Source organism: Rhizobium sp. 007, assembly GCF_015353075.1.
GTDB lineage: Bacteria > Pseudomonadota > Alphaproteobacteria > Rhizobiales > Rhizobiaceae > Rhizobium.
On record NZ_CP064187.1, the window covers coordinates 282,292 to 509,394 of the forward strand.

General features: G+C 59.9%; 207 protein-coding genes, 2 tRNA genes and 7 pseudogenes (2 of these 216 cut by a window edge). 128 read left to right on the forward strand and 88 right to left on the reverse strand.

The window, feature by feature from the left end:
• On the forward strand, nucleotides 1-510 hold the 3' end of the coding sequence (locus ISN39_RS01355; RefSeq protein WP_281438318.1) for an adenylate/guanylate cyclase domain-containing protein. Its footprint begins 873 nt before the window's first position; only the last 510 of its 1,383 coding nucleotides appear in the window; its start codon lies off the left edge, out of view; the stop codon is at nucleotides 508-510.
• Nucleotides 511-1,221: 711 nt separating this feature from the next.
• Here the strand turns inward: ISN39_RS01355 and ISN39_RS01360 are convergent.
• From ISN39_RS01360 to ISN39_RS01385, 6 genes are all read right to left on the reverse strand, one after another.
• A protein-coding gene (locus tag ISN39_RS01360; RefSeq protein ID WP_194728919.1) for an IS3 family transposase occupies nucleotides 1,222-2,411 on the reverse strand; the annotation gives its coding sequence in 2 pieces (ribosomal slippage) (nucleotides 1,222-2,159 and nucleotides 2,159-2,411; 1,191 coding nt in all).
• Nucleotides 2,412-2,551: 140 nt separating this feature from the next.
• The gene (locus ISN39_RS01365; RefSeq protein WP_194728920.1) at nucleotides 2,552-3,334 is read right to left on the reverse strand and encodes an HNH endonuclease; all 783 of its coding nucleotides are present in this window, start codon (nucleotides 3,332-3,334) and stop codon (nucleotides 2,552-2,554) included.
• Complete coding sequence (locus ISN39_RS01370; RefSeq protein ID WP_194728921.1) at nucleotides 3,309-3,782, reverse strand: ASCH domain-containing protein; 474 nt, start codon at nucleotides 3,780-3,782, stop codon at nucleotides 3,309-3,311. The genes ISN39_RS01365 and ISN39_RS01370 overlap by 26 nt, the downstream gene beginning before the upstream one ends.
• A complete protein-coding gene (locus ISN39_RS01375) occupies nucleotides 3,766-5,931 on the reverse strand; it encodes a GNAT family N-acetyltransferase (RefSeq protein WP_194728922.1) in 2,166 nt (721 codons plus the stop codon). Before ISN39_RS01375 ends, ISN39_RS01370 begins: the two co-directional genes overlap by 17 nt.
• A 193-nt stretch (nucleotides 5,932-6,124) precedes the next feature.
• Nucleotides 6,125-6,679 carry a hypothetical protein gene (locus ISN39_RS01380; RefSeq protein WP_194728923.1) on the reverse strand — a complete coding sequence of 185 codons (555 nt, stop codon included), beginning with the start codon at nucleotides 6,677-6,679 and terminating at the stop codon, nucleotides 6,125-6,127.
• Between the two features lie 82 nt (nucleotides 6,680-6,761).
• Nucleotides 6,762-9,611, reverse strand: a complete 2,850-nt coding sequence (locus ISN39_RS01385) for a DNA methyltransferase (protein WP_194728924.1) — start codon at nucleotides 9,609-9,611, stop codon at nucleotides 6,762-6,764.
• Between the two features lie 419 nt (nucleotides 9,612-10,030).
• On the opposite strand from ISN39_RS01385, the gene ISN39_RS01390 reads away from it, so the two are divergent.
• Complete coding sequence (locus tag ISN39_RS01390; RefSeq protein WP_194728925.1) at nucleotides 10,031-10,321, forward strand: ABC transporter permease subunit; 291 nt, start codon at nucleotides 10,031-10,033, stop codon at nucleotides 10,319-10,321.
• A 1,230-nt stretch (nucleotides 10,322-11,551) separates the two neighbouring features.
• Here the strand turns inward: ISN39_RS01390 and ISN39_RS01395 are convergent.
• The 4 genes and pseudogenes from ISN39_RS01395 to ISN39_RS01405 form a co-directional block, all read right to left on the reverse strand.
• Nucleotides 11,552-11,737: a hypothetical protein gene (locus ISN39_RS01395; RefSeq protein WP_194728926.1), complete on the reverse strand. Its 186-nt coding sequence runs from the start codon at nucleotides 11,735-11,737 to the stop codon at nucleotides 11,552-11,554.
• Nucleotides 11,738-11,827: 90 nt separating this feature from the next.
• Nucleotides 11,828-12,325 (reverse strand): nuclear transport factor 2 family protein, encoded by a 498-nt coding sequence (locus ISN39_RS01400; protein WP_338112269.1) that lies wholly within the window; start codon nucleotides 12,323-12,325, stop codon nucleotides 11,828-11,830.
• 403 nt (nucleotides 12,326-12,728) lie between these two features.
• Nucleotides 12,729-12,881: pseudogene (locus tag ISN39_RS36035) on the reverse strand (aldehyde dehydrogenase family protein); the annotation flags it as partial.
• Nucleotides 12,882-13,037: 156 nt separating this feature from the next.
• Nucleotides 13,038-14,363 (reverse strand): FAD-binding oxidoreductase, encoded by a 1,326-nt coding sequence (locus ISN39_RS01405; protein WP_194728927.1) that lies wholly within the window; start codon nucleotides 14,361-14,363, stop codon nucleotides 13,038-13,040.
• 234 nt (nucleotides 14,364-14,597) lie between these two features.
• On the opposite strand from ISN39_RS01405, the gene ISN39_RS01410 reads away from it, so the two are divergent.
• The gene (locus ISN39_RS01410; protein WP_194728928.1) at nucleotides 14,598-15,074 is read left to right on the forward strand and encodes an Lrp/AsnC family transcriptional regulator; all 477 of its coding nucleotides are present in this window, start codon (nucleotides 14,598-14,600) and stop codon (nucleotides 15,072-15,074) included.
• Between the two features lie 62 nt (nucleotides 15,075-15,136).
• On the opposite strand, the gene ISN39_RS01415 is transcribed toward ISN39_RS01410, so the two are convergent.
• From ISN39_RS01415 to ISN39_RS01445, 7 genes are all read right to left on the reverse strand, one after another.
• On the reverse strand, nucleotides 15,137-16,792 hold the full coding sequence (locus tag ISN39_RS01415) for an ABC transporter ATP-binding protein (protein WP_194730074.1): 1,656 nt from the start codon (nucleotides 16,790-16,792) through the stop codon (nucleotides 15,137-15,139).
• Nucleotides 16,792-17,658 carry an ABC transporter permease gene (locus ISN39_RS01420; RefSeq protein WP_194728929.1) on the reverse strand — a complete coding sequence of 289 codons (867 nt, stop codon included), beginning with the start codon at nucleotides 17,656-17,658 and terminating at the stop codon, nucleotides 16,792-16,794. The genes ISN39_RS01415 and ISN39_RS01420 overlap by 1 nt, the downstream gene beginning before the upstream one ends.
• On the reverse strand, nucleotides 17,655-18,605 hold the full coding sequence (locus ISN39_RS01425; RefSeq protein ID WP_183927597.1) for an ABC transporter permease: 951 nt from the start codon (nucleotides 18,603-18,605) through the stop codon (nucleotides 17,655-17,657). The genes ISN39_RS01420 and ISN39_RS01425 overlap by 4 nt, the downstream gene beginning before the upstream one ends.
• Before the next feature lie 92 nt (nucleotides 18,606-18,697).
• Nucleotides 18,698-20,308 (reverse strand): ABC transporter substrate-binding protein, encoded by a 1,611-nt coding sequence (locus tag ISN39_RS01430; protein ID WP_194728930.1) that lies wholly within the window; start codon nucleotides 20,306-20,308, stop codon nucleotides 18,698-18,700.
• A 73-nt stretch (nucleotides 20,309-20,381) separates the two neighbouring features.
• Nucleotides 20,382-21,098, reverse strand: coding sequence for an HAD-IA family hydrolase (locus ISN39_RS01435; protein ID WP_194730075.1), 717 nt, complete (start codon nucleotides 21,096-21,098; stop codon nucleotides 20,382-20,384).
• Between the two features lie 238 nt (nucleotides 21,099-21,336).
• A complete protein-coding gene (locus tag ISN39_RS01440; RefSeq protein WP_194728931.1) occupies nucleotides 21,337-22,716 on the reverse strand; it encodes an aspartate aminotransferase family protein in 1,380 nt (459 codons plus the stop codon).
• Between the two features lie 13 nt (nucleotides 22,717-22,729).
• A complete protein-coding gene (locus tag ISN39_RS01445) occupies nucleotides 22,730-23,566 on the reverse strand; it encodes a GNAT family N-acetyltransferase (RefSeq protein ID WP_194728932.1) in 837 nt (278 codons plus the stop codon).
• 313 nt (nucleotides 23,567-23,879) lie between these two features.
• Here ISN39_RS01445 and ISN39_RS01450 point away from each other — a divergent pair, with 313 nt between their 5' ends.
• Nucleotides 23,880-24,548, forward strand: coding sequence for a haloacid dehalogenase type II (locus ISN39_RS01450; protein WP_194728933.1), 669 nt, complete (start codon nucleotides 23,880-23,882; stop codon nucleotides 24,546-24,548).
• A gap of 13 nt (nucleotides 24,549-24,561) precedes the next feature.
• Complete coding sequence (locus ISN39_RS01455; RefSeq protein WP_194728934.1) at nucleotides 24,562-25,836, forward strand: FAD-binding oxidoreductase; 1,275 nt, start codon at nucleotides 24,562-24,564, stop codon at nucleotides 25,834-25,836.
• A gap of 102 nt (nucleotides 25,837-25,938) precedes the next feature.
• On the opposite strand, the gene ISN39_RS01460 is transcribed toward ISN39_RS01455, so the two are convergent.
• The 13 genes from ISN39_RS01460 to ISN39_RS01520 form a co-directional block, all read right to left on the reverse strand.
• Nucleotides 25,939-26,328, reverse strand: coding sequence for a VOC family protein (locus ISN39_RS01460; RefSeq protein WP_194728935.1), 390 nt, complete (start codon nucleotides 26,326-26,328; stop codon nucleotides 25,939-25,941).
• The gene (locus tag ISN39_RS01465; RefSeq protein WP_194728936.1) at nucleotides 26,325-26,663 is read right to left on the reverse strand and encodes a hypothetical protein; all 339 of its coding nucleotides are present in this window, start codon (nucleotides 26,661-26,663) and stop codon (nucleotides 26,325-26,327) included. The genes ISN39_RS01460 and ISN39_RS01465 overlap by 4 nt, the downstream gene beginning before the upstream one ends.
• A 152-nt stretch (nucleotides 26,664-26,815) precedes the next feature.
• The gene (locus ISN39_RS01470; protein ID WP_194728937.1) at nucleotides 26,816-28,273 is read right to left on the reverse strand and encodes an NAD-dependent succinate-semialdehyde dehydrogenase; all 1,458 of its coding nucleotides are present in this window, start codon (nucleotides 28,271-28,273) and stop codon (nucleotides 26,816-26,818) included.
• A 77-nt stretch (nucleotides 28,274-28,350) separates the two neighbouring features.
• Nucleotides 28,351-29,394, reverse strand: coding sequence for a tartrate dehydrogenase (locus ISN39_RS01475; protein ID WP_194728938.1), 1,044 nt, complete (start codon nucleotides 29,392-29,394; stop codon nucleotides 28,351-28,353).
• A gap of 9 nt (nucleotides 29,395-29,403) precedes the next feature.
• Entirely contained in the window at nucleotides 29,404-30,867 is a 1,464-nt protein-coding gene (locus ISN39_RS01480; RefSeq protein WP_194728939.1) for an aldehyde dehydrogenase family protein, read from the reverse strand.
• Between the two features lie 87 nt (nucleotides 30,868-30,954).
• A complete protein-coding gene (locus tag ISN39_RS01485) occupies nucleotides 30,955-31,893 on the reverse strand; it encodes a LysR family transcriptional regulator (protein WP_194728940.1) in 939 nt (312 codons plus the stop codon).
• Between the two features lie 27 nt (nucleotides 31,894-31,920).
• Nucleotides 31,921-33,891: a hydantoinase B/oxoprolinase family protein gene (locus ISN39_RS01490; RefSeq protein WP_194728941.1), complete on the reverse strand. Its 1,971-nt coding sequence runs from the start codon at nucleotides 33,889-33,891 to the stop codon at nucleotides 31,921-31,923.
• 2 nt (nucleotides 33,892-33,893) lie between these two features.
• Nucleotides 33,894-35,936, reverse strand: coding sequence for a hydantoinase/oxoprolinase family protein (locus ISN39_RS01495; RefSeq protein ID WP_194728942.1), 2,043 nt, complete (start codon nucleotides 35,934-35,936; stop codon nucleotides 33,894-33,896).
• 88 nt (nucleotides 35,937-36,024) lie between these two features.
• The gene (locus ISN39_RS01500) at nucleotides 36,025-36,495 is read right to left on the reverse strand and encodes a GNAT family N-acetyltransferase (RefSeq protein ID WP_194728943.1); all 471 of its coding nucleotides are present in this window, start codon (nucleotides 36,493-36,495) and stop codon (nucleotides 36,025-36,027) included.
• Between the two features lie 4 nt (nucleotides 36,496-36,499).
• Complete coding sequence (locus ISN39_RS01505; protein WP_194728944.1) at nucleotides 36,500-36,853, reverse strand: cupin domain-containing protein; 354 nt, start codon at nucleotides 36,851-36,853, stop codon at nucleotides 36,500-36,502.
• Nucleotides 36,854-36,880: 27 nt separating this feature from the next.
• The gene (locus ISN39_RS01510) at nucleotides 36,881-37,804 is read right to left on the reverse strand and encodes a glyoxylate/hydroxypyruvate reductase A (protein WP_194728945.1); all 924 of its coding nucleotides are present in this window, start codon (nucleotides 37,802-37,804) and stop codon (nucleotides 36,881-36,883) included.
• Nucleotides 37,805-37,823: 19 nt separating this feature from the next.
• Nucleotides 37,824-38,948: an acetylornithine deacetylase gene (gene argE / locus ISN39_RS01515; protein WP_194728946.1), complete on the reverse strand. Its 1,125-nt coding sequence runs from the start codon at nucleotides 38,946-38,948 to the stop codon at nucleotides 37,824-37,826.
• Between the two features lie 11 nt (nucleotides 38,949-38,959).
• On the reverse strand, nucleotides 38,960-40,288 hold the full coding sequence (locus ISN39_RS01520) for an FAD-binding oxidoreductase (RefSeq protein ID WP_194728947.1): 1,329 nt from the start codon (nucleotides 40,286-40,288) through the stop codon (nucleotides 38,960-38,962).
• Nucleotides 40,289-40,467: 179 nt separating this feature from the next.
• On the opposite strand from ISN39_RS01520, the gene ISN39_RS01525 reads away from it, so the two are divergent.
• Both ISN39_RS01525 and ISN39_RS01530 read left to right on the forward strand, forming a co-directional pair.
• Entirely contained in the window at nucleotides 40,468-41,412 is a 945-nt protein-coding gene (locus ISN39_RS01525) for a GNAT family N-acetyltransferase (RefSeq protein WP_194728948.1), read from the forward strand.
• A 225-nt stretch (nucleotides 41,413-41,637) separates the two neighbouring features.
• Nucleotides 41,638-41,920 (forward strand): annotated as a pseudogene (locus tag ISN39_RS01530) (acetyl-coenzyme A synthetase); the annotation flags it as partial.
• Nucleotides 41,921-41,962: 42 nt separating this feature from the next.
• On the opposite strand, the gene ISN39_RS01535 reads toward ISN39_RS01530, so the two are convergent.
• Nucleotides 41,963-43,210, reverse strand: a complete 1,248-nt coding sequence (locus ISN39_RS01535; RefSeq protein WP_194728949.1) for a TIGR03862 family flavoprotein — start codon at nucleotides 43,208-43,210, stop codon at nucleotides 41,963-41,965.
• Nucleotides 43,211-43,325: 115 nt separating this feature from the next.
• Between ISN39_RS01535 and ISN39_RS01540 the strand changes: the two genes are divergently transcribed.
• Nucleotides 43,326-43,751: an OsmC family protein gene (locus ISN39_RS01540; protein ID WP_074066649.1), complete on the forward strand. Its 426-nt coding sequence runs from the start codon at nucleotides 43,326-43,328 to the stop codon at nucleotides 43,749-43,751.
• 125 nt (nucleotides 43,752-43,876) lie between these two features.
• The gene (locus tag ISN39_RS01545) at nucleotides 43,877-44,773 is read left to right on the forward strand and encodes a DMT family transporter (protein ID WP_194728950.1); all 897 of its coding nucleotides are present in this window, start codon (nucleotides 43,877-43,879) and stop codon (nucleotides 44,771-44,773) included.
• Nucleotides 44,774-44,778: 5 nt separating this feature from the next.
• On the opposite strand, the gene ISN39_RS01550 is transcribed toward ISN39_RS01545, so the two are convergent.
• The 7 genes from ISN39_RS01550 to ISN39_RS01580 all read right to left on the reverse strand — a co-directional run bounded on the left by ISN39_RS01550 (nucleotide 44,779) and on the right by ISN39_RS01580 (nucleotide 54,618).
• Nucleotides 44,779-45,801, reverse strand: a complete 1,023-nt coding sequence (locus tag ISN39_RS01550) for a polysaccharide pyruvyl transferase family protein (RefSeq protein WP_194728951.1) — start codon at nucleotides 45,799-45,801, stop codon at nucleotides 44,779-44,781.
• A gap of 32 nt (nucleotides 45,802-45,833) precedes the next feature.
• Entirely contained in the window at nucleotides 45,834-47,324 is a 1,491-nt protein-coding gene (locus ISN39_RS01555; protein WP_039843933.1) for a lipopolysaccharide biosynthesis protein, read from the reverse strand.
• A gap of 39 nt (nucleotides 47,325-47,363) precedes the next feature.
• A complete protein-coding gene (locus ISN39_RS01560; RefSeq protein ID WP_194728952.1) occupies nucleotides 47,364-48,296 on the reverse strand; it encodes a glycosyltransferase in 933 nt (310 codons plus the stop codon).
• A gap of 499 nt (nucleotides 48,297-48,795) precedes the next feature.
• Nucleotides 48,796-50,373 (reverse strand): VOC family protein, encoded by a 1,578-nt coding sequence (locus tag ISN39_RS01565; protein ID WP_074070165.1) that lies wholly within the window; start codon nucleotides 50,371-50,373, stop codon nucleotides 48,796-48,798.
• A 62-nt stretch (nucleotides 50,374-50,435) separates the two neighbouring features.
• Entirely contained in the window at nucleotides 50,436-52,052 is a 1,617-nt protein-coding gene (locus tag ISN39_RS01570) for a response regulator (protein WP_194728954.1), read from the reverse strand.
• 3 nt (nucleotides 52,053-52,055) lie between these two features.
• Nucleotides 52,056-52,481 carry a response regulator gene (locus ISN39_RS01575; RefSeq protein ID WP_194728955.1) on the reverse strand — a complete coding sequence of 142 codons (426 nt, stop codon included), beginning with the start codon at nucleotides 52,479-52,481 and terminating at the stop codon, nucleotides 52,056-52,058.
• Nucleotides 52,468-54,618: a PAS domain-containing sensor histidine kinase gene (locus ISN39_RS01580; protein WP_246763262.1), complete on the reverse strand. Its 2,151-nt coding sequence runs from the start codon at nucleotides 54,616-54,618 to the stop codon at nucleotides 52,468-52,470. The genes ISN39_RS01575 and ISN39_RS01580 overlap by 14 nt, the downstream gene beginning before the upstream one ends.
• A 190-nt stretch (nucleotides 54,619-54,808) precedes the next feature.
• On the opposite strand from ISN39_RS01580, the gene ISN39_RS01585 reads away from it, so the two are divergent.
• The 3 genes from ISN39_RS01585 (at nucleotide 54,809) to ISN39_RS01595 (ending at nucleotide 56,799) form a co-directional block, all read left to right on the forward strand.
• Nucleotides 54,809-55,189 (forward strand): response regulator, encoded by a 381-nt coding sequence (locus ISN39_RS01585; RefSeq protein ID WP_194728957.1) that lies wholly within the window; start codon nucleotides 54,809-54,811, stop codon nucleotides 55,187-55,189.
• A 462-nt stretch (nucleotides 55,190-55,651) separates the two neighbouring features.
• Nucleotides 55,652-56,347: a helix-turn-helix transcriptional regulator gene (locus ISN39_RS01590; protein ID WP_194728958.1), complete on the forward strand. Its 696-nt coding sequence runs from the start codon at nucleotides 55,652-55,654 to the stop codon at nucleotides 56,345-56,347.
• 14 nt (nucleotides 56,348-56,361) lie between these two features.
• Nucleotides 56,362-56,799 (forward strand): response regulator, encoded by a 438-nt coding sequence (locus tag ISN39_RS01595; RefSeq protein WP_022718658.1) that lies wholly within the window; start codon nucleotides 56,362-56,364, stop codon nucleotides 56,797-56,799.
• Between the two features lie 6 nt (nucleotides 56,800-56,805).
• Here the strand turns inward: ISN39_RS01595 and ISN39_RS01600 are convergent, their stop codons facing one another.
• From ISN39_RS01600 to ybaL, 4 genes are all read right to left on the reverse strand, one after another.
• Nucleotides 56,806-57,510 (reverse strand): ATP-binding protein, encoded by a 705-nt coding sequence (locus tag ISN39_RS01600; RefSeq protein ID WP_194728959.1) that lies wholly within the window; start codon nucleotides 57,508-57,510, stop codon nucleotides 56,806-56,808.
• A gap of 95 nt (nucleotides 57,511-57,605) precedes the next feature.
• Nucleotides 57,606-60,167, reverse strand: coding sequence for a protein translocase subunit SecD (gene secD / locus ISN39_RS01605; protein WP_194728960.1), 2,562 nt, complete (start codon nucleotides 60,165-60,167; stop codon nucleotides 57,606-57,608).
• A gap of 87 nt (nucleotides 60,168-60,254) precedes the next feature.
• Complete coding sequence (locus ISN39_RS01610; protein WP_074066657.1) at nucleotides 60,255-60,674, reverse strand: hypothetical protein; 420 nt, start codon at nucleotides 60,672-60,674, stop codon at nucleotides 60,255-60,257.
• Nucleotides 60,675-60,689: 15 nt separating this feature from the next.
• A complete protein-coding gene (gene ybaL / locus ISN39_RS01615) occupies nucleotides 60,690-62,501 on the reverse strand; it encodes a YbaL family putative K(+) efflux transporter (protein WP_194728961.1) in 1,812 nt (603 codons plus the stop codon).
• 34 nt (nucleotides 62,502-62,535) lie between these two features.
• Between ybaL and ISN39_RS01620 the strand changes: the two genes are divergently transcribed.
• Nucleotides 62,536-62,844: a helix-turn-helix transcriptional regulator gene (locus ISN39_RS01620; RefSeq protein WP_194730076.1), complete on the forward strand. Its 309-nt coding sequence runs from the start codon at nucleotides 62,536-62,538 to the stop codon at nucleotides 62,842-62,844.
• Here the strand turns inward: ISN39_RS01620 and ISN39_RS01625 are convergent.
• On the reverse strand, nucleotides 62,841-64,268 hold the full coding sequence (locus ISN39_RS01625; protein WP_194728962.1) for a glycosyltransferase family 39 protein: 1,428 nt from the start codon (nucleotides 64,266-64,268) through the stop codon (nucleotides 62,841-62,843). The genes ISN39_RS01620 and ISN39_RS01625 overlap by 4 nt on opposite strands.
• Nucleotides 64,269-64,920: 652 nt before the next feature.
• On the opposite strand from ISN39_RS01625, the gene ISN39_RS01630 reads away from it, so the two are divergent.
• The 13 genes from ISN39_RS01630 to ISN39_RS01690 all read left to right on the forward strand — a co-directional run bounded on the left by ISN39_RS01630 (nucleotide 64,921) and on the right by ISN39_RS01690 (nucleotide 77,226).
• A complete protein-coding gene (locus ISN39_RS01630; protein WP_194728963.1) occupies nucleotides 64,921-66,549 on the forward strand; it encodes a globin-coupled sensor protein in 1,629 nt (542 codons plus the stop codon).
• Between the two features lie 63 nt (nucleotides 66,550-66,612).
• Complete coding sequence (locus tag ISN39_RS01635) at nucleotides 66,613-66,909, forward strand: STAS domain-containing protein (RefSeq protein ID WP_022718667.1); 297 nt, start codon at nucleotides 66,613-66,615, stop codon at nucleotides 66,907-66,909.
• Nucleotides 66,906-67,271 (forward strand): chemotaxis response regulator CheY1, encoded by a 366-nt coding sequence (gene cheY1 / locus ISN39_RS01640; protein WP_003570362.1) that lies wholly within the window; start codon nucleotides 66,906-66,908, stop codon nucleotides 67,269-67,271. Before ISN39_RS01635 ends, cheY1 begins: the two co-directional genes overlap by 4 nt.
• Before the next feature lie 17 nt (nucleotides 67,272-67,288).
• A complete protein-coding gene (locus ISN39_RS01645) occupies nucleotides 67,289-69,574 on the forward strand; it encodes a chemotaxis protein CheA (RefSeq protein ID WP_194728964.1) in 2,286 nt (761 codons plus the stop codon).
• Nucleotides 69,575-69,578: 4 nt separating this feature from the next.
• Entirely contained in the window at nucleotides 69,579-70,046 is a 468-nt protein-coding gene (locus ISN39_RS01650) for a chemotaxis protein CheW (RefSeq protein ID WP_074066663.1), read from the forward strand.
• Nucleotides 70,043-70,954: a protein-glutamate O-methyltransferase CheR gene (cheR, locus tag ISN39_RS01655; RefSeq protein WP_194728965.1), complete on the forward strand. Its 912-nt coding sequence runs from the start codon at nucleotides 70,043-70,045 to the stop codon at nucleotides 70,952-70,954. Before ISN39_RS01650 ends, cheR begins: the two co-directional genes overlap by 4 nt.
• Entirely contained in the window at nucleotides 70,951-71,994 is a 1,044-nt protein-coding gene (gene cheB / locus ISN39_RS01660; protein ID WP_194728966.1) for a protein-glutamate O-methylesterase CheB, read from the forward strand. Before cheR ends, cheB begins: the two co-directional genes overlap by 4 nt.
• Complete coding sequence (locus tag ISN39_RS01665) at nucleotides 71,994-72,383, forward strand: response regulator (RefSeq protein WP_022718672.1); 390 nt, start codon at nucleotides 71,994-71,996, stop codon at nucleotides 72,381-72,383. The genes cheB and ISN39_RS01665 overlap by 1 nt, the downstream gene beginning before the upstream one ends.
• On the forward strand, nucleotides 72,380-72,934 hold the full coding sequence (gene cheD, locus ISN39_RS01670) for a chemoreceptor glutamine deamidase CheD (RefSeq protein ID WP_194728967.1): 555 nt from the start codon (nucleotides 72,380-72,382) through the stop codon (nucleotides 72,932-72,934). Before ISN39_RS01665 ends, cheD begins: the two co-directional genes overlap by 4 nt.
• Before the next feature lie 16 nt (nucleotides 72,935-72,950).
• On the forward strand, nucleotides 72,951-73,340 hold the full coding sequence (locus tag ISN39_RS01675) for a hypothetical protein (RefSeq protein WP_039843953.1): 390 nt from the start codon (nucleotides 72,951-72,953) through the stop codon (nucleotides 73,338-73,340).
• A 109-nt stretch (nucleotides 73,341-73,449) separates the two neighbouring features.
• Nucleotides 73,450-75,141 carry a flagellar basal-body MS-ring/collar protein FliF gene (fliF, locus tag ISN39_RS01680; RefSeq protein ID WP_194728968.1) on the forward strand — a complete coding sequence of 564 codons (1,692 nt, stop codon included), beginning with the start codon at nucleotides 73,450-73,452 and terminating at the stop codon, nucleotides 75,139-75,141.
• Nucleotides 75,142-75,726: 585 nt separating this feature from the next.
• Nucleotides 75,727-76,467, forward strand: a complete 741-nt coding sequence (locus ISN39_RS01685; RefSeq protein ID WP_074066668.1) for a helix-turn-helix transcriptional regulator — start codon at nucleotides 75,727-75,729, stop codon at nucleotides 76,465-76,467.
• Nucleotides 76,468-76,476: 9 nt separating this feature from the next.
• Nucleotides 76,477-77,226, forward strand: a complete 750-nt coding sequence (locus ISN39_RS01690) for a helix-turn-helix transcriptional regulator (protein ID WP_194728969.1) — start codon at nucleotides 76,477-76,479, stop codon at nucleotides 77,224-77,226.
• A gap of 56 nt (nucleotides 77,227-77,282) precedes the next feature.
• Here ISN39_RS01690 and ISN39_RS01695 read toward each other — a convergent pair whose 3' ends face one another.
• From ISN39_RS01695 to motA, 6 genes are all read right to left on the reverse strand, one after another.
• Entirely contained in the window at nucleotides 77,283-77,723 is a 441-nt protein-coding gene (locus tag ISN39_RS01695; RefSeq protein WP_194728970.1) for a hypothetical protein, read from the reverse strand.
• A 5-nt stretch (nucleotides 77,724-77,728) separates the two neighbouring features.
• Complete coding sequence (gene flhB, locus ISN39_RS01700; protein WP_194728971.1) at nucleotides 77,729-78,808, reverse strand: flagellar biosynthesis protein FlhB; 1,080 nt, start codon at nucleotides 78,806-78,808, stop codon at nucleotides 77,729-77,731.
• Nucleotides 78,809-78,937: 129 nt separating this feature from the next.
• The gene (gene fliG, locus ISN39_RS01705) at nucleotides 78,938-79,978 is read right to left on the reverse strand and encodes a flagellar motor switch protein FliG (protein ID WP_074066672.1); all 1,041 of its coding nucleotides are present in this window, start codon (nucleotides 79,976-79,978) and stop codon (nucleotides 78,938-78,940) included.
• 28 nt (nucleotides 79,979-80,006) lie between these two features.
• On the reverse strand, nucleotides 80,007-80,594 hold the full coding sequence (gene fliN, locus ISN39_RS01710) for a flagellar motor switch protein FliN (RefSeq protein ID WP_194728972.1): 588 nt from the start codon (nucleotides 80,592-80,594) through the stop codon (nucleotides 80,007-80,009).
• Between the two features lie 64 nt (nucleotides 80,595-80,658).
• Nucleotides 80,659-81,600 carry a FliM/FliN family flagellar motor switch protein gene (locus ISN39_RS01715; RefSeq protein ID WP_246763263.1) on the reverse strand — a complete coding sequence of 314 codons (942 nt, stop codon included), beginning with the start codon at nucleotides 81,598-81,600 and terminating at the stop codon, nucleotides 80,659-80,661.
• A 6-nt stretch (nucleotides 81,601-81,606) separates the two neighbouring features.
• Nucleotides 81,607-82,479 (reverse strand): flagellar motor stator protein MotA, encoded by an 873-nt coding sequence (gene motA, locus ISN39_RS01720; RefSeq protein WP_022718683.1) that lies wholly within the window; start codon nucleotides 82,477-82,479, stop codon nucleotides 81,607-81,609.
• A 247-nt stretch (nucleotides 82,480-82,726) separates the two neighbouring features.
• Here motA and flgF point away from each other — a divergent pair, with 247 nt between their 5' ends.
• From flgF to fliP, 13 genes are all read left to right on the forward strand, one after another.
• Nucleotides 82,727-83,461 carry a flagellar basal-body rod protein FlgF gene (gene flgF / locus ISN39_RS01725; RefSeq protein WP_194728973.1) on the forward strand — a complete coding sequence of 245 codons (735 nt, stop codon included), beginning with the start codon at nucleotides 82,727-82,729 and terminating at the stop codon, nucleotides 83,459-83,461.
• 16 nt (nucleotides 83,462-83,477) lie between these two features.
• Entirely contained in the window at nucleotides 83,478-84,884 is a 1,407-nt protein-coding gene (fliI, locus tag ISN39_RS01730; RefSeq protein WP_194728974.1) for a flagellar protein export ATPase FliI, read from the forward strand.
• A gap of 2 nt (nucleotides 84,885-84,886) precedes the next feature.
• Nucleotides 84,887-85,444, forward strand: a complete 558-nt coding sequence (locus tag ISN39_RS01735; protein ID WP_074066677.1) for a flagellar protein — start codon at nucleotides 84,887-84,889, stop codon at nucleotides 85,442-85,444.
• 159 nt (nucleotides 85,445-85,603) lie between these two features.
• The gene (gene flgB, locus ISN39_RS01740) at nucleotides 85,604-85,996 is read left to right on the forward strand and encodes a flagellar basal body rod protein FlgB (protein ID WP_074066678.1); all 393 of its coding nucleotides are present in this window, start codon (nucleotides 85,604-85,606) and stop codon (nucleotides 85,994-85,996) included.
• Between the two features lie 4 nt (nucleotides 85,997-86,000).
• Nucleotides 86,001-86,417, forward strand: coding sequence for a flagellar basal body rod protein FlgC (gene flgC / locus ISN39_RS01745; RefSeq protein ID WP_022718688.1), 417 nt, complete (start codon nucleotides 86,001-86,003; stop codon nucleotides 86,415-86,417).
• Nucleotides 86,417-86,746, forward strand: a complete 330-nt coding sequence (locus ISN39_RS01750) for a flagellar hook-basal body complex protein FliE (RefSeq protein ID WP_074066679.1) — start codon at nucleotides 86,417-86,419, stop codon at nucleotides 86,744-86,746. Before flgC ends, ISN39_RS01750 begins: the two co-directional genes overlap by 1 nt.
• 20 nt (nucleotides 86,747-86,766) lie before the next feature.
• On the forward strand, nucleotides 86,767-87,555 hold the full coding sequence (flgG, locus tag ISN39_RS01755) for a flagellar basal-body rod protein FlgG (protein WP_022718690.1): 789 nt from the start codon (nucleotides 86,767-86,769) through the stop codon (nucleotides 87,553-87,555).
• 17 nt (nucleotides 87,556-87,572) lie between these two features.
• Complete coding sequence (gene flgA, locus ISN39_RS01760) at nucleotides 87,573-88,055, forward strand: flagellar basal body P-ring formation chaperone FlgA (RefSeq protein ID WP_074066680.1); 483 nt, start codon at nucleotides 87,573-87,575, stop codon at nucleotides 88,053-88,055.
• Entirely contained in the window at nucleotides 88,052-89,173 is a 1,122-nt protein-coding gene (locus ISN39_RS01765; RefSeq protein WP_194728975.1) for a flagellar basal body P-ring protein FlgI, read from the forward strand. Before flgA ends, ISN39_RS01765 begins: the two co-directional genes overlap by 4 nt.
• Nucleotides 89,170-89,712 carry a MotE family protein gene (locus ISN39_RS01770; RefSeq protein WP_194728976.1) on the forward strand — a complete coding sequence of 181 codons (543 nt, stop codon included), beginning with the start codon at nucleotides 89,170-89,172 and terminating at the stop codon, nucleotides 89,710-89,712. Before ISN39_RS01765 ends, ISN39_RS01770 begins: the two co-directional genes overlap by 4 nt.
• On the forward strand, nucleotides 89,709-90,425 hold the full coding sequence (gene flgH, locus ISN39_RS01775; protein WP_022718694.1) for a flagellar basal body L-ring protein FlgH: 717 nt from the start codon (nucleotides 89,709-89,711) through the stop codon (nucleotides 90,423-90,425). Before ISN39_RS01770 ends, flgH begins: the two co-directional genes overlap by 4 nt.
• Nucleotides 90,426-90,437: 12 nt before the next feature.
• Nucleotides 90,438-90,959, forward strand: coding sequence for a flagellar basal body-associated FliL family protein (locus ISN39_RS01780; protein WP_194728977.1), 522 nt, complete (start codon nucleotides 90,438-90,440; stop codon nucleotides 90,957-90,959).
• Nucleotides 90,956-91,693, forward strand: coding sequence for a flagellar type III secretion system pore protein FliP (gene fliP, locus ISN39_RS01785; RefSeq protein WP_022718696.1), 738 nt, complete (start codon nucleotides 90,956-90,958; stop codon nucleotides 91,691-91,693). The genes ISN39_RS01780 and fliP overlap by 4 nt, the downstream gene beginning before the upstream one ends.
• 89 nt (nucleotides 91,694-91,782) lie before the next feature.
• On the opposite strand, the gene ISN39_RS01790 is transcribed toward fliP, so the two are convergent.
• Nucleotides 91,783-93,657, reverse strand: coding sequence for a glycosyl transferase (locus ISN39_RS01790; protein WP_194730078.1), 1,875 nt, complete (start codon nucleotides 93,655-93,657; stop codon nucleotides 91,783-91,785).
• A gap of 434 nt (nucleotides 93,658-94,091) precedes the next feature.
• Between ISN39_RS01790 and ISN39_RS01795 the strand changes: the two genes are divergently transcribed.
• From ISN39_RS01795 to ISN39_RS01905, 23 genes are all read left to right on the forward strand, one after another.
• Nucleotides 94,092-95,000, forward strand: coding sequence for a flagellin (locus ISN39_RS01795; protein ID WP_022718698.1), 909 nt, complete (start codon nucleotides 94,092-94,094; stop codon nucleotides 94,998-95,000).
• A gap of 285 nt (nucleotides 95,001-95,285) precedes the next feature.
• Nucleotides 95,286-96,197, forward strand: coding sequence for a flagellin (locus tag ISN39_RS01800; protein WP_074066685.1), 912 nt, complete (start codon nucleotides 95,286-95,288; stop codon nucleotides 96,195-96,197).
• Between the two features lie 245 nt (nucleotides 96,198-96,442).
• Nucleotides 96,443-97,348: a flagellin gene (locus tag ISN39_RS01805; RefSeq protein ID WP_022717169.1), complete on the forward strand. Its 906-nt coding sequence runs from the start codon at nucleotides 96,443-96,445 to the stop codon at nucleotides 97,346-97,348.
• A 311-nt stretch (nucleotides 97,349-97,659) separates the two neighbouring features.
• On the forward strand, nucleotides 97,660-98,613 hold the full coding sequence (locus ISN39_RS01810) for a flagellin (protein WP_074066686.1): 954 nt from the start codon (nucleotides 97,660-97,662) through the stop codon (nucleotides 98,611-98,613).
• 195 nt (nucleotides 98,614-98,808) lie between these two features.
• Nucleotides 98,809-99,447: a hypothetical protein gene (locus ISN39_RS01815; RefSeq protein ID WP_194728978.1), complete on the forward strand. Its 639-nt coding sequence runs from the start codon at nucleotides 98,809-98,811 to the stop codon at nucleotides 99,445-99,447.
• The gene (locus ISN39_RS01820) at nucleotides 99,444-100,730 is read left to right on the forward strand and encodes a MotB family protein (protein WP_194728979.1); all 1,287 of its coding nucleotides are present in this window, start codon (nucleotides 99,444-99,446) and stop codon (nucleotides 100,728-100,730) included. Before ISN39_RS01815 ends, ISN39_RS01820 begins: the two co-directional genes overlap by 4 nt.
• A 4-nt stretch (nucleotides 100,731-100,734) precedes the next feature.
• Complete coding sequence (gene motC, locus ISN39_RS01825; protein WP_194728980.1) at nucleotides 100,735-102,039, forward strand: chemotaxis protein MotC; 1,305 nt, start codon at nucleotides 100,735-100,737, stop codon at nucleotides 102,037-102,039.
• Nucleotide 102,040: 1 nt separating this feature from the next.
• Entirely contained in the window at nucleotides 102,041-103,462 is a 1,422-nt protein-coding gene (locus ISN39_RS01830) for a flagellar hook-length control protein FliK (RefSeq protein WP_194728981.1), read from the forward strand.
• Complete coding sequence (locus tag ISN39_RS01835) at nucleotides 103,404-103,967, forward strand: lytic transglycosylase domain-containing protein (RefSeq protein ID WP_194730079.1); 564 nt, start codon at nucleotides 103,404-103,406, stop codon at nucleotides 103,965-103,967. Before ISN39_RS01830 ends, ISN39_RS01835 begins: the two co-directional genes overlap by 59 nt.
• Before the next feature lie 281 nt (nucleotides 103,968-104,248).
• Entirely contained in the window at nucleotides 104,249-104,920 is a 672-nt protein-coding gene (locus ISN39_RS01840) for a winged helix-turn-helix domain-containing protein (RefSeq protein ID WP_194728982.1), read from the forward strand.
• Between the two features lie 129 nt (nucleotides 104,921-105,049).
• Entirely contained in the window at nucleotides 105,050-106,360 is a 1,311-nt protein-coding gene (locus ISN39_RS01845; protein WP_074066692.1) for a flagellar hook protein FlgE, read from the forward strand.
• Nucleotides 106,361-106,379: 19 nt separating this feature from the next.
• Entirely contained in the window at nucleotides 106,380-107,876 is a 1,497-nt protein-coding gene (gene flgK / locus ISN39_RS01850) for a flagellar hook-associated protein FlgK (RefSeq protein WP_194728983.1), read from the forward strand.
• Nucleotides 107,877-107,879: 3 nt separating this feature from the next.
• Entirely contained in the window at nucleotides 107,880-108,926 is a 1,047-nt protein-coding gene (locus tag ISN39_RS01855) for a flagellar hook-associated family protein (RefSeq protein ID WP_194728984.1), read from the forward strand.
• Nucleotides 108,927-108,962: 36 nt separating this feature from the next.
• Nucleotides 108,963-109,310 carry a flagellar biosynthesis regulator FlaF gene (gene flaF / locus ISN39_RS01860; protein WP_022717180.1) on the forward strand — a complete coding sequence of 116 codons (348 nt, stop codon included), beginning with the start codon at nucleotides 108,963-108,965 and terminating at the stop codon, nucleotides 109,308-109,310.
• Entirely contained in the window at nucleotides 109,307-109,756 is a 450-nt protein-coding gene (gene flbT / locus ISN39_RS01865; protein WP_022717181.1) for a flagellar biosynthesis repressor FlbT, read from the forward strand. The genes flaF and flbT overlap by 4 nt, the downstream gene beginning before the upstream one ends.
• Nucleotides 109,747-110,172, forward strand: coding sequence for a flagellar hook assembly protein FlgD (flgD, locus tag ISN39_RS01870; RefSeq protein WP_074066695.1), 426 nt, complete (start codon nucleotides 109,747-109,749; stop codon nucleotides 110,170-110,172). The genes flbT and flgD overlap by 10 nt, the downstream gene beginning before the upstream one ends.
• 75 nt (nucleotides 110,173-110,247) lie before the next feature.
• Nucleotides 110,248-110,514, forward strand: coding sequence for a flagellar biosynthesis protein FliQ (gene fliQ / locus ISN39_RS01875; protein ID WP_022717183.1), 267 nt, complete (start codon nucleotides 110,248-110,250; stop codon nucleotides 110,512-110,514).
• Between the two features lie 88 nt (nucleotides 110,515-110,602).
• Nucleotides 110,603-112,690 carry a flagellar biosynthesis protein FlhA gene (gene flhA / locus ISN39_RS01880; RefSeq protein ID WP_022717184.1) on the forward strand — a complete coding sequence of 696 codons (2,088 nt, stop codon included), beginning with the start codon at nucleotides 110,603-110,605 and terminating at the stop codon, nucleotides 112,688-112,690.
• Entirely contained in the window at nucleotides 112,687-113,439 is a 753-nt protein-coding gene (locus ISN39_RS01885) for a flagellar biosynthetic protein FliR (RefSeq protein ID WP_074066697.1), read from the forward strand. Before flhA ends, ISN39_RS01885 begins: the two co-directional genes overlap by 4 nt.
• 3 nt (nucleotides 113,440-113,442) lie before the next feature.
• A complete protein-coding gene (locus tag ISN39_RS01890) occupies nucleotides 113,443-113,856 on the forward strand; it encodes a hypothetical protein (protein WP_039843986.1) in 414 nt (137 codons plus the stop codon).
• Nucleotides 113,857-113,887: 31 nt separating this feature from the next.
• Complete coding sequence (locus ISN39_RS01895) at nucleotides 113,888-114,442, forward strand: rod-binding protein (protein WP_022717187.1); 555 nt, start codon at nucleotides 113,888-113,890, stop codon at nucleotides 114,440-114,442.
• 11 nt (nucleotides 114,443-114,453) lie between these two features.
• Complete coding sequence (locus ISN39_RS01900; RefSeq protein ID WP_039843988.1) at nucleotides 114,454-114,825, forward strand: hypothetical protein; 372 nt, start codon at nucleotides 114,454-114,456, stop codon at nucleotides 114,823-114,825.
• Entirely contained in the window at nucleotides 114,819-115,352 is a 534-nt protein-coding gene (locus ISN39_RS01905; RefSeq protein ID WP_194728985.1) for a hypothetical protein, read from the forward strand. The genes ISN39_RS01900 and ISN39_RS01905 overlap by 7 nt, the downstream gene beginning before the upstream one ends.
• Here the strand turns inward: ISN39_RS01905 and ISN39_RS01910 are convergent.
• Complete coding sequence (locus ISN39_RS01910) at nucleotides 115,309-116,151, reverse strand: NAD(P)H-dependent oxidoreductase (RefSeq protein WP_194728986.1); 843 nt, start codon at nucleotides 116,149-116,151, stop codon at nucleotides 115,309-115,311. The genes ISN39_RS01905 and ISN39_RS01910 overlap by 44 nt on opposite strands.
• Nucleotides 116,152-116,246: 95 nt before the next feature.
• On the opposite strand from ISN39_RS01910, the gene ISN39_RS01915 reads away from it, so the two are divergent.
• The 3 genes from ISN39_RS01915 to ISN39_RS01925 all read left to right on the forward strand — a co-directional run bounded on the left by ISN39_RS01915 (nucleotide 116,247) and on the right by ISN39_RS01925 (nucleotide 120,033).
• A complete protein-coding gene (locus ISN39_RS01915) occupies nucleotides 116,247-117,188 on the forward strand; it encodes a LysR family transcriptional regulator (protein ID WP_194728987.1) in 942 nt (313 codons plus the stop codon).
• Nucleotides 117,189-117,400: 212 nt separating this feature from the next.
• Complete coding sequence (locus tag ISN39_RS01920; RefSeq protein WP_194728988.1) at nucleotides 117,401-118,243, forward strand: WecB/TagA/CpsF family glycosyltransferase; 843 nt, start codon at nucleotides 117,401-117,403, stop codon at nucleotides 118,241-118,243.
• A 113-nt stretch (nucleotides 118,244-118,356) separates the two neighbouring features.
• Nucleotides 118,357-120,033 (forward strand): succinoglycan biosynthesis protein exop, encoded by a 1,677-nt coding sequence (locus ISN39_RS01925; RefSeq protein WP_194728989.1) that lies wholly within the window; start codon nucleotides 118,357-118,359, stop codon nucleotides 120,031-120,033.
• 63 nt (nucleotides 120,034-120,096) lie between these two features.
• Here ISN39_RS01925 and ISN39_RS36040 read toward each other — a convergent pair.
• A pseudogene (locus ISN39_RS36040) lies at nucleotides 120,097-120,261 on the reverse strand (transposase); the annotation flags it as partial.
• Nucleotides 120,262-120,359: 98 nt separating this feature from the next.
• A complete protein-coding gene (locus ISN39_RS37565; protein WP_281438301.1) occupies nucleotides 120,360-120,482 on the reverse strand; it encodes a hypothetical protein in 123 nt (40 codons plus the stop codon).
• Nucleotides 120,483-120,987: 505 nt separating this feature from the next.
• Between ISN39_RS37565 and folD the strand changes: the two genes are divergently transcribed.
• Nucleotides 120,988-121,887, forward strand: coding sequence for a bifunctional methylenetetrahydrofolate dehydrogenase/methenyltetrahydrofolate cyclohydrolase FolD (folD, locus tag ISN39_RS01935; protein WP_194728991.1), 900 nt, complete (start codon nucleotides 120,988-120,990; stop codon nucleotides 121,885-121,887).
• Between the two features lie 3 nt (nucleotides 121,888-121,890).
• Here the strand turns inward: folD and ISN39_RS01940 are convergent, their stop codons facing one another.
• Nucleotides 121,891-122,913 carry a substrate-binding domain-containing protein gene (locus ISN39_RS01940; RefSeq protein ID WP_194728992.1) on the reverse strand — a complete coding sequence of 341 codons (1,023 nt, stop codon included), beginning with the start codon at nucleotides 122,911-122,913 and terminating at the stop codon, nucleotides 121,891-121,893.
• 275 nt (nucleotides 122,914-123,188) lie between these two features.
• Here ISN39_RS01940 and ISN39_RS01945 point away from each other — a divergent pair, with 275 nt between their 5' ends.
• From ISN39_RS01945 to ISN39_RS01970, 6 genes are all read left to right on the forward strand, one after another.
• A complete protein-coding gene (locus ISN39_RS01945) occupies nucleotides 123,189-124,550 on the forward strand; it encodes an ABC transporter substrate-binding protein (RefSeq protein ID WP_194728993.1) in 1,362 nt (453 codons plus the stop codon).
• Between the two features lie 164 nt (nucleotides 124,551-124,714).
• The gene (locus ISN39_RS01950) at nucleotides 124,715-125,728 is read left to right on the forward strand and encodes a sugar ABC transporter permease (protein WP_022717197.1); all 1,014 of its coding nucleotides are present in this window, start codon (nucleotides 124,715-124,717) and stop codon (nucleotides 125,726-125,728) included.
• Nucleotide 125,729: 1 nt separating this feature from the next.
• Nucleotides 125,730-126,893 carry a carbohydrate ABC transporter permease gene (locus ISN39_RS01955; RefSeq protein ID WP_194728994.1) on the forward strand — a complete coding sequence of 388 codons (1,164 nt, stop codon included), beginning with the start codon at nucleotides 125,730-125,732 and terminating at the stop codon, nucleotides 126,891-126,893.
• Between the two features lie 34 nt (nucleotides 126,894-126,927).
• The gene (locus ISN39_RS01960) at nucleotides 126,928-128,580 is read left to right on the forward strand and encodes an alpha-glucosidase (RefSeq protein WP_194728995.1); all 1,653 of its coding nucleotides are present in this window, start codon (nucleotides 126,928-126,930) and stop codon (nucleotides 128,578-128,580) included.
• An 18-nt stretch (nucleotides 128,581-128,598) separates the two neighbouring features.
• Nucleotides 128,599-129,687, forward strand: a complete 1,089-nt coding sequence (gene ugpC, locus ISN39_RS01965) for a sn-glycerol-3-phosphate ABC transporter ATP-binding protein UgpC (RefSeq protein WP_194728996.1) — start codon at nucleotides 128,599-128,601, stop codon at nucleotides 129,685-129,687.
• A 167-nt stretch (nucleotides 129,688-129,854) separates the two neighbouring features.
• Complete coding sequence (locus tag ISN39_RS01970) at nucleotides 129,855-130,208, forward strand: hypothetical protein (RefSeq protein WP_074066708.1); 354 nt, start codon at nucleotides 129,855-129,857, stop codon at nucleotides 130,206-130,208.
• Between the two features lie 53 nt (nucleotides 130,209-130,261).
• Here the strand turns inward: ISN39_RS01970 and edd are convergent, their stop codons facing one another.
• The 5 genes from edd to ISN39_RS01995 form a co-directional block, all read right to left on the reverse strand.
• A complete protein-coding gene (edd, locus tag ISN39_RS01975) occupies nucleotides 130,262-132,082 on the reverse strand; it encodes a phosphogluconate dehydratase (RefSeq protein WP_194728997.1) in 1,821 nt (606 codons plus the stop codon).
• A gap of 65 nt (nucleotides 132,083-132,147) precedes the next feature.
• Nucleotides 132,148-132,846 (reverse strand): 6-phosphogluconolactonase, encoded by a 699-nt coding sequence (pgl, locus tag ISN39_RS01980; RefSeq protein WP_074066710.1) that lies wholly within the window; start codon nucleotides 132,844-132,846, stop codon nucleotides 132,148-132,150.
• Nucleotides 132,847-132,857: 11 nt separating this feature from the next.
• Complete coding sequence (gene zwf / locus ISN39_RS01985; protein ID WP_022717204.1) at nucleotides 132,858-134,333, reverse strand: glucose-6-phosphate dehydrogenase; 1,476 nt, start codon at nucleotides 134,331-134,333, stop codon at nucleotides 132,858-132,860.
• A 135-nt stretch (nucleotides 134,334-134,468) separates the two neighbouring features.
• Nucleotides 134,469-135,767: an FAD-binding oxidoreductase gene (locus ISN39_RS01990; protein ID WP_194728998.1), complete on the reverse strand. Its 1,299-nt coding sequence runs from the start codon at nucleotides 135,765-135,767 to the stop codon at nucleotides 134,469-134,471.
• 12 nt (nucleotides 135,768-135,779) lie between these two features.
• Complete coding sequence (locus tag ISN39_RS01995; RefSeq protein WP_074066713.1) at nucleotides 135,780-137,216, reverse strand: glutamine synthetase family protein; 1,437 nt, start codon at nucleotides 137,214-137,216, stop codon at nucleotides 135,780-135,782.
• A 121-nt stretch (nucleotides 137,217-137,337) separates the two neighbouring features.
• Here ISN39_RS01995 and ISN39_RS02000 point away from each other — a divergent pair, with 121 nt between their 5' ends.
• From ISN39_RS02000 to ISN39_RS02020, 5 genes are all read left to right on the forward strand, one after another.
• On the forward strand, nucleotides 137,338-138,525 hold the full coding sequence (locus tag ISN39_RS02000; protein WP_194728999.1) for an NAD(P)/FAD-dependent oxidoreductase: 1,188 nt from the start codon (nucleotides 137,338-137,340) through the stop codon (nucleotides 138,523-138,525).
• 150 nt (nucleotides 138,526-138,675) lie between these two features.
• Entirely contained in the window at nucleotides 138,676-138,819 is a 144-nt protein-coding gene (locus ISN39_RS02005; RefSeq protein WP_194729000.1) for a hypothetical protein, read from the forward strand.
• A 296-nt stretch (nucleotides 138,820-139,115) separates the two neighbouring features.
• Nucleotides 139,116-141,647: a HAMP domain-containing methyl-accepting chemotaxis protein gene (locus ISN39_RS02010; protein WP_194729001.1), complete on the forward strand. Its 2,532-nt coding sequence runs from the start codon at nucleotides 139,116-139,118 to the stop codon at nucleotides 141,645-141,647.
• A 216-nt stretch (nucleotides 141,648-141,863) separates the two neighbouring features.
• Nucleotides 141,864-143,708, forward strand: coding sequence for a methyl-accepting chemotaxis protein (locus ISN39_RS02015; protein WP_194729002.1), 1,845 nt, complete (start codon nucleotides 141,864-141,866; stop codon nucleotides 143,706-143,708).
• A 306-nt stretch (nucleotides 143,709-144,014) separates the two neighbouring features.
• Entirely contained in the window at nucleotides 144,015-144,884 is an 870-nt protein-coding gene (locus ISN39_RS02020) for a LysR family transcriptional regulator (RefSeq protein WP_194729003.1), read from the forward strand.
• Nucleotides 144,885-144,887: 3 nt separating this feature from the next.
• On the opposite strand, the gene ISN39_RS02025 is transcribed toward ISN39_RS02020, so the two are convergent.
• The 3 genes from ISN39_RS02025 to aceA all read right to left on the reverse strand — a co-directional run bounded on the left by ISN39_RS02025 (nucleotide 144,888) and on the right by aceA (nucleotide 147,636).
• Nucleotides 144,888-145,979: a helix-turn-helix transcriptional regulator gene (locus ISN39_RS02025; RefSeq protein ID WP_194729004.1), complete on the reverse strand. Its 1,092-nt coding sequence runs from the start codon at nucleotides 145,977-145,979 to the stop codon at nucleotides 144,888-144,890.
• A 108-nt stretch (nucleotides 145,980-146,087) separates the two neighbouring features.
• Nucleotides 146,088-146,324 carry a hypothetical protein gene (locus ISN39_RS02030; protein WP_022717214.1) on the reverse strand — a complete coding sequence of 79 codons (237 nt, stop codon included), beginning with the start codon at nucleotides 146,322-146,324 and terminating at the stop codon, nucleotides 146,088-146,090.
• A gap of 22 nt (nucleotides 146,325-146,346) precedes the next feature.
• On the reverse strand, nucleotides 146,347-147,636 hold the full coding sequence (gene aceA / locus ISN39_RS02035) for an isocitrate lyase (protein WP_194729005.1): 1,290 nt from the start codon (nucleotides 147,634-147,636) through the stop codon (nucleotides 146,347-146,349).
• Between the two features lie 184 nt (nucleotides 147,637-147,820).
• Between aceA and ISN39_RS02040 the strand changes: the two genes are divergently transcribed.
• From ISN39_RS02040 to ISN39_RS02060, 5 genes are all read left to right on the forward strand, one after another.
• Nucleotides 147,821-149,233 (forward strand): short-chain fatty acyl-CoA regulator family protein, encoded by a 1,413-nt coding sequence (locus ISN39_RS02040; RefSeq protein ID WP_194729006.1) that lies wholly within the window; start codon nucleotides 147,821-147,823, stop codon nucleotides 149,231-149,233.
• 139 nt (nucleotides 149,234-149,372) lie between these two features.
• Entirely contained in the window at nucleotides 149,373-150,470 is a 1,098-nt protein-coding gene (locus tag ISN39_RS02045; protein ID WP_194729007.1) for a polyamine ABC transporter substrate-binding protein, read from the forward strand.
• A gap of 96 nt (nucleotides 150,471-150,566) precedes the next feature.
• The gene (locus ISN39_RS02050; RefSeq protein WP_194729008.1) at nucleotides 150,567-151,709 is read left to right on the forward strand and encodes an ABC transporter ATP-binding protein; all 1,143 of its coding nucleotides are present in this window, start codon (nucleotides 150,567-150,569) and stop codon (nucleotides 151,707-151,709) included.
• Between the two features lie 2 nt (nucleotides 151,710-151,711).
• On the forward strand, nucleotides 151,712-152,623 hold the full coding sequence (locus ISN39_RS02055; RefSeq protein WP_194729009.1) for an ABC transporter permease subunit: 912 nt from the start codon (nucleotides 151,712-151,714) through the stop codon (nucleotides 152,621-152,623).
• A 3-nt stretch (nucleotides 152,624-152,626) separates the two neighbouring features.
• Nucleotides 152,627-153,445: an ABC transporter permease subunit gene (locus ISN39_RS02060; protein ID WP_074066724.1), complete on the forward strand. Its 819-nt coding sequence runs from the start codon at nucleotides 152,627-152,629 to the stop codon at nucleotides 153,443-153,445.
• Between the two features lie 3 nt (nucleotides 153,446-153,448).
• On the opposite strand, the gene ISN39_RS02065 is transcribed toward ISN39_RS02060, so the two are convergent.
• Nucleotides 153,449-155,338 carry an AsmA family protein gene (locus ISN39_RS02065; protein WP_194729010.1) on the reverse strand — a complete coding sequence of 630 codons (1,890 nt, stop codon included), beginning with the start codon at nucleotides 155,336-155,338 and terminating at the stop codon, nucleotides 153,449-153,451.
• Nucleotides 155,339-155,503: 165 nt separating this feature from the next.
• Here ISN39_RS02065 and ISN39_RS02070 point away from each other — a divergent pair, with 165 nt between their 5' ends.
• A complete protein-coding gene (locus ISN39_RS02070; protein WP_194729011.1) occupies nucleotides 155,504-157,456 on the forward strand; it encodes an acetoacetate--CoA ligase in 1,953 nt (650 codons plus the stop codon).
• Nucleotides 157,457-157,675: 219 nt separating this feature from the next.
• Here the strand turns inward: ISN39_RS02070 and ISN39_RS02075 are convergent, their stop codons facing one another.
• Nucleotides 157,676-161,218, reverse strand: a complete 3,543-nt coding sequence (locus ISN39_RS02075; protein WP_194729012.1) for an ATP-binding protein — start codon at nucleotides 161,216-161,218, stop codon at nucleotides 157,676-157,678.
• 215 nt (nucleotides 161,219-161,433) lie between these two features.
• On the opposite strand from ISN39_RS02075, the gene ISN39_RS02080 reads away from it, so the two are divergent.
• The 5 genes from ISN39_RS02080 to ISN39_RS02100 all read left to right on the forward strand — a co-directional run bounded on the left by ISN39_RS02080 (nucleotide 161,434) and on the right by ISN39_RS02100 (nucleotide 163,298).
• Nucleotides 161,434-161,883 (forward strand): phasin, encoded by a 450-nt coding sequence (locus tag ISN39_RS02080; protein WP_039844018.1) that lies wholly within the window; start codon nucleotides 161,434-161,436, stop codon nucleotides 161,881-161,883.
• A 130-nt stretch (nucleotides 161,884-162,013) separates the two neighbouring features.
• Nucleotides 162,014-162,090 (forward strand) — tRNA-His (locus ISN39_RS02085).
• Between the two features lie 202 nt (nucleotides 162,091-162,292).
• Nucleotides 162,293-162,538, forward strand: coding sequence for a helix-turn-helix transcriptional regulator (locus ISN39_RS02090; protein WP_194729013.1), 246 nt, complete (start codon nucleotides 162,293-162,295; stop codon nucleotides 162,536-162,538).
• Between the two features lie 132 nt (nucleotides 162,539-162,670).
• Nucleotides 162,671-163,108 carry a DUF4174 domain-containing protein gene (locus ISN39_RS02095; RefSeq protein WP_194729014.1) on the forward strand — a complete coding sequence of 146 codons (438 nt, stop codon included), beginning with the start codon at nucleotides 162,671-162,673 and terminating at the stop codon, nucleotides 163,106-163,108.
• A gap of 25 nt (nucleotides 163,109-163,133) precedes the next feature.
• Nucleotides 163,134-163,298, forward strand: coding sequence for a hypothetical protein (locus tag ISN39_RS02100; RefSeq protein ID WP_194729015.1), 165 nt, complete (start codon nucleotides 163,134-163,136; stop codon nucleotides 163,296-163,298).
• On the opposite strand, the gene ISN39_RS02105 is transcribed toward ISN39_RS02100, so the two are convergent.
• Both ISN39_RS02105 and ISN39_RS02110 read right to left on the reverse strand, forming a co-directional pair.
• Entirely contained in the window at nucleotides 163,295-164,176 is an 882-nt protein-coding gene (locus ISN39_RS02105) for a LysR family transcriptional regulator (protein WP_092583573.1), read from the reverse strand. The two genes, ISN39_RS02100 and ISN39_RS02105, sit on opposite strands and share 4 nt — an antisense overlap.
• The gene (locus ISN39_RS02110; protein WP_194729016.1) at nucleotides 164,173-164,538 is read right to left on the reverse strand and encodes an antibiotic biosynthesis monooxygenase family protein; all 366 of its coding nucleotides are present in this window, start codon (nucleotides 164,536-164,538) and stop codon (nucleotides 164,173-164,175) included. The genes ISN39_RS02105 and ISN39_RS02110 overlap by 4 nt, the downstream gene beginning before the upstream one ends.
• 199 nt (nucleotides 164,539-164,737) lie before the next feature.
• Here ISN39_RS02110 and ISN39_RS02115 point away from each other — a divergent pair, with 199 nt between their 5' ends.
• From ISN39_RS02115 to ISN39_RS02160, 10 genes and pseudogenes are all read left to right on the forward strand, one after another.
• Complete coding sequence (locus tag ISN39_RS02115; protein WP_074066731.1) at nucleotides 164,738-166,234, forward strand: CoA-acylating methylmalonate-semialdehyde dehydrogenase; 1,497 nt, start codon at nucleotides 164,738-164,740, stop codon at nucleotides 166,232-166,234.
• Between the two features lie 116 nt (nucleotides 166,235-166,350).
• A pseudogene (locus ISN39_RS02120) lies at nucleotides 166,351-166,533 on the forward strand (M48 family metalloprotease); the annotation flags it as partial.
• A 128-nt stretch (nucleotides 166,534-166,661) separates the two neighbouring features.
• Nucleotides 166,662-167,138 carry an iron-responsive transcriptional regulator RirA gene (gene rirA / locus ISN39_RS02125; RefSeq protein WP_074066732.1) on the forward strand — a complete coding sequence of 159 codons (477 nt, stop codon included), beginning with the start codon at nucleotides 166,662-166,664 and terminating at the stop codon, nucleotides 167,136-167,138.
• Nucleotides 167,139-167,480: 342 nt separating this feature from the next.
• Nucleotides 167,481-169,076 carry an ABC transporter substrate-binding protein gene (locus tag ISN39_RS02130; RefSeq protein ID WP_194729017.1) on the forward strand — a complete coding sequence of 532 codons (1,596 nt, stop codon included), beginning with the start codon at nucleotides 167,481-167,483 and terminating at the stop codon, nucleotides 169,074-169,076.
• Between the two features lie 86 nt (nucleotides 169,077-169,162).
• Nucleotides 169,163-170,167 carry an ABC transporter permease subunit gene (locus ISN39_RS02135; RefSeq protein ID WP_039844025.1) on the forward strand — a complete coding sequence of 335 codons (1,005 nt, stop codon included), beginning with the start codon at nucleotides 169,163-169,165 and terminating at the stop codon, nucleotides 170,165-170,167.
• Between the two features lie 25 nt (nucleotides 170,168-170,192).
• Nucleotides 170,193-171,089 (forward strand): ABC transporter permease subunit, encoded by an 897-nt coding sequence (locus ISN39_RS02140; protein WP_074066734.1) that lies wholly within the window; start codon nucleotides 170,193-170,195, stop codon nucleotides 171,087-171,089.
• A complete protein-coding gene (locus ISN39_RS02145) occupies nucleotides 171,089-172,105 on the forward strand; it encodes an ABC transporter ATP-binding protein (protein ID WP_194730080.1) in 1,017 nt (338 codons plus the stop codon). The genes ISN39_RS02140 and ISN39_RS02145 overlap by 1 nt, the downstream gene beginning before the upstream one ends.
• Nucleotides 172,102-173,055: a peptide ABC transporter ATP-binding protein gene (locus tag ISN39_RS02150; protein ID WP_194729018.1), complete on the forward strand. Its 954-nt coding sequence runs from the start codon at nucleotides 172,102-172,104 to the stop codon at nucleotides 173,053-173,055. Before ISN39_RS02145 ends, ISN39_RS02150 begins: the two co-directional genes overlap by 4 nt.
• Nucleotides 173,056-173,083: 28 nt before the next feature.
• Nucleotides 173,084-173,617, forward strand: coding sequence for a gluconokinase (locus ISN39_RS02155; protein ID WP_194729019.1), 534 nt, complete (start codon nucleotides 173,084-173,086; stop codon nucleotides 173,615-173,617).
• Nucleotides 173,618-173,693: 76 nt separating this feature from the next.
• Nucleotides 173,694-174,080, forward strand: coding sequence for an ester cyclase (locus tag ISN39_RS02160; protein ID WP_194729020.1), 387 nt, complete (start codon nucleotides 173,694-173,696; stop codon nucleotides 174,078-174,080).
• A gap of 27 nt (nucleotides 174,081-174,107) precedes the next feature.
• Here ISN39_RS02160 and ISN39_RS02165 read toward each other — a convergent pair whose 3' ends face one another.
• The 3 genes from ISN39_RS02165 to ISN39_RS02175 all read right to left on the reverse strand — a co-directional run bounded on the left by ISN39_RS02165 (nucleotide 174,108) and on the right by ISN39_RS02175 (nucleotide 176,985).
• Nucleotides 174,108-175,355 carry an FAD-binding oxidoreductase gene (locus ISN39_RS02165; RefSeq protein ID WP_194729021.1) on the reverse strand — a complete coding sequence of 416 codons (1,248 nt, stop codon included), beginning with the start codon at nucleotides 175,353-175,355 and terminating at the stop codon, nucleotides 174,108-174,110.
• 77 nt (nucleotides 175,356-175,432) lie between these two features.
• Nucleotides 175,433-175,936, reverse strand: coding sequence for an isoprenylcysteine carboxylmethyltransferase family protein (locus ISN39_RS02170; RefSeq protein WP_194729022.1), 504 nt, complete (start codon nucleotides 175,934-175,936; stop codon nucleotides 175,433-175,435).
• Nucleotides 175,933-176,985 carry a type III polyketide synthase gene (locus ISN39_RS02175; RefSeq protein ID WP_194729023.1) on the reverse strand — a complete coding sequence of 351 codons (1,053 nt, stop codon included), beginning with the start codon at nucleotides 176,983-176,985 and terminating at the stop codon, nucleotides 175,933-175,935. The genes ISN39_RS02170 and ISN39_RS02175 overlap by 4 nt, the downstream gene beginning before the upstream one ends.
• Before the next feature lie 169 nt (nucleotides 176,986-177,154).
• Between ISN39_RS02175 and ISN39_RS02180 the strand changes: the two genes are divergently transcribed.
• The 6 genes from ISN39_RS02180 (at nucleotide 177,155) to ISN39_RS02205 (ending at nucleotide 181,783) form a co-directional block, all read left to right on the forward strand.
• Complete coding sequence (locus ISN39_RS02180) at nucleotides 177,155-177,700, forward strand: tetratricopeptide repeat protein (protein WP_194729024.1); 546 nt, start codon at nucleotides 177,155-177,157, stop codon at nucleotides 177,698-177,700.
• A gap of 37 nt (nucleotides 177,701-177,737) precedes the next feature.
• The gene (locus tag ISN39_RS02185; protein WP_194729025.1) at nucleotides 177,738-178,343 is read left to right on the forward strand and encodes a sigma-70 family RNA polymerase sigma factor; all 606 of its coding nucleotides are present in this window, start codon (nucleotides 177,738-177,740) and stop codon (nucleotides 178,341-178,343) included.
• On the forward strand, nucleotides 178,340-179,131 hold the full coding sequence (locus ISN39_RS02190) for an anti-sigma factor (RefSeq protein WP_194729026.1): 792 nt from the start codon (nucleotides 178,340-178,342) through the stop codon (nucleotides 179,129-179,131). Before ISN39_RS02185 ends, ISN39_RS02190 begins: the two co-directional genes overlap by 4 nt.
• Before the next feature lie 78 nt (nucleotides 179,132-179,209).
• The gene (locus ISN39_RS02195; protein WP_194729027.1) at nucleotides 179,210-179,737 is read left to right on the forward strand and encodes a hypothetical protein; all 528 of its coding nucleotides are present in this window, start codon (nucleotides 179,210-179,212) and stop codon (nucleotides 179,735-179,737) included.
• A 77-nt stretch (nucleotides 179,738-179,814) separates the two neighbouring features.
• Nucleotides 179,815-179,979 carry a DUF1328 domain-containing protein gene (locus ISN39_RS02200; RefSeq protein WP_022717247.1) on the forward strand — a complete coding sequence of 55 codons (165 nt, stop codon included), beginning with the start codon at nucleotides 179,815-179,817 and terminating at the stop codon, nucleotides 179,977-179,979.
• Between the two features lie 181 nt (nucleotides 179,980-180,160).
• Nucleotides 180,161-181,783 (forward strand): ABC-F family ATP-binding cassette domain-containing protein, encoded by a 1,623-nt coding sequence (locus tag ISN39_RS02205; protein ID WP_194729028.1) that lies wholly within the window; start codon nucleotides 180,161-180,163, stop codon nucleotides 181,781-181,783.
• Nucleotides 181,784-181,807: 24 nt separating this feature from the next.
• On the opposite strand, the gene pepT is transcribed toward ISN39_RS02205, so the two are convergent.
• Nucleotides 181,808-183,040, reverse strand: a complete 1,233-nt coding sequence (gene pepT, locus ISN39_RS02210; RefSeq protein WP_194729029.1) for a peptidase T — start codon at nucleotides 183,038-183,040, stop codon at nucleotides 181,808-181,810.
• Nucleotides 183,041-183,153: 113 nt separating this feature from the next.
• Here pepT and ISN39_RS02215 point away from each other — a divergent pair, with 113 nt between their 5' ends.
• Complete coding sequence (locus ISN39_RS02215; protein WP_246763264.1) at nucleotides 183,154-183,543, forward strand: DUF2950 family protein; 390 nt, start codon at nucleotides 183,154-183,156, stop codon at nucleotides 183,541-183,543.
• Nucleotides 183,544-183,749: 206 nt separating this feature from the next.
• On the opposite strand, the gene ISN39_RS02220 is transcribed toward ISN39_RS02215, so the two are convergent.
• From ISN39_RS02220 to ISN39_RS02240, 5 genes and pseudogenes are all read right to left on the reverse strand, one after another.
• Nucleotides 183,750-184,808, reverse strand: a complete 1,059-nt coding sequence (locus ISN39_RS02220) for an adenylate/guanylate cyclase domain-containing protein (RefSeq protein WP_194729030.1) — start codon at nucleotides 184,806-184,808, stop codon at nucleotides 183,750-183,752.
• Between the two features lie 137 nt (nucleotides 184,809-184,945).
• Nucleotides 184,946-185,395, reverse strand: coding sequence for an SRPBCC family protein (locus ISN39_RS02225; RefSeq protein WP_022717253.1), 450 nt, complete (start codon nucleotides 185,393-185,395; stop codon nucleotides 184,946-184,948).
• A 186-nt stretch (nucleotides 185,396-185,581) separates the two neighbouring features.
• Complete coding sequence (locus ISN39_RS02230) at nucleotides 185,582-185,968, reverse strand: DUF899 family protein (protein ID WP_246763265.1); 387 nt, start codon at nucleotides 185,966-185,968, stop codon at nucleotides 185,582-185,584.
• Nucleotides 185,969-186,032: 64 nt separating this feature from the next.
• Nucleotides 186,033-186,296, reverse strand: a pseudogene (locus ISN39_RS02235) (hypothetical protein); the annotation flags it as partial.
• Nucleotides 186,277-187,113 (reverse strand): thioredoxin family protein, encoded by an 837-nt coding sequence (locus tag ISN39_RS02240; RefSeq protein WP_194729031.1) that lies wholly within the window; start codon nucleotides 187,111-187,113, stop codon nucleotides 186,277-186,279. The pseudogene ISN39_RS02235 and the gene ISN39_RS02240, both read right to left, overlap by 20 nt.
• A gap of 119 nt (nucleotides 187,114-187,232) precedes the next feature.
• On the opposite strand from ISN39_RS02240, the gene ISN39_RS02245 reads away from it, so the two are divergent.
• Together ISN39_RS02245 and ISN39_RS02250 are read left to right on the forward strand one after the other, a co-directional pair.
• Nucleotides 187,233-188,453 carry a helix-turn-helix domain-containing protein gene (locus tag ISN39_RS02245; RefSeq protein WP_194729032.1) on the forward strand — a complete coding sequence of 407 codons (1,221 nt, stop codon included), beginning with the start codon at nucleotides 187,233-187,235 and terminating at the stop codon, nucleotides 188,451-188,453.
• A 48-nt stretch (nucleotides 188,454-188,501) separates the two neighbouring features.
• On the forward strand, nucleotides 188,502-189,131 hold the full coding sequence (locus ISN39_RS02250) for a PQQ-binding-like beta-propeller repeat protein (RefSeq protein ID WP_194729033.1): 630 nt from the start codon (nucleotides 188,502-188,504) through the stop codon (nucleotides 189,129-189,131).
• A gap of 419 nt (nucleotides 189,132-189,550) precedes the next feature.
• Here the strand turns inward: ISN39_RS02250 and ISN39_RS02255 are convergent, their stop codons facing one another.
• The 5 genes and pseudogenes from ISN39_RS02255 to ISN39_RS02270 all read right to left on the reverse strand — a co-directional run bounded on the left by ISN39_RS02255 (nucleotide 189,551) and on the right by ISN39_RS02270 (nucleotide 195,363).
• Nucleotides 189,551-190,597: an adenylate/guanylate cyclase domain-containing protein gene (locus tag ISN39_RS02255; RefSeq protein WP_074066753.1), complete on the reverse strand. Its 1,047-nt coding sequence runs from the start codon at nucleotides 190,595-190,597 to the stop codon at nucleotides 189,551-189,553.
• Nucleotides 190,594-190,971: a response regulator gene (locus tag ISN39_RS02260; protein WP_074066754.1), complete on the reverse strand. Its 378-nt coding sequence runs from the start codon at nucleotides 190,969-190,971 to the stop codon at nucleotides 190,594-190,596. The genes ISN39_RS02255 and ISN39_RS02260 overlap by 4 nt, the downstream gene beginning before the upstream one ends.
• Nucleotides 190,964-192,262 carry a response regulator gene (locus ISN39_RS36045; RefSeq protein WP_348651974.1) on the reverse strand — a complete coding sequence of 433 codons (1,299 nt, stop codon included), beginning with the start codon at nucleotides 192,260-192,262 and terminating at the stop codon, nucleotides 190,964-190,966. Before ISN39_RS36045 ends, ISN39_RS02260 begins: the two co-directional genes overlap by 8 nt.
• 51 nt (nucleotides 192,263-192,313) lie before the next feature.
• Nucleotides 192,314-194,182 (reverse strand): annotated as a pseudogene (locus ISN39_RS36050) (PAS-domain containing protein); the annotation flags it as partial.
• Nucleotides 194,183-194,268: 86 nt separating this feature from the next.
• Nucleotides 194,269-195,363 (reverse strand): branched-chain amino acid ABC transporter substrate-binding protein, encoded by a 1,095-nt coding sequence (locus ISN39_RS02270; protein WP_194730082.1) that lies wholly within the window; start codon nucleotides 195,361-195,363, stop codon nucleotides 194,269-194,271.
• Nucleotides 195,364-195,928: 565 nt separating this feature from the next.
• Between ISN39_RS02270 and ISN39_RS02275 the strand changes: the two genes are divergently transcribed.
• Together ISN39_RS02275 and ISN39_RS02280 are read left to right on the forward strand one after the other, a co-directional pair.
• Nucleotides 195,929-197,323, forward strand: coding sequence for a selenium-binding family protein (locus ISN39_RS02275; protein ID WP_194729035.1), 1,395 nt, complete (start codon nucleotides 195,929-195,931; stop codon nucleotides 197,321-197,323).
• 29 nt (nucleotides 197,324-197,352) lie between these two features.
• Nucleotides 197,353-197,982, forward strand: a complete 630-nt coding sequence (locus ISN39_RS02280; protein WP_194729036.1) for a hypothetical protein — start codon at nucleotides 197,353-197,355, stop codon at nucleotides 197,980-197,982.
• 685 nt (nucleotides 197,983-198,667) lie between these two features.
• Here ISN39_RS02280 and ISN39_RS02285 read toward each other — a convergent pair.
• Both ISN39_RS02285 and ISN39_RS02290 read right to left on the reverse strand, forming a co-directional pair.
• Complete coding sequence (locus tag ISN39_RS02285) at nucleotides 198,668-199,330, reverse strand: TetR/AcrR family transcriptional regulator (RefSeq protein WP_194729037.1); 663 nt, start codon at nucleotides 199,328-199,330, stop codon at nucleotides 198,668-198,670.
• Nucleotides 199,331-199,336: 6 nt separating this feature from the next.
• Nucleotides 199,337-199,537, reverse strand: a complete 201-nt coding sequence (locus ISN39_RS02290) for a hypothetical protein (RefSeq protein ID WP_194729038.1) — start codon at nucleotides 199,535-199,537, stop codon at nucleotides 199,337-199,339.
• On the opposite strand from ISN39_RS02290, the gene ISN39_RS02295 reads away from it, so the two are divergent.
• Both ISN39_RS02295 and ISN39_RS02300 read left to right on the forward strand, forming a co-directional pair.
• Complete coding sequence (locus ISN39_RS02295; protein WP_194729039.1) at nucleotides 199,536-200,750, forward strand: acyl-CoA dehydrogenase family protein; 1,215 nt, start codon at nucleotides 199,536-199,538, stop codon at nucleotides 200,748-200,750. The two genes, ISN39_RS02290 and ISN39_RS02295, sit on opposite strands and share 2 nt — an antisense overlap.
• 19 nt (nucleotides 200,751-200,769) lie before the next feature.
• Nucleotides 200,770-201,288 carry a flavin reductase family protein gene (locus tag ISN39_RS02300; RefSeq protein WP_194729040.1) on the forward strand — a complete coding sequence of 173 codons (519 nt, stop codon included), beginning with the start codon at nucleotides 200,770-200,772 and terminating at the stop codon, nucleotides 201,286-201,288.
• 475 nt (nucleotides 201,289-201,763) lie between these two features.
• Here ISN39_RS02300 and ISN39_RS02305 read toward each other — a convergent pair whose 3' ends face one another.
• Together ISN39_RS02305 and ISN39_RS02310 are read right to left on the reverse strand one after the other, a co-directional pair.
• A complete protein-coding gene (locus tag ISN39_RS02305; RefSeq protein WP_194729041.1) occupies nucleotides 201,764-202,222 on the reverse strand; it encodes a hypothetical protein in 459 nt (152 codons plus the stop codon).
• A gap of 873 nt (nucleotides 202,223-203,095) precedes the next feature.
• Nucleotides 203,096-204,407 (reverse strand): annotated as a pseudogene (locus tag ISN39_RS02310) (mechanosensitive ion channel family protein); the annotation flags it as partial.
• A 178-nt stretch (nucleotides 204,408-204,585) separates the two neighbouring features.
• Here ISN39_RS02310 and ISN39_RS02315 point away from each other — a divergent pair.
• Both ISN39_RS02315 and ISN39_RS02320 read left to right on the forward strand, forming a co-directional pair.
• Nucleotides 204,586-205,341 (forward strand): ankyrin repeat domain-containing protein, encoded by a 756-nt coding sequence (locus ISN39_RS02315; protein WP_246763266.1) that lies wholly within the window; start codon nucleotides 204,586-204,588, stop codon nucleotides 205,339-205,341.
• Between the two features lie 62 nt (nucleotides 205,342-205,403).
• Nucleotides 205,404-205,880, forward strand: a complete 477-nt coding sequence (locus tag ISN39_RS02320; RefSeq protein WP_348651965.1) for a YHS domain-containing (seleno)protein — start codon at nucleotides 205,404-205,406, stop codon at nucleotides 205,878-205,880.
• 39 nt (nucleotides 205,881-205,919) lie between these two features.
• Here the strand turns inward: ISN39_RS02320 and ISN39_RS02325 are convergent, their stop codons facing one another.
• Nucleotides 205,920-208,109 (reverse strand): adenylate/guanylate cyclase domain-containing protein, encoded by a 2,190-nt coding sequence (locus ISN39_RS02325; protein WP_246763267.1) that lies wholly within the window; start codon nucleotides 208,107-208,109, stop codon nucleotides 205,920-205,922.
• A 561-nt stretch (nucleotides 208,110-208,670) separates the two neighbouring features.
• Between ISN39_RS02325 and ISN39_RS02330 the strand changes: the two genes are divergently transcribed.
• The 6 genes from ISN39_RS02330 to ISN39_RS02355 all read left to right on the forward strand — a co-directional run bounded on the left by ISN39_RS02330 (nucleotide 208,671) and on the right by ISN39_RS02355 (nucleotide 216,766).
• Nucleotides 208,671-209,861, forward strand: coding sequence for an aminotransferase class I/II-fold pyridoxal phosphate-dependent enzyme (locus ISN39_RS02330; RefSeq protein WP_194729044.1), 1,191 nt, complete (start codon nucleotides 208,671-208,673; stop codon nucleotides 209,859-209,861).
• A gap of 724 nt (nucleotides 209,862-210,585) precedes the next feature.
• Nucleotides 210,586-214,104, forward strand: coding sequence for a DUF3427 domain-containing protein (locus ISN39_RS02335; RefSeq protein ID WP_281438302.1), 3,519 nt, complete (start codon nucleotides 210,586-210,588; stop codon nucleotides 214,102-214,104).
• A gap of 232 nt (nucleotides 214,105-214,336) precedes the next feature.
• Nucleotides 214,337-214,822: a hypothetical protein gene (locus ISN39_RS02340; protein ID WP_194729046.1), complete on the forward strand. Its 486-nt coding sequence runs from the start codon at nucleotides 214,337-214,339 to the stop codon at nucleotides 214,820-214,822.
• On the forward strand, nucleotides 214,812-215,297 hold the full coding sequence (locus ISN39_RS02345) for a GNAT family N-acetyltransferase (RefSeq protein WP_194729047.1): 486 nt from the start codon (nucleotides 214,812-214,814) through the stop codon (nucleotides 215,295-215,297). The genes ISN39_RS02340 and ISN39_RS02345 overlap by 11 nt, the downstream gene beginning before the upstream one ends.
• A gap of 15 nt (nucleotides 215,298-215,312) precedes the next feature.
• Nucleotides 215,313-215,786, forward strand: coding sequence for a hypothetical protein (locus tag ISN39_RS02350; RefSeq protein ID WP_194729048.1), 474 nt, complete (start codon nucleotides 215,313-215,315; stop codon nucleotides 215,784-215,786).
• A gap of 50 nt (nucleotides 215,787-215,836) precedes the next feature.
• Nucleotides 215,837-216,766 (forward strand): toll/interleukin-1 receptor domain-containing protein, encoded by a 930-nt coding sequence (locus tag ISN39_RS02355; RefSeq protein ID WP_194729049.1) that lies wholly within the window; start codon nucleotides 215,837-215,839, stop codon nucleotides 216,764-216,766.
• 199 nt (nucleotides 216,767-216,965) lie between these two features.
• Here ISN39_RS02355 and ISN39_RS02360 read toward each other — a convergent pair whose 3' ends face one another.
• Both ISN39_RS02360 and ISN39_RS02365 read right to left on the reverse strand, forming a co-directional pair.
• Complete coding sequence (locus ISN39_RS02360) at nucleotides 216,966-217,934, reverse strand: DUF6538 domain-containing protein (RefSeq protein WP_348651975.1); 969 nt, start codon at nucleotides 217,932-217,934, stop codon at nucleotides 216,966-216,968.
• A 158-nt stretch (nucleotides 217,935-218,092) separates the two neighbouring features.
• A tRNA-Gln gene (locus ISN39_RS02365) sits at nucleotides 218,093-218,166 on the reverse strand.
• Nucleotides 218,167-218,412: 246 nt separating this feature from the next.
• Between ISN39_RS02365 and ISN39_RS02370 the strand changes: the two genes are divergently transcribed.
• Genes ISN39_RS02370 through ISN39_RS02380 form a run of 3 tightly spaced genes read left to right on the forward strand, consistent with a single transcriptional unit; the run spans nucleotide 218,413 to nucleotide 221,159 of the window.
• Entirely contained in the window at nucleotides 218,413-219,990 is a 1,578-nt protein-coding gene (locus tag ISN39_RS02370) for a Ppx/GppA phosphatase family protein (protein ID WP_194729050.1), read from the forward strand.
• Nucleotides 219,991-219,997: 7 nt separating this feature from the next.
• On the forward strand, nucleotides 219,998-220,717 hold the full coding sequence (locus ISN39_RS02375; protein ID WP_194729051.1) for an RlmE family RNA methyltransferase: 720 nt from the start codon (nucleotides 219,998-220,000) through the stop codon (nucleotides 220,715-220,717).
• A 58-nt stretch (nucleotides 220,718-220,775) separates the two neighbouring features.
• Nucleotides 220,776-221,159, forward strand: coding sequence for a VOC family protein (locus ISN39_RS02380; protein ID WP_194729052.1), 384 nt, complete (start codon nucleotides 220,776-220,778; stop codon nucleotides 221,157-221,159).
• 6 nt (nucleotides 221,160-221,165) lie between these two features.
• Here the strand turns inward: ISN39_RS02380 and ISN39_RS02385 are convergent, their stop codons facing one another.
• A complete protein-coding gene (locus ISN39_RS02385; RefSeq protein WP_194729053.1) occupies nucleotides 221,166-222,587 on the reverse strand; it encodes a DHA2 family efflux MFS transporter permease subunit in 1,422 nt (473 codons plus the stop codon).
• A 251-nt stretch (nucleotides 222,588-222,838) separates the two neighbouring features.
• On the opposite strand from ISN39_RS02385, the gene ISN39_RS02390 reads away from it, so the two are divergent.
• The 6 genes from ISN39_RS02390 to ISN39_RS02415 all read left to right on the forward strand — a co-directional run.
• Nucleotides 222,839-223,147, forward strand: coding sequence for a hypothetical protein (locus ISN39_RS02390; RefSeq protein ID WP_194729054.1), 309 nt, complete (start codon nucleotides 222,839-222,841; stop codon nucleotides 223,145-223,147).
• Entirely contained in the window at nucleotides 223,132-224,616 is a 1,485-nt protein-coding gene (gene guaB, locus ISN39_RS02395) for an IMP dehydrogenase (RefSeq protein WP_074066783.1), read from the forward strand. The genes ISN39_RS02390 and guaB overlap by 16 nt, the downstream gene beginning before the upstream one ends.
• 2 nt (nucleotides 224,617-224,618) lie before the next feature.
• Complete coding sequence (locus ISN39_RS02400) at nucleotides 224,619-225,179, forward strand: hypothetical protein (RefSeq protein WP_194729055.1); 561 nt, start codon at nucleotides 224,619-224,621, stop codon at nucleotides 225,177-225,179.
• 67 nt (nucleotides 225,180-225,246) lie between these two features.
• A complete protein-coding gene (locus tag ISN39_RS02405; protein ID WP_194729056.1) occupies nucleotides 225,247-225,666 on the forward strand; it encodes an MAPEG family protein in 420 nt (139 codons plus the stop codon).
• An 83-nt stretch (nucleotides 225,667-225,749) separates the two neighbouring features.
• A complete protein-coding gene (locus tag ISN39_RS02410) occupies nucleotides 225,750-226,622 on the forward strand; it encodes a dienelactone hydrolase family protein (protein WP_194729057.1) in 873 nt (290 codons plus the stop codon).
• Nucleotides 226,623-226,889: 267 nt separating this feature from the next.
• Nucleotides 226,890-227,103 carry the start of a TetR family transcriptional regulator gene (locus ISN39_RS02415; protein WP_194729058.1) on the forward strand. It continues 416 nt past the right edge of the window, so the window shows 214 of its 630 coding nt (coding positions 1-214); its start codon is at nucleotides 226,890-226,892; the stop codon falls past the right edge of the window.

Here is a 227,103-nt window from a genome sequence, read left to right on the forward strand (position 1 = left end):
CGCACAAGCCTGTTCGAAATCATCAGGCTGAAGCCCGAAATCGACGCCAAGCTGAATGCCAAAGGGCCTCGCGAAACCATCCGTCACGGCGGCAGGAACTGGGTTCGCGCTTTTGCCGAAGACGAGCTGCAGCCCCACGAACGCCGGATTCTCGATTTTGAAGATTACGATATCGTCGTCGTTCGCGGATCCGACAGCTATTGCGCCTTCAACAATGCCTGCCCGCATCTTCATCTGCCGCTCTTCGAACGCCGAAGTTCCGCTCAGGTCGAAAAGCTGAAGCTCCCACACATGGAGAGCACGATCACCGGAGATCTTGGCTTGGTCTGCCGCTGGCATCAGAGTTGTTTCGACCTGTTTACTGGCGAAATCAGGCAGTGGGCGCAGTTGCAGCAGGATGGTACTGCGCCGGGCTATGAACAGTCGGGTGACATTTCGAAAAACCGCGAAAAGCTGATCGTATACCCCTGCCGAACGCAGGACGGCTTTGTGTGGATCGGGCTCGAGTGAAGACGACGGTCCGATATTCCAGTTTTTTCCGTCGCGATCCGGTTCAAAGAGCCTTCAACAGAATTTTTGGGGAGGACCTGCGTTGATGGGCATGTGTCAGGCACGGTTCCCGCGCGGGCTACGGCCTAGACAAGCGGATTACCTATCTGCGAGTCACGACTTAAGTGGTTGTTTCAGAAAAGACATTTCTGGCATGTGACACTCATGTGGCAATTTTCAACCCTTATTTCGCCGGTCTCCAACCCACATGGTGCAGTCCAGTCGCTAACACGATAAATCTTGATACTCAGGTCCACGGTTCCGGCTTGCAGTTCTGCTCGTGCCAGATTTATTCGGGAGCGATAGGCTTCGGCTTCATCTTGCTGACTTCCGAGCTAAAATATTTCCAGCGCGCAGGAGCCTAACCGGTTTCTCAAAACGCTTGAAATCAGGCAGTCCAATGACGTACCCGACCTGTGACATTTGGAATCGGAATTGGAAGATAAGGGTTGTAACGCCTTGTTTTCAATATAGCGGGTGAGGCGATGCGCTATAACTGTGCTACCATTGCGCACTCTCCGACACGCCAAATTAGCTCAGCACCCACGAGCAAAAATGACCTGAAAAATGGCCGCAAAGTTATCTGTCATCGGAATTGGAAGCCTAGGATTGTAAGCACTTGATTTCAAAGCGCCGAAAACCGCGTTGTGCTGGTGACCTGCCACTGAAGTTTCATCCAGCGGCGATTAGAGCCCCGGCGGTTTTGAATACGCCAAGTGGCGCGGTGGTAGCAACCGGCGGAAACGCGAAGCTTTCATCTTGCGCAGCGTTTCCGCCGGTTGCGGCGATGGTCCCGGCATAGCTTGCCGGGGTCTGGTATCCGAGCGATGAATGGGGCCGGAAATGGTTATAATCTTCGGCCCATTCGGCGATGGCGCTGCGAGCATGGTCGAGGCCGAAGAACAGGCTCTCGTCGAGCAGCTCGTCGCGCATCCGGCCGTTGAAGCTCTCGACATATCCGTTCTGCATCGGTTTACCCGGCGCGATGTAGTGCCACTCCACCTTGTGATCCTTCGACCAGGCAAGGATGGCATTCGAGGTGAGTTCGGTGCCATTGTCGGAGACAATCATGTCAGGCTTGCCACGCCGCTCGATCAGCGTTGTCAGTTCGCGGGCAACACGACGGCCGGAGATCGAGGTGTCCGGGATCGCTGCCAGGCATTCGCGCGTCACGTCATCGACGACATTGAGAACGCGAAAGCGTCTGCCGCAGGCAAACTGGTCATGCACGAAGTCCAGTGACCAGCGGGCATTGGCCCTCGCTTCGACCAGGATCGGTGCACGCGTGCCGACAGCACGGCGTCTGGCTTTCCGCTTGCGAACGGATAGCCCTTCCTCGCGATACAGCCGATAGATGCGGTTGACCCCGGACGGCTCTCCGTCCCGCCGAAGCAGGATGAACAACCGTTTATAACCGAAGCGTCGCCGCTCATTGGCCAACTCGCGTAGCTTTGCTCGCAATTCGATCTCCGGCGGTCGGCAGGACCGATAGCGGATCGTCTTGCGGTCGGCGGAGATGATCTGGCAGGCCCGCCGTTCCGAAAGACCCATGACGGCCTTCAGATGCGTGACGGCTTCACGCTTGGCGGCGGGCCCTACCATTTTTTTGATAGAAGCTCGCGGAGTGCGGCTGCATCCAGCATCTGCTCCGCCAGCAGCTTCTTCAGCCTGCCGTTCTTGTCCTCAAGCGCCTTCAGCCGCTTCGCCTCGGAGACCTCCATGCCGCCGTATTTGGCTTTCCAGTTATAAAGCGTCGCTTCTGAAATTCCGTGCTTCCGGCAAAGGTCGGCCGCCTTCGCGCCAGCTTCCTGCTCCTTCAGCACCGCAATAATCTGCTCTTCCGTAAATCTCTGCTTCTTCATTCGTCCGTCCTTTAATAGGCCGGAACTCTAATCCATTCTGGAGGAAATTACCCGTGGCAGGTCACTGGATCTGCGCTACTTTTGTGCCTTTCAGAGATGCCGGATTGTCTCTATGCGCTTCGGCAGAAATGCGTTTTTGTTTACGACATATAGAGCGGGGAGCGATCCCCATTAGCAGATAGCCACCGCCGGTAGCCGTCGATGGACGGACCGCCGAGGTTAATCGTATACTCCTCCCCGAATATGCAGATGATTGCATAAATCTCGTTCTCATCTGTTACCAGAAGCGAATATTCGTGCAGGACTTGGTAGACCGATTGATCCTCTGAAAAAATCGCCTCTTCGTCATATATACGTCGGCGACTCATCGGCCAGTTTTCCGGCGAATCTCCACGTCTAACAAACCGTCGAATGAGTTTCAGCTCTTCGGAAGCTATAATCTGACCTACGGTGATATCCCCTTCCATGGCCTTTTCGATGTAAACTTCCACGCCTATTTTCGCGATGAAGCGAGCAAGCAAACGGTCGTCGATAGGCATTGACAGTGGAACAAGAAACGTGCCTCGGTTTAAGCCCATCAAAGCTCTTACGAACCGGGCATCATCCTTTTCATGCCAAGCCCCAACGGATGTTCCTTCATCAGGCGAGGTGCGTAGGGCAATGGGTGCGCCCGCTTGCGCGAAGATTCCGTACTGAAATGGGATAATGCCTCGTTTGTTCGCAATGCCTTGACGACTTCGAAGATTTTGGAAATTTATCGAGGACAGAACGGGCTCTTCGATTTTTGATGCGAAATAGTTATTGCATTTGTCGCAAACTATTCCCCGTTTGAGGATGTGTTCTTTGTTCCCAAGGGATTCGGGAATAATGTGTTCGACACTACGAGATTTGCTCGCATCATGCTCGCAAAAGACGCACCACATTGTTCACTTGTTCCTCTTCAAAATTACTTATCTGAAGGAGGCGTTGGGCCTCCAACGCTGTAATACGGCAAAGCACCTGTGGTGGGTGGAAGCCCTTCCTCCAAACTCGCAATTGTTCGATGTCGATCGGTTGGATACGTTGCACCTTTGAGAGCCGGATTCCGATGGCTTCTCGCGCTCCATCAAAGTAGCGATCAAACTCGTTGCGGCTAATTGCCGTGCGATCGGAATAGGTTTCCCACATGGCGTGGGGAGTACCCCGAAAAATGGTATCGATGACCGCGATTCCGACGATCGACGCGACGGGGCGCGTCGCATAAATCCAGAGACGTGCGCCTACCTCTATCGGGGGAATGCGGCGGCGAAGTTCGACTGTTTTTTTGCCAGCTAAGATGGCCTCTGCAAAAGGCGGCCGGATCGATATGATTGCTTCATTGAATTTTGCCATTAGACCACCCGTAAGTGAGAATGGAGTCGATCTTCTCACTTGAAAGCGAGACAGCGGATACAAGGTTCGTGGGGCCGACCGCATCGAAGCGTTTCAGTGTATCGAACGGCACGGGCGCAGGAAACACCATCAGGTTATCGAAAGTCGTCAGCAAAACATTGCCACTTACAGAGAATCCATCGGCATTATCAATGACCAATCGTTTGTCCGATTTGCGATTCAGCTGTGATTTTGGAACCACAATCGAGTTGACGATTCGAGCAACGGCCACAGCGGCCCCTCTTCCGTTCTTCTTGCCCTTTGACTCATAAAAGATGATCGGAGCGCCAACGCGCATTTTTTTGGAGGCTTGGGGCGAATTGACATAGCCGCGCAGGGAGAGGAATGCCGCATCGCGGTTGGCGATGAAAGCTAAACTTGGCTGGACCGCCGTTCCTAACAACTCGTCGGCGTATGCTCGCGTAATGGGAACGATCACACCCTCTCGACCTGGCCAGACCAATAGCGTCGGGCCAAGGAGGTCTTCCAAAACAGTCGAACCGATCCGCACCTTTGTCCCCGCGGGGGTCTGGATTTCGATATCGTTGCCGGTTGACGTGATCGGCAAAGTATCCGGCAAAATAAGTCCCGTTCGCCGGCGCACTTGTTGAACTACGGCAAACCATGTGCTTGCAGAACAGGGCCTGCCAATCGCAATTTTCGAAAAGTTGGGCGAATTTCCATGCCGCTGAAATCCGCGTGCCATGGCCAGTTTGTTAACAATCGACTGCCCGCCGAGATGAATCAATTCGATTGGGATCGGCGCTTTTCGGCTTGAAGTGCGTATTAATGTGTTCAGCAGGTGATCCGTGAAGAGCTCGGCGTCATGGTGTTCGTGCCGGACATGCACGATCATGCGTGCGACAGGATCTACCCCTTTGGGGACTTGAACAACCCCGGCCGCCATGACACGTCCATCACATCGGATTGCTTCGCGTTGGATGAACTCCACTGGCGTATCCGGTTTGGCAAATTCCGAAATGACCGAAGTAGGTACACCCATTTCAGTGAGGTAGGCTGACAACTCCGCATTATCTATTGGGCCCAGTTCAAACCCATCGCCATGCAAAGCGACCAAGGGCGAGCTAAGGGGCTCTGGCAAAAGATCTAAAACTTCTTCAACCGTCGCTATATCGATACCAAACGTCGATAGAAGTTCATTACGCGCATTCAGGATGGGACCATCTCGGGTGATAAATGCCGCAGCGCGCGAAATGGCGGCATGAGCAAGATGCTTTGCGTCGCTCTTGGCCTGCTGTGTGCCGACCCCTTTTGCGTTCCGCTGTACGAATACGATGTCGTAGATCTGATCTGCCACTTTGCCCAACGTAGAGGTATCGGGTGTAGGTAGCCTTGGAAGCTGTAGTGCCATCTGAAGAATAGGATCCGCAGAAGGGGTATTGGAAGTCCTCCGAAGCTCCGAGACAAACTCATCCGCTATTGCAAGACGAATTGTATGACCGAGAGCTTCACCGAACAGGCGGCGCGCGAACTCTGACTGATCCCGTTGCCTTACGAGATCGAAATACACATTCAAGTCGAACGCGAAAACCGGAACTTCTCCGGGATTGCGATGGCGAATTCCTAGGTAGGTTTGTGAGCTTGCCTGAGCCGCAGCGAAAGAAAAGAGATTATCTGTATCGAGTTGACGTGAATGCACGATGATCTTGCGTCCACGGGCTTTTCCTCCGGCTCGTTGAAGCACGGGTTGAAAGCCATTCTTCGTGTAGAAGGCGAGCGCATGCGAAAGATCGGACGCGATGTCCGCTCGGATAGACAGGAAGCCGACGCGCTCAAGTTCCGACACCAGGGCTTTAAGGAGAGATGACGCCACTCCCACTTTTCGAAACGCACTGACTACCGCGACCTGCTGTACTTTTGCGTTAGGGAACACTCCACTGTGAAGAAGATACCCTGCGAAGCTGCGAGATCCACAATCATTTACGACAGCGGCAATCAAGCGGCCACGCCCGATCGCATCCTCAAAAGCCTTGGCAGGAAGAAATCCAAGGGCATTGTCTTTTTCAGAATCAGCGAGCGTGCGAATTTCTGGCAAAAGCGACGTCAGCGCCGCAGTCTCGCGCTCTATGACGACAACGGGTTGTTTCACCCCCAATCCCCAACTCAGCCGCTGTGAATGCATCCGAAGCAGCCAGCTGGTAAAGTCCGTTCTAAGAATGCTGCGGCAATATTCTGCATATTCTAAATACCCACGAATCAGATCCGCGCGTCGTCCGCGCCCCTATTCAGTTTCACCATAATGGTGCCGAATGGGAAAGGCGCGATTGGTCGATTGCCGGGCATTATAGTGGCTGTAGATCGAGGATCGACGTCCATCCCCGTACAACATTCTCGATGATGCTTCTCAAAGAGCGTGCTACCCCTTGTGTTGGAACAATTACTTTCACGCCGAAATCAATGTTGAGCTCCGTATTCTCGATTTCGACGCACTCCGAGATCGCCAATACACGGCCACGTTTTTCGACGTGAACGATGTGTTTGGCAGTGAGCTCGGCGTGCTTCACCGCATCTGCTACCTCTCCAAGAATTTTAGAATCGTTGGGGCGAGCGGACCCGTCGGCTGTCTTGGTGCTGTCGGCCAAAAGTTTTCTAGCTTGACCTAGGTTGGCTATTCCCATCGAGGTCATTGCGCCACGCTCGACCGCAACGTCTGTGAAGTGATGAAGGAGGATTGAAGCGCACATCGCCGTCCGAAGTGTCTCATAGCCCGTTTCGTAGACATGTTGAGCGTCCGCGTCTTTTGCTGATGCGGCCAATTGCTCTTCAAATCTGAAGTATTCCCTGACGGTTGATAAAACCACTCGTTCCCAGTGTGTCTTCAGGACAATACTACCCAATGGTCGCCCCCTGAGTGAACAGCTTGGTGATATTCGGCAATTTCCCTCGCCACCGGGTGAGACGCATTTAGGAATGGACGCACTAGGCGGCCGACTTTAGGCGCCGCCGGACTTTGGAGACGTCAACCGTTGTCAGCATCGGCAAGACCATTTTTTCGTAAAGTTCAAACAGGTGCTCTGCCCGTTCACGCTCCGAATTGAAAGGTTCACTGCGATACAATCGATCAACAGCTATATCCAGTTTTTTGTGGGCTTGGCGAAGGCTCTTGGGCATCGCATCGGGATCGTAAAGTTGAGCTAACGAGCTGTTTGGATATTTAGATCTTGCATTAATAACTTCATTTGCAAGTTTTTCGACATTTTCCTTCGCTTTCGGGGCAGCGTGAGGCCAAGGGAAAGTATTGTAAACAATACCGCTTGAGTATTGGAAACGACTTTCAAGCCGCCCTCCGATATTCGCGAGCCACGACTTGTGCATCTGTGATGATAGCACTCCGAACATAAACAGCGAAGGCTGCTGAACAATCTTAAGCTTATTACTAGGTACACTCGGGGGAGTAATCCACCCCAGCGGTACATACTCGCGCTTTTCGGAGCTTACCTCTGGAAAAGCTAAGAAGGGTTCGGTTGGTATTACGGTTACGTGGAAAGCCGATGGACTATCTGCAAGCATCGTTGCCGATTGCCCCGGCGGCTTAAGCTCACCGTTTTGCCTTCTTTTATGCCTGATCTCGCCCTTCCGGTAGCTTCTGACAAGGTCGAGCCGCTTCTTTATCGTCTTTGCTTTTTTTATTGGCATCGCTTTCTCATCATCTGATGGCGCCGATTGATCAAGTGTTAACAGCCATCGATGATTGCCATACAAGAATTCTTCTCCTCCAATGTACGGGTGGAGATAATGCGCGGCCTCGGGGCACGCCGCTAGTAATTCCTGACGCTCCTCTTCGGTGTCACATATCAGGTAACCGCCATCGATTGGCTTGGTACCAATGATTTGCTTTGGCAAACCGTTCAGCGGACGCGACGTTTCCGAAACGACCCGATGCCGATCATTAAGATCGGACGCGTCGAAAAGATAGGCAGTGAGGGCTTTGTGGTTACTTTCCGTGGGGTCGCCCATAACCGACGGGTAACTAAACAGCCTTTTTACAGGCGGCTCGTTCGTTGACTTAGCCAGGCCAATGATAACGACGTGTACTCGCGCTGCGCCGCTTGCCTCTGATGTCCAGGCGAATGTTCTGTGAGCAAAAGAGATTTCAAGCTTAAAACGTTTGAATAGTATGGGCCATAGCTGCGCTACCTGCTCGCCCTGCGTGATCGAATTGGTGGAAACGAACGCAATGTCGGCACTGCCATTCTGAACGTACTCGCCAGCCTTAATGAACCAAGCGCTTACATAATCCAGCGTCCCACCGCTTCCTCCAAGCTTGGCTAGGTCGCGTACCTGCTTGCGTTGATGTGAACTCTGGTTTTTGGATCCGATAAAAGGTGGGTTCCCAAGAACGTAGCTGCATTCCAGGGGCGAGATTAGATTATGCCAATCGGTTTCAAGGGCATCAGCATTCAAAATGCGTGGTGATTTATTCAGCGGTATTCTCGTGAAGGTCTTACCGAACTCGTAGCTAAGCTGGTTGTTCATAATGTGGTCCATCATCCACATCGCAACCGCTGCAATTCGCGCAGGGAATTCCTCCAACTCGATGCCGTAAAACTGATCTACATCGATCTTCGAAAGCACAGTGACGTCGAGCTCTAGCTGTCCCTCTGGATAAAGCGCCTGCAAGACTTCGATTTCGATCAATCTAAGCTCACGGTACGCAATAATAAGGAAGTTGCCGCAGCCGCATGCAGGGTCGAAGAATTTTAGTTTTCCGAGCCTCGACCAGAACTTTTGAAGTTCAGCTGCTCGATTTCGCTTGAGCTCCTTTATGCGCTTCAGATCCCTTCTTAGGTCGTCAAGAAATAGAGGCCCGATAAGCTTTAGGATGTTCTTTTCTGATGTATAATGCGCACCAAGCCTTCGACGTTCACCGCTAAGCATGACTGATTGGAAAAGAGAACCAAAAATTGCCGGCGATACCTTTTCCCATTTGAACGCGCTCGCGTCCAGCAGCGTCTGACGGATTTTACTGTCGAAAGACGGTATCTTGAGTGTTTCCTTGAAAAGCTCACCGTTAATGTAGGGAAACTGCGCAAGTTGCTCATCCAGATTAGAATGACGTTCTTCTTCCTTGGTGTTTAAGACCTGAAACAGTTCATTAATCTGCCCGCCGAGACCGGTACCGTCTTCATTGGTATTTTCATGAAGCCATGCACGAAATATACCGGTTTCGAAGATACCTGTCGCGTCGGCAAATAAGCAAAATAACAATCGGACCAGAAATTTCTCAAGATCGTGGCCGCGATATCCCGTTGCTTCGAGTGCATCATGAACCGCACCCATAAGGCGCGATGCGGCTATGTTTGCTTCAGGTTGATCCTGATAGCTTTTTTTCTTACCGCCAGCGATGAAGTCGAAAAGCTCAACCTTTTTTGGGAACTCTTCGAGCTTGAATTTCCATTCGCCCCCTTCGTCAAGGTCATACAATTCGAAACTTTGGAAATCGCTCAAAAGAATGTATCTAGGATATTCACTTTCTTTTAGACCAGAAAAATATTCATGGGCTTGCGATTTAGCTTTGGTTAGATTTTTCCCGGCACTTTTTTGTTCTATAAGAAGTACTCCCGGCCAGAGAAGGTCAATGTAGCCTGACTTCTTATCAAGCTTTTGCACGTGTTGTTCGAAGTTTGCTACTCTTCGACGCTTAATGCCAAAAACTTTGAAAAAATCATTGTAAAAGCTGTGGGTTTCGCCTTTTTCGTAGTTAGCGTCTTTCCAGTCTCTTGCAAAGCCTGATGCTCTAACCCGTATCTCATTCCAAGAAAGTCTCATGATATAGCCCTGATGCCCTGAAAGTGACGCTAACCTAGGTCGGAAAAGGTGAATTTTTTGGAACTTCAACCAACGATATTTAGCCTTTGATCGAGCGCTATAGCACGCTTTCGGGGCGCGTAGTTTTGTGATGGTTGAAATATCACAAAATTTGCAATTTGTGACATCCGGGCTCTTCGCTCATTTCGCAAGGTCCGCAACATCTCGCCTCGATATGCGTGCGGCTGATTGCTGCATTCGAGGAACAACGTCACCGCCAGATATGCAAGTTAAGCCCGTCGAGAATATCAGCGAGGGAATGGATACTCCGCGTCACCGCTCCGATTGTCGGTGCCTGCGTAGTGATTGCGTGTTGGGCGGGGTACGTGGAGTTGTCGGAAGTCCCACCTTATATTGTGCCGGGGCCGGAGACCGTCGCTATGGCACTTGTAAACGATTGGTCCATACTGGGACCGGCGCTTTGGGTAACTGCCCAAAACTACATCTGTGGCGCTGCTCCTCGCTGTGGTGGGAGGGGATGCGCGGCGGTGGTATTGGCACAATCTCGATGGATTGAGACGTTGTTGTCGCCGGTCATGGTAACATTGCAGGTAACGCCGATCGTCGCGATTGCGCCGCTGATCCTGAGCTACGCGCAGACACCGTGGATTGCGCAGTTGATATGTGCGTTTCTTGTGACGTTCTTCCCAATCATTCTGAATACGCTGTAAGGCTTGAAAAGCACTGAACGCCCATCAAGGTGGAAGCGTACCCACCTCTGGGGCTTTGGCTAAGTTCGCCTCCGACCGCTAAAGCCCTTGGCCCCCAAAAGATGCCCGCTTAACTGGCCCTCTTCTTCCTCCCTGTCCCCCTCCTCTTCCCAGTCCGTATCACCGACCGAGTAATTGGCACACCTCCAAACCCCGTCAGCATTCCCACAACTGGCAACATCGCCACCCACTGTTCTGGCCTAAGTGCCGACGCCAATATATCCCCCTCCAAAGCCTTCGATATGGCTGCATTCTCGTCCCTCTGACGCGACATCCTATAGTCATGAACATAACCATTCGGAGGGCGTGTCGGCCTAATCCTTGGCATCGAACTCCTCCAAAATCTTCACGACGTCCTCACGATCAATCTGGTCCGCCAACTGCCTAGCCCTCGCCAAGTGGTCGGGCGTGGGTGGCACCTGCATCCGTGCGGCTCCGCAATACGGGTCTAATGCATTGCGAGACATGATCCAGTCTTCAATCAGCCCAACAGTTGTAAACCACACCCCGGCTCGGTTCCGAGCGACAGGGAAGCCCTCTTCCAGCCTCCATCTGGCGAGGGTCTGGCGAGTGACGCCAAAAAACGCAGCGATGCGATCCAGCCCCATCACTATCGGGCTTCCGACCTCCTGCATGCGAGCGTGGTTTATTCTGCGTGTCATAGCTTTGTTAACCACTTACCAAGGGCGTCCGGCACCTTGGACCGGCGGCTTCGACCGGCATAGTGTATTATATTAGATGCTGCGTAACTATCCACCAGCAACACAGCCCAGCTGCGAAAAGCCCCTCTTTCGCAGGCACAAGAAGCCCCTCGCTAGTTCCAACCTAGTGGGGCTTTTTTCTATGTGGGATATAAGGGTTTCATTAGTGACAGCATGCGGCACTCATGTGGCATGGAGCCAACCGGACTGGTTGGGACACCATTGTAATTGTTGGGATAATTTGCGACTGATTGTCAGTCATTCCCACATGCGAAATTAGCGATCAAGTGGATAAAAAGTGTTATGTATCAAATACTTATAGGAAATATGGCCGTGCCATCAAAGGCGGATTGAAAATCCGCGTGTCGCTGGTTCGATTCCGGCTCTGGGCACCATAAAAATCCAACGAATTCAATTGGAGGGGTGATCGTGCAGTTGTTCTGCGGCCGGGGGCACGATGACGTGAGCCCGTGCGGCAGAGCCTCCCTGCTTAGAGCCTGATTGAAGGTGCCTTAGGGTTCAGCGAATTGGCCAGATCAACGGCCATCCCATGGTCCAGCTTACCGAGGACAATGCCGTTCACGTTGGCTGTCCTGCCGGTGTGCATGTCGAAGACGGACCACTGGTCGCCCTGAACCTTCTTCGCGGTGAAGCGTGGGTTGATTTGAAATCTCATTGTTCCTCACCTTATTTGTTTCGTTCGAGGGGAACATAAGAGCTCTCATCGACCTGTTACCCCGGTGAATGCATAGCTGCCATTCAGGGGTCAGATCGAGGGTGGCTGAAGACGGATGTCGAAGCGTCTGATCAGGCCGTTCTCTATCCGAAAAATATGGCCGCCCATCTCGTCGAACAGCAAGTTGCCCTTGAGGTCGCGCGCGGTCAGGTGGACCTCGACATCGGTCGTTCCATCCGCACCGATCGAGAAGCCGACCGGCTCCGCGTGGGAGTCGATCGTCGCCCATTGTCGCGTCCAATAGTCGCGAACGCCATCGTGTCCGTAGACATGCCCGCCCTCCAAGCCGTTGGCCCACACGACATCTCGGTGCAAGAACGCCAGCACCGCTTCCATGTCGCGGGCGTTGAAACGGTCGTAAAGGTGCTCAAGAAGTTCTGTGTCGCTGGTCATCGCGCGCTCCTGAACTGCCCCGAAGGGCAAGGGTAAGCTCGTCGAGCGGCTCGGGCAAGTCTGGGCCGGGACCGGAATTTCAAACTGAAACACCACAGAATCCCCATCCACCGCAGCGGCCAGTCCGGTGAACACCTCGTACACCCTCCAGCAACCGTCAGGGTTCTTAACGCGACCCCGGAATGTTTGATAAAGCCTCAATGTCAGCAGGAACCGAATGATCCATTGTCACGGCATCCACAATGTCCATGGCGGTGGCCTCATCAAGGCGCTTCAGGTCACCGTATGATCGACGACAGCGACTTCGCCGGTCTCCGTATCGAGGATCGACCAGGTGCCTTCCTCCTCGTGTCTGGCGGTATACTGAGGGCAAATCGGAAATATCATTCTGCGATCCCTACAGTTAGCGTTGAGGACGCCCGCCTCCCTCCTTACAGATCCGCCTTCGGTGCTGGTCTTCCGCTTTTCCTCGACGTTGAGGATAATCACAAGATCATTGGCAACATCGTGGGGTAACCGATTGAGATCCACCCCGTGCAGCGGCGTTGATCGCTCTTGCTGCGTCTGCAGCACTGCCGATTGCGACCGTTCCTATCGCCTGCTCGGTCGATGGATCAATGACTTCGAGCCTCCTTAGAATCTCGGGTTCGATCCAGTCACCGTCGATATAGAACCTGTGAGCGTTCTTCATGGGATCCCTGAATGTTTGGCAGTTGACTGTACTGGCGGATAATCGAACGTTTCCGGGCCATTCATGATCGTGGAGAAGAGGCTGGTTTGACCATTGACGCGTCACACGAGACGCTTTTTCGCTGCGGCCCAGTCTAAAATGTGAAGGCGTCACCGCTCAGAAATCAGCCACTTTCCCCCAGGCAGATTTTAAGAAGCGGTCTGGATGGTAGGGCCGAGGATCGACGATCGGCTCACCGCCTGTGACGATATCGGCAATCAGGTGACCCGCGCCCGGCCCGATGCCGAAACCGTGACCGCTGAAGCCGGCGGCCAAGATGAAGCCGGGAACGCTCGCTATTTCGCCGATCCCCGGCACCCCATCGGGGGTGCTGTCGACATAGCCTGCCCAGGCGGCAGCAATCTTGGTGTTCTTCAAAGCAGGCAACAATCCGAGGGCGCGCGAATGGGTAATGCGAATGGTCCGTTTATCGATGGCCGGATCGAGGATGCGCATGCGCTCCATCGGCGTGGGCGCGTCCAGCCGCCAGCGTGCCAGTGTCTCATGTCCAGAGCGAATTCCCTGCAATCCACCCGGCGCTAGGCTGCGCCAGCGCCGGACGAACATTGGCAGGAACTGCGGCGCGAAGCGGAATTGTTGCGGCGTCAGATCGACGCGGCCGCCGCCGCTGATTGCCAGGGTATAGCCGCCGTCGCGGCGACGGGTGGCAGAAACGGCCGTCGTATGTAGCGCGTCTGGCAGGCCAGTGGCGCCAGGTGAGACGGAAAGGATCGAAGAGCGGACAGAGGCTTGGGGAAAGCGGACGCCAAGTTGATGGCAGAACGAGGAGGCCCAGGCACCGCCGGCAAGGACCGCGATTTTAGTGCGAATTGTGCCATGTTCGGTGACAACGCCGCAGACTCGACCACCTTCGGTCTCGAGACCGCGGGCGGCACAGGATTGGTGGACCGTTCCTCCGAGCTTCAAGAGCGCGGCCGCGACGGCCGGTGCTGCGGACGCCGGATCGGCGGTGCCGTCGGTCGGCGAAAAGACACCACCCTTCCAAGTCCTGCCGGTCGCGCGGCCGCGCTCCGTCGCCGCGGCACTGTCGAGCATATGTGTTGTGACCCCGGTGGTGCAGGCGAAGTCGCGCCAGCGCGCCCAGCCGGCCAGTTCCTCGTCATTGTTGCTCAAATAGAAGAGCCCGCAGCGGCGAAAGCCCGTGTCCTCTCCCGTTTCGGCGGCAAAGCTCTCCCAGAGGTCGAGGCTCTTTGTTGCCATGGGCAGTTCGCGAGCGTCGCGGTTTTGCTGGCGGCACCAGCCCCAGTTGCGGCTCGATTGTTCCGCCCCGATCCGACCTTTTTCGACGAGCGCTACCTTCAACCCGCGCTGGGCCAGATAATAGGCCGCAAAGACACCGACGATGCCGCCGCCGATGATCACCGCGTCGGCAGCAGCGGGCAGCTCCGTAGATGTAGCGACAAATTTCAGCGGTGCAGGCATGGCATGGTCTCCGTTTCGAATCCAGTCTAGCGGTTTCTTTGCCCCAGCGTTGCCGGACTTCGGGCGATGGCAGCAGAAAATTCTGTCTTGTCAAATGTGCTCAGACCTTTGTGCTTGAACACCTGAGGCAGAATGAATCGACAGACACGTTCTATGTGTTAGGTTCAGCGAAAGGTGTCCGCAGCAGAATCTACTGCGCCATTGGCTGAGGTAGAGGATCCGAAAAGGTGGCCCATGAAGCTAGACAGGATTGACATCAAGATTCTCTACGAACTGCAGAAGAACGGACGCATCACCAATGTGGAGCTTGCCGAGCTTGTTGCTCTCTCGCCGAGCCCCTGCCTGATGCGGGTGAAGAAGCTCCAGTCGGAGGGTTACATCGGAGGCTACGCTGCGCAGATCAATGTCGGCAAGCTGGGTCAGACGCTTACCGTATTCACTGAGATCACGCTGAAGAACCACCGGCAGGTAGATTTTGCCCGGTTTCTCGCCGCGATCGAGAAAATTGATAATGTGATCGAGTGCCACCTGGTATCTGGCGGGTACGATTATCTGCTGAAATTCGTGACTGCCGGAATCGGCGAGTATCAAACTATCATGGAACGCCTCACCGACATGGACGTCGGCATCGACAAATATTTCAGCTTCGTCGTTTTGAAGTCGCCGATCGTAAAGGCGCACATGCCACTGACCAGCCTGTTTCCGACGTAAGGCTGTATCTTGCTTTCCGTATGCTCTCCATATCACCCTGATTGAACACGAACGCCGTCGCCTCAGCGCCGGCAATAGGCCCGAACCAACTCCGCGTCCTGCTCGAGTCCGTCGAGCCAGGCGGGGTCGAGCTTCGGCACCGAGGAAAAGAGCAATTGCGAATAGGGGTGGTGCGGAGTCTTGACCTCGGCCGGAGTGATTTCCTCGACCTTTCTGCCGCCATACATCACAACGATCTCGTCGCAGATCGCCTCGACAACGGACAGGTCGTGGCTGATGAAAATGTAGGAGAGTCCGAGCTCGCGTTGCAATTCCTTGAGGAGGTCGATGACCGCGGCGGCGACAACAGTATCGAGTGCCGAGGTAATCTCGTCGCAAAGGATCAACTTCGGATCAGCGGCCAATGCGCGGGCAAAGTTCACGCGCTGCTTTTGACCGCCGGAAAGCTCTCCCGGGCGCCGGTGGCGCAGATTGCGCGGCAGGCGCACCATATCGAGCAATTGGTCGATGCGGGTGCTCCGCGCCTTTCTGTCCATGCCATGGTAAAAGACGAGAGGTCGGTCAAGGATGTCCTCGACGGACTTTGTGGGATTGAGCGCGGTGTCAGCATATTGGAAGACGATTTGCATCTGGCGCAGTTGGTCGCGCGAGCGCTCGCGTGCGTTGCGATCAAGTTCCTTGCCATCGAAGACGATCTTGCCGACGGCGGCCGGCAAGATGCCGGCTATGGCGCGGGCGAGCGTCGACTTCCCGCAACCGGATTCGCCGATGATGCCGAGGTTACGACCCTTCTCCACCTTGAGGCTCACATGCTCCACGGCGCGCACGAGCGGCAGCCCGTCGCTCTGACGCTGGCCGTAACCGGCAACAAGGTCATCGATCCTTAGAAGCGGAACGGGCAGAGCCTCCGAAGGATTGACAGGCCCGCGCGCCTTCGGCTCGAACGCGGCGAGCAACTCCTGCGTATAGGGATGTTTCGCAGCGCTGAGGATTTCCTCGGTCGTTCCGGTCTCCTGCGTCTCGCCGCCTTTCAGAACGACGATGCGGTCGGCAATCTGGGCGACGACAGCAAGGTCGTGCGAGACATAGACCCCAGCGATCCCGCCCTTCTTCATGACGGCCTTGAAGGCGCGCAGCACCTCGATCTGCGTGGTAACGTCGAGTGCCGTCGTCGGCTCGTCGAAGATGACGAGCTTGGGGTCGCCGATCAGGGCCATGGCGGCTGCTAGGCGCTGCAACTGCCCGCCGGAAACCTGATGCGGATAGCGGCTGCCGATCGTCTCCGGCTCGGGCAACGACAGTGCGCGGAAGAGCTCGACGGCATGGATGCGAGCGTCGTCCGGAGACATGAGGCCATGGATGCGAGTGACCTCTATGACCTGGTCCATGATGGTGGCGGCAGGGTTAAAGGCGGCGGCAGCCGATTGCGGTACGTAAGCGACCTCGGTGCCGCGTATCCTGGCGCGCTGCTTTTCCGTGAGCGCGACCAAGTTCTTGCCGGCGACTGAAACAGTGCCACCCGAAATGCGACAGCCTGGGCGCGCGTGACCCATCAACGTCAATGCAATCGTGGTCTTTCCCGAACCGCTTTCCCCGATCAGGGCGACTATTTCGCCTTCAGCGATTGTCAGGCTGACGCCCTTGATGATTTCGACGCGGCGTCCGGAATCGGTGGTTGCTTCGACCTTCAGGTCACAGATTTCGACGAGATTGGTCATCATTCGCTCCGATCTCGGATCTTCTGCGGGAGGTTGTCTATCAGCAGATTGACGCTGATCGTGAGGCTGGCGATCGCAAGCGACGGGAACATGACGGCCGGTGCGCCGAAAGGCAGGCCGCCGATATTCTCGCGGACAAGTGCGCCCCAGTCGGCATAGGGCGGCTGAACACCGAGGCCGAGGAATGACAGGCCGGATAAAAGCAACACGATGAATACGAAACGAAGGCCCAGATCAGCGAGCACGGGCCCGACGATGTTGGGTAGAATTTCGGATCGAATGAGATAGAGGGTGCTCTCCCCACGGATACGCGCGACGGTGATGAAGTCCATCGCGTTAATATTGACGGCAAGTGCGCGAGCGAAGCGGTAGGATCCAGGAATGTAGATGACCGACAGCGTCAAAATCAGCACCGGGATCGAGGAGCCGACGGCAGCAACGACCACAAGCCCGAAGAGCTTGCTTGGTATGGAGTTCAGCGCGTCGAGGAAGCGGCTTAAGATCGTATCAATCCAGCCTCCAGTGACGGCGGCGATCATGCCAAGAACCACGCCGCTGAAACAGGCAATCGTCACGGCTGCAAGCGAGATGCCGACGGTATAGCGCGCGCCCATCAGGATTCGCGAGAGCATATCGCGGCCGAGATAGTCGGAGCCGAACCAAAGATCCCGGCTCATCGGGCCGAAATAGTCGATATCAATGATTTCACCGACCGGGTAGGGGATCACGAGCGGCGCGAAGATGGCAACGAGCGCCCAGGACAGGATGATCGCAAGGCCAATCATGCCCACGACGTTGAAGCGATAGCCAAACCGGATTCCAAATTTCCGGGTGGGTGTCGACGTGCTTGAAGTCGTCATTGTCATCGGAGCCTCGGATTGGAAAGAATGGCGATGATGTCGGCAGCCGTGATCAGGATTAGGTAGCCGAGACAGAAGATCATCGCGCAGCTTTGGATCAGCGGTAGGTCGCGGGTGGCGACGGCGTCGACCATGAGCTTGGCAATCCCGGGATAGTTGAAAATCGTCTCGACGATGATCACGCCACCCAGCAGATATGAAAGCGAGAGCGCAACGGCATTAACGATCGGCCCCAGCGCATTGGGCAGCGCGTGACGAAAGACAATGCGCGGTCGGGAGGCCCCCTTGAGTAGCGCCATCTCAACATAAGGCGTGTTGAGCGTTTCGATGACTGCAGCGCGCGTCATCCTTATCATCTGCGCCGAGACGACGAAGGTCAGCGTGATCACCGGCATGGCATAGACTCTCAGCATATCGCTCAAGCTGTGGACCTCGTTGGCGAAAGAGAGCGCCGGCAGCCACTTCAGGTAGACGGCGAAGATCAGCACGGCGGAGGTCGCGACCATGAATTCTGGGACGGAGATTACGCCTATCGTCAAAATGGTGACAATCCGGTCATAGAGCGAGCCGCGCAGCATGGCAGCGGTGATTCCGAGCGTCAGCGCGATCGGGACCGAGAACAGGGCGGTCACGCCGGCAAGCTTCATGGTGTTGATGAAACGCCCGGCAATAAGATCGGCAATGGGCATGTCGTTGGCATAGGAGGTGCCGAGATCGCCATGCAGGAGGCCGACAATCCAGCGCAGGAAACGGAAGAGCGCCGGTTCGTCGAGGTGCATCGCGGTGCGCAGACCGGCGACGGCCTCGGGTGTGGCAGCCTGGCCGAGAAGGATGGTTGCCGTGTCGCCCGGCAGCAGTGTCGTCGCGAAGAACACTGCGAAGGAAACGATCAGCAATGTGACCACGGCAATGAGCAATCTGCCAAGGACAAGCGATAGGACCGGGTTTTTCACACGCGTTCCCTTTCAGCGTTCGAGATGGTGTTCCGCATCCAAAGATGCCCGGGGCTGCGCCAGTGCGGAGAGCCCCGTGGCCAGTTGCTTCGTCAGGCTTCAAGCCAGACGTATTCGGCAAAGGCATAGCCCATCTGGCCGCCCAGCGGGTTCGCTTCCAGGCCTTTGAGTTTGGCCGTGGTGGCATCGACGTTCGAAATATAAGCCGGAATGATCGTGCCAGCTTCTTGGGCGACCATAACCTGCATGTCGTTGTAGATGGCCTTTCTCCTGTCCTGGTCGAGCGAACCGCGCGCCTCGATCAGCATCTTGTCGAACTTCTCGGACTTGTACTGGCTCTCGTTCCACGGCGCTTCGGAAGCGTAGAGCAGCGAGAACAGGATGTCCGGTGTCGGGCGCGGATTAATGTTGCCGAAATGGACGGGGGCCTTCAGCCAATAATTGTCCCAATAACCGTCGGACGGAACGCGCTGGACGTCAAGCTTCATGCCGATTTCGGCACCGGCCGCCTGGATGATCATCGCCATGTCGATTGAGGAGGTCGCTGCGTCGGAGGCGATCACCGGGATGGACTGACCCAGAACGCCGGCCTTTTCGAAATGGAACTTGGCCTTTTCGGGATCGAATGCGCGCGCCTTTAGGTCTGCATTATGATAAAAGTTCGCGGGCGACACCGGCTGGTCGTTGCCGACCTCAGCCAACCCCCGGAGCGCCGACTTGACGATCTGCTCGCGGTTGACGAGAGACTTCATGCCTTCGATGAAGTCCCGCTTGCTGCCAGGCTCCATGTCGAGCCGTATGTTGAGATCGGTGTAGTTGCCGGAAGTCGTCTTCGACAGCACGAAAGCGTCCCCCTGCGTCTCGACCAAGCGCATCGAGCGTGGATTGATCGAGGCGGCAAGATGAATGTCACCCGAAAGCAGTGCGTTGACGCGTGCATTGTCGTCGCTGATGGCAAAATACTCGAAGGAGTCGACGTTCGGCCCCGACTTCCAGTAGTTCTTGTTCTTGACCCCGATCGACCGCACGCCGGGCTCGAAGGCTTCCTTGACGAAGGCGCCGGTGCCGTTTGCCTTCGAGAAATCGGTGGTGCCGTCGGCGACGATCATGAAGTGGTGCATCGATAGGATGGTCGGCAGGTCCGCGTTCGCATCGGCGAGGGTGATCTCGACGGTCTGTTTGTCGACTGCCTTGAAGCCCGTCATTTGGGCGGCGATTTTCGCGACCTTCGAACCGACCGCCGGGTCGAGATGGCGCTTCAGCGAAAAGATGACGTCCTCTGCCGTCAGCGGCTTGCCGTCGTGGAAAGTAACGCCGCTCTTGAGCTTGACGGTCCAGGTTTTTGCATCCTTGGATTCGATTGCTTCCGCAAGCTCCATTTGTGGGACGCCTGCCTGGTTGAGGAAGGTGAGGCGATTGTAAAAGGAGCAGCAACGGACATAGTCCGTCGAAAGCGATGCCTTGGCCGGGTCGAGCGTATCGGCGGTCGACGACGACCATCCCGCCGCCTTCAGCGCGCCGCCGGAAACCGGCGTGGCGGCGACCGCCCGCGAGGCGCGACCGAGGATGAGGCCGCCCGCCGACATCGCCACACCGCCGGCCAGCATCATGTGAAGCAATTCTCGACGCGTCGCGCCACGGCGGATGGCATTTTCGACCATCGTGTCGTCGGATGTGGTCCAGTTTGTGATCTTGTCGTTCATGGCATTCCCCTTTTCGTGGTTTGATTGGCAGGTCTTTTTCTTGGTGCGGAGTTCAGTCTCGCGTTCAAGATCCTCATTCACCCCGCGCAGCGGCCACTGCGTTGGCGAGGCCGGCCATGGAGGTGAAGTGGTAGTCGGGCTCGGTGAATTTGGCCGGCTCAATGGTGCCGCCATATCCTTTCTGTCCGTGGCGTCGCTCGATCCAACAATTACTGATCCCTAGCTCCCGCGAAATCCCGATATCGTGGTACTGGCTTTGGGCAACATGCAGGATTTCGTGCTTTGAACTTCCTTCAGAGGCTACGAAGTCGAAAACATTCTCGAAGAAGGCGGGGTCGGGCTTTTCAGTGCCAGTGTCATCGGCGGTAAAGGCGGCGTAAAACGGGCTTCCCAGTTCCTTGGCGAAGAAATCGAAGGCCCAACGACGTGCATTGGTCATGGCCACCAGGCGGTAGTCCTTGCCGAGCTGTGCCAGTGCTTCGGCGCTGTCGCTAAAGGCTTTCCAGCGTTTTGCGGAATCGCGCAGCCGCTCGCCGTATTTCCGCTCGACCGGCAGGCCGAGCTTTGGCGCGATCGCCAGATAGACGCGAACGAGATCATCCGGGAAGAGGTCGGCATCCCTGGAGTAGCGCGCTGCTCGGTAAAGGCTCAGCGCCTCTTCACCGTCGATGGCGACGCCCCCGTCAGCGGCGATGCCGGCGAGACACTCCGTAAGACCGCCCTCGAAATCAATCAGCGTGCCGACGACATCGAAGGTCAGATACTTGAAGTCTGGAAGGCTCTTGCGCATTTGCAAATCCCCAGTTCTCGGCCTTCCAAGGGAGGGCCGGCTACGTGAAGAAGGATATTCTGTTCCCTGGCGGGATGATGTTCCCGCTCTTGGTGAAAAAGGCACATGCTCCTGGGATCCGGCCTTTTTCTGGAATTGAGTTTGGCAGCTGTCCCAAACCAGAGTCTCCGAAATTACGCCGCTGCGCGGCACAAAATACCGAAGATGACGGTTCCGCGACATTTTACGATCGGCATTCTCAGCCCATAAGGGCGCGCCGGACATCGGTGTCCGCGAGCGTCTCGTCGAGCGTCTGCCGCGTGCGTTCGACGATTGCGTCGATTTCCGCTTCCGTGCAGCAGAGCGGGGGGGCGTAGCCGAGCACGCCATGGGTGAAGGCGCGGATGACGAGACCGTTGTTCCAGGCACGGTCAAAGATGCGGCGTGCCGGCTCGGCGTCAGCCGGCAAGGGTGTCTTGCGCTCTTTGTCGACGACGAGCTCGACGGCAGCCAGCATCCCGCGGCCGCGGACATCGCCGACGAGGGGATGATCCTTCAGGCTCTCAAGCCCGGCCATCAGGCGCGCTCCTGCCTTCCGGCCGTTTTCGAGCAGGCCGCCCTCGTAGAGCCGCAGAACCTCAAGGCCGACGGCGGCGCTGACGGGATGGGCCGAATAGGTATAGCCATGCCCGACAGCAGACGTGCCGGCGCCGTCGGCGATCGTCTGGTAGACATGTTCGGACATGAAGAGGGCACCCATCGGCACGTAGCCGGAGGTGAGGCCTTTGGCGACCGTCAGGAAGTCCGGCACGATTTCGTCCTCTGAGCAGGCAAACAGCGGGCCGGTGCGGCCGAAGGCGGTGATGACTTCATCGGCGACAAAGAGGATATCGAGATCGCGGCAGAGGTCGCGCATCGCCTTCATCCAGCCTCTGGGTGGCACGAGCACGCCGCCCGAGCCCTGGATCGGTTCGGCATAGAATGCCGCAACGCGATCGGCGCCGCCCAACTCTTCGATCTTCTGTTTCAATGCGGCAACAGAGGCAGCGATGATGGCCTCAGGGTTAGGGCCGGCGGGGTTTCGATAAGCATAGTGGGAGGGAATCTTGTGCTGCCAGTCGAAGGGCAGGCCGAAACCGGCATGAAAGGCTGGCAGGGCCGTCAGGCCGGCTCCAACTGTCGAGGAGCCGTGATAGCCCTGTTCGACTGAGATGAACTGGTCTTTCCCGGGCCGTCCGCGCGCATTCCAATAGTAGCGGATGAAACGGATCGTGCTGTCGACGGCATCCGAACCGCCGAGCGTGAAATAGACATGGTTGAGGTCGCCTGGCGCGCGCTCGGCGAGTTCGGCAGCGAGCCGGATTGCCGGCTCGGAGCCGAGGCCGAAATAGGCGGTCGCGTAAGGAAGCTCCCGCATCTGCCTTGCCGCGGCCTCGACGATGCTGTCATGGCCATAGCCCGCATTGACGCACCACAGGCCGGCAAAGCCGTCGATCAATTGCTTGCCGCTCGCATCGGTGACGGTTGCGCCGGAGGCGGATGCGAGAACCCGCACGCCCAGATTTTCGTGGCTGCGATAGGAGGCGACCGGATGAACGAGGTGCGCGCGGTCGAGTTCGATCAGGGAATTGCTAAACATGACGGTCTCCAGGTCAGCCTAGGGCTTGGTTGGCGAGGGCAAAAGTGGCGGCAGCACGATCTGCGAGGTGGTGGATCTGCGGCTTGGCCATGGCGATGCCGCCGCCGACGTGGGCGAGGCCTAGTTCCACGAGCCAGGGCGAAAGGTTGCTGTCATCGGTAGTGTCGACCCTGAGGAAGCGTCCCGGTCGCTTCGCAATGAAATGTCTGACGAGTGCTTTGGCATCGGTGAGACTGGCGGCGACGACGGGGCCAATCACTTCTCCGCGGCCGAAGGTGCGAAGTGCTGCGTAACCGGAAACGCGGCCGTCTCGACGGATGACGGCGAACTCGCCAACCCCGGCGACATAGCTGATGAGCCGCTCACGATCGGCGCCGAAAGCGACACGGTCCAGTTCGGCGATCGCAGGAAGGTCGGTGGCGGCCGCGTCCTGGGTTTCCGTTGGCACGGCGATCTCTCCGACAATGCCTTGGTGCTGCATGACGATGCCGATCTCACAAAAGCCAAGCTTTTTGTAGAGAGGCAGGCCTTCGGCCGTCGCCACGAGCCTCAGCGGCCTGTCTGCCGCGATCTGGAATGCAGCGTCCATGAGCCTGCGGCCAAGACCGCGGCCGCGCATCGCCTCGTTGACGATAACCATGTTGATTGTCGCACACTCCGCCCGATATGGCGTCATGAGCACGGTGCCGACGACCTGTCCGTTCTCGACCGCTACGAGCCCTTCGCTGAGCGCCAGTGCCATCTGCCAGTCTTCCGGCCGGTGCGGCCAGCCTGCCTGCCGAGAGAGGTTGACGGCAGCCCCAAGGTGTTCGGGGCCGAACGTCACAAGGTCGATCTGACTTGCTTGCATTGGAATGTCCTTCGTTTCTGCTCGCAAGTGTGAGGCAGTGTCGGCCGGAAGATCGTCTGAAGGACACGGCCCGGACGGTATCTTATGGCTTTGCAGCCGCATGCCGCCGCATCTTATGCTGGCTGGGACACGCGCGAGAGATGCGTTGTCCCAGAAGAGAGCGCAAACCGCACCCAAGGCGCACAACCTTCTGCCAAAGCCGGCTTTGGATACGAAAGAATCTGCTTTGATCGTTCGGATTTCAGTCGAGCTGCAGGATCAAGCTGGGCCTATGATGGCTGCAGATGAAACCGCCACAGTTTAGGATCAGGTCATGACTCACTTCCGCCCGAAATACATCACCTTCGACTGCTACGGCACGCTGACCAACTTCCAGATGGCGGAAGCGGCGCGCGATCTTTACGGCGAAGAGCTCGACGAGCCGCACATGGCTGAGTTCATCAAGAACTTTGCCGCCTACCGTCTCGACGAGATCCTCGGCGATTGGAAACCGTACAACGAGGTGGTTCACAATTCGCTTGAGCGGACCTGCAAGCGCAACGGCATAAAATTCCACGAGGCAGCCGCGCAGATGGTCTACGAGCGCGTGCCGACCTGGGGGCCGCATCCGGATGTACCGGAAGGTCTTGCCAGGGTTGCCAAGGAAATTCCGCTGGTCATCCTTTCCAACGCGATGAATTCACAGATCATGTCGAATGTCGAAAAGCTCGGCGCACCATTTCATGCCGTCTATACCGCCGAGCAGGCGCAATCCTACAAGCCACGCTTCAAGGGCTTCGAATACATGCTTGATATGCTGGGCTGCGGGCCTGAGGACATTCTTCACTGCTCGTCCTCATTCCGCTACGACCTGATGTCGGCGCACGATCTCGGTATCAGGAACAAGGTTTGGGTCAATCGCGGCCACGAGCCAGCCAACCCCTATTACGGCTATGTCGAAATCCCGGATATCTCGGGCCTGCCTGGCGTCGTCGGGCTCTGACGGGGACATGGCGATGAAGTTCAAATCCTACTGGCACGACACGGCGCCCACCTTTCAAGGCGCCGTGCAAGGCCCTGTCGAGGGACATTATGACGTCGCCGTCATCGGCGCCGGCTTCACCGGGCTTGCCGCGGCGCGCCACCTTGCGAAAGCGGGCGCCAAGGTCGTGGTGCTGGAGGCGGAACGGATTGGCTGGGGGGCATCAGGACGCAATGGCGGACACCTCAATAACGGCCTTGCTCACAGTTTCCTGTCCGCCAAGGCTGCACTCGGCGTGGAGCGGGCCGTCGCACTCTATAAGGCGTTCGACGATTCCATCGACACGATCGAGGCGATTGTCGCCGAGGAGGGGATCCACTGCGACTTCCGTCGCGCGGGAAAACTGAAGCTCGCGTCCAAGCCGCAGCATTTCGATGCCATTGCCCGCAATTTCGAGGCTGTCCACGCCGAGGTTGATCCGGACACGGCACTTCTGACTGCGGCTGATCTCAAGGGTGAAATCGGCTCGCCTTTTCATGGCGCCATGCTGTCGAAAAAGAGCGCGATGATGCATATGGGACGCTATGTCGTGGGGCTTGCCGATGCCGCCGCTCGCCATGGCGCGATCACCTTCGAAAAGGCAGCGGTGACCGATCATCGGCAGGGTAACGGACGGCACAGCCTGACGACGGCTCGGGGGACAGTGACGGCCGATCACGTTCTCGTGGCGACAGGTGCTTACTCGCCTCCGATCTTCGGCTACTTCCGCCGCAGGATCGTTTCGGTCGGCAGCTTCATTATCGCCACGCGCCCGCTGACCGATGCCGAAATTGCAGCGACGATGCCTGGAAACCGGACCTGCGTGACGTCGATGAATATCGGCAACTATTTCCGGCTGGCGCCCGATAAACGGCTGATCTTCGGCGGCCGCGCGCGGTTTTCGGCGACATCCGACCAGAGTTCGGATGCAAAGAGCGGAGAAATCCTCCAGGCGAACCTGCTTCAGATTTTTCCACAACTTTCGGGCGTTGAGATCGACTATTGCTGGGGCGGGCTCGTCGATATGACCAAGGACCGTTATCCGCGTGCCGGTTACGTCGATGGTGTCTGGTTCGCCATGGGCTATTCCGGCCACGGGGCACAGCTGTCCACGCATCTCGGCATGATCATGGCCGACGCCATCCTCGGCAAGGCTGATCGCAACCCGATCAAGGGCCTCGACTGGCCAGCCGTTCCTGGCCACTTCGGCAAACCCTGGTTCCTGCCGTTGGTCGGCCTGTACTACAAGACGCTGGACCGGTTTCAATAGCAAAGATCAGCGAGAAACGAGAAGGTGCATTCTAAGTTAGCTGCGGATTCATAGGAATCCACGCAGTTTTCGTAGCATCCGCCGACCTTCTGTCGCTAGGACTTACTCGACGCGCAGCACCAGGCCGGTCGCATCGGTGACGAAGGTGCCTTTGGTTTGGTCAAGCATCACCAGGGCATTGCCAAACGGATCACGAACGACGGCGCAACGGCCGATCGGGATGTCGAACGGCTTCTTGATGATCGTGCCGCCCGCTTCGACGAAGCGCTCCAGCGCGGCGTCGACACTGTCCACAAGTAGGTCCACCTCGGGACCCAGATCGGTATGCAGGACAAGCTCCGTGTCCGTTCCTGGCATTCCCAACCCAGCTGCCTCTGGCGATCTCCAGAGAAGCGGATGCCCAAGGGCTTCGGAGTAGAACCCCAGAGCGGCGTCCAGGTCCGCCACCTTGAGCATCACGCAATCGATCTTGTGGAACAGTGGTCCGCTCATAGCACTTCCGGCGTATGTGGTGGGTTCGGCAGATAGGTATGGATGAGCGTGTCGAACAGCTCGCAGCCGAGGACTTCACCATCCTCGGTGAATCTGCTGCGGCATCGACAGCGCTGGCGGCCGTTCCCGTCGCGGCCGTGCTTCACGACATCGGTATGGCCGCAAAAGGAACACCTGCGGTTCTCGAGCACCATCTGGGTCCGGCGTTCGATGGAAATGTCACCGAGTCGAGCACGAGCCAAGCGCCGCAGCAGTTCGGAAAGGTCGAGGCTTTGCGCCGGATCAAGTTGCTCCGCCACGCTCGCCTTCAGCCTCTCGACCTCCAGATCGTCCATTTTGCCGCTCCAAAAGCGGCCGCAACACTACGCTCCAGCCCGTTCCGGAGCAACCGAATCGGCTGAATCCACAGCTACGCAAATTGCGTCAATGAGACAGGGCGCCAGGCTGAGTTCACCGGCGCCCGTCTCCATTCGCTCTCACCGGTTGGTCAGGCGAGCCCGCCGATGTGAAAGCTTTTCATTTCGAGATATTCCTCGATGCCGCATTGCGCGCCCTCCCGGCCAAGGCCGGACTGTTTGACGCCGCCGAAGGGAGCGACCTCGGTCGAAATGGCCCCTGTATTCAGGCCGATCATGCCGAATTCGAGTGCTTCGCCGACACGCCAGGAGCGTTTCAGGCTCTCTGTGTAGAAATAGGCCGCAAGGCCGAAAGGCGTGGCGTTGGCAATGACGATTGCCTCTTCCTCGCTGTCGAAACGGAAAAGCGGGGCAACAGGTCCGAAGGTCTCTTCGCTGGCAAGCTGCATGTCTGTCGTCGCACCGCCAAGCACCATAGGTGCGGCATATTGATCGCCTGCCGGCATGGAGCCCGCGGTGGTGAGGATCTTTGCTCCCTTTTTTACCGCATCGTCCACGTGACGATTGATCTTCTCGATCGCCGCCTTGTTGATCATCGGCCCGATATCCGTGCCGGCATCCGTGCCGGCCCCAACCTTCATGGCCGATACGCGCGCGCAAAGTTTGGCGGCAAAGGCCTCGTAGACACCCGACTGGACGAGAAGGCGGTTGGCGCAGACGCAGGTCTGCCCGCCATTGCGGAATTTCGATGCGATTGCGCCTTCCACGGCAAGATCGAGATCGGCATCGTCAAAGATGATGAAGGGCGCATTGCCGCCGAGTTCGAGGCTGAGCCGCTTGACGCTGTCGGCTGCGCCGCGCATCAGCAGCGAGCCGACGCGGGTCGAGCCGGTGAAAGAGATCTTGCGGACGGTCTGGTTCGCCATCAGTTCGTCGCCGATGGCGGCCGGCATGCCTGTGACGATATTGATCACGCCCTTGGGGATGCCGGCGCGCTCAGCCAGGACCCCAAGGGCTAGTGCCGAATAGGGGGTCAGGTCCGATGGCTTGACGACGACCGTGCAGCCTGCGGCGAGCGCCGGCCCCACCTTGCGGGTGATCATCGCATTGGGAAAATTCCACGGCGTGATGATCGCCGACACGCCGACAGGCTCCTTCAGAACGACGATCCGTCGGTCGGCCGTCGGGGAGGGAATGGTCGTTCCGCCGATGCGGCGCGCCTCCTCGGAGAACCATTTGATGAACGAGGCGCCGTAGCGGATTTCGCCGCGCGCCTCCGTGAGCGGCTTGCCCTGCTCCCGGGTGAGGATCAGCGCCAGATCCTCGATATTTTCGAGCATCAGATCGTGCCAGGCCTCCAGCAACGCGGCACGCTCGGCATTGGTCTTTGCGCGCCACGGACCAAAGGCCTTTTCCGCCGCGGTGATTGCCGCCCTCGTATCGGCTCCGTCCATGTCGGGCACCGTGCCCAGCACATGCTGCGTCGCCGGGTCGATCACCTCGATCGTGCACCCGGCTGCCGCCCCGCGCCATTCACCGTCGATCAGCCCTTTTTGGCGAAGCAGGCTGCTATCTTTCAATCCGTTCATTCCATCCTCTTTCATCAGAGCATTCCGTTTCTACAATTCCGATCGCAAAGCCGCTGCGTACTTTTGCTGGAATTGCTCTAGTCGAGTGCCGAAAGCACCGATGCCGTGATCGCGTCCGTCTTGTCCTTGCCAGGAACTGCGCCGATGCCGCGTGCCGTCGTCGTCCCGATTGCGGCCATCACCTTTCCGGCGGCAGCCGTTTCTCCGAGATGGTCCAGCATCATCGCGCCTGACCAGATGGCGGCGATCGGATTGGCGATGCCGAGATCAGCGATATCGGGCGCGGAGCCGTGGACGGGTTCGAACATGGATGGCGCTGAGCGATCGGGATTGATATTGGCGGAGGCTGCGAAACCGAGTCCGCCCTGGATGGCGGCGCCAAGGTCGGTCAGGATATCTCCGAACAGGTTGGAGGCGACCACGACGTCGAGGCTTTCCGGCGCCATGACCATGCGGGCGGCCATGGCGTCGATATGGTAGCTGGTCACCTCGACATCGGGATATTCGGCGGAAAGCCTCTGGGTGATCTCGTCCCAGAAGACCATCGAATACTTCTGCGCGTTGGACTTCGTCACCGAGGCGAGCTTGCCGCGTCGCGCACGCGCTTGCTCAAAGCCGAAACGCAGGATGCGCTCAACCCCCTTGCGGGTGAAAATCGAGGTCTCGACCGCCACCTCACTGTCGGTACCCTGATGGACGCGGCCACCGGCGCCGGAATACTCACCCTCGGTGTTTTCGCGGATGCAGAGAATGTCGAAGGCGTCCGCCTTCAGCGGACCTTGAACGCCCGGCAGCAGCCGGTGCGGGCGGATGTTGGCATATTGGACGAAGGCCTTGCGGATGGGCAGGAGAAGCCCGTGTAGCGAGACCGAATCCGGCACTTTCGCCGGCCAGCCGACCGCGCCGAGCAGGATGGCATCGAAGGATCTGAGCGTTTCGATGCCGTCGGCGGGCATCATGCTGCCGTTCTCCAGATAGAAGTCGCAGGACCAGGGATAGCTGGTTGCATCAAGAGAAAATCCGTTCGGGCGCGCCGTCTTTTCGAGCACGGCCCAGGCTGCTTCCGTCACGTCGCGGCCGATTCCGTCTCCGGGCAGAAGGGCGATCTTGTAGGTTTTCATCGCAGGTCCTTACAGGCTGATGAGCACGCTTTTGCTCTTGCGGTTGGCAAGATAGGCTTCGCGGCCGAGATCTTTGCCGATGCCGGACTGCTTGTAGCCGCCGGTCGGCAGTATGTGGTCGCGTGAGCGACTGAAACGGTTAACCCAGACAGTGCCCGCCTGCAGGCGGCGGGTGAGCCGGATCGCTCGGGAAAGATCGCGAGTGAAGAGTCCGGCCGCAAGTCCATAGGTTGGGTGATCGGCCAGCGTCAACGCCTCCTCCTCGTCGGCAAAGGTCTGTAGGGTGAGGACGGGTCCGAAGATTTCTTCGCTGACTGCTGGTGAGAACGCGTCGCGAACGGCGATCAATGTCGGCTGGTAAAAATAGCCCGGCGCATCCATCGGTGCGCCGCCCAACAAGCATTCGCCCCCCGCCGAAACAGCTGACTCGACAATGCTGTGGATGCGGTCCAACTGGCGCTTGGATATGATCGGCGAATATTGGCTCGTCTCGTCCCAGGTCGCCGCCGCCTTCACCATCTTCATACGCGCGACGATCGCTTCGGCGAGAGGTGCAGCAATGGATTCCTCGACGATCAGCCGGGAGCCGGCGACACAGGCCTGCCCGGCATTGGAAAGTATGCCTTGGGAAATTACCAAGGCGGCCTTGTCGAGATCGGCATCTGCGAACACCAGTTGCGGGCTCTTTCCACCGAGTTCCAGTGTCATCGGCTTGACGCCCGTGCGGGCGATATTGGCCATGATGGCAGAACCGGCTGCGGTCGAGCCGGTGAAGCTAATCTTGGCGATCTCCGGGTGGCCGGTAATGGCATTGCCCGTGACCTGGCCGTCGCCAAGGACGATGTTGATGAGACCTGCCGGCAGGCCGGCCCGGATTGCCAGTTGGGCGAGATAAATGGTCGAAAACGGCGTCATTTCGGACGGCTTTAGAACCACCGCATTGCCGGCCGCAAGTGCCGGACCAAGCTTCCAGCCAGCCATGGAAACAGGAAAATTCCAGGGCGTGATGGCACCGACGACGCCGTAAGGTTCCGCCATGATCATGCCGAGATTGCTATCGTCCGTCGGCACGAGATCGCTTCCCTCCTTATCGGCGAATTCGGCGAAGAAACGGATCTGCTCTGCGGTGACGGCAATGTCGCCGGAGACAAGCTGGCCGACGGGGCGTGTTGAGGAAAGCGCTTCGAGTTTCGCAAGCGTTTCGGCCTCGCTCTCGATGAGGTCCGCCCAACGCTGCAGCGCGACAGTCCGCTCGCGAGGGCGTACGCCGCCCCAGTTGCTCACCTTCAAGGTCTGTTTGGCGGTTTGGACAGCGCGATCAACCAGGTTCTCGTCAGCGACCGGGCAGCCGCCATAGGCCTTGGCATCGGATGGGCGATGCATGTCGATGACGCCTTCGGCCGCTACCAGCCGGTCGCCGATGAAGTGTCCGACCGGCAAGGGAAGTTTGTCCGGATCAAAGCTTAGTGTCATTGCGCGTCCTCTGCGTGGCTTAAAGGCGAGGATAGGGCGATAACAGAAGCAGCATGCATCGACTGGCGATGCCGGGACGGCGGAAAATTACGTTTTGCGTGACGCCGCAGTCGAATCTTCGGCGGTGGCGCCGATGCTAGATTGCGAAGCGCCGTGAAAAGCTTGCCTGAGGCAATCGGAAAACGATGCTACGAACCGTGACTGCGGCCGGGCCTGGTTGATCGTGAGCGACACGGGCGTCGGGACCGTCGGACGAAAAGGGCGGGAGACAATCCCCTCGATTGGGCTCCATAGCGCAAGTTCATCGACAAGCGCGATGCCAAGTCCCTGACGGACCAGCGGCAGGGCGCCGACCGAGGACGCGATCTGGATCGAGACGTCGCGCCTCTGGCCTTCCGATGCGAACGCTTCATCGAGAGCCGCACCGAATTCCGCATGCGAGCCATAAGAGATGAGCCGGCGGCCGGCGAGCATGGACGGCGTAAGCGTCGCTTCGGCAGCAAGTGGATCGGTCGCGGGCAGGACCGCCACAACCTTTGCAGAAAACAGCTTCTCCACCCGCATGGTCGGGGCCAGGATCGGTGACAGAGTGACGCCGACGTCAACGTCACCGAGCGATAACGCCTCGGCGATCTCGCGCTTCGGCAGCGTATGAAGATGGATTTTCACCTCGGGATGGTGGTTGCCGAAAGCGGCGAGTGTCACCGGCAGGACCGAATAGGCGAGCGGCAGGCTCGCACCGATGCGGATGAGCCCGATCTTGCTGGCGCCGACATCGCGCGCAAGGGATGAAAGCGCCTCCAGTTGCCGAAAGACGTGGTCGGCATCGCCATAAAGGATATGCGCCTCGGTCGTCGGCGCGAGCCGGCCGCCGATCCTTTCGAAAAGGGGATAGCCAAGCTGATCTTCGAGATAGGCGAGCAGCTTGCTGACTGCCGGCTGCGAAATGCCGAGCGAATTGGCGGCCGCAGTGATGGTGCCGTCGCGCATGATCGCCCGGAAGACTTCGAGCTGGCGGATGTTCATGGCACGGCGCCTCCGGCGGTTTCTTCCTCAGGTAAGAGCGTAGCGGATTCGCATTGTTTCAAACAGCATCCGCATTTCGTCCGCAACAGGGGGGCGATCGCCCGCGACCTTCTCGACCGCCTCGAAGATCCGATGCTTCAGGAAATAGCGCCAGCCGACTGGCTGAGAGGCGAGGAAGGCGGTCAGGAGGTCGTAGCGCTCGCGGTTCCAGATCGCTTCGAAGGCGCGCCGTTCGAGGCCATGGGTGATGACCTTCGGCACTGCGGGCCTGCGGCCTGAACGGATTTCCGCGGTCGCTTCCTCGTCGATGCTGCCGGCGCGAATGACGAGCCCGTAATCCTGCTCGGCGCTTGCAACGCTGACGGCGCCGCGGCGCACGTCTTGCAGAACTGCACCCGCCGGCCGCGACAGGGGATCGCCATAGCCACCGGCGCCGGGACCGACGACGCGGATCACGTCGCCGGGACCGCAATGGACGACATCAGTATTGCCGAGCGAGACCTCGTCGGACCGGCCCGGATTGCGAAGGAACCGGGAAACGCTGCCGGCATGTGCCCCGTTCACGCCCCAGGCCGGCATGATCGAGCGATTGCGGTTGCGGGCGGTGACGATGGTTTCCGGCGCCGAGATCTCAAACTCCATGATGGCCGACAGACCGCCGCGATGTCGCCCGGGCGCGCCCGTATCGCGCTCCAGGCCGTAGCGCAGGAAGCGGATCGGCACCTCTGCCTCGCTGATCTCGATCGGCGTATTGCGTAGAAACCCCGTGGCGCCACCTGCACCATCGCTGCCGTCACCGACAGGCGTGCCTCCGCCGCCTCCGCCGACCGGCCCGATCGAGGCCATGATCGAGCGCCCGGCCCGACTTGTCGTCTTGATGTTCATGATGGCGTTGCCGCCCGGCGAGGCGGCGGGCATCAGGTTGGGCAGCGCCTGGACGAAGGCGCCGACGGTGACAATCTGGGTCATGGCGCATGTGAGCGAGCGCATGCCGACGGCTGCTGGCCGGCTGCAGTTGACGACCGAGCCCTCGGGCAGGATCGCACGTGCAGGCCTCAGTGTGCCGGCGTTGAGGAGCAGGCTGGTGTCCAGCGTGTAAAGCACATAGGTCAACCCGACCATGACCAGCGGATGGCGGTCGCGTCCGCCGGTCGGCATGTTGAGCGAGGAGCCGAGTTGTGGGTCGGAGCCGGTATAGTCGAGCACGACCTCATCGCCGCGGATCTTGAGGGTGAGCGCGATCCTGCAGGGCTTGCCGCCGACGGAATCCTCGTCAGCATAATCGGCGAAGAAATAATCGCCGTCTGGCACGCGCGCGAGGATACTGCGCGTTTGCGCCTCGGCATAGTCGAGGATCTGCGCGACACCCTCGAGGAAGGTACGGCAACCGAAGCGGCGTATGACCTCCCGGATCTTGCGCTCGCCGACATTGACAGAAGCGATCTGCGCATGGAGATCGCCGAAATTTTGTTCGGGCAGGCGGACATTGGCGCGGATCACGTCGAGGACGAAGCGGTTCATTTCGCCCTTCGAGACAAGTTTCGTTGGCGGGATGCGCAGCCCCTCCTGCTCGACCTCGCTCAAGGACCGCGAGAGCGAGGCCGGAACGGCGCCGCCAACATCGGTGTTATGGATGTGGCCGACGACGAAGCAGGCGATCTCTCCCTCGAAGAAAACCGGTTTCCAGATGTGAATGTCGGGCGAATGGGTGGCAACGAAGCCTGAATAGGGATCGTTGGTGATGCAGATGTCACCCTCCTCATAGTCCTTGAAGGCCTCGAGCAGCGGGCCATAGTCGATGCCGCTGTACCAGGGCGCACCGAACTGGCGCGGATTGGCGAAGGCGAGCCCCTCGCGCGTGACGATCTGGCAGGAGAAATCTTCCGTCTCCTTGACGAAGGCGGAGTGGGCGGTGCGCATGAGCGTGAAGGCCATCGCGTCGGCGGCGGCCGAGCAGAAGTTTGCGAGCACCTTCAGATTGCGGCGGTCGATGGCCATGATCAGAGCTCCGTCTTGGTTATAACGAGATTGCCGAAGCAGTCGACGAGGACCTCGAAAGCAGGCGGCACGACGGTGGTCGTGTCGTCCTGGGCGACGATTGCCGGGCCGCGGAAGCGATGGCCTGCGGCTAGGTCGGCGCGGTGATAGACGCCGGTCATCCAACTGCGGCCCGAAAACCAGCCCTCGACGTGAAAGCGCGGCTCGGCGGGAGCCTGCGCGACGGCAATGGGATTGAGCGGCGGCTTCTGCGTGGCGCCCGCAATGACGAGACGCAGGCTGACCATCTGGACGTCGGCGTTCTCGTCACGGTGGCCGTAGAGACGATCGTGCTCCTGGTGGAAGGCGGCCCTTATCGCAGCGGCATCGCCCTGGCGTAGCCAGGCAGGCTGGATCGGCGTTTCGATCTCGAAGGATTGACCAAGGTAACGCATGTCCGCGTAGAGACGAATGCTGCCGCGGCCGCTGTAGCCCTGCGTCTCGAGCCAGGTGCGCGCCTCCACTTCAAGCGCCTCGAATGTTGCACAAAGTTCGGCGAGCGCCTCGACCGTCACCTCGCAATAGACCGTGCGGATGAAGTCATTCTTGAGATCGGCGACGAGCCCGCCATAGGCAGAAACGACACCAGCGGTCGGCGGCACCACGACGCCCCGCATGTCGAGCTCCTTGGCGAGAAAGCAGGCGAGCATAGCGCCGGCACCGCCGAAGGCAAAAAGGTGGAACTCGCGCGGGTCGATGGCAAACCGCGAGACGAGCGCGCTCACCTCCGCATACATGCCGGACACCGAGATATCGACGATATTTCCGGCAAGTTCCTCGACGCTGGTGCCGAGCCTTTCGGCAAGCGGGGCAAGAGCCGCTTGCGATGCGGCGTGATCGACATTCACGGCGCCATAGCCGAGCGGCATATGGCCGATGAGATTGGCGGCCGCCATTGCGTCAGTGATCGTCGGCCTTGTACCGCCGCGCCCGTAGCACGCGGGACCGGGAGTAGAGCCGGCACTCTCGGGCCCGACATGGAGAAGCCCAAGCCGATCAATCCAGGCGACTGAACCGCCACCCTGGCCGACGGAACTTACCGATACTGACGGTACGTGGATCTGGAAATCGCCGATCAATTCGCCCGTGCCGTATTGCGCCTCGCCATCGATGATGACGGCGACGTCGGCGCTGGTGCCGCCGATATCGAGGCTCATGATGCGGTCGAAGCCGCTCGCCTTGGCGAGATAGCCGGCACCGATGACGCCCGAGGCGGTGCCCGATAGGATCATCTGGACGCATTCTGAACGAGCCTGGTCGATACCCATGACGCCGCCATTGGTCTTGGTGATCAACAGCGGGCAGGTGACGCCGCGCTCGCGCAGGACCTTTTCGAAGCGGTCGAGATAATTGGCGACACGCGGCTGAACGTAGCCGCTGATCACGGCCGTGATGGTGCGTTCGTACTCGCGCATGATCGGCCAAGTGGCAGCCGAGGATATGACCGGCAGCCCCGGTGCAAGCCGCTCGATGATCGACGTGACGGCATCCTCGTTGGCGGGATTGCGGTAGGAATGCAGAAAGGCGAGCACGATCCCCTTGCAACCGGCTTCGATCGCCGCCTGGACGGCGCACGCCACGTCCGTCTCATCAGGCGCCTTCAGAACCTCGCCGGTCGCCAGGATGCGCTCATCGATACCGAAAACCCGGTCGCGGCTGACCAACGGTTCCGGCCGCACGGAATAGAGATTGTGAATCTCGGGGATCTTGAGACGCGCGACCTGCAGCACGTCTTCGAAATTTTTGGTGGTGAAAAGAGCGATATCATGGCCGTTGCGCTCAATGACAGTATTTACGCCGACGGTCGTTCCATGCGTGAAATACGAAACCTCGCTCGGCTCAATTCCGTCGCGCTCGGAGAGGATGTCGAGAGCAGAGAGAATCTCCTCGCCAGGCGCATCCGGCCGCGAGAAGACCTTCAGTGTGGCGAGTTTTCCCGTGCCCGTGTCGAACACGGCGAAGTCCGTAAAGGACCCGCCGACGTCGACGCCAATGCGATAGGTCATGGCGCATCTCCTTGTGTGATCAATGAGAGGATGCGCGGAGGCAGCCGTTGAGACCACGAAAGACATGAAAGGAATCCATAACCTGCGGTTATGGCTCGCGCGGCTCTGTCTCGTCCGGCTTCGGAACGGTCATGTAATATTCGGGATGCGGAGCCGGACGGTAACCGGCCTTCTCGTAGACGGCGTGCGCGTCACGGGTCGCCAGCATCCAACTGGTGACGCCGGCGAGCTCCGGATGGTTGCGGACCTCTTTGGCGAGCCAGCAGGCGAGCCCTCTGCCACGGTGGGCCGGCAGCGTGAAGACATCGCGCAGATAGGCGAAGACGGCATAGTCGGTGACGACGCGGCCGAAGGCGGCGAGGGTGCCGTCTTCGGCGTAGATGCCAATCGGCAGCGAATGTTCCAGCGCTCGCTGCAACTGGTCCAGTGTCATGCCGCGCGCCCAGTAGGAATCGGCTGCCAGGAAGCGGTGGACCGTTGCCGGATCGAGGCGGGCGCGATCCGTGCTGAGGAGGTAGCCGTTCCGGGAAGACTCAAAGACAATCGGGTCGCGCTGCATGGCGTCACATAACGGTCACATAAATCTTGCGCACGGTCTCGATCGTCTTCCAGACCCCGACAAAGCCTGGCTTCATGACGAAACTGTCGCCGGTCTTATAGATGACCGGCTCGCCGCCTTCCTGGGTGAGCTCGACGATGCCTGAAAGGATATGGCAGAATTCGAAGGTCTCGCCCTTGATCGAGCGAGTCTCACCGGGGGTCGCTTCCCAGACACCGGTATGGACCATCTCTCCGCGGGCGACATCCTGCGCCCAGGTCTTGAAGGAGGGATTGCCGGAGATCAGCCGTTCGGGAAGAGGGTCGGACTCGCGCGGCGCAAAGGTCGGGTTGGTTTCGATAGTCTTCAACAGGGACATGGCTTTTCTTTCCTGTGGGTTGATAATTCAGTAGCCGCGGTGGCGATCGACCAGCCCGATGGGGTCGAGGCCGGCTTGGAAGCGCTTGATGTTTTCGATCACCGCCATCGCGGCGGTTTCGGGTTGGGTGACGCTGGCGATATGCGGCGTCAGCAGGATTTTCGGATGGATCCAGAAGGGATGGTCTGCGGGGAGCGGCTCTGGATCGGTGACGTCGATCACGGCGCCTGCGAGATGCCCGCTGTCGAGGGCGTCGAGCAGTGCCTGATGGTCGAGCTGCGGGCCGCGGCCGACATGGACGAGCGTGGCACCGGCCGGGAGCAGCGCAAAGAGCTCTGTGCTGAGAAAGCCGCGCGTTTCGTCCGTCAGCGGCAGCAGGCAGACAAGAATGTCGGTGGAGCTCAGCAGTGTATCGAGGCCGTCCCGGCCGCTCAGGCACCTGATTCCGTCGATTTCGCGCGGGCTGCGGCTCCAGCCGGACATCGGGAAACCGAACGGCCTCAGACGTTCGAGCACTGCGGTGCCGAGCATGCCGAGGCCAAGCACGCCGACACGGCGTTCTTGAGCCTGAACCGGAGCAATCGCCTGCCAGAATTGTCGTCTCTGTTGCTCGAAATAGGCTGGTAGGTTGCGATGCAGCGCGAGCACGGCGAGCGCCACGTATTCCTGCATCATCCGGACGATGCCGTCCTCGACCATGCGTACCACCTTCACATGCGCCGGGACGGCATCGATGCGGAATTGGTCGACGCCGGCGCCGATGGAAAAGAGTATCTCGAGATTGCGATAGCGCGCGAGATTTTCCGGCACCGTCCAGGTGATCAGATAGCGCACCGCGTCCGGATCGACTGTTTCCGGGTCCAGTGAAAAGGGAATGTCGGGCAGTTCGTGCGCAAACGCTTCGGCGAAAATTGCGCCGCGCTTGGCGTCGGAGTTAAAGAGGAAGGTCATCGTGGTTCCTTCGTGAGCGTCAGGCGCTGCAGCGGGCGCCGAGCGCCTCGATCACCGCCTGGCAGGCGAAGAGTTCGTCTGCGCAGATGAATTCGTCCGGCCTGTGGGCACGACCGATGTCGCCAGGCCCGCAAATGATCGCATCGATGCCCGCCCGCTGGAAAAGCCCGGCTTCCGTACCATAGCTGACGGCGGCGAGCGGCGCGCACCCGGTCAGGTCCGCGAATAGCGTTGCAAGCGGCGCATCGGCGGCAAGCGAAAGCGCCGGATAGGCACTGAGTTCCTGCCATTCAACCTTGAAGCCGTGTTCCGTCAGTGCTTCGGCCGCGGCACGGACGGGTGCGAGCAGCACGACGGGATCAACGCCGGAAATTGCGCGCGCCTCGAACTCGGCTTCGCACGAATCCGGAATGATGTTGACCGCCTGTCCGCCCCTCAGCGTGCCAATTTGGAGAGAGGAATAGGGTGGCTCGAAAACGTGCTCGAACGGGCCTCGTGCCAGCCGGTCGGCTTCCGTCACCGTTTGGGCGAGCACGCCGGCGATGGCGTGAATGGCATTCAACCCCTGGTCCGGCCGAGAGGAATGACCGGAACGACCGTTGACCGTCAGCCGGGCGGCAGCCTTGCCCTTGTGCGCACGGATCGCGCGCATGCCGCTCGGCTCGCCGATGACGGCGCCGAGCGGGGTTTTACAGAGCTCAGGCAGGCGCGCGATCATATGCGGTACCCCTCGGCAGCCCGCCTCTTCGTCGTAGGAGAAAGCGAAGTGGATCGGACGCCGGAGCGGCGCCTGCGCGAGGCCCGGAGCGGCGGCAAGACAAGCGGCAAGGAAACCTTTCATGTCGGTTGCGCCGCGACCATATAGGCGGCCCGCTTCGGCGCGCAGCCGGAAGGGGTCGCTCGTCCAGCCGCTCTCGGCAGCCGGGACCACGTCCATATGGCCCGAAAGGATGTAGCCCGGCACGTCCCTCGGGCCGATGGTGGCGAAGAGGTTCGATCGGTCACCCTCCGGGCCGGGAAGGATCGCGACGTCGATGCCGTGGCTTTGCAAATAGTCGCGGATCCAGGCTACGATCCCGGCATTGGGCGTCCCGACAACGGAGGGGAAGCCAACGAGCGCTTCAAGGATTTCCATTGCCTGCATTATTGGGGTCCTCAAAGCATACCCGGCTTGCCGAAATCGGTGCCGTCGATCATGCGTTCGTAACGATAGGGTGTCGGATCGACGCAGGGCGCGTCATCCCGGATGAGGTCGGCCGCGAGGCGCCCGGCCGCCGGACCGATGCCGAAGCCGTGACCGCTGAAGCCGGAGGCGATGAAAAGGCCCGGCTGCGCCTTGACCGGAGCAATAACCGGGATCGCGTCCGGGGTCGAATCTACCATGCCACCCCAGGCCTGCGCGACCTTGAGGCCGGCAAGCTGCGGATAGATGTTGCGCAGTCTTTCGAGCCCCTTGTCGATCAGGCGCCGGTCGGGCGCCGGATCCAGCACGCGGACGCGTTCGAAGGGCGAGACACTGTCAGCCCGCCAGCGCGAAAACGCTTCCGGTCCTTCGAAAAACTGACGTCCGATCGCGAAGGTGAGCCCCTTGCGGCGCGCCTGGAAGGTCGGCCAGAAGGCCTTCGCCTGCATCAAGCCCCAGGGCGCGATCTGCAACTGACCTTGACCACTCAAGCCCACCGTGTAGCCGCCGTCGAGGCGGCGGCGCAGCGCGACGTTCTGCATTGAAATTCCGCCTTCGGTCACCGCTGCGGCGGGTTCCGTGTAGAAGCACGTCGATTTCACCGAGGCCTGCAGGAAGCGGACGCCGTGATGACGCAGCAACATACCGCTCCAGGCGCCTCCAGCGACGAGCACGGCCGAGCAGCGGATCGGGCCCCGTTCCGTCACCACGCCGGATAGGCGGCCGGCCTCGGTCTCGAATGCGCGTACGGCGCAGTTCTGCACGATGACGGCGCCGGCGCGCTGGGCGGCGCGGGCAAGAGCGGGAACCGCAAGCTGCGGCTCGGCGCGGCCGTCCGTAGGGGAATGCACGCCGCCGACCCAGTTGCGGCTGTTTCCAGGCAAGAGGGCGGCCGTCTCGGCAGTGGTTAGCATGCGCGTATCGACATCGAAAGCACGAGCGATTTGGCTCCATTTCTCCCAACTTGCGACATCTGCTGGATTGCCGGAAGCGTAAACAAGGCCCGTGCGGCGAAAGCCGGTGTCTTCGCCAAGGTCAGCATTCAGACCAGCCCAGATACGCATCGCAAGCTGGGCGAGCGGCAGTTCGCGCGGATCACGGTTCTGCTGGCGACACCATCCCCAATTGCGGCTCGATTGCTCGCCCGAAACCAGGCCTTTCTCGACGATGGCGACAGAGGTTCCTCGGCGCGCGAGTTCATAGCCTGCAGCCACGCCAGCCATGCCGCCACCAATGACGACGACATCGATACGGGACGGGATCGTGGAGGCACTGGAAACGGGGCTAACCGGAGGCGACATCTCTAATCTCTTAACTTTCACGGCGGTGCCGCCGGTTCGAGCCAGTTTCGTTGAGTCTAGAGATGAACCCAGGCGTTACATGCCGAAATCGCGGAGGATTTGGTCGATTGTTGTGTTTCCAGTAGCCTCACAAGCAATTTCTGTCGGTTGCCTTGGCATACCATTAAGTCGCCCTGCCGATGCGTGATCGCGCTCGGCGTGAAGATCGGTGTTCAGGAGAAACGCACGTGGTTCCAAGGGAATCGAGAGTTGTCGACAGTTTCGATATGCGTATTGCCGATCTCAGCACCACAGATCTCGATCAACTGCATGCGCTATCGATTTCTGTCGGATGGCCGCATCGCGCCGAAGACTGGCAGTTGCTGCGGGAAATCGGCGAAGGCATCGTTGCGATGGACGAAATCGGCCGCATAATGGGCTCTGCGATGTGGTTTCCCTATGATGTGCATTTTGCCACGATCGGCATGGTGATTACCTCTCCCCGTCTGCAATCGAACGGTGCCGGGCAGTGGCTGATGGGCCATGTGCTAGATCGGCTTGAAGGGCGTGACCTTGGGCTCAATGCCACGCGAGCCGCGCGGCGTCTGTACCAATCCCTGAATTTCACTCGAGAGGGGACTGTCTACCAGTGCAATGGCGAAGCGATCGCTCCGCCGGAACTTGATCCACCGGTCGGCAGCGTGCTGCGGGCGTTGAAGCCCGGGGATCTGGATGCCATCGTCGAGTTAGACAAGGCTGCCTTCGGTGCAGATCGCAGGATACTGCTGGCCCGACTGCTGACATGCTCCAAGGGCATCGGACTGATGCGCGGCGGCAAGATCGAGGCTTTTTCGCTTTGTCGGCCGTTCGGGCGTGGCCACGTCATCGGGCCTGTTGTGGCCGCCGGAGACGAGGATGCAATCGCGGTGGTTCATCCGCACGCCACCCGACATGCCGCCTCCTTCCTACGGCTCGACACCCGCGAAAAGGACGGGAGGTTTTCCGAGTTTCTGTCCCGCTGCGGTCTTCCGGTCTACGACACCGTGACAACCATGTCGCTCGGGCGACGTTGGCTCGCTGTACGTCAAGGTGATGCGCCACGCGAGCCCAGAACCTACGCTCTCGCCAGCCACACACTCGGCTGATCTAACTCAATCTGTCCTGGGGAGGTAAGCATCCATGGCGGCCATCCCGCTCTGCGAGCCGATCGAAATACCCGTCGTGCGTATCGAGCACGATCTGCTCGGAGACTTCGCGTTGCCTGCTGACCGCTATTACGGCGCGAGACGGCGCGTGCTTTGGAGAGTTTCCGCATCACGGGCATTAAGCTGTCGGATTTCCCGCATCTCGTATCCGCGTTGGCGATAGTGATCAAGGGACAGGGCATCTATTGCTACGTCACGTTGATGGCCGGCAACGAAGGATCCGATGAGTTGCGCCCAACAGTTGGTGAAGCATGTTCGAACGGAAATCGGCCCGATCGCATCGCCGGAGAAGATCCAGTTTGCGCCCGGCTTGCCGAAGACCCGTTCCGGCAAGATCATGCGCCGTATCCTGCGCAAGATTGCCGAGGACGATTTCGGCGCGCTCGGAGATACGTCCACGCTTGCCGATCCGGCGGTCGTCGATGACCTCATTGCCAATCGAGTGTAGACATTCTCTGTGTTGAACCTTTCTCGCAGCCCGGCATCCGCCCTACCGCAGAGGGTTTATCGCGGCTATCGCAGGGCGACCACCAAACCCCAGCCACTTGCCGATCCCCACCCCCGCAGCATTCCCCGTCGCCACGCACGCCGTCAGCAAATACCCGCCGGTCGGGGCTTCCCAGTCGAGCATTTCTCCGGCGGCGAAAAGGCCGGGAATGGCACTCAGCATGTAGCCATCGTCAAGCGCGCTCCATTCGATGCCGCCGGCGGAGGATATGGCCTCAGTGATGGGGCGGGGGCGGGTCAGAGGGATCGGCAGGGATTTGACGTGGCTTGCGAGCTTCGATGGGTCCTGAAGGTCGGTTTCCTTTGCGAGTTCGCGCAGCAGGCCGGTTTTGACGCCGTCGAGGCCGGCGCCTTTGCGGAGGCGGTTGGAGAAGCTGCCTTTCCTGTCCTGCCGGGCGAGGTCCTTTGAAAGGCGCTCAGTGCTTCGGCCGGGTGCGAGGTCGACAAGCAGGGATGCGGGCTTGCCGGTTTCGAGCGCGTCGCGCAGTGCTGCGGAATGGGCGTAGACAAGGCTGCCCTCGATGCCGTGGCGGGTGATGACGAATTCGCCGGGGAAGGTGCCGGCGGGCGAGGTGGCGGTGACCGATTTGAGCGGCTCGCCCGCGAAACGGCCGCGAAAGGTCTCGCTCCAATCGACGTCGAAGCCACAATTGGCGGGGCGGAACGGCGCGATGCTCACGCCCTTTTCGTGGAGCCACGGTACCCAGGCGGCATTCGAGCCGAGGCGCGGCCAACTGGCGCCGCCAAGTGCCAGCAAGGCGGCATCAGGGTGGATGACACGATGGCCTTGCGGCGTTTCGAACGCGTAGCCGCCGTCCTCGAAGCCGGTCCAGCGGTGGCGTGTCAGGATCGAAACGCCGTGGGCTTCCAGACGCGCGATCCAGGCGCGCAACAGCGGCGAGGCCTTCATGACTTTCGGGAAGACGCGGCCGGAGGAGCCAGTGAAGGTCGCGGTGCCAAGCCCTTCCGCCCAGGCCCGGACATCGTCGGGCTTGAAGCCGTCCAAGGCGGGGCGCAGCCGGTCGGACGCTTTGCCGAAGCGGGCAACGAAGCGCGTATAATCTTCCGAATGGGTGATATTGAGGCCGGACTTTCCGGCGAGCAGGAATTTGCGCGCCACCGTAGGCATCGCTTCGTAGATGGTGACGGCGTGCCCGGCTGCCGAGAGTACCTCGGCCGCCATCAAGCCCGCCGGTCCGCCGCCGATGATCGAGATCTGTTTTTTCTTCATGGCTCGCCTGATACAGGATTCATATCCGCGCGTCTCCGGATTTGCGGGAAGCGCGTTCGTTGCGGGCGACCGGCAAACCCATTACTTGAGAAGTATATCAACGGAGTGTCCCGGCATGACCGACCTCAAGGCAAGACCAAGACCCACGGGCGCCACCGCCGTTCTCGGGCGCACCGGCTTTGCGCATGTCACCTCGGCGACGAAGGGTGAGCTCGACATCGTCACCAGCCCGTCGCAGCCGGGTTTCAATCCGCTGGACCTGCTTTACTCCTCGCTGTCCGCCTGCCTGGTGCTGAGCGCGCGCATCGCCGCAAGCCAGATGGGCGTCCTCGACAGGATCACTGAATTGACTGCTGACGTGACCGGCGAGAAGGCGACGGAAGGGCCTTCGCGCGTCGAGATGTTCAGTGTCGTCTTCGGCATCAAGGGCGATATCGACGAGAAGACGCGGCAGAAGATCGTGCATGCGGCGGAGGAAATCTGCACGGTAAGCAATACGATGCGCGGCAATCCGGAATTCGCTACCGCAATTTCCGGCTGAATCGCTGGGCTGTCGAATACTTTTGCCTGCCTTTGTCGTTCCTGCGCTATCGTCGGTGGCCTTCATCTGGTAATTCGCTGCCGATCGCCGCTTTCACTGCTCGCGGCGCAGAAAGCATCGAGATCATGTCGCAGGCCGCTTCCGCAACCGTCGAAACCGTTCCTTCCAATCGCCTTGCCCTCGCGGCACTGATCCTTGGCGGGGCGGCGATCGGCGGCTCGCCGATCTTCGTGCGGCTGTCGGAAGTCGGACCGATGGCGACGGCGTTCTGGCGCGTCGCGCTCGCCCTGATACCGCTCTTCATCTTTTCGCTGATTAAGGGTAAGGATGCCGGGTCAAAGCCGGAAAAGCTTTCGGACTATGCGCTTCTGGTCCTGCCAGGTGTGATCCTCGCCATGGATCTTGCTGCATGGCATCTTTCGATCACGATGACATCGGTTGGCAATGCGACGCTGCTGGCGAATCTTGCGCCCGTCTTCGTCACGGTCATTGGCTTCCTGTTCTTCCAAGCGGCGGTGACGCGGCTCTTCGTTCTTGGCCTTGCACTGGCATTGGCCGGCGTCATCATCCTGAAGGGCGGGCCTTCGGCCTTTGGGAACGGGGCTCTGCTGGGCGATGGCATCGCGATCGTCGCGGCGTTGTTCTATGCCGGATACATCCTTGCGATCGGCAGGCTCAGAAGCCGGTTCGATACCATCCGCATCATGCTCTGGAGTACGGCGTCTGCGGCGGTTTTCGTATTTCCGCTGGCTTTCGCCTTCGAGGATCAGATCTGGCCAGCCACGGTTTACGGCTGGGCGATGGTTTTCGGTCTCGCCTTCGTCAGCCATGCAGGCGGGCAAATGGCGATCACTTATGCGCTCGCCTATCTGCCAGCCGCCTTCTCCTCGCTGACGCTGCTGCTCCAGCCCGTCGTCGCGGCAATTCTCGCCTGGATACTGCTCAACGAAGCGATCGGCCCGATGCAGGCGATCGGCGGGGCAGTCGTGCTCGCCGGGATCATGATCGCCCGGCGAGGCTGACTGGATCAGGCGACTGCGGCAGGCCGCACGCTTCGGGCGTCAAGGATGGCGAGCGCCTCGTCGACGGTCGCGGCAAGGGCTGCCTTTTCGGTGTTGCAGGTGCCCCAGGCCTCGATGAAGCTGCTCGTCTTGCCGTAGCTGTTGTCCAGCACGCAGTGATCGGCGCCGATCAATACGCACATGATGTGGCCGTGCATGCGGTCGGTGATGACCTGGCGCGCCGAGCCGAGCAAGGCCACGCCGCGATCGAAACGCTGCTGTGCGCGCTCGCGATAGGCAAGCTCCGTCATGCGGGCGCGTCCGCCGATCTTCCCCGACATCAGGCCCTTCAGGATCGCGGTATGCTTGGTTTGCCGCTGGAAATCGGCGGGCTCGTCCGGCCAGTCGGATTTGACGGTGCCGGGACGTCCCGTGGCAGCGGTGAGATCCTGCGGAGTTCCGACTTCCTGATCTTCGCGGAGGTTGAGCAGCAACTCGTGCTGCGGGCCCGGGCGCGCGACCGGGCCGATGCAGAAGGCCATGTCCGGGCAAAGGCGCGTTTCGCACTGGAACCAGCGGCGCGCGAATTCCAGGCTCTTCTTGTCGCGCACCAGGAGCGTGAAGTTGCCGTGCTGCTCGATGGCGCGGGCCGTGCTGTCGATATTGGCCTGCTCCTTGAAATGGATCGTCTGCGGCATCTGGACGATCGGGCGGCCCTTGAATTTTGTCAGCATGCCTTCGCGGAACTGGCGATAGCCGGCCCATATGTCGCCGAAATTGCCGCCGCCGTGCAGGAAGATGCGGCCGTTGCCAATTGTCGCGAGCATCCGCTCCTCATCGTAGGTCGGAATCTCGGTCACATAGGCCGGCCGCGTCTTGCGGCGGTCGAAATAGGCGAGCTCCCCGAGCCAGATGGCGCTGTCGCCGATATTGTAGTGGTTGGGGAAATCGAGCAGCGCGAAGCGCTCCGCCGGATCGACAAGATCGGAGAGGTTGTTTGCGATCAGACCCTGGAGGCGGTTGATGATCGTAATGTTGGTTTCCTGCATAAAAGCTCCTGTTTGCTGGCCAGGCGGCGAAGCTAGGCCTCAGCCCGTTTGCCGAACGGCAGCAGCGACTTGCCGAGTGCGATGTAGGGACGGATGGCCTTTCTGCCGAAGATCGGCAGAAAGGCCAGATAGATGACGGCACCAAGGCCGATGCTGAGGCCGAGTGACAGCCAGCGGCTTTGAAGATACCCGGCGATGTAGGGATGGGCGAACCAGACGCAGAGAGCCATGACGGCGCCGCCGCAGAAGGGAAGGGCGACCGCCTTGAATGTGCCGGCTGCATCGATCCCGGCATATCTGCTCAGCACATATTGCTGGTAAGGCATCGTCAGCCAGGCCCGCAGCACATAGCCTGCCGCCACCGCGAAGATGCCGTAGGGAACCAGCAGCCAGGTGAGGATCAGCGTCACCGCAAGCTGGAGCGCGGCGACCGAGAGGATCGATTCCGCGCGGTTAACGGCCGAGAGCGCCGAGGATGCGAAGAAGTTCGTGACGAAAGGCACGGACATCAGCACCAGCACGGTGGCGATATCGCCGGCATTGCCCCATTTGTCTCCGAAGAGCAGGGCGATCATGTCATTCGACAGCGCGCCGAAGCCGAAGAGCAACGGGATCGTGCCGAGTGCCGCGGCACCGACGATCTTGTTGTAGGCGTTGCGAAAGGCGGTGCGATCGTTCTGCAGGCGCGACAGCGTGACCAGCGAAACACTGCCGATGGGCGCCAGCACGGCCTGGCCGATCAGTTCGATCAGCCGCCAGGCGATGCGATAACGGCCGACTTCGACGGCGCCGTACCAGCGGGAGATGAAGATATCCTGCACGCGGGCAAGCAGCATCCACATGAGCTGCGTCACCACGAGGCTAACGCTGAAAAGGAAGACCGAACGGAATTTTTCGAGATTGAAGCGCAGGCGCGGCATCCACGGGTAAGACACCCAGCCGAGGACGACGGTGACGGCCGCATTGACGGCAGTCTGCGCCACCAGCGCCCAGATGCCCCAGCCGAGATAGGCGCAGATGACAGCCGTGGTGCCGGAAAGCAGGCTTGCAGTGATGCTCTGCGCTGCAAGGCTCTTGTGACCGAAGTCGCGCGCAAGCCGCGCATTGTGGATGACCGCAAGCGACGAAAGGGGCAGCAGCGGCGCGAGCCACTGCAGGATACCGGCCACCGAAGGATCGCGGACGAATTGGCCGTAAGAGGGAGCGAAGACGAAGACGAGCAACGCGACGATGGCGCTGAAGGCGACCGTTGCCCAGAAGCAGGTATCGGCAAGTTCCTCGTCGAGATCGAGCTGCCGGGTGATCGCATCACCGAGGCCGGCATAGGCAAGAACGCGGCCGATCTCGACGAAAAGGCTGGCGAGCGCGAAGGTTCCGAAATCGGCGGGCCCAAGGATGCGGGCAAGGATGACGAAGATGACGAAGGTTGCGACGGTGCTCCACGCAACGCGGATCACCGACCAGAGGACGGAGAGCGCGGTCTTCTTCTTCAGGTCGGCATGCGCAACTGCATTATCTGCCATTCAGATTCCAATCGAATGTGGCACTGCCGGCGGTGAGGATCAGCGGCGGATCGCCATTGACGTCGCGGTGCGTTTGGCGCTCCGCCAATAGGCGAGCATGCCGGTAATATTGTCGCGAAGCTGGCGGCGGTAGGTAAGCCCCATTTCCTCGCTCATTTTCCGGCCACCGATCAATTCCTTCAACGCCTGGCGGATATCCCAGCGCAGCATGCCGCGCATGTTGGAGCGCCGGTCGAACATGTATTTCGCATAGAGCGCGCCGTTGCCGAAGGCATAGCCCGCGTGCAGGTGGTGGATGTCCTCGATCTTGCGGCGGCCATGGAAATGCTTGACGACGAGATCGGGAAAATATTCGACGCGGATGCCGGCGTTGGAGGCGCGGTGAATATAATCCGTATCCTCGCCGGAGCGGAACTGCGAGCCGGCGCCGAAGAGCGGATCGAAGTGGCCGATCGTTTCGCAAAGCGCCTTCGGGAAGGCCATGTTGCAGCCGTGGATGAAGCCGCCCGCGTGAAGCTCGCTGGTCAACACGGCGGGCTCGCGTTCGGTCTTGATGGTGACGGGAAGATCGCGCGCATCGCCAAGCTCGACGCGCCCTCCGCGCATGACGATCTCGGTATCATCGGCGAAGACCGCGTCGATGGCCGTGAAGTAATCTGGGAACACTTCGCAATCGTCGTCCGTAAAGGCAAGGATACGGCCGGTGGCGGCGGCAATCCCTGTATTGCGAGCATTGGCAAGGCCGGGTAGCGTTTCGTAGATGAGATTGGTATCGATCGGCGCGGAGGCTGCCCATTTGCTGAAGATATCCGAGGTGTCGTCGCTCGACCCATTGTCCACGAAGACAAGTTCAAGGCGCAAATGGCTTGCCTGCCGCGCGGCGGTGGCGATGGCATCCAGGCAGTTCAATAGGCCATAGGCCCGATTTCTCGAAGAGATGATCAGGCTGATGTCAACAGGCCGAGGAGGCATACGTTTCCCCTTCTGTGATCAATGTCCGGGCGAAGATAGGCCGCACATCGAGGTTCGGCAAGGATTTTTTTGCAGTGCAGCAAAATAGAACAGATGCTGAAAAAATAGAAGAAATGAGGTAATTTGTTGACGAAGACCTTTTGTTTGGCGATGGATAGAAAATCCAATGAAGAAACATGTAATAATAATTTATAGTTATTGTATTTAATGACTTAATGAATAGCCACCGGCAAACTTATCTGTGTTTTGTTGTTTTTATTATGTGAATAAATTGTAATTTTATCTGAGATAAGTTAAAATAATATTTGAGTCTAAAGGGATGGAATGGTTCCGTTTTCATTGAAGCAAATGCAGAGATCAGCGAACTGAGAGATGCCGACAAGAGTTGAGCAAAAAAGCTCTACCGACAAAGATGCCAGTTGGAAACACATCTGGACTAAACTCGCTGGAGGAAGTCCGTTCGAAGAAATAATCACACTTCGGAAGTCATTCTGGAGTGCTATTGCGGGACGCTAGCTTGGCGGTCTTTCTGCAGAAGCCACTTCTGGATGATCGGCACATCGGCATCGCCGAGGTCATGGCCGCCAAAGATGACGTCCGAATCGACGGTCGCGCCGGAGGTTTTCAGCCGTGTCCGAAGCTCATTCGCATATCGGCCATAAGCGTCTGTCTTGCCGCTGATGACGAGCAGATCCGTGCCCGTAAGGTCGGCATGCGGATAGTCCGTCAGAACCGGCATGGAGCGGAGCAGCACCGCGCGGTGTATCAGGCTCGGATGCAGGTAGAGCAGCGAGTTCAGCAGATTGGCGCCGTTGGAATAGCCGACATAGACGATTTTCTTCGGGTCGAGGCCGTAGGATTTGACGGCGCTGTCGATAAAGGCGGCGAAGGCTTCCGCCTCGTTCTTGATGTCGTCCTGATCGAAGGAGAACGGCGTTATGCGCTTGTACCAGCGCGGGAAACCCTCTTCCGTCGCGCGGCCGCGCACGCCCAGCAGTGTAGCGCGCGGCGCCACTTTATGCAGCAGCGGCATCAGCGTCGTCTCGTTGCCGCCCGATCCGTGCAGCAGCACGAACACGCTGCCATCCGGATCCGGCGGCGTATAGAAACGGTGGACGAAAGGCAGATCGCGATAGTTCACGCGAGGTTCACCGGGCATGGAAAACTGCGGCAGGACGACCTTCAGGTCCTCAAGATTGGTGATCGCATCCTTTGGCGGCAGGAAGAGCTTGGAGCCGAGGGTTTCGGCCGGTTCGTCGACGGTCATGCCGGGCTTGTCCGTTGCAAGCTCGGCCAGCGTGCCACCGGGCTCGCGGGCATAGAGAGAGCGGAAATATTTGCGGTCATGCGTGCTGGTTGCCGAGGAGTTCGTCTTCTCGAGCGCTTCGTGAACCGTCGACAACTGCGCATCGTCGGTGGCGCGGAAAGCCACGTGATCGACCGTGCCTGTTCCCGGTGCACCCGACCAGAAGCCGCGGGCATTGCGGACATCGATGACGTCGCCCGACTGCGAGACGAGACGATCGATCGCGCCCTTGCTCACCTGGAAGCGATAGCCGAAGTGACTTTCGAGGAAGCTGCGGCTTTCCTCAGGCACTTCCGTCAGCATGGTCGCGCCGCGGATGCGCTGCACGGCGTGCTCCACCGGCACCGGACCGCCATGCCAGGGGGCTGCACTCTTCAGTTCCCTGTTCCCGGTAAGCTTCAGAATGATGTTGTCGGGATCCTTAAGGCGCAGCACGGTCTCGCCGAGCTCGTCTCCTGGCCCCTCCATGCGCAGACCGAAACTCATTGCCCGCGTCAGCCAATAGCCGATGCTCGTAGGATCGATGGCAAGCGCGATCTCGCTGATTTGCCCGAAGCCAGCGCGTCCGGGCGAACCATCTTCCCAGGCGAGGAAGGTGACGAGCGAACCGGGCGTGCCGGTAGCGTCGCCATAGAAGAGATGTAGCTGCGTCGCGTCCTCGAATCCGGCCGTCTGCTTGACGAGCCGCAAGCCCAGGAAGCCTGCGTAGAAATCGACGTTCGCCTGCACTTTGCGGGTAATCGCCGTGACGTGATGTATTCCAGAAACCATCGATAGCAGTCCGGATTGGATAGGAGTGGCGAGCAATGCCAGAACGAGAGCTGATGCGAAAGTCATGCTAGTGCCGTGGAAGATTGCCTTGATTGTTCTACACATAAAACGAACGAATCGCCGCGCGGTTGCAATTCCAACGTATCGACTTTCTCCAATGCCTCTTCCAGTTGCTGCAGGTTTGGCGGCTTCACCATATAAGCGAGCGCGCCAAGCTCCTTCGCTCTTTGAATATCGCCTTCGTCGCTTGACGTACTGAGGATGCAGACCGGAATCCCGCTGAGCCGCCCATCGGCTGCAAGCGCATTAAGGACCTCGAAACCGTCCATGAGCGGCATGTTGATGTCGAGCAGCATCAGGTCCATCGGCGGCTGATCCGCTATTGCGGCACGCTGCTCGAGCAGCAGCATCGCTTCACGACCGTTGTTTGCGACATGGAGATTGAAGCTGACTTTCTCGCGGCGCATGAGCTTCAGTTTCAGAAGTTGTATGTCGGCCGGGCTGTCTTCGACAAGCAGCACCTCGGCAAGCCTGCCCGCCCCCTCCGTCGCCTGATCGGAATGCCGGACGCTCTGGGCAGCAGGCATGGTTGCGGGCGCCGCGACGGCTGCCTGTGCAAGGGGTATTTCGAGGATGAAAATCGCGCCGCCGTCGCGTGCCTCGCACCAGATCGCACCGCCGTGCAATTGCGCGATGCGGCGGCAGATGGCCAGACCGAGGCCGGTTCCCTCGATGCCGCGGCCGACGAGCCGTTTGAACGGCTGGAAAATCAGCTCGCGATGGGCGGGATCGATGCCCGGGCCGTTGTCGCAGACGGAAAGCCGGCAAACGCCGCTATTTGCCGTCGCAGCGATCCTAATTTCCGGTGTGCGGTTTTCGCAATAGCGGATGGAATTCGAAACGAGGTTTTGCAGAAGCTGGATCAGCAGCGTCGCGTCGCCCATCACTTCGGGCAGGTCTGCCCGGCTGATCACCGCGTGACGGCTTTCGATCTGCCGATGGAGATTATCCTCCACCTGATCGAGCACCGAGACGAGCGAGACAGGCTTCAGCTCCAGCTCGCCAGAGGCCTCGAGCTTGGTGAAGCCCGAAACCTTGACGATCAGATCCTCCATGTGATCGGCAGCGCTCAGCACATAGTCGAAAAGCTCGCGATCCTCAGGCAGCAGCGATGGCGAACCGTGCAGGATCTTGCTGAACGACTTGATTGTCCTCAGCGGTTCCTTGAGGTCATGCGCCATTGCTCGGGTGAAAATTTCAAGGGATTGGCGTTTCTGCTCCAGTTTGGTCTCCAGTGCGCCGTGCATGATGGCGTTCTGAATGCAGCGGTGCAGCCCTTCTGGTGAAAGCGCATCCTTGGTCAGGTAATCGCGTGCGCCGCTCTTCATCACCTCGACGGCGACCGCCTCGTTGCCCTGGCCTGTCAGCATGACGACATTGGCGGAGGCATCGAGTTCGAGGATTTGCGCAAGCACTCCGAGGCCGTTGCGGCCGGGCAGAGAGTAGTCGAGCAGGATGCAATTCGGCCGTTTGCGGGCGATCATCGCGAGGCCCTGATCGCCGGTCTCGGCCTCTGCCAGCGTGTAGGTCGTACCCGCTATACGGCCCAGCATGCGACGGTAGAAGTCGCGGTCGTCCATATTGTCGTCGATGATCACTACCGAGCAGACTTCTGCCAATCGTCACTCCTCCAGGGGCAGTATGGCAATCTCGAACCAATATTCCTTCAGCCTTTGTATGGCTGCAAAAAGGCCGTCCAGATCGACGGGCTTTTGCACATAGGTATTGGCGCCGAGGGCATAGCACCCCTCGATGTCGCGCTCGTCGTCGGAGGTCGTCAGGATAACGACCGGTATCTTGTGCCAGTGCGTATTGGATTTGATCGCCTCCAGCGTCTTGCGGCCGTCGAGCCCCGGCATGTTGAGATCGAGCAGGATCAGACCCGGCCGCGGACGGATGGTCGCCAGCATATCGAGAGCCTCTTGTCCCGAAGCCGCCCAGTGGATCGGGTTGCGCAGGTTCGTGCGCTTGAAAGCACGCATCGTCGCTTCGAAGTCGTCCTCGCTGTCCTCAACGATGAGGATCGGTTGCGTATCACGCTGCTGCATTCTGCTCCTCGCGCTTCCGGCCCAAAGTGAAATAGAACGTCGTGCCTGCGCCAACTTCCGATTCCAGCCATATCTCGCCGTTGTGGCGAGCGATGATCTTGCGGACGAAGGTCAAACCGGCGCCCGTTCCGTCATCCGAATCCTGCGATTTTTCCAGGCGTTTGAAAATGCGGAAAATATCCTCATGGAATTCCTTGGGTATGCCTTTGCCGTTATCTTTAACGAAGAAGACGTTGCGCGCCGTCGTGCCGTCCCTGGCGACGAAGCGTTCGAGATAGCCGATACTGACGAGCGGATGAGGCTTGTCGTTGTACTTGATCGCATTGGTAATAAGGTTCCGGAAGACTTCCGTGAGCCGCAGCGCATCACAGACCACTTCCGGCAATTGGCCATCGATGACGACCTTGGCATGGCGCTCCTCCAGAAGCAGCTCCATGGTGGCGATTACATCCTTGATGACAAGATTGATGTCGGTCCGCTTCACCGCAAGCTGCTGCCGACCGATCCGCGAAAAATAGAGCAGGTCGTTGACCAGCTTCTCCATACGCTGGCTGAGCCGCACCAGGCGATTGAGGCGCCGTACGCCATCCTCGTCGAGGAGGCCTTCGTAGTCCTCCAACAGGAAGCGCGAGTGGTTGTGGAGCCCACGCAGCGGCTCCTTCAAATCATGCGATGCAATATAGGCGAACTCGTCGAGGTCGTGATTGCTACGTTCCAGATCGGCGGTATAATCCTCAAGTTGCGCCAGCGTCGTCTTCAGCCGCTCCTCCTGGGTCACGCGCTCGCTGATATCGCGCACAATTCCGACGAAGGCCTTCGTTCCGCCGCTCTTTACCTCGCTGACGGAAACATCGAGCGGAAAGGCGACGCCATTCTTGCGCTGTCCGGAAACCTTGCGCGTGGTGCCGATGACGCGCTGCTCGCCGGTTTCGGCATAGTGGCGCAGATAGCCGTCGTGCTCTGAATGATACGGTTCGGGCATCAACATCTTGACGTTCCTGCCGATCACTTCCTGCGGCGTGTAACCGAACATCTGCTCGGCCGCCGGATTGAAACTTAAGATCGTTCCCTTTTCGTCGATCGTGAGCACCGCGTCCGGCGTGCTGCGTACCAAGGCGCTGAAGCGGATGCGTTCGGTCTCGAGGTTCAACCTGTTCCGCACGTAATAAAATACGAGCAAAGCAATCAGCCAGAGCATGACGAGGGTGATCGCCCGGTTCGTAACCTCCTGCCAGAAGCCTACGTTGTCGTGGCGCACGGCGAAGAAGCCGAGCAGGACGAGGATGGTGCACACGAGGGCGAAGAGAAGCGACGCCTTCCGGTTTCTGAACCAGAGAGCGGTCAGCACCAGTGGCACGTAAAGAATGCCGTTCGCCACACCAAGCGGCGTATAGAGGTCTGCGGTAAGCCCAGTGAAGCACACGAGTGCGGGAACCCAGAGCGGTATTCGGCCACGGCTTTCGGGCTGCCGCCACCAGGCACTTGCGAGCAATCCGCCGCCGAAGAGCACCATGCCGATCGCCGTTGGCAAAGCCATCGTTGCATAAGGCCCCCAGCGATAGCCTTGTTCCGCATTCGTGATGTAGCTGGTAAGGGCGATCATGCCGAGCGTGATGACCACATAGCTCACCAATTCCTGGACGAGCGGCGCTCGCGCGACCCGCCAATTCTGAGCGGCGATCAGCGACAGATTGCCCATCAGGAAAATCACAGCCGTATTCGGTCCCATGCCGCCGCCGATCTGAGCGGCAAAATCGGGCGATATAAGAATATCGGTCAACAGCCGGTCGATGTGATGAACGGCGCGGCCGAAGATGGTGATCTCGATCAGCCGGGCAAGTGCGATGACAACGACGATCGCCGAAAGTGCAGTTGAAGGCACGGATACCAGCCGCCGGCGTGTAACGGACGTGGCAAGGGCGCCGCCAGACAGAACAAAGCAGAGTGCCGTGTTGAACGCCATCGACGGAAAATCGGGGACGACCGCAATGATGACTTCGAGCTGCAGCAGCCAGCCGGCCAGCGCGGCGAGGCCGAGAATGGCAAGCAGAGAGCCGATAGCGGCGACGGCGGAGCGATAGCGCTTCCGCTTTTTCTGCGGATCGTCCTCCAGTCCTGCCGCCGCTGCATTCCACACGTCGTCACACCTCCCCAGTCGCGTGCCAATTTTTTCCGAAAACCCGCAAGACACAATAGGAAAACGCATGGTTGCGCGACTGATTCATCGGTTGGCGGTCTGCCGCTGCTATCGATTGGAGGAAAATGCGGCTAGTGTTGCGAAAACGCACAATCGAGGAGCGTTCCGAGACCGCCGGATGCGAGCACCGATGCCAGTCATATTTTATATCGATGACAGCAGGGATGATCTTTTCTACCTCGACTATATCCGCAAGAAGGAGCGGATCTCTGTTGATCTTTTCTGTTTTGCAACGGCGGAGGCGGGTCTTGCGGCCCTGGAGCACCGATCTGCCGAGCGTGCCCAGCTTCCGGACATGCTCATCGCCGATCTCTATATGCCCCTCGATAGCGGCCTTGCGCTCATTGCGCGGCTTCGAGCGGAAGCCCGGTTCAAAACGATGCGGCTTTGTGTCTGTAGCGGATCGGATGCCGAGGAAGATCGGCAGCGCGCTCTGGTTGCGGGTGCTGATTCCTATCTTCAAAAACCCCTCGACTTTGCGGCGATTCTGCGTCCCCAAAGGTCGCGCTGAAGGGAAGACGGCGCGACAAAGCTGCAGATCCGGCCTTTGACGCTGCTGGAAACTGCGATTGACAAGGTCGTTTCAGAATTTCAAAATACACAACCATGGGGAAGAGGAGTGATTGAGCACTGAGAGAGCCGACCGACCCACATTCGCCGCCACGAATTTCAGCCAACCCCTTAGCTGGGTGGATCTATCAGCTCTCTCGCGCTTACTCCGGCACTTCTTCCGCTCTTCATGGATGGTGAACAACGGAATTGCGATACCTAGGTAAGAACTACGACTATCCTGTGTATCACTTGCGGTTGAGAGAATTGATGTCGTTTCCGCTTTCAGGATATTGGGGTCCCCATCCCTTTATCCTCCATCAATTGTCTCGAGATTCTTCTAACTTCTCGCATGCACGACGTATATCCCAAGATTTCGGGATGAAGATGACTTCCGGAGGTTCGACATAAGGATTTTGCGGGAATGACCAACGCTGCGGCGGTTCCATTTCACACAGGGCCCGAGCTCAGCCGGGCGATCAATCGCACCGACTTTTTCCGCCTCTTCAACGCGGCGGCACAGCACTATCACTTCGATAACTTTGCGCTTGCTCGGATTTCCGAGGCGAACGCGCCCTTCGGCGAGCGCGAAATCGTCATCACCAATATTGCCGAACGCAGGGTCCCGCTTTTCGTCCGGATGCTCAAGGAGGCGCTGGGCGCGCTGAAAGCAAAGACCGCGCAGTTCCTGACGACGCCGGTCTACGGCAAGAGCGGATCGATCGGGGCCGACCTCGTATTCAACGAATTCAATGGCAATGCCTTTCTGCTCATTCCTCTCTTCACGCCGGAGGGGCGGCGCTACTGCCTCGTGCTCAGCGGCATACGGTCTGAGCCCGATCAGGGAGAAATTGCCGACGTTCTGCTCGATGCCATGCGTATTTTCGACAAACTTTACGAGGAAATCTTGACGCAGGAGATGTCAGGGCGCCTGACGCAACGGGAGGCGGAAATCGTCAAATGGACCAGCGAGGGAAAGACTTCAGCCGAGATCGCGATCATTCTTGGATTGTCCGAGCACACCGTCAATTCTCATATCACGGCCGCCGCCAGGAAGCTTGATGCAGTGAACCGCGTTCATATGGTGGCGATTGCCCTCAGGAATGGTTTGGTTTCGTGACCGGGGAAAACAGCATGAGCGCCGAAGCGGTTCCGGGAGATGCCGTCAAGGTCCTGTTCGTGGATGACGAATTCGTCGAGTTCAGGTCGCTGAAGAAGAAGATTGGAAGCCTTTCCGAGCCTGCCGTCGACGTCGAATATTCGCAGTCCATCAGCGACGCGCTGGAGAAGGTCAAGGGCGGCCGGTTCGATCTCATTCTGCTCGACAACCGACTGCTGCCGAATGCCGATTTCCGCGAGACGGTGCCGGAGCTTCGCGGCATCGGCTACACAGGACCAATCGGCGTTGTTTCAACGGACATTTCGGATGGCTATTTCCAAGAGTTTCCGGACTATGGCGTCGATTTTCGTATCGGCAAGGATGAGATCGACGCGCGGACGCTGCAATATATCATCCGCGAATTCGTGAAGTACGACCTGCCCGACTTCTGGAAGGACGACTACACGATTTGATAGGGTTCAGGCGGGCAGCCGGATAGTGAAGCGGCTCCCCGTGTGGTCCGAATGGCTGAGCATCAGTTCGCCGCCAAGCGCGCTTAAGAGTTCGCGCGAAGCCGTCAGTCCCAGGCCGGGACCGGTCACGGCGTCTGGCTGGGGCAGTTTCCAGAAAGGTTCGAATATCCGCTCCTGATGGACCGGCTCGATGCCCCGCCCGTTGTCGGAAATATGGATCAGCCAATCGCTGCCGCTCCTTTCTGCCGCCAGGTCGACACGGGGATCCGCCGCACCCCGGTAAAGCAGCGCATTGCCGAGAACGTTCTTCAGCACGGTCGAGAGAAGGGCCGCATCACTGTTGAGGGTTGGAAGCGTGCCATGGCCGATACTCGCGTCATGGGCACCCATCTCGGTCTTCAATTCCGTCCAGAGACCGTCGACGAGCGGGCCGAGTTCCACCGGAGCTGGCGAAACCTGCGGCGTGCCGGCAGCAAAGCTCATCAGCGCCTTGGTGAGGCGTTGCGCAGTCTGGGCTTTCTGAAGGATCGCCCTGAGGCTTTCGAGCTGTTCGCTATCGAGCTTCTCGCCGAGCTCATCCAGGAGGATTTCCGCATACATCGCGATGTGCCGGAGCGGCGATTGAAGGTCGTGTGAAGCCGTCGCCAGAAAACGCCTTATGCGCTCCTCGCTGGTGCTCGAAACAGCAGTTGGCGTTGGACCGGATGACATTGAGACGCAACCTCCCGCTTCTTTGAAGTGAAAATAGAAAGAGGGCGCCGGTTCGGCAACCGGCGCCCTCTCGGAATGTCTGTGTCGAAGATTTATTAGCCGATCGACTTGCGCGGCTCGGTGGCTTCCGGCGGAATGATTTCCGGCTCGGCGCCAGCGGATGCCGCCACTGCCTTGGCGTGGCGGCGGCGCCAGTCGCCGAGGAAGAGCAGGATCGGCGCTGCGATGAAGACCGACGAGAGCGCGGCGACGGCAATGCCGAACACCATCGGGATCGCAAAGCTCTCGACCGCGCTGCCACCCCAGATCGCCATCGGAAGCATGGCGAGGAAGGCGGTGGCGGAGGTATAGAGGCTTCGGCCGAGCGTTTCGTTGATCGACTTGTCGATGAGTTCGCGAAGCGGCATCGACTTGTAGAGGCGCATGTTTTCACGCATGCGGTCGTAGACCACGACCTTGTCGTTCACCGAATAACCGACCAGCGTCAGAAGGGCCGCGATGGCCGTCAGGTTGAAGTCAAGCCCGGTAAGCGCGAAGAAGCCGATGGTCTTCGTCACATCGAGGATGAGGGTCGCGATGGCGCCGACCGCAAATGGCCATTCGAAGCGCGCCCAGATATAGACGAGCATCGCCAGGCTTGCGAGAACTACCGAGAGAATACCGGCGACCGCGAGCTCGCCGCTGACCTTCGGGCCAACGACTTCCGTCCGTTCGATCGTTGCCGACGGATCGACCTTGACGATCTCTGCCTTCAGCTGATTGACGGCGGTCGTCTGCGCTTCTTCGCCCCCCGGCTGGCGCTCGGCCCGGATAAGCACGTGGTTGCTGTCGCCGAAGGACTGCAGCGCCACTTCGCCGAGGCCTAGTGCATCGAGGCCTTCACGGAAGGAGGCGAGATCGGCTGGCTGTGCCGTCTTCACTTCCAACTGGATGCCGCCGCGGAAGTCGACGCCGTAGTTGAGGCCCGGCGTGATGAACAGCACGACGGAAATGATGGAAAGGGCGGCCGAAAGCGCAAGGCCGAAGAAGCGCGCTTTCATGAAGTGGATTTGCGTACCGTCCGGAACGAGGCTGATCGGAAGCAGCGGCTTGATGTTGATGACCTTCATCTTCGTGCGGCGGACGATTGCCATCATCGCGACACGGACGATGGAAACGGCGGTGAACATTGAGATCATGATGCCGAGGCCCATGGTGACGGCGAAGCCGCGAACCGGGCCGGAGCCGAACCAGAACAGCAACACGGTCGCGATCAGCGCCGTCATGTTACTGTCGACGATGGTCGAGTAGGCGCGGCTGAAGCCGGCGTCGATCGCGGCGAATGCGCCGCGGCCCTTGCGGGTTTCTTCACGGATACGCTCGTTGATGAGAACGTTCGCATCCACCGCCAGACCGATGCCGAGGACGACACCGGCAATGCCGGGCAGGGTCAGCGTCGAGCCGATCAGTGTCAGGCCGGCGAAGGTCAAAATCACGTTCAGGAACAGCGCGACGTTTGCGAGCAGACCCCAGCCGCCATAGAGGAAGAACATGAAACCGACGACCAGTGCGAAGCCGATGAGGCCGGAGGTCAGGCCCTTCTTGATGGCGTCACCGCCGAGATCGGCGCCGACGGTGCGTTCCTCGATGACGGTGAGCTTGGCGGGAAGGGCGCCGGCACGCAGCATTGCCGCAAGCGTGGTGGCGCTTTCAGCCGTGAAGCTGCCGGAGATCTGGCCGGAGCCGCCGGTGATCGGTTCGCGAATGACGGGCGCGCTCAGCACCTTGCCGTCGAGGACGATGGCGAATGGATTGCCGACATTCTGGCGGGTAATATCCGCAAAGCGGGTTGCGCCGGCGCTATCGAAGCGGAAGCTGACGATCGGCTCGCGGGTGTTCTGGTCGAAGCCGACGCGGGCGTCCGAAAGGCGGTCGCCGGAGATTTCGACGCGGTCTTCCACCGGATAGGTGTTGCCCTCCTCGTCTTTCATCATGGTCACGCCCGGTGCCGGGGCGTTGTTCGGGGCAAGCATGTGGAACGTCATCTTGGCCGTGGAGCCGAGCAGCTGGCGCAGGCGGGTCGGATCCTGCGTGCCGGGAAGCTGAACGAGGATACGGTTTGCGCCAACGCGCTGGATCGTCGGTTCGGCAACGCCGACCTGGTCGACGCGCTGGCGGATGACCTCGAGGCTCTGCTCGACGGCCGAGTTCACGTTCTGTGTGATACCGGCTTTGGAGAAGGTCATCGTGACGTTGTTCGCGCCGCTGGCAGCGATATCGAGGTCGGACTGACCGGCGGTAAGGCCGACGCCCACAGGGTTCGCCAGCGTCTGCAGATCAGTGATGGCGGCATCGCGCTGCGTCGGGTCCGTCAGCGTCACGACGATCTGGTTCTGGTTGCGGGCGACCGAGCTGGTCGCAACACCCTTTTCGCGCAGCACGCGGCGGGTATCCTGCAGGAGCGATTGCAAGCGTTCCTTCGTCAGTTCCGATTCATCGACTTCGAGAACCAGGTGGGAGCCGCCGCGGAGGTCGAGACCAAGGGAGACCTGCTCGTGAGGCAGCCAGGAAGGTACGCGGTCGAGGACGTTTTGCGGCAGGACGTTCGGCAACGCCGTGAAAATGCCGAAGAGGATGATCACCGTGTAGGTGAGCATCAGCCATGGTGAAGTGCGCATGTCGTTGTATTCCTTGAATATGCATATACCGGCGCGGTGCGCTGGCGGTCTGTCATGTGATTTTGCAAAGGCGCGATGGTCGCGATATCAAGCGGCGGGCGGGGCTCGCGGCTGATTGCCCGGCAGTGCGGCCGGACGAAGAGCAGTATCGATCGGCGGCAGAGCCGCAGGCGGGCTCCACTTTGCGAATTCGAGATGCGGCGGTACCGGCAGCGGGACAGGACCCAAATCGTGAAGCGTTTGTTTCGGCGCAACCTTACGATCGGCGGCGAGAATGCCGCGAACCGCCTCGCGCGCCGTCAGCTGGGGCGGCTGCGTTTCCTTGCCGGGCAAGATCAGCGCATTATTGACTGAGGCTGCGGGACCGAGAATGAGATTGCCGCCGATGAGAAGGCCGATATAGGCGGTAATCGCAAGGACGAGCGAAACCGCGATGCGGGCGCTCAACCGGCGTGCATCGAATCCTTCCCCGTCATTCTTTGCGATCTCGCTCTCAAATCGGCTCAAAAGCGTAAAAACCCGTCATTCACTCTCGGACGGCACTGCGGCCGCGCCCGGAATTGTATCAGTCCCATGCCCATCTTCATAGGCCGGACTGTCATGATGCACTTGGGCGAGCCGGTCAACCATTCCCATGGCGATTTCTCGCTCGCCCATGATGACGGTATCGGCGCCGTACTGTTTCAACTCGTCGACTTCAGCGTCCGAATGGGCGCGGGCGACGATCAGGATCGACGGGTTCACGCTGCGACCGTATTCGGCAACACGGCACGCTTCGAAGGCATTCGGGATGGCAATCACCAGGCTGCGCGCGCCGGGAAGATTGGCGAGATCGAGCACTTCGCGGGCGCCGGCATTGCCGAGAACCGTCTCAACGCCCTGCCCAGCAAGCTCTTCGATCCGCTTTTCGGAATCCTCGATGACCAAGAAAGGCGTGCCCGAAGACTTAAGGTTCCGACCGACGATGCTGCCGACGCGGCCGTAGCCGACGAGGATGGCGTGGCCGGAAAGCGACGTCGGCTGGATTTCGTCTTCGGGTTCGGCGGGCTCGATGGTTTCCTCGGCGGCAGCGGTTGTATCGACTGGAGCCTCCTCCCGCCTCGGACGGTGGAAAAGCGGGCGCATGCGGTCGCAGGCGAAGAAGAGCAGCGGGTTGAGGATGATCGAAATGAGTGCGCCTGCGAGGATGAGATCGCGGCCTTCTTCCGGCAGGAGGCCGAGATCGACGCCGAGGGCGGCAAGGATGAAGGAGAATTCGCCGATCTGTCCCAGGCTCGCGGAGATCGTCAGTGCCGTACCGGCCGGCTTTCGAAAGACCAGAACGATGAGAAAGGCGGCGACGGACTTACCGATGACGATGATGAAGACGGTTGCCAGGATGGGCAGCGGTCTTTCGATCAGGATGTTCGGATCGAAGAGCATGCCGACGGAGACGAAGAAGAGCACAGCGAACGCGTCGCGAAGCGGCAGGCTTTCCTGGGCGGCGCGATGGCTGAGTTCGCTTTCTGCAAGCACCATGCCCGCAAAGAAGGCGCCAAGTGCAAGCGACACGCCGAAGAGCTTCGCGGCGCCGAAAGCGACGCCGAGCGCGATGGCGAGCACGCCGAGGCGGAAGAGTTCACGCGAGCCGGTATGGGCGATCCTGTGCATCGTCCAGGGAATGAGCTTGCGGCCGAAGACAAGCATGAGGGCGACGAAGAGCGCCACCTTCACCAGCGTCATGCCGATGATGGCGGAAATGCCGAGATCGAGCCCGAACAGGCGGTTGAGGCCGGCCGAAAGCGGCTCGACCGGCGCATGTTCACCACCGCCGATGCTGGCGGCTGCGGGTATCAGCACGAGCGCAAGGACCATGGCCAAGTCCTCCACGATCAGCCAGCCGACGGCGATCTTGCCGCGTTCCGTTTCCACGAGGCGGCGTTCCTGCAGCGCCTTTAGGAGAACGACGGTCGAGGCCACGGAGAGCGCAAGACCAAAGACGAGACTGCCGCCGGTCGACCAGCCCATCAGCGCGCCGAGACCCCAGCCGAGGAGGGTCGCGAAGGCGATCTGGGCGATGGCTCCCGGCACGGCTATGCCGCGAACCGAAAGCAGGTCCTTGAGCGAGAAGTGCAGGCCGACACCGAACATCAATAGGATGACGCCGATTTCGGCAAGTTCGGGCGCGAGATCCTGGTCCGCCACATAGCCCGGGGTGTGTGGGCCAACGAGAATGCCGGCAACGAGATAGCCGACAAGCGGCGGCAATCTCAGGCGGTTGGCGATGGCGCCCAGGATAAACGCCAGCACGAGACCCCCGACGATCGTCGAAATCAAAGGCGTGTCGTGCGGCATCGCTCTCTCCCGGTCTGGAATTCCTGCTCAAAAAGTGACATATATGGCTTATATTGACCAATATGGGTGGATTGAGATCATGGGTCAAGGCGCAAGGGAGACGATTCTCACGCCTGCTTTATGCCGGGCGGCACGCGGTTTGCTCGATTGGACGCAGGCCGAACTCGCCGCGCGGGCATCGGTTTCGCGCAGTACAATACGCGACTACGAAGGGCAGAACCATGAAATCCACCGCGCCACCGAGGCGCAGCTGCGCCTGGCCTTCGAGGACGGCGGTGTTCGCTTCGTTGAAATCGAAGGAGCGGGGACAGGGCTTTGCCTGCCTCCCGCGGCCAGTCTTTAGCTCTGCGGTCTAAGGCAGCTGGCAGGTGCTTTGTAAGCATTGATCGTCCTGCCGCGGTAGTAGCCGTAGGCCGGCTGCCAGCTTTTGACCAGTTCCGGTGCCGCGGCTGCGCAGGTCAGTTCGTTGCGGGTGACGAAGAGAACCTGATCCTGCACATCCGCCGGCAATGCGAAGTTCTGCTCGTAGTAATTGTCCGGGAAGCCGGCGGGCGGACGCGAATAGATCTTGAGCGGTTCGTTCCTGAGCGTATGGAACATGTCGGCGACGAAATCGCGATTGTCGGTGACGACGATGCCAAGTCCGGCCTGCTTGGCTAGCACACCGGCTTCGCGGCTGATTTCGCTGCGGCCGAGATAGCGCTTCATCGCTTCATCGCCGCCCGGAAGTATCAATTGATGCGCAAAGATCGTCGCAAGCGGAAAAAGGAAGCTCGCAACGCCGCCGACGATGAGCGAAATGCGCAGGCCCCTCGGCCATAGCTGCGTGAGCACCCAGACGGCAAGGACCGTACCTGCGACATAGGCCGACACGCCCCAATTCGCCTCGGCTTTGGCGACGAAGGCCTGCAGGGTGATGAGCAGGACGACGGGCATGGAAAGCCAGATGAGGAGTTTTTCTTTCTCGCCGCTCTTGCCATTGATCATGCGCCAAGTCGCCCAAAGCATCGCGAAGAAGACGATCGGCCCGACGACCCCGAACTGTGCGGCGAAGAATTCAAGCGCGCCGCCAAAGTTCAGCTGCATCTGGTCCCACTTCGCGATGTCTTCGGTGTGGCGCACTGTGGTTGCGTCATGGGTGACGTTCCACCACAGGTTTGGCGAAGCGACGGCGAGGGCGGCGGCGACCGAAATGAAGAAGTCGCGCCAGGCAATCCGCGCAGCCGGAACCAGAAGCAGCGCGATCAGCCCGCCGGGAACGATAAAAAGGACCGCGTATTTCGACAGGAAGGCGCAACCGAAGGCGACACCCATGACGAGCGCAAGTGCGCCCGAGCGCTTCTCGGTCAGTCTGAAATAGGCCCAGAGGCCGATCGTCATGAAAAACAGGAGAACGACATCGGTGGAGAAGAAGACGGAGGAGAGCGCGACGGCAGGCATCGTGATGTAGATGACACCGGTCCAGCCTTCAATTTCGGGACCGGCAACGCGCTTTGCGAACTGCATCAGCAGCAATGCCGTGGCCATATGCACGAGAGGCCCGCAGAGCCGCACCCAGAAGATGTCGGTTGAGCCGGCAATTTCCGTCATCGACCGGATGAACCAGGCGATCATCGGTGGCTTCGAATAATAGCCGAAGTCGAGATTCTGCGACCAGAACCAGTATTGCGCCTCGTCGACGAAGAAATCCGTCGTATCGAAATGCAGCATGACAATACGCCACAGGGTGACGGCGAGAATGATGAAAAAGCCGGTTCTGGCAGTCATGAACAACTTCCGCTGAGCTTGAGGCGCCTGCGATACATCAGAGGAAGAGGGCTGCCAACGGGGCGGCGCAAGAAAGCCGCACTATGCCGCAGGCGGCAACGGCATTCAGAGCACGCGGAGGGTGAGGCTGCCGCGATTGGCCTCGATCCTGTCGAGCAGGGCGATGGCGGCCAGCGTAGCGATCGCGATGAGGCAGGAACCCAGTCCAAGAACAATCATTGCTCTATCCTTAACGACATCATGTCATGTCTGAGGTGCCGGATATAGCATAGAGCTTGCGCGGGACTTGTAGCGCGCCTGCAACTGCGCCGGACTATTTCGTTGAACGTGCTCGAAATGCTTGGAAAGGGCGGTTTGTTAAAACGCCTATTAACCTTCAAGCAAGGAATTAACCATAAACATTGCGAGACACGTCGGAATGGGAAGATGTTTGCTCGTTCCCACCAGGCATGAAGCCGTCCCGCCGTACCGGCTCGATCCGGTATCCATCTCTTTTCCGAAACAGATTTGCTGATCGGGATACTTCCGCCGTCCGGTTTGCGCCGGTGGCGACAAAGGTCGTTTCCCTGCATTGCGCTCGTCGGATGGAGCACAACGGTTTTTCACCGGACCTTGTCCGGAATGTGGTTGGGGATAGGCATTGGGGCAGGACATGCCATCAGATCAGGCCAAGGGGGCGCAGGCAGGCAGCCTTCGCGATCGCTTGCGCTTTGCCGGTCTCGATGCCGCGCAATGCGAGGCGGTGCGCCGTCACCGGCCGCTGCTCGAAGCCCGGCTGAAGAGCGGTCTTCGCGACCTGTTCCAGCGCTTCCAATCTTTCCCGGACGCGGCCTGCAATTTCCAGAACGAGCGCCAGCTCGATCGCCTGCACGATCTTCAGTCCACCCACTGGGACGTGCTGACCGATGCGCGCTTCGACAGCCTCTATGCAGAGCGCGTCAAGGTTCTTTCCGATAGCGAAAGTAAGATGGGGCTCGATCCGCGCTGGCACGTGGCCGGCCATGGCGTCATGCTGGAGCATATCATTTCGGGTCTTGCGGGCGAGCTGGCAGGCAAGCCGCTGCTGCCGGGCGCCAAGCGCCGCGCGAAAGAAATCTCCGAGATGATGACGGCCATCATCCGCCTCGTCATGGTCGATGTCGAAATCGCCGTTTCGCTGCGCTTCAATTCACTGCGTGCATCCCAGCAGGGCGCGCTTGCCGAGCAGCGTGAAAACGACAAGGCGGAGATCGCCCGGATTTTCGGTGACGTGGTCGACGGCCTGGCGGCCCGCGACCTGACCGTGCGCGCAGCCACCGATGGCGATGCCTATGCCGATATCGCCGTTGCGCTCAATGCGGCACTCGACGGCGTTCAGGCTGAATTTGCGGCAATCAGCGAGCGCACGGCAAAAGCCGAACTCTCCACGCGTTCGCTCGCGGCTGCCTCGCAGGGCCTTTCGGGCAATGCAGCCGGTCATTCGCAGCAACTCATGACATCGGCAGCAGCGCTCGAAGCAATCGCCGGAAGCGTCCGCAACGGCGCATCGGAAAGCCGCGCTGCGGAAAAGGCCGCGGCCTCCACCCGCGCGGCGGCAGAAGAGAGTGGCCAGGTCGTCGGCCACGCCATCAGCGCGATGGCGGATATCGAGCAGTCCGCCGAAAAGATCGGCCAGATCATCGGCGCAATCGACGAGATCGCCTTCCAGACGAACCTGCTGGCGCTGAACGCGGGTATCGAAGCCGCGCGTGCCGGCGAATCCGGCCGCGGCTTTGCGGTCGTGGCGCAGGAGGTGCGGGCGCTTGCCCAGCGTTCTGCCGAAGCCGCTCGCGAAATCAAGACGCTTGTCACGACGACCAAGGCGCAGGTCGATGCCGGCGTTCAGATGGTCGGCCGCACGCAGGATTCGATCGGCAACATCGTGCGGCAGGTAACCGGCATCAATGCGGCAATCGCGACGATTGCGAGCCAGACGGGCGAGCACGCGGCAAGCCTCGACACAGTGACAGCTGACGTCAAGGCGCTTGGCGGGCAGGTTGCCGACAGCGCGGCATCCGCCAACCGCGCAGCCGAAGGCGCCGATCATCTGCACACGGTGATCCTCGAACTGGGGCAGACGATCCGCGCGTTCCGCATCGCCCGCGAAAACGCCCGTGTCGAGGCCGCGCCGCTCAGCGCTTCGCGCCAACGCAGTATCGAGATCGCGGCCCGTCCCGCCACGCTGGACGAGCAATACGACAACGAGGATTTCGGGTTTTCCCGTCCGGCTGTGAGTTTCGGAGGCGGCCGGAATGTTTACTAACCTATCGGAATATGACCTCGCCTTATTTTTGCGGGCACGGGACAAGGGGACAAGGAAAAGCTGATGGCAGCAAAGAAGAGTGGGAAGACGCTGAATTTGGCAGCAGTGCTTGACCTCAACGAGGCTTCGGCCTTGCGCGACAAGCTTATCTCAGTGCGTGGCAGCGATCTTTCGATCGATGCGTCCGCCGTTGAGCGTCTCGGTGGCCTGTGCGCTCAGGTCCTGATGGCTGCGGCCAAGACGTGGAACGAGGACAAGCATTCGTTCACCTTCACGAAAGTGTCCGATGCATTTCACAAAACCATGCAGCTGGTTGGAGTCGACATCGACCACCTGCTTGCCAAGGAGATCCGGCAATGAAGAAAAAAGTGCTTACCGTGGATGATTCACGGACCATCCGAAACATGCTTCTCGTGACGCTCAACAATGCGGGCTTCGAGACGATCCAGGCCGAAGACGGGGTTGAAGGCCTTGAAGTCCTGGAAGAATCCAACCCGGACGTCATCGTGACCGACATCAACATGCCGCGCCTCGACGGTTTCGGCTTCATCGAAGGTGTTCGCCGCAACGAGAAGTATCGGGCGATCCCGATCCTGGTGCTGACGACCGAAAGCGACGCTGAAAAGAAGAACCGCGCACGCCAGGCCGGCGCCACCGGCTGGATCGTCAAGCCGTTCGACCCTGCCAAGCTGATCGATGCCATTGAGCGCGTAACCGCTTAAACCCAGGATTCTCTCCTATGGATATGAACGAAATCAAAGAGATCTTTTTCCAGGAATGCGAGGAACAGCTCGCCGAACTGGAATCCGGTCTCATGAAAATGAATGATGGCGATCGCGATCCGGAAACCGTCAATGCGGTGTTCCGTGCCGTCCATTCGATCAAGGGCGGTGCCGGCGCCTTCGGTCTGGACGATCTCGTCGCCTTCGCCCATGTGTTCGAGACCACACTTGATTGCGTTCGTTCCAACAGGCTTGAGCCGACACAGGATGTCCTGAAGGTCATGCTGAAATCGGCCGACGTGCTTGCGGACCTCACCAATGCCGCCCGCGACGGCGGCAGCGTCGACGAGAGCCGCAGCCGCGGTCTGGTGAAGGAACTGGAAGCGCTGGCGAACGGAGAGCTGCCGTCTCCTTCCACAGCCGTTGAAGCGCCGACACCGAAACCTGTGCCAAAGGCGGCGCTTGCGCCTACCCCCGTGGCGGAGGCCCCGAAGGCGGCCGATGACAGCGGTTTCCAGCCGATCCCCTTCTCCTTCGACGATTTCGGCGCCGAGGAAGAGGCCGGCTCCGGTCTTCCGGTCTATGAAATCACCTTCAAGCCGCGCTCCGACCTCTATTCGAAGGGCAACGACGCCACGCTGCTGCTACGCGACCTCTCCCGCCTCGGCGAGATGAGTAGCTACTGCAACATGGACGATCTGCCGGGCCTCGACGATCTCGATGCCGAAGCCGCCTATTTCAGCTGGAATATCACGCTGAAGACGGACAAGGGCGACGATGCCATCCACGCCGTGTTCGAATTCGCTGAATGGGATTGTGACCTGGCCGTCAAGGCAGTCGAAGCCGCAACCTCTGTATCGTCCAACGACGAACTGCCGATGATCCCCGTTCCCTTCGACCTTTCGATCCTGGATGAGGGTGCCGCCGAGGCACCGGCGGAGCCGAAGTCGGATGCTGCAGCTGCCGCCGTGGCCGCCGCCGAGACGGCCTCAAACGTCACCCAGATGGCGGCCGCCGCGGCTCGCGTCGAAAAGAAGGAATCCGCCGCTTCGGCTGCAGCAAGTGCTGCCGCCGCTGCCCAGAACAATGCCGCAGCCGGTCAGACGATCCGTGTCGATCTCGATCGCGTCGACCGCCTGATCAACCTCGTCGGCGAGCTGGTCATCAACCAGGCGATGCTCTCCCAGAGCGTCATCGAGAATGACACGACGGGCACATCGTCCATCAACATGGGTCTCGAAGAGCTGCAACAGCTCACCCGCGAGATCCAGGACTCGGTCATGGCGATCCGCGCGCAGCCGGTTAAGCCGGTCTTCCAGCGCATGTCGCGCATCGTTCGCGAAATCGCCGACATGACGGGCAAGACCATCCGCCTGATTACCGAAGGTGAAAACACCGAAGTCGACAAGACGGTCATCGACAAGCTGGCCGAACCACTGACGCACATGATCCGCAATGCGGTCGACCACGGCATCGAAACGCCGGAGAAGCGTGCAGCAGCCGGCAAGAATACCGAAGGCACGGTTCGTCTGACGGCAAAGCACCGTTCCGGCCGCATCCTGATCGAGCTCGTCGACGACGGCGCCGGCATCAATCGCGAGAAGGTTCGCCAGAAGGCAATCGACAACGATCTGATCCCCGCCGACGCTAACCTTTCGGACGAGGAAATCGACAACCTGATCTTCCTGCCCGGCTTCTCGACGGCCGATAAGATCTCCGACATTTCGGGCCGCGGCGTCGGCATGGACGTCGTCAAGCGCTCCATCCAGGCCCTTGGCGGCCGCATCAACATCACTTCGCGTCCGGGCCATGGCTCCGTCTTCACGATGAGCCTGCCGCTGACCCTCGCCGTCCTCGACGGCATGGTGGTCACGGTCGCCGGCCAGACGCTTGTGGTACCGCTGACCGCCATTGTCGAAACACTGCAGCCGGAAGCTGCTGCGATCCATTCATTCGGTGCGAACCACCGTCTGATCTCGATCCGTAACAGCTTCTGCCCGCTGGTCGATGTCGGCCGCATCCTGAACTTCCGCGCAACGCAAGCAAACCCGGTCGAAGGCGTCGCACTGCTGGTGGAATCCGAAGGCGGCGGTCAGCGCGCGCTCATGGTCGATGCGATCCAGGGCCAGCGTCAGGTGGTCATCAAGAGCCTCGAGGCGAACTATACGCATGTGCCGGGCATCGCTGCGGCAACGATCCTCGGCGACGGGCGCGTGGCGCTCATCCTCGATGTCGATGCCGTCGTCGGCGCCTCGCGCGGCCAGGCACTGAAACCCGAAATGTCGTTGGCAGCAGCTGGATAGGGTCATGTCGTACACCGTGAAAAATCTGAGCCAGGGGGATCGCGAGCTCATCGCGTTCCGCATCGGCGACCAGGAATTTTGCGTAAACATCATGTCGGTTCGCGAAATCCGCGGCTGGACGCCGGCAACGGCCATGCCGCATTCGCCGGCTCACATGAAGGGCGTCATCAACCTGCGCGGCGCGGTGCTGCCGATCATCGATCTTTCGGCGCGGCTCGGCATGAAACCCGCCGAGCCGTCGGTACGCCACGTCATCATTGTCGCGCAGGTCCGGCGGAAGGTTGTCGGCCTGCTCGTCGACGCGGTCTCGGACATCCTCACTGTCACCGACGACAATATTCAACCGACGCCGGAAATCTCTTCCGACCTAGAGCGCCAGTTTGCCCGGGGCATTCTTGCGATCGAAAAGCGGATGATCTGCCTGGTCGAATTGGAAGCCCTGTTCCCCGATACCGAAAGCGAAGCTGCATGAATGCGTTGAGTGCAAAAGATCTCAGGCAGGGGAACCCGGACGAGGTCCTGGCGAGCGGCGAATATCCGCTGACGCGCCGTGACCTCATGGAAATCGCCGCGATGATCTACTCGGATGCAGGGATTTTCCTGAACGAGACCAAGGCTTCGCTGGTCTATTCGCGTCTTTCCAAGCATATCCGCAATCTCGGCCTGTCAGGTTTCCGCGAATACTGCTCGCTGGTTTCTTCGCCTGCGGGCGCCGCGCCGCGCCGCGAAATGCTTTCGCACCTGACCACCAACTTCACGCGCTTTTTCCGCGAGAACCATCACTTCGAGCACCTGCGCGACCACGTGCTGCCGGAGCTTCTCAATCGTGCCAAGGCGGGCGGGCGTGTCCGTATCTGGTCGGCCGCATCTTCCGACGGGCAGGAGCCATATTCGATTGCGCTGACCGTGCTTTCGATGATGCCCAACGTCGCGGACTACGATTTCAAGATCCTTGCGACCGATATCGACCCAAAGATACTCAATCTCGCTCGCGCCGGATGCTACGACGAGACGGCTCTCGAAACCGTATCGCCGGCCGTGCGCAAGCAGTGGTTCACGGAAGTCAACGTGGATGGGCGCCGCAAATTCCAGGTCGATGACCGTGTCAAGCGCCTGATCACCTACAACGAGCTGAACCTGATGGCGCAGTGGCCCTTCAAGGGCAAGTTCGACGTCATCTTCTGCCGAAACGTCGTGATCTATTTCGACGAACCGACGCAGATGAAGATCTGGTCGCGCTTTGCCGAACTGCTGCCGGAAGGCGGACATCTTTACATCGGCCACTCCGAGCGCGTTTCCGGCGAAGCAAAGCACGTCTTCGACAATATCGGCGTTACCACCTATCGCCACACCACAAAAGCATTGGGGAGAAAGGGATGAGCGCACCGGCAAGAGTTCTCGTCGTTGACGACTCCCCGACGATGCGCGGGCTGATCAGCGCCGTCCTGAGTTCCGATCCGGACGTCAACGTCATCGGCCAGGCGGGCGATGCGCTGGAAGCGCGCGAGGCGATCAAAAAGCTCAATCCCGATGTCGTCACGCTCGACATCGAGATGCCGAACATGAACGGCCTGGAATTTCTCGAAAAGATCATGCGGCTTCGCCCCATGCCGGTCATCATGGTCTCCACCATGACGCATCGCGGCGCGGAGGCGACGCTCGCCGCGCTCGAGATCGGGGCCTTCGATTGCGTCGGAAAGCCTGCCCCCGGCGAGCCGCGTCCCTTCGGCGATCTGGCCGAGAAGGTCAAGGCTGCCGCGCGCACGCAGCGCCAGTTCGTGCAGCCGCCAGCAGCTCCGGTTCCGCCGGTATCGGTCGCCGATTTCCGGGTCGGACGCAAGATCGTCGCGATCGGTTCGTCGACGGGCGGCGTCGAAGCGCTGATCGCGGTGCTGCAGAAGTTTCCGGCAAACTGCCCGCCGACGGTCATCACCCAGCATATGCCGCCGACCTTCACGAAAAGCTTTGCCGACCGCCTCAATCGCCTCTGTGCTCCGGTCGTTGAAGAAGCGACGGATGGCGCACGTTTAGAGATTGGTAAGATTTATCTGGCACCAGGCGGGGAACGTCATTTGCAGGTCGCGAATGCGTCCGCACCCAGTTGCCGTCTCGTCGAGCGCGATCCGGTAAACGGCCATCGCCCCTCGGTCGACGTTCTCTTCGATTCCGTTGCCGAACTTGCCGGACGCAATGCGGTCGGCGTGATCCTGACAGGCATGGGCCGCGATGGCGCGGCTGGCCTCTTGAAGATGCGCCATGCCGGCGCGCGCACTCTCGGACAGAACGAAAAGACCTGCGTGGTCTATGGAATGCCGCGAGTGGCCTATGAACTCGGTGCCGTTGAGCAGCAGCTGCCACTGAATGCCATCGGCGAAGAAATACTGAAAATGACAGCCGCCCGAAAGGAAGGGACAGAATAATGTCGATTGCGGAGAAAATCAAAGTTCTGATCGTCGACGATCAGGTCACGAGCCGGTTGTTGCTCAGCGATGCGCTGACCCAGCTCGGCTTCAAGCAGATCACGGCTGCCGGCGACGGCGAGCAGGGCATGAAGATCATGGCCCAACAGCCGCATCATCTGGTGATCTCGGATTTCAACATGCCGAAGATGGATGGTCTCGGTCTGCTGCAGGCCGTACGCACCAATCCGGCAACCAAGAAGGCTGCCTTCATCATCCTGACTGCACAGGGCGATCGTGCTCTCGTGCAGAAGGCCGCTCAGCTCGGCGCCAACAACGTGCTTGCCAAGCCCTTCACCATCGAAAAGATGAAGGCGGCGATCGAAGCCGTGTTTGGAGCGCTGAAATGAATGTCGAGGCAGCAGCCCGCCGCGTTCATATCATTCAAGGCGAATGGAAGGTCCTGAATGATCCGACCGCGGTTTTGACGACCATCCTTGGTTCGTGTGTGGCTGCCTGTCTGCGCGATCCCGTGGCCGGTGTCGGCGGTATGAACCACTTTCTGCTCCCAGGCACGGGTAACACGCCGATGAGTGGCGGGGACGCGACGCGCTATGGCGTTCACCTGATGGAATTGCTGATCAACGGCCTTCTGAAGCAGGGCGCGCGCCGCGACCGCCTGGAGGCCAAGATTTTCGGCGGGGCGAAGACGATCTCGACTTTCTCCAATGTCGGCGAACAGAACGCCGCCTTCGCCATGCAGTTCCTGAGGGATGAAGGCATCCCGGTCGTCAGCTTCAGTACCGGCGGCGAACACGGCCGCAAGCTGGAATACTGGCCGGTTTCGGGCCGCGCGCGCCAGTACCCGCTGACCGGCGCTGAAACGCAGAAGACGGTGGCTCTCGAACAGCGCCCTGTCGCACCCCACAAGCCGGTCGAAACAAGTATCGAATTTTTCTGATGACAAGGATCTTTCTATGACTTTCAGTGGAACGATAGAGCTGCCTTCGCCGGTCGAAGCGCTTCCGGATATCCTTATGCGTATCGTTTCCGAACTGCACGATGTCGCCTATCTCATCGAACGCATCGAGCCGCAGCTTCTCGAAATCGGCGGCGCCGATGTCCTGCACTCGCCCGATAGCATGAAGATCATGCAGGGCATCGATCTTGCCGTTCAGAAAACCCGCGGCCTCGCTGAATTCATTGACACGATCACCGGCGAGATTCCCCAGAGCTGGGCTGTTGACGTTGCGACCGCGCTCAGCCTGGTCAAACTTGCCGAAATGCAAAAAGCGCTCGGCGGTGCCACGCGCCACGGCCATTCCCAGCCGCTCAGCAAGGCGGCCGGCGACTTCGATTTCTTCTGATTTGAAAGCTCCCGACCTGCCCTGACGAAACGCTCGCACAAGTTTCGCCGTCTATCAACAAATGAGGCAATAAGCCTGTTTTGTCTTTGACGGATCGTGCGAGAACAGAATGAATCTGTTAAATCAATTAGTTCAGCTCATTAAGAACTTAGGTTCGCTGGGGCGAACACGCTTGTTGGCGCTCGCTGGCGTTGGCGTTTTTTCAATTGCAATTATCTTGGCTGCTGCCCTTTTCGTCAACAAGCCGGCGCAGGAAACGCTCTATGTCGGCCTTGACACCCCTGACCTCAACCAGATCAGCATGGCTCTTGCGGAAGCCAATATCGGCTTCCAGGTCGGTTCCGACGGCTCAAGTATTACTGTGCCTGCCGGCATGACGGGCAAGGCCCGCCTGCTGCTTGCCGAGCGGGGCCTACCGAACAGCGCGAATGCAGGCTATGAACTCTTCGACAATGTCGGCTCACTCGGCCTCACCTCCTTCATGCAGGAAGTCACACGCGTGCGTGCGCTCGAAGGCGAGATAGGCCGCACCATCCAGTCCATTTCAGGCATCACCGCTGCTCGCGTCCATATCGTTATGCCGGAAGTCGGAAACTTCCGTAAGGCGGAGCAGAAGCCGACAGCCTCCGTCATGATCCGGGCAAGCGCTGCGGCTGGCCGCAGTGCCGCCACCTCGATTCGCCACCTCGTCGCCTCGGCTGTGCCGGGGCTTGATGTCGATGATGTGACGATTCTTGATTCCGCCGGCCAGCTGCTCGCATCTGGCGACGAGGCAAGCAACAGCTCGCTGAACCGCTCGCTGAACATCGTCCAGAACGTCCAGCAGGAAGTCGAATCGAATATCGACAAGGCGCTTGCTCCGTTCCTCGGCATGGATAATTTCCGCTCCAGCGTGACCGCCGATCTCAACACGGATGCGCAGCAGATCCAGGAAACCGTCTACGATCCGGAATCAAAGGTGGAGCGCTCCGTGCGCACGACCAAGGAAGCCTCGCAGTCGCAGCAGAAGCAGTCCGATAACGCAACGACCGTCGAGCAGAACGTTCCGCAGGCCGCCCCCGAGCAAGGTGGCAGCAATAGTCCGGAATCGCAGGACAGGTCGGACAAGAAGGAAGAGCAGACAAACTACGAGATCAACAGCAAGACGACCGCCACGACTCGCAACAGCTACGAGATCGAGAAGCTCTCGATCGCCGTTGTCGTCAACAAGGGCCGTATCGCCCAAATGGTCGGCGAACCTGCGGATCAGGCGAAGGTCGATGCTTATCTCGCCGAGATGCAGAAGATCGTCTCGTCGGCAGCCGGTATCAGTGCTGATCGCGGCGACGTCGTCACGGTGACGGCAATGGACTTCCTCGAGAACCAGCTTCTCGAAGATGCCGCCGGCGGCGTTCGCGTCCTCGATATGCTGAGCCGCAACCTGGCGGGCATCATCAACTCGCTGGCCTTCCTGGGCGTCGCCTTCGTGGTGGTCTGGATGGGCGTGCGGCCCCTGGTGCGCAGCATCAGCGGTGGCGGTGCGGGAGTCATCGGCGACACGTCTTCAGAAAGCGTTGGCCTGGAGCTGCCTGATTTCGCACCGGCCGGTGGAGCGGCTGCCGGCGGCGCGCTCATGGACGGCTTCGGTTCTGACTTCGGCTTCGACAGCACGGAGGATCTGCTCAGCCTGGGCGACGACGACGGAAACTTCAACCGCCGCGTCAAGGAAGGCCCGGAGCGGAAGCTCGCGCGAATGGTCGAGATCAACGAGGAACGCGCGGCGAAAATCCTCAGGAAATGGGCGGTGGACAACGCCGCCTAAACGAAAGGCCGGGAGACCGGCCTTTTTTAACGTCTTCATCCGCCCGCTCGCCAGATCACGGATTTGTTATCGGAAGCTGCCGCGCGGGACATATTTTACACAAGATTGAAAAGGCACTCGATTTATTCCAGATCGAGGCGAAAGCGGAAGTTTCTCCTTACATAAACAAAAAGAAATAGCTTGGTAGGAAGACTGCTAAAGCCGAAAATTTTTTCTGTAAATACATATTCATATGTCACGCGCCGCAGCGGCGGATTTTTTCTCGATACTCGAATTACTGTTAGCTGTGTTTAAAGTATATATGAATTGTGGCGCAGAATTACTTATATGGTGACTCGCCTAAAAGGAGTGGTGTGTTGCGATATTGAGAGAATCACCATAGATTCCAGACATCTAATCAAGCGATGTCTGAGCGCGAATCACGCGCACGGAATGCGGCAAGAGTAAATCCCAAGAACTCGGATATGGTAGTTTCTATCGTCTGACTTACCCTTGGATGATTCGTTTAGTCATTGCCGCAGGCCGCGTCGGTCCTGCGCAGACAATGCCTTGCAGGAACGGGCACTCAGCCGCGGGACGTTGCCTATGGATATGCACATACTGCTTAAGGGCGAAAATCAGGCCGCGAATTTCGTTGGTCTCCAGGCCGTCAATCTTTGCTCTCGCGAGGAGCTCATTGGGCAGCTCAGCGAAATTGCCGACAGCGGGAGGTTGCAGGTCGCGCTTCGCACCCTGACCGACTACGTTGGAGCGTCGCATTACCTGCTGGCGCGATCCGACCTCATCCAGGAGGCCGGCCTCGATTTCATCGTGTCCTCGGACTGGCCGTTCGATCTCGTGAAGGACCTGGCGACGTCACTGACAAGCAGCTATGCACGCACGACCGAGCTGGAAAAGTGCATGCAGCTCTTCCAGCCAAATTTTGCTCTTCTGCCCGACAATGCCGACGTGCCGGATGGCGCCAGCCGCCAGTATTGTTCCTTGACGTTAAATGTCGGCCGTTCGCGGCTGTCGCTGATGTTCCTCTTCGATGACGGCTTCATCCTGTCACCGGAGCGGCTGCGGGACGTGGGACTCCTTGCAAGTTATCTCGCAAGTTCGCTCCGGTGCGGGGGCGCCCGGGCGGAGCGCGATTTTGAGCTGACGGAGCGGGAGCTCGAATGTCTCTTCTGGATCGCCGAGGGCAAAACCAGCGATGAGATCGCGATGATCCTCGGCATCTCCCGCAATACGATCAACAACTACATTACGAGCGTCATGCGAAAGACGGCAACCAAAACTCGCTCCGAGGCCATAGCGTTTGCGGTGAGAAATAATCTCGTCTGAGGGGAATTTATGGGGCATTCGTCAAGCAGGGCGATGGGTAGTACGGAACACATACGCAGCGTGCGCTTCAACAGGATAAGCAGCCGCTCCGACCTTTTCCCGCGGCTGGTGGCGATGCAGAAGCTGGCGGATGCCCAGAATTTTGCGGTCTACCGGATGAGCGGCTCAGGTCTGCCGGCGAAGCAGCGCCTGGTCTGCGAACTGGAAAACTGGGGACCTTCGGCAGCGGCGGCCTCAAGCAAGGCCCTTGTGGACGCTTATGGCGATGCGCTGCTGGACCATATCGAGAAATCACTCTTGCCTCTGTCCTGGGCCGGCGGCCATGATCGCGCCGCGCCCGGTTCAGCCGATTTCGCGCCGTTCATGGCGCGGCTGAAGGACGGCAACTTGCCATTTTCAGGCCTCGCTTTTCCGGTGCGGCTCGGTGCTGCAGGAAATGGCTTCGTCGTCTTCACCGGCGATTATCTTGATCCCGGCGGTGACATGATCGTAGAGCTTCATGGCCGTAGCTGCCAAATCATGATGGATCTGCTCTCGCTGGACGAACGCCGCGCGGCGGCGGCAGAAGCGTTGAGCGAGCGCGAGATCGCTTGCCTGCAGCTTGCCGGCGACGGACGCATCAGCGAAGAGATAGCTGACAAGCTCGGGCTCTCGGTTCATACGGTCAATGCTTACCTCGGCTCGGCGACGATCAAGCTGGATTCGGTCAATCGCATCCAGGCAATCGCCAAGGCAATTCGCCTAGGCTACATCAGCTGACAAGCCCGGCGCGGCGGACCGGCCGGGCTCTTTATGCCTGATGTTGGAAAGCTCGATCAGCCGGCTAGCGCCTGCAGCGGCCGGGTATTGTACCGGCTTTCGCGCAGGCTGCGTTCGAAAAAGGCCGTGTTCACGTCCGGATCGGCGGACGGTTCATGAAAGGCGATGTGATTGATCTCGATGCCGGCATGCTCCTCCGCCAGGGTCAGCTGCGCATAGACCGTCACGCCGTGCGGCTTGATCTCGAGATCGAGGACGACCTCCGGCTTGCCACCCCATTCCAGCGTGTAATTGCCTCCAAGGCCGAAATTGACCGTGCCGGGATGAAAGAAGAGCTCCGCAGCCGAGGCCACCAGATCGGCGATGCTGCCGTAATACTCGAAGCGCAGCAGCGAAATCAGATCCGAAGCGTCGAGAAGCCGAAGCTCGGTCGCAACCGGGCTGATGGCTTCGGCAAGAATTCTTTCACGCTGAGAAGAGTAGGGGCATTTCTTCATTCGGCTTATCTTACCCGTTTGTTCCTGGCGTCGGCGGCGTAAACCCGGTGAATGAGCTCCGCCACTGCCTTGTAGAATACTGACGGGATGACACTATCGATCGAGACTTGCGCAAACATGGAGCGTGCAAGGGGCGGATCTTCGAAAACCGGAATTCCGTTCTTTTCGGCTATCTCTCTGATTTTCAACGCAATGAGGTCCTGACCCTTGGCGAGAACCACTGGCGCATCGTTTTCTTCGCGCACGTAGCGCAGGGCCACGGCATAGTGCGTCGGGTTGGCGATGACGAGCGTGGCGCGTTCGACATTGGCAATCATGCGGCGGCGGGCACGGTCTCGCATCAGCGAGCGCTGGCGGCCCTTCACGAAGGGATCACCCTGAGCCTGCTTGTTTTCTTCCTTCACTTCATGCCGCGTCATCTTGAGTTCGGTGAACCAGTGATGCCGCGACCAGAAGAAATCAGCGATCGCAACGACGGCTGTCGCGAAAAGCACGACCAGCACGATCTTGCGCATGATCGTCATCGTCCGCTCGAAGAAGGTTTGCGGGTCGGAGAACATCGCATCGATCGCGTTGAAATATTCGCTCTTCAGCACGAAGAACATGATCACGCCGACGATCAGGATCTTGAACAGCGATTTGCCGAATTCGATCAGGCCGGGCAGGCTGAATATGCGCGCAAAGCCCTTGGCCGGCGAAAGGCGCGACAGCTGCGGACGGATGCGTTCGAGAACCGGAGTGGGCAAATTCTGGCTTATGGATGCTACGACGCCGAAGATCATGAACAGCAGCATGGCCGGCGTGAGAAGCACGGCGCTCACCCAGCCGAGATGAACGAAGAGCGACATCGCGTCCGGCCCGGTCTCGATCTTCCACTGGTCCGGCTGCTCAAAGATGTCGCGAAGCGATTCGCTGACGCGGCTGATGCCGACGGGCAGATAGAAGGTCAGATAGATGAAGGTCGCAAGAACGGTGGCAAAGATGGGCACTTCGCGTGAGAAGGGCGTATTGCCCTTCTCGGCCGCATCGGCCTGCTTTTTCGCTGTCGGGGCTTCTGTTTTGCTGTCCTTGTCTTCATCAGCCAAGTTCGCGGCCCTCCATCAATGGAAAGGGCCGCGGCAAGGCGCGGCCCGTTCCGAAAAGCGTAATCTCGTGGTGCATCGCGATCAACGCCGTGAGCGGCCTCTCGTCGGGTTGTCAACAGAAGCAGAAGCTTAGGCGGCTGCCGGCGCTTCGCCCTCCGTCTCCTTGAGCTGGATCTGGCCGGAATTTGCCAACCGAATCGCTTCCTGGGCGACAGCACGCCGCGCAATGGCGATCTCGCGCGGATTGATGCCGACAGTGCCGCTCTGCAGGTCCGATTCGATCATTCGTCGCTGGCGCGGGCTGATCGACGAGAGAACGGCTTCACGGATTTCGGCCGACGCGCCGCGCAAAGCCATGGTAAGAATGTCGGCGGAGATATCGTTGAGCAGCATGACACGGCTGCGCTGCGGCATGAAGAGAATGTCGTCGAAGAGGAAGATCTTCGGGCGAACCTTGTTGACGGATTCGCGGCTGATCGACTCCAGCGAAGTTAGCAAGGTATCGACCTGCGGCTTGTCCATCTCGTTCATGAGTTCGGCAACCTTGTTCGAGCCGATCGAATTCTTCTCGGCCTCGACCTCGGCCAGCAGCGTCATCACCTGCTTTTCGATGATGTGCGCGACCTTGGGGCTGACGGATTTCAGGTTCACGGTACGGTTCATGATGTCCGCGCGGCGGCTGTCGGGAAGCTGCATCAGCACCTTGGCGCCGAAGGAAGACGGCATCATCGAAAGGATATAGGCGACGGTCTGCGGATGTTCGCGCAGCAGGAACTTGCCGATGAAGGCCGGATCGCCCTCGCCGAGACGGTCCCAGATTGAGGTTTCGTATGCCTGGAACGCGGTGCGGCGGCCGAGAAGGCTGTCCACCTCGTCCGGAGTCAGGCCCTCCTCGAGAATGCTCTCGATGGCCTTGGCATTGTCCATAAGGCCGGCGCCTTCGGTGAAGAGATCTTCGAATTCGGCTACCAGGCCAAGAAGTTCATCCGGCGGAATGGCCCGCAGAGCCTGTGCGGAGGAGATAATCGTCTGCAACTCGGCCTGGGTGAAATACTTCAATAGCCGGCCTGCGACTCCCTTCCCCATAGCGAGGAGTACAGCCGCTGCCTTTTCAGCCTGGGTCAACGGTTTCCCGGCAAGTGCGCCGCCGAAATCGTCAAAGTCCATCATGGTCTAACCTCTCCGCCCCTAACCGGGGTCAGGCTTTTCTTGTGCTCAAAACTTCTATCAGTTTAACCCCGAAGCGGGTGTCGTCATTCTCCAGGACGGTGATTTCGCCACGTGCGATCTTGCGGCCGTTCACCATGATTTCAACCGGCTCGCCGATCTTCTTGTCGAGGGCGATGGTCGCGCCTTCGTTGAGATTCATCAGGCCGGAAACCTGCATGCGGCTGCTGCCGAGCATGATCTGGACGTCGATCGGAATGTCCATGATCAGTTCGAAGTTCGAAGACAGCGCGCTGCCGAGCGGTGCCGGTTCGGCGCTCGCCGCGGACAAAGCGGTATCACCGAAATCCGAAGAGCCGCCAAAGTCGCCGGCGCCGAAATCGCTGCTGTCGAACGATGTCTCGGCTGCGCCATCGCTGGCGAAATCGCCGAAGGCCGACAAATCGGTGCCGGTTCCGGCGCCGAATGCATCGGCTTCTTCCCCCAACTCCGCAAGCCCGCCGTCCGAATCCTGCTTCAGAACCCCGCGGAGATCATCGATCGCCTGGTCGAGGTCAGCTTCGTTGCCCGGAAGCTCCAGTGACAGATCGTCGTTCTGCTGTGTTTTCTTCGTAGCCATGAAATCACTATTCCAGTTGAAACTTGCCTCAAACTGCCGTCGCAGCCGAGGGGAGGGGAACCGATTAATTCATTAAATGACGGATGAGCTCGTCGTCGGAGCTGATCGTATCTTTGACCCGGACAGTATAATTTTCGCCGGAACGCCCGAACTCGCACACATACAATTCCTTGCTGTTGGCACTGAGCTCGACACGGACGTCGGCAGTGTCGCGGAACGGAATGACATCGCCCGGCGCGAGCTTGGAGATGGTGCGCAGCGTCAGATCCTGAAGGCGGATTTTCGCGTCGAGCGTCACATGCGAACGGTGGACCTGTTCGGTGAGCTGTTCGGTCCATTCCGTGGACTTGGTGGGCTGGTTCGTTGCCTTCGGTGCGGAAATCTGCGTCTTAAGGAGCGGCGCCTGGGGCACGATCACCGAGAACTCGGACGTGATACCCGAAAGCGTGATTGACATGTTGATGGCCGAGGCGAATTCGTCCGGCGTATCGCTGGAGGGATGGCCGCGGAATTCGTGCGGATGCGGCGGCTCAAGGTTCGGTTCGAAACCGCCCGGTGCATTGACGGCGGAACGGAAGACATTGGCGATTTTCTCGAAAACCATGACCGCAAGTTCGAGCTCGATGACCGAAAGCGACCTATCGGCCGGCTGCTCGATCGTATCGGACGCGGCCCCAAGCAGGTTTTCCATCAGTGTGATGACGAAGCTGTTGCCGCAGGCAAAGGTGATGTTCTGCGACCAGTTGCGCAACGTCGCCTCGACGAGGGTCACGTTGGTGTCGAGGTCGGCAATCAGATCGTTCTTGTGGCCGGAACTGCAGCCGAGATAGGCGACGGCGATGTCCAGCCCGGTTTCGCTCTTGAAGATATCCGGCAGGAATTCGCCATAGACCTCCGACAATGAAGCGCAGAGCTTTTCTATGGTCGCCCGGTCGCCGAGGCGTCCCGTCAGCTTCGCAAGAAGGACCGGATCCATTGCCGGCCTTTGAGGGGAAAGGTTGCTCATGGTCGTTTAGGCCGCCTTGTTCTCGCCACCCGGGTTCATCATTTCCTGTTCGACCGCGTCGATTGATGGGCGCTCGTAAGCAGAAATCGTCTTGCGGCCGTATTCGAGGGCCACCTGTGGTACGGAGCCGTTCATGTAGGCAAGCAAGGTCTGCTTCACGATGACGTAGAGGCGATGCTGCTTCGTGCGCACGACCTTGATCTGGGAGACGAGCGGCGAGCAGAGGCAATAAGACAGCAGAATGCCGAGGAAGGTGCCGACGAGCGCCGAACCGATCAGGTGGCCGAGGACCTCCGGCGAATCGTTGATGTGCGCCATGGCCTTGATGACGCCGAGAACGGCGGCAACGATACCGATCGCGGGGAAAGCGTCGCCCATGATCTGGATGGCGTGATAGGGCTTCATCTTGTCGTGCAGGATCGTATTGATCTCTTCGTCCATCAGAGCCTCAATCTCATGCGAGCGGGCATTGCCGATAATGATCAAGCGGACGTAGTCGCAGATGAATGCCGTCAATTCCTTGTTCTTCAGGATCGTCGGAGCTGACAGGAAGATCGAGGATTCGGCCGGATTGTCGATATGCGCCTCGATCTCGTTGCGTGATTTCGTGCGCAGGTCGCGCATTAGCGAATAGAGGACACCCAGCGTATCGAGGTAATTCCGCTCCTTGGGCACCGTATGCTTGAAGGCTTCACCGAGTGCCTTTCCGGAATCCTTCACCACCTTCATCGGGTTAGCCATGATGAAGCTGCCCAGGCCAGCGCCGCCGATGATGACGAGTTCGAAAGGCTGCCAGAGTGCGCCGACATGGCCACCCATCGCCATGAAGCTGCCAACGATGCAGCCGCAGGTAATCACAAATCCGATAATGATATTCATCGTCAGTCCAAACGTGAACGTTGTTTTCAACCTCAGGGATAGGGTCGCTGGCTTGCGTGAGGCTGATGGTTGGCACTTTGAGCCCGCATTGTGCATGCCAGCTTCGCACAAGGATTTGCCGTCAGGTTCAAGGTGACGAATGGACCGATTCGTCCGTTTCTGAGATGCCGCCTCAGCGAGACCGTGGATTAACAAATGACAGGAACCCGGTCTTCGTTCCGTTCATCGCCAATGCCAGGAGCCTATCATGCAATCCGGTCTTTATGTTTCCTTGTCATCCCAGATGGCACTCGAAAAGCGCCTGACGACAATTGCGGACAATATGGCGAACGTGAACACGACCGGATTTCGCGGGACGGAGGTGAAGTTCAATCAGTTGCTGAGCGACACCGACAACAAGCTGAACGCAAAGGTTGCCTTCGTCTCGCAGGGCAATGACTATCTATCCGGCGACAGCGGCGAGCTGCAGCACACCGGCAACATGCTGGACTTTGCGATCAAGGGCGACGGCTGGTTCGCACTGGATACGCCGGCGGGTCAGGTTCTGACCAAGGACGGCCGGTTCACCATGAAGGACACGGGCGAGCTGGTGTCGATCCGCGGATACCCGGTTCTCGACGCTGGCGGCGCGCCGATTCAGCTGAACTCGGCGGGCGGTGAGCCCAAGGTCGGCAATGACGGCATGATCTACCAGGGCGGCCGGCAGGTTGGCTCGCTCGGTCTCTTCGAAGCCGATATCAGCAAGGGTTACCTCCGCTATGAGAACAGCGGCGTCATGACCACGGAGACGCCGCGGGCCGTGACCGACCGATTCAATATCGGCATCGAGCAAGGCTATCTCGAAAACTCCAACGTCAACGCGATGCACGAAATCACCCAGCTGATCGAAGTCAACCGCGCCTTCGAGAGCATCGCCTCGCTGACGGCCGACAGCGAAAGCTCCTTCAACGAGGCCATCAAGACGCTGGGTGGCAGCCGTTGAGCGAAAGGTTTGACGGATGACCAACATGCCGCTGACTGAAGACGCGCTTTCGCCGAAGCTGGATCATCTGGCCGGCCTCGTCAGCCGCTATACCAAGCCGGAATATGCGGTCGCACATGGCGGCCATGTCCAGACGATCGCCGCCGGCCACTATACGGTAAGCGGTCTTTCCCGCCACGTCCGTCTCGGCGAATTTGTCGCCCACAAGTCGGCGACCGGCATCCATCTCGGCGAGGTCGTCCGCGTCGAGCCGGAACTGGCCTATGTCTGCCCGATCGAACCGGGTGAGCCGATCGGCATTCATGACACGGTCATCCGCAAGGGAGCTTTTCGAATATCGCCGGCCGAAAGCTGGTGCGGCCGGACGATCAATTCGCTTTGCGAACCGATCGATGGCCTTGGCCCGATCGTTGAGGGCCTCGATCGCCGCTCGATTTCCAATACCGCGCCGCCTTCGATGACCCGCAAGCGTGTCGAGAAGGGCTTCCGGACGGGTGTCCGCGCCATCGATATCTTTTCGCCGCTATGCCACGGCCAGCGCCTCGGAATCTTCGCAGGCTCCGGCGTCGGTAAGTCGACGCTGCTCTCGATGCTCGCCAAGGCCGATGCCTTTGACAGGGTGGTCATTGCGCTCGTCGGCGAACGCGGCCGCGAAGTGCGCGAATTCATCGAGGATACGCTCGGCGAGAACATGAAGAAGTCGATCGCCGTTGTCGCGACCAGCGACGAGAGCCCGATGCTGCGCAAGATGGCGCCGTTGACGGCGGTGACGATCGCCGAACATTTCCGCGATCAGGGCGACAACGTTCTCCTGATTGTCGACAGCGTCACGCGCTTTGCCCATGCAATCCGGGAAGTGGCGACGGCATCCGGCGAGCCGCCGATCGCCCGCGGCTATCCCGCATCCGTTTTCACCGAGCTGCCGCGACTGCTCGAGCGTGCGGGTCCCGGGCCGGAAGGCACAGGAACTATCACCGCAATCATCTCGATCCTCGTCGATGGCGACAATCACAACGACCCGATCGCCGACTCCACGCGCGGCATTCTCGACGGCCATATCGTCCTGCAGCGCAGCCTTGCAGAGGAGGGCCGCTATCCGCCGATCGACCCGCTGGCTTCCATTTCGCGCCTTGCCCGCAAGGCCTGGACGCCGGATCAGGAAAAGCTGGTCTCGCGCCTGAAGGCGCTGATCCATCGCTTCGAGGAAACGCGCGACCTGCGCTTGATCGGCGGCTACCGACCGGGGGCCGACCCGGATTTGGACATGGCGGTCAAGCAGGTACCAATTATATACGATGTTTTGAAACAGTCGCCGGGAGACCGCGAGTCGGCCGATGCCTTTGCTGACCTGGCGGCAGCACTCAAGACGGCTGCCGGGATTTCGAACCAGCCGTCGACGATCCCGACGAGACCCAGAGGCTAGCTTTGACCACTTTCGACGATGATGACGAGCGCATCGCTCCCTTGAAGCCACTGGAAAAGCGGCAGGCGCTGATGCTCGACCGTGTGCTGACCGTGACTGGGCTTGCGCTCGCGGGTGCGGCGGCGTTTTTCCCATGGTATGTCTTCTTCAACGAGGACAAGTTCAGCATCAAAGTCGAACAAGGTGACCGGAGCCGTGACCTGCCGGACTGGCCGGAACGCAACGTTTTCAGCGTCTCGCCGCTTGCGATGGTCAACAAGAACGAGGTGGAGAAGAAGCCCGCGCTTGCCTTCGACCCTCTGACGACCGCGACGGTTTCGAATGTCGGCAGGGAGAGCAACAAGGGTATCATGCCCGACGACCAGCCGTTTCCAGCCGTTTCCGGTTTCAAGCTGCTGCATGTCGCCAACGGCCGCGCGCTGATTGAGGATTCCTCGGGCATGTATGTCGTGCGCGTCGGATCGATCCTCCCGGACGAAAGCCGTCTTGCCACGCTGGAAGAGCGCGACGGCAAATGGGTGATCGTCACGTCCAATGGTGAAGTCTACCAGAACAATTGATCGCGATTGCTGTGATCGGTGGAGGCTCCGCGCGTGCGACGGGGTCTCTTTGCTTTTGGCGCTTCCATAAAGATAGCTTCGGCGAGAAGCCGAAATTCCCCGTAAGTCTGACGCAAGATTGCCGCCCTAGGGTCCTCTCAGTAAAAACGGAGAGTTCCCATGCAACCGATTCAACTATTCGACTTGGCCTCGCGGCAGGCGGAATGGCTGACGATCCGTCAGGAGGTTGTGGCCGGCAATATCGCGAATGCAAACACGCCGAAATTTCGTGCCAAGGACGTGACGCCTTTCGAGGCCGTGCTCGACAAGGCCGATATCACCATGGCCCGCACCAATCCGGCGCATCTCAGCGGCAACGATTTCAGCACCAGCGGCGGCATCGACGTCAAGGAAGCTGCACTCGACCAGGAAATCGGCGTGCAGGAATCGGGCAATACCGTCGGCCTCGCGGAGGAACTGTCCAAGTCCGGCGAGATCAAGCGTCAGTACGAGTTGAACACCTCTTTGGTGGGCTCCTTCCATCGAATGATGTTGATGACCGTAAGGAAGTAATGTCGTGGATCCCTTGTCAGCTGCAATGAAGATCGCAGGTTCCGGGCTCGAAGCGCAGTCGACGCGCTTGCGCATCGTCTCGGAAAACATCGCAAACGCCCGTTCGACCGGCGATACGCCCGGCGCCGATCCCTATCGCCGCAAGACGATCACGTTTGGCGAGGAGGTCGATCGCGCCGGCGGCGTGACGACAGTGGGCGTCAAGAAGCTCGGCGTCGACGAATCCGATTTCACGACGGAATACGATCCGAGCAATCCGGGCGCCGACGAGCGCGGCGTCGTCAAGCTGCCGAACGTCAACATGCTGGTCGAAATGGCGGACATGCGCGAAGCCAACCGTTCCTATGACGCCAACCTGCAGACCATCAAGCAGACCCGCGACCTGATCTCCTCCACGATCGATCTCCTGAAGAGCCAATAATGATCAACACCGTACAGAACGTTAGCTCTCTTTCCGTAACGCGCGGCCTCGGCAGCGTTGCGACCGAGAATTCCTCCACGGCCCCTTCCGCCGCCGAAAGCGCCAAGAACGACCAGAGCTTTGCGGCCGTTCTCGGAAACATGGCAACGCAGGCCGTAGATACCATGAAGGGCGCCGAAAGCATGTCCTTCGCCGGCATCAAGGGCACGGCGACGACCCGCGAAGTGGTCGACTCCATGCTGCAGGCCGAGCAGACCCTGCAAACCGCAATCGCAATCCGTGACAAGGTCGTGTCGGCCTTTCTCGAAGTCACCAAGATGCAGATGTAACTGGATTTAAGGACGAACCGATGAGAGCGCTCGCCATTGCGGCTACGGGCATGGATGCCCAGCAGACTAACCTCGAAGTGATCGCGAACAACATCGCGAACATCAATACGACAGGCTTCAAGCGTGCACGCGCCGAGTTCACCGACCTTCTCTACCAGACCGAACGCGCCAAGGGCGTCGCAAACCGCGCCAATCAGGCGATCGTTCCGGAAGGCGCCAATATCGGCCTCGGCGTGCAGACATCTGCGATCCGCAACCTGCACATTCAGGGCGAGCTCAGCCAGACCGGCAACGATCTCGACGTGGCGCTGATCGGCAAGGGTTTCTTCCAGATCGAGGCCCCGGACGGCACAACGCTCTACACACGCGCCGGCGCTTTTAACAAGAACGACCAGGGCCAGCTCGTCACCGTCGATGGTTATGAAGTCGTCCCGGGCATCACGATCCCGACCGGCTCGACGGAACTGACGATCAGCCGGTCCGGTGAAGTCACCGCAAAGCTCCCGGGCCAGACGGATCCGACGACGCTCGGCCAGCTGACGCTTGCAAGTTTCGTCAACGAAGCCGGCCTTCAGCCGCTTGGTGACAACCTTTTCCAGCAGACGCCGGCCTCCGGCGACCCGGTCGTCGGTACGCCGGACGAAGAGGGCTTTGCGTACATGAAGCAGGGCTACCTGGAATCTTCGAACGTCGATCCGGTGAAGGAAATCACCGAGCTGATATCGGCCCAGCGCGCCTATGAAATGAACTCCAAGGTCATCACCACGGCCGACGAAATGGCCTCCATCGTCAGCAAGAACCTGAAATAAAGAGGAAAGGGCCGAACATGATGTTTCGCCGGGCGAGAAATATCGTCGCTTTGACGGCATTAGCCTCGGTTGCGATCGCAGGCATCTTCATGCCCGGCGCCGCGAGCGCCGGCATGGGCTATGCGGTCGTGCCGACGGCCATCATCTATCCCGGAGAAACGATCGGCGGCGGCCAGCTTCAGGAGGTCGAAGTCACCAATCCGAACCTTGCGAGCGGCTATGCGAAATCCATCGACGAAGTTCGCGGCATGATCTCGAAGCGCACGCTGCTGCCGGGACGGACGATCCCTGTTTCGGCGCTGCGCGAGCCTTACACCGTCACCCGCGGATCGCAGATTCGCCTGATCTTTCGTATCGGCGCGATGACGATCTCGGCGGCAGGCTCGCCGCTCGAGGACGGCTCTACCGGCCAGGTCGTTCGTGCCCGCAACATGGATTCAGGCGTCATCGTCAGCGGCACCGTGCTTGCCGACGGCACCATACACGTGGCGGCAAAATGAAGATTGTCTCTCGCTTTTTTCTCGCACTCGCGGCCCTTTCCATGTGCATGGCGCATGTGACGCCGGCATTTGCGCTGACCTCGCGCATCAAGGACATCGCCTCGCTGCAGGCCGGGCGCGATAATCAGCTCATCGGCTACGGTCTCGTCGTCGGTCTTCAGGGCACGGGCGACGGCTTCCGCGCTTCACCGTTCACCGAACAGTCGATGCGCGCCATGCTGCAGAACCTCGGCATTTCGACGCAGGGCGGCGAATCCAATGCGAAGAATACGGCGGCTGTCATGGTCACGGCGAACCTTCCGCCTTTTGCGAGCCCCGGCAGCCGCATCGACGTCAGCGTCAGTTCGCTGGGCGACGCGACCTCGCTGCGTGGCGGCACGCTTGTCATGACGTCGCTGTCGGGCGCCGACGGTCAGATTTATGCCGTCGCGCAAGGCTCCGTCGTTGTCTCCGGCTTCCAGGCGCAAGGCCAGGCTGCAACGCTGACCGAGGGCGTCACGACGGCCGGCCGCGTTCCGGGCGGCGCAATTATCGAGCGCGAGCTTCCCTCGCACTTCAAGGATTCCGTCAATCTGGTGCTGCAGCTTCGCAACCCGGATTTCTCGACGGCCGTGCGCATTGCCGATGTGGTGAACGGCTATGCCGCTGCCCGCTTCGGCGGTCCGGTCGCGGAGGCGAGGGACGCGCAGGAAGTTGTCGTCCAGAAGCCGCGTGTCGCGGACCTGACGCGATTAATGGCCGATATCGAAAATCTGGTCGTCGAGACCGATACGCCGGCGAAGGTCGTGGTCAACGAGCGCACCGGCACGATCGTCATCGGGGCGGACGTTCGCGTCTCGCCGGTTGCGGTCAGCTACGGAACTCTGACCGTACAGGTTACCGAGCTGCCGCAGATTATCCAGCCCGAGCCCTTCTCGCGCGGCGTCACAGCCGTCCAGCCGCAGACCGATATCGCCGCGCAGCAAAACGGCGGACGTGTCGCGATCCTCGACGGTCCGGACCTCCGGACCCTGGTTGCAGGTCTCAACAACATCGGCGTCAAGCCGGATGGTATCATCGCAATCCTGCAGGGTATCAAGTCCGCGGGCGCCCTGCAGGCGGAGCTCGTACTGCAATGATCGGCTCGAAGTTCGACACCAGAATTTCCAAACTGCTACGGCGGCTCTCGCTACCGGCTGCCGTGGCCGTCCTTCTTTCCATCCCCGGCGCCTTCGCCCAGGAAGCCGCAAGACCTGCCGGCGACCTGAGCTCGGAAGAGGAAATCAAGCAGTTCTGCACCAACATTGCCGATCCGGCGCGCGACCAGCGCTATCTGCTGCAGAAGCAGGAACTGGAGAAGCTGCGCGCCGATATCGACGCCCGCATGGCGGAAATGGACAAGCGCAAGGCCGAGTATCAGGACTGGCTGAAGCGTCGCGACGACTTCCTCAAGCAGGCCCAGGCGGGCCTTACCGACATCTTTAAGAACATGAAGCCGGACGCTGCGGCGCTGCAGCTTCAGGAAGTCAAGATCGAGGTTGCGGCGGCGGTGATCATGCGGCTCGGCTCGCGTCAGTCGAGCCTGATCCTGAACGAGATGGACCCGCTGAAGGCGGCCGTCATCGCCAATATCATCGCAAGTGCGTCCGATCCCAATACGTCGAAGGATCCCTCATGAACAAGCGTTTCCCGGCTGTCATGGCCGCTGTTGCCCTACTAGCCGGCTGCCAGTCGCCGCAGGCTGTGAGGGAGATCGGCCGGGCGCCTGCCATGAGCCCGATCGGCAGTGGCCTTGCTTACGGCCAAACACCGCAGATGGCGCTTTATCCGAAGCAGCCGCGCCAGGTAGCGCAGGGCTATTCGCTGTGGAGCGATTCCCAGGCGGCCCTCTTCAAGGATGCGCGCGCACTCAACGTCGGCGACATTCTGACGGTCAATATCCAGATCAACGACAAGGCGACGTTCGACAACGAAACCAATCGCAGTCGCCAGAATTCGAGCGGGCTCAATTGGGATGTGCAGGCGAACATCTTCGGCTGGAACCCGACCTCCCAGACGGACATCACCTACGGTTCCGACACGAGCACTGACGGCAAGGGCAAGATCGAGCGTTCCGAAAAGCTGACGCTCCTCGTCGCGGCTGTCGTCACCGGCATCCTCGAAAACGGCAACCTCGTCATCAGTGGATCGCAGGAAGTCCGCGTAAACCAGGAAATCCGCATCCTCAATGTTGCCGGTATCGTGCGCCCGCAGGACGTCGATGCCGAAAACCAGATCTCTTACGAGAAGATCGCCGAAGCCCGCATCTCCTACGGCGGCCGCGGCCGCCTGATGGAAGTGCAGCAGCCGCCGCGCGGCCAGCAGGCCATCGATCTCTTCTCGCCGCTCTAAGGCCGGATGACCATGGCAGACGCAGAAGAAACCGACGGCAAGCCGAAAGCGAAATCCGCCATGCTGATCATGGCTGCTGGGCTGCTCGCGCTCACCCTTCTCGGCGCTGGCGGCGGCTGGCTCGTCGGCACGACGATTGCACCGAACGTCAAGAGCGCCGAGCAGGCGGAGGTGGCGGCACAAACGGCTTCGGCCAGCGGCGAAGAGAAAAAGGAAGGCGAGGGCGGACTGCCCCATATTTCCACCGAGGCGAACAACGTCTTCCAGCTTGAGCCGATCACGTCGAACCTCGCCTATCCCTCGGAAAACTGGGTCCGCCTCGAAGTGGCGCTGCTCTTCAACGGTCCGCCGGATGTGAAAGTGGCCGAGGATATCCACCAGGATGTCCTGGCTTACATCCGCACCGTTTCCCTTCAGCAGATCGAAGGGCCGCGCGGCTTTCAATATCTGCGGGATGACATACAGGAACGTGTTGACCTGCGTTCGCAAGGACGAGTATCGAAGGTCATGTTCAGGACCTTTGTCATCGAATGATTCGATTTATAGTTTTCTTCGCTGCCATGATGGCGGCGCCGGAATTGGCGGTTGCCCAGCAGCTGCCGACAGATCTTTTGAACATACCCGTCGATGGTTCCGTCGCCGCCTGGATCATCCGCACCTTCGGCCTTCTGACCGTCCTTTCGGTCGCGCCCGGCATCCTGATCATGGTGACGAGCTTTCCCCGCTTCGTCATCGCCTTTTCGATCCTGCGCACGGGCATGGGACTTTCTTCCACCCCTTCCAACATGATCCTGCTTTCGTTGGCGCTCTTCATGACCTTCTATGTCATGTCGCCAACCTTCGATCAGGCCTGGCAGAGCGGCGTGCAGCCACTGCTTTCCAACCAGATCAACGAGCAGGAGGCCGTACAGCGCATTGCGGAGCCCTTCCGCACCTTCATGGCCGCCAACACGCGCGACAAGGATCTGGCGCTCTTCGTCGACCTTGCGCGTGAGCGCGGCCAGACCGTCCAGACCGGTGCCCAGATCGACTACCGTGTTCTCATTCCGGCTTTCATGATTTCGGAGATCCGGCGCGGGTTTGAGATCGGCTTCCTGATCGTCCTGCCGTTCCTCGTCATCGACCTGATCGTTGCAACGATCACTATGGCGATGGGCATGATGATGCTGCCGCCGACCTCGATCTCGCTGCCGTTCAAGATCCTGTTCTTCGTATTGATCGACGGCTGGAACCTGCTGGTCGGCAGCCTGGTGCGATCCTTCAGCTAATCTCCACTAACGAATTCCGATCGGCCGGCATGCCGCAATGAAAAACCGCCGGGCATGCAGCCGGCGGTTTCCTTCATCTTATACAGCAGCTATTCCGCCGAGTAGAACGGCTCTGTACGCCGCGGCAAAGCCGGCACGTCGATGTGATCAGGATCAAGGCCGTTCCTGGCGCGCTCAGCCATCATTTCATAGGCTGTTTCCAGGTGATGGCAGAAGCGCTCCGCATCGAAAAGCGGCATGATCGGGCCGTTGGCTTTCAGGCGCGCCTTGTACTCGGCGATCTTTTCGGGATTTTGCGCCAGCTCGACGGCCAGGTCTTCATAAGCCTTCAGGTCCGGGGCAACGAGTTCGGGCAGGCCGATGGCGTGCTGCAGGCTCTCGCTGACGCGCGACGCGAAGTTGGTGCCCTTGACTGTCAGGACCGGCAGACCGCCCCATAGCTGCTCCGACGTGGTCGTGTGACCATTGACCGGGAATGTGTCGATGCCGATGTCGGCTGCCTGCTGGCGGGTGATATGTTCTTCGTAGGTGACACGCGGGCAAAAGATGATGCGCTTTTGCGGGATGCCGGCCTGCTGGAACCTCTTCGAGAGATTTGCCTGGTTCCGCGTCCCGTTGGACATGATCCAAAGGACGCTGTTGGGCGCGCGCTTCAGGATATTGCACCAGATGTCGATCGTCTCGGCGATGATTTTGCGGTTGCCGTTGAACGAAGCGAAGATGAAGGCATCTTCAGGCAGGCCGAGGTCGGCCCGCGTGATCGGCTTCGGTTTCGGACGGTTCGTCGGGTCATTCGGCTGGTAGCTTTCCGGCATCCGGCAGAATTTCTCATGGTAATACGGCTTTGCCGCATCCGGAAGGACGAAGCGGTCGCCGATGACGTAGTCGAGATCGATGTTGAGCGTGCTGCCCGGAAAACCGAGCCAGGCGACATGAACAGGTGCCAGCGGCAGATTGAAAGACGATGCCCGGCTGCCGGCGGTGTGGCCCTTCAGGTCGACCATGATGTCGATGTTATGCTCGCGAACGACGGCAGCGATTGCTTCATTGGAAAGGCCGTACACATCGACGACGTTTCCCCAACGGCTGCGGTCGGTCGTGTTCTTCGCCAGATGCTCCGGCTCCGTGTGGCAGAACAGCGTAATTTCGAAGCGGCTCGTGTCGTGCAGTTCGAGGATGCGCTGCAGGAGCTTCATCGTCGCGTGGTGATCCCAGAAGTCCGAGGACATGTAGCCGACGCGGATCTTGTCGGACCAGGTGTGCGGCATCTTCCGCCGCATGGCGACGCGTTCTGGATTGAGGGGGGTCGTACCGATCGTGGCAAACCGGTTCAGGCTCTCGTCGCCGTTCCAGTGGAGATGGTAGAACGGGTTGTCCTTGCGAAGCACGTCGAGATCGCCTTTGGCGATGCGCTCGATGATCGGAGCATTGTGTTTGTCGGTTTCGTCGAAATCGTTGAACTCGCGCAAGAAGACCAGATAGAGAAAGCGGAAAGCGATATTGCCGGGGTACCGCTTGAACAGATTGCGCGCGAGCATCTGGTTGGTCTGATCATGCAGGTCGTCGGTCAGGAGCAGGGCGGCGAGCCTGGAGTGGTCTGGATTGGAACTTTCCGACAGCACTTTCTTGAACGGCTTTACGATGTCGCGCTGCTGGCGGTTCAGGTAGATCGAGGTCAGGATATAGGCGAGCTCCGCGTCATCCTGCGCCTTCGAAAGATTGCGCATGCCGATCAGCAATGCGTCGTCTTCGTTCCCGCACTCAAAATGTAGACGTGCGGCCTGCTTGTGGTATTCGTATGCGTTCGGGCTGTCGTATTGAGCAGCGAGCGCATAGGATCTTGCCGCATCTGCCTTGAAGCCCAACTGCAGAAGGTTCTTTGCAAGCAGCGCGTAGGTTTTGGCGTCCTGTTGGCTGTCGATGAGCTGGTTCAGTGTTGCAAGCGATTGGGTATAGCGGCCCATCTGGTAGTCTTTGGAGGCTGCCGAAAACGAAACTTTGCTGTTCAAAACCAACTCCGTGCGGAAATATCCGTTTGAATGTCGCCGTTCAGGGTCGCGCCCACGGCGCCGCAAAGGCGCAATTATCCCAACCCTGGTTCATCGCATATTGCCGGGCGAAGCTTGCTTGAAACAGGTGACCAGTGGATGCGCACTACAAAATATTTTTAGCTTGAGATTACAGATATTTACCGCGCATTAACTACGCCTGCTGTCCGCGTTCGGGCACTGCTTCGTTTTTAAGAAGTTGGCAAGCATTGGCTGCGAGATTGCTCCCCGACATGACGGGTTTGGGCCAAGAACACAAGGCACCGAGGGGCATGAAGCTGCTCCGTCATCGCCGGTAAGCAGTCCGGTAATGTCCTCCTTTTGTATCTAGTTTTCTAGGGGACAGACTTATGACAAGTATTAATACGAACAACTCTTCCATGGCAGCTCTCCAGACGCTGCGTAACGTCAACAAGGGCCTGAACCAGACTCAGAACCACGTTTCGACGGGTCTGCGCGTCGGCTCGGCTTCCGACAACGCTGCTTACTGGTCGATCGCAACGACCATGCGTTCCGACAACAAGGCGCTCTCGGCCGTTTCCGACGCTCTCGGCATGGGTGCCGCCAAGGTCGACACCGCTTACACCGCGATGGACAGCGCCATCGACGTTGTTTCCGAAATCAAGGCCAAGCTGGTCGCCGCAACTGAAAACGGCGTCGACAAGGCGAAGGTCCAGGAAGAAATCAGCCAGCTGCAAGCGCAGTTGATGAGCATCGCTCAGTCGGCTTCCTTCAATGGCGAAAACTGGGTTGCCGGCGCAAACAACACCACGAAGAGCGTTGTTTCGTCCTTCGTTCGCGACGGTTCGAACGGCGTCTCGGTCAAGACCACCGACTACAAGCTCGACAACACCTCGGCCGGCAACGTGCTGTTCGGCATGAGCGGCGGCTCGATCGAAACCTCCACCGGCATCCTCGGCACCTCGACGGGCGCAACCGGTTCCGTCTACTCGATGGACATCACCAACTTCACGCTGGGCCAGATCTCGACGGCTCTGTCCAACGTCGAATCCGCACTGAAGGCGATGACTTCGGCTGGTGCCGAGCTCGGCTCGCTCTCCACCCGCATCGAACTGCAAGACGATTTCGTCTCGGCTCTGAGCGACTCGATCGACTCCGGTATCGGCCGTCTCGTCGACGCTGACATGGAAGAAGAGTCCTCCAAGCTCAGCGCCCTGCAGACGCAGCAGCAGCTTGCGATCCAGTCTCTCTCGATCGCCAACTCCTCTTCGCAGAACATCCTGTCGCTCTTCCGCTAAGAGCGGTCGAAATCGACAAGCACGAGTTTTCGCGGCCGGGTCATCCCGGCCGCGAAATGTTTTAAGAACAGGTTAATCAAATCACATTTAACATTCAGAATTCATTAACTAAATTTCTTTTTTAGCTTCAGTATTCCTTAACCATCTTGCTGTTTCCTAAGCCCATCGAAACGGCGAGTTAACCTTAATGGATGCGGTTAACAGGCATGAGGCTGATCGCTGTGGGCCGGCTAAAAATTCCGGAATGTCCCTTCCTTGTTTTTCCTGCCAAAGGGGCAAATAGACATGACGAGTATCGTTACCAATAACGCTGCAATGGCAGCTCTCCAGACTCTCCGCGGCATCAACCAGGGCCTCGGCGAAACCCAGGATCATGTTTCGTCCGGCCTGCGCGTCGGCAAGGCCGCTGACAACGCTGCTTACTGGTCGATCGCAACGACCATGCGTTCCGACAACAAGGCGCTTTCGGCTGTTTCGGACGCTCTCGGCCTCGGTGCCGCCAAGGTCGACACTGCCTATGCTGCGATGGACAGCGCCATCGACGTTGTTTCCGAAATCAAGGCCAAGCTGGTCGCCGCGACCGAAAACGGCGTCGACAAGGCGAAGGTCCAGGAAGAAATCGACCAGCTTCAGGAACAATTGCTGAGCATTGCTCAGTCGGCTGCCTTCTCCGGCGAAAACTGGGTTGCCGGGGCAAACAACACCACGAAGAGCGTTGTTTCGACCTTCGTTCGCGATGGTTCGAACGGCGTCTCGGTCAAGATGACCGACTACAAGCTCGACAACACCTCGGCCGGCAACGTGCTGTTCGGCATGAGCGGCGGCACGATCGAAACCTCCACCGGCATCCTCGGCACCTCGACGGGCGCAACCGGTTCCGTCTACTCGATGGACATCACCAACTTCACGCTGGGCCAGCTCTCGACGGCTCTGTCCAACGTCGAAGCCGCACTGAAGGCAATGACTTCGGCTGGTGCCGAGCTCGGCTCGATCTCCACTCGCATCGAAATGCAGGACGATTTCGTCTCGGCTCTGAGCGACTCGATCGACTCCGGTATCGGCCGTCTCGTCGACGCCGACATGGAAGAAGAGTCCTCCAAGCTCAGCGCCCTGCAGACGCAGCAGCAGCTCGCGATCCAGTCTCTCTCGATCGCCAACTCCTCTTCGCAGAACATCCTGTCGCTCTTCCGCGGCTAACAGGTCGAAGAACATACACCTGCCGGCTCGTCCGGCAGGCCACGATAAGGAAGCCGCGCTTTGTTGGAGCGCGGCTTTTTCTGTTGGCGTTAACTATTCGTTAACCATTTTGGCGTCTTCTGCGCTCAACGAAACGGCGGGTTAACCAATATTGATTTTCGGTTAACAGGCATGAAAGCTGACCGCCGCTCCCGGTAGTCCGGAATGTCCCTTCCCAATATATGCCAACAAGGGGCAATCATTTTATGACCAGTATTTTGACCAATGTCGCTGCAATGGCCGCTCTCCAGACGCTGCGCGCCATCAATGACAGTCTGGAGGAAACTCAAAATCATGTTTCATCCGGTTATCGCGTAGAAAAGGCAGCCGATAATGCCGCCTATTGGTCGATCGCAACGACCATGCGCTCCGACAATAAGGCGCTTTCGGCGGTCTCCGACGCTCTGGGTCTCGGTGCCGCCAAGGTCGACACTGCCTATTCTGCGATGGACAGCGCCGTCGACGTGGTGACAGAAATCAAGGCCAAGCTGGTTGCAGCGACCGAGAAGGGTGTCGACAGAACGAAAATCCAGGAAGAGATCAAGCAGCTGCAGGCGCAGCTCCTCAGCATTGCGCAATCCGCATCCTTCTCCGGCGAAAACTGGGTCGCAGGCAACGAAACGAAAAGCGTTGTCTCCTCCTTCGTCCGCGACGGCAACGGAAACACTTCCGTTACGACCACCGACTATAAGCTCGACTCCTCGTCCACCGGCAACGTTCTGTTTGGCGTGAGCGGTGGCGCAATCGAAACCTCATCGGGCATTATCGGCTCTTCGAACGGGACCATCGGTTCAATCTACTCGATGGACATCACATCCTTCGGAACGGACGGGATTTCGCTCGCTCTGACGGCCGTCGAACTCGGCCTCGAGGCGATGACGAGGGCAGCCTCGCAGCTCGGCTCGATCTCGACACGCATCCAGCTACAGGAGGATTTCGTCTCAGCGCTGAGCGACTCGATCGACTCGGGTGTCGGCCGTCTCGTCGATGCAAACATGGAAGAGGAATCCAGCAAGCTGACGGCATTGCAGACGCAGCAACAGCTAGCGATCCAGTCGCTGTCGATTGCGAATTCCAGCGCGCAGAACATTCTCTCGCTCTTCCGCAGTTAAGCTTCAGGTTGAAGCTAAGCCAGGCCCAGATCCTGGCCAAGCGGCGGCTTTCGGCCGCAACAACAGACAGCAAATCGCGCCGTTTGGCGCGATTTCGATTTTGGAAATCAAGAGCTTGCGTCAAGCTTGCCGGTGCGTTCGGCGGATGCGTTCAACCTCTTGCCGTCAAGGTAAATGTCGGGTTAACCTCATTGTAGAGTTGATTTGTTTGCGACGTACCGGCCTGGAGGGACCAGCCGGCGGCATGAAGCCAGTTAAGTCGCTGCCGGCAATCCGGCCTGTCCCATTCATATTATTTCAGGGATTAATCGATGGCCTACACGATCACAGACGTAGGCGCGTTGAACGTGCTCACTGTTCTTCGCGGCGTTAGCAAGGAAGCCGACACCGTTCAGCGGCAGGTATCGTCGGAGCTGCGCGTCGAGACTGCGGCGGATAATGCCTCCTCATGGGCTTCGGCAACGACCCTGCGGTCGGACGAAAACGCGTTGAAGACCGTCGGCGATGCACTAGGTCTCGGTGCCGCGAAGGTCGATACCGCCTACACGGCGATAACCTCGCTTATCGACGTGGTCTCGGAGATACGCAAAACCGTCGTATCGGCAACCGACCCCGCCAATGATCGCGACAAGCTCAGCGTCACGATGGAGCAGTATAAGTCACAGCTGGAAAGTGCCGTGAATTCCGTCAATTTTTCCGGTGAGAACTGGCTGTTGAACCGAGATGCGACGGCACCTGTGCAACGGTCGGTCATCGGCGGCTTCGTCCGCGGTCCGAACGGTGAATATTACCCGCAGAATATTACTTACCCGGCAGCCAATACGATCATGATCGACACGAACAACGCCAGCCGCGGTCTTCTGACGAAATCGATCAACGCCGATCCGGACGCAGTGCCGGCCCGCAATTACTATCTGCTCGATGTGGGTTCGACGACGTCGGCGGCTGGTACCGAAATATCGATCTCCACAAGCTCGACGTCGCAGGACCTGCAGGACATGCTGACAGTATTGGACAATATCCTTTCCAGCCTCAATGCCACCGCCGCGGGCCTTGGCACGATGAATTCCCGCATCGAAGACCGGCAGGATTTCGTCGCCACGCTTTCGACGTCGCTGAAGACAAGCATAGGCGCCCTTGTCGATACTGATATGGACGAAGCGTCGGTCCGCCTGTCCGCAGCTCAAACAGCACGTGATATGGCAACCGAAGCACTTTCTGTCATGAACACGTCCGCGAGCAAGGTCCTGATCCTGCTCGAGTAGTGTCGGCCCGAACGGCAGGCGTGGAGCCTGCCATTCATCCTCGCACAAGTTTGGGTTTCTAGTCTGAAGAAGAAACGCTGTTTGAGCCGTGCGAAGGCTGAAGAATGCCTTCGCGTCCGTTGCCGGCGTAAGTGTTTGGTTCGTGCAAGGCGGGACGCGCATGTCGAAATTGATTGCAGATGCCGGGTGGTTTCAATGAGCGCTATGCTTTCTCGGTATTTGAAGGACTTCGGTGAGACGAAACCTGCCGCACCGGTCGTCGATACGGACAACTTTGCCGACGACGTCTTCGGCGGTTTTCCGGACATCCCGCAAGAGCCTGCGGTCGATGTCAAAGCCGAGCGCCGTGAGGCCTATGGCGAGGGCTATGCCGCAGCGACGGCCGAGCTGACGCAGCGATACGAGTTGGAGGCGCAGACGGTCGCGCTTGTGCACCAGCGCGAGATTGAAGAACTGACGGCAAGGTATGAAGAAGAGACGGCAGCAGTGATTGCGCGCCGCCTCGATGAGATCGCGGCGGAGGTCGCAAATCTCGTAAGTGCGGCAACCGCGAAAGCGATTGCGCCGATGCTGACGCAAGCGCTTGCCGTCCAGGCGGTCTCAAGTCTTGCAGCCTTGCTACGCGAAGCGATCCTGGAAGGAGCAGCAGGTTCGATGACGGTCAAAGGTCCGGTGCGGCTTTTCGAATTGCTGAAGGCCGAAATGGGTGAAAGGCCGGATCTGCTGCGTCATCAGGAATCCGATGACGCCGATCTCTCTGTTGAAGTCGGCGATTCCGTGTTGGTTACGCGCATTTCCGCCTGGTCTGCCAGCCTGAAGAAGGTTCTTGAATGAGTGAAAGCGAAAACCATCACCACGGCAGGAACGAAGTCATCATCGTCAAGCGACATGGCGGCGGCGATCATGACGGCGCGCATGGCGGCGCCTGGAAAATCGCCTATGCCGACTTCATGACCGCGATGATGGCGTTCTTCCTCGTCATGTGGCTGGTCAACGCAGCGAACGAGGAAACCAAGGCCTCCGTCGCCACCTATTTCAATCCGATCAAACTTGCCGATGAGAAGCCCACTGAGAAGGGCTTGAAGAAGCCCGTCGACCAGGCCGATGGCGATCGGAAGCAGGACAAGTCGAAGGAAGAGGAAGAAGAACCTACCAAAGGCGCATCGGCCGCGAATGGTGACGATCAGACGTCGACTTCAGGCGACCAGAAGAATTACTCCGAAGCCGATTTCTTCGAGAACCCCTATTCGGTTCTTGCCGAAATCGCCCAGGAAGTCGGCCAGCAGGCAAATGTCAGCGCGAAAGGCGAGGGCGGAGCAAGCGATTCGGGTCCCGCAACCGGGGCTGATGGCGGAAAGGCGTATCGCGATCCGTTCGATCCGGATTTCTGGACGAAACAGGTCGAGGTCACGCATGCCGACAAGGCCGAACAGGCCGCAGCCGACGAGGCCGACCCCGAACAGAAGCCCGATGCGACGGAGCTGGCGAAGGCAGAGGCTCTCAAGCCCGCAACCGCGGATCAGGCGTCCGCCGCAGCAGGCGAAGCGCAGGACAAAAGCGCGCTCTTGCCGGAAAAATCAGGTGAAGCCGCAGCCGAGGCACAAAAACCCGGCCAACAGCAGCCTGCCGATGCACCCAAGCTCGCCGACGTGCAGAAACAGGCCGAGGAACTGCAGCAGGAGATCGCCAGGCAGATCAGCGGTATTGCGGGCAAGCTTGCAGAGGGTTTGACCGTCACTGCAGCAGAGGGCGGCCTGCTCGTCAGCCTGGCCGACCAGAACGACAGTTCCATGTTCAATATCGGCTCGGCAGTTCCCCGTAAGGAAATGGTGCTGGCGATGGAGAAGATCGGCGAAATCCTGAAGAGCCGTCAGGGCGCAGTCGTGATCCGCGGCCATACGGACGGCCGTCAATACAAGGGCGCCGACAATGAGAACTGGCGTCTTTCCATGGATCGTGCGCAGGCAGCCTATTACATGCTCGTTCGGGGTGGGGTGGACGAGAAGCGCGTCTCCCAGGTTTCGGGCTTTGCTGACCGGAGGCTGAAGTTGCCCGACGATCCATTCAATGCCGGCAACCGCCGCATCGAAATCCTGGTTCAGGCGGATCAAGGATAGTCTCATGGCGCGCCCGCAGCACCGGCATCTTCTCCTGGCTCTCGGACTGGCGATCGCTTCGCCAGCCGTCGCTACGGGTGAGGACCAGGCGAACCTGGCGCCGTACAAGATGTTGCGTTCGCTGCAGTTCGTACAGGACTCGGTCGCCCTCGGCGATCATTCGGCGGCGGAGATGCAGCGCTTCATGCTCGGCACGATCGATCAGCGCCTGCGCAGTGCGGATGCCTCTGTCTTCGACGATGACCGCAATGTCGATGCCGCACTCGTCTATGCCATGAGCGGCGGCAATCCGGCCACGCTTGAATATCTGATTGCCCGGGACGTGAACGGCTATTTCGACACTCGCATAACCGATGTCCTGCGCAAGTACCTGAGCGGCAAGGGCCTGCTCGTTGCAAAGACACTGGTCGAAACCGCAAATGAGTACCGCGACAAGAAGATCGGTCCCTATCTCGCGCTTGTCGGCGGCAACGTCATGGTGGCGCGAAGCCCGGACGAAGCGCTCAAGCTCTATGATCAGGCGCGGCTCTCGGCGCCGGGAACGATCGTCGAAGAGGCGGCCCTGCGCCGCTCGGTGGCGATTTGCGTCGAAGCGGGTCTCCTTGACAAGGGGCTTGCCTATTCGCAGCGCTATGTGCGGCGGTTCCTCCATTCGCCCTATGCGAGCCAGTTCGCCGATCTTTTCGTCAAGCTGATCGTCGACCACGACCATGTGAAGACGGAAGATATCGTCAGCATCCTCTCCTTCATGGACGAGTCGCGGCGGCGCGAGGTCTATCTGCGCATTGCGCGCGCCGCCGGTATTGCCGGCAAGGCGGAGCTTGCGAGGACGGCAGCCGCATACGCGCAATCGCTTGCCGGCGAACCGAACAATGCGCTCGGCGCGCTCGCGGATTTCTACGGCAACATGGCCTTAGTCTCCACGCCCGACGTGGGTGCGGCCGCAAAGAGCATCAAGAGCGTTGCAGACAGCGAGCTCTCCCCGCGCGACCGCGCGCTACGCGCTGCGGCCAAATCGATCGCCGAACAGGTGCTGCAGCCGCCGGATCCGGCAAGCCTGACACAAGCGTCCGATTCTAAACCTGCTAATGAAGAAATTACTTCTGAACAGGCAGCCGTATCCACGGCCGACGGATCCCAGCCCGCAGAGATCGCGGCGCCCTCCAAGCCTGCTGACGATGGGGCGGCGCCGGCGCTGATGCCGGACGGTGCAGGGCAGGAGGCTGACCCGTCATTCAAATCCTTTGTGACGACGAGCCGTTCGAAACTCGACGAAATCGACGGTCTCTTGAGCCAAGAGAGCAATTGAAATGATCGATATGAGCGTTACGGGGGGAGTTGCCGCAACCGAGGCGTCGCCAGCCGCCAGAGGCAATGGTCCGGCAGCCAAGGACGGCGACGCTGGCAATGGCGGCTTTTCGGACGTGCTCTCGAAGGCAGGAAACAGTCCGCAAAACAGCACCGGCGGCGAGCCTGCTGTGCCCCCTGCGGCTGATGATGCCCAAACAGACGTCGATGAAGGCGCCGCCGGCAGTATCGCTCTCAGTTTGCGCGATCGCGCTCGCAGCAAGCCGATGATCGCTCTCAGCGATGCCTCGTTGAAACAACAGGCCGCGACGCAGCCGGAGACGGTTGCAATCGACACAGGCAAATCCGGCAAGGATCAGATGAAAAGCCGCGTCGATACGGTTTCGGTAAAATTCGAAGTCAAGGAAGACGCCGGCGAGGTCGCGGAAGATGCACATGTCGCAAAAGACGAAAAATCGGCAAAGACCTTGGAGAACAAGACCGGAGCCGATGAAGGCCCTCCGTTGGATGCGACGTCTGTCTCTGATGCGCTCGGTCTTTTGAACAAGGATGCCACGGATACGGTGATCCCGGTGGCATTCCTGGCTGCAGCCCATGTGAATGCGAAGGACGATATGGCCGGGAAGGAAAAGGATGCCGGCCGTGGCACTGGTAATGCGCCTGCGGCCGCTGCGCTGGCGGCGATCAGCGCCAGCGACGCGCAGATGCCGGCCGTGGACGACGCAGCCAATCTTGATGGAAAGACGTTCCGTTTGAGCCGCGCGGACGGGCGCGGCGAGTCCATGGACATCCGTATCGGTGCTGACCAGGAAGCGTCCGCCGCCAAGGCGAAGAGCGATATCGAAAGCGTCACGGTTCTCGATTCACGCCGCTATATCGGCCTCGCGCAGAATTCCGCATCCGTGACCGCTGCAATCCTTGGCGACAGGGAGTGGACGGGTGCGATGCAGCCGAGTTCCGCACTGTCGAACGCTGCCGAATGGACGAGCACCGGGAAGGTTGTCAACACCCTGAAGATCCAGATGACGCCGATCGACCTCGGCCTCGTGACGGCAACGATGCGCCTTTCCGGCGATGCCCTGAACGTCGATCTGAAGGTCGAAACCGGTGCGGCCTATCGGCAGCTCAAGGAAGATCACGGCAAGATCATCGAGGTGCTTCGCAGCCAGGGTTATGCCATCGACAACGTCACGATCAGCATGGCGCCGGTAGAAAAGCCCGACGCGGGGAACCAGGCAAATGCGCAAGAGCAGTCTTCCCAGCAACAATCTTTGCAGCAGGGGCAGGGCGGTGAAGCGCGCGAGCGCCACGCCCAGACAGCACAGCGGGGCAATGGAGGCCTTAATGGGGCAGGGGAGACATATGTTGAAGATGTTGCTTCTGGCGCCGCTGGCGGCGGCGCTTCTGGCAGCGTTTACCTCTGAGACACGCGCCTCCAACGGTGCCTGCGAAAGGGAAATCCAGTCTGCTGCCGCCAAATACGGCATACCGGAAGGCATTCTCTATTCCGTGGGCCTGACGGAAACCGGACGCAAAGGTTCGCTCTATCCTTTTGCACTGAACATAGAGGGCAAGGCAGTCTTCCCGCCTTCCGAGCTGGACGCCATGAGGCAGTTCTATTCGGCGCGAAAAAGCGGTGCAAAGCTCATCGACATCGGCTGCATGCAGATCAACCATTACTTTCATGGCGAGAATTTCAGCTCGGCGGAAGCCATGTTCGACCCGCACCGCAATGTCGAATATGCGGCGAAGTTCCTTCGCAATCTTCACGACCGGCATGAAACCTGGACGATGGCGGTAGCCAGATACCACGCCGGACCAAACAACGACCCTGCGCAGAAGCGGTATGTCTGCCGCGTGATCGCCAATCTCGTCGCTACCGGCTACGGCAAGTGGACTCCCAATGCGAGTAACTTCTGCCACAACTGATGCAAGTAAAAATAGAAAAACGTGAACAAAACGGAATCGTGTCATAATGTGGCAGGAATTGGCCGAAAATTGGGTTCACAAGACCTAATTTACCCTCTGTTAACTTTTCCACGAAATTTTTGTGTGCATAACTGAGAAGGCATACTACATATAGAGCAAATCGGGACCCAGTTCTTAATCAACTGTTAATTCCTGCCATTAAGTTCCAGCAGCTTGTCCCAGATTCGTGCGATTCGTACCCATAGATCATCGAGGTGCCACACTGATTCGGAGGCGGACGAATGATCGTAGTGGTTGATGAGCGTGAGCTCGTAAAAGATGGTTACACATCACTGTTTGGCCGCGAGGGCATTCCCTCGACCGGCTTTGATCCAAGCGAATTTGGCGAGTGGGTGCAAACGGCGGCGGATTCCGATATCGCGGCTGTCGAAGCTTTCCTGATCGGCCAGGGCAGGCAGACCTTAGAGCTGCCACGGGCGATCCGGGATCGCTCCCAGGCGCCGGTGATCGCGGTCAGCGACCAGCCTTCGCTCGAAAACACCCTTGCACTTTTTGATTGCGGCGTCGACGATGTCGTCCGCAAGCCAGTGCACCCCCGTGAAATCCTGGCGCGCGCCGCTGCAATCCGCCGCCGCCTGAAAGCGATTTCGACCCACACCGATATCGGCGCGATCCGCGTCTTTTCGGACGGCCGCGATCCGGAAATCAACGATGAAGTCTTTGCGCTTCCGCGCCGCGAACGCCGCATTTTGGAATACTTGATCGCCAACCGCGGCCGCCGCGTCACCAAGACCCAGATCTTCAACGCCATCTACGGCATCTTCGATGAGGAAGTCGAAGAGAATGTCGTTGAGAGCCATATCTCCAAGCTGCGCAAGAAGTTGCGCAAGAAGCTCGGCTTCGACCCGGTCGATTCGAAGCGCTTTCTCGGCTACTGCATCGACTGGAACTGATTTTCAGCGGCGGGCCCGGCCCGCGGAAACGTGCCTTTCAATATTTCGATCAGGCAGCTCCGCTACAGACAGCTTCACGCAAGGCCCGCCAAATACTCTCCAAGCTATCAAGGAAAACGAGGTTTTCAGATGAGCATTTTTGGCAGCATGAAGACGGCAGTGTCGGGGATGAACGCACAGGCAAACCGCCTGAGCACCGTTGCCGACAACATCGCGAATGCAAATACCACCGGCTACAAGGCTGTCTCGACGGCCTTCTCCTCTCTCGTCCTGCCGTCCACGGCAGGCAACTACAATTCCGGTGGTGTGCAGACGTCCATCCGTCAGGCTGTTTCCGACCAAGGCGACATCTCCTACACGACTTCGGGCTACGACCTCGCCATTTCCGGCGACGGCTTTTTCATCGTGCAGGGCGCCGACGGCACGCCGGTCCTGACCCGCGCCGGTGACTTCACGAAGGACGACGAAGGCAACCTCGTCAACTCGGCGGGCTTCACGCTGATGGGCTATCCTTATGGTTCGTCCGCTCCGGCCGTCGTCGTCAACGGCTTCGACGGCCTCGTTCCGATCAATGTCCTCGGCGACCAGAAACTGGAAGCCGTGCCGACAGCGAATGGTACGTGGACGGGCAACCTCAAGCCATCTTCGCCCATCGAAACCACTGCGGCAGACCTCCCGAGCGCAAACAACGCAACGGCCACATCCGATACGCAGAAATATTCGATCGTCACCTATGACAAGCTCGGCAGCAAGGTGATGTACGACATCTACTTCACAAAGGTCCCGGTAACGACCGTGGCGCCGCTGCCGCCGACTGGCACCGCCTACGAATGGGAAATGGCGGTATTCCGCAACGCCGACAAGGCCGCGACTGGCACGAGCTCCTTCCCGTACTCTTCCGCCGCCGTTGACGTGAAGCGGGTATATTTCGACAGCTCGGGGCAGATGCTGACGGATGCAACGCATACCAGCACCACGGACATCATCGATCCAGTGACGGGTCTCACCATCAATATGAGCCTCGATCTCTCGCAGGTCGGCGACAGTTGGTCCGGCACCGGTAACGTCGATGGACAGGGCGCAAACTCGCCGGTCGATATCACCATCGACGCCGATGGTGTGGTGTATTCGAAATACGACGACGGCAGCACCAAGCCCGTCTTCCAGATCCCGCTCGCAAACGTGCCGAGCCCCGATCTGCTGACGCTGATGTCCGGCAACGTCTACTCAGCGAACGGCAGGTCCGGCGTCACCGTCACCGGCTTCCCGCAGACGAGTGGCTTCGGCAAGATCCAATCGGGCGCGCTTGAAGGCTCGAACGTCGATATGGCGGGCGAGCTCACGGAAATGATCGAGTCGCAGCGCAGCTATACGGCAAACTCGAAAGTGTTCCAGACGGGTTCGGACTTGATGGACGTCCTCGTCAATCTCAAGAGATAAGTAAGGTAACGGCTAAGCCATGTCGCTCACTTCCGCACTTAATACGGCACAGGGCATATTCAACAATACAGGCGCTCAAAGCAGCGTCGTATCGAACAATATCGCCAATGCCGGCAATAACGATTATGTGCGTCGGCAGGCGATGCTCACCACCTCCTTGAACGGCGCGCAGGTGGTCAAGATCAACCGTGCGCAGGAGGATGCTCTCCTGCGCCAGTACCTGAAGAGCAATTCTCAAGACAGTGCCCAGCAGACCCTTTTGAACGGCTTGGAAGACATCAAGTCCGTCATCGGCGGCAACGATTACGAGACGGCGCCCTCCACCTACCTTGCGGTCTTTCGTGACAAGCTTAGCGCGTTCAGAGCCGCACCGAACAGCACGATCGCCGGCCAGGGCGCCATCACGGCGGCGCAGGACGTCGTGAACTCGCTCAACAATGCGACCAACGCTGTCCAGCAGGTGCGGATGAATGCGGACAAATCGATTGCAAATTCCGTAGAAGAGCTGAATGAGCTGCTGGCGCAATTCGAGACCGCAAACAACGCCGTCAAGTCTGCCACGTCTTCCGGTGCCGATCCGTCGCAAGCGCTCGACCAGCGCGATGCCTTGCTCAAGCAGATTTCGGGGATCGTGGGAGTCACGACCGTCGCCCGCCATAACAACGACATGGTGCTGTATACCTCGGACGGGGTGACGCTCTTCGAGACCATTCCGCGCGCGGTGACTTTCAAGCCGACCCAGAGCTACGGCGCCTCCACCGACGGCAACGGCGTTTACATCGATGGCGTGGCGCTCGGTAAGGGTTCAGGCGGCACGACGTCGGCGCAGGGCAGTCTCCAGGCGCTTCTCCAGCTTCGTGACGAAGTCGCGCCGACATTCCAATCCCAGCTCGACGAAATCGCCAAGGGTCTCGTTGCGTTATTTTCGGAAACGAACACGGCCGGAACCAGCACGCTGCCGGGTCTCTTTACCTGGACGTTGCCGAGCGGGCTTCCGGGCGGAACGCCGACGACGGCCACGATCATCGACGGCATTGCTGGTTCCATCACGGTCAATCCGGCAGTGGTGACCTCGCTGGGCGGCGATCCGATGAAGCTGCGCGACGGTTCGATCAACGGCGCCGCGTTCAATCAGAATACCGCTGCCAACGGCGGCTACACCGCGCAGCTCGACAAGCTCTACACGGCCATGGGCGCCAAGATGGATTTCGATCCGGGCGCCGGCGTAATCGGCTTCAACTCGGCAACGGGTATCGACTCGAACGTCAGCATCATGGATTTTTCGTCTAGCTCGATCGGCTGGTTCGAACAGTACCGCAGCGACGCGAGCGGTGCCACGGAGAACACGGCAGCAGCGCTTTCGCGATCCGACGAAGCCTATTCCAACGAGACCGGCGTCAACCTGGACGAAGAGCTGACGCTGCTTCTCGACATCGAACAATCCTACAAGGCGGCGACGAAGATTTTGAACGCCATCGATGAAATGTTGAAGTCATTGCTGGATATAGCGAGTTAAGCCATGAAGAGCTCTTTTATTTCTAGTTCAGCCATTCAGAACGCGATGCGATTGACGATCCGCCAGTCGCAGAACCAGATGGTCAAGGCTTCGATTGAAGCCACCACGAAAACCTACGCCGATATCGGCGTATCGCTCGGCATCGACGCGGCCAAGAGCGTGAACTATGCGCGCGAGCTTGATCGGATCTCCTCGTTCAAGGACAGCAACTCCACCGTCAATCTTCGTCTCGAAATGTCCCAGAGCGGGTTGGCCGACGTGCAGAAGGCGAGTGATGCGCTGGTCAAGAATCTGACGGCGCTCAAGGGAAGCCAGGCATCGACAGCCATTACCGTTACTCTCCAGTCCTCGGCGGCGGCACTTTCGCAGCTCATGGACACCGGCAACATGATCACCGGCGGCGAATACCTGTTTTCCGGTGTCAATACGGACGTTCCGCCACTGACGGATCGCAGCGCCACCGTTGAAGCCGATATCGTCACTGCCCTGAACACTTACGCGACCGGGCTTACCAAGCCGGTCAGCGCCTTGACGGCGGCTGAAATCGATACCTTCATGACCAGCACCGTGGAGCCGATGTTCAGCGCTGCGGCATGGACGAACCCGGCCACAGGCTGGTCCAAGGCCTCCAACCAGAACATGACGAGCCGGATCAGCAACTCGGAAGTCATCACATCGTCCACCAACGCCAATTCCGACGGCATGCGCTACCTCGCAATGGCCACGGTGATGACGAATGCGCTGATCGATCAGGGCCTTGGCACCGATGCCATGGACGCGGTTTCCTCACGCGCCATCGGCTATGCGGCGCAGGCGACATCCGGCCTCGTGACGCAGCAGAGCCAGCTCGGCCTGTCGCAGGAGCGCGTCGAGAAGGCGAACGACGCTCTCGATGCCCAGGCTGCCATCATCAACAACAAGGTCGTGGACCTCCAGGGTGTTGACCCTGCAGAAGCTTCGACCCTCGTCAAGACCTTGGAAACGCAGCTCGAAACGGCTTACACGATTGTATCGAAAATACAGCAGCTGAGCCTCGTGAATTACCTTTGATGATCAAAGGCGCGCAATACAAAGAAGGATGCATGAATGTATCAATTCTCTTATGCCGAGGTCATGCAAGACTCGGTGACCGACGCGAAAGAGCGGGAGCGGCAAGTTCTCGACCGGTCAATCGAATTGCTCTCGCTGGCGCGCGACAAGGAAAAGTACAGCCGGGAATCCGTTGAGGCACTGTTTTACACCCGGCGTGTTTGGGTGAGTTTTATCGAGGATCTCAAGCATCCCGACAATCAGCTCCAGATCGAGCTGCGGGCCAACCTGATTTCGATCGCAATCTGGATTTTGAAGGAATGCGACAAGATCAGGCGACGCCAATCGAGTAACTACCAAGGCATTATCGACGTTACCACCATCATCAGGGATGGACTTAAATGAAAAGTACACTTCGCATTTCGCTAAAAGCCGGAGAGAGAATCTTCATCAACGGCGCGGTTTTGCGCGTTGACCGCAAGGTCGCGCTGGAATTCCTGAATGATGTGACGTTTCTTCTTGAAAACCATGTTCTTCAGCCGGAAGACGCCACGACGCCGCTGCGCCAGCTCTACTTCATCGCGCAGATGATCCTGATTAATCCGGAAGGCAAGGAGCAGTCGACGGCGATGTTCCGCAAGTCGATCACCATGCTGCTGACCTGCTTCAAGAACGAAGAGGTTCTCGCCGAGCTGAAGCGCATCGATGGCCTCGTCTCGACGGGGCGCGCATTCGATGCGCTGAAGGCCATCCGCGCGCTCTATCCGACCGAGGACGGCATCTTGAACAACCAGGAAATGCACCCGGCGATGGTCGAGCAAATCCGCAAGGAGATCGCACCATGGCGGTAGACGGCGTTTCCAGCGTCGGCACGACGTCGACCACGCAGACTGCGCAGCAGAAGGCAACGCTCAACTACGACAACTTCCTGCAGTTGCTCATCGCGCAGATGAAGAACCAGGATCCGACGGATCCGATGGACGCCAGCGAGCAGATGTCGCAGCTCGCAAGCTTCTCGCAGGTCGAGCAGACGATCCAGACCAACACGAAATTGGACACGCTGCTCGCAAGCTCCAGCCTCACCCAGGCAGGCAGCTATATCGGCAAGTACATGACCAGCGCCGACGGCACCGTTAAAGGCACTGTCGCCTCGGTCAAGGTGTATTCCGACGGAATTATCGCGACGACGACGGACGGGAAGAGTATTCTCGTGCAGGCGGGAATCACTCTCGCGGATGAAGCGCCGACGTCAGACACGTCGTCGTGAACTGACTTGCAATGAACGCAATAATGGTTCGGCTACTGCGGGGCGGACCGAAAGGCGATATGAGGTTGCCTGACGATGAATGAAGCCGATGCACTCGACCTTTTTCAGGCGGCGATCTGGACCGTTTTGATCGCAGCCGGCCCTGCGGTCGCTGCTGCCATGATCGTCGGCCTCGTCATCGCGCTGATCCAGGCGCTGACGCAGATTCAGGAAGCGACGCTCACCTTCGTTCCAAAGATTGTCGCCGTTCTCATTACCGTCGGCATTTCCGCACCGTTCGTCGGTTCCCAGATCTCCATTTTCACCGACATGGTCTTCTCGCGCATCCAGTCCGGCTTCTGAGCTACCTTCGCGCAAGCTTCGCCGGTTAATTCTCGATCCGAATTGGGCAGGGCATACCTGCCTCCTCTCATGAAGAGACGGAATCGAAATGGCGCAACCACCTGCACTCCCCCTTCCGAAATCTGCTCCGAGCCTTCGTGATGTCGGTTTTGCCCTCGGCATCATGGTCATCATCTGTGTGCTCTTCCTGCCGATTCCGCCGTTTCTGATCGACTTGGGGCTGGCGTTTTCGATCGCGTTTTCCGTTCTGATCCTGATGGTTGCCCTCTGGATTCAGAAGCCTCTCGAATTTTCGTCCTTCCCGACCATCCTGCTGATCGCGACCATGACGCGACTGTCGCTGAACATTGCAACGACGCGCGTGATCCTTTCGCATGGCAATGAGGGACATGACGCCGCCGGCGGCGTGATCGCCGGTTTTGCAAGCCTGGTGATGTCCGGCGATTTCGTGATCGGTCTGATCGTGTTCCTGATCCTGATCACCATCAATTTCATCGTCATCACCAAGGGTGCGACGCGTATCGCTGAAGTCGGCGCGCGATTCACCCTGGATGCGATCCCCGGCAAGCAGATGTCGATCGACGCCGATCTTTCCGCGGGCATCATCGACGAGAAGGAAGCGCAGCGCCGTCGCAAGGAGTTGGAGGAGGAAAGCTCGTTCTTCGGCGCCATGGACGGTGCCTCCAAGTTCGTCCGCGGCGATGCGGTCGCCGGCCTCCTTATTACCTGCATCAATATTTTCGGCGGCATCATCATCGGCTATTTCCGCCATGACATGCCGATTTCCGAAGCGGCCGACGTTTTCGTCAAGCTCTCGGTCGGCGACGGCCTCGTCGCCCAGATGCCGGCGCTTATCGTTTCCTTGGCGGCCGGCCTTCTCGTTTCGCGCGGCGGCACCATCGGCTCGACCGACCAGGCCGTCGTCAATCAGCTGAGCGGCTATCCGCGCGCGCTTTCCGTTTCCGCCGTGCTGATGGCGGTCCTGGGCCTGATGCCCGGCCTGCCGACAGTCCCCTTCATGTTCCTCGGCGGCCTCATGGCGTTCGGTGCATGGTTCATTCCGAGGCAGATCGAAGCAGAGAACAAGGTCCGCCGCGAGCAGGAGGAAAAGAAGGTCGTTCAGACCAAGGAGCTCGAAAAGGACTCCGTCAAATCGGTCCTGCGCACCTCGGAAATCGAACTCGCGCTCGGCAAGATGGTGTCGACACGCCTCCTCGGCGCACACCAGGAACTCGCCTTCCGGGTCGGCAAGATGCGCAAGAAATTTGCAACGCAGTATGGCTTCGTCGTTCCGGAGATCAAGGTCACCGACGATATCAGCATTCCCGAGAAGTCCTACCAGATCCGCATACACGGCACGACGGTGGCATCGAACGCGTTGCGTGTCGGCGAAGTGCTGGTCGTCACCGGCTCTGGCCGCAAGCCGCGCATTCCAGGAGACGAAATCCGCGAACCGGCTTTCGGCATGCCGGCGGTTTCCATTCTTGAGGCTTTCGCCGAGGACTTGAAACGCGAAGGTTTCCAGCCGATCGACAACGTCTCGGTGGTCCTCACCCACATGAGCGAGGTCATCCGCAACAACTTGCCGCAGCTTCTCTCCTACAAGGACGTGAAGGTTCTGATCGACCGTCTCGATCCCGAATACAAGAAGCTCGCAGACGAGATCTGCACCTCGCATATGTCGTATTCGGGCCTGCAGGCCGTCCTCAAGCTGCTGCTTGCCGAGCGCGTCTCGATCCGTAACCTGCATCTGATCCTGGAAGCCGTGGCCGAGCTCGCGCCGCATGTCCGCAAGACCGAGCAGATCGTCGAGCATGTGCGGATCCGCATGGCGCAGCAGCTCTGCGGCGACCTGGCGGACAATGGCGTGCTGCGCGTCCTGCGGCTCGGCAGCAAGTGGGACATGGCCTTCCACCAGGCGCTCAAGCGCGACAACAAGGGCGAGGTCGTCGAATTCGACATCGACCCGCGCAGCCTTGAGGAGTTCAGCGAGCAGGCAACGAAGGTTATCCGTGAATTCATGGACCGCGGCCTGCCATTCGCCCTTGTCACATCGCCGGAAACACGCTCCTATGTGCGCATGATCATCGAACGGCTGTTCGCCACGCTTCCGGTTCTTTCGCACGTCGAACTGGCCAAGGGCATCGAGATAAAGATTTTGGGCTCTATTTCATGATTTCCGACCCGCAAGGGACTGTTCTGGCGCTCTTCCTGGTTTTCTGCCGGATCGGCGGCTGTGTCCTTGCAATGCCAGGCTTTTCCTCGGCGCGCGTGCCGGAACTGCTGAGGGTCTTTGTGGCCGGCGGCCTTTCGATCGCCATGCTGCCGGTTCTTTGGGACACGGTTTATCCGGCCGTCAGCAATACCGGCGCGACCTATATCGGGCTCATCGTCAGCGAATCGCTGATCGGCGTCATGTACGGCTTGCTGGCGCGGCTCTACACGCTGGGCTTCCAATTCGCCGCCAGCATCATCGCCATGATGGTCGGATACACCTCACCGGGTGCGGCAGATGTCATCGAGGATTCGGTGGAAACAAGTCTCTCCGGTTTCATCACCTTTGCCGGAATGATGATCCTCTTCATGATGGACTTCCATCACATCGTGTTCCGGGCGCTGATCGATTCCTACACGACGATGCCCTTCGGCGGCATTGCCGATATGCGCGCCAATCTGATTTCGCTCACCGATACGCTGCAATCCACGACCTACATCATGCTCCGGCTCGCAAGCCCGTTCCTCATCTACAGCATGATGTTCAACGTCTCGATCGGCTTCATCAACAAGCTGGCGCCGCAAATTCCCGTGTACTTCATCTCGACGCCCTACATGCTGCTTGGCGGCTTGTTCCTGTTTTATTTCTCGGTTGCTGCCTTGATCAGCCAGTATGCGCAATCTTTCCCAAGCGTGTTCATCGGAAGGTAGCGGATGGCGGAGAAGACCCGTTCCGAAAAACTGAAGCGGCTCGTCGCAGTCCAGCGGCATCTGGAGCAGATGGCGGAATACGACCTTGCCGAAACGAGCCGCCAGCGCGCCGAGGTCAACCAGTCGATCGACAATGTCGTCATGGCGCTCGGCTCCATGGATCCGGTCCATCGTGCGTTTTCGCAAAGCTATGCCGACCGGTTCGAGCGGCTGAGCACCAAGGACAAGCAGCTGACCGGCATGCAGCAGCTGCACGAGATGCGCCTGCAGCGCGAGCGGGCCAAGGGCGACCGGCTGGAAGAGGGCATGAAGGAAGCCCTTGAAGCCGAACGGCGCGAAGCCGATGACAACGCGGTCTACGATGTCATCGATCAGAAATTTGCAACACCAGCCTCCAGCAAGCTTCAAAAACCATAATCCCTACAACTTAATTTAGAGGATTGTGACATTGGCTATTTCACCCCCGAGTGATCTGGTCCTGGATGTTGTCAAAGCCGCCGACCCGATGGAGGTTCAGGTGGCCCAGGAGAAATTGAAAGCGAGCCGCGCGGCCTTTCGGGCAACGGGCCTTGCCGAGAACGGCGATGGCTTTTCTGCCAAGGTCGACGTGCTTGATAGCGCCACCGGCCTCGACAACGTCAAGAATCGCGCCAAGACTGAAGAGATTCCGGAAACCTACCGGAAGTTCGAGGCCATGGTGCTTCAGAATTTCATCAAGAACATGCTGCCGAGCGACAGTGAACAGGTCTACGGCAAGGGCGCTACGGGCGACATCTGGAAGGGCATGATGGCCGAGCAACTCGGCAACGTCATCTCCGAAGGTGACGGCGTCGGCATAGCCAAGCAGATGTATAACGAGGCGCTTCGCAAGAAGGAAGGCGCCATCGTGAACGCGTCGGCGGACCAGGATGACCGCAAGGTCGCCTTCAGCATGATCGACGAATTCCAGCGCAAGACATTCGGCACGCCAACGGCGGATGCCAAGATCAATAATGAAGCATAACCGAGGATAAAATGGAAATCATCTCGAATGAATATCGTATCAAGTCGGTCCTCGGCCGCCTGGAAATGATCATTGACAACGAGAACACGCGGATCGGCAGCGACCCGCAGTTCGATCTCAAGGTCTCGAATGCGCATAAGAGCCGCTGCCTCTATGAGCTGTCGATGCTCTTTCGTGATACGGATCCGGCCGAGCTTGCTGCGTCGCATCTGGAACAGCTTCACGGGCTGAAGCAGAAGCTGACGCTGAACGCCCGGCGCGTTGAGGCACATCTCGAAGCCGTTCGTGCGGTTGCCGACCTGTTGAAGAATGCCGTTCAGGATGCGGATGCCGACGGCACCTATTCCCAGGAACAGTTCGTCGCGCGTGATGCCGGATGGTGAAGCTCGTCCTGACAGGCATCTGGGTTTGCGCCATCACGCTTGCTTCGGTCTATTTCTCCGTGAAGCTGGCGACAGCGCCGGCCCCGCCGGCTGATGATTCGAAGCAGAGCCAGCTTGAGCTTGTGAAGGGCGAGACAATCACCGTACCGATCATCGGCGACGGCGCGGTGACTGGTTACTTCCTCGGCCGCGTGTCCTTCATGATGAACAAGGACACGGTGAAGGGTATGACCCTGCCGCTTACCGAAATGACCACCGACGAGCTTTTCACCCTGCTCGTCGGCAATAAGATGGTCGATATCAGCAAGCTGAAATCCTTCGACCCGCAGGCCTTCCGTGACGCGATCAAGAAAGGCATGAACGAGAAACTCGGCGGCGAATACATTTCAGAGGTCATGCTGGAGCAGCTCGACTACCTTTCCAAGGAAGACGTCAAAGCCAACGCCTCCGGCCAGCAGAAGAAAACGGCCGATCCGGTCAAGATCATCGAGCCCCCGCCACCTGAAGCTGCGAGCGCTGCCCACTAGTTTCGCCGGCTTCGTCTGCGCCGTTCAGGTGAAGCGCAAAGCCGGTTGCGCCCGGTTCGCCGAGCTCAGGGCGTAGCTGCATGCTGGGGATCAGATAGTCTCCGCCATTTTGCTGACGATAGGGGATAGGTGGGGTGGACTCGAGTGTGCGCATCCTCTCACGCAGGCGCTCGGCTGCAAGTTCGAAGCCGGCCTCATCCAGACCATCGACCCTGTAAGCCGCGAAAGGCGGAAGAACGGCATAGCCCGGGTAATAGAGGATCCCATGATTGATCGGGAATAGCAGGTCGTCGATCGGTCCGTTGACCCCGCGGGTCGAGTAATGTTCCTCCCAGCCGCCGGTAGTCACAATCAACATGGCTCGCTTGCCCGCCAGAGCCCCTTCGCCATAGCGGTCGCCCCATCGCTTGTCGCTGTGCTCGCCGACGCCGTAGGCGAACCCATAGGCATAGACCCGCTCGACCCAGCCCTTGAGGATTGCCGGCATGCTGAACCACCAAAGCGGAAACTGGAGGATCAGCATATCGGCCCACAGGAGCTTATCGATCTCGGTTTTGACATCCTCGGTCAGCGCGCCAGTTTCGAAAGCTCTCTTGGATGCAGCGACAGGTATGAACCGCGTATCAGTTGCCAGCGACGGAAAGTCGGCACGGTCGATTTCGGATTTCCAGCCCTCGGCATACAGGTCGGACACGCGCACCTCATGGCCCTGGGCCTCGAGCTCCTTGATGGCAACGTCTCGCAGTGCCCCATTGAGCGAGCGCGGTTCGGGATGAGCGAAGACAAGCAGAACTTTCATGATCAGTGATCCTGTGAAGGTGAGAACTGACCCATAGGTAGACAGGGTTTGAATCATCCACTAGATGTGCGTAATGCATAAGATTATGCCGAATAATGGATAGTTCAGACGTTACGCTGGAACATATGCGAACCTTCGTCCGCGTTGCCGAACGCGGCAGCCTGTCGGCGGTTGCGCGCGAGTTCGGGGTCGGCCAGTCGACGGTCACACGGCATTTGCGGGAGCTTGAGGAGGCCGTCGGCGTGCCTCTGCTGAGCAGGACCACCCGGCGTGTCGCGCTGACCGATGAAGGCAGCCGATATTATGCCAACAGCGTCCAGATCCTGCGCCTTGTCGAACAGGCCGGCGATGAGGCGCGGGGCACGCGCGGTGCGCCGGCCGGCACGATCCGGATCTCCAGCACTGCGGCTTTTGGGGTTCTGCACGTCAGCCGGCTGATCTTCGCGTTTCAGGACCGCTATCCCGATATCGGAGTCGACCTCAGCCTTACCGATGAGCGCGTCGACCTTGTGCGGGAAGGCGTCGATATCGCGCTTCGCTTAGGCCCGCTCACCGACAGTTCGATGAAACTGCGGGCGCTCGGCCAGTCCCGGCGTCTGCTCGTCGCGTCACCGGACTATCTTGCAGCGCGGGGAAAGCCGGTTGTCCCGCAGGATTTGCTCGGTCATGAAGGCATCCGTATGTCGAACGTGGCAGGGAGCGACATGCTCGCTTTGCGTGGGCCCAGCGGCGAAGACCATGCCGTGCCCTTTGGAGGGCGCTTTCGGGTCGACCATGGGCTTGCTGCACGCGAGGCCATTGTCGCCGGGCGCGGCATCGCACCCACCCATCAATGGCTTGTCGACGATCTCCTGACGGCTGCCAAGCTTGAGGTGATCTTGCCGGACTATTCGCTGCCGCCTGTCCCGCTCAGCATGCTGATCGTCCCCGAACGCGCCGGCGTTGCCCGGGTCCGGCTGCTGGTCGACTTCCTCGTCGAGCAGATTGGCGGCATTCCGGGGATCGAAAAGCCGCAGCGCTTTGGCGCACAAGCTTAACAAAGCCTTGAAAGCGGCGGCGGAATTCGAACGACTTTTCTAAGAGTTGTTTGAAACCCACCTGCTATAGCTCCCTTCATATCCCTGATGCAGCATTCGGGACTTGCTGCAGGCGGGCGGGTGCTGCCGGTTCGTAAAAACCTGCTGGTGCGGAATGTATCTTGTGTTTTCCGGGATGTTGGGCGCGTAAAGCACCCTGGCTGGAGGTTGGAATGAACCTGATCGCGAATTTCGCGGTTCTCGCATCGCGCCGCACGATCTTCGACGTGCCGGTGTGCGACCTCGGATGGGACGACGCGCTCGTCTTCATCAACGAGCTTGCCTCCTTTCCTGTCGGCCAGACCGTCATTTCCTTCGTCAACGCTCACAACATGCTGATGACGCTGCGCGATAGCGAATACCGGGATATCCTCCTGCAGAATTTCGTCCTGCCGGACGGCATCGGCCTGAACATCGCTTCCAAGATAGCGCATGGAGCACCGTTTCCTGCCAATCTCAATGGCACGGACTTCGTTCCCGCGTTTCTGACCTATATGGAAAATCCGCGCCGTGTCGGCCTGATCGGCGGCAGGCGCGAAGTCATCGAAAAAGCCGCAGCGAATTTCCGCAAGCATGCGCCCTGGCACGAATTCATCGTCATTTCGGACGGGTATTTCGACAAGGAGAACCCGACGGAGCTCATTGACGAGGTTGAGCGCCAGGACCTCGACATCCTGATCATTGGCATGGGAACGCCGCTGCAGGAGAAGTGGGCGCATCATCACATTCGCGCCGACCATGCCCGGCTTGTTCTGACTGTCGGGGCGCTCTTCGATTTCATCTCCGGAGTTGTTCCCCGCGCTCCGGAAACCGTTCGCATGATGCGGCTGGAATGGGCCTACCGGATGCTGCAGGAACCGGCCCGTCTCTGGCGGCGCTATGTGCTCGGCATCCCGGTCTTTCTGTTTTACGTGATGCAGTACCGCTTCAATCGTCGCGAGCGCATCCTTAGCCAGGCGGGCAACAACAGCGTCCCCTTGCCGTTACCGCAGGAACAGAGCGAGGGAGCTCACTGAGACCCTGCTTCTTGCCTCGCGCAGTTAACCATTTCTTTGCCATGAAAATTTAGAGTGCCTTAATCATCCGCTTCCTACGGGCGGCTCGGCTCGTGCGCATGAGATATGGCGTCATGTATGACAGCAGGTTAAAAGGCAGCATTGATAGGCGTCGACTGGCTACGGCGGGGCGCGTCGATGCACGAGACCGAAATCTCGAAACCCTGCCCGTTCGCCCCTCGGAGGCCGAACTGCTAAGGGTGATCGGAAAAGCACTCGAAGAGCAGCGCCTGCAGCGGAGCGCACCGCCCGAACCGCCGCATCTGGTCGATCGCATCGAGACAATCCTCGAAACACGTCTGCGTGCCGCAAATGATGTCCGTCCTGCGGAGCCATCGCAGCATAGACTGGCGGCGCCTGCCGAGGCCCGGCAGGTAGATGCAGCAAATCTCAGCGCTCGTCCCGTCCGCCGCCGCAGTTTGGTGAAGCCGATCGGCACGATCGCAGTTGCTGCCTTGATCGGCGCAGGCGTCCCCTTTCTGATGCCGGCCGGACCCGCGCACTATGCGGCGGAGGCGGCATTTCATGTGCAGGCGGGCAAAGCCGAGCGCGGCCCCGTGACCGCTGCAGCCGTGAGCCGCCTGCTTTCCGGCCGCACCATGTCTGCCGCCGTCGGGGCGCTGAAGCTCGATCGCGATCCAGAGTTCACCGGCGGCCAATCCACGATCGGCGTAGCACTTGATCTCCTTTCGGGCAGTGGTGCTGCGGCCGACGCGGCCTCGCGTGCGGAAGCGGCGCTTGCAGGAATGGTCGAGGCCAATGCGGATGGAACGCAGGGCACAGTCCGTCTGAAAGTCACGACGGCCGACGGCGCCAAGTCTTCGCGTATCGCTTCCTGGCTTTCCGACATGCTGATGTCCAGCGGCCCTCCTGCATCGGCGGAGGCAGGCGCAGGGTTGCGCAAGGCCTATGAGGACGTGAAGGCGCAGCTGGCCGCCTTCACCGCAAGCAGCGGCGAAGGCAACGTCAAAGTCGCAAGTGATCTTCAGCAGCGCATCAACCAGCTTGACGCCGATCTCAAGATCGCCGAGCAGCGGATCACGCTTGCCAAGCAAGAGACCGATCGTCTCAAGGTGGCCAAGCCCGGCGATGTGCTCAACGGTTCCTTGCCGCTCGAAGCGATCTCGCCTGCGCTGCAGGACGCGCGTGACAAATACGTCACCGAGAAGGCGACGCTGTCGCTGCTTTCGAACGAGCTCGGTCCGCGCCATCCGCGCCGCCTCGGACAGCAGGCTGTCGTTGACGGCCTGAAGGACAAGGTTGCGAAGGAGCTGGCTCGCCAGGCCCAAGACGCAAATGCCGCTCTCAAGGCAGCCGCAGAAGCACGAAAGACGCTGAACGATCAGCGCAACACGCTGATCGCCCAGTTCCGGGACACCGGTGTCGATCTCGCCAAACTGACCGAACTGCGCGACAAGACAGAGGCGGCGAGATCGCGGATGGCAGATGCCGTTACGGCGACAGCTTCGATCGCCGCTCCGATCACTGCCGCCAAGCCGATAAAGACCACTGCCGTTGCCGCCGGCCCCGGACTGCCGGTTCGCTCTGCCGTCGGGGCTACACTTGCAATGGCGATCGGCCTTACTGGCATGCTTGGTTTGCGCCTCTTGCGACAGCGTCCCGCACGTGCCGCGGAGACGCTAACTGTCCCGGAACAGCCGGAGGCGGCAGCCGGCGAACTCGAACTGCTGCGCGATCGGCTCGCCGGCCTGCGCGACAGGCTGCAATCCCACGGCGCCGGCCATCGTTGATCTCGGCCGCGGCATCATTGAAACCGCGCGGAACCTCGTCCTTTCGGGCGGGGAGGAAGCGCGCGAACGCTGTTGGTCGACATACTGCTTGATGATGTCAGGGGCGCTTTGCCGCACGAAGCCGCGAAGGACGACGGCGACCACAACACGCCCTTGAAATAGCGTCCCGAAACTTCGGGTCTGGCCTCCCGCAGCAAGGCGGCTCGACACTCCCTTGAGGCTATGGACTCGAGGCCACCGTCCGCCCTCGACGAGCGTCATAAGGCGTGGCAGCGCACGGCGTCGCGGCGAAAGAAACGGTCAAAGCGCCAGGCGAAGGCCAGACGCTACGCCGCGCGGATCGCGGCGAAGGCGGCGCGCAAACGGCTGCATTGGCAGCACGTCACGACGACGCGCATGGCGCGGCGCTTCGCAACGGCCATCCTCGAAGACCTGAAGATCAGGAACATGAGCGCCTCGGCCAAGGGGACGGCAGAGGAACCGGGAAAGAAACGTCGCGCAGAAGGCCGGACTCAACCGCTCGATCCTCGCGGCGGCGTGGTACCGCTTCGAACGGCTGCTCTCCTACAAGCTAGCCTTCCTCGGCGGCAACCTCGTGAAGGTCGATCCGCGATACACGTCCGTGACCTGCTCCGAATGCGGGTCGAGGGACAAGGGAACCCGCGAAAACCAAGCGAAGTTCCTCTGCCTCTGCTGCGGACACGCAGACCATGCCGACGTCAACGCGGCGGTCAACATCCTGGCGGCCGGAACACGGCCATCGAAGGCGGTTAAACCCGTCTCCCGAGAACGCGAAAGGGCGACCTGAGCCGCCCCTGAAAATCCCCGTCATTCGGGCCGGGACGATGTTAAAGCTCTTGCATTTGCCGCTTTTAAACAGGATACGGCGTTCTGAGGCAAACAGCGCGGCCGGCAAGAGCCTAGCTTTCGCGCGAGGCAGGGCAGGAGAATCGCATGACGACAGTGATCGATGGCAAGCAGGTAGCCGCTTCGGTAATCGAGACGGTAAAGATGGCGACGGCTTCACTGGAAAAGCAGAGCGGCGTGAAGACCGGGCTTGCCGTGGTGATCGTCGGCGACGATCCGGCAAGCCATGCTTATGTCAATTCAAAAAGCAAGATGGCCAAGCAATGCGGCTTCAAGTCGGTACAGCACACCCTGTCGGCCGAGACGAGTCAGGAAGAGCTTGCCGCGCTCGTTTCGTCACTCAACGCCGATCCCTCGATCCATGGCATCCTCGTACAGCTGCCGCTGCCGAAGCATCTGAACAGCGAGCCGATCATCCAGTCGATCCTGCCGGAAAAGGATGTCGACGGGCTGCACGTCGTCAATGCCGGCAAGCTTGCGACTGGCGACCTTGAAACCGGCCTCGTCTCCTGCACGCCGGCCGGTGCCATGGTGTTCGTCCGCCGAATGCATGGCGAGGACCTGTCTGGGCTGAACGCCGTCGTCATCGGCCGATCGAACCTCTTTGGCAAGCCGATGGCGCAGTTGCTGCTCAATGCCAATGCGACGGTGACGATTGCCCATTCGCGCACCAAGGATCTGCCCGCCGTCTGCCGCAATGCCGATATCCTGGTTGCGGCCGTCGGCCGTCCGCAGATGGTCAAGGCCGATTGGGTGAAGCCCGGCGCAACCGTCATCGATGTCGGCATCAACCGCATCGCCGCACCGGAAAGGGGCGAGGGCAAGACGCGCCTCGTCGGCGACGTCGCCTTCGAGGAAGCATCGAATGTTGCCGCGGTGATTACCCCGGTTCCGGGTGGCGTCGGCCCGATGACGATCGCCATGCTGATGGCCAATACCGTCATTGCCGGGCATCGCGCGGCCGGCCAGACGCCGCCGAAATTTTGAGGCCTATCGCGGTGCAGGACCGGTCGAGGCCCTGACGATCAGCTCCGCTTTCCACAGCTCGTGCTCCGGATAGGAGCCGATCTCTTTGACGGTGCCGATCAGGCGCTGCGCAATCCGGGCGCCGGCGGCACGAAGAGACGAGCGCGTCGTCGTCAGCGGGACCGAAAAATTCTCCGGCTTCAGAAGCGGCAGCTCGTCGTCATGGGCGATGAGCGAGATATCCTCACCGAGCTTCAGGCCGGCCTGGTTCAGGGCGCGGATCGCGCCAAGTGCGAGCACGGTGCTGGAGCAGAGGACGGCAGTCGGACGCTCCGGCATCTGCAGAAACTGCTCCATGGCGATCAGGCCTTGCTCGTCGGTCATCAGCGAGTGACTGACGCAGGTTTTGGAAAGGGTCAGTCCCCGTTCTGACAAGGCCGCGACGACGCCGTTCTTCCGGCGGATCGCAAAGTCGAGATGCGCCGGCCCGTTCATCAGTGCGAATCGCGTATGGCCGAGCTGCAACAGGAGTTTCGCCGCATCGTAGAAGGCGGTCTCGTTGTCGATATCGAGATAGGGATAATCCGGCTCTGACCCGAACGAGCGGCCATGCACGATGAACGGCATCGCCAGCGATTTCAGCATCGCCAGGCGCGGGTCGTGAGCGCGCATATAGGCAACGAAAAGCGCATCGACATTGCCGCTGATCGCGAGGCGGCGAAGTGCAGCCACTTCGTCGTCGGGGTCCGAGGGCATGATGACGAGATGGAAGTCCTGCCGGACGGCCTCCTCTCCGAGGCCGGCCAGGAACTCGCCAAAATGTATATCCGATTGATGGCCAGGCGCCATCGGCATCACCAATCCGATCGAACCCGCCTTGCCGGTCGCGAGACGCTGAGCCGCCTTGTTCGGCCGGTATCCCGTTTCCTTGACGGCCCGAAGCACACGTTCGCGCGTCGCCTCGTTGACCTCAGGATAGCCATTGAGTGCACGGCTGACGGTCGTCTGCGAAAGACCAAGCAATTCCGAGAGCTGTTTGAGATTCACCTGCCGCGTTTCCTCCTCAGCGCCCTCAACACACGCCTCCCTGCGTCCAAAGCGCTTTCAATTATGTAGCAACTACGGCGCTTGACTCAAGAAAAATCGCTCCATATTCCCCTCCAGGTGCCGCTGCAATGGGCAATGCAAGCGTCTCGTTCCGCGGTATTTTTGAAATGGCTTGACTCTTTTCTGCCGAAAGTGAAATGAGTGTCAAAGCGCTTTGAAATTTGCTCTCGGGAGGTTGGGAAGCGCCGTTGGGATTGTGATGGGAGGTTGATCACATGAAGAAAATTCTTTTGATGGGCGTTGCCGTAACGGCGCTGTTTGCCGGGGCAGCTTCTGCTGCCGATCTGAAGTTTCCTCCAGGTCAGGATACAAAGTTCAACTGGAAGAGCTATGACGAGTTCAAGGCCGCTCACGCCGATTTGAAAGGCGAGCCGCTGACAATCTTCGGGCCGTGGCGCGGTGAGGACGAGGCCTTCTTCCGCAGCATTCTCGCTTATTTCACTGAGGCGACGGGCGTCGATGCCACCTATTCATCCTCTGAAAACTACGAACAGCAGATCGTCATCGATACGCAAGCGGGCTCGCCTCCGAACGTCGCGATCCTGCCGCAGCCCGGCCTCCTGGCCGATCTCGCCAGCAAGGGCCTCCTGACGCCGCTGGGCGAGGAGAATTCCAAGTGGGTGAAGGACAATTACGGCGCGGGCGACAGCTGGGTCGGTTACGGCACCTACAAGGGCAAGGACGGCAAGGACGGTTACTATGCATTCCCTTACAAGGCCGACGTGAAGTCGCTTGTCTGGTATGTTCCGGAAAACTTCAAGGAAGCTGGATATAAGGTTCCGACCACGATGGAAGAGCTCCATGCCCTGACGGACCAGATCGTCAAGGACGGCGGCGTTCCGTGGTGCATCGGCCTCGGGTCTGGCGGCGCGACCGGCTGGCCTGCGACCGACTGGATCGAAGACATCATGCTGCGCATGAACAAGCCGGATGTCTATGACAAGTGGACCACGAACGAAGTGAAGTTCACCGACCCGGCCGTCGTTGCCGCGATCGATGAATTCGGCAAGTTCGCCAAGAACGAGAGCTATGTCGATGGGGGTGCTGCGGCCGTTGCTTCGACCGACTTCCGCGACAGCCCGAAGGGTCTCTTCGCCGTTCCGCCGAAGTGCTACCTGCACCATCAGGCTTCGTTCATCCCGTCCTTCTTCCCCGAAGGCACGAAGCTCGGTCAGGACGCCGACTTCTTCTATATGCCGACCTATGCGGCGCATGCCGACCTCGGCAAGCCGGTTCTCGGTGCCGGCACGCTCGTCTCGATCACCAAGGATTCGAAGGCCGCCCGCGCTTTCGTCGAATTCCTGAAGACGCCGATCGCGCACGAGGTCTGGATGGCGCAGTCGAGCTTCCTGACGCCGTACAAGGGTGTGAGCACCGCGGCCTATGCCAACGAGCAGATGAAGCGGGAAGGCGAGATCTTGACGACGGCCACGACCTTCCGCTTCGACGGTTCGGACCTGATGCCCGGCAAGATCGGCGCAGGCGCCTTCTGGACCGGCATGGTCGATTTCGTCGGCGGCAAGTCTGCGGAAGACACCGGCAAGGAAATCCAGGCCGCCTGGGACGCCATCAAGTAATCGCGTTAGCCGGTGCCGCGGGAGACCCGCGGCATTGCTGGCACGAATGACCGGACCCGTGGGGGGCCGGTCAACGCCGGATACTGTGATCAAACGCATAAAGAAATTGACGGTAACTGGTGTCGGCCCTTCAACATAGGCAAGGGTAGCACGGGGAGGGACGAATGCTGTCGCAGATAGTTTCCGCGTTGGGCGTTGTGGTGGTGGCGGTATTCGCCTGCTCGGCCTACTTCTATTTTTCCAACAAGATTCTGGATCTGGCGCTACCCGTGAAGGATGGCGACATTCGTTCGGCGGCACGCAATCTGAACCGCCGTGCGATGATCCGCCCGTGGCTCTTTCTCGGGCCGGCGCTGTTTTTGCTGATCGTCTATCTTGTCTACCCCGTCGTGGCGACCCTCATCCTCTCCTTCTACGATCGCTCCGGTGAGCAGTTCGTCGGCTTTGCAAATTACCAGTGGGCCTTCGGCGATCGTGAATTCCGTCAATCCATCTTTAATAATATTCTCTGGCTTGCCGTCGTTCCGGCGGCCTGCACGTTCTTCGGCCTGGTCATCGCAGTGATGACCGACCGCATCTGGTGGGGCAACATCGCCAAGAGCATCGTCTTCATGCCGATGGCGATCTCCTTCGTCGGCGCATCCGTCATTTGGAAGTTCATCTACGAGTTTCGCGGCGGCAACGACACCCAGATCGGGCTCTTGAACGCGATCGTGCAGCTTTTCGGCGGCACGCCGCAGGTGTGGATTTCGGTGCCCTTCTGGAACAACTTCTTCCTCATGGTGATCTTGATCTGGATTCAGACGGGCTTTGCCATGGTCATTCTCTCCGCGGCGCTGCGCGGTATTCCGGAAGAAACCATCGAGGCGGCTGTCATCGACGGCGCCAACGGCTGGCAAATCTTCTGGCGCATCATGGTGCCGCAGGTCTGGGGATCGATCGCCGTCGTGTGGACCACCATTACCATTCTCGTGCTGAAGGTCTTCGACATCGTTCTGACCATGACCAATGGTCAATGGAACTCGATGGTTCTTGCCAACCTGATGTTCAACTGGATGTTCCGCGGAGGCGGCGATTCCGGCCGAAGCGCCGTCATCGCCCTCATCATCATGCTGGCCGTGACGCCGATCATGGTCTGGAACGTCCGCCGCGCCAATCGCGAGCTGGGAGGCCACTGAGATGACGCTTGCCAGAGATTTCTTCAAGATTGGCCCCGCTCGCCTTTTCGTGCACTTCGTTGTTCTGGTTATCGTGATCCTGTGGCTGATTCCGACGCTCGGCATCTTCATCAGCGCGCTGCGAGACAAGGATCAGCTCGTCGTCTCCGGCTGGTGGACAGCCTTCGCCGGCTCCTCCCGAACCGTGGCATCCCGCCTTGGACAGCCCGACCAGCAGAAGCAAGAGGGCGCGACCTATGTGATCGCCGGCAATGTCCTGGAAGGCCAGGAAGGACGTTCGATCAAAGCCTTCGGCACGCGTGTCCAGCAGCCCGCTGCCAACAGCGCCGGTGAGACCGCTGACCTCGGCGACGGCGTCTCACTGCTCGTCAACAGCGACGGCAGCTACCGCTACACAAAGAATGCCCCCTTCGGCCCGGACGACGGCGGCCGGCGCGTCTACGTTTCGATCGCAACGCCGCCGGAATTCACGATGCAGAACTACCGGACGGTTTTGACGGGCGAGGGAATCGGCCAATCCTTCATCAATTCGCTGACGGTGACGATCCCGGCGACCATCATTCCGATCCTCATAGCTGCCTTTGCAGCATACGCCTTGAGCTGGATGGAGTTCCCGGGTCGCGCGCTGTTGATCGCGCTCGTCGTCGGCCTCATCGTCGTGCCGCTGCAGATGTCGCTGATCCCGCTGCTGCGCCTCTACAATATGGTCGGCGCGGCTTTCGATGCGCCGTCCAAGACCTATCTCGGCATCTGGCTGGCGCACACGGCCTTCGGCATGCCGCTGGCCATCTACCTGCTCCGCGCCTATATCGCAGGGCTGCCGAAGGAGATCATCGAATCCGCGCGCGTCGATGGCGCGAGCGATTTCGAAATCTTCGTCCGCATCGTTTTGCCTCTTTCTTTCCCCGCACTTGCATCCTTCGCGATCTTCCAGTTCCTCTGGGTGTGGAACGACCTGCTTGTTGCCATGGTCTTCCTCGGCACCGACAGGCAGCACCTCGTGCTGACCGGCGCGCTGAACGCGCTGCTCGGCTCGCGTGGCGGCAACTGGGAAATCCTAACGGCTTCTGCCTTCGTCACCATCATCATACCGCTGCTCGTCTTCTTCGGGCTGCAGCGCTATCTGGTGCGCGGCCTGCTCGCCGGTTCGGTCAAGGGGGGCTGATCATCCCAACACGACACATCCCGCAGGAACAGACATGAGCATAGCATCCCAAACCAATTTGACAGTCGACAAGGACTGGTGGCGCGGTGCGGTAATCTATCAGATCTACCCGCGCTCCTTTCAGGATTCAAACGGCGACGGCATCGGCGATCTGAAGGGCATCACCGCCCGCCTTCCGTATGTAGCAAGCCTCGGTGCCGACGCGATCTGGATTTCGCCCTTCTTCACCTCGCCGATGCGCGATTTCGGCTACGACGTTTCGGACTACGAGAACGTCGATTCGATCTTCGGCACGCTGGTGGATTTCGACACGATGATCGCCGAGGCCCATCGCCTCGGCATCAAGGTGATGATCGACCTCGTCATCTCGCACAGCTCGGACCAGCATCCCTGGTTTGCCGAAAGCCGTTCCAGCAAGACGAATGCAAAAGCGGATTGGTATGTCTGGGCGGATGCAAAGCCGGATGGCGCGCCGCCGAACAACTGGCTGTCGATTTTCGGCGGCTCGGCATGGGCGTGGGATCCGCGACGCATGCAGTATTACCTGCACAATTTCCTGACCTCGCAGCCGGACATGAACCTGCACAATCCGGAAGTACAGGACCGGTTGCTCAATGTTGTCCGCTTCTGGCTGACGCGCGGCGTCGACGGCTTCCGTCTCGACACGATCAATTTCTATTTTCACGACCAGCAGCTGCGCGACAATCCGGCGCTGCCTCCCGCCCGCCGCAACGCTTCGACCGCGCCGGCGGTGAACCCCTATAATTTCCAGGAACACATCTACGACAAGAACCGGCCGGAGAACCTGGAGTTCCTGAAGCGCTTCCGTGCGGTTCTGGAAGAGTTTCCGGCAATCGCGGCCGTCGGCGAAGTAGGTGACAGCCAGCGCGGCCTGGAGATCGTCGGCGAATACACCTCCGGAAACGACAAGATGCATATGTGCTATGCCTTCGAGTTTCTCGCCCCCGATCCGCTTTCGCCGGAGCGCGTCGAAGAAGTGATGGAAGATTTCGCCGCCGCAGCGCCCGATGGCTGGGCCTGCTGGGCATTCTCCAATCACGACGTCATGCGTCATGTCAGCCGCTGGGGTTCGCTGGTTGCCGATCATGACGCATTTGCCAAGCAATATGCCTCCCTGCTGATGACCCTGCGTGGCTCCGTCTGCCTTTATCAGGGTGAGGAGCTCGGCCTGACCGAAGCCGATCTTGCCTACCAGGACCTGCAGGATCCATACGGCATCCAGTTCTGGCCGGAATACAAGGGACGCGACGGCTGCCGCACGCCTATGGTCTGGGACTCGCAGGTTGCCCAGGGCGGCTTCTCGACCGTCACGCCGTGGCTGCCGGTGCCGGTCGAGCATATCCTGCGCGCCGTCAGCGTGCAGCAGGGAGACGAGAATTCCGTGCTCGAGCACTACCGCCGCTTCCTCGCCTTTCGCAAGCAGCATCCGGCGTTTGCCAAGGGCGAGATCGAATTCGAGCAGCCGCAAGGCGATGCGCTTGTCTTCACGCGCAGATATGGCAACGAGCAATTGCTCTGCATTTTCAACATGAGCCCGGTGGAAATCAACGTCAGCTTACCGATGGGAGAATGGCAGGCATTGACGGGACACGGTTTCACCAGCAACAACTACGGCGACAAGATCGATATTCCGGCTTGGGGGGCGTATTTCGCCCGTCTCGCGTAAGGATCAGGGGAGCATCAAATGACTGGACTTACTCTAAAGGAAATCCGTAAATCCTACGGCTCCGTGGATGTCCTCCACGGCATCGACCTGGAGATCAACCAGGGTGAGTTCATCGTCTTCGTGGGGCCGTCGGGTTGCGGCAAGTCAACGCTGCTGCGCATGATCGCCGGCCTTGAGAACATCACGGGCGGCGAGATGTATATCGATGGCCAACTCGTCAACGACGTCCCGCCGTCGAAGCGCGGCATCGCCATGGTGTTCCAGTCCTACGCGCTTTATCCGCACATGACAGTCTTCGACAACATGGCTTTCGGCATGAAGATCGCCGGCGAGAGCAAGCAGGAGATCGATCGTCGCGTGCGAGCCGCCGCCGAAAGCCTGCAGCTCACCAATTATCTCGAGCGCCTGCCGAAGGCGCTCTCCGGTGGCCAGCGCCAGCGCGTTGCGATCGGCCGCGCCATCTGCCGCGATCCGAAGGTCTTCCTCTTCGACGAGCCGCTGTCGAACCTCGATGCAGCATTGCGCGTCGCGACCCGTATCGAGATCGCCCGCCTCAATGAGCAGATGGCCGATACCACGATGATTTACGTCACCCACGACCAGGTCGAGGCGATGACGCTTGCCGACCGTATCGTCGTCCTGTCGGCCGGCCACATCGAGCAGGTCGGCGCACCGCTGGAGCTTTACGAGCGTCCGGCAAACCTCTTCGTCGCGAAGTTCATCGGCTCTCCGGCCATGAATATCATCCCCTCTACCATCACCGAAGCGGGTGCCACCACGACGATCACGCTGAAGGGCGGCAGGTCGGTCGCGCTCGACATTCCGACCGCGGCTTCCGAAAAAGGCAAGACGGCAAGTTTCGGCGTGCGCCCTGAAGACCTGCAGATCGCCAATGGCGACGACTACACCTTCGAAGGCGAGGTCTCGATCGTCGAAGCGCTCGGCGAAGTCACGCTGCTTTATATCGAAGGCCTGATGCCGGGCGAGCCGATCATCGTCAAGCTACCAGGCATCACCGACATCAAGAAAGGTCAGAAGATGAGGTTCGCTGCTGATCGCTCGAAACTGCATCTTTTCGATGCCGAAGGCCACACTTACAGAAGGTAGGAGACTATTTTGGGTGGTTCTTTGTGAGCGCCTGAAACGCAGCGATCATCACTTTCTGTTAAACATCCGCTGCTAGCTTCCCCCTTATAGTTTCAAGGGGAATCAGGGTCGTGGGTGCATCCAATCCATTGCCTCCAGGGCATTTTCTCAACAAGGAAGAATCCTTCATGTACGACCGCGAACAGCGGTTCAAAATGGAGGATACGATGAACGCTGCGCGGATCGAGTACACCGAAAAGGGGGTCATGCACATGGCGTCCCGGCGCTGCGATATCATACGAATTTCGATGAGCAGCGCGATCCTGGCGATCCTGACGCAGTTCACTTTGCCGAAGCAGTTTTATCTGGATATTCCCGACGCACGCATCACCAAGGTCGGCTGCATGCTGATGCGGGTGAACACCAACAACACCATCGAGGTCCGCTTCCTGCGCCTGCTGACGCAGAAGGAAATGAACAAGATTTTCGTCTACAGCACGCATCCGGCGCATCGCGACTACGTTCTAGACGTTCGCGCCTGATCGGACATTTCTGGAATTGAACAAGCCCGCGATCCGTTCGCGGGCTGTTTGCGTCAGTGGAAGAGGACGCTGGCGCCGTGGTCTGAGGCGCCGACGGAGCGGCGGAACGGAGCGAAGAGCTCGCGGCCCATGCCGAATTCATTGTCCGAAAGATCGGCCGTCACCGGCTCGCGGTCCGCCAGGGTGGCGGCATCGAGGAGGACTTCCAGCGTGCCGCGGATTGCATCGAGCCGGATGATGTCGCCGTCCTGTATGCGGGCGATCGGCCCGCCCTCGACAGCCTCCGGCGTCACATGGATCGCAGCCGGAACCTTGCCTGACGCGCCGGACATGCGTCCGTCCGTAAGAAGGGCGACGTGGAAGCCGCGGTCCTGCAGTACGCCGAGCGGCGGCGTCAGCTTGTGCAGCTCCGGCATGCCGTTTGCCTTCGGCCCCTGGAAGCGCACAACCGCCACGAAGTCGCGGTTGAGCTTGCCTTCCTTGAAGGCGTCCTGCAGCTCCTGCTGGCTATGGAAGACGATCGCCGGTGCCTCGATGATATGGCGGTCCGGCTTCACCGCGGAGATCTTGATGACCGCCTTGCCGAGATTGCCGCGCAGCATCTTCAGGCCGCCATTCGACTGGAACGGCGTTTCGATGCTGGCGAGCACCTTGCCATCGTGGCTCTTATCCGGTGCCGGTTCGCGAACCACCGTGCCGTTGTCGCCGAGGCGCACGTCGATCGTATAGGCTTCGAGACCCTGGCCGGCAACCGTGCGCACGTCATCGTGCAGCATGCCCTTCTTCAAAAGCTCCTTGATGAGGAAGCCCATGCCGCCTGCGGCGTGGAAATGGTTAACATCCGCCAGTCCGTTCGGATAGACGCGGGCAAGCAGCGGGATTTCCTCGGAGAGTTCGGCAATATCCTGCCAGGTGAGCTGGATGCCGGCAGCGCGCGCCATGGCGACGAGATGCAGCGTGTGGTTCGTGGAGCCGCCGGTTGCGTGCAGGCCGACGACGCCGTTGACGATGGAGCGCTCGTCGATCATTTCGCCGGCGGGCGTGAATTCGTTGCCGAGCGCAGTGATCGCCAGAGCGCGCTTTGCCGCCTCGCGCGTCAGCGCTTCGCGCAGCGGCGTGCCCGGGTTGATGAAGGAAGAGCCGGGCAGATGGAAGCCCATGATCTCCATCAGCATTTGGTTGGAGTTTGCCGTGCCGTAGAAGGTGCAGGTTCCCGGGCCGTGATAGGACTTGGACTCGGCCTCGAGCAGCTCGGCGCGGCCGACCTTGCCTTCCGCATAGAGTTGGCGGACACGAGACTTCTCGTCGTTGGGCAGCCCGCTGGTCATCGGCCCCGCCGGCACGAAGATCGAGGGCAGGTGGCCGAAGGAGAGGGCCGCGATCACGAGGCCCGGCACGATCTTGTCGCAGACGCCGAGGAAGAGCGCCGCATCGAACATGTTGTGCGACAGACCGATGCCGGCAGACATGGCAATCAGGTCGCGGGAAAAGAGCGACAGCTCCATGCCCGGCTGGCCCTGCGTGACGCCGTCGCACATGGCCGGAACGCCGCCGGCGACCTGGGCAATGCCCCCAGCTTCCGCCGCAGCTTCGCGGATGATCGCCGGATAGGTCTCGAACGGCTGATGGGCCGAGAGCATATCGTTGTAGGCGGTGATGATGCCGAGATTGGGCACGCGGTCGCCCGCCAGTGCATCCTTTTCGGAGGGGGAACAGATCGCAAAGCCGTGGGCGAGGTTGGCGCAGCCGAGTATCGAGCGGTTCACGCCGTTGGAAGTCGCGGCCTGCAGGCGTTCCAGATATCGCTCGCGCGTCGGTTTTGATCGTTCGACGATGCGGGATGTGATCGCGGAAATGCGTGCGTTAGCGGACATGGGAGGTATCCTGCCTTGGTTGCTCTCAAGTTTTACGTTCGGCGGCTCTGCCCGAAGGCTTGGTCTTACGGCGCCCAGTAGATTTCGACCGGGGAAGCCGCCCGGCGCAGAACGGCCCGGATCGGCATCTCGGCCTCTTCTCCGGCATCTTCCGCTTTCGACAGCGTATCTTTCTTACCCGCGCCTTCGATGTGAAGCACCAGGAGCCCGGCATCCTGAAGGCTGGAGAAGGTGAAGGTCAGGCGCGGCTCGCCGGCGCCTTCCGCTTCCATCGTGATGATGCCGCGCGGCGTCGCCGGATCGAGCGCGGCAGCAAGGTTGCTGCCGCCGGGAAAGAACGATGCCGTGTGGCCGTCGCCGCCCATGCCGAGGATCACCACATCGAACGGGTTGCCAATCGCTTTCGTCTCGGCAGTCGCAAGCTTTGCCGCATCTTCGGCAGAGCCTGATTTCTGATAGAGCGGCAAAAAGCGCGCCGCCTTCGCCTTGTTCTGCAGCAGATTGTTCGCGACCAGCAGATGGTTCGAACGCTCATTGTCCGCGGGAACGAAGCGCTCGTCAACAAGCGTGACGGTCACCTTGCTCCAGTCGAGGTCGCGGACGGAGAGCTCTTGGAAGAAGGCTTTCGGGGTCGAGCCGCCGGAAACGGCGATGCTGGCCGCTGCGCGGGCTGTGATCGCGGCAGAAAGCCGCTCCGTCACCTTGTCCGCAAGGCCGCTTGCAAGTTCCGCTGCATTGGTAAAAGCATGCAAGGTTGCTGCCATCGCTCGCGATCCTAGATGTTGTCGTGCCAGGTGCGGCCTTCACGCTCGATGAGCGCGATGGCCTGGCTTGGGCCCCAAGTGCCGGCGGTATAGCCTTGAACGAGCTGGCCGGTTGTTTCCCAACCCTTGAGCATCGGATCGACCCACTGCCAAGCGGCTTCAACTTCGTCGCGGCGCATGAAGAGCGTCTGATTGGAGCGGATGACGTCCATCAGCAGGCGCTCATAGGCGTCCGGATTGCGCACATTGAAGGCTGACGCAAAGCTCATGTCGAGCGAGACGTTGCGCAGGCGCATGCCGCCCGGGCCGGGATCCTTGATCATCAGCGACTGCTTGACGCCTTCGTCCGGCTGCAGGCGGATGATGAGCTGGTTCTGGTTGATGCGGCCGGCCGCCTGGTCGAAGATTGCGTGCGGGATTGGCTTGAAGGTAATGACGATTTCCGACATGCGGCCGGTAAGACGCTTGCCGGTGCGGATGAAGAACGGAACACCCGCCCAGCGCCAATTGTTGATCTCGGCCTTGATGGCAACGAAGGTTTCGGTGTTCGAAACGCCGCCTTCGAGCTCTTCGAGGTAGCCCTTGACCGGGCCGCTGCCGGAGGCGCCGGCGCGATACTGGCCGCGCACGGTGACCTGCTCGACGTTGGAAGCATCGATCGGCTTCAGGGCGCGCAGGACCTTCAGCTTTTCGTCGCGGACCGCCTCGGAATCCATCGATGACGGTACTTCCATGGCGGTCAGGCAGAGGAGCTGCAGAATGTGGTTCTGCACCATGTCGCGCAATGCGCCGGCGGTGTCGTAATAGCCGGCGCGGCCTTCGAGGCCGACGGCTTCGGCAACCGTGATCTGCACGTGATCGATGTAATTGGCGTTCCACAGCGGCTCGTAGAGGGCGTTCGCAAAGCGCAGCGCCATCAGGTTCTGCACCGTTTCTTTGCCGAGATAGTGGTCGATACGGAAGATCTGCTCTTCCTTGAAGACACGGCCGATCGTATCGTTCAGTGACAGCGCCGAGGAAAGGTCGCGGCCGATCGGCTTTTCGACGACGATGCGCGTCGACTTGGTGATCAGCTTGTGTTCGGCGATCTTCTGCGAGATGTCACCGAAGATGCCGGGTGCGACGGCGAGGTAGAAGGCGCGGACGCGGTCCTTGCCCTCGTCCAGCAGCTTCTTCAGCTGATCCCAGCCGCCGTCAGAACGCGCGTCGACGGAGACGTAAAAGAGGCGCTTGCAGAATTTCTCGACTTCCGCCTCGTCATACTCGCCCTTCTTCAGATGCTCCTTGAGGGCATCCTGCGCGAACTTGCGGTATTCGTCATCGGAAAGCGGGCTGCGCGAAGCGCCGATAATGCGCGTCGGCTCGGTGAACTGGCCCTCGATCTGGCGGTGATAAAGGGCGGGAAGGAGCTTGCGCTCGGCAAGATCGCCGCTGCCGCCGAAGACGACATAATCAAAGGGTTCGACGGGAATGATCTGGCTGCTCATGAGCTCTTCTCTCAATCAGGCTGGTTGCGGCCGTTTTAATCTAATCGATTTAAAAAAGCCAGTGTGCGATGCAATGAATCTGTCGGGTCTCGGTTTTAAAGCGAATTGCCCCGGGAGGAAATCCCGCAATCGCCCTTAAAACTTGTCGCGCAGCGCGAACCACGACAAGGCGAGGAAAAGCAGCGGCGCGCGCATTGCCGCACCACCGGGAAATGCCGGAATATCGAGCGCCTTGAAGAGCTCGAGATCGGCTGATGTTCCAAGCACCGTTTCTGCATAAAGTTTGCCGCAGTAATTTGACAGCATCACTCCATGGCCCGAATATCCGCCGATTGAGGTGACGCCCGGCATCACTTCGCGCACGAAGGGCTGGCGCGGCATCGTTATGCCGACGCTGCCGCCCCAGGCGTGCGTGATCTCGATGTCCCTGAGTGCCGGATAGATTTCGGCGATCTGGCGGCGGATATGTTCGCTGATGTCGCGCGGATTGTCGGCGGTATAGGCTTCCCGCCCGCCGAAAAGCAGTCGTCCATCCTTGGACTTGCGGAAATAACGCACGACGAAACGCGAGTCGGCGACGGCTTCCCCGCCGGGAAGCACGGCAGGATATTTGTCGAGCGGCACGGTTGCGCCGATGAAGGAGCGGATCGGCATGACATGGCTTGCCGTCACCGGCTCCAGATTGCCGATATAGCCGTTGCAGGCAATCAGCGCGCGGGACGCGGCAATTGTGCCCTTCGGCGTTTCGATCGTCACCTTGCCGCCGCCCTGGCCGATTGCGGTCGCCTTGGTCATCTCGAAAATCTGCGCCCCGGCATTGGCCGCAACGCGCGCCAGCCCAATCAGCAGCTTCAGCGGATGAATGTGGCCGGTGCCGGTGTCGCGCACGCCGCAGTAGTAGCGTTTGGAGCCGAGGCGTTCGTGCGTCTCTTCGCTGTCCATGAACCGCACATGCGGATAATCATAACGAAGGGCTGCGATCTCGGCATTTTCGTAGTAGAAGCGCTTGTAGCTTTCCTTGTGCGAGACGTTCATCTGCCCGGGCATGAATTCGATGTCGATCTGATGTTCGGTCGCAAAATCGAGCAGGTGTTCCTTGGAAGCCTCCGCAAGATCGAAGAGCGCTTTGGAACGCTCGTAGCCGATCTTCTCCTCGAGTTCCTCCGGCCACCAGCGCTGGCCGGTGCCGAGCTGCCCGCCGTTGCGGCCAGATGCCCCGTCGCCGAAACGGCAGGCATCGATCAGCACGACCGAGACGCCAGCTTTCGCCAGATTGTATGCCGCCTGCAAGCCGGTATAGCCGCCGCCCACGATGGCGACGTCGCATGTCTTCGATCCGTCAAGCTCCGGATAGGTCGGCCGCTCGCCCACCGTCGCCTGGTACCACGAAACGCCCGGCGCGATGGGGCTCTGCCAGTTTTCTTGCACCGTCATGCGGCGGCCTCCTCACACGTTGAGCAGCAGGAATTCGCGCTCCCAGGGGCTGATCACCTGCATGAAGGTTTCGAACTCTCCCCGCTTCACGCCTGCATAAAGGCCGATGAATTCCTTGCCGAACACCTCCTCGAATGCCGGTTCGTCTTCCAAGAGTGCCACGGCTTCGAGCAGGCCGCGCGGAAGGTCGATCGACCCTTCATTGGCTGCGTCCTCGGTCGGTGCCGTCGGCTCGATCTCCTTGATGATGCCGAGAAGGCCCGATGCCAGCGAAGCAGCCAGGGCCAGATAGGGGTTGGCATCGGAACTCGGCAGCCGGTTTTCGACGCGCCGTGCCTGCGGGTCAGAAACCGGCACGCGGAATGCGGTGGTGCGGTTGTCGTAACCCCAGGCGTTGTTGACTGGGCAGGACATGTCCGGCGCAAGGCGCCGGTAGGAGTTGACGTAGGGCGCCAGCATCACAAGTGCGCTCGGCACATATTTCTGCATGCCGCCGATGAAGTGGAAGAACTCCTTCGACGCCGATCCGTCGGAATTGGAAAAGACGTTCTTGCCGGACCCGATGTTGACGACCGACTGATGGATATGCATCGCCGAGCCCGGCTGACCCTGCATCGGCTTCGCCATGAACGTCGCATAGATATCGTGCTTCAGCGCAGCCTCGCGGATGGTGCGCTTGAACATGAAGACCTGGTCGGCAAGCTCGATCGGGTCGCCATGGCGCAGATTGATCTCGAGCTGCGCTGGACCCTCCTCATGGATCAGCGTGTCGATCTCGAGGCCCTGTTTCTCGGAGAAATGATAGATATCGTCGATCAGTTCGTCGAACTCGTTGATGCCGGCGATCGAGTAACCCTGGCCGCCGAGGATCGAGCGGCCCGAGCGTCCCTTCGGCGGGCGCAACGGATAATCCGGGTCGTCGTTGTTGGCGACGAGATAGAATTCGATCTCCGGCGCGACGACCGGTTTCCAACCGCGTTCGGCGTAAAGTCCCATGATGCGCTTGAGGAGGTTGCGCGGTGTATAGGGAACCTCCTCGCCTTCCGAATTGACGATATCGCAGATCACCTGCGCCGTCGGATCAGTCTCCCAAGGAACGACGGAAAGCGTCGAAAGATCGGGCATCAGCTTGAGGTCGCTGTCACGGGGCTCGTAGCGGAAGCTCTCGGTCTCCTCGGGATATTCGCCGGAAATCGTGTGGCGATAGATCGCCGAGGGCAGGGCCAGCGACGTATTGGACGTGAATTTCGATGTCGGCATCATCTTGCCGCGCGGAACGCCGGCGAGGTCCGGGGTGATGCACTCGATGTCCTCGATGCCGCGTGCGCGAAGCCACTGCGCCGCTTCCTTCCAGTTTGCCACACCGCGCGAAGATCCGGGATCTGGGGGAATTTTCGTAGAGGCAGGCACGTTTCTGGCAGGCTTCAGCGTCGTCTTCTTGGGTGACATGACACACATGTTCGCGGTTGATCGGAAGGTCATCATAACTGGAGTTTGGCAATTGGCGAGGGGCGGGAGCGTTGACTTTCGCCATTTGATAGAAAAAGAAGGCGCCATTCACAGAAGGGAAATGGGCTTGAGACTGAAGAGCGACGTGATCGTCATAGGCGCGGGCGCCGCCGGAATGATGTGCGCCATCCGCGCCGGGCAGCGCGGCCGCTCAGTGGTCGTGCTCGATCACGCGAAAGCGCCGGGGGAGAAAATCCGCATCTCGGGCGGCGGCCGTTGCAACTTCACCAATATCCATGCTGGCCCGAAGAACTTCCTGTCCGCCAATCCGCACTTCTGCAAATCCGCCCTTGCACGCTTTACGCCTGCCGATTTCATCGCCATGGTCGACCGGCACGGAATTGCCTGGCACGAAAAGTCGCTCGGCCAGCTCTTCTGCGACTACAGTGCCAAGGACATCATCCGGATGCTGCTCGACGAGATGCGGGCGGCAGGTGTGCAACTTCGGATGCAGACCGAAATGCTGGCCGTTGAAAAAGACAGCGACGGCTTTCGCGTCAGGACGTCCGAAGGCGAATACGAGTGCGCCTCGCTCGTCGTGGCGACCGGCGGCAAGTCGATACCGAAAATGGGTGCGACGGGTTTTGCTTACCGCATCGCCGAACTGTTCGGTCTCGCGCTCGTCGAAACGCGCCCGGGTCTCGTGCCGCTGACGCTCGATCCCGTCCTGCTGGAAAGCATTGCGCCGCTTTCGGGGATCTCGGCGCCGTCCGAAATCAGGCATGGAAAAACCGGCTTCCGCGAGGCCCTGCTCTTTACCCACCGCGGCCTCAGCGGCCCGGCAATCCTGCAGATATCCTCCTATTGGCGGGAAGGGGATGAGATCGCCATCGATATCGAGCCGGATGTCGACCTTCTGCTGCATCTGAAAAAAGCCAAGCAGGCGAACGGCCGCCAGTCGGCCCAGACGGCGCTCGGTGAAATCCTGCCGAAGCGGCTGGCGCAATATCTGACGGAACGCGAAGCCATTTCCGGCCACATGGCCGATCTCTCGGACAAGGGGCTTATCCGTCTCTGCGATGCAGTGCAGAACTGGAAGATCAAGCCGTCCGGCTCGGAAGGCTATCGCACCGCCGAAGTGACGCTTGGAGGCATAGATACCGCTGGGCTCGACTCCCGCACGATGCAGGCGAAAAGCGTACCCGGCCTCTATTTCATCGGCGAATGCGTCGATGTGACGGGATGGCTCGGCGGCTATAATTTCCAGTGGGCCTGGGCCTCGGGTTTTGCCGCAGGTGAATCCTTGTAGGCAGGAATCTGGAGCAGGAGATTCAAGACTCGTTAAGAAGGTTGCGCCATTGTGTCCCAATGGCCGTTAGGAAAGAGCTTCCTAAATTGCGCTTTACCGGCAAGCCGTTTTGATGGATTGTTGAGTCTTGAAAGAAGTGAGGATCTTCGCATGAACAGGAACGCTCGACGCGCCCGCGCCATCGCACTCGCTCAGGCAAAGCCTGATACGAAGCTTGCGGCCTCCCGCTTCCTCATGCTCGCGACCGGTGCAACGGCGGCACTTGTGACGCTCCTGATCGTTCAGGGCTTCTGACACATCCCTTTCGTCATACTTTTTGCGCTTTGTCCTTGCGCGGCAAACTGCTGGGCGGACACGCTGATGCGAGAAGACACGATTTTCAAATCGGTTCAGCTTATCTGAATATTAAGATATCTTCTGTCACATTCACCGCGAATGTTTGGGCATCGCCGCTTTTGTGCCGGAGATGATTTGGCAATGATTGCCGCCTGACCCTCGGGTTCCCCAGTGTCCCACAATCAGCTCGATGCACTCGGCCGGCGCCGATTTCAGCCGGTGGGAGGAGTGGTGTATGGAAGGCCGGTATCGCCATGTTTATTGACAAGATCCTTTCGCGCTTCAAGATCAAGACCAAGGTTCTGATCTTCGTCCTGCCTTTCGTGATCACCATTTCCGCCGTCGGCCTGACAGGCCTCTATGCCTCCGGCCTGCTGCAGGGCCGCATGGAGATTTCAAACAGCGTCCTCCAGTCCCTAAGTGGCTTCAAGGATCTGTATGGCTCGATGGGCGATTTCCTGCAGATCACCAACCAGGAAGCGCGCGACAAGCTCTACACCGACATCAAGACGCAGCGGGATACGCTGAAAGCCACCCTGAACCAGATCGGCGACAATGATGGCCGCGAGAACCTGCAAGCCGCGTCGGACGGCACGGCTTCGATTGCGGATACCGTCGGCAAGCTATGGTCTCTTCATGAACAGGAGCTGGCGCTTCGCAAGTCGATCGATGACGCACAGAAGACGCTGATCAGCAGCCGTTTCAATGTCAATTTCGACGCACAGCAGCTCCAAGAAAATATCCGCAACGACGAAGGCAATGCCACCGCGACGCTCCGCGCCGCCGATCGGCTGTTGAAGGGTGGCGATACGCTTGCCTCCGTCATGACTGCCTTCAACAAGGCGCAGGTGCCTGCCGACAAGCTGAAGGTCGTCACCGACGCGATCCCGCAGATCGCAAAGGCGCAGCGCCTCATCGAAATCTCCGTGCCGCAAAACCAGAAGAGCATGACGCAGTCGATTGCCCAGACGATCAACGACCTGAAGACGCAGGCGGCAGCTCCTGATGCAGCGACCGATGAAGCGATTGCCAACCTTGGCCGCCTTGTTTCCCGCTTCCGCCAGATGTCGACCTATACGCAGTTGACGGCTACGCAGATGATGCGGGAAGCGACGACGACGTTCGTCGAGCTCGACGGCCGCATCGCTCAGACGAACTCCGTTCTCGAAGACACTCGCCGTCTTGAGACCTCGATCTATTCGCTACAGCTGGTGCTCGGCGAATTCACCGCCAAGCCGAACCCGGACAACCGCGTTCGCCTGCATCAGGAAATCACGACGCTTGGCACCAACCTGAATACGCTGCTTGCGAGCGCCAAGGGCATGGACTTCGCGGAAGACATCGTTGCCGCCATGTCGCCCGCACTGGCTTCCATGGACAGCGACGGCGAAAAGCTGGTCGCGACAATCGGCCAGCGTACCACTGACTATGCAGCCGCCCGTCAGCAGCTCGATAGCGTCTGGGGCCAACTGACCACCTTCGCCGAGCTGCAGAAGCAGTCGGCAGGAACCGAGCGCACGCAGGCAAACAGCATCTCCGTTCTGACGACCGGCCTCGGCATCCTCGTCTCGATCGTCGGCGGCTTCGCCCTGGTGCTGACGCTGCAGCGTCCGATCGGCCAGATCACTGCCGCCATGCGCCGCATTGCCGACGGTGCGCTGGATACCAGCATTTCCGGTGAGAAACGGTCCGACGAGATCGGCGACATGGCCCGCGCCCTCGGCATCTTCAAGGAAAATGCGATCTCGAAGATCCGCATCGAGGAAGAAAGCGAAGAAGAGCGCGCAGCCGCCGAACAGGAGCGCCAGCGCAACGACGCCGAAAAGCGCGAGATGGATCGCCAGATCGAGTTCGCCGTCAACGAGCTTGCCGCCGGCCTCGAACGTATGGCGCAGGGCGACATTTCGACCACGATCGAAACGCCGTTCATCGGCCGCCTCGAGCAGCTGCGCCAGGATTTCAACGGCTCGATGCTACGCCTCCAGGCAACGATGAGCCAGATCCGCGACAATGTCGAAATGATCCAGGGCAACGGCAATCAGATGGCTCAGTCCGCCGAAGATCTCGCAAAGCGCACGGAGCATCAGGCCGCTTCTCTCGAGGAAACGGCGGCTGCTGTCGATGAGATCACCGTCACCGTCCGTTCCTCGGCGGCGCGTGCCAAGGATGCCGATCAGGTCGTTCGCGAGGCCAAGCGCAGCGCCGACGATTCGGCAACCGTCGTCAGCAACGCCATCGACGCGATGACCCGCATCGAGGACGCATCGCGCCAGATCGAACAGATCATCGGCGTCATCGACGAGATCGCCTTCCAGACCAACCTCTTGGCGCTGAACGCCGGTATCGAAGCCGCACGGGCGGGCGATGCAGGCAAGGGGTTTGCAGTCGTTGCCATGGAAGTTCGCGAACTGGCGCAGCGTTCCGCCGCTGCCGCGCAGGAAATCAAGGGCCTGATCAACAAGTCGACGACGGAGGTCAGCTCAGGCTCGCAGTTCGTGCAGGAGACTGGTACCGTGCTTGCAAGGATCAGCGCGCAGATCGTGACGATCAGCCAGCATGTCGAGATGATCGCCCGTGCAAGCCATGACCAGTCGAGTGCGCTGCAGGAAGTCAACGCGACCGTCAATCAGATGGACCAGATGACCCAGCAAAATGCCGCGATGGTGGAAGAGACGACAGCCGCGAGCCGCGAACTTGCCGGTCAGGCGGATGCGCTTCTCGGTCTCGTCCAGCAGTTCAAGATCGACGGCGAAGGCTCCGACGCAGCGTTCTATCGCGCGGCATAGACTTTGCGCCATCTTGCCATTCTCAAAGCGGCTTCGGTCTCCGGAGCCGCTTTTCCTATGGTTGCAACCTGGCCATCCCGGTGCGGCTAACCCGGAAGGCATGAAAGCAGCTGTCAACGGGCCAGTGGCAACTTCTTAGAAGGCAAGCCGGCTGCGAGAAAAATCCTTAACGCTTTTGTCTTATTCTTACTTTGGTTGTACTCACCGGAGGTCTTCATGCCGCGATTCTTTTCGACGTCCATCGTGCGTCAGGTGGTTGCGATCACGCTTGCTCTGCTCGCCATCAGCACCGCGGCGATCGTCGCTGTCACATACCACAATCTCGGCCGATACGTGATGGAAAGCGCCGTTTCGGACGCAAAGGGCGCAAGCCGCACGATGGCGGTACTCTATGGTGCGGCGGACGCGAACGCGGCTGTCGGCGTGACGGGGGATGAGCTTCTCTCCGTGACGGAAGATGGCATTCCCGAATTCAAGGACCATGCCCTCGTCGATCGCACGGCCCAGTCGATCGCCGGTGTCGCGACGGTCTTTCAGAAGCAGGGCAATGACTATGTCCGCGTTTCGACCAACGTGAAGAAGGAAGATGGCAGCCGCGCTGTCGGCACCAAGCTTGCAGCCGATCATCCCGCGCAACCGGTTCTCGCGAACGGCAAGGCCTACTACGGTCCGGCGCAGCTCTTCGGCCGGAATTTCATGACCGGCTACTTCCCGGTCAAGAGTGCCGCCGGCGCCAATGTCGGCATCCTCTTCATCGGCATTCCGATGGAAGTCTATTTCGCCCGCATCAATCACCTGCAGACTATGGTTCTCGGCGTCGGCGCTGCCGTCATGCTGCTTGTCGGCGTGCTTGCCTTTTTTGCGATCCGCGCCTGCGTGAAGCCGTTGTTTGCGCTGACGCAGACCGTTCATTCGATCTCCGCCGGCAATCTTGACGGCACAATCCCCTGCCTCGAGACGAAGAACGAATTCGGGGAGATTGGACGTGCTTTGGCCGCCTTCCGCGACAGCGCACGCGCCCAGCAGGATCTCGAGGCGCAGGCTGCGGAACAGCGGGCGTTGAGCGAAGCCGAGCGTGCCCGCAACGACGCCGATAAGCGTTCGCTCGATGGTCAGATCGACTTTGCCGTGAACCAGCTTGCGGCCGGCCTCGGACGCCTCGCTAAGGGCGATGTCTCACAGACGATCGAGACGCCGTTTGTCGGCCGGCTGGAGCAGTTGCGCGTCGATTTCAACGCATCGCTTGTCCGCCTGCAGGATACCCTCGTGCAGATTCGCGAGAACGCCAATGCCATCCAGCGCAATAGCGGCGCGATGCTGACATCAGCCGGCGAGCTTTCCAAGCGAACCGAAGCGCAGGCCGCCAGCTTGGAGGAAACAGCAGCTGCCGTCGAAGAAATTACTGTGACCGTGCGCTCGTCTGCAGGGCGCGCTCGCGAAGCAAACAACGCGGTCACCGCCACGAAGAAGACCGCCGACAGCTCCGGGGTCGTCGTCAGCGAGGCCGTGGCCGCCATGGGGCGAATCGAGCAGGCTTCGCAGCAGATCGAACAGATCATCGAAGTCATCGACGACATCGCTTTCCAGACGAACCTTCTCGCCCTCAATGCCGGTATCGAAGCGGCGCGCGCCGGCGAGGCGGGCAAGGGCTTCGCGGTTGTCGCGCAGGAAGTCCGCGAATTGGCACAGCGCTCGGCCGATGCCGCCCGCGAGATCAAGAGTCTGATCGAGAAGTCCAGCCAAGAAGTGACGGCAGGCTCTGCGCTGGTGCAGAAAACCGGCAGCGTGCTCGCCTCGATCAGCGAGGAGATTATTGCGATCAGCAAGCATGTCGAAACCATTGCCACGGCGAGCCAGGATCAGTCGGCGGCGCTGCAGGAGGTCAACGGTTCGGTCAATGCCATGGACCAGATGACCCAGAAGAACGCTTCGATGGTCGAGGAAACCACACAAGCAAGCCGCCAGCTCGCCGACGAGGCCGACACGCTGATGAGCCTGCTGCAGCAGTTCCGCATCGAAGCGTCGGCGCAGTCTCATGGCCGGGCAAGGCAGGCAGCCTGATCGGGCTTGCAGCTTGAAGGTATGGAGGAGGATCGCGCCGGAAAGGCGCGGTCCTTCTGCCTTTTGAGGCTGATGCTTGTAAGCCACGCGGTGAAGCTTATAAAAGGCGAGCTTCCAAAATCCCTGTAGAAGTCATCCTCAGTCCTCTTACGCTTTTGGATTGGCTGGCAGTTCTGCGAAAGGCCGAGGAAATTGGCAATCATGATCTGCTCGATCATTGGTGATGTCCTCCGTTAAAGACATCCCTTCAAATACACATCAAAAATCGCTTCATAAACATCGAAGATCCGGCTATGTTTTTCATCAATGAAAAATACCCCATGGGACTCCTATCAGCTTTTCCTGCAGGTCGCGCGCCGCGGCGGGCTGACCGGTGCGAGTGTCGCGAGCGGCTTGAGCCCGGCCACGGTCGGCCGGCGTATGCTTGAATTGGAGCAGGAAACGGGACGGACGCTCTTTGCCCGCAGCCAGACCGGCTACCGCTTGACGGCCGACGGTCAGACGCTCCTCGACCATCTCCAGGAGATGGAAGCGGCGGCCCGGAAAGTCGATGCCTGGCGCCAGGCCGGCGAGGGCGGCGCAACGGTAAAGATCGCAGCCGGGACCTGGGTGGCCTGGCTGCTGACAGAAAACTTCTCCGCAATCCGCATGCCTGCCGACGCTTTCAACATTGTGCTGACGATCGGAGAGGCGCGGGCCAATCTCGCCTACCGCGAGAGCGATATCGGCATCCGCGCTTTCGAGCCGGACGAAGCCAATCTCGCCGCTCGGCTTTTGGGCGAAGTCGCTTATGCCGTCTATGTCCGGCGCAATGCCGGCGAGTTGGAAAACCGATGGATTGCGGTCGCTGAGGATGAGGCCATTTCTGCCTATCTCCGCTGGCCGTACCGCCAGACGCCGGAGCCGATCGTGGCGACGGTCAACCGGCCCCGGTCACTGCCGGACCTCGTCCGTGCCGGTGCGGGAAAGGCGGTGCTCCCCTGCTTCGTGGGTGATCTCGATCCGGAACTGCAACGGCTCGGCGGCGAGCTCGCGGAGCTGCGCCACCGGCAATGGATCGTGTTGAACAACGAGGATCGCCATCGGCTGGAAATCCGCACGGTCGCAGATCGTATGACGAAGCTGCTGAAAAGCTATGCCGATCTTTTTGCCGGCAAGCGCGCCAGCCGCAGCTGAATTCTACGGCATCAGACGTCGCACAAGCGCGACCTGGCTGTTCACGCCGAGCTTGGAATAGATGTTCTTCAGATGCGTCCGGGCCGTCTCGTAGCTGATGCCATGCAGCTTGGCCGTCTCGCGCGGCGAGAGACCCGCGGCGATGGAGGAGGCGATCCGCAATTCGGCAGCAGTCAGTTGCCGCTTTGCAGGCAAACGATCGTTCAATTCGGGGCACGCAACGGGTATTCGCTCGATGACGACTGCTGCGGTCGGCCCCTGCAGGAACTCGGTCATGAAATCGGAGGTGAGGCGCACGAGCGTGCATTTGAACGAGGCGCAGGCAGAACTGAACCTCGCGGTGAACGGCCCTGCCGCGGCGGGGGGGCGGTAGCGTGAAAAAGAGGCGAGATGCTCGAGGAAATCCCGATCGCTGGAGCTCAGACGTCCTGTTGGCGTGACGCTGATCCCGACATCTGTGGCGAGCATCTGTTCCGCGGCAAGATTCATCGATCGGATCTGGCGGCCTTCGCTGACATAGATGAGCCCGACGCCGATCGCGTCGAACAGCGAACGGCCCATCTCATTGCCTGCTTTGTCCCGGCGCATGAAATCGAAGGCCCGCTGCAAATGCGGCGCAAGCCGCGTCAGGAGATCGGCATTGATCCGGTTGAACCCGGTGTCGGTGCTCGATGTCAGCGTCGATAGATTGAAGGACCGGTTGTTCTCGCGAAGGATCGTCACGCCAACGCTGCTGCGGCAGCCGATACTGCGCAGAAAGTCATTGTAGAATTCCGTTTTGACGAGTTCGACATGCGGCAGCATCTGGTCGGCGATGACGCCGAGGCCGACCGGCCGGACGGCTGCCTTCGGCATCCACGGGTTTATGGTGCAATAATACCGGTTGTAGCCTTCCAGGCCGGTATCGTCCAAGCCTGAGCAGAGCGAAAAGGCACCGGCGCCCGCCACGCTGTCATGGTAGAAGAGCGTCGTCTTCGCATCGGGCATTCTCGTGCTGAGGGTGTCGAGAAAGTCCTGCCAGTCCGTTTCGCCAAACAATGCGCCATAGACGAGGTCAGTAAGAGATTCAAGATTGGCGTGCGTCGTGGCGGGCATCCGGCGTCTCGTATGAGCGGATGCTTATTATGCCCGCCTTTCGTGACAGTGACAATTACGTCGAATAACGCAGATGGCGGCGCCGGAGCGGCGCCGCCATCTCTGATCCTACATCCTGTTGGCGACGACGACGGGGATCAGGAGATCGCCCCAATTGCCGTCTCCGCCATGGTGGCGGGCGGAGCGCACGAGTTCGACCGAGACCCCGGCCTCTACGGCCTTCATCACGGACTGATTCAGCCGGTGTAGGTCGTTTGCGAGCATGCGGATCGTAGCCTGCTGATCGGCGCTCATGCTGGAGGATTGTTCTTCCGCTCTTTCGCGGACACGTGCGATGGAAGCCATGGCCTTTTCTCCTTTGGTGTGGCTACTCGGCTGCGGGTTTGAACTGGGCATGTTCGGTCGATTCCTTCATTGCGGTCGTCGAGGACTTGCCGCCGGTGATGGCGAGCGAGACGGCATCGAAGTAGCCGGTCCCAACTTCGCGCTGGTGCTTGGTCGCTGTGTAGCCCTGTGCCTCGGCGGCGAACTCGGCCTGCTGCAATTGCGAATAGGCGGCCATCTGCCGGTCCTTGTAGCCGCGCGCCAGTTCGTACATGCCGAAGTTCAGCTGGTGGAAACCAGCGAGCGTGATGAACTGGAATTTGTAGCCCATCGCGCCGAGTTCCCGCTGGAACTTGGCGATCGTCGCGTCATCGAGGTTTTTCTTCCAGTTGAACGACGGTGAGCAGTTGTAGGCAAGCAGCTTGCCGGGATGGACCTTGTGCACGCCCTCGGCAAAGCGCCGCGCCTGCTCCAGATCCGGCTTGGAGGTTTCGCACCAGATGAGATCGCAATGCGGCGCATAGGCAACGGCACGGGCAATGCAGGGCTCGAGGCCATTGCGCACCTGATAGAAGCCTTCGACCGTGCGCCCGGCATCGTAGTCGACGAAGGGCCGATCGCGCTCGTCGATGTCCGAGGTCAGAAGCTTTGCCGCTTCCGCATCCGTACGGGCGATGACGAGCGTGGGAACCCCCATGACGTCTGCGGCAAGCCGCGCCGCGTTCAGATTGCGGATGTGGGCCGCGGTCGGAATCAGCACCTTGCCGCCGAGATGCCCGCACTTCTTTTCCGATGCCAACTGGTCCTCGAAGTGGACACCGGCAGCGCCAGCTTCGATATAGGCCTTCATGATCTCGAAGGCATTGAGCGGTCCGCCAAAGCCGGCTTCGGCATCGGCAACGATCGGCGCAAACCATGTTTCGACGGAAAGTCCCCGATCCTCCGATGTCTCGATCTGGTCGGCGCGCTGAAGCGTGCGGTTGATCCGCTTGGCGAGTTCTGGTCCGGCATTGGCGGGATAAAGCGACTGGTCGGGATACATCGCCGAAGCTGTGTTCGCATCGGCCGCGACCTGCCAGCCGGACAGGTAGATCGCCTTCAGTCCGGCACGGACCATCTGCATTGCCTGATTGCCGGAAAGCGCTCCGAGCGCATTGACGAAATCATCGTGATGCAGCAGTTGCCACAGCCGGTTCGCCCCCATCTCGGCAAGCGAATAACGAAGTTCGACGGAGCCCCGCAATCTCTTCACGTCCTCGGGCGAATAGGGCCGCTCGATACCGTCAAAACGGCCTGCCGGAGCATTGCGGATAAGCTTGTCAAATTCTGTCACGATTTCCTCCTTCGCGATAATCATGGCCTCATCAGCTATGTGACATAATTTACAAAAACACTCGAGATGCCAGGAAAAGCTTGATTTCTAGGAAGGAAATGAGGTTAGGTTGCGAGAGCATTTACAACGTTATCTTGTAAATTTGTGAAAGTTTGTAAATTCGTTTCGATACGGGAGGTGTCGAATGGTCGAGCGGAAGATATTTGCTGGTCCGAAAGTTCGCCGGATTCGCAACGGCCTGGCGGTCACGCAGACGGCGATGGCCGAGGCATTGGGAATTTCGCCATCCTACCTCAATCTGATCGAGCGCAATCAGCGGCCATTGACGGTGCAGCTCCTCTTGAAGCTGGCGTCGGTTTACAAGGTCGACCTTGAGGAGCTGCAGAGTGAGCCTGGAAACAATCTTGCGCAATTGCGCGAGGTTTTTGCCGATCCCTTGCTTTCGGGCGAACTGCCCGGAGACCAGGAACTCATCGAAGTCGCAGAAGCCGCGCCCAATGCGGCAAGCGGTGTCGTGAAACTCTATCGCGCCTATCGCGAGCAGGCTATGCGGCTTTCCGATTTTGCGGTCCTGATGGCGGGAGAGGGGCAGGCGCCGGCCGCTGGCACGCGGCTGCCGGCAGATGAAGTGCGCGACGTGCTGGAGCGCCGTTCTGCCTATTTCGGCGCGCTTGAAGAGGCTGCGGAGGCTTTCTTCGTCACTCTGCCAGCGGGTGAGCGCGCGCAGGTTCTAAAGGACTGGCTGCAGAAGGAGCGTGGCATCGGCGTCCGCATCCTGCCGGTGCACGTTATGCCCGGTTTGCGTCGCCGCTTCGACCGGCATTCCATGCGGCTTTTTATTTCGGAGCGCCTTGCGGCTTCCGATCAGCTCCAGGAAATCGCCGTCGAGGTCTCAACGCTCGCGCTTCGCGACGCCATTGCGCGAGAACTGGAAACACTCAGCCTCTCGACGCAGGAGGCGAGGCGCATTGTCCGCTTCGAGCTCGCGCGTTATGCAGCACTTGCGCTGATGATGCCTTACGATGCGTTCCTTTCCGCAGCAAAAGCATCGCGTTATGACATCGATATTCTTTGCGCGCGCTTCGGCTGTTCGTTCGGCCAGGCTGCGACACGGCTGACGATGCTGCAGCGGCCAGCGAATGCCGGCGTTCCGTTTTTTGTCATGGAGGCCGATGCCGCAGGCCATCGGCTGCGGCGGGGAGGAGCGGCAGGTTTTCCTCACGCGCGCTTCGGCGGCGGCTGTCCGAAGCTCAACATCCACGCCGCCTTTCTCCAGCCGGGCCAAGTTCTGGCCGAGGCTGCCGAGATGCCGGATGGCTCCGCGTATCTTACCATAGCGCGGACGCTTGAAGGGCCGCATGCGCCCTTTGGCGAACGGGTCCGGCGTACAGCACTTCTGCTCGGCTGCGATATCGCGCTCAAAGACAGCACTGCCTATGGCCAGGCCCTCTCTGCGACCCTGCATCCGGTTGCAATCGGGCCTGCCTGTCGCCTCTGCGAAAGGAAGGGCTGTCTTGCGCGCGCCGAACCGCCTGTCACTCGCCCGCTTGGGTTAGATGAGATGGTAGCAGGGCTCAGTGCCTTCGATTTCCAGTGACCGGTGAAATCATTGAGAGTGCAGGATTTTGCGCTTGTCGCCTCACAAAATCCTTTCTAGTCTACCCGAAAATCCAGAGGGAAACGGTGTCCGGGGTGATGCCTGCAAACGCTTATAATAAGAACGGACAGGAGATAATATGAGGTCAAGAATCGCAAGACTTGCGGCCACGGCCGTCGTTGCCGTTTTCGCTGCAGCGCCGGGCTTTGCGCAGGAGCGTGTCGTCAACGTCTATAACTGGTCGGATTATATCGACAGTTCCATCCTCGAGGATTTCACCAAGGAAACCGGCATCAAGGTCGTCTACGACACCTTCGATTCCAATGAGACGCTTGAAACCAAGCTTCTTGCAGGCGGGACCGGCTACGACGTCGTCGTTCCGACCGTTTCCTTCATGCAGCGCCAGATTGCTGCGGGCGTTTATCAGAAGCTCGACAAGTCGAAGTTGCCGAACCTGAAGAACATGTGGGACGTGGTGATGCAGGGCGTCGCCACCTTCGATCCGGGCAACGAGTACAGCGTCGACTACATGTGGGGCACGACCGGCATCGGCTATAACATGGACAAGGTGAAGGCCGCGCTCGGCACTGACGAAAAGCCGAACTGGGATGCGCTTTTCGATCCGGCCAAGGCCGCTAAGCTCAAGGATTGCGGCATCTATATGCTGGACTCGCCGACGGACGTCATTCCGTCCGTTCTTGCCTATCTCGGCCTCGATCCGAACAGCAAGAAGCCGGAAGAGCTGGAGAAGGCACAGGATGTCCTGCTCGCCGTCCGTCCCTTCGTGCGCAAGTTCCACTCCTCCGAATATATCAGCGCGCTCGCCAATGGCGATATCTGCATTGCGCTCGGCTATTCGGGCGACGTGTTCCAGGCGCGCGATCGCGCGACCGAGGCAAAGGCTGGCGTGAATGTCGACTATTCCGTTCCTGCCCAAGGCGCGCAGATCTTCTTCGACGTCTTCGGCATCCCGAAGGATGCGCCGCATGTCGAAGAGGCGCATGAATTCATCAATTACATGATGAGGCCGGAAGTTGCCGCCAAGGCATCGAATTTTGTATTCTATGCCAACGGTAACAAGGCGTCGCAGCCGCTGCTGGACAAGGCGGTGATTGATGATACGGCGATCTATCCGACGCCGGAGGTCATGGCTAAGCTCTTTACGGTGCCGCCGCTCGATCCGAAGACGCAGCGTCTCGTGACACGAATCTGGACCAAGGTCGTTACCGGCCAGTAGTCGAGACTCCGGCCCGGACGGAAACGCCCGGGCCTTTTCTTGACGACTGCCGGCCGTGGGGAGGGCCGGTTCTCAAATCATGTCTCGGGGAACAAAATGAAGTCACTTGGCAATATTCGCCGCACCTTCGCGCCTTGGGCCGATCCGGCTTCCAAGCCGTTTATCTCCTTCAAGAACGTGACGAAGAAGTTCGGCGACTTTGCCGCCGTGAATGACCTGTCGCTGAATATCTACCATCGCGAATTCTTTGCATTGCTCGGCGCATCGGGCTGCGGCAAGTCGACATTGTTGCGCATGCTTGCGGGCTTCGAGCAGCCGACCTCCGGCGAAGTGGTCCTCGACGGCACGAACCTGGCAGGTACTCCGCCCCACAGGCGGCCGGTCAACATGATGTTCCAGTCCTATGCGCTCTTCCCCCACATGACGGTCGAGAAGAACATCGCTTTCGGCCTTCGCCAGGACGGGATGCCGAAGGACGAGATTATCGAGCGCGTTATGCAGATGCTGAAGATGGTGAAGCTGGAGCAGTTTGCCTCCCGAAAGCCGAACCAGCTTTCCGGCGGTCAGCGTCAGCGCGTGGCGCTCGCCCGCTCGCTTGCCAAGCGCCCCAAAGTATTGCTGCTCGACGAACCGCTTGGTGCACTCGACAAGAAGCTGCGCGAGGAAACGCAGTTCGAGCTCATGGACCTGCAGCAGAATCTCGGCCTCACCTTCGTCGTCGTGACCCACGACCAGGAAGAGGCGATGACGATGGCGGATCGCATCGCCGTCATGAGCCACGGCAAGGTCATCCAAGTGGCGACGCCGGCGGAAATCTACGAGGCCCCGAACTCGCGTTTCGTTGCGGATTTCATCGGCGATGTGAACATCTTCGACGGCCAGGTTGCTTCCGCCGGGGCCGGCACGGTCGAGATTGCGGTCGACAGCGGCCTCACCATCAAAGTCGCGACATCCGATAAGCCTGCGAAGGGCAGCAATGCCGGCTTTGCGATCCGCCCTGAAAAACTGAAGGTGCTTCGTCATCCGCCGCCGAACTCTTCGGTTAATGCGGCCTCCGGCGAGCTTTGGGATATCGGCTATCTCGGCGATATGACGGTTTTCCATGTCAAGCTGAAGAGCGGAAAGGTCGTGAAGGCTTCCTCGCTCAATGCGCAGCGTGCGGTCGATGATCCTTTCACATACGATCAGGAAGTCTGGATCTCCTTCGCCGAAGATGCCGGCGTGCTGCTGAGGGATTGACCATGGGCAAGCTCGGTTCCGCGATCTACAGCCGCCTCGTGATCATCGTTCCCTATGCTTGGTTGCTCATCTTTTTCCTCGCGCCGTTCTTCATCGTCTTCCGCATCTCGATGTCGGCAACGGCGATCGCGATGCCGCCCTATACGCCCGTCTTTTCGCTCGGCGATGGCTGGACCGGCTTCTGGGACAAGGTATCGACCTTCTCTTTCGAAAATTACAGTTACCTCATCGACGATCCGCTGTATTTCAACGCCTATGTCTCGAGCGTCGTTATCGCCGCGATCTCGACATTCCTGACGCTACTCATCGCTTATCCGATCGCCTATGGCATGGCGCAGGCCCCTCGCAGCATCCGTCCGACACTGCTCATGCTCGTCATCCTGCCGTTCTGGACGAGCTTTCTGATCCGCGTCTACGCCTGGATCGCGATCCTGAAGCCGGAAGGCTTGCTCAATCAGGTGCTGCTGGCCACCGGGATCATCGACAGTCCCCTCATCATCCTGAACACCAACATCGCGGTCTATATCGGCATCGTCTACTCCTACCTGCCGTTCATGGTTCTGCCGCTCTATTCATCGCTGGAAAAGATGGACGGGACGCTGATCGAGGCGGCGCTGGATCTCGGCTGCACGCCGATCACGGCCTTTTGGCGTGTGACGTTCCCGCTTTCGCTCCCGGGCGTTATCGCCGGCTGCATGCTGGTTTTCATCCCGGCCGTCGGCGAATTCGTCATCCCCGACCTGCTCGGCGGATCGCAGACGCTGATGATCGGCAAGACGCTCTGGAGCGAGTTCAATTCGAACCGCGATTGGCCGGTCTCCTCCGCAGTCGCGACGATCCTGCTGTTGATCCTGGTGATCCCGATCGTCTTTTTCCAGAACGCGCAAGCCAAAGCCGACGAGCAGGGAAGGTAAGCCATGCTGCAATGGACCCGCTTCAATATCGTCTCGGTCACGCTCGGCTTCGCCTTCCTCTATCTGCCGATCGTCCTGCTCGTAATCTTCTCGTTCAACGAATCGAAGCTGGTCACCGTCTGGGGCGGCTTCTCGACGAAATGGTACGCACAGCTGCTGTACAATCAGGCTTTGCTCGACGCTGCTTGGGTGACGGTGCGCGTGGGCTTGCTCTCCGCCACGTTGGCTACCATCCTCGGCACGCTCGCAGCGCTCACGCTCGTGCGCTACACGCGGTTTCGCGGCCGCATGCTTTTCTCCGGGATGGTCTATGCCCCGCTCGTCATGCCCGAGGTGATCACCGGCCTTTCGTTGCTGCTGCTCTTTGTGGCGATCGGATTTGACCGCGGCTTCTGGACGATCACGCTGGCGCATACGACGCTGACGATGTGTTTTGTCGCGGTTGTCGTGCAGTCGCGTCTGGTGAGCTTCGATCATTCGATCGAAGAAGCGGCGCAGGACCTCGGCGCTCCGCCGGTCCGGACCTTCTTCGAGGTGACGCTGCCGATCATTGCGCCTGCCGTCTTTTCGGGCTGGATCCTGGCATTCACCTTGTCGCTCGACGACCTCGTGATTGCGAGCTTCACGTCAGGCCCGGGCGCCACGACCCTGCCGATGCGAATCTATAGCCAGGTGCGCCTCGGCGTGACCCCGGAAATCAATGCGGTCTGCACGATTTTGATCGGTATCGTGACGGTTGGGGTCATCTGTGCCTCGATCGTCTCCAAGCGCCGCGAGATACAGCGGGAACGCGATGAGCGTGCGGCAGCCAACGCGCCTTGAAAATCACTGGACGCCGGGTGGCTGCTGATTGATCAGCGGAACCGGCGAAATCACCGGGTTCGGCCAAGAGCCGCCGACGAAGAACGGCAGAACCGGCAACACTGCCTTCTTGGCGTCATCCGTCGCCTGCAGCGATCCGGAAAGGGCCAGTCCTTTGGATTCGTACGGGATGATGCCTGAAAGGGTCAGCGTCTCGTCTGCACCTTGAACGCTGACGCCGCGAAGCTCAGCCGAGCCATCCGCGAGAGTGGCAGCCACATCGATCCGATTGAATTCGAACGCGCGGCCCGAAACGGCGCTCAGCGGGAAAAATTTCTGTTGAGCGGCCTGGCTTCGGATGGCTTCGATGTCAAGGCCGGCGATCGAGCCCGCATTGCCGTGGAATGCCAGCTGTCCGCTCACGTCGGCAGCACCTGCCGTCCAGATCGGCTTGTTGGTTTTCAGCGAAATGTCGAGCGATCCATTCGCGAGCGGTAATGGGCCCTTCAACTGCAGCCGTTCGATCAGCCCAGCAAAATCGGCACCGCGGATCGAGACCTGCAGCTTGCCGCCGCCGTCGAAGTTCCCGCGCGTTGCCTCCAGATGCGCCGTCATCTCTCCGCCTTCGAACTGGCTGTCGCCGATATCGAATTTGGCTTCGTTGCTGGAAACGATGATGCTTGCCCCGACATCAGAGAGCTGGAAGGGCGGAAGCTGCATTTCCTTGGCGGAGAGCCTGAGGTCGACATCAAGCTTCTGCAGCAGACCGCCATCTTCCGGCGCGCCCGCTTCGCCGGCGGCCAGGCGCAGAGTAAAGGCGTCGAAGAAGGGCTTGAGGTTCATACGGTCGAAGGCCAGCGTGCCGCCAAGTCTTGCCCGCGCGTTTGTGCCAATGGAGATGTCCATGACGCCGGTTGCATTCGCATCGTTGAGCCCAAGCGCGACTTCGTTGAAGCGCAGGCCGTTGGCGGCCGAAAATATGTCGCTCTCGATCGAAAACGATCTCAGCGTCTCAACGTCCGGAATGGATTTGCCGGACCAGGCCAAAAGCGCCGGCAGGTCGGGAATATTGACCGACATGTTGCCGGATAGTCCGACAAGACCTGAGATGCCGCCGATACCGGTGAATTCTGCCGTCACGAGCCTGGAGGTGAGTGCGGTTTTGATCTGAGCAACCTTGCCGCCGAAGATCAGCAGCGGGCTACCGGACGAGAAGTCGAGCTTCAAATCTTGCCCGCTCGTTCTCGCAATCAGCACCGCCGTCATCGGGCTTGAAAGCCGCGGCCAGGTGATATCGGCAGTCACGCCTTCGAAATGATAGGTCTTTCCGCTTGCAAGATCGGCGACATTGAGCGTGCCGTCTTCGACGGTGATCGCACCGATCGTCGCATCAAGCCTTTGATCGAGGACTTCGGCTCCACCTTCCTGGCGCGCGCTGGTGATCGCCTTCGCAAGCTGCCCGGCATAGGTCCAGTCGATCAGCCCCTGTTGGTCGCGCGTGAGGGAAAGATTGGGGCGCAGCAGGTGGAATTCATGAAAGCGGGCGCTGCCGCGGATGGCGTCGAGGAGGCTGAAATCGGCCGAAAGGCTCTCGATCGTGCCGAGCAGCTTGTTGCCGCGGCTCTCGGGCTGGCGGATGGTGATCTGGTTCAGCGTAATGCGCGGTGTCGGCCAGAATTCGAGAACCGGCGTGCCCTTGATTTCGGCCTGATAGCCGGTCCATTTCGACAATACGTCCTCGATGCCGGAGCGCACCAGTGCGCTCGAAACGAGGTAAGGGGCGGCAACACGAAGCGCCACGAAAATGATGGCGACGAAAAGGATCAGGCTGGTTGCAATTCGAGCGAAACCCGGCAGCCAGCGGGAAACGGGTATCATCTTGCGTCGCCATTTTGGTTGTCTTGACGTACCCATAAGCTCCGCCAGTATTTTCAGCTGCTTATCCGTTAGCTATCGATTTCGCCGGATATATGAAACGAAAGATATATGCAAATCTCGGTGAGCCTGCGTCCGAAAGCGATGCACACTTTATAATGCGGTGCAGCATGGTATATAGCGGATAATAGGGGAGGAGATTAAATGAGTGACACCGTGCCGCTTTGGGTGCCTTCGAAAGAGTCGATTGAGGCAAGCCCGATGCATGCCTTCGCGCAGCGCTGCAACGCCGAGTTTGGTCAAGAGTTCGAGACCTATCTGGACCTTCATGCCTGGTCGATCGATGAGCCCGAAAAGTTCTGGACCTCGGTTTGGGCGTTTTGCGGTGTGAAGGGGGAGCAGGGCGCACGCGCGCTCGCCGACGGTGATCTCATGCTCAAGGCTCGTTTCTTTCCTGATGCGAAGCTGAACTTCGCCGAGAACCTGCTCTCGAGCGAAGGGCCGGCTGACGCGATCGTCTTCCGCGGCGAGGACAAGGTGGAATATCGCTGGTCGTGGGACCGGCTGCATGCTCTCGTATCCCAGCTGCAGCAAGCCTACCGCGCGCTCGGCATTGGCGAGGGGGATCGCATCGCCGCGATGATGCCCAACATGCCGGAGACGGTCGCCTGCATGCTGGCCGCCGCCTCGATCGGTGCCATATGGTCGTCCTGTTCACCGGATTTCGGCGAACAGGGCGTGCTCGACCGCTTCGGCCAGATCGGCCCCAAGCTCTTCATTGCCTGCGACGCCTATTGGTATGGCGGCAAGCTGCAGGATGTGAAGGCGAAGGTGGCTTCGGTCGCAAGGAGCCTCGGTGCGCCGGTCGTGATTGTCCACTATGCCGGCGATGCCGCAGCGGTTGCGAGCGAGACCCCGAAGGCCAAGACGCTGGAAGAATTCATCAAACCTTACCAGCCAAAAGCCGTCGAGTTCGTGAGGCTTCCCTTCGCGCATCCGCTTTATATTCTCTTCTCCTCCGGCACCACCGGCGTGCCGAAATGCATCGTTCATTCCGCTGGCGGCACGCTATTGCAGCATCTGAAGGAGCATGTGCTGCATTGCGGCCTGAAGCGTGGCGAGAGGCTCTTCTATTTCACCACATGCGGCTGGATGATGTGGAACTGGCTTGTGAGCGGCCTTGCGGTGGGTGTCACGCTTTGCCTGTTCGACGGCTCGCCCTTCGCGCCGGACGGCAATGTGCTCTTCGACTATGCGCAGGCTGAAGACTTCGCGGTCTTCGGCACTTCCGCGAAATATATCGACGCGGTGCGTAAGGGCGGACTGACGCCGCGCACCACCCATGATCTTTCGAGCCTGCGTCTCATGACATCCACGGGATCGCCGCTTTCGCCCGAAGGCTTCACTTTCGTCTATGAAGGCATCAAGGAAGACATCCAGCTAGCCTCCATCTCGGGCGGCACGGATATCGTCTCGTGCTTCGTGCTGGGCAATCCGCTGCAGCCGGTCTGGCGCGGCGAAATCCAGGGGGCGGGCCTCGGCCTTGCCGTCGACGTATGGGACGATGAAGGCAAGCCTGTGCGCCAGCAGAAGGGCGAACTGGTCTGCACCAAGGCCTTCCCGTCGATGCCGGTCGGCTTCTGGAACGATCCGGACGGCGCGAAATACAAAGCGGCCTATTTCGAGCGCTTCGAAAATATCTGGTGCCATGGCGATTTCGCCGAATGGACGGAGCATGGCGGCCTTGTCATTCATGGCCGCTCCGACGCGACGCTCAACCCCGGCGGTGTGCGCATCGGCACCGCCGAGATCTACAATCAGGTCGAGCAGATGGAAGAGGTGGCCGAAGCGCTCTGCATCGGCCAGGATTGGGAAGACGACGTCCGGGTGGTGCTTTTCGTTCGCCTCGCGCCGGGCGCCGCATTGACGGACGACCTCGTCAAGGCCATCAAGACCCGCATCCGCACCGGGGCCTCGCCGCGCCATGTGCCGGCGAAGATCATCGCGGTCCGCGATATTCCGCGCACCAAATCCGGCAAGATCGTCGAGCTTGCGGTGCGCGAGGTCGTGCATGGGCGGCCGGTGAAAAACAAGGAGGCGCTCGCCAATCCCGAGGCGCTCGACCTTTTCGTCGGGCTCGAGGAATTGCGCGTCTGATTTCAATCAAATGCACCGCAAACTATAGGTTATCGTTTGATAGTTTCCGTCGCCTGGAAACCTTTCGTTAAGAAAGGTTGGTCAAAGGTAAAAGAAGTTGGGGCTGCGCATGAACGAAGCAGCTTGCCTGCGGGCTCCCGAAACATGATGTTGATCGACTAAGCTCTTGTTGAACAGCACCAAATTCCAGGCAGCCATTCGTGGCTGCCTTTTTTTGATTCAGCCTGCCAGCACGCGCTGTGACGGGAAGGTGACCTCAACCAGCGTGCCCTCGTTCGGGGCCGAATTGATCGAGAAGATTGCCCGGTTTGCATCCACCATCGCCTTGGTCAGCGGCAAGCCGAGACCCGTACCGTCGCCGCGGTGGCGCGACTGGGCGGAAACCTGCCGGAACGGCTTCATCGCTTGGTCGAGTTCGCTGCGCGTCATGCCGATGCCGGTATCGCGCACACGCAGCACGACGCTGCCATTCGCTTCATATGACGTTGAAACCACGATCTGACCGCCTGACGGCGTGAAGCGGATGGCGTTGGAAAGGATGTTGAGGGCGATCTGCTTGACGGAGCGGAGATCGGCAACGACATTCGGCACCGACTGCGACAGCGCCGTGCGGATTATGACGCGTTGTCCGTTTGCCTGCGGCTGGACCAGAGCCACGGCCTCCGAAATCGCCTCGTTGAGGCCGACGGATACGAAATCGAGATCCATCTCGCCCGCTTCGATCTTCGAGATATCGAGCAGATCGTTGACAATATCGAGAACATGGCGGCCCGAGCGGCCGATGTCGTTCGCATATTCGATGTAGCGCGGATGGCCGATCGGTCCGAAGCGCTCGCTCGCCATCATGTCCGAGAAGCCGATGATGGCGTTGAGCGGCGTGCGGATTTCATGGCTGATGCGCGCCAGGAAATCCGTTTTGTGGGCATTCGCCGTTTCGGCAGCGCCCTTCGCATTGCGAAGCTCGTCCTCGGTGCGCTTCCACTGGGTGATGTCGCGGATGACGGCGCAATAGCCGCTCGAGGAGGTGAGCCGGCCCATGGTCATGAACAGCGGAACAAAGCCGCCAGATGACTCGCGGCCGATCACCTCACGCCCGTCGTTCAGAACGCTTGCGACGCCATGGCCAGAAAGGCCGTTCAGATAGTCGAGCACCGCCTTCTGGCTCTCATGCGCAAAGAGCATCACGAAGGGTTTGCCGCGGGTCTCTTCCTCATCATAGTTGAAAAGCGCGCTTGCCGAGCGGTTCATCGATCGGATGTCGCCTTCTGCGCCGATGACGACCACGCCGTCCGTCGCCGTTTCCAGGATGGAGCGAAGTTCTTCCACCTCGACCTGCAGCTTGGCGACCTTTTCGACCATGCGGTCGGAACGGATGTCCGGACGGGTTTCTTCGTTCTGAGCCGGCGCGACGTCGCTTCCCAAGACAGGCATCAGCGCCAGCATGAGCGCGCTGGATTCTTCCCAGCGGATCGATTGCAGGCGGGCGGTGACCGGTACGAGCGAGTCGTCGGCCGTCACGAGCACCATTGCGCCCGGGCGTCCCGCTTTTTCATCCAAGTCGCGGCGTTGAAGCAGCGCGTCAATCCCACCCACATCGCTGAGATCCTCAAGCGAAGCATAGCCGGTCAGACGCATGAATTCGGGATTGGCGTGGATCAGCGCATCGCCGGCATGGACGAGCACGGCAACCGGCAACTGGTCGACGGTGTTGGCCGATAGCCCGTCCGTCATCTTCACCCGCGGCGGGATGGCACTGTGCAGCACTTCGATCGGGCTGAAGGTTTCGTGCAGGCCCTCGGTGGCGTCGTCCTCACTCGGCTCGGGCGTTTCGACGTGCTCTTCCGCTCGCTCCGCTGCATCGGCCGGTTCTTCGGCGGCCGTGCTCGCGCTCTCGAAGATTGCCTCGTTCGGCTCGCCTTCGGATGCAGCTCCTGCCGGCTCTGTGGTAGCCGGGCTCTCTGCAGCATCGGGCTCGGCGGGAGCCGGCTCATCGTCGCGAACGCCGAAAGCCTCCAGGCGTTTGGCGATCTCGCGGAAGTTTGCCTGCTCGGCCGCGCTCAGCGTCGGGCCTGCACCATGGAGTTGAACGATCTTGTCCGTCAGCCGGCGGCTCGGCGTTTCCACCACGCGCAGGACTGGCGGCTCTTCGCGAGGCACGGTTTCGGAGGCTGCCTCGGGCTCAGGTGCGGCTTCCGGCACTTCCGGCTGGGGCTGCACGTCGGATGCCTCCGGAGCAGCCTCTTCCGGCGGCTGTTCGAGGCTGGCCGTGTCGCGGCCGAAGGCATCGGCGCCGAGCGTCAGACCGAGCGCCAGCGGATCCTCGGTGGCATCGGAAAGCCGGACAACGCCGAAGCCGCGGAAGCCGTCGAACTCCCGGCTGCGCGTATAGGTCGGCAGCGCGGCGAGATCGACGGGAACGGTCAGGCTCGTCCCCTCGATCGGCCAATGGATCGTCTTGCCTGACCATGTGTCCCGGCGCTCGAGTGCTTCGGCGATCTTGCCTTCGGGATCGAGGTTGAAGAGTGCCGCAATGTCGGTAAAGGCAACGCCGATGATATTGGCTGCGTGTGGACCAACGGCGTCGGCGAATTCACCCGACACTTCGCTGAAGTGGCCGTCGGCGTCGATCTTCCACACAAAGCGCGTCGCGCGGCTGTTTGGCTTGAACGCAAAGCCGTTTGCTGTCGGCGGGGCGGCGACCTTGTCTTGGCCGTCATCTTCGGTTTCGTGCCCCGGATTGCTACCGGCAGGTTCGATCTCGCGCCGCACCTCGGCATCGGCAGGCTCTGTGCCGGTCTCCGCGTCTACCGTATCGTCCCCGGCCGGCTCAGCGCGGTCGGTAAGCGGCATCTCGGGTTCGGACAGGATAAGCTCTTCGGGTTCTTCGTGGTCGATGAGCGGCTCATCTGCGGCTTCCGCTACGGGCTTGGTTTCCTCGCCGTCGACAATTTCCAGCCCTTCTTCGACGTCCTCGATATGCGCAACTGCATTGAGCGCGTCGTCGAATTTCGCGCCCTTCGGCTCGTCGATATGGTTAACGGCGGCTGTGGATAATGGCTCTTCCGGCGCTGCCGCGTCGATCGGGTCGAGATTGCCAAGCACGGTTTCGACGGCAAAGAGAAGATTGAGCGCCGGTTCGTCGCTGAGCTTGCCGACGGCAGCTGGCAGGTAACCCTTGCCGGTTGCGACCGGCCGCTTGACGAGCCGGTCGGGATGGGCGCCTGCAAGGTTCGTCAGCGTCTTGGCGGTCTGCTGGGTGATGCCGAGCGACGCAAAGCCGGGCGAGGACGCAATGACGTCGCCTTCCGTGCCGATCACGGCCATATGCGTATCGGGATCGTCGAGCCCCTGTAGCATTCTCGCTGCGGTTTCTGCGGCAGGAAGCGGTTGTGAAGAAACAGGAACCGAGAACAAAATGCCGCGCTCGCCGGACGAAAGCCCGATCATTTCGGCCGTTGCTTGGGCCGGAGCCCGCTGGAAGCCTTTGGCGATCCGGATCACTAGGCTTCTGGTGTCGCCGATCGCGGCGAGCTGGCGAGCGGTCGTCTCGATCTGGCGGAAGGTGATGTCGCTGCGATTCACGCCCTGATCGAGAAGATCATAGACGGCGGTCTGGCTGAAGAGTTCCGCGCCGGCGCCATTGGCCCAGAGCAGGCGGGAAAGGTCGGCCGAGAAAAGCACCATTGCTTCGCCACGCGAAAAGCGTTCCCGCACCCGTTGATGCACGGCAATGTCGATGAACGGGTATTGGACTGCGGGCATGTCGGAACCTTGTCCCTTTCGGCCTCTTGAAAAATTAACAGTCTATTAATAACGACGCGCCGGAAATGGGTCCAGCGTGGGGGTCGGGTTTCGGGTGGAAAGGTTAATTCGTTGTGCGACGCACAATTATGTTGCAATGCACAATGGAATGCCTTATATAAGATATATCCAAACTATGCAGGCGTTATCCGCCTGAACCCAAGGAGCTTAATTCGATGGCTAACATAAAGATCGACGACGTTTTTTCAATGTCCTCCTTCGACCCGTCCAAGTTCGCCGAATCCTTCCGCGACTTCGCGGAAAAAGGCGCCCAGCAGTCGCGTGAGGCCTATGCAAAGATGAAGGCCGCCGGCGAAGATGCCGGCAAGACCCTCGAAGCCACGGTTCAGACCGCGCAGGCCGGCACGGTCGAAATCGGCCTGAAGGCGATCGACGCACTCCGCACGAACGCTGAAAATTCCCTCTCGCACATGGAAGCTCTGCTCGGTGTGAAGTCGATTGCAGAACTCGTCGAACTTCAGACCGCTTTCCTGCGCAAGCAGGCGGAACTGACCGTCGAGCAAGCGAAGTCGATGCAGGAAACCTCCAAGCAGGTTGCCGAGAAGCTCGCAAAGCCCAGCAAGGAAGCCGCCGAAAAGGTCATGGCCTCCTTTAAGGCTGCCTGATCCCATACGGGTGCAATCAAACAAAAGGCTGGACCGTATGTCCGGCCTTTTTGTACATTGAGGGGAGATAGGACTTGAATTAATTTCCAAGTCCTCGTATGTGACCCCCGTCGCGCCGGGCGCGATTTGTGCGGTTGTAGCTCAGTTGGTTAGAGCGCAGGTTTGTGGCACCTGAGGTCGGTGGTTCGAGACCACCCAACCGTACCATTCCTCTCAAAAAACCGAAACTCGGCAGATCCACTTCGGCCGTCCGGCTTGTTATCTGCTGAACTATTGCCCTCTGGCACCGGCTCCCTATTTAGCCACCGCAGCGCAGGTAAACTTTGTGTTATATTGCGTTGCAAAATGTGAGCCGGAATGTCATTTTGTGCCGGGGGTTACATCAGAGTGCTTTTAGAAGGAGACTTTAATGTCCATTTCTCTCAAGAATCTGGATGAATCCAAAGCGATGGTGGTTTCCGCGATGAACGTTGCCGCCGAGGTCAGGAAAGCGCGTGAGGCCGTTGGGTACAGCGTAGATGATCTGGCGGTCACCTGTGGCCTCGTCACCAATGAAATCATCGAAATCGAAAATGGGGAAAATGCAGATCCTGCAAAATTGCGGCGCATTGCTGCCGCCTTGCAGGTTCCGCCGTCCGATTTCGTTCCTCTGTAAGGCTACACTGTGAACGAACTAAAAAGCCGGTCAAATTTTGACCGGCTTTTTTTCGGCTTTGCGCCATGCCGTCCGAAATGATGGAACCTGCCCATCCTCCCGCCGTTTTACAGGTGACGGGAGAAAATGAGAATGTCAAAAACGCTTCTTTACGGTGCAACCAAGGTCGAGGAGACGGACGGCGCTCAGGCGCCGGTCGCAAGTCTCGAAGAGTTCCGGTGGAAGAGCCGGGTTCTGGTCATTTTCGCCGACAGGGACAATAGTCGCGCTGCGCGCCAGGAAAACCAGCTGCTTGCCGATCGCACCGGCTTGGGCGAGCGCGACATGGTCGTTTTCAAGATTTCCGGCAGCACGGTCAAGCCGATCTTCGGCGCAGGCGGCAATCTGAATGAAGCGGCGCTTCGAAAGGAGCTTGGGGCTCCCGAGACTGGTGAATTCGGAGCCGCCCTTGTCGGCAAGGATGGGACGGTGAAGCTCAAGGTGAGCGAGCCGGTGAGCAACGGCGAACTCTTTGCCATCATCGACAGCATGCCGATGCGTGCGGCCGAAGCCCTCAAACCCGACAAGTGAGCAAATCGAAGACGGAAGGAGCAGGATGTCCGTTCCCAACGAACCTATCCCCGATCAGCCGCCGATGCCCGGGCCTGGCTGGAAACCGGAGCCGCCCGTCAAGGAGCCGGATCCCGATCGCCTGCCGGATGAGACGCCCAATCCCAATCCGGACGAAAACGACGAGCCTCCAAAGCAGGCCGGCGGTTAGAGAAATATCTGCCGTTCCGCACCGACCAGTTCCTGAAGAAAGTCGGCGACGGTGCGTACGCGCACCAGATCGCGGGCGCTCTCGTGATAGGTCGTCCAGTAGGCACGCCGGATCGAGACATCGGGCAGTATACGAACCAGTTCGTCATACTGCCGGGCGATGTAGTCGTGCAAGATTCCGATACCGGCGCCGGAACGCACCGCTTCGGTCTGACCGGTCGCCGAGGAGATCTCAAAGCCAGCGCTCCAGTTGCGCATGACCTCGCCGGTGAAATTCAGCGATTGAGAGAAAAGCAGGTCCTCGACATAACCGATGCGGCGATGCTGCTTGAGCGCCTCGTTGTTGTCGGGTAGGCCGTTTTGTTCGGCGTAACCGCGCGAGGCGTAGAGCCCCAGCGTATAGTCGGTCAGCTTCGAAGATACGAGCCGACCCTGTTCGGGCCGTTCCAGCGTGATGGCGATGTCCGCCTCGCGTTGCGAGAGTGAAAAGGAGCGCGGCACTGGCACCAACTGGATTTTCAGCTCCGGATGACGCTCGATCAGCCGTCCGATACGCGGGGCCAAAAAGGAAACGCCGAAGCCGTCCGGCGCCCCGACGCGGACCGTGCCAGCGATAGCCGTGTCTGTGCGGCCGAGGTTGGCCTGCGCGGCGAGCATTTCCGTCTCCATCCGCTCTGCCGAGGCGAGGAACACTTCGCCTTCGGCAGTCAGTTCGCAGCCATTGGTGCGGCGAGTGAAGAGGCGAGTCTTTAGTGCCTCCTCGAGCGACGTCACGCGCCGCGAGAGGGTGGCGTGGTTAAGCCCCAGCCGCTTGGAGGCGGCAAGGATCTGCCCCGTTCTCGCTACGGCGAGGAAGATGCGGACGTCGTCCCAGTTCATGTCCTTAAGTCCTTGCCTAGGTCCCGAACCTCCGTCGCCAAGTGATCGCCGGTCTTTGCGCGCAGAATGACGGGATCGACATCAATGAGTGACAGCGACCTGACCATGCGGGCGGTTGACGTCTTGTACTTGAGGAAATGCGCCGTCTGGAGATGCGCTTCGTAGTCCTCCTGGCTGGCATAGACTTCGAAGATGCAGATTTTTTCCGGACGATCCTTGATCGAGACCGCGTATAGGGTCAGCACGCCTCGTTCGGACGTGATCGACGCCTCGATTTCTTCAGCCAGGAGCGCACGATAGGCATGGAGCTCCGCAGGGTCTATCTCCAGTTCCGCCATTCTCACGACACGTTTGCCGCTCATCGATGGACGACCTCCTCTTGCGTTCGGCCTCTTGCGCGCGCGGCTGTCCAGGGTTGCGCCTTGGAGAAGGCCCGCTGGAGGAGTGCACGCACGTTAGGGCTTCGATTTTTGCACAACGGTTGCTTATCGCATTGCATTGATTTGTGCAAATTGAAGTGCGATGATGCGCTATCAACGGAAATCAAGAGGAGGCACATCCATGCGTGAGATCGGTCATTTTATTGGCGGCAAGCATGTTGGGGGCAAAAGCGGCCGCAGCAGCAACGTCTACAACCCGGCAACCGGTGAGGTTCAGGCGACGGTGGCGCTCGCAAGCGTCGAGGAAATCCGTGCCGCGGTCGAAAACGCCAAGGCGGCGCAGCCAAAGTGGGCCGCAACCAATCCGCAGCGCCGCGCCCGCGTCTTCTTCAAGTTCGTGGAACTCTTGAACAAGCATATGGACGAGCTTGCCGAGCTGCTCTCCAGGGAGCACGGCAAGACCGTTGAAGACTCCAAGGGCGATATCGTCCGCGGTCTTGAAGTCTGCGAGTTCGTCTGCGGTATCCCGCATCTGCAAAAGGGCGAATTCACCGAAGGCGCAGGTCCGGCGATCGACATGTATTCCCTGCGCCAGGCCGTTGGCATTGGCGCTGGCATCACGCCATTCAACTTCCCAGCCATGATCCCGATGTGGATGTTTGCGCCGGCAATCGCCTGCGGCAACGCCTTCATCCTCAAGCCCTCCGAGCGCGACCCGTCCGTTCCTCTGCGTCTGGCCGAACTGATGATCGAAGCCGGACTTCCGGCCGGCATCCTGAACGTCGTCAACGGCGACAAGGCCGCCGTCGATGCGATCCTGACGGACCCGGATATCGGCGCCGTCACCTTCGTCGGTTCCACGCCGATCGCCCGTTACGTCTATGGCACCGCCGCCATGAACGGCAAGCGTGCCCAGTGCTTCGGCGGCGCGAAGAACCACATGATCATCATGCCGGATGCCGACTTGGACCAGGCCGTCAACGCGCTGATGGGCGCAGGCTACGGTTCGGCTGGCGAACGCTGCATGGCGATCTCGGTTGCGGTTCCCGTCGGTGAGGAAACCGCAAACCGCCTCGTCGAGAAGCTGACCCCGAAGATCGAGTCGCTTCGCATCGGCCCTTATACCGATGAGAAGGCCGACATGGGACCGCTCGTCACCAAGGAAGCCTATGCCCGCGTCAATAGCCTGATCGATCGCGGCGTCGAGCAGGGCGCGAAACTCGTCGTCGACGGCCGTGGCTTCAAGCTGCAGGGTTATGAAGACGGCTATTTCGTCGGCGGTTCGCTCTTCGATCACGTCACGCCTGACATGGATATCTACAAGACCGAAATCTTCGGACCTGTGCTTTCAGTCGTTCGCGCCAAGAACTACGAAGAGGCCCTCGATCTGCCGATGAAGCACGAATATGGCAACGGCGTCGCCATCTATACCCGCGACGGCGATGCCGCCCGCGACTTCGCCTCGCGCATCAATATTGGCATGATCGGCATCAACGTCCCGATCCCGGTTCCGCTCGCCTACCACTCCTTCGGCGGCTGGAAGGCCTCCAGCTTCGGCGACCTCAACCAGCACGGTACGGACTCGATCAAGTTCTGGACCAAGACCAAGACCGTCACCGCCCGCTGGCCGTCAGGCATCAAGGACGGCGCTGAATTCGTCATGCCGACGATGAAGTAGTATCGAAAAGCAAGTGAATACCGATTGGGGGCCGCGGCCCCCAATTTTGCGATTTTAAGTTGTTAAATTTGCATACGCGCTTCTCAACATGAGGAAGAGTGGCTAGTTTTCGCCCAGCCGATCGCAGGTCCGTCGACCTCATGAGAAGGTCCGGTATGGACCCGGCCGCGATCGTGCGCTTTTTCGATATGATCGAGACGAAGCTCGGCGACCACTCCGAAACCAGCATGCTCTCCACCCATCCCGGTACGCCAGAGAGGAAAGAGGCCATCCTGAAATACGCCGGAAACGCCGACTGAAATGGCGCGGCCGTGGCTGGCGGTGCAAACGTGAATGTAAATTTCATATTTTGGAATTGTTCAAAACTACGAAAGCCACTATATAGCATCCATCCGGGTATCCAGCCCACGCGATTCAGGAGAACGGCATGCGATTGACGAAGCAGACCAACTATGCGGTTCGCATGTTGATGTATTGCGCTGCCAATGAAGGACATCTGAGCCGGATTCCCGAAATTGCCAAGGCATACGGGGTTTCTGAACTCTTTCTATTCAAGATTCTGCAGCCGCTGAATAAGGCGGGCCTGGTCGAAACCGTCCGGGGCCGCAACGGTGGCGTCCGGCTCGGCAAACCGGCGAAGGAGATCAGCCTCTTCGACGTCGTCAAAGTGACCGAAGACAGCTTTGCGATGGCCGAGTGCTTCGAAGACGGCGCGGTCGAATGCCCGCTGGTCGACAGCTGCGGTCTGAACACGGCGCTGCGCAAGGCGCTCAACGCCTTCTTCGACGTGCTGGCCGAATATTCGATCGACGATCTCGTGAGGGCGCGCCCGCAGATCAACTTCCTTCTCGGCCTGACTGGCGAAGGTTACCGCAAACCCGCCATCAGCGCTCCGGCTGCCTGACGCCTGACACGTAATAGTCGAATATGCTCATTGACCGCAGCTGCAGCATGCAGCTGCGGTTTTTGCGTTTAGCTCCTCCAGATTGAATGCCGAGAGGCAATTTCGCGTATCCAAAAAGCGCGAAATTATACCAAAAGCGACAAAAACTCAGCTTCTTACGTCCGATTATTTCCAAATGAGGCCGATTTTTGACGGAAAATTTCTAAAGTTGTCCAACTGGAAAAATTTTCTGCGGATACCGTTGCTTTCAGCAAATAAATATCGTTCCATCGGCCCGCTGATCGGGAATATTTGTGCTCGATCTCCAAAGATCAAAAAAGAACAAACCTGGGAAACAAAATTATGAAAAAGCTCTCCGTCCTGCTGGCAGCGACGGCCCTGGCTTCGGTCATGGCGACGTCGGCCTGGTCAAAAACCCTTGTCTATTGCTCTGAAGGTTCGCCGGAAGGCTTCGATCCGGGCCTCTACACCGCAGGCACGACCTTCGACGCGACCTCGCGCACGGTCTACAACCGCCTCGTCGAATTCAAGCACGGCAGCACCGAGATCGAGCCGGGTCTTGCTGAAAGCTGGACCGTTTCCGACGACGGCACGGTCTATACCTTCAAGCTGCGGTCGGGCGTCAAGTTCCAGACGACCGAGTTCTTCACGCCGACGCGCGATCTCAACGCCGACGACGTCATCTTCTCCTTCGAGCGCCAGCTGAAGGCCGACAATCCGTGGAACAAGTATGTCGAAGGCGGTTCTTACGAATACGCCGCCGGCATGGGCTTCCCGGAGCTCATCAAGTCGATCGAGAAGGTCGACGACCTGACGGTCAAGTTCACCCTGGCGCATCCTGAAGCGCCCTTCATGGCCGACCTCGCCATGGACTTTGCTTCGATCCTGTCGAAGGAATATGCCGACAAGCTCGCGGCTGACGGCAAGATGAACCAGATGAACCAGATGCCGCTCGGCACCGGTCCGTTCACCTTCGTCGCCTACCAGCCGGATGCCGTCATCCGCTACAAGGCCAACGAGAGCTACTTCAAGGGCAAGGAAAAGATTGACGATCTCGTTTTCGCGATCACCTCCGACGCTGCCGTCCGCGCGCAGAAGCTGAAGGCCGGCGAATGCCACATCATGCCGTACCCGAATGCTGCCGACGTAGCCGAATTGAAGAAGGACGAGAACCTGACCGTTATGGAACAGGCCGGCCTCAACGTTTCCTACGTTGCCTACAACACGCTGATCCCGCCGTTCGACAAGGTTGAAGTCCGCAAGGCTCTCAACATGGCGATCAACAAGCAGGCGATTATCGATGCCGTCTTCCAGGGCGCTGCAGCGATTGCCAAGAACCCGATCCCGCCGACGATGTGGTCGTATAACGATGCCGTCGAAGACGACAAATATGATCCGGATGCGGCAAAGAAGATGCTTGCCGATGCCGGCGTCAAGGATCTCAAGATGAAGCTCTGGGCGATGCCCGTCTCGCGTCCGTACATGCTGAATGCTCGCCGCGCAGCTGAACTGATGCAGGCCGACCTCGCAAAAATCGGCGTCGAAGTCGAGATCGTGACCCATGAATGGGCCGAGTACCTGAAGCTCTCCTCCGCCAAGGACCGTGACGGTGCCGTCATCCTCGGCTGGACCGGCGACAATGGCGATCCGGACAACTTCATGGACACGCTCCTCGGCTGCGACGCTGTCGGCGGCAACAACCGCGCGCAATGGTGCAACAAGGAATTCGACGACCTGATGACCAAGGCCAAGACGACGGCAGATGTTGCCGAGCGCACCAAGGCCTACGAGCAGGCTCAGCTGATCTTCAAGAAGGAAGCTCCCTGGGCAACGCTCGACCATTCGCTCGTCTTCATTCCGGTCAGCAAGAAGGTTTCCGGCTTCGTCCAGGATCCGCTCGGCTACCACCGCTTCGACGGCGTCGACATTTCCGAATAACAAGAATTATGCAAGAATGCCCGGCTAACGCCGGGCTGGCCGGCGGTCAGGCTCCCTGACCGCCGGAAACTATTGGAACATCTGCCATGTTGCGATTTCTCATCGGGCGCCTCGCGGTCCTGATCCCAACATTCCTCGGCGTCACGCTCATTGCCTTCTCGTTCATCCGCATGCTTCCCGGCGATCCCGTCATGCTTCTGTCGGGTGAACGCGTGATGGCGCCTGAGCGTCACGCCCAGATCATGCACGATCTCGGTTTCGACCGGCCCATGTACATTCAGTACTTCGATTACCTCGGCAAGGTGCTGCAGGGCGACTTTGGAACGTCGATCGTCACGAAGCGCCCGGTTCTCGGTGATTTTGGCGCGCTCTTCCCGGCAACGCTCGAGCTCTCGCTTTGTGCCATTCTTCTCGCGGTCTGTCTTGGCGTGCCCGCCGGCGTGTTTGCCGCCGTCAAGCGAGGCACGTGGTTCGACCAAAGTGTGATGGGGGTCGCCCTTGTCGGCTATTCGATGCCGATCTTCTGGTGGGGCCTGCTGCTCATCATCTTTTTCTCCGGCTATCTCGGCTGGACGCCCGTTTCGGGCCGCATCTCGCTCATGTATTTCTTCAAGCCGGTCACCGGCTTCATGCTGATCGACAGCCTGCTGTCGGGGCAGGCGGGCGCCTTCCGCTCCGCCGTCAGCTATCTCATTCTGCCGACGATCGTGCTTGCTACCATTCCGCTTGCCGTCATCGCGCGCCAGACGCGCTCGGCGATGCTCGAAGTGCTTGGCGAAGACTATGTGCGTACTGCCCGCTCCAAGGGTTTGAAGCCACTTCGGGTCGTTGGCGTGCATGCGCTGCGCAATGCCATGATACCGGTTGTGACGACCATCGGTCTGCAAATCGGCGTCCTGCTCGCGGGCGCGATCCTGACCGAGACGATCTTTTCCTGGCCCGGCATCGGCAAGTGGATGGTCGATTCGGTGTTCAAGCGGGACTATGCGGTCGTCCAGGGTGGTCTTCTGCTGATCGCCGGCATCATCATGCTGGTCAATCTGATCGTCGACATCACCTACGGCTTCATCAACCCACGTATTCGGCACTAGGAGCGGTCCCGTGAGTACGACAAACATGCAAACCGGCACGGTCGCTGCAAAAACCGCCCACCCATCGGCTCTTGCGGAATTCTGGTATTATTTCTCGCGAAACAAGGGCGCCGTCATCGGCCTCGCCGTTTTCATCTTCATTCTCGTCGTGGCGATATTTGCGCCGCTCGTTGCGCCGCATACGCCAAACGAGCAGAACCGGCAGATGCTTCTTCTTGCTCCGTTCTGGATGGAAGGCGGCAGCTCGTCCTTCCCGCTCGGGACGGACGCTGTCGGACGCGACATTCTCTCGCGCCTCATCTATGGCGCGCGCTTCTCGCTCTTCATCGGCGTTGTCGTCGTGACGATCTCGGTGATCGCTGGCGTTCTGATCGGCCTCGTGGCCGGCTATTTCCGCGGCCGCATCGATATCGCCATCATGCGCCTGATGGATATCATCCTCGCCTTCCCGTCGCTGCTTTTGGCTCTCGTGCTGGTTGCGGTCCTTGGCCCCGGCCTCGTCAATGCGATGATTGCGATCTCCATCGTCAACCAGCCGCATTTCGTGCGCCTGACGCGTGCCTCGGTCATGGCCGAGCGTGAGAAGGAGTATGTCATCGCCTCCCGCGTCGCCGGTGCCGGCACCTTGCGGCTGATGTTCAAGACCATCCTGCCGAACTGTCTCGGGCCGCTGATCGTCCAGGCGACGCTCGCCTTCTCGGCGGCGATCCTCGATGCTGCCGCCCTCGGCTTTCTTGGCATGGGGGCCCAGCCTCCGACACCCGAATGGGGCACGATGCTCGCCGAAGCGCGAGAATTCATCCAGCGCGCCTGGTGGGTCGTAACATTCCCGGGTCTTGCCATCCTCGTCACCGTTCTCGCCATAAACCTGATGGGCGACGGGTTGCGCGATGCGCTCGATCCCAAGCTGAAGAGGTCATGATGCCGCTTCTCGATATTCAGAATCTGACCGTCGAATTCCAGACGTCTTCCGGTCTCTTCCGCGCCGTCGACGGCGTATCGCTCAGCTGCGACAAGGGCGAGATCCTCTCGATCGTTGGTGAATCCGGCTCCGGCAAGTCCGTTGCGATGCTCGCCATGATGGGGCTTCTGCCCTGGACGGCGAAGATCACCGCTGACCGCATGACTTTCGACGGCAAGGAACTCATCGGCATTTCCGGCCGACAGCGCCGCAGGATCATCGGCAAGGACATGGCGATGATCTTCCAGGAGCCGATGTCGAGCCTGAACCCGTGCTTCACGGTCGGCTTCCAGCTTGGCGAGAGCCTGCGGGTGCACATGGGTCTGAACCGCAAGGAGCGCCGCGAGCGCTCGATCGAGCTCCTGAACCTTGTCGGCATCCCGGCGCCGGAAGATCGCCTGTCGAACTTCCCGCACCAGATGTCCGGCGGCATGAGCCAGCGCGTGATGATCGCCATGGCGCTCTCCTGCAATCCGAAGCTCTTGATCGCTGACGAGCCGACGACCGCGCTCGACGTGACGATCCAGGCGCAGATCCTCGATCTGCTCGTGCGCCTGCAGAAGGAGCAGGGCATGGCGCTGGTATTGATTACCCACGACATGGGCGTCGTCGCCGAAACTGCAGAGCGCGTGCAGGTCCAGTATGCCGGACAAAAGGTCGAGGAGCAGCCGGTCAAGGCACTCTTCCGCGACCCGCATCATCCCTATACCGCCGCATTGCTTTCTGCCCTGCCGGAGCGTGCCCAGGCCGGCCAGCATCTGCCGTCGATCGCCGGTGTCGTTCCCGGCCAGCATGACCGCCCGCGCGGCTGTCTCTTTGCGCCGCGCTGCGGCTATGCGACGATCGAATGCGATCGTGGCGTTGTCCGCCAGGGGCCGGAACTCGGCCTCGCGCTCTGCAACTATCCTTTGAAGGACGGCAAGCCGCTCGGTCATCCCGGCGTGATGCCGAAGCAATCTGCTGGAGACTTCGTATGACCGGCGCCGTTCTCGAGGGCAAGGATCTTGCCCGTTTCTACACTGTCAATCGCGGCATGTTCAAACCGGAGGCGACCGTCAAGGCGCTGAACGGCGTGAGCTTCAGTCTCTATTCCGGCAAGACGCTCGCCGTTGTCGGCGAATCCGGTTGCGGCAAGTCGACGCTCGCGCGCCTGGTCACCATGATCGAAGACCCGACGGCAGGCGAGGTGCTGATCGACGGCAAGCCTGCTCGCGTCGGCGACCGGAGTCTCCGCAGCCAGGTGCAGATCGTTTTCCAAAATCCTTACGGATCGCTCAATCCGCGCCAGAAGGTCGGTGCGATCCTGGAAGAGCCGCTGAAGATCAACACCGATCTCGATGCCGCCCGCCGCCGCCGCAAGGCAGAGGAAATGATGGCGCGCGTCGGGCTGCGGCCGGAGCATTACGATCGCTATCCGCACATGTTCTCCGGTGGCCAGCGCCAGCGTATCGCCATTGCCCGCGCGCTCATGCTGCGACCGAAGGTGCTGGTGCTCGACGAGCCGGTTTCGGCGCTCGACCTGTCGATCCAGGCGCAGGTGCTGAACCTGTTGATGGATCTGCAGAAGGAAATGGGGCTTGCCTATCTCTTCATCTCGCATGGTCTTTCGGTCGTTCGCCATATCGCCGACGATGTGATGGTCATGTATCTCGGCCGCCCGGTCGAGACGGGGCCGGCGGCCGAAGTCTTTGCGCACCCGCGTCATCCCTATACGGCGGCACTTCTGTCGGCGACGCCGATCGCCGATCCCGATCGCGCCAAGAGCCGCATCCGTCTGCACGGCGAGCTTCCCTCGCCGCTGAAGCCGCCGAGCGGCTGTCATTTCAACCCGCGTTGCTGGAAGGCGCAGGACTATTGCCGCCGGGTGGAGCCTGAACTAAGTGGAGAGGGCGAACAAAAATACGCCTGTCATTTTCCGCTCGACTGAACGGACGCAGGCGACGACGGAGGACCGAATGCCGAAGCGGACGAACAAGGTCCATGCAATCATCGTCATGGGCGTCAGCGGCTCCGGAAAATCCTCAATCGGCGAGAAACTGGCGGAGGCGCTGAGCCTTCGCTTCATTGAAGGCGACCAGCTTCATCCGGCATGCAATGTCGAGAAGATGTCGAAAGGCATTCCACTGACCGATGCGGACCGCATGCCCTGGCTCGACCTCATCGGTGAAGCCATGAAGGCGGCTCTTGCAAAAGACAATGGCGTCATAGTCTCCTGCTCGGCGCTGAAGCGCATCTATCGCGAGCGGCTGCGCGTCGCGGCCGGCGGCAATCTCTTCTTCGTCTATCTCGAAGGTTCCAAGGGGCTGCTGAGCGAGCGGATGGGGCATCGCTCGGGTCACTTCATGCCGACGTCCCTGCTTGAAAGTCAGCTCGAAACGTTGGAAGTGCCGACCGGCGAGCCAGGGGTCGTAACGGTGGATATCGACCACACGATCGAAGACATTGCCGAGGAAGCTCGAAAGAAGCTAGCGGTGCTCGGCGTTGCCTGACCACGATCTATTGACGGCCGCTTAGAGGCGGCCATCTTTGAGTGCTCAGAGAAATCCAGTGCCCGGAGGACTTGCCTTGAGCAGGGCTGAACTTTCAGCGATTTATCGCGATTACATCGCCTGCCTGAACGCGCGGGGCTGGCAGCGGCTGGGGCGCTTTGTCGGCGACGATGTGCGCCACAATGGCCGGCGGCTTGGCCTGGCAGGCTATCGGGCGATGCTGGAGCGGGATTTCGAGGAGATTCCCGACCTTCGTTTTGACGTCCAGTTGCTGACGTCCGATCCACCCCTTATTGCATGCCGGCTGGCTTTCGATTGCACGCCGGAGGGAACGTTCCTCGGCCTTCCAGTCAACGGAAAGAGAGTCTTTTTCACCGAAAACGTCTTCTATCGCTTCGATCGGGAAAAGATCGATGAGGTATGGTCGATCATCGACAAGGCGGCCATCGAAGCACAGCTCTGATGAAAGCCGCCACGTCTTGTCGTGCCGCTAGGGATTGAAGCGCTGCGGCGAATAGGCGGAAATATTGATGAACGGCGTCCCGCCGGTGATCAGTTCCGCCAGCACGCGGCCGGTCACCGGACCGAGCGTCAGGCCGTGGTGCGCATGCCCGAAGGCGAACCACAGGCCATTGTGCCGCGGCGCCTTGCCGATGATCGGCATCATGTCCGGCGTGCAGGGGCGCGCGCCCATCCACGGCTCGGGATCGAGCCTGCGTCCGAGCGGGAAGACGGTACGGGCGACTTTTTCTGCGCGGTCGAGCTGAACCGGTGTTTTCGGCGCGTCGAGTGCTGCGAATTCCGCACCGGTGGTCAGCCGGATGCCGCGGTTCATTGGCGCGAGGAAATAGCCGCGCTCGGCATCGAGCGTCCAGTTGTTGAGGACGGCATTGCCTTCCGCCGCATAGTGCATGTGGTAGCCGCGCTTGACGCCAAGCGGAAAGGAATAGCCGAGCCGCTTCGTCGCAACCGCAGCCCAAGGACCGAGCGCCATCACCGCGTCGTCTGCCTCGATCGAGCCTTCGGACGTCATGATTTTCCAGCCGGAACCCGACTGGCCGAGCGAAACGGCATCGCCGACAACAAAGCGGCCGCCAAGGCTTTCGAAATAGCTGCGGTAGGCGGCAGTCAGCGCTTGCGGATCAAGGACCGACCAGGGATCGCGCCAGCGGATGCCGCCGGCGAAGGTCTGCATGAGGCTCGGCTCCATGCGGGCAATGTCCGCGGAAGACAGCGTTTCGTAGCTGACGCCGAATTCATTCTGCCAGCTTTCGGCCTCAGCAAGCTCTTCGTCGCGCTTTACCTCGGTCCGAAAGATCTTCATCCAGCCATCCTTGCGGATCAGCTGTTCTGCATGCGACGCCTCGATCAGGTCCTTGTGCTCCAGGATCGAGTTCTCGATCAGCGGCGCATAGGCACGGGTGATCATCTCATGGCGCCGTGCATTGGAGTTCCACCAGTATCGGGCGAGGAAGGCGAGCTGGCTCGGGAGTGCCTTCAGGTGATAGTGCGCGTCGATGCGGTTGTTCAACGCGTAGCGCAGCAGCAGTCCGATCTGTTGGGGAAAGCCGTAAGGCACGACACCTTCACGCTGGATCAGTCCCGCATTGCCGTACGAGGTCTCGCTGCCGGGATCCTTGCGGTCGATCAGCGTCACCTGCCATCCGCGCCGTTGCAGATGAATTGCCGTCGAAACACCGACGATGCCGGCACCGAGCACGATTGCGTTCTTGGTCATTTTTCCTTGCAGTCCACTGAATTCCAAGGGTGGAAAATGCCCTTAGGATTGCAATGGCGCAATTGAAAAATCGCATTTTATTTCAAAATCATTGCCGTTTTGAGTGCGGCATTTTCGGCACGGATGCGGATGGCGAGCATGAGCGCATTCAGGATGGTGAAGGCGGCCGCGTAGAGCGGCATGCCGAAGGCAAGCGGCAGGACCGCGATTTCCCCCGCAACGACCGCATAATTCGGATGCCGGATGAAGCGATAGGGTCCGCTACGGACGAGCGGCGCCTCCGGCAGAACGATGATCCGCGTCGTCCACCGCTCCTTGAGGGTGGCGAGCACCCAGAGGCGGAGGATTTGCAGCAGCATGAAGATGCCGAACCAAACAAGGTTCACCGGCCTGTCCGAGGCGAGCAGCCACAACCCGCCGATCCAGGCGGCATGCAGGGCGACCATGTAGGGGTAATGTTCCGCCCCGGTCTCGCGTGCGCCTTTTGCAAGAAGCGCGGCCGTGTTGCGCCTGGAGAGAACAAGTTCGCCGAGCCGCTGGATCGTGACGAAGGTCAGAAGCGCGATGGACGCAAGCATCATGCCGTCCTCCGCAGCGTAACGCAGCTTGCGGAAAATCCCGGTCCCATGGCGATCATCGCAGCGCGCTCGGGCAGACCGGCGCGGATTGCGCGTTCCAGCACGAAGAGGATGGTTGGCGAGGACATGTTGCCATAGTCGGAAATCACCGCGCGCTCATGATCCAGCGAACCGGGCGCGAGCGAAAGCGCACTTTCCATTGCCGCCAGCACCTTGGTCCCGCCCGGGTGGCATATGAAACGGCCGATATCCTGACGCGACAGGCCATTGCGGGCAAGGATCGCGTCGACAGCGGGACCAAGCTTCGTCTCCGCGAAGGGTGGCAGCGACTGCGCAAGCACGATGCCGAAGCCTGCGTCGTCGATCTTCCAACCCATAATGTCGAGCGTGTCGGCAAACAGATGTTCGCCGCTCGATTCCACTTCGGCGATGCCGTACCCACCATTGCGAAGCACGCAAGCTGCAGCACCATCGCCGAAGAGTGCGGTTGCGATGATATTGGGCCGCGTCAGCTCGTCCAACCGGAAGGCAAGGGTGCAGAGTTCGATCGTCACGAAGAGCACGGTCTTGCCCGGTTTGCCCTTCGCCAGACGCGACGCGATGCCGAAGCCCGAGACGCCAGCAGCACAGCCAAGCCCGAATACGGGGACGCGCTCTATATCCGCCCGGAACCCCATCTTTCCGGCAAGCTGCGCATCGAGGCTCGGCGTCGTAAACCCGGTGGAGGAGACGGTGACGACGCAATCGATATCGCTTGCCTGCAGATCGGCCTGCCGCAGTGCCTTGGTCGCCGCTTCGATGAAGAGGCTGCTTGCGACCTCGGCATAAGCGTCCATCCGGTCCTGCCAGCCATGCGGCTCGTCGAACCATGAGAGCGGTCGCGCCGCATGTCGCTTGGTAATGCCCGCATTGTCGAAGACGCTCGCAAGATGCCGAAAGTCCTGGAAGCGGCCGGCAAAGAGGCGGGCCGACGCCTCGGCTGCTTCTGCCTGCGTGATGATGTGTTCGGGCACGGCAATGGCGAGGCTCAGAAATTTGACCGTATCGTTCACGGCATGCTCCTTTTGCCCCCCGGCGGTAAAGCGGAGAACACCTCTGACGGCGATTTATTCGTACCGGTTTCGTCACGAAAAGGTGATGAAAAAATGCCCTGCGCCGTCCGAATAAAATGCCGGGCAGGCGTGTTCTTTCGCGGCAACGTCATTTTCCCGGAGATATCCCATGACGACCACGATTGTCCGTATCGCTTCTCTCGTCCTCGGCGGCTGCATCGCCGCCTCCATGCTTTCCACTCCCGTCTTGGCAGTCGGCGGCGGTGGTGGCGGCGGCGCGAACACGCCCACCTGCAAAAAGGGTCAGATCTATGACAAGAGGTCGAAGCAATGCGTGAAGCAGCAGAGCGCCAATGTGACGGATGAGAACCGTACCGACTATGCCTATTCGCTGGCAAAGGACGGCCGCTACGAAGAAGCGCTGGCGATACTCGACACCGTCAAGGACCAGAACAATGCGGAAGTGCTGAATTATCGCGGCTACGCCACCCGTAAGCTCGGTCGCACGGACGAAGGCATCTCCTATTATCTTCAGTCGGTCAAGCTCGATCCCCAATATGCGAAGGTTCGTGAATATCTCGGCGAAGCCTACGTCGTCAAAGGCCGCATCGATCTCGCCAAGGAGCAGTTGAACATGATCAAGGCGATCTGCGGCACGGGTTGCGAGGAATACCAGGACCTCAACGCCGTAATCCTCGATCCATCGAAGATGTGAAAAGAGGCGGCGCGTGGCGGCAAGGAGGGATGATCGAATGCCGGTCGCGCGCGCCACATTTCCTGCCTATAGTCGCCTGGAAACGGGATTGCCGCTTCGGCTGGCGATCCCCGGAAGACGAACTGGGGCGGAGGCGGCCATCGCGAGCGAAGCGGACATCAGGAAAGGCCTGACAGAGAACCTTGCCAGGCTCTGGCGTTATGGTCTCGTGCTCTCGCGGCAGCGCGATGTGGCCGATGACCTCGTCCAGCAGACCTGTGTCCGGGCGCTGGAACGCGGCGGGCAATTCGAACAGGGGACGCGGCTCGATCGCTGGCTGTTTTCGATCCTGCATTCGATCTGGCTGAACGAGGTCCGTTCCCGCAAGGTCCGCCAGGGCAAGGGCTTGGCTGATCCGGAGGAAGCACTGGTCTTCGACGGAGCCCGCGACACCGAAACGCATGTCATGGCAAATCAGGTGCTGCTGCAGGTGGACGCGCTGCCGGAAGCACAGCGCAGTGCCGTCTTCCTCGCCTACGTGGAAGGGCTCTCCTATCGCGAGGTGGCGGATGTATTGGCCATACCGATCGGAACCGTGATGAGCCGGCTGGCGGCAGCACGCGCGACGCTTTGCGGAGCCATTTCGGACGAGGGACGGCAATGAGCAACGATATCAACATACCCTCTGACGAAGAACTGACGGCCTTCATCGACGGCGAACTGCCGTCGCAGGACGCTGCGCGCATCGAAGCGCTCGTCAATGCCGACGAACGCGTAGCCGCCAGGCTGGAATTCCTGTGCCACAGCAACCTGCCGTTCAAGGAGGCCTTCACCCCGCTTCTCGCCGCCGCGCCGCGGGCGAGCCTCGAATCGATGCTTGCCGCAATCCCCACACAGCGGGAAAATAGAGGCTCAAGCTTTGCGAGCCGCCGCGGCTTTCTCGGCGCGCTTGCCGCTTCGGTGGTCGTGGGTGTCATTGCAGACCGCGCCTATCTCGGCATCAGCCGCAGCCTTTCGAAGGACGAGGGCGCCGAATGGCGCGCTGTCGTCGCCGAATATATCTCGCTCTACACGTCGGACACGCTGGCAGGGCCCGTTCCGCCTGCCGATGTGCAGAGCGTTCAGCTTGCCCAGATCGACCGAAAACTCGGGCTTGCACTTTCCCCCAGGATGGTTGCGTTGCCGGGAGTAGACTTTAAGCGCGTGCTGCTCCTGGAATATGACGAAAGACCGCTTGCCCAGATCGCCTACCTTGATCCCGAGACCGGCCCGATGGCGCTCTGCATCATCCGCTCGGACAAGGGTGAAAAGGCGCCGGACATCGAAGGCCGCGAGGGCATGAACGTCATCTACTGGTCCAGCCGGAGCCATGCCTTCATGTTGATCGGCCATGCCCCGGCAGACCGGATGCAGGAAATCGTCGATAGCCTCAGGTCAAAATTGACGGCATGATTGCCGTCCCGCCATCATGATGACCAGATTGCATGGTGTTGCCGATCATCTCGATTAGACAGGGACCGGCATTTCAGCATGGATTGGATCAATCGTTATATCGACGACCCGCTGCTTTCCGGCGCGGCGCGTACGCTGCGGGTTTGGCATGTCTACACGGCCCAGCATCCGGAGCGTTTGGAGCCGGTGTGGAACCTGGCGGCGCTTTCGTTCCTGGCACTCACAAGCCGGTACAATCTCTCCGGACAGCCTCTTGTCCTCAGCCTTGCGGCATTGTTCATGCTGGCTCTGCCGTCCATCTGGAAGCTGGCTTCCTCCGCAAGAGTGGGAAGGGGCGGCTATGACGCCCGGCGTTACAAATCGCTCCGAGCCCGAGCGGTCAACAAGCGTGAGGCGGAGTGGTCTCTGCGGATGACCGTTCTCTTCGCCTCGGCCGGGCTGCCATTCGTGACGCGCATTGATGATCCCATCGGATCGGCGTTCATGGCTGGCGCATGCATCTGGTTCGTGCTGACTGCGCCCGTGAAGTTCTATCTCGAAGCAGCAGAGCCACCCGCCCCCGACGAAGGCGACCGCACGCAACAGGGCATCCTCCAGTTCGGCTGATGCCCTGAAATCAGGCGTTCTGGAACCAATTGCCAAGGGTAGCCGTTGATAGATCAGAATCGAAAGAGGAGTTCACCATGCTGTACTACGCTTTGGTATTTCTCGTCGTAGCCCTGATCGCCGGCGTCCTCGGATTTGGCGGCATCGCAGGCGCTTCGGCTTCCATAGCACAGGTTCTTTTCTTCATATTCCTGGTGCTGTTCGTCGTATCGCTCGTCATGCGCCTGATGCGCCGCGAATAGTGCGACGAAATGAGATGTTTGAAAAACCCGGCGTTGTGGCGCCGGGTTTTTTGCGTCGATAGGGCGATGTCATCCGGCATCAGCCGCGACCCGAAACAGATCTTAATGCGGAAAAACTTGCGACAGCCTCGCCGCCCCGTGGCATAAGGCCTCCGAAAACTTTTCTGGGTCCTTATCGCATATGATTCGTATCGAAAACATCAGCAAGCAGAACAGCCACCGCATCCTCTTCATCGAGGCGACCGCAGCGCTCAACAGAGGCGACAAGGTCGGCCTCGTCGGTCCGAACGGTGCCGGCAAGACGACCCTTTTCCGGATGATCACACAGGCGGAGCACCCCGACGAGGGGCAGGTATCGGTCGATAAGGGCATCACCATCGGCTATTTCAATCAGGATGTCGGCGAGATGGAGGGCCGCAGCGCCGTATCCGAGGTGATGGACGGCGCCGGCCCCGTGAGCATCGTTGCTGCCGAATTGCGGGAGCTCGAGGCTGCCATGTCGGACCCCGAACAGGCCGACGACATGGACAGGATCATCGATCGCTACGGCGAGGTCCAGGCGCGCTATGAGGAGCTCGACGGCTATGCCCTGGAAGGACGCGCGCGCGAAGTTCTGGCCGGTCTCAGCTTCAGCCAGGAAATGATGGACGGCGACGTGGGCGCACTGTCCGGCGGCTGGAAGATGCGTGTAGCCCTTGCCCGAATTCTCCTGATGCGTCCTGACGTTATGCTGCTTGATGAGCCGAGCAACCATCTGGATCTGGAAAGCCTTATCTGGCTGGAGGAGTTCCTGAAAGGTTATGACGGCGCGCTGCTGATGACCTCGCACGACCGCGAGTTCATGAATCGCATCGTCACCAAGATTATCGAGATCGATGGCGGCAACTTGAACAGCTACTCCGGCGACTATGCCTTTTACGAGCAGCAGCGGGCCCAGAACGAGAAGCAGCAGCAGGCCCAGTTCGACCGCCAGCAGGCGATGCTCGCCAAGGAAATCAAGTTTATCGAGCGCTTCAAGGCCCGCGCCTCGCATGCTTCGCAGGTACAGAGCCGCGTGAAGAAGCTGGAGAAGATCGACCGGGTGGAACCGCCCAAGCGCCGCCAGGTCGTCTCATTCGAGTTTCTGCCGGCACCGCGCTCGGGCGACGATGTCATCAGCCTGAAGAACGTGCACAAGAAATACGGCAGCCGAACCATCTACGAAGGGCTGGATTTCATGGTGCGGCGGCGCGAGCGCTGGTGCATCATGGGCATCAACGGCGCCGGAAAGTCTACGCTTCTGAAGCTTGTTGCGGGTTCGGCGGAGCCGGATGAAGGCAACGTCGCTCTCGGTGCCAGCGTGAAGATGGGATATTTCGCGCAGCACGCCATGGATCTCTTGAACGGCGACCGCACCGTACTCCAGTCACTGGAAGATAAGTTCCCGCAAGCGGGGCAGGGCTCATTGCGCGCGCTGGCGGGCTGCTTCGGATTTTCCGGCGACGACGTCGAGAAGAAATGCCGGGTGCTCTCGGGCGGCGAGAAGGCGCGGCTCGTCATGGCAATGATGCTCTTCGATCCGCCGAACCTTCTCGTGCTGGACGAGCCGACAAACCACCTGGATCTGGACACCAAGGAAATGCTCATCAAGGCGTTGTCCGAGTACGAAGGCACGATGCTGTTCGTTTCGCACGACCGGCACTTCCTGGGCGCTTTGTCCAATCGGGTGCTGGAACTCACCCCCGACGGCATTCACCAGTATAGCGGCGGCTACACGGAATATGTGGCGCGCACCGGTCATGAGGCGCCTGGCCTGCGCAGTTGAGTGGAGAGCAATAAGGGCGCGCTCTTAAGCGCGCTCTTCCCAGATTTTCGCCAGTTCGACGATTGTCTTGACCGCTTTCTCCATATCTTGTCGGCTGACCCATTCGAGCGGCGAGTGGAAGGCGTGGCCGCCTGCGAAGATATTGGGGCAGGGTAGGCTCATGAACGAAAGGCGCGAACCATCGGTCCCGCCCCGGATGCTGCCGCGCACCGGCTCCATTCCGGCGCGCCGGATTGCCTCGACGGCGTTCTCGATGATTTCCGGATGGCGGTCGAGGATGGCCTTCATGTTGCGGTATTGCGGCTTGACTTTGAAGCCGTAAGAGGAGCCGGGATAGTCCACCATGACCTCCTTTATGATCCTCTCCAGCATGGCTTCCTTGGCTGCGAGGCCACCGTCATTGAAGTCACGAACGATAAGGTTGAGGGCTGCTTTTTCCATCGAGCCTGTGACGCCCGTTGGGTGAACAAATCCCTCTCTGCCTTCGGTCGTCTCCGGTGCCACGTTCTTCGGCAGCCGGCTGATGATCGCGCCGGCGATCTTAATGGCGTTTTCCATCTTTCCCTTGGCGAAGCCGGGATGGATGGCCACACCTTGAATAGTGATCTCGACGCCATCGGCGGAGAAGGTCTCGTCTTCGATATGCCCTGCCGTCTCGCCATCCATGGTGTATGCGAACCGGGCGCCAAGCTTTTCAAGGTCGACCTTGTCGACGCCACGGCCGATCTCCTCGTCCGGCGTGAAGAGGATCTTGATCGTCCCGTGCTTGATATCCGGATTGTCGACCAGGATTTGCGCTGCCGTCATGATCTCGGCAATGCCGGCCTTGTCGTCGGCCCCGAGCAGCGTCGTACCGTCGGTGGTGATGATGTCGTTGCCGATCTGGTCGTTGAGCGCCGGATTGTCGCCAACGCGAATGATCTGCTGCGGATCGCCTGAAAGCCTAATGTCGCCGCCGCTGTAGTTCGGCACGATTTGCGGCTTGACATTCGTTCCGGTGAAGTCCGGTGCCGTATCCATATGCGAACAGAAGCAGATGACCGGCACTGGCTTGTCCACATTGGACGGAATGGTCGCATAGACATAGCCGTGTTCGTCGAGATGCGCATCCGAAAGACCGATTGCCAGCAGTTCCTCGACCAGCATACGGCCGAGATTCTTCTGCTTATCGGTGGAAGGCTGCGTCGACGACGTAGGATCCGATTGCGTATCAATAACGACATATCGAAGGAAGCGATCGGTAACAGTATCGGTCATAGGCTCAAGTCCAGTGCATGATCGTCAGCGATGGACTGCTGTAACCTTCATCCGCGTTGCGGTGAAGGCCTTTTTTGCCTCGCGCCCGTGTCAGCGGCGCAGGCAGGCTTCGTATGGCGAGTATTGACGATCAGTCGGAACTTCAGAAGGCAACGGAGGACAGGGGCTATTACGGCTACCGCTTTAAGATACTCAAGCGGCAGGGTGCCAACATCGCCGGCGGCGCCTATGACTATACCATCAACGGAAACCTGATCGCCGGTTTCGGCCTCGTCGCCTGGCCGGTGACATACGGCGAAACCGGCATCCACATCTTCGTGGTCAACCGCAACGGCATCGTCTATCAGGCGGATCTCGGAGAAGGCACGGATAAGCTGGCGCCTGGCATCGAGCGGTTCAAATCCGAACGACAATTGGGCCGTGACCGAGGATTGAGCGGGTTTCACCGCTGTTCTTGGAAAGGGAATTGCGAGGAGAAATGGCTTGTTGGGGGAATCTCTTGACCTCAATCAGGACCTTCATTGGCCGACACCACCACTGGTAAGTGGAGGTTGAGCGGAGCCCGAGTCGCAGCTGAGCGCAGCCTCTGGAAATGACCGGCGCAGGTGGCGTATGCCGGCCGCTGCCAAAGTCGATTGACTGCAGACGTATCGACCTCTCATGTATTGTCGCGTACCCAATGTCCTTTACTAGGCCCGGACAGCAGAGCTTAATCCTCCGGCAGGGTGAAGACCGCGCAGGGATCGGCGATGCCGCGCAATGCGTGTTCGCCCAAGGGGATCAAGGCCGTTGCCGTCTCCTTGGCGACAGCGCCCGAGATGAGCACGTTGTGACCAAGGGGCTTGCAGAGCCCTTCGAGCCGGCTGACCAGGTTGACCGCGGGGCCGATGGCGGTAAAGTCCAGCCGGTCGGCCGCGCCGATATTGCCCCATAACATCTCTCCGAAATGCAGTGCCATGCCGAAGGGCAGCGATGGCAGGCCCTGCGCCTGCCGCGTCGCATCGAGATGAGCCATGCCGGCGCGGGCAGCGGCGACCGCGCGCAGCGCCGCGTCGCATGCCTCGCCCGGCGCGCCGGCGGCCGGGAAGATGGCCAGCACGCCGTCGCCGATGAACTTCAGCACTTCGCCCCCGAAAGCATGTACCGCCCCCGTGACGCGGTCGAACCAGGCGTCGAGGGCGGCGATCATGACGGTGGGCTCTGTCGCTTCGGACAGCGCTGTGAAATCGCGCAGATCGGCGCAGAGCAATGCGGCGCGGATGGTCTCGCCGGCACCCCGGCAGAGCGCGCCGGCCTGCACCTGCGCGGCGCTGCGCCGGCCGAGATAGGCCTCGAGCAGCGTTGCCAGCGCCGCCCGTGCGGCCAGCGCGGCCAAGGGAGCGGCGGCAAAGCGCGCGGCCTGTCGCAGCCGGTAGGCCTCGGCGGGATCGAATGGTCGGCACCCAGCCCAACCCAGCACCGGGCTGTCCGGAGCCGGGCCGACTGTCTCCTCCAGCACGGGGCCAAGTCCGGCAAGCCAGCCGTGTCCGGCCTGACCGGGCGGCCCCCCGGCAAAGCCGAGCGCCTCGATCACTACTCCGGTTTCGGCCCGCCATAACCAGGTGCGGCGGGCGATGATCGGATGCGGCACGGCAAGCGTCAGGGCTGCGCCGGCCAGCGGCAGGCCGTCGGCGAGCAACCGGCCGCCGAGCTCGGCCAGGAACAATTCGGGGTCGGATGAGGCGCCAGCCTCGTCGACCAGCCAGGCGAGGGGGGCGGGCAGATCCATGCCGCGATCATGCCACGGGGGCCGGAGGCTGTCATCCACGCCGTGGCGAGGGCATGTCCGCCTGCCTTATGTCGGAGGACATCCCGGCTGACCGTTGCCTGGCGATCGCCTCAAGGCGGGCGTTTAGGGAGCGGAGTTCAGTCATATCTGCCATGCATCGGATCCGGGCCCGGGTCACGTCCGGCTGCTACCTCGACCAGCCGGCCGAGGTAGTGAGCCCAGCCTTCCGCATGGCCGGCGCATTGTTCGGCATTGGGCAGGCCAGTGTGGGTCAGCCGCAGCAGCGTCCCGTCCGGCTGCTCGATCAGGTCGATCTCGACCAGGCTCGACCCCGGCGGCACGATTTCGCTGCCGTCCCAGCCGAAACTGTAGGCCAGACGGTGCACCGGCACCACCTCGCGAAAGGAACCGCGGGCGAAGCGAGCGCCGGTGACGTTGACCAGATAGATCCCCCCAGGCTGCGGCTCGATCTCCGCCTCAGTACCCATCCAGCGCAGGATTTTCTCTGGATCTGTCAACAGGGCAAACACCGCCGAGGGCGGCGCCGGGATATGCGTCTCGCGACGAACGACAAGGGCCTCTTGCATTGGTCTCTCCTGTGGTTGCTATTGCCTGCCCCGTTTGAGGCGCAGAATGGACGGGGGATCTCCGGTTGGCGTGAGACAGCATGTAGGCAAACGCTCACCCGCAACAAGGGCACCGGCCACCGCTTGCGATCGCACTGCCAAATGATTGCTGGTTATGCCACCGGGCGCCGCATCTTTTGCGTCGGATCAATACTGATCGTGCCGGCGTAGCCACTCCATCGGGTAGTTTAAACCGTCCTCATCACGGCCTTTCGGCACGAGGTCGAGGTACCGGTAGGCGCCATTGACCATGTCGATGCCCCGCTCATAGCAGGAATAGGTGTGGAACACCTGGCCTCGCTCGTCCTTGTAGAAGACGCTGATCCCTTCCTCTTCTGAGCCAGCAATCGCGCGGCCCGGTTGGTAGTTGTAGTACGCCTCGCCCTTGGCGATCTCTTCCGGGGTGAACGAAACATGATAGTCGAAATTGAAATCGCTGCCGTGGGACGACACCCATGGGAAACTCCAGCCCATGCGCTTCTTGTAGGCTTCAATCTTGGCCAGTGGAGCACGCGAGACCGACGTGAATGTCACGTCGCGATGGTTCCTGTTCGTTGGTGCTTTGCGGGGCGAAAGCCGGATCGGGACGACAGGTTCCGCTTCGCAGGCTGGAGATCAGCTTCAGCCAGGGCGCCAAATGGAAGGCGCTCATCAGCAAGTACATCGGGACCATTCCGGTCAGCGGCGACGTATGAGACGCGGCAGAGCAGATCATCTCCGTACCGCCAAAGACGTTAGTCAACAGCGCCATGACCGCGAAGGTCGGGGCCGCCGCAAGGGATAGCCAATCGGCGGCACCGAGGGCTGCCAGGTTGCCGCTTTCGCCGGAGGAGCCCAAAGTTTCACGCCGAGCAGCAATCATCGTTGTGACCCCCCCGGCGAAATTGCTTGTCGTACTTGTCGTGGTGGCGCCACCAGACGCCGTGCTCGTTGCGCCCCATAGGAACACGGTCGAGCCATTGGTACATACCCCACAGGCCGTCCAGACCGCGCGCATAGCTGGAATAGGTATGGTAGACGATGCCATCGTCGAGCACGAAGGCACTGAGGCCCGGCCTGTCGCGCGTATATGTGGCAACGTCGGTTCCGGTCATGGCTGCGATCTGCGCGACCGGCCCCTCGCTGCCACGCACCTGCCATTCCTGAACGGTTTTTCCTGCGAGCGGCTCAGGTGCCGGCGGCTCGCGGTGGAAATTGTATTCTATGCTGCCCTCGCGCTGCTGCTCTTCAGTGAACCAGACGCCGAAGTCACGGTTGAAGTCGCCGCCGTTCGACGACGCCCAGGGAAAAGTCCAGCCCATCCGCCGCTTGAACCCCTGCAGCTTTGCGAGCGGTGCGCGCGAGACCGCCGAGAAGGCGACATCGTGGTTCTCGAGATGGACGACGATGCCGTTGAATCCGTCGGCGATCGAAGAGCAGGACGGGCAGCCGGCCGTATAGTCGGGACCGAACATGAAGTGATAGACGAGAAGCTGCGAGCGGCCCCTGAAAAGATCCGCCAGCTTGGCGCTCCCTTCTTCGGTCTCGAACCGGTATTCCTTGTCAATCCGAACCCAGGGCAATTCCTGACGCCGCAACGCCAATGCGTCGCTGCGCCGTGTCAGCTCCTTTTCATCCTTGAGCAGGTCGAGCCGTGCCGACAACCACTCTTTGCGTGTTCCGGTTACGTGTGCCGTCATCGTTCTTCTCCAATGGCTGTGTCGCTGTCTCAATTTCGGTGCGGCGTGTTGCTTGCTGGTCGTGAATAGACTAGGGCCGGATATCGAATGGTGGGAGTTACAAGTGTGACGGGATTCCGATGGACTCGCTGATCACTGCCGCGGCACGCGCCCTCGCCGCAGGCGATCCCCTCGGCGCATTGAAGCGGGTCGCCCTGCGCGACGACGCGCCAGCACTTGCGCTCAGGGGTATTGCGATGGCGCAGCTCGGCGATCTCGTCCGGGCCACGGCTCTCCTCAAGAGTGCGGCGCGTGCGTTCGGCCGCAAGGAGGAGGTGGCGCGCGCAAGGTGTGTCGTCGCCGAGGCCGAGATCGCACTCGTCTCGCGCGATCTCACCTGGCCCGCGAAGGCGCTCGACGCAGCGCGGGCGACCCTCGAAGCCCACGGCGACCGCATCAATGCCGCGCATGCACGAAATGTGGAGGTCCGGCGCCTGCTCCTGATCGGCCGCCTTGACGAGGCCGAGCGTATGCTGGCTACGCTCGACCAAGCACCGCTTCCGCCCGCGTCCAGGGCCGCCCATGAGTTGGTTGTTGCGGGGATCGCCATTCGGCGTCTCCAGACGAAAGCGGCGCGGGAGGCTCTCACGCGGGCCAGACACGCTGCGAGCGAGGCAGACATCCCTGCGCTCACGGCGGAGGTAGAACGAGCATCCCTCCTCCTGATAACGCCCGCAGCGCGCCTGATTGCGCGTGGTGAGGAACGCCCGCTCCTGCTCGAGGAGATCGAAGCGCTCCCGGCGTCCGGTGCGCTTGTTGTGGACGCGTGCCGGAATATCGTGCGGGACGAGCGGCTGGCCGTCCCGCTCGCGACGCGGCCGGTATTGTTCGCGCTTGCCCGTGCGCTGGGCGAAGCCTGGCCTGGAGACGTTCCGAGGGGCACGCTCATCGCACGCGCATTCCGGGGAAAACATGCCGATGAATCCCATCGCGCGCGGCTTCGGGTCGAGATCGGGCGGCTGCGCGCGGAAATCCGGACGCTTGCAGATGTGAAGGCGACGAAGCGAGGCTTTGCGTTGGCGCCGCGCCGGGCTTGCGAGATCGCTGTGCTGGTGCCGCCCGTCGAAGAGCAGCATCCGGCAGTGCTCGCCTTTCTCGCCGACGGCGAGTCATGGTCGAGCTCAGCACTTGCGATTGCGCTCGGAGCCAGCCCGCGCACGGTACAGCGGGCGCTCGAGCAGCTTGCCGCAGCAGGCAAGGTGCAGTCTTATGGTCGCGGGCGGGCGCGTCGCTGGATGACCCCGCCCGTGCCGGGATTCCCGACAATCTTGTTACTCCCCGGACCGTTGCCGGGTGATTAAGGTCGGTGCCTGAGCTGAGTTGAAAACCTGAAACGACAGGGTGGAATCATGAAAAGATCCGCAGCCGAAATTCTCCGTGAATATGGACCTTTTCCGGGTGCCGAGCAGGTGCACGGCGTCACCTTCGACGGCCGGCACGTCTGGTTTGCGTCCGGAGACAAACTGAACGCCCTCGACCCCGCGAGCGGAGAGACAGTGCGCTCCATTGATGTTGCCGCGCACGCAGGGACCGCCTTCGACGGCGAGCACCTGTTTCAGATTGCCGAGGACCGCATCCAGAAGATCGACCCGAAGACCGGCCGTGTGCTCGCCACGATCCCGGCGCCCGGCGGCGGCGACTCTGGTCTTGCCTGGGCCGAGGGCACGCTCTGGGTGGGGCAATACCGGGACCGCAAGATCCATCAGATTGATCCCGAGACAGGAGCGATTCTCCGCACCATCGAGTCCAGCCGCTTCGTCACGGGGGTCACCTGGGTCGACGGCGAACTCTGGCACGCCACCTGGGAAAGTGACGAGAGCGAGGTCAGGCAAATCGACCCTGAAACGGGAGAGGTCCTGGAAGTGCTCGCTATGCCGGCCGGTGTGGGCGTCTCCGGGCTCGAATCCGATGGCGGCGATCAGCTCTTCTGCGGCGGCGGAAGCAGCGGTAAAGTGCGGGCCATCCGCCGGCCGAGGTGAGACGCGCCGCGGTGCCGGGGACATATGCTGACTAACCCGACGAGTGATCGAACCGACCTCACGGACGACAAACATATCGCGTCAAAAACGCGACCCAAACACCCAGAAACACAAGGATTTAAGATGATTTAGCGAGAACTGGCTTGAAATCTGGATTCTCACATGATGTCAAATGCTTAGCCAGAGGCACTCGCAATTCGTCTGTTTTTCCGATCGTGAGCTACCGTGGATGCCACGTTGCACCTTGGCTTTGGGTTACAGTCACCAGCTACGCAAAACGGCACTAATCTTCGCTTCCGGGGCCTAATCCTAATCCAGACCTTCAGCGGTTTTATATCTGCCGCGAAAGCAGCATGCCTTTGCCGTTGCTCAGGAACGTCTCAGCACGAGCGGCATGGCGAAGGGTTGTTCCGGTCCCCTCAACGAAGTTCCTGGCATTCGATCAGTTCAATCCGACCCTTGCCCTTGATTTCTACGAAGCCCAGTGAGCGCCCGCGACCCCGCTCGCGTATGCGATGCCACGTGACCCCGCTGGTCGCTACGGTCCCAGGGTTAGCATGGGCTGCGATCCGGGAGGCCATATTTACCGTGTCGCCCCACAGGTCGAACACGTATTGCCGTTGCCCGATGATTCCCGCCACAACCGGACCGAATTGAACGCCGACTCGGACTTCCCATTTGGGCTCGATGCGGCGTGATGCCGTCACCATGTCGAGTCCGCATTGCAAGCTGGCAAAAACCGGATCTGGCATGCGATCAAACAGGCCGGCCGTAGCCATAAAGGCGTCGCCGATAGTCTTGATCTTCTCCATTCCATGCTGACGGACGATCCGTTCGTATTCGCCGATCAGCGCCTGAAGATCCTCCACCACTTTCTCCGGCGGATTCTCATCGCAATAGGCTGTGAAGCCAACGATATCACAGAATAGCACCGCGACTTCATTGTATCGGCGGGGTCGGACCTCATTGGTCGCTTTGAGCTCGCGCACCGCGCCGGCGGGTAGGATGGCGTACAGAAGCTCGTCGGCTCGGCGCTTTTCGTTTTCGATTTGCTGCGTATATACCGCCTCTTGGTCGCGCAGCCTCTTCTTTTCCAGGCACGCGGCCACGCGGGCACGCAGCAGAACCGCGTTGAACGGTTTTGCCAGATAATCCTCGGCGCCGAGGCTGATGCAGCGCGCCACATTGTCGATCTCATCGACCGCCGATATCATGACAACCGGAATGTTGCGCAGCGTTGTGTCGGCTTTCAGGTGCTCGAGCACCTGGTAGCCGTCCATTTCCGGCATCGTAATGTCGAGTAGCACGAGGTCGAACGGTCTCGTTGCCAGCATTTCGAGCGCCTCCCGTCCGTTGCTGGCGCATGCAACATTCCGGTAGCCTTCTCGCTTCAACCGCTCGGTCAGCGTAAAGCGATTGTCTTCGTTATCATCGACGACAAGCAGGGCAGGTCCAACCTCACTCATGGCATCGACTCCTTTGGGAGCAGGGCCTTGATCTTTCCAAGCAGGCGCGCGAAATCGACGGGCTTGGTATCGAAGTCATCGCACCCGGCCGCCAGTGCTGCTTCGCGGTCGCCAGCCATCGCGTGCGACGAGAGTGCGATCACGGGAATACCCCGCGTCTCAGCCAATGCCTTGAGACGTCTTGTCGCCTCCCAGCCGTCGAGGACGGGAAGGCTTAAGTCCATCAGGATGAGCGCCGGGGCGTCCGATCGTGCACGCGCCACGCCCTGATCGCCATTGGTGGCGACGACTACCTCGTAGCCTTTGCGTCTTAGCCGTGCGGACAGCATGTAGATGTTGTCCTCATTGTCCTCGACATAGAGGATCCTAACCATCACGGCGATCCTTGTCAGGTGAGCTTCGTTTTACAATGTATCGAGCAACCATCTTGCGCAATTCCTCCAGAAGCTCGTTGCGGCTGAAGGCGGTCTTGGCGAGCACGCGCTCGACGCCACCGTTCAGACGCCGGTGGTCTTCCTTGCCAAGGGTCGCCGCCGTTACAACCACGACCGGCATCGCCTTGAAGGCAGGCTGCTTTCGCAGTTCGACAAGGAACTCGAAGCCGTCCATTTCCGGCATGATGAGGTCGAGAATGATCAGGTCCGGAGGCGCGCGGATGAGCCGTTCCAGCGCGACCCGGCCATTCTCGGCCTCGTCCACATCGCAACCCTCGGTACTCAATATGCGACGCCATTGCTGGCGCGTGTTCCCATCATCTTCGACGATCAGAACACGAAGCGCTGGGCTGGGCGCGCCCGACCAGAATTTGGCGATCAGTTTCCGGAGCGCGTCGCGGTCGATCGGCTTCATCAAGTAATCGGCGGCACCGAGTGCGTACCCTCGATTCCTCTTATCGGCCATGGTGAGCATCACCACGGGGATACTCGCGAGCTCAGGATCCGCCTTCAGTTCCTGCAGGACGCTCCAGCCGTCGCAACCCGGCATGAGCACGTCAAGGGTGATGAGCGCTGGCTTCACCTGCCGAGCCAGATTAAGGCCTTCGGCACCGTCCCTGGCCGTCACTACATCGCAACCCTCGCGGGCAAGAAAGCGGCGCATCTGGTCCCGCACCGCCTTATCGTCATCAACGACGAGGACCACATTCGAGACGAGGCGAAGGTGATCGTCAGCGGCGACCCCGGTGCCAGGGGCCGGCTTTTCTTCCAGCGTGGGGCCTGCGTCGATTGCCGACGGCAGCCACACCGTGAACTTGGTACCGGCGCCGGGAGTGCTGTCCACAGTGATCTGGCCATCCATCGCGCGGCACAGGCGTTGGCTGATGGCAAGCCCTAGCCCAGTGCCGCCGTACTTGCGGGTGGTGGAACTGTCGGCCTGACTAAACTCCTGGAACAGGTTCGTCATCTGCTGCGGCGTCATACCGATGCCAGTGTCGGCGACGGTGAATATCACGCCACCGCCTCCATCATGCTTCGCGCAGGTCGCCCCAATCGTCACTTGGCCGTTCTCCGTGAACTTGCAGGCGTTACTCAACAGGTTGAGGAGGATCTGGCGCACCCGAAGCTGATCGGCGCGCATGCTGCCAATGTCATCCGGGCAGTGGATGATGATCCGGTTGTGGTTTTTCTGCGCAAGGGGCTGCGCGGTTGTGGCGGCATCTTGAACCATTCCTGCGATATCGAACTCCTCGATATGCAATTCCAGGCGGCCGGCCTCGATCTTTGACAGATCGAGGACCTCATTAATGAGCTTGAGCAGATGCTTGCCGGCGCGCGAGACCCGCTGAAGCGGTTCGATCAGTTCGTCCTGGCCGGCTTCGCTCGCATCTTCCTGCAGCATTTCGGTAATGCCCAGGATGGCGTTCAGCGGCGTGCGCAACTCGTGGCTCATGCTGGCAAGGAACTTGCTCTTGGCCTGGGTCGCCGCCATGGCCGCGTCGCGGGCAATCTCGAGCTCCGTTTCATGCCTCTTAAGCTTGCTGATATCGGTGTAGACCGCGACCGTGCCGCCGCCGGTAATGCGCCGCTCGTTTACTTGAACCCAGTGGTCATGGCTGCGATGTTGAACCAGCGTCTGCTTAGGGTTGCAGTGCGCCTCAAGCCGCGCGGCGAGCCATTCCTCCTCCCGACCTTTCGCATCTTCGACGAGGCCCTGTTCCACCGCCTTGCGGACAATCGTCTCAAACTGCGCACCCGGCACGACGGCATCGGCTATGCCGGGATAGAGGATTTCCCTATAGCGGCTGTTGCACAGAACAAGTCGGTCCTCAGCATCGTAAAGGGCGAAGCCCTCGGAGATGCTCTCGATTGCATCGACGAGTCGCTGGCGCGCTTCGGCGACCTCACGCAGGTTTTTTTCCTCGACCTCGACCGCAGTGTCACGGAACAACAGAAGCGCCTTGGCCATGCGGCCGATCTCGTCGCGGCCGGTGGCAGGCAGTGGTGCCCGAAGATTGCCGCCGGCGATGGCAAGCATGCTTTGGCTCAGCCCCGACAAGCGGGCAAGAAGATTGCGGTCGACATACAACCATACGATCAGAACCGAACTCAGGAGGCTGAGAACGGCTGAGCCAAGAACAACACCGGTACCGTATCGCTGGACGGTCGCAGCTTCGCGACCAGCCTCGGTGATGTCACGGTTAGCGGCAGCTACCAGGCGATCCACGGCAAGGGTCAAATTCCGCGAGAGCTGAGCGTTCTCGACCAATAGCTTCCCGCCGTTTGCGAGTAATGCAAGCTCATCCTCACGCGCTTGTACAATGCTCTTCGGGCCGTCGATCAGCCCCTCGAACTCGTCAACGCGCTGGCGGAACCGCGTCCGCAGCTTCTCATCGATCTCCGATGTTACCGCCGCAAGCGACGCGACCGAGCGGCGCAGCGGAAACGACATCACCGCTAGGTCGCCGGGCGTCGGCGCAACCGCCGTTTTGAGCAGCGCTTCGTTGATCGCGGAAATCTCCCGTTGGGCCTTTTGTTGCGGGATGTAGGCGGAAATTGCCTGCGCAAGCTCTGTCGTAGCCGCCGCGCGTGCTTCGGGTGGTACGGCGGCATCCGCCACGGTTACACGCCACTGGGGGACCTTGGAGTTCATCACGAGGATGCCGGGTGCCACAAGACGCTCGCTTGCGATTGTCGTAGCCGACAAACGGCCCAGCAGTTCCTCTTTGCGTGCAACCACACCGAGGCGAGCGGCGACAAGATCGTTGAGAGCGTTGAGATTGCGCCTCAGGCCAATCACTGCGGCTTCGATCTCAGCCACCGCCGCCGTGCTTGCCGCGGTGCCTTTGAGCGCGGCGAGCAACTCTTCGAGGCGCGACATCTCCACGCCGATCGCAGCCGAGACCTCGTTGTGCTGAACCGTGCTGGTCGTAGCAAGTACGGCCGGCGTAGTGGCGGCGACCCGCTCAGCTTGGCGGGAGAGCTCGAGCGATGCAAGCGCCGACGGGACCCGTCGCTCCGTGATCCTCTCGACGACCCCGCCCACTTGCAGGAAGGCATACACGGCTGCAGCGGTTGCGAGCACCGCGAAGGTGCTGATACCAAAGAAAGCGAAGAGTAAGCGGCCACGTATGCCGAGACGTTCAAACATCGCGGCGACCCATCGATCCGGCTGATGTGGTCAACATGGCCCGCACAGCTTTTTCTCGAACGCGATCCGCAGTGATCAGCGTTGCGTTATTCCAATGGCACGTATTCGCCACCCTTCCAGATATACCATACCCAGCTCTGAACCGTGAGGTCGCCCTTGTCGTCAAAGTCGATACGGCCCAATACAGTATCAAACGAGCGGCCGCGCAATGAAGCAATCACCTCGCGCACCTCCAGCGAACCGGCTTCCTTGAGCGCCTGCGCCCAGGCCTGAACGGCGCCGTAGCTCAGCAGCGTATAGCCTGCGGGTTCGAAGTTTTCTGCACGGAACCGCTCCACCACCGGGGCCGCTTCGGGGGTTCGCCGGGCGTCCGCGGAGAACGTGAAGAGGGTTCCCTCAGCGGCTGGACCGGCGATCAGCGCAAATTCCTCGGTCGCCAGGGCATCGCCTGAGATGAACTGAACCGCGTAGCCTTGATCGTGTGCAGCGCGAACCATCAACGCAACTTCAGCATGATAACCGCCGACATATACCACGGCGACTTTTGCAGCCTTTAGTGCAGCGATTTCAACCGAATAGTCGGTCTTCGCAGGACTGTACGCCTCGTGGATCGTGTCGGTCACGCCCCGCTTGTTCAACTGCTTTTTGGTCTCATCGGCAAGGCCCCTGCCATAGGTGGTGCCATCATGAAGGATCGCAATTTTCTTGTTGCCCCAATGATCAGCCAGATAGTTGCCGGCGACGACGCCTTGCGCATCGTCGCGACCAATGACGCGAAACACGTTGGCACGGCCTTGCTCGGTCAGCAGCGGATTGGTCGACCCCGGTGAAATCTGCAGAACTCCCGCCGCCTCATACACCTTTGATGCCGGGATCGAGGCTCCAGAGCAGTAGTGCCCGACGACGAGAACCACACCGTCAGCCACGAGTTTTTTGGCGACGGCCACCGCTTGCTCTGGATCGCAGAAGTCGTCGACCGCGATGAGCCGCACCCGCTGGCCCAGAACGCCGCCCGCCGCATTGATATCGGCCACGGCCATCTCTGCGCCACGCTGCCCCTGTTCGCCGATCCACGCCAGCCGTCCGGTCATCGCGGCTGAAACGCCGATTAGTACCTCAGCGTGCGCGGAATAACTGACCACGGCTGCAAGCGCGAAAACTGCGACGGCGATTCGGTGCATGAAACAGCCTTCCGCCTTGATACCAATCTTGTGCACGAGAGCGGTACCGCAACTGCGCAGCGGGGCGCCTCTGTCATGATGTGGCACTTGCGACCCGCCGCGATCAGCAATCTGCTGTTCCAGCGGCGCCTAGTCGCCATGCCTCAAAATATACCATGCGGCGCTGAGGAGTGATATGGCCTTTGGTGTCGATGGCGCTGAGCAGGGCACGTTCATGGCGAGCACATGAGCGGCCCGTCGCAAAGCGGGCCGGCAGCGGGGCTTGCCGAGCGGAACTGCCGAATTTCGCGACGTCTGTCGTATGGTGGGCACTTGCATGAAGCGATGAAGTGGAAGCCGCGATGAAGGAGGCGGCGAAAAAGGGACTGCCAAAACCCGCCATTATCTGAGACAATTAGGCGGGGAGGATTACCTCTACAGCTCGCTCAGCCGCAGAGGGCGGTTTCGAATCTATATCCCGAAACATCCTTGGATCCTGCCCCGTCCGCAGCGATGAGTCGGCTGTCGGCAAGCATCTAGCGAACATCTTTCATTGTTCAGCAAACGCGAGCCAGGAGCACTTCACATGGTAACGTGGAAACCCGATCCAAGTTTTTATCCATCACCGCGAATGGCCATGAAGGCTGCGCCGGAGACACTTGCCTATGTCGTCGCCTTCGATCCGACGCGAGCGGTTCCCGACGAGCTCACGGTCGTCGATGTCGATCCTCAATCAGCCTCCTATAGTCAGATCATCACATCGCTCGCGATGCCTAATGTCGGTGACGAGCTGCATCATTTCGGCTGGAACGCCTGTTCATCCTGCCTTTGCCCGAATGCGCCGCATCCGCATGCAGAGCGCCGCTATCTGGTGGTGCCCGGATTGAAATCCTCGCGTATCCATATCATCGACACCAAGCCCGATGGCCGCAGGCCATCGATCGTCAAGGTCATCGAACCCGGCGACGTCGCCGACCGGGCCGGCTACTCCAGGCCTCATACCGTTCACTGCGGACCAGAAGGGATCTATGTCGCAGCACTTGGCAATGCCGAGGGTAAGGGACCGGGCGGCGTGTTCCTCATGGATCACGAGACATTCGAGGTGCGCGGCCAGTGGGAAATGGATCGCGGACCGCAACAGCTTTCCTATGACGTCTGGTGGCATCTGGGCCACGACACACTCGTCACCAGCGAGTGGGGCACGCCGGATACGTTCGAAAACGGCCTGATCCCGGAAATCCTGCTCGGCGCGAAATACGGCCGCCGTCTGCACTTCTGGGATCTGCATAAGCGCAAGCACCTGCAGACGATCGATTTCGGTGACAAGTATCAGCTCGTATTCGAACTTAGACCCGCGCATGACCCGACCAAGGCCTATGGTTTTGTCAACTGCGTTCTCAGTCTTGAGGACCTCTCCTCCTCGATATGGGTCTGGCACCGTGACGGCACCCAGTGGGCGGTGACAAAGGTGATCGACATTCCGGCGGAGCCCGCCGATCCAGACCTGTTGCCGCCGATGCTGAAGGGTTTCAATGCCGTGCCACCACTCGTCACCGACATCGACCTTTCGATGGATGACAGATTTCTCTACGTGTCCTGCTGGGGAACCGGCGACCTGCATCAGTACGATGTTTCCGATCCGTTCAAGCCGAAGCTGATAGGCAAGGTTCGGATCGGCGGCATCGTTTCGCGTGCTTCACATCCAGGATCGAAGAATGGCGCGCTGAATGGCGGCCCGCAGATGGTTGAGATCAGCCGCGATGGTCGCCGTGTCTATTTCACCAACTCTCTCTACGGTGCGATCGACGAGCAGTTCTATCCCGATGGTGTCTCTGGCTGGATGGTGAAGCTTGACGCGGAGCCTGACGGCGGCATTGCATTCGACGAGAAATTCTTCGTCGAATGGCCAAAATCGCATCGCCCGCACCAGGTCCGCCTCCAGGGTGGGGATTGCTCGTCAGATTCATATTGTTATCCGTAAGGAGCGAAGGTTAGCCGAATGAGGCGCCTATGAACGAACTCTGGCCATGGATATTGCTGGCAGGACTAGGAGCCTTTCATGGTCTCAACCCGGCGATGGGATGGCTGTTTGCCGTGGCGCTTGGCGTTCACCGGCAGAGTTCTGCCGCCGTGGTTCAGGCAGTGCCCGCCATCGCCGTCGGACACGCCGTATCGATAGCACTGGTGGCTGGAGCCCTGGTCGCGGCCGGCCTCTTCGTGGACCAGGCTGCCGTGCGCACGGTTGCTGGAGCCGGCCTCATAGGCTGGGCTGTGTGGCATCATTTCGTCGGGCACGGGCGTCGCGTTCGTATCGGCATGCGCACGGGGCTTGCCGGCCTGGCGTTCTGGTCGTTCCTGATGGCGACGGCCCATGGGGCCGGACTGATGATCCTGCCAGCGTTGATACCACTTTGTCTCGCGGATTCACCATTGCGCGAAATCGGTGGGGATGGGTCTGCCGCGATCGCGATCGCCGCGGTCGGCGTCCATACACTTGCGATGTTGGCGGTTACAAGCCTCGTTGCCCTGGCGGTCTATCGCTGGATCGGGCTCGAGATATTGCGCAGCGCCTGGCTCAACGTAGATCTCGTATGGACGCTGGTACTGCTTGGCACCGGTTCCGTGCTGCTGATCGTCTAGCGAAGACGAGAAAGATGCGCTGAAGTCAGGAAGTAATCCGTGTGGTGTTCTTCGATCGGCTTCGCATCGCAAGCGGCACATCCAAGAGGCGAAGATAAAGCTACGTCGTTGACGTACGAGTCGGTTCATGATGTGGATGTGATTGGCTGGTGAACCTGGATTCTCACATGATTTCAATGGCTTATCGGAATCGCCTTGAAATTCCCTGTGTTTTCCCGTCGCGAGCGACCGTGGATGCCACCTTTGTGCCCTGGCTTTGGGCCACAGTCAACAGAGGGGACAAGCGGCAATTATTTCCGCTTTCGGCCGATACTGTTGAAAAAGTCCGTTTTCTACAACGTCTGATTTTTTGGAGGGCCGTAGAGGCCAACACAGAAAATTGACGTGGGGACCTGCCTATTCTGCCATCAAGCAGCGTGTGAGCCGTGTAGCGGAATTGAGGCGGCATCGAGCAGCAACATTCGCTTAGATCGCGAATGGGCCGACTTTTCGCTAAGCCCCAATTTTGGAGTTTTTCAACACAATCGGCGCTTCCGGAAGTACCGATTTCGCGACTCAAAGCAGCCCTACGAAGTGCTCCAGTACGCGCAATTAGGAACAGACGAGTGCAATGAAGTACTGCAATACCGCTGAACGATGTCAGTTCTTTGGCATAGTAAGCCGATTTCGTAGTCAGCTCGATGCCTCAACTCGTCAGCCGCGCAAGATGGGCTGCTTCGCTGCGTTCCAGGCCGAGGCCGCAAAGGACGAATTCGACCAAATCGTTAACGGTGTCAGCTTGGCGCCGGCCGGCGAGAATCTGCCGTAGATGGTAGATGCAGCCACCGACGATGCTGTCGACGGTCGTGTCGATGTCCCCTAGCAAAAAGCGGCCGGCGGCGGCGCCCGCGTGGAGGTCGCGCGCCAGTTTACCGCCCAAGACTTCATCAACTAGGTCGTGGAGCGTGTGGGCGCTCTGCACCATGAACCAACCCCAAATCGGATCGGACAGCCCGTGGCGTAGCGTCTTGCTCAGGTTGATGGCGAGAACCTGGGCGATATCGGCATCAGGTGGCGTCGCCTTATCCAACATCTCGGCGAGCGCTGTGGTTTCTTCAACGAAAACTGCGCGCGCCAACTCTTCCTTGCTCGAAAAGTAATTGTAGAAGGAGCCGAAGGCCAGACCGGCCTCATCAGTGATGTCATTGATCTTGGCCGCCGCTATGCCGTCACGTCCAAGTACGACACGCGCAGCAGCAAGTAGCTTGCCGCGCGTTCGGTTGCGCGCTTTTTCGTTGCGGCGCGGAACCCGTGGTTCGCTTTCAGACATGGCGGGCCGCTGGGCGGCTGGATAAGTGGTGCGGCGCATAGTGAGTCATCGGGTAGCAATCCAGCGAATTTTAGCATGTTGCGTCGCAATATGATTACTCCAGCGTCGTACTGGAGTCAATTTTTTGAGCTGTTCCTCAGAAATATTATTGATATCAACCTCAAATATGATTAGGGTCTCAAACATAGCGGCGCGCACCGCTAGATTCACGGCTCCAGAGCCGTTTTCTTGGGAGGGGACACTCATGAATGCCTTCGATAAAGCACCACAACCGGTCGTAACTTCGCCGGAGAACTTGCTGGCCTATGCACGCACACTGGTTCCAGCGCTCAAGGACCGCGCCGTTTCCACGAGCAAACTGGGCAAGCTGCCGGACGAAACCATCAGCGATCTTAACGCGGGTGGACTGCTGAGCATGACTACGCCCCGCAAATATGGTGGCCTACAGGTTTCTGTCAGCACTTACCTTGACGTTATCGCGGAACTTGGACGCGGCGACGCAGCGGTCGCGTGGAGCGCGGCGTTGATCAATGTCACGACCTGGGCGGCGGCGGTGCTGTACGGCGAGAAGGTTGCTGACGAACTGTTTGGTGGCGAGCAGCCGGCCCGGGTCGTCGGTGTGCTGTCGCCGCGCAAGGCGGTAGTGAAGAAGGTCGAGGGCGGCTATCTGATCGAAGAGGGCCTATGGGGTTTCAATTCGGGGATTTACCACGCCAATTGGGACCTATTAGGCATTCCGATTGTCGACGCTGCAGGTAATGTGATTGATCAAGGAGCGGCGCTAGTGCGCGCCTCAGACGTAGAAATTCTTGGGGACTGGGACGTCATTGCGCTGCGCGGTACCGGCAGCTCGAGTGTCAGCGTCAAAAATCTGTTCGTTCCGGACGAGCGAGTCGCTTCCATGAGTCGGGCGGTGCAGGGCGATTATCAGGCAACCCATCTGGCAGGCGAGGCGCTGTACCGCGTGGCGCTGGTGCCGATGCTCGCCCTGATCCTCACGTTCCCCGCGCTCGGGGTGGCCTCGGCCGCGCTGGAAGTGTTCCTGGAGCAGTTGCCGCGTCGTGGCATCCAGTACACCTGGTACACCAAGCAAAGCGAAGCACCGCTCACCCATTTGCAGGTTGGCGAGGCATCGGCCAAATTCGATGCCGCGCGCGCCATCATTGAAAAGCACGCGCGTCTGATGGACGAGAGCGCTGAATCGGGCGTTTACATGGCCTTTCTCGACCGCGCCAAGGTGCGTCGCGACATCGGCTTCGCTGAAAAGCTGATCTGGGAGGGCGTGGATCTGCTGGCCACTGCCGCCGGCGGCTCGCTGGCTGCCACTCATAATCCGTTTACCAAGCTGTGGCAGGACGCCCGCGTAGCATCCCTGCATGGCATCGTCAGCCAGACGACGAACTTTGAGCTGTACGGCCGCGTGGTCTGCGGCCTGCCACCCAACACGCCGCTGATCTAATGCAAGCCGGAGCGACATTATGAATAGCGGCGCTATCGAATCCCGCCAGTTCCGCCGGGCCATGGGCAAATTCGCGACCGGCGTCACCATCGTGTCCTACGTAAATGAAGCCCGGCCAGCGGCGATGACGGCCAACGCCTTCATGTCGTTGTCAATGGATCCTCCGATGGTGCTGGTTGCTGCGCGTAACCCTTCGCGCTTTGCCGGCGCGGTAGGGGCTGGCCAACGTATCGGGATCAGCTTTTTGCGCGAGGAGCAAGAGATGCTGAGCCGGCACTTCGGCGGCCAGCCTGATCTACAGTTGGCGTCGCCGTTCCGTCTCGATCTGGCTGTGCCGGTCATCGCCAATGCGCTGGTGCAGATCGTCGCCAAGGTACACAACGTGTTCCCCGGCGGTGACCACCTGATCTATACAGCAGAAGTCGAGCGACTCGAAGAAGCAGACGGCCGGCCACTCCTGTTTTTCAGCGGCAAGTATAAGCAACTGCATGCGCTCGATCCGCTTGAATGCTGGAAAGACCACGCAAGCCTTTTATAGAGAACGCGGCGCGCGGCGTATCCAAATGGAGGCAAGCATGATTACAGTACGCGAGATAGCCTAGTTGCTATCAAGTGCCCGATCTTGAACGTCAGCGAGCTTTCCTGGTCGACTTCGGCCTCCGATTTCATCGTCAGACTTCCCGGAGAAGATGAAGCGCGGCGAACTCCGCTGGAGCGAACGCGAACGCGCCTGGGCAGTCTTCATACCAGCAGTCAATGCTTGTTCGAAGTCTGAGACCGAGACCACCCTCTGTACGGGTTTGGCGGTGGGAGGTGAGGCGTCGTCTACCGACGGCTTCGTTCGGGGTGTTAGGTCCAGGTAGGCGACTTCGAGCTCTTGCGGCATCATTCTGGCGAGGCCTCCGCTTTGACCCCTTGTATCTGGACCAATGGGGCCCCGATCTGAGATGTAGGCATCGTCGATTCAGGTTCTTTGATCCCAGTATCCATCCGACCGCCGCCCGTGAATTCACTCAGACTCCTGTCCACCAACTCATGGCGTTCGTCGATGTCGAGAAGTGCCGCGGCCCGGCTTCGAACATTTTCGACATCGCCTTCTCACGATTGAGCGCCGTGTCCGGAATGTCGAAATAGAACATCAGCCGCCGGATACCATCCTCGACGGCAGGCGCGCGCGCCACCTCTAGTTCGGCGAGATAGCTTGCCCGGAGGGCATCGACATGGGAGACGGGCACTCCGTTTCGGATCAGATAGGACAAGCCGCCGCAATCGCCTTCGAGGGTAAGATCCCTGCGCGTGCCGAATTTGGCCAATAGCTGGTAGGCCCAGCCAGCTTCCAGGTCGAGTTCCATCTCGACGACATCACTCGCGCGACCATTCCGCTTGGCCATCGTGCTGATCTCATCGAGCTTCGCCAGCATCTCGTCGCGGATATGCTCGAACAGTCTCTGAAGCTGTTCCTTGTCAGCCATGACGTCCTTCGGTTTCAATTTCAGTTCGGCCAGCCGCATGTTGAGCTGCCGGGCAATGATCTTCGCCTTCTTATGATCGGAACACTGAAGACTGAGTGAAAGCGGCTTCCGGACTTGCAGTTGATGAAGCACTTGGGGACACGCGCCCGCCAGAGAAGATGTTTCCGCGGCGGATGAGATTCTCGACTTCGTGGCGGATCGCCATGAGATTGACGGCCTTCGCTGGGCCACTGATGATTCCGGTTTTAAGACCGTGGGCATCACGTGTGGCTACAGTTCTGGGCATCAGGTCGCCAATGATGCCAAAACGGGATCCGGCACGACTGGAAAATCAAGGAAATAAGGGGTTTTAGCAAGAATTGGCTGGGGAACCTGGATTCTCACATGATTTCAAAGGCTTAGAGAAATCGCCTTGAAATTTCCTCTGTTTTTCCATCGCGAGCGACCGTGGATGCCACCTTTGTGCCCTGGGTTTGGGCCTCAGTCAACCGGAGGGGTATAGCGGCAATTATTTCCGCTATCGGGACCATAGGCGCTGCCTGACGCATCACCGCATGCATGACCGCTTTGCGCCCTCATGGCGGCCGTAGAGACCAACTTGGCCGCTGCCCGAAAGCAGACGTCGCCAGCGACAGGGCTGGACGGCTTGATTGCGCCAATAGCGGCCGATTCTGCGGATGCAGGCGGTGCTGCATCCGGCATCGGCGTTCATCTCGGCCGAGGCCCAGTTGGCATCATTGACGCCTTTCACCTGCCGAATCGGTGAAAATCGCCCGGCTGTGGCAGGCGTCAGGATCATCCGCACAGCATTCGGCCGTTGCGTTGCGCAGGATGGCGCTGGTTACCGTTGCGATTACATCGAAAGGCGTGCCCTCAGGCAGACGCGGCAGCTATCGCCTCGTTGTGTTTCGCCAGCGCCTGTTGGGCCGCGGCGGCGACGTCCCCGTCTTTGTCGCCGCCTGCGACCTGTACCGTTGGAAACGCCGGTTTGATATTGTTGTCGTGGAAGGCCTTGTTGATCATCAGCAACGCGCGACGCTTGAGCGTGAATTGCTCGCCTGGCACCGTCTTGAACTTCATTCGCAGGATCAGACCGGAGTCACCCATGCTATCGATCCCTTGCATCTTGAGCGGCTCGATGGTGACCGGTGCGAGCTCCGGATCGACGAGAAGCTCCTGTCCGATCTTCTTGATAATCTTGCGGGCCTTGTCGACGTCGGTGTCGTAGCCCACGGTGACCGTGAGCTTCTCGACGACCCAGTCGCGGCTAAGATTCTGGACGGCCCCAAGTTCCCTGAATGGCACGATGTAAATCGCGCCACGATGGTGCCGAAGCTTCACGGACCTCAAGCTGAAAGACTCGACCGTGCGCTTATAACTTCCGCTTGTTATGTACTCGCCGACGCGGAAGGCATCATCGAGCAGATAGAACATGCCGCTGATGATGTCCTTCACGACGGTCTGCGCTCCGAAGCCGATGGCGACACCCACGACCCCTGCGCCGGCGATCAATGGTGCGATCTCGACGCCCATTGACGATAGCGCCATCATAATCGCCACCGCTACGAAGAGGATCATCAGAACGTTCTTCAGAATGGGCAGAAGGGTCCTCATTCGCGCGCGCCTGCGTTCTCGCTCGCTGCCGACTTCGTGCGCCGATTCCGTCTCACCGAGTTTGCGGTCGATGAGCACTTTCACGACGTTCCAGACAAGGTCGATAGCCAAAAGGATGATGCCAGCAGTCAGCGCTCCGCGCATCAGCCGCAATGCTGCAGAATCCTGCGCAGTGATGCCGGTCAGATTGATGTCGAGGACGTTGGCCAATAGAAGGATCGCACCGACAATCAATGCTGCACGGATGCCCCGTTCGACCATCACCGAGACGACCCCCGGCCTGGGCGGGCCGCGACAACGGCCTCGGAATGAGCATTCGCATCGCCATCGGCAATGTCGTGGATTTCATGACCGGTATCGGTTTTTTCCCGCGCATCGTCGACGATGCTGCTCTTCAGGAGGTTGTCGACGGAGGCCCGCGTCAAGGCAATCGCGCCGGGAAGTGTGCCGCTGCCACCACGGCGATCCAGAACGGTTTCATGGTTCCGGCCACCCAGAGCAGCCATAGCGTGACAAAGTAGACCGTCCAAAACCAGTTGCGCGCGCGCGCGCCGATCCGGCTGAAGCGACCCGGCTGTTCCGTTGAGGGGACCGTCGCGGGCCGGTTCCCCCCGCGAGCCGTCCTTTGGCTGGGTCAAATCGAACAGCAACCTTCGGCCCCGCCCAAGGCACCATGGCGTCTGCACGCCAAATGTGGTAAACTTCCCCCTTAATCCGTCCACGTGCGCAACGTCCCGGAGGTTGGATTAATGCCCGTTTCCGAGCGAAAACTGACAGCCGCTTCCGCTGGTGCGTCACTACGTCTTCGGCTCGGCTCCCACCTGCCGACTTTGGGCAGAGACGTGCGAGACGCTCCTTGTCGTGAAATGAAGTTGTGCCGGCAGCCTTTCGTAAGAGACCGAAAGCGACACTTCAGCATCATTCCACTGGTTGCGGTCATTCTTTTTCTTGGGATTACGGCAAGCGCAGTCAACGCAGGGCCCTTTCATGACGCCGCGCGGGAGGGCGATCTCGACGTAATCAGCCAGCTCTTGTCTCAAGGCATCGATGTCAATAGCCGCGACGAGAGTCGCGAGACGGCCCTGATCGAAGCTGCGCTTTCCGGCCAGACCAGGATCGCCGCCTTGTTGATCGAATCCAGCGCCGACATCGAAGCCCGGAATGACCGCGGCTTCACCGCCTTGCACGCGGCGGCGTATTCCGGAAGTGTGGAAATAGCCGAGCTCTTGCTGGACCACGGGGCCGAAGTCGACGCCTTGAGCAAGCACAAGATCACGCCATTGCACGTAGCCGCCGAAGAAAACCAGGCGGCGGTGGCCGAGCTGTTGATTGCCCGCGGGGCCGCGGTCGAGGCAATCCAGACTTACGGGTATACGCCGCTGAGCCGCGCGACGTTTATGAAGAGCAAGCAGGTGATGGTCTTGCTAAAGAAGCACGGTGCCAATTGCCAACCCAAGAAGACGATGGGCGCGTCGTACGCGGCCTGCGTTGCGGTTGGTAACTGACCGACCGCAACGATATCGGAGGACACGGCATGAGGAAGAAATGTTCCGCAATCCGAGGCCATTTGGCCCTTGCGGCAGCCGCAGTCTCACTCGCCACCTTGGGCTCTGGTGAAATCCGGGCTGCCGAGATTGTGAATACCGGGTACTTCGACAACATCGCAATCCTGGGCTACGATCCGGTGGCGTATTTCACCGATGGCTATGCGACAAAGGGTTCACCGGAGTTCACAAAAAAATGGCTCGGCGCGACCTGGTATTTCGCCAGCGCCGAGCACCGAGACGCGTTTGCTTCTGAGCCGATCCGCTACGCTCCTCAGTATAATGGCTTCTGCGCGCTGGGCACAGCAATTGAAGAGGCATCTGCGAACATCGACCCGGAAGCCTGGCGCATCATCGACGGCAAGCTTTACCTATTCTCCGGAGGGGAGGGGCTGGAGGAAGACTTCGATGCCGCCCCGGCGACTGTCACGGCGAAGGCTGACGCCAAATGGCCGGGAGTCGCGGCGAACGAGTCTGAGACCAGGACGGAACACAACTGACCAGACTGGTGATTTTGCGGTCGCTTCGAGGAAAGGGCGTTAGGAGGCAAGTGAGAAATACCAGACGCTCGCCGAGTCCGGCAGGACATACTCGTCGTGCTTTTCCGCACTTCCTCCGGGATTGCGATACACAGGGCTGCAGAACTTGCGGCCGAGCAGAGTCGATGCGGATCGCGTGCACAAGAAGTCTTCCTCGATCGTGAACTTGCCGACGATGATGCTGTCTTGAGCGCGTAGCGCGAAATCACCGCTTGTGCTGAGCTCCATGAAGAAGGTCACGCCGTCGTACTGATGACCGGTCCAGGACTTGTCGATCGTCATGGCCCGGATCTCCTGGGCATTTAGGCGGTTTTCCGGCTGTCCACGGAAATCGTAGCTCCATTCCGGAAAGTTCGCTAAGCGTAACGCATCCAGCCGATTGTCGAGATCCGCCTGCCGGCGATGGTGGGAATACACCACACGCAAGGAGGCGAGGCTCTGGCCAGGCGACTTCTCGAGAATTGCTTCGACCGCCTTTTGCGCCTCCGCCATCCGCCCCAGCCGCGCGTTTGCCATCGCCAGGGTTTCAAGCCCGAGGTCGCTCGGTTCTTCCGGCCGGACTGTGCGCACTGCGCTGATCGCCTCCTCATATCGATGGTTCATGTAAAGCACGAGACCGTAGTAGTCGTAGACTTGAGCCCGCGGCTTCGGATCCAGTTGTAGCACACGTTCCATGGCCGCCAGTGCTTCCGGGTTCTGCCCCGCATAGGTCAGCACAATGGCGAGGTTAAGTTCCGACTCCGCACCATTCGGATCGAGCGCCACGGCCTTGTTGACCGACGCGATGGCCTCATCGATTTCGCCGTCAAACATTTGCAGGATGCCTAGCACGGCATAGGCACGCGCAGACTGCGGGTTCAGTTCCAGGCCCCGCCCCGCCGCTTCGTAGGCACGCTGCCGGGCGACGGCACTCAGCATCAGCGGTTGGTAATCGAAGCCGAGGACGTCAACGATGGCGCGGGCGTAGCCTGTGTGGGCGTCGGCGAATTCCGGATCGAGCTTGATTGCCTTCTCATAAAGGGAGAGAGCCTCGCCGAGAGATCCGTAATCTATGGTGTACACCTTCTGCTCCGCCCGAGTGTAGAAGTCGTAGGCTTCGAGATTTCGGGTTGGCAGGCGGCCAATCTGAGTTCGCTCTCTATCCGATAGACGTACGGCGAGCGCGCCCACGATCTGCTCGATCACTTCGTCCTGCAATGCAAAGATATCCGTGTAGCGGCGGTCATACCGATCCGCCCAGACGTTTCTTCCCGTGTTCGCGTCGATGAGTTGCACATTGATGCGAATCGCGTCTCCCGCACGCCGCACGCTGCCCTCGAGCACATAGCGGACGTTCAATTGCTCGGCGACCTGCCTGACGCTCATGGACGTGTCCTTGAACGTGAAAGCGGAGTTGCGGGCGATGACAAGCAGCCCGGATATCTTCGAGAGGTCAGTAATGAGGTCGTTCGTAAGCCCCTCCGCAAAAACCTCCTGTCCGGCATCGTCGCTGATATCGCCGAACGGCAAAACTGCGATGGAAGGCTTCTGTGCTTCTGGTCCGCCCATGTCGGAACCAAGGCGTGGGAGTAGCGCTATCGCCTGTGGCCAAGCCATCAGCGCACCGCCTATGGCCAAGGCCGCCAAGACCAACCCCACTACCGGGAGGTACCATCGCCGGGGGCGCGGCTTCTTCGCGCCTTTAGCCCGGTCCAATAGGACATGATAGACGCGGACCGGCTCTGCGATATTCTTGAGGCGCTGTTCTCCGAACGACTTGAAGGCCAGCCCAAGCTTGTTCCTCGCTTGATCGTACGCGGTTCCGGAGATGACGATGCCGCCGGGATCGCTGAGTCCCTCCAGCCGGGCGGCGATGTTGACGCCATCGCCGTAGACGTCGTCGTCTTCGATGATGACGTCCCCTAGATTGATCCCGATGCGGAATGTTATCCGGGAATCGTCGGGCTGATCGAGATTTTGCTCGTGAACGATCTTCTGTATCTCGACGGCGCAAGCCACCGCATCGACGACGCTAGCGAACACGACTAGCGCTCCGTCTCCCATGAGTTTGACGATGCGGCCGTGGTGTTGATCGATCAATGGTTGGATGTATTCGCGCCGAAGGGCCTGGAGCCGCGCGAGCGTGCCTGCCTCATCCAAGCCCATCAGCCGACTATACCCCACCACGTCGGCGGCGAGGATAGCGACCAACCTCCGCTCCAAGTGTTGGGCCTGTTCCACGGCCAGAACTATAAAAAAAAACCGGTCGCAAGTCTATGCACGGTGGTACGAACGCCTGCTTACCATGCAGAGCTTAGCGGTAGGTAGCACCGGCTCAGTGGGCAACTCGCCGTTGTAGGTCCTTGTATCGACTGCAACCGTTCGACATAGGCTCCGATGCCTGACCTTTGCCTTTGTTCGCAGGGACGTGAGATACCGCTGGTTGCCCAACGAGGCGCGGGGCGGGAAACGACCCTATCCGGACTTTGAAGCATCTCTGCAGAGGGGGGCAGCGTTGGGCCGATCCCAGATCTTGGCGGCAAGAACTCTGATGTCCGGTTTTCGTGTTGGGTGTCCTCGCAGCGGACGGTCGGCCATCGGCCCCAAAGCGGCCATTGGTCCTACCACGGTTGCGTGCGTCGGTCCTCTGCAGATTGCGCATCGGAAAATACACAAGAACTTTCTGCTACGCGCATGCCGCCAAAAATGGTAATGCAGGCAAGGGGCGGTTTCGTCGAGGGACATGCGCCGCCTGCAGCAGGGGGGTGCGTCGTGCCAATCGCCACCGTGTCCAGCCGGATGCTCTCCGTCACCGAGGAAATGCGCACGGTCATGGATTTTGCGCGAAACGTCCTGGAGGGCGACGGCTTGGGGCCTGATGCCTGCGATTTCATGTTCGGCAATCCGCAGGAAACGCCGTTGCGTGGATTTGTCGATGCATTGATCCGCCACGTCGAGCCCCAGGATGTTCACTGGTTCGGTTATAAAAAGTACGAAGCGCTGGCGCGCGAAACGGTGGCCCGTTCGCTCAGTCAGGCGCGAAGCCGTGACTACAAGCCAGACGACATTGCGATCACCGCGGGAGGGTTCGGCGCGATAGCGGCCGCGCTGCTCGCCGTGCTCGAGGTGGGAGAGGAGGTCATCTATCCGCGTCCCGGCTGGTTTGCCTATGGTGCCCAGATTCGCGGCGCGGCAGGGACACCCGTCGCCGTCGACCTAGCACCGGGAACCTATGACCTCGATCTCGAAAGGATCGAGGCAGCGATCACCCCGCGCACCCGCGTGGTAGTGGTCAACACGCCGCACAACCCGACCGGCCGCATCTTTCCCCGCGCTCAACTCGACGCGCTCGCCGACAAGCTCGTGGCCGCGTCCGAAAGATTTGGCAAGGTGATTTATCTCCTTGCCGACGAGCCCTATGCGCGACTGGTGTTTGACGGCCATGCGCATATCAGTCCGGCCGAGAGCTACCCGCACACGCTGATCGCCTATTCCTTCGGCAAGACCTTGCTCGCGCCCGGCGAGCGCCTGGGCTGGCTCGCACTCGGGGCGGACATGCCCGAGGCTGATCGCATAAGGCTGCGTGAGGCTGTCGACATGGCGCAGGTTTCGCACGGTTGGGCTTTTGCCGGCCGTACCCTGCAGCGGGCACTGCCTGATCTCGAGAAGCTCAGCATAGATGTCGCAGCCCTCGCGCGGCGCCGCGATCGCATGGTCGAAGGCTTGAGGGCAGCGGGATACGACCTGCCGGTGCCTGAAGGTACCTTCTATCTCATTCCACGCTCCCCAATACCGGACGACATGGCCTTCGCGGCACGTCTCGCAACTGACGGTGTCTGGGTGCTGCCCGGCAGCGTCGCCCAATTGCCTGGACGTCTGCGGATCAGTTTGACTGCAAACGACGGCATGGTGGAGCGCTCTTTGCCCGTCTTTGCGCGAGCGATAAGGGAAGTCGCAGCCTAACTCCTGGCGAGCAGTAGCCCACACGGGGGCTGCTGACGTCGGATCGGACACATTTAGTCCGCTTGTGGCGCGAAGCGGAAGATCCTGTTGCAGGAAACTGGGTCCCCAGCTAAATTATTGTACGATCGTAGATTGCAATCCTCACTTGATAATGGAGCGGGTGATCCGCCGAGAAAAGGTGGAAGTAATTGCAAAATCGGAGGAATCCGGAAGACGTCGGTGATCCAGAAAATCGAGCGCTACAAGCCCAGATTGTGCCTGCCTGGGGACCTTGGATTCTCACATGATTTCAATGGCTTAACAAGATAGCCTTGAAATTCCCTCTGTTTTTCCGTCGCGAGCGACCGTGGATGCCACCTTTGTGCCCTGGCTTTGGGCCTCAGTCAACAGGAGGGGTATACCGGCAATAATTTCCGCTTTTGGGGCGAAGTTGTTGTCTGGCCATCACCTTGTTAACGACCGCTCATTCCCGTCATAGCTCCTGCCGCGTCCCAGAAGTGATCGTCTCGGTGAATCGGCGAGGCGTCAAGTTTGCGCCAAAGCAACCTTGAATCGAAGCTGCTCCAAATTCTCTTCCTTAGATTGAACGCGCTTCCACCTCACGGTTCCACATTGGACGGCGCCTCAGCCAGGTGCCGAAAACGCGGCGGGTTCTCAAAAATCATTGTGTGGAAAAGCATCAGCCATCCTGGGATGCTTCGGCGACACAGCCCATAGTTTACCGATGATCCAATGCCCTTTCTGCACCGCCGAACTGAGCCGCATCGCCTTTATGGACGATCAAGTCGTCGCCCTGTGGGACGGCTTCCCGGTGTCGCAAGGACATTTACTCATCGTTCCACGACGGCATGCGGCGACATGGGACGATCTTTCAGCGGACGAGAAGCAGGCAATCTGGCAGAACATCGACAGGGCAAAAATCGAGATCGAACGAAGGCATAAGTCGGATGGGTACAACGTCGGCTTTAATCTGGCTGAGGCTGCAGGACAAACGGTCTCCCATTTTCACCTGCATGTCATTCCGCGCTACCTAGGTGACGTCGACGATCCGAGAGGCGGCATCAGGCATGTTATCCCGCACAAGGCCAACTACCTAGCCCAGGAGGTGAGCAGCACCGAAGCGTTAAAGCGCTTGGTCACTGGCGGAAGCGACCACCTTCTGCCCCATCTCATCATGCATATGGACGAGGCGAACGCCTGCGACATCGCCGTAGCATTTCTGCTTGATAGCGGCGCCAGACTGATCGTCGAACATCTGAAAGATTTTCTGGCCCGCGGTGGACGAGCCCGAATTCTCGTCGGCGACTACATGGACGTGACGGAGCCGATGGCACTGCGGCGTCTGGCCGATCTCGACGGCGATCTGACGTTCCGGGTCTTCGAGGCTGCGGCGCAGGGATTTCACCTCAAGACCTATATCTTTTTATCGGGCAAGGAGGGCGTGGCATTCGTCGGCAGTTCCAACCTGTCAGAGGCGGCGCTGACCACATCCATCGAGTGGAACTACAAGGTCATTTCCAGCCACGACCGATCGGCCTTCCCCCAGATCACCAATGGCTTCGAAGACCTGTTCAATTCCTATAGCGCCGTCTCCGTCACGCCGGAGTGGATCGACCGCTATGAAAGCCGGAGGAATCCGCTAGGCTTCAAGGATGCTGGCTTAGCATACGAGCCGCCGCTGCCCCCTCCCGAACCCCACGCCATCCAACGGCAGGCTCTCGCAGCGCTCGAGCACACACGGCAGGACGGATTTACTGCGGGCCTTGTTGTGCTCGCTACCGGTCTTGGTAAGACTTGGCTGGCGGCCTTCGACAGCGATCGCCTCGAATATCGTCGCATCCTCTTCGTCGCCCACCGCGAGGAAATACTCAATCAGGCGATCGAGACATTTCGACGCGTGCGACCGACAGCTCGGATCGGAAGGTTGTCGGGCGATTACAAGGACACGGATGCCGATCTCCTTTTCGCCTCCGTTCAAACTCTCGGCAAGGTGAACCAGATCAAGCAATTTCGACCGGGCACCTTCGATTATATCGTCATCGATGAGTTCCATCACGCAGCAGCGACCACCTACCGACGCATCATCGATTACTTCGAACCAAAGTTCCTCCTCGGTCTGACGGCGACGCCTGAGCGGAGCGATGGAGCTGATCTCCTCGGTCTGTGCCAAGAGAACCTAGTCTTCCAGGCCGGTGTCCATCTGGGGATAGAAGCCGGGCATCTCTGCCCCTTTCATTACTTCGGCGTCCCGGACAATGTAGATTATCGAAACATCCCCTGGCGCAGCGCGCAGTTCGACATCACAGAACTCACCGCTGCTGTCGCCACAGAAGCACGAGCGCAGAACGCGCTCGAACAGTACCGACTGCGCGGCGGGACGAAGTGCATCGGCTTCTGCTGCTCCCAGACACATGCCGATTTCATGGCCGACTTCTTCAACCGCCACGGCGTGCCGGCCGTCGCCGTCCATTCCGGCATCAACTCCGCACCTCGGGCTACGTCGCTGCAGAGACTGGAAGCAGGCGAACTCGAGGTAGTGTTTGCCGTTGACATGTTCAACGAAGGTGTCGATGTCCCAAGTATCGATACCGTGTTGATGTTGCGGCCAACGGAATCGACTATAATCTGGCTGCAACAGCTCGGCCGCGGTTTGCGAAAATCCGCAAACAAGAAGCGTCTCGTTGTCATCGACTATATCGGCAACCATCGTATCTTCCTCACGAAGTTGCGTGCGATCGCCTCGATTGCGAATGTCGATGCGTCTTCTGGTGGCCATATCCGCGAGCTCCTGGAACGGCTGCAAGGCGATCAGATCAATCTGCCCACCGGTTGTGAAGTGACCTACGACCTCGAGGCGCTCGACATACTGCGCATGCTGGTGAAACCAGCCAGCACCGAGAATGCACTGGAAGACTTTTACCGCGACTTCCTGGAGCGGCATGGCGTCCGCCCAACGGCGTCAGAGGTTTTCCACTCAGGTAACAATCCAAGAAGCAGCAGCGAACGTTCCTGGATTGGTTTCGTGCAACGCATGCGTGGGTTGGACGATCTGGAACGATCGACCTGGTTGGAGCATCGGGATTTCTTTCAGGAGATGGAGAAGACCGAATTAACCCGAAGCTACAAGCTCGTGACGCTTCTCGCACTGTTCGATGAGGAGACCGTGCGGGACCGCTGTACCGTCGATGAGCTCGTCGAGCGCGTCGCGCAGTTGGCCTCTCGAGTCCATAAGCTTCAGCAGGATTTCTCTGTCGATCTCGCGGATCGGAAAGCGCTTAAATCGCTCCTGCTAAGGTTTCCGATCGATGTCCTGACGAAGCTGCGGGATAGCGACGGCGCTCCCTATTTTATTTTGGGAGAAGATCAATTCCGCTTAGTAAGAGCGACACGGGACAGAGAGACGTTCAGCCAACTTTTGCGGGAAATCCTCGATTGGCGTCTCGCGCAATATCTAAGCAGGAGCGGTGGCCCCAACGAACGGGCGGATGCCGTTTGCCGCGTCGCCCGAAACACGAGCGGCCAACCTATCCTATTCCTCCCGAATACGTCGGGCGCGGGACAGCTGCCGGAGGGTCCCTTGGACGTTATTGTAGACGATCAGCCGATGGAGGCAACAGTTGCCAAGATCGCGATTAACGTTGTGCGAAGACCCGGCGATCCGTCCAACCAGTTGCCCACCATCCTTCGCGGGTGGTTCGGCGACGATGCCGGACTGCCGGGCAAAGGCGATCGTGTCCGATTCCGGTTCCAAAGCGATGTCTGGCGCATGGAGCCGATGGGCGCACAGAGCCAGGCACAGGCCAGCCTTCGGCTTTGGGAACGCTATTTGCGCGAGGCTATCCCCCCGGTCTTCGGCCTAACCTTCGATCAGGCGACGTGGAACGCTGGTTTCGTGCCGAAACCGCCTCACATCTTTCTGCTCGTCACCTTGGAGAAGGAGGGGATGATGGACGAGCACCGCTATACTGATCACTTCACCTCAGCCACGGAATTCTCCTGGCAAAGCCAGAACAGGACCAAGCAACAATCGAAGCATGGCGAGATGATCCGCGACCATCAAGCACTGGGTCTTCACATCCACTTGCTCGTCCGCAAGACGAAGAAGATCGGGCCCAAGCCGGCACCGTTTATCTATTGTGGCGAAGTGGATTTCGAAACCTGGACAGGCGAGATGCCGATTACCGTGACATGGCGACTCCGGGAGGCGGTCCCAGTGACGCTTCTGTCACAGCTGAAGAGCTGAACAGAACGCTGATGGGTCGATTAGGCGGCGGGCTGTGTGCGCTAATGCGGAAATGATTTCCGTCTTTAGGTCAACTTGCCGAGACGCCGCGGCAGCTGAGCGCCTCAAGTTGGTCATTCGCACTTTCGACTTGAACTCCCATAAGCTGCCACTATGCAGTGAAGTGACCCGAGTATACAATGACAAGAGGTGGGAATGCGTCGATGATGCTGCCTAAGAATTGGGGATGGGGATGCTTCAATGGATCATTCTACTTGTCATTGCGGCCGGCGCAGGCAAGGCCCTTTCTTACTCCGCGACGCTGCAAGAAGCAGGCGCACTCATGGCCGAAAAGCATGGGTTAGGTGTGCAACCGATCCAGTACCAGAATACGCTTACGCCGCCTTGGCTCACAAATTTCACCATCGCTGTCTGGGTTGCGTTGTTCGCTGATGCGGCGTGGGTTTGGTATTTGAATGGCTGGCAACAAGGTGTCGGTGCTCTGGTAGCGGCAATTATCCTGCCCGCTATGTTTCAAGCCGTGTTACCGCCACGCCGTGGCTCAGGAATGTTCTTGAGGAATGCTTTCCACGCCATGGTAAACCTCCAAGCGGATTATGAACGTGATGGCGATCAGGCCCGCGCGCAAGCGATGGCTATCAACGTCGAACTCTTGCTAGCAACGCGACCTGACCTGCTCGATGCCTTCAAACAGAAGGGAAGTAGGCATGCAGGATGATGCCCTGGTCACGTGCGCGCCCGACGAGTTGCCGAAAGATAGCCTTACAAGATTTGTTGAGCTGATCCGTGGGGGTGGCGCTATTCCTGCTGATCCGGCCAAAGTCGAAAAGCGCCTCCTGAAAGCAAAGGCTCTCGTCTACCTAGAACGTGGTGGAACGATTGTTGGCATTGCAGCTCTGAAAATCCCTATTGAAAGCTACAGAGCGCGTATAGGTAAAAGCGCTGGGTTTCCGATCCCTGAAAAAGATTATCCCTACGAGCTGGGCTACGTCGTCGTGGATCCTTCAATGCAGGGGCAGAACTTGTCCCCGAGACTGGCGAACGCAATCGTTGCTCTAGCGGCTGGAGAACGCTTGTTTGCAACCACCTCAAACGCGGCCATGCACAAGGTATTGCCACGAGCTGGCTTTGTGAAAAGCGGCCAGGAATATAAAAACGACAATGGTGAAACGCTCACCTTGTATGTCAGATAATCAGGGGAGGGGCTTATGGACGGCTACCGGAAATTGCTGGTCTTAGGGGTGAACGAGGCAATTAAGCAGGGCAGAATATCCCTTGCTGCCCCGCCCGGTGATGCTCCAACCGACGAGGATGGTCGCCTGTTTGCCTGTATTGCCGGATATCCGTCCGTGGTACTCTGGAATAGCATCAGCGTGGGCGAGCTGCGTGTTTCAGTTTGGTGGAACTACGACCACTCGAAACACCCTCAAGCCGAATCCTCAGGAAACGCACGCGAGATGTTCAGTCTCGGCAGGCCATTAGCGAAAAAAGCCCATTACCCGAAATTTGTAGGCGCGACCGCCAGCGCCTGGCTTGAGCGGAAAACCGGCAAGCACCTTCAGGGAAATGGCAAACGCAATATATTCGACACCTATCTTCGGGCTGACATGAAGGAAAAGCTTCGTGCTATTCCCGATCCAAATCCGGAAGGCTATGAAGCCGAAGGGCAATTTTTCCTGTAGATTTCGCCGCGCGCTCGCGGATATCACAAGGCCACGGAAGGGGGATGGGCATGGCGAAAAAGCACGACGTATTTATCAGTCACGCCTCCCCCGATAAAGACAGCTTTGTGCGCCCCTTTGCTGAAGCCCTACGCAGACTAGGAGTCAACGTCTGGTACGACGAGTTCTCGATCGGCCTCGGTGACAGCATAGCCGAGGCGATCGAAAAGGGTATCGCCCAGTCTGCGTTTGGCATCGTGGTCATCAGCCCCCGGTTTATCGATCGGAAATGGACGCAGCATGAATATCGCGCACTGCTGAATCTTAACGTCGAGGAGGATCGGAAAATTGTACCGATCTGGCTCGGCGTGACGAGAGCTGACGTCGCTGCGTTTAGTCCGTCCCTGGCTGACAAGTTGGCGATCGACACTCAGCACGTCGATGCTAACGAGGCGGCGATACAAATCCTCCGCCTCGTTAGGCCTGATCTTTACAGCCAGCATCCCCGCGCCGACCTCGAAGAGATGGCTAGTGGTGAGACGCTCGAAAAACTGCAGAGTGAGATTGAAGAGCTGCGCGAGCAGATGGAGGATTTGCAGGAGCAAATCGAAGAGTACCAATGCCCCTATTGTGGATCTGGTCTCTCTGACAGGATTCAAGCGCCGGCTGACCCTGAAGAAAAATATTGGGATATGAGGGAAACGTTTGGGTGCGGCTTTCAGCGCTTCGGCGGGACCGTTGAGAGCCTATGTACAAAGGACCCGCGGTTTCCCAAGTTCGTGGATTACGAAATAATATGTTCTGCGCCACAGACGGAGCGGGATCAATGGCAGTGCCACGCTCGGCCGAAGACGGAGATGGCAAGAAAAGCGTCGATCCAAAGCTCTTGGGGAAAAACGCAAGACGAGGCCCGCCGTAGACTTGAACTGAACTACGAATATCGAGCTGGCAAGATCAGCAACCGCGAATGGAACGATAGGCTGTTTGGGCCTGGCGGTTAATGTCTATAGTAGCTCGGCGCAATCCCCACCCACCGAAGTTTCCGATCCATTCACGCCGAGGGCGGCTTCGCTACACCATCACGTAAAGAAGGAACGGTTTTCCGTCATCGCAGACATAACCACCACGATGCTGAAGGCTTCATCGAGCGTAACGGGTTAAGGCTCAAGAGCTGGCAGCTCGCAACGCGAGTGGTTAAATTTAGAGACTGCCTCTTGCTGTGCTCTCATCCCAGGCCTCTTTCATGTTCTTGACGAGCTGTTCACATTCAACCTCGAAGTTCGCGATCGGGATGACGGGCCTGCCCTTCGAAACGTCTCCGTGCTCGGGGACGACGGGACGCGGTGCCGACTGGAGATCGAGGGTGACAATTGCAGGAGGCTCGGGAGCGAGAGAGACTGGCGCGATAGCGGAGGTATGAGGGGCAATCGGCGGTTGGCCCGCCTGCGTCGACGTTGACGCGGTGGGTTGGTGGTTCAGCCTTGACCCACCCATGAACTCACTGAGACTTCGGTCGGCGAGGGGGTGTCGATCGTCGACGTCGAGCAGTGCTTCCGCTCGTCCGCCGAAATAGGCTTTCATCGCCTTCTCGTGGTTCAGGGGATGGGCGTCGATACCGAACTGCTGCATAAGCGCGCGGATGCCGTCCTGGAAAACACGGCTGTTGGCGACGTGCAACTGCTCGAAATAGTTCGACCGGATAGCGTCGATGTGCGAGGCGGGGACGCCGTTGACGAGAAGAAAGGTCTGGCCGTTGCAGCCGTCCGCAAGGGTCAGCCGGTGCCGGATGCCGTACATCGCGAGCAACTTGTAGGCCCAGCCATTCTCGAGGTCGAGCTCCAGCTCTTCGATTTCCGCCGGGCGACCATTCCGTCTAGCAGCGGTGGCGACATTTTCGAGATGCGCCAGCATGCTGTCCCGCTCGTGCTCGAAAAGCTTTTGCAATTGCTCCTTCGTGGACATCACTTCCTTCGAATTCATCCTCAGTTCGGCCAAGCGCACGTTGAGTTTTCGGCCAATCATCTGTGCCTTTTTATGATCGGAACAATGAAGGCTCAGTGAAAGCCGGTTGCCCGGACGGCACCTGACAAATGAAGTGGGAACACGTGCGCGCCAGTAAAAGATGTTACCGCGGCGAATGAGGTTTTCGACGTCGTGGCGGACCGCCATGCGATAGTTGCCCTTGCCTGCCACCTGCGACGTCACCACACACTTTTCGCGCGGGCATCACCTGTGGGCTACAGTTCTGGGCATCAGGTCGCCAATGATGCCAAAACGATATCCGGCACGACTGGAAAATCAAGGAATTAAGGGGTTTTAGAGAGAATTGGCTGGGGAACCTGGATTCGAACCAAGATCGACGGAGTCAGAGTCCGCTGTTCTACCATTGAACTATTCCCCAGCAGGGCGCGGCCGGCAAAGCGGCTCCGCTGGTGTGCGGCGCTTATAAACAAAAGCCGGAGGAATGCAAATACTGTTTGGAAAAATTTCTGCGCCCTAATCGGGTGAGGTTGAGCGGGTCTCGATTTTTGAATCCAAAAAGAATTTGGCGATTTTGCATCGCGCTGGTATTCTCGCGGCAACGCAAAAATCTAATGAGCGCCTGCTGCATACCGTCATGGACTTGCGCGGCGCGTGGAAAACGAACGTGGAAGACCCCGAAGGCGGCGCAAAGCCGCAATTTGACGGGGCGTCAGCGGCAGTGCGCAGGGACGGCAAGAAATCCCGGCGCCGAAAGGGCAAACGGGGCGGTCAGTCCCGCAACGCGCCTCATGCCGCTTCGCAGGCCCCCTCCGAGACATCCGGAGAGGCAGCGCGCCCGATGGAAGCTGCAGCCGGGAACCCGGCCCGCAAGCGCAAACGCCGCCGCCGCGGTAACGGCGGCCAGCGGCATGACGGCGCATCCCCAGCTATCCAGCAGCATGAAAAGCCGGCTTCGGCCGCGCAGGCGGATGGCGACGCTTCATCCAGCCGCCGCAATCGGCGCAAGCATCGCGGAAAGCGCGGCCTGCAGGGCCGTCCGCTGGCGCCTGGCAAGCCGGTCGGCCAGCCGGGGATCGCCGCCCAGCCTGCCGCCGTTGCCAGGGATCCCGCCATTGCGAGAGCCCCAACAATAGCCAAGGCCAATGGGCATTCCGAGCCTCGAAACGATGGCTTCAATCGCGGCGGCCGGCCGCCTGAACGCGAGCGCCGCGATCAGGCCGCCGAGCACCCCTGGCCGGACGAACTTTATGCCGCGCTCGACCTCGGCACGAACAACTGCCGCCTGCTGATTGCCCAGCCCACCCGGCCGGGCCAGTTCCGCGTCGTCGATGCCTTTTCGCGCATCGTGCGCCTCGGCGAGGGGCTTGCCGCGAGCGGCCGCCTTTCCAACGAGGCGATGGACCGCGCCGTCGATGCGCTGCGCGTCTGCGCCGGAAAATTGAAAAGCCGCGAGATCCGCCGCATGCGACTGATCGCCACCGAAGCCTGCCGTCAGGCCGCAAACGGCGCCATTTTCCTCGATCGCGTCGTTGCCGAGACCGGCCTCGAACTCGAGATCATCGACCGCGAAACGGAAGCCCGCCTTGCGGTATCCGGCTGCTCGTCACTGGTCGGCCGCGAAACGCGTTCCGTCGTGCTTTTCGATATCGGCGGCGGCTCCTCGGAAATCGCGGTCATCCGCATCGGCGAGAATCGGTTCAGCCGCCTTGCCAATCACATCACTCACTGGACCTCGCTGCCGGTCGGCGTCGTCACGCTTTCCGAGCGCCACGGCGGGCAGCATGTGACGCCGGAGAGCTTCGAGACCATGGTATCGGAGGTGGGGGGCATGCTTGCGCGGTTCGACTGCCCGGAAATCGAGGTCGCACATTCCGGCGATTTTCACCTGATCGGCACGTCCGGCACGGTGACGACGCTGGCGGGGGTCCATCTCGACCTGCCGCGCTACGACCGCCGCAAGGTGGATGGCATCTGGCTTTCGGATGACGAGGTTTCAGCCATGCAGGCGAAGCTTCTCTCGTGGGATTTCGAGAGCCGCGCCGCCAATCCCTGCATCGGGCCGGACCGCGCTGACCTGGTGCTCGCCGGCTGTGCCATTCTGGAGGCAATTCGCCGCCGCTGGCCGAGCCCGCGCATGCGCGTCGCCGACCGCGGCTTGAGAGAAGGCCTCTTGACCGACATGATGGCGGACGACGGCGTCTGGCGGCGCCATCGAAACCGCCGCGGCCAGCGCGCAAGGTAGGGACAGAATGACCAAGGCACCGATCGCGGGCAACCGCACCGGCCGCAAGCTCGGCCAGCGCGTCAAGAAGAAGAAGCTCAAGGCCTCCTCGCGGCAATGGCTGCAACGCCATATCAACGATCCCTACGTGCAGCGCGCGCAGCTTGAGGGCTACCGGGCGCGGGCTGCCTTCAAGCTTCTGGAGATCGACGAGAAGCACAATATCCTCAAAGGCGCGCGCCGCATCATCGACCTTGGCGCCGCACCGGGCAGCTGGTCGCAGATCGCCGCCAAGGTGACGGGCTCGACCGACGAGGATGTCCGCGTCGCGGCCATCGACTTTCTGGAAATGGCGCCGCTTCCCGGCGTGACGATCCTGCAGCTCGACTTTCTCGATCCGGACGCGCCGACGAAACTGATGGAAGCGGTCGGCGGTACGCCGGATCTGGTGATGTCCGACATGGCGGCCCCCACGACCGGCCACCACCGCACGGACCATCTGCGGACGATGCATCTCTGCGAAGTTGCCGCGCATTTTGCCGTCGACGTTCTGGGCGAAGGCGGCCATTTCCTCGCCAAGACCTTTCAGGGCGGCACGGAGCGCGAATTGCTCAACATGCTGAAGCAGCATTTCCGTCAGGTGGTGCACGTCAAACCGGCTTCCTCTCGTGCCGAATCGGTCGAGATGTTCCTGCTGGCGAAGGGCTTCAAAGGCCGCAAGCCGGTCACGGACGCTGTGGAAGCTTGATCTTTGGCTTCGTCTGTGGCGATGATGGCGGCTTGCAGGATTGGAATGCCACTATCTGATGCTACTCTACGTCACTCTCGGAACCAATGACATCGAGCGCGCACGGCGCTTCTATGACGCCGTTCTGCCGGTGCTCGGTTACAAGCTTCAGCGTCTCTCTGACGAGGAGATCGGCTACTCCGCCGATGGCGACACCCGCTCGCGCCTCTGGATCGTCACGCCGTTCAACCGCCGCCGTGCCACCGCCGGCAACGGTTCGATGATCGCGCTCAGCGCTGAAACGCGCGCGCATGTCGATGCGTTCTATGCGGCGGCCCTCGCGGCGGGCGGTACTGATGACGGCAAGCCCGGCTTGCGCTCCTATCATGCGAATTTCTACGCCGCCTATATCCGCGATCCTGACGGCAACAAGCTTGCCGCCGTCTGCGAAAAGCCGGAATAGCAGGGCTTATTTCACCGCTTGTTGCTCGGTCTCGATGGCTGGGCCGATCCGCTTGGCGCGATGGCCCGAAACCAGCGCCCCTGCATTCCTGTCCATGCGAATGAAGGGGATCATCGCTACGACCGTCAGTCCGGCGATGACGTAGAAGGCCAGATGGAAGTCGGCGACCTGCAGTGCCTCGCCGCGGAAATAGATGGATGTCTCGAGGATCGCTGCGGCCACGGCAACGCCGAGCGCGAGGCTGATCTGCTGCATCACCGAGCTCATCGATGTGGCCTGGCTCGCTTCTCGATCCTCAATGTCCGCAAAGGCCAGCGCGTTCACGCCGGTGAACATGAACGAGCGCGAGAAGCCGCCGATGAGCAACACCGTGATGATGACGAGATGCGGCGTTGCGGGCGTGAAGAAGCCTGTCGTGATTGTGACGATCGTTGTGACCGCGGCTGCCGAAAGAAGCGTCGCGCGGAAGCCGGTGGCGGCGAAAACGCGCCGTGCCATGAATTTGGTAGTGATCGCGCCGATTGCGCCGGAAAAGGTGATGAGGCCGGACTGGAACGGTGTCAGGCCAAAGCCGAGCTGCAGCATCAGCGGCGTCAGGAAGGGCATGGCGCCGACGCAGATGCGGAACAGGTTGCCGCCAGTCGTCGCAGTGCGGAAGGTCGGGTTGCGGAAGAGGTTCAGGTTCAGGATCGGGGCTGGGTGGCGCTTGGCGTGGCGCACATAAAGATAGCCGCAAAGGAAGCCGGTCAAGGTGGATGTGACACCGATTGCCGGCGGCAGCGCCGGAAGGCTTACGACCGAGAGGCCGAAAACGACACCCGCGGCGGAAAGCGAGGTCAGCATGAAGCCGGTGAAGTCCAGTTTCGGCGGCATGGTTGCTTCAACCTCCGGCAGAAAGATTGTTGCAAGCCAGACGCCGATGATGCCGACCGGCACGTTGATCAGGAAGATCCAGTGCCAGCTGAAATAGGTGGTGATGAAGCCGCCGAGCGGCGGACCGGCGAGCGGACCGACAAGGGCGGGAATCGTCAGCAGCGCCATGGCGGAAACCAGTTCGCTCCGCTGGGTGGTGCGCAGGAGAACGAGCCGGCCGACCGGCGTCATCATCGCGCCGCCCATGCCTTGCAGGAAGCGGGCGAAGACGAACTCGACCAGATTGGAAGATGCTGCACAGAAGATCGAGCCGATGACGAAGACGCAGATCGCAAGCCGGAAGATGCGCTTGGCGCCGAACCTGTCCGCCATCCAGCCGCTGACTGGAATGAAAACCGCAAGCGACACCATGTAGGAGGTCAGCGCCAGCTTCAGCGTGATCGGCCCGACATGCAGGTCGCTGGCGATCGCGGGCAGGGCGGTCGAAATGACGGTGGAATCCATCTGCTCCATGAAGAGCGCGACGGCGAGGATCAGCGGAACAATGCGGTTCATAGGCAAAAGCCTTGGGCGACTCTTGGGAGGATGGCTCGGAGGCCCGTGCTGTGTAGTCCCAGTTGCCGCCTCTGCCAATCCCTGAAACTGCGGGAGCTGCGGGTTTGCATCACGTGTGCGTGAGACGGCGGTTCCCGGCAACTTTTCCTTTCAAAATCGACATAGGTTCAGGCCGCCGCAGCAAGAATCCCGGACGGAGAGCGAGAGGGGTCTGCGCGGCGCGACCACCGCCGTTATTGGAGAATGGATATATGGCAGTTTCGTTGGCAATGAAGCGGCCGCGCTTTTTGATGCAGGCATTTTCGGCCGTCTATTTTAACAACGGGCCACCGTTTCCTGCCGAAGACCTACCAGTTGGACATCTGATCCAGGCGCGCATGGCAGCCATTACGCACCCGGTGCATGCGCCGGCGTTTTGCTATTCCCTTCCTGTCATAGACGTGTTACGAGCCCTCGCCAACTTCCAAAGCAACCCTTGCACACCGCCGGTGCGGACGATTCGTTCCGGGTGGGTCGCATTTTTCTTAATTGAAGGAAATTGGCCATGGCTCGCATCATAGAAACGGCAACCGGAGCGGACGCGCTCACCTTCGACGACGTGCTCTTGCAGCCCGGTCACTCTGAGGTCATGCCCGGTCAGACGAACATCGCAACGCGCATCGCGACCGATTTCGACCTGAACATCCCGATCCTCTCCTCCGCAATGGATACCGTCACCGAAAGCCGATTGGCGATCGCCATGGCGCAGGCCGGCGGTCTCGGTGTCATTCATCGCAATCTGACCCCGATCGAGCAGGCCGAGCAGGTTCGGCAAGTCAAGAAGTTCGAAAGCGGCATGGTCATCAATCCGGTGACGATCGGCCCGGATGCGACGCTTGCCGAAGCGCTGTCTCTGATGAAGACGCACGGCATTTCCGGCATTCCGGTCGTTGAGAAGTCGGGCCGCCTCGTGGGCATCCTGACAAACCGCGACGTCCGCTTTGCCTCCGATCCGGCCCAGAAGGTCCACGAGCTGATGACGCGGGATAACCTCGTCACGGTCAAGGAGAATGTCGATCAGCAGGAGGCCAAGCGCCTGCTGCATTCGCACCGCATCGAAAAGCTGCTGGTCGTCGATCCGCAAGGCCGCTGCGTTGGCCTCATCACCGTCAAGGATATCGAAAAGTCGCAGCTGAACCCGAACGCTTCCAAGGATGCGCAAGGCCGTCTTCGCGCTGCCGCCGCCATCAGCGTCGGCGATGATGGCTTCGAGCGTGCCGAGCGCCTGATCGAAGCCGGCGTCGATCTGCTCGTCGTCGATACTGCGCACGGGCATTCGCAGCGCGTCCTCGACGCCGTCACCCGCGTCAAGAAGCTGTCCAACTCGGTTCGCATCATGGCCGGCAACGTCGCAACCTCGGACGGCACCAAGGCACTGATCGATGCCGGTGCGGATGCCGTCAAGGTCGGCATCGGCCCGGGCTCGATCTGCACGACGCGCATAGTCGCCGGTGTCGGCGTGCCGCAACTCGCCGCCATCATGTCGGCTGTCGAGGCCGCGCGCGCTCAGGATATTCCGGTCATCGCCGACGGCGGCATCAAGTTCTCGGGCGACCTTGCCAAGGCGATGGCTTGCGGCGCTTCTGCCGTCATGATCGGCTCGCTGCTCGCCGGTACCGATGAAAGCCCGGGCGAAGTCTATCTCTATCAGGGCCGCTCCTTCAAAGCCTATCGCGGCATGGGATCGGTCGGCGCCATGGCGCGCGGCTCGGCAGACCGCTACTTCCAGGCAGAAGTCCGCGACACGCTGAAGCTCGTGCCGGAGGGCATCGAAGGCCAGGTTCCTTATAAGGGTCCGGTCTCCGGCGTCCTGCACCAGCTCACGGGCGGCTTGAGGGCAGCGATGGGTTATGTCGGCGGCAAGGATATCAAGGAGTTCCAGGAACGCGCGACCTTCGTTCGCATCTCCGGCGCCGGCCTTCGCGAAAGCCATGCCCATGACGTGACGATTACCCGCGAGAGCCCGAACTATCCGGGCGTAGGCGCCTGATCGTGACTGCGGGCAGCCGGATACCCTCCTGGATGATCGGGCTGCTTGCCATTCTCTGCCTCGCAGTGTTGGCATGGACGACCTTCGGGTTCGTCCTGCCATTCCGGCATGAAACCGGAGAAACGGTGCTCGACACCTATTTCACCGGCTATGATCAGCCTACGGTTACCGCCATGCAGAATGTGCTGAGCGAAAACGATGTCGCGCGTGCGCTGCTGCGGAGCATGTATCTTGGCCCGGAGCTCGTCCTGCCGGCGCTGGTGACGATGCTTCTCTTCACGATTGTTGTGAAGCTCCAGCCGGGCGGCAGCTATTTCGGCAAACCGATGCATCCAGCGTTCATCAAGGCGATCTACGTTCTGCCGTTCATCTACTGCTTTGCCGATTATGCCGAGAATTTCTCCAGCCTGATTGCTTTCGGTGACAGCAGCGCCGCCGCACCCGCCGCCGCGTGGCTGCCCTGGATGACAAAGCTGAAATTCGCAGCACTCGCCGTTTCGGCAATCGTCATCCTTCGTTTCGTCCTGATCCGTCTGACACCCGGCGGTGTCGACGGGCGATAGGCTGGAAAGTGCCGGAACTTTCCTCTACTGCCTTGAAAAATATGAGTGAAGCCGCAGAGGAGACCCTATGACCGGCTACGAAATGTTCTGGCCCATCATTGCCCACGTCGCGCTGGTCTATGGCCTCTACATGCTGCTCAGCATCCGCCGCCGGAAGGCGGTGCAAGCCGGCAATGTGAAGCTTTCGGACTATCGCGAAAACCGCAGCGAGCCGCCGGAAAGCCTTTTCGTCAAGAACAGCATCGCCAATCAGTTCGAGCTGCCGGTTCTCTTTTATGTCTGCTGCATCCTGCTTTACATCACCGAGGCCGACAATCTGGGCGCCCTCGTGCTCGCCTGGATCTTCGTGGCGTTGCGGTATGCCCACGCTTTCGTGCATGTGACGAGCAACCGCATGCGCTTGCGCAGTCCGCTCTTTGCTGCCGGATACGTCGTGCTTGGTGCCATGTGGGCGTGGCTTGCCGGCTGGATGGCTTTCAGCGGGTAACGCAGTTTTGTTCCTGCGTTATCGTCGGCTGACCTATCTTCTCCCATCGGGCTTTGGCTCAGCGAGGAAAAGAGGAGGTTCACATGGACAAGCCGGAAATCACGCAGGCGATGATCAACGCCTATGACGAATACACGCATCTGACGCTCGACCGCCGCAGCTTCATGGACAAGCTGACGAAACTTGCAGGGTCGGCGGGTGCTGCCGCCGTCATCGCGCCGATGCTTGCGGCAAAAAAGGCGAGCGCGGAAATGGTCCCGGCCAACGACGAGCAGCTGAAGGCGCAGGATGTCACTTATCCCGGCGGCAGTGGCGAGATGAAGGGCTATCTGGTCGAACCGAAGGAGGCATCCGGAAAGCTCGGCAGCGTTATCGTCATTCACGAAAATCGCGGCCTCAACCCGCATATCCGCGACGTCGCCCGGCGTATGGCGCTGGAAGGCTTCGTGGCGCTGGCGCCGGATTTCCTCTCGCCGCTCGGCGGTACGCCGGAGAACGAGGATCAGGCGCGGGAAATGTTCGGCAAGCTTGAGCAGGCCGCAACTGTCGCGAATGCCGAAGCAAGCCTCAAATACCTGAAGACGCTTCCCTCCGCCAATGGCAATGTCGGCGCCATCGGCTTTTGCTGGGGTGGCGGGGTCGTCAACAATTTCGCGACGCAATCGCCGGAGCTGAAGGCAGGCGTCGCCTATTACGGTGCGCAGCCGAAGGCTGGCGTGCCGAACATAAAGGCGGCGCTGATGCTGCACTATGCCGGTCTCGACGAGCGCATCAATGCCGGCATCGACGCCTACAAGAAGGAACTGGAAGCAAACGGCAAGAGCTTCCAGATCTTCGTCTATGACGGCGTCAACCATGCCTTCAACAACGACACGTCCTCGGCGCGCTACGACAAGAAGGCGGCTGATCTTGCCTGGAGCCGCACCGTCGAGTTCTTGAAGAAGAGCCTGGCCTGATCAGGGTGCAACCGCCGCGTTCGTGCTCTTGAAAAACAGCACGGCCACAGGCTCGATGCGATCCGTGCACAGTCGGCGGCTGCCTTAACTGATCCACAGCTTTGAGCGACCAAATCGGGGCTTATCACCCCGATTTTCGTATGCTTCTGGCGTCTGTTAAAATGCGAGCATTTCGATTTACGGCGCATGAATACCTGCATGCCATATCGCTCGGATGCGCCGGTTTGAGCCATCTTCCGCCGCTCAACGATAATTCACGGGAACGATATGAGCGCGCAGGGTATGGATCGCATCGGCCTTCGCCGGAAGCCGAAGCAGGAACGCAGCATCCAGAGACTCGATCTGATCCTCGCCGCCGCCGCAGAGCTGATCGCGCAAAAGGGCGTCAGCGCCATGCGCATGACGGAGCTCGCCGCTGCCGCCAAGGTGCCGATCGGCTCGGTCTATCAATATTTCCCTGAAAAGGCGGCGATCGTCAAAG

Excerpts from the sequence above, each read along its gene's own strand:
- ISN39_RS02410 (WP_194729057.1), top strand. The coding sequence starts at position 225,750 with ATGGACAAGCCGGAAATCACGCAGGCGATGATCAACGCCTATGACGAA.
- ISN39_RS01525 (WP_194728948.1), top strand. The coding sequence starts at position 40,468 with ATGCGTGATCGCGCTCGGCGTGAAGATCGGTGTTCAGGAGAAACGCAC.
- ISN39_RS02090 (WP_194729013.1), top strand. The coding sequence starts at position 162,293 with ATGTCCATTTCTCTCAAGAATCTGGATGAATCCAAAGCGATGGTGGTT.
- ISN39_RS02055 (WP_194729009.1), top strand. The coding sequence starts at position 151,712 with ATGGGCAAGCTCGGTTCCGCGATCTACAGCCGCCTCGTGATCATCGTT.
- ISN39_RS01505 (WP_194728944.1), bottom strand. The coding sequence starts at position 36,853 with ATGTCCCTGTTGAAGACTATCGAAACCAACCCGACCTTTGCGCCGCGC.
- ISN39_RS02045 (WP_194729007.1), top strand. The coding sequence starts at position 149,373 with ATGAGGTCAAGAATCGCAAGACTTGCGGCCACGGCCGTCGTTGCCGTT.
- ISN39_RS01455 (WP_194728934.1), top strand. The coding sequence starts at position 24,562 with ATGAAGTTCAAATCCTACTGGCACGACACGGCGCCCACCTTTCAAGGC.
- ISN39_RS01920 (WP_194728988.1), top strand. The coding sequence starts at position 117,401 with ATGAACCTGATCGCGAATTTCGCGGTTCTCGCATCGCGCCGCACGATC.
- ISN39_RS37565 (WP_281438301.1), bottom strand. The coding sequence starts at position 120,482 with ATGTTCCTGATCTTCAGGTCTTCGAGGATGGCCGTTGCGAAGCGCCGC.
- flgG (WP_022718690.1), top strand. The coding sequence starts at position 86,767 with ATGAGAGCGCTCGCCATTGCGGCTACGGGCATGGATGCCCAGCAGACT.
- fliI (WP_194728974.1), top strand. The coding sequence starts at position 83,478 with ATGACCAACATGCCGCTGACTGAAGACGCGCTTTCGCCGAAGCTGGAT.
- ISN39_RS02250 (WP_194729033.1), top strand. The coding sequence starts at position 188,502 with ATGAAAAGATCCGCAGCCGAAATTCTCCGTGAATATGGACCTTTTCCG.
- ISN39_RS01815 (WP_194728978.1), top strand. The coding sequence starts at position 98,809 with ATGAGCGCTATGCTTTCTCGGTATTTGAAGGACTTCGGTGAGACGAAA.
- ISN39_RS02025 (WP_194729004.1), bottom strand. The coding sequence starts at position 145,979 with ATGCCCGCCACGACGCACGCCAATCTTGAATCTCTTACTGACCTCGTC.
- ISN39_RS02390 (WP_194729054.1), top strand. The coding sequence starts at position 222,839 with ATGGCAGTTTCGTTGGCAATGAAGCGGCCGCGCTTTTTGATGCAGGCA.
- ISN39_RS01790 (WP_194730078.1), bottom strand. The coding sequence starts at position 93,657 with ATGGGCCGCTATACCCAATCGCTTGCAACACTGAACCAGCTCATCGAC.
- ISN39_RS01830 (WP_194728981.1), top strand. The coding sequence starts at position 102,041 with ATGATCGATATGAGCGTTACGGGGGGAGTTGCCGCAACCGAGGCGTCG.
- ISN39_RS01445 (WP_194728932.1), bottom strand. The coding sequence starts at position 23,566 with ATGCAAGCAAGTCAGATCGACCTTGTGACGTTCGGCCCCGAACACCTT.
- ISN39_RS02050 (WP_194729008.1), top strand. The coding sequence starts at position 150,567 with ATGAAGTCACTTGGCAATATTCGCCGCACCTTCGCGCCTTGGGCCGAT.
- ISN39_RS01695 (WP_194728970.1), bottom strand. The coding sequence starts at position 77,723 with ATGAAGAAATGCCCCTACTCTTCTCAGCGTGAAAGAATTCTTGCCGAA.
- ISN39_RS02075 (WP_194729012.1), bottom strand. The coding sequence starts at position 161,218 with ATGCCCGCAGTCCAATACCCGTTCATCGACATTGCCGTGCATCAACGG.
- ISN39_RS01900 (WP_039843988.1), top strand. The coding sequence starts at position 114,454 with ATGGAAATCATCTCGAATGAATATCGTATCAAGTCGGTCCTCGGCCGC.
- ISN39_RS01550 (WP_194728951.1), bottom strand. The coding sequence starts at position 45,801 with ATGCAGGAAACCAACATTACGATCATCAACCGCCTCCAGGGTCTGATC.
- ISN39_RS01560 (WP_194728952.1), bottom strand. The coding sequence starts at position 48,296 with ATGCCTCCTCGGCCTGTTGACATCAGCCTGATCATCTCTTCGAGAAAT.
- ISN39_RS02190 (WP_194729026.1), top strand. The coding sequence starts at position 178,340 with ATGAGCAACGATATCAACATACCCTCTGACGAAGAACTGACGGCCTTC.
- fliN (WP_194728972.1), bottom strand. The coding sequence starts at position 80,594 with ATGGCTACGAAGAAAACACAGCAGAACGACGATCTGTCACTGGAGCTT.
- ISN39_RS02280 (WP_194729036.1), top strand. The coding sequence starts at position 197,353 with ATGAACGAACTCTGGCCATGGATATTGCTGGCAGGACTAGGAGCCTTT.
- cheR (WP_194728965.1), top strand. The coding sequence starts at position 70,043 with ATGAATGCGTTGAGTGCAAAAGATCTCAGGCAGGGGAACCCGGACGAG.
- zwf (WP_022717204.1), bottom strand. The coding sequence starts at position 134,333 with ATGAGCAGCCAGATCATTCCCGTCGAACCCTTTGATTATGTCGTCTTC.
- ISN39_RS01395 (WP_194728926.1), bottom strand. The coding sequence starts at position 11,737 with ATGAGATTTCAAATCAACCCACGCTTCACCGCGAAGAAGGTTCAGGGC.
- ISN39_RS02000 (WP_194728999.1), top strand. The coding sequence starts at position 137,338 with ATGGGCTTGAGACTGAAGAGCGACGTGATCGTCATAGGCGCGGGCGCC.
- ISN39_RS01805 (WP_022717169.1), top strand. The coding sequence starts at position 96,443 with ATGACCAGTATTTTGACCAATGTCGCTGCAATGGCCGCTCTCCAGACG.
- flgF (WP_194728973.1), top strand. The coding sequence starts at position 82,727 with ATGCAATCCGGTCTTTATGTTTCCTTGTCATCCCAGATGGCACTCGAA.
- ISN39_RS01645 (WP_194728964.1), top strand. The coding sequence starts at position 67,289 with ATGGATATGAACGAAATCAAAGAGATCTTTTTCCAGGAATGCGAGGAA.
- ISN39_RS01995 (WP_074066713.1), bottom strand. The coding sequence starts at position 137,216 with ATGTCACCCAAGAAGACGACGCTGAAGCCTGCCAGAAACGTGCCTGCC.
- ISN39_RS02355 (WP_194729049.1), top strand. The coding sequence starts at position 215,837 with ATGGCGAAAAAGCACGACGTATTTATCAGTCACGCCTCCCCCGATAAA.
- ISN39_RS01565 (WP_074070165.1), bottom strand. The coding sequence starts at position 50,373 with ATGGTTTCTGGAATACATCACGTCACGGCGATTACCCGCAAAGTGCAG.
- ISN39_RS02255 (WP_074066753.1), bottom strand. The coding sequence starts at position 190,597 with ATGAGTGAGGTTGGACCTGCCCTGCTTGTCGTCGATGATAACGAAGAC.
- ISN39_RS01555 (WP_039843933.1), bottom strand. The coding sequence starts at position 47,324 with ATGGCAGATAATGCAGTTGCGCATGCCGACCTGAAGAAGAAGACCGCG.
- ISN39_RS01385 (WP_194728924.1), bottom strand. The coding sequence starts at position 9,611 with ATGAGACTTTCTTGGAATGAGATACGGGTTAGAGCATCAGGCTTTGCA.
- ISN39_RS01595 (WP_022718658.1), top strand. The coding sequence starts at position 56,362 with ATGAGCGCCGAAGCGGTTCCGGGAGATGCCGTCAAGGTCCTGTTCGTG.
- ISN39_RS02205 (WP_194729028.1), top strand. The coding sequence starts at position 180,161 with ATGATTCGTATCGAAAACATCAGCAAGCAGAACAGCCACCGCATCCTC.
- ISN39_RS02070 (WP_194729011.1), top strand. The coding sequence starts at position 155,504 with ATGAGTGACACCGTGCCGCTTTGGGTGCCTTCGAAAGAGTCGATTGAG.
- ISN39_RS02040 (WP_194729006.1), top strand. The coding sequence starts at position 147,821 with ATGGTCGAGCGGAAGATATTTGCTGGTCCGAAAGTTCGCCGGATTCGC.
- ISN39_RS01370 (WP_194728921.1), bottom strand. The coding sequence starts at position 3,782 with ATGGCAAAATTCAATGAAGCAATCATATCGATCCGGCCGCCTTTTGCA.
- argE (WP_194728946.1), bottom strand. The coding sequence starts at position 38,948 with ATGCAGGCAATGGAAATCCTTGAAGCGCTCGTTGGCTTCCCCTCCGTT.
- fliP (WP_022718696.1), top strand. The coding sequence starts at position 90,956 with ATGATTCGATTTATAGTTTTCTTCGCTGCCATGATGGCGGCGCCGGAA.
- ISN39_RS01960 (WP_194728995.1), top strand. The coding sequence starts at position 126,928 with ATGAGCATAGCATCCCAAACCAATTTGACAGTCGACAAGGACTGGTGG.
- ISN39_RS02275 (WP_194729035.1), top strand. The coding sequence starts at position 195,929 with ATGGTAACGTGGAAACCCGATCCAAGTTTTTATCCATCACCGCGAATG.
- ISN39_RS02240 (WP_194729031.1), bottom strand. The coding sequence starts at position 187,113 with ATGACGGCACACGTAACCGGAACACGCAAAGAGTGGTTGTCGGCACGG.
- ISN39_RS01390 (WP_194728925.1), top strand. The coding sequence starts at position 10,031 with ATGGCACTTGTAAACGATTGGTCCATACTGGGACCGGCGCTTTGGGTA.
- fliG (WP_074066672.1), bottom strand. The coding sequence starts at position 79,978 with ATGATGGACTTTGACGATTTCGGCGGCGCACTTGCCGGGAAACCGTTG.
- ISN39_RS01675 (WP_039843953.1), top strand. The coding sequence starts at position 72,951 with ATGACTTTCAGTGGAACGATAGAGCTGCCTTCGCCGGTCGAAGCGCTT.
- ISN39_RS02065 (WP_194729010.1), bottom strand. The coding sequence starts at position 155,338 with ATGGGTACGTCAAGACAACCAAAATGGCGACGCAAGATGATACCCGTT.
- ISN39_RS01910 (WP_194728986.1), bottom strand. The coding sequence starts at position 116,151 with ATGAAAGTTCTGCTTGTCTTCGCTCATCCCGAACCGCGCTCGCTCAAT.
- ISN39_RS01540 (WP_074066649.1), top strand. The coding sequence starts at position 43,326 with ATGACCGACCTCAAGGCAAGACCAAGACCCACGGGCGCCACCGCCGTT.
- cheY1 (WP_003570362.1), top strand. The coding sequence starts at position 66,906 with ATGAAGAAAAAAGTGCTTACCGTGGATGATTCACGGACCATCCGAAAC.
- ISN39_RS01430 (WP_194728930.1), bottom strand. The coding sequence starts at position 20,308 with ATGAACGACAAGATCACAAACTGGACCACATCCGACGACACGATGGTC.
- ISN39_RS02290 (WP_194729038.1), bottom strand. The coding sequence starts at position 199,537 with ATGAGTGTCCCCTCCCAAGAAAACGGCTCTGGAGCCGTGAATCTAGCG.
- ISN39_RS01520 (WP_194728947.1), bottom strand. The coding sequence starts at position 40,288 with ATGTCGCCTCCGGTTAGCCCCGTTTCCAGTGCCTCCACGATCCCGTCC.
- ISN39_RS02015 (WP_194729002.1), top strand. The coding sequence starts at position 141,864 with ATGCCGCGATTCTTTTCGACGTCCATCGTGCGTCAGGTGGTTGCGATC.
- ISN39_RS02130 (WP_194729017.1), top strand. The coding sequence starts at position 167,481 with ATGAAAAAGCTCTCCGTCCTGCTGGCAGCGACGGCCCTGGCTTCGGTC.
- ISN39_RS02030 (WP_022717214.1), bottom strand. The coding sequence starts at position 146,324 with ATGGCTTCCATCGCACGTGTCCGCGAAAGAGCGGAAGAACAATCCTCC.
- ISN39_RS01820 (WP_194728979.1), top strand. The coding sequence starts at position 99,444 with ATGAGTGAAAGCGAAAACCATCACCACGGCAGGAACGAAGTCATCATC.
- ISN39_RS02100 (WP_194729015.1), top strand. The coding sequence starts at position 163,134 with ATGTCCGTTCCCAACGAACCTATCCCCGATCAGCCGCCGATGCCCGGG.
- ISN39_RS01955 (WP_194728994.1), top strand. The coding sequence starts at position 125,730 with ATGACGCTTGCCAGAGATTTCTTCAAGATTGGCCCCGCTCGCCTTTTC.
- ISN39_RS02260 (WP_074066754.1), bottom strand. The coding sequence starts at position 190,971 with ATGGTTAGGATCCTCTATGTCGAGGACAATGAGGACAACATCTACATG.
- ISN39_RS02200 (WP_022717247.1), top strand. The coding sequence starts at position 179,815 with ATGCTGTACTACGCTTTGGTATTTCTCGTCGTAGCCCTGATCGCCGGC.
- ISN39_RS02115 (WP_074066731.1), top strand. The coding sequence starts at position 164,738 with ATGCGTGAGATCGGTCATTTTATTGGCGGCAAGCATGTTGGGGGCAAA.
- ISN39_RS01650 (WP_074066663.1), top strand. The coding sequence starts at position 69,579 with ATGTCGTACACCGTGAAAAATCTGAGCCAGGGGGATCGCGAGCTCATC.
- flgK (WP_194728983.1), top strand. The coding sequence starts at position 106,380 with ATGTCGCTCACTTCCGCACTTAATACGGCACAGGGCATATTCAACAAT.
- ISN39_RS01945 (WP_194728993.1), top strand. The coding sequence starts at position 123,189 with ATGAAGAAAATTCTTTTGATGGGCGTTGCCGTAACGGCGCTGTTTGCC.
- ISN39_RS01690 (WP_194728969.1), top strand. The coding sequence starts at position 76,477 with ATGGGGCATTCGTCAAGCAGGGCGATGGGTAGTACGGAACACATACGC.
- ISN39_RS01510 (WP_194728945.1), bottom strand. The coding sequence starts at position 37,804 with ATGACCTTCCTCTTTAACTCCGACGCCAAGCGCGGCGCAATTTTCGCC.
- pgl (WP_074066710.1), bottom strand. The coding sequence starts at position 132,846 with ATGGCAGCAACCTTGCATGCTTTTACCAATGCAGCGGAACTTGCAAGC.
- ISN39_RS01480 (WP_194728939.1), bottom strand. The coding sequence starts at position 30,867 with ATGACACTAAGCTTTGATCCGGACAAACTTCCCTTGCCGGTCGGACAC.
- ISN39_RS01450 (WP_194728933.1), top strand. The coding sequence starts at position 23,880 with ATGACTCACTTCCGCCCGAAATACATCACCTTCGACTGCTACGGCACG.
- flhA (WP_022717184.1), top strand. The coding sequence starts at position 110,603 with ATGGCGCAACCACCTGCACTCCCCCTTCCGAAATCTGCTCCGAGCCTT.
- fliF (WP_194728968.1), top strand. The coding sequence starts at position 73,450 with ATGAATCTGTTAAATCAATTAGTTCAGCTCATTAAGAACTTAGGTTCG.
- cheB (WP_194728966.1), top strand. The coding sequence starts at position 70,951 with ATGAGCGCACCGGCAAGAGTTCTCGTCGTTGACGACTCCCCGACGATG.
- ISN39_RS01625 (WP_194728962.1), bottom strand. The coding sequence starts at position 64,268 with ATGACTGCCAGAACCGGCTTTTTCATCATTCTCGCCGTCACCCTGTGG.
- ISN39_RS01890 (WP_039843986.1), top strand. The coding sequence starts at position 113,443 with ATGGCGGAGAAGACCCGTTCCGAAAAACTGAAGCGGCTCGTCGCAGTC.
- ISN39_RS01800 (WP_074066685.1), top strand. The coding sequence starts at position 95,286 with ATGACGAGTATCGTTACCAATAACGCTGCAATGGCAGCTCTCCAGACT.
- ISN39_RS01460 (WP_194728935.1), bottom strand. The coding sequence starts at position 26,328 with ATGAGCGGACCACTGTTCCACAAGATCGATTGCGTGATGCTCAAGGTG.
- ISN39_RS01635 (WP_022718667.1), top strand. The coding sequence starts at position 66,613 with ATGGCAGCAAAGAAGAGTGGGAAGACGCTGAATTTGGCAGCAGTGCTT.
- guaB (WP_074066783.1), top strand. The coding sequence starts at position 223,132 with ATGGCTCGCATCATAGAAACGGCAACCGGAGCGGACGCGCTCACCTTC.
- flgH (WP_022718694.1), top strand. The coding sequence starts at position 89,709 with ATGAACAAGCGTTTCCCGGCTGTCATGGCCGCTGTTGCCCTACTAGCC.
- ISN39_RS01795 (WP_022718698.1), top strand. The coding sequence starts at position 94,092 with ATGACAAGTATTAATACGAACAACTCTTCCATGGCAGCTCTCCAGACG.
- ISN39_RS02340 (WP_194729046.1), top strand. The coding sequence starts at position 214,337 with ATGCTTCAATGGATCATTCTACTTGTCATTGCGGCCGGCGCAGGCAAG.
- ISN39_RS02220 (WP_194729030.1), bottom strand. The coding sequence starts at position 184,808 with ATGGATCTGCCCGCCCCCCTCGCCTGGCTGGTCGACGAGGCTGGCGCC.
- flaF (WP_022717180.1), top strand. The coding sequence starts at position 108,963 with ATGTATCAATTCTCTTATGCCGAGGTCATGCAAGACTCGGTGACCGAC.
- ISN39_RS01630 (WP_194728963.1), top strand. The coding sequence starts at position 64,921 with ATGCCATCAGATCAGGCCAAGGGGGCGCAGGCAGGCAGCCTTCGCGAT.
- ISN39_RS02095 (WP_194729014.1), top strand. The coding sequence starts at position 162,671 with ATGTCAAAAACGCTTCTTTACGGTGCAACCAAGGTCGAGGAGACGGAC.
- rirA (WP_074066732.1), top strand. The coding sequence starts at position 166,662 with ATGCGATTGACGAAGCAGACCAACTATGCGGTTCGCATGTTGATGTAT.
- ISN39_RS01925 (WP_194728989.1), top strand. The coding sequence starts at position 118,357 with ATGTATGACAGCAGGTTAAAAGGCAGCATTGATAGGCGTCGACTGGCT.
- ISN39_RS02285 (WP_194729037.1), bottom strand. The coding sequence starts at position 199,330 with ATGCGCCGCACCACTTATCCAGCCGCCCAGCGGCCCGCCATGTCTGAA.
- ISN39_RS02350 (WP_194729048.1), top strand. The coding sequence starts at position 215,313 with ATGGACGGCTACCGGAAATTGCTGGTCTTAGGGGTGAACGAGGCAATT.
- ISN39_RS02385 (WP_194729053.1), bottom strand. The coding sequence starts at position 222,587 with ATGAACCGCATTGTTCCGCTGATCCTCGCCGTCGCGCTCTTCATGGAG.
- ISN39_RS01905 (WP_194728985.1), top strand. The coding sequence starts at position 114,819 with ATGGTGAAGCTCGTCCTGACAGGCATCTGGGTTTGCGCCATCACGCTT.
- flbT (WP_022717181.1), top strand. The coding sequence starts at position 109,307 with ATGAAAAGTACACTTCGCATTTCGCTAAAAGCCGGAGAGAGAATCTTC.
- ISN39_RS36045 (WP_348651974.1), bottom strand. The coding sequence starts at position 192,262 with ATGGTTCAAGATGCCGCCACAACCGCGCAGCCCCTTGCGCAGAAAAAC.
- ISN39_RS01495 (WP_194728942.1), bottom strand. The coding sequence starts at position 35,936 with ATGACCTATCGCATTGGCGTCGACGTCGGCGGGTCCTTTACGGACTTC.
- ISN39_RS01590 (WP_194728958.1), top strand. The coding sequence starts at position 55,652 with ATGACCAACGCTGCGGCGGTTCCATTTCACACAGGGCCCGAGCTCAGC.
- ISN39_RS01535 (WP_194728949.1), bottom strand. The coding sequence starts at position 43,210 with ATGAAGAAAAAACAGATCTCGATCATCGGCGGCGGACCGGCGGGCTTG.
- ISN39_RS01475 (WP_194728938.1), bottom strand. The coding sequence starts at position 29,394 with ATGAAAACCTACAAGATCGCCCTTCTGCCCGGAGACGGAATCGGCCGC.
- ISN39_RS01990 (WP_194728998.1), bottom strand. The coding sequence starts at position 135,767 with ATGACGGTGCAAGAAAACTGGCAGAGCCCCATCGCGCCGGGCGTTTCG.
- ISN39_RS02020 (WP_194729003.1), top strand. The coding sequence starts at position 144,015 with ATGAAAAATACCCCATGGGACTCCTATCAGCTTTTCCTGCAGGTCGCG.
- pepT (WP_194729029.1), bottom strand. The coding sequence starts at position 183,040 with ATGACCGATACTGTTACCGATCGCTTCCTTCGATATGTCGTTATTGAT.
- ISN39_RS02010 (WP_194729001.1), top strand. The coding sequence starts at position 139,116 with ATGTTTATTGACAAGATCCTTTCGCGCTTCAAGATCAAGACCAAGGTT.
- ISN39_RS01750 (WP_074066679.1), top strand. The coding sequence starts at position 86,417 with ATGATCAACACCGTACAGAACGTTAGCTCTCTTTCCGTAACGCGCGGC.
- ISN39_RS02105 (WP_092583573.1), bottom strand. The coding sequence starts at position 164,176 with ATGAACTGGGACGACGTCCGCATCTTCCTCGCCGTAGCGAGAACGGGG.
- ISN39_RS02195 (WP_194729027.1), top strand. The coding sequence starts at position 179,210 with ATGGATTGGATCAATCGTTATATCGACGACCCGCTGCTTTCCGGCGCG.
- ISN39_RS01585 (WP_194728957.1), top strand. The coding sequence starts at position 54,809 with ATGCCAGTCATATTTTATATCGATGACAGCAGGGATGATCTTTTCTAC.
- ISN39_RS01855 (WP_194728984.1), top strand. The coding sequence starts at position 107,880 with ATGAAGAGCTCTTTTATTTCTAGTTCAGCCATTCAGAACGCGATGCGA.
- ISN39_RS01765 (WP_194728975.1), top strand. The coding sequence starts at position 88,052 with ATGAAGATTGTCTCTCGCTTTTTTCTCGCACTCGCGGCCCTTTCCATG.
- ISN39_RS01845 (WP_074066692.1), top strand. The coding sequence starts at position 105,050 with ATGAGCATTTTTGGCAGCATGAAGACGGCAGTGTCGGGGATGAACGCA.
- ISN39_RS02225 (WP_022717253.1), bottom strand. The coding sequence starts at position 185,395 with ATGCAAGAGGCCCTTGTCGTTCGTCGCGAGACGCATATCCCGGCGCCG.
- ISN39_RS02300 (WP_194729040.1), top strand. The coding sequence starts at position 200,770 with ATGAATAGCGGCGCTATCGAATCCCGCCAGTTCCGCCGGGCCATGGGC.
- ISN39_RS01780 (WP_194728977.1), top strand. The coding sequence starts at position 90,438 with ATGGCAGACGCAGAAGAAACCGACGGCAAGCCGAAAGCGAAATCCGCC.
- cheD (WP_194728967.1), top strand. The coding sequence starts at position 72,380 with ATGAATGTCGAGGCAGCAGCCCGCCGCGTTCATATCATTCAAGGCGAA.
- ISN39_RS02305 (WP_194729041.1), bottom strand. The coding sequence starts at position 202,222 with ATGGCTGACAAGGAACAGCTTCAGAGACTGTTCGAGCATATCCGCGAC.
- ISN39_RS02375 (WP_194729051.1), top strand. The coding sequence starts at position 219,998 with ATGACCAAGGCACCGATCGCGGGCAACCGCACCGGCCGCAAGCTCGGC.
- ISN39_RS02245 (WP_194729032.1), top strand. The coding sequence starts at position 187,233 with ATGGACTCGCTGATCACTGCCGCGGCACGCGCCCTCGCCGCAGGCGAT.
- ISN39_RS01950 (WP_022717197.1), top strand. The coding sequence starts at position 124,715 with ATGCTGTCGCAGATAGTTTCCGCGTTGGGCGTTGTGGTGGTGGCGGTA.
- ISN39_RS02335 (WP_281438302.1), top strand. The coding sequence starts at position 210,586 with ATGATCCAATGCCCTTTCTGCACCGCCGAACTGAGCCGCATCGCCTTT.
- ISN39_RS02315 (WP_246763266.1), top strand. The coding sequence starts at position 204,586 with ATGCCCGTTTCCGAGCGAAAACTGACAGCCGCTTCCGCTGGTGCGTCA.
- ISN39_RS01490 (WP_194728941.1), bottom strand. The coding sequence starts at position 33,891 with ATGGCCATCGACCGCCGCAATCTGAAGGTGCTCGCAAACTTCTGCTCG.
- ISN39_RS02060 (WP_074066724.1), top strand. The coding sequence starts at position 152,627 with ATGCTGCAATGGACCCGCTTCAATATCGTCTCGGTCACGCTCGGCTTC.
- secD (WP_194728960.1), bottom strand. The coding sequence starts at position 60,167 with ATGCGCACTTCACCATGGCTGATGCTCACCTACACGGTGATCATCCTC.
- motC (WP_194728980.1), top strand. The coding sequence starts at position 100,735 with ATGGCGCGCCCGCAGCACCGGCATCTTCTCCTGGCTCTCGGACTGGCG.
- ISN39_RS01810 (WP_074066686.1), top strand. The coding sequence starts at position 97,660 with ATGGCCTACACGATCACAGACGTAGGCGCGTTGAACGTGCTCACTGTT.
- ISN39_RS01405 (WP_194728927.1), bottom strand. The coding sequence starts at position 14,363 with ATGCCTGCACCGCTGAAATTTGTCGCTACATCTACGGAGCTGCCCGCT.
- ISN39_RS02165 (WP_194729021.1), bottom strand. The coding sequence starts at position 175,355 with ATGACCAAGAACGCAATCGTGCTCGGTGCCGGCATCGTCGGTGTTTCG.
- ISN39_RS01470 (WP_194728937.1), bottom strand. The coding sequence starts at position 28,273 with ATGAACGGATTGAAAGATAGCAGCCTGCTTCGCCAAAAAGGGCTGATC.
- ISN39_RS02145 (WP_194730080.1), top strand. The coding sequence starts at position 171,089 with ATGCCGCTTCTCGATATTCAGAATCTGACCGTCGAATTCCAGACGTCT.
- ISN39_RS02360 (WP_348651975.1), bottom strand. The coding sequence starts at position 217,934 with ATGGCGGTCCGCCACGACGTCGAAAACCTCATTCGCCGCGGTAACATC.
- ybaL (WP_194728961.1), bottom strand. The coding sequence starts at position 62,501 with ATGCCGCACGACACGCCTTTGATTTCGACGATCGTCGGGGGTCTCGTG.
- ISN39_RS01365 (WP_194728920.1), bottom strand. The coding sequence starts at position 3,334 with ATGTGGTGCGTCTTTTGCGAGCATGATGCGAGCAAATCTCGTAGTGTC.
- ISN39_RS02270 (WP_194730082.1), bottom strand. The coding sequence starts at position 195,363 with ATGCACCGAATCGCCGTCGCAGTTTTCGCGCTTGCAGCCGTGGTCAGT.
- ISN39_RS01415 (WP_194730074.1), bottom strand. The coding sequence starts at position 16,792 with ATGACCAATCTCGTCGAAATCTGTGACCTGAAGGTCGAAGCAACCACC.
- ISN39_RS02170 (WP_194729022.1), bottom strand. The coding sequence starts at position 175,936 with ATGATGCTTGCGTCCATCGCGCTTCTGACCTTCGTCACGATCCAGCGG.
- flgD (WP_074066695.1), top strand. The coding sequence starts at position 109,747 with ATGGCGGTAGACGGCGTTTCCAGCGTCGGCACGACGTCGACCACGCAG.
- ISN39_RS01970 (WP_074066708.1), top strand. The coding sequence starts at position 129,855 with ATGTACGACCGCGAACAGCGGTTCAAAATGGAGGATACGATGAACGCT.
- ISN39_RS01440 (WP_194728931.1), bottom strand. The coding sequence starts at position 22,716 with ATGTTTAGCAATTCCCTGATCGAACTCGACCGCGCGCACCTCGTTCAT.
- ISN39_RS02150 (WP_194729018.1), top strand. The coding sequence starts at position 172,102 with ATGACCGGCGCCGTTCTCGAGGGCAAGGATCTTGCCCGTTTCTACACT.
- ISN39_RS01435 (WP_194730075.1), bottom strand. The coding sequence starts at position 21,098 with ATGCGCAAGAGCCTTCCAGACTTCAAGTATCTGACCTTCGATGTCGTC.
- ISN39_RS02345 (WP_194729047.1), top strand. The coding sequence starts at position 214,812 with ATGCAGGATGATGCCCTGGTCACGTGCGCGCCCGACGAGTTGCCGAAA.
- ISN39_RS01600 (WP_194728959.1), bottom strand. The coding sequence starts at position 57,510 with ATGTCATCCGGTCCAACGCCAACTGCTGTTTCGAGCACCAGCGAGGAG.
- ISN39_RS02135 (WP_039844025.1), top strand. The coding sequence starts at position 169,163 with ATGTTGCGATTTCTCATCGGGCGCCTCGCGGTCCTGATCCCAACATTC.
- ISN39_RS02185 (WP_194729025.1), top strand. The coding sequence starts at position 177,738 with ATGCCGGTCGCGCGCGCCACATTTCCTGCCTATAGTCGCCTGGAAACG.
- ISN39_RS02140 (WP_074066734.1), top strand. The coding sequence starts at position 170,193 with ATGCAAACCGGCACGGTCGCTGCAAAAACCGCCCACCCATCGGCTCTT.
- ISN39_RS02180 (WP_194729024.1), top strand. The coding sequence starts at position 177,155 with ATGACGACCACGATTGTCCGTATCGCTTCTCTCGTCCTCGGCGGCTGC.
- ISN39_RS01715 (WP_246763263.1), bottom strand. The coding sequence starts at position 81,600 with ATGAGCAACCTTTCCCCTCAAAGGCCGGCAATGGATCCGGTCCTTCTT.
- ISN39_RS01770 (WP_194728976.1), top strand. The coding sequence starts at position 89,170 with ATGATCGGCTCGAAGTTCGACACCAGAATTTCCAAACTGCTACGGCGG.
- ISN39_RS02005 (WP_194729000.1), top strand. The coding sequence starts at position 138,676 with ATGAACAGGAACGCTCGACGCGCCCGCGCCATCGCACTCGCTCAGGCA.
- flgA (WP_074066680.1), top strand. The coding sequence starts at position 87,573 with ATGATGTTTCGCCGGGCGAGAAATATCGTCGCTTTGACGGCATTAGCC.
- ISN39_RS01485 (WP_194728940.1), bottom strand. The coding sequence starts at position 31,893 with ATGAACATCCGCCAGCTCGAAGTCTTCCGGGCGATCATGCGCGACGGC.
- ISN39_RS01545 (WP_194728950.1), top strand. The coding sequence starts at position 43,877 with ATGTCGCAGGCCGCTTCCGCAACCGTCGAAACCGTTCCTTCCAATCGC.
- fliQ (WP_022717183.1), top strand. The coding sequence starts at position 110,248 with ATGAATGAAGCCGATGCACTCGACCTTTTTCAGGCGGCGATCTGGACC.
- ISN39_RS01665 (WP_022718672.1), top strand. The coding sequence starts at position 71,994 with ATGTCGATTGCGGAGAAAATCAAAGTTCTGATCGTCGACGATCAGGTC.
- edd (WP_194728997.1), bottom strand. The coding sequence starts at position 132,082 with ATGTCCGCTAACGCACGCATTTCCGCGATCACATCCCGCATCGTCGAA.
- folD (WP_194728991.1), top strand. The coding sequence starts at position 120,988 with ATGACGACAGTGATCGATGGCAAGCAGGTAGCCGCTTCGGTAATCGAG.
- motA (WP_022718683.1), bottom strand. The coding sequence starts at position 82,479 with ATGAATATCATTATCGGATTTGTGATTACCTGCGGCTGCATCGTTGGC.
- ISN39_RS02380 (WP_194729052.1), top strand. The coding sequence starts at position 220,776 with ATGCTACTCTACGTCACTCTCGGAACCAATGACATCGAGCGCGCACGG.
- ISN39_RS01575 (WP_194728955.1), bottom strand. The coding sequence starts at position 52,481 with ATGCAGCAGCGTGATACGCAACCGATCCTCATCGTTGAGGACAGCGAG.
- ISN39_RS02215 (WP_246763264.1), top strand. The coding sequence starts at position 183,154 with ATGGCGAGTATTGACGATCAGTCGGAACTTCAGAAGGCAACGGAGGAC.
- flgB (WP_074066678.1), top strand. The coding sequence starts at position 85,604 with ATGCAACCGATTCAACTATTCGACTTGGCCTCGCGGCAGGCGGAATGG.
- ISN39_RS01410 (WP_194728928.1), top strand. The coding sequence starts at position 14,598 with ATGAAGCTAGACAGGATTGACATCAAGATTCTCTACGAACTGCAGAAG.
- ISN39_RS01915 (WP_194728987.1), top strand. The coding sequence starts at position 116,247 with ATGGATAGTTCAGACGTTACGCTGGAACATATGCGAACCTTCGTCCGC.
- ISN39_RS02405 (WP_194729056.1), top strand. The coding sequence starts at position 225,247 with ATGACCGGCTACGAAATGTTCTGGCCCATCATTGCCCACGTCGCGCTG.
- ISN39_RS02080 (WP_039844018.1), top strand. The coding sequence starts at position 161,434 with ATGGCTAACATAAAGATCGACGACGTTTTTTCAATGTCCTCCTTCGAC.
- ISN39_RS01465 (WP_194728936.1), bottom strand. The coding sequence starts at position 26,663 with ATGGACGATCTGGAGGTCGAGAGGCTGAAGGCGAGCGTGGCGGAGCAA.
- ISN39_RS02155 (WP_194729019.1), top strand. The coding sequence starts at position 173,084 with ATGCCGAAGCGGACGAACAAGGTCCATGCAATCATCGTCATGGGCGTC.
- ISN39_RS01420 (WP_194728929.1), bottom strand. The coding sequence starts at position 17,658 with ATGACAATGACGACTTCAAGCACGTCGACACCCACCCGGAAATTTGGA.
- ISN39_RS01885 (WP_074066697.1), top strand. The coding sequence starts at position 112,687 with ATGATTTCCGACCCGCAAGGGACTGTTCTGGCGCTCTTCCTGGTTTTC.
- ISN39_RS02110 (WP_194729016.1), bottom strand. The coding sequence starts at position 164,538 with ATGAGCGGCAAACGTGTCGTGAGAATGGCGGAACTGGAGATAGACCCT.
- ISN39_RS02295 (WP_194729039.1), top strand. The coding sequence starts at position 199,536 with ATGAATGCCTTCGATAAAGCACCACAACCGGTCGTAACTTCGCCGGAG.
- ISN39_RS01500 (WP_194728943.1), bottom strand. The coding sequence starts at position 36,495 with ATGCAGCGCGACCCGATTGTCTTTGAGTCTTCCCGGAACGGCTACCTC.
- ugpC (WP_194728996.1), top strand. The coding sequence starts at position 128,599 with ATGACTGGACTTACTCTAAAGGAAATCCGTAAATCCTACGGCTCCGTG.
- ISN39_RS01685 (WP_074066668.1), top strand. The coding sequence starts at position 75,727 with ATGGATATGCACATACTGCTTAAGGGCGAAAATCAGGCCGCGAATTTC.
- ISN39_RS01840 (WP_194728982.1), top strand. The coding sequence starts at position 104,249 with ATGATCGTAGTGGTTGATGAGCGTGAGCTCGTAAAAGATGGTTACACA.